The sequence below is a fragment of the Saccharopolyspora sp. ID03-671 genome, from assembly GCF_045278815.1.
GTDB lineage: Bacteria > Actinomycetota > Actinomycetes > Mycobacteriales > Pseudonocardiaceae > Saccharopolyspora > Saccharopolyspora ipomoeae.
The window spans coordinates 169783-396916 of sequence record NZ_CP134054.1 but is presented as its reverse complement, the minus strand read 5'-3'; the positions used below and the strand labels follow the sequence as shown (position 1 = coordinate 396916).

Annotated in this window: 218 protein-coding genes, 3 pseudogenes and 2 riboswitches (2 of these 223 running past the window's edge); of the genes and pseudogenes, 120 read left to right on the top strand and 101 right to left on the bottom strand. The window is 71.3% G+C overall.

Annotation, left to right across the window (positions count from 1 at the left end):
* On the top strand, window positions 1-67 hold the 3' portion of the coding sequence (locus tag REH65_RS01945) for an MFS transporter (RefSeq protein ID WP_406690991.1). It extends 1217 nt beyond the left edge of the window; 67 of the gene's 1284 nt are visible here — the last part of the coding sequence; its start codon lies off the left edge, out of view; the stop codon is at window positions 65-67.
* 70 nt (window positions 68-137) lie between these two features.
* Entirely contained in the window at window positions 138-1568 is a 1431-nt protein-coding gene (locus tag REH65_RS01940) for an aldehyde dehydrogenase family protein (protein WP_406690990.1), read from the top strand.
* Here REH65_RS01940 and REH65_RS01935 read toward each other — a convergent pair.
* Together REH65_RS01935 and REH65_RS01930 are read right to left on the bottom strand one after the other, a co-directional pair.
* Window positions 1540-2955, bottom strand: a complete 1416-nt coding sequence (locus tag REH65_RS01935) for an amidase (RefSeq protein ID WP_406690989.1) — start codon at window positions 2953-2955, stop codon at window positions 1540-1542. The genes REH65_RS01940 and REH65_RS01935 overlap by 29 nt on opposite strands.
* A 20-nt stretch (window positions 2956-2975) precedes the next feature.
* A complete protein-coding gene (locus tag REH65_RS01930) occupies window positions 2976-3944 on the bottom strand; it encodes a D-2-hydroxyacid dehydrogenase (RefSeq protein ID WP_406690988.1) in 969 nt (322 codons plus the stop codon).
* Between the two features lie 216 nt (window positions 3945-4160).
* Here REH65_RS01930 and REH65_RS01925 point away from each other — a divergent pair, with 216 nt between their 5' ends.
* The 4 genes from REH65_RS01925 to REH65_RS01910 all read left to right on the top strand — a co-directional run bounded on the left by REH65_RS01925 (window position 4161) and on the right by REH65_RS01910 (window position 7030).
* Entirely contained in the window at window positions 4161-4655 is a 495-nt protein-coding gene (locus REH65_RS01925) for a DUF3830 family protein (protein WP_406690987.1), read from the top strand.
* Between the two features lie 10 nt (window positions 4656-4665).
* Window positions 4666-5427 (top strand): Asp/Glu racemase, encoded by a 762-nt coding sequence (locus REH65_RS01920; protein ID WP_406690986.1) that lies wholly within the window; start codon window positions 4666-4668, stop codon window positions 5425-5427.
* Between the two features lie 152 nt (window positions 5428-5579).
* On the top strand, window positions 5580-6302 hold the full coding sequence (locus REH65_RS01915; protein WP_406690985.1) for a maleate cis-trans isomerase: 723 nt from the start codon (window positions 5580-5582) through the stop codon (window positions 6300-6302).
* A gap of 23 nt (window positions 6303-6325) precedes the next feature.
* Window positions 6326-7030 (top strand): GntR family transcriptional regulator, encoded by a 705-nt coding sequence (locus REH65_RS01910; protein ID WP_281454353.1) that lies wholly within the window; start codon window positions 6326-6328, stop codon window positions 7028-7030.
* 96 nt (window positions 7031-7126) lie between these two features.
* Here the strand turns inward: REH65_RS01910 and REH65_RS01905 are convergent, their stop codons facing one another.
* Entirely contained in the window at window positions 7127-8605 is a 1479-nt protein-coding gene (locus REH65_RS01905) for an NAD-dependent succinate-semialdehyde dehydrogenase (protein ID WP_406690984.1), read from the bottom strand.
* Window positions 8606-8747: 142 nt separating this feature from the next.
* Here REH65_RS01905 and REH65_RS01900 point away from each other — a divergent pair, with 142 nt between their 5' ends.
* Both REH65_RS01900 and REH65_RS01895 read left to right on the top strand, forming a co-directional pair.
* Window positions 8748-10004, top strand: a complete 1257-nt coding sequence (locus REH65_RS01900) for an aspartate aminotransferase family protein (RefSeq protein WP_281454351.1) — start codon at window positions 8748-8750, stop codon at window positions 10002-10004.
* Between the two features lie 178 nt (window positions 10005-10182).
* Window positions 10183-11328, top strand: a complete 1146-nt coding sequence (locus tag REH65_RS01895) for an LCP family protein (protein WP_406690983.1) — start codon at window positions 10183-10185, stop codon at window positions 11326-11328.
* A gap of 67 nt (window positions 11329-11395) precedes the next feature.
* On the opposite strand, the gene REH65_RS01890 is transcribed toward REH65_RS01895, so the two are convergent.
* On the bottom strand, window positions 11396-12217 hold the full coding sequence (locus tag REH65_RS01890; RefSeq protein WP_406690982.1) for a lysozyme: 822 nt from the start codon (window positions 12215-12217) through the stop codon (window positions 11396-11398).
* A 264-nt stretch (window positions 12218-12481) separates the two neighbouring features.
* On the opposite strand from REH65_RS01890, the gene REH65_RS01885 reads away from it, so the two are divergent.
* From REH65_RS01885 to REH65_RS01850, 8 genes are all read left to right on the top strand, one after another.
* Window positions 12482-14236, top strand: a complete 1755-nt coding sequence (locus tag REH65_RS01885; protein WP_406690981.1) for an ABC-ATPase domain-containing protein — start codon at window positions 12482-12484, stop codon at window positions 14234-14236.
* 55 nt (window positions 14237-14291) lie between these two features.
* The gene (locus REH65_RS01880; protein ID WP_406690980.1) at window positions 14292-14957 is read left to right on the top strand and encodes a phosphoribosyltransferase; all 666 of its coding nucleotides are present in this window, start codon (window positions 14292-14294) and stop codon (window positions 14955-14957) included.
* A gap of 247 nt (window positions 14958-15204) precedes the next feature.
* Complete coding sequence (locus REH65_RS01875; protein ID WP_281454346.1) at window positions 15205-15606, top strand: hypothetical protein; 402 nt, start codon at window positions 15205-15207, stop codon at window positions 15604-15606.
* A gap of 238 nt (window positions 15607-15844) precedes the next feature.
* Window positions 15845-18220, top strand: a complete 2376-nt coding sequence (locus REH65_RS01870; RefSeq protein ID WP_406693060.1) for an ATP-dependent Clp protease ATP-binding subunit — start codon at window positions 15845-15847, stop codon at window positions 18218-18220.
* Between the two features lie 75 nt (window positions 18221-18295).
* Window positions 18296-19291: an alpha/beta hydrolase fold domain-containing protein gene (locus REH65_RS01865; RefSeq protein WP_406690979.1), complete on the top strand. Its 996-nt coding sequence runs from the start codon at window positions 18296-18298 to the stop codon at window positions 19289-19291.
* 185 nt (window positions 19292-19476) lie between these two features.
* On the top strand, window positions 19477-19935 hold the full coding sequence (locus tag REH65_RS01860; RefSeq protein ID WP_406690978.1) for an STAS domain-containing protein: 459 nt from the start codon (window positions 19477-19479) through the stop codon (window positions 19933-19935).
* Window positions 19936-19966: 31 nt separating this feature from the next.
* Entirely contained in the window at window positions 19967-20497 is a 531-nt protein-coding gene (locus tag REH65_RS01855; RefSeq protein ID WP_406690977.1) for a DUF1697 domain-containing protein, read from the top strand.
* 266 nt (window positions 20498-20763) lie between these two features.
* On the top strand, window positions 20764-22362 hold the full coding sequence (locus REH65_RS01850) for an ATP-binding cassette domain-containing protein (protein ID WP_406690976.1): 1599 nt from the start codon (window positions 20764-20766) through the stop codon (window positions 22360-22362).
* On the opposite strand, the gene REH65_RS01845 is transcribed toward REH65_RS01850, so the two are convergent.
* Genes REH65_RS01845 through REH65_RS01825 form a run of 5 tightly spaced genes read right to left on the bottom strand, consistent with a single transcriptional unit; the run spans window position 22359 to window position 27261 of the window.
* Window positions 22359-23132 (bottom strand): enoyl-CoA hydratase/isomerase family protein, encoded by a 774-nt coding sequence (locus REH65_RS01845; RefSeq protein ID WP_406690975.1) that lies wholly within the window; start codon window positions 23130-23132, stop codon window positions 22359-22361. The two genes, REH65_RS01850 and REH65_RS01845, sit on opposite strands and share 4 nt — an antisense overlap.
* Window positions 23122-24615 (bottom strand): tripartite tricarboxylate transporter permease, encoded by a 1494-nt coding sequence (locus tag REH65_RS01840; protein WP_281454339.1) that lies wholly within the window; start codon window positions 24613-24615, stop codon window positions 23122-23124. Before REH65_RS01840 ends, REH65_RS01845 begins: the two co-directional genes overlap by 11 nt.
* Window positions 24616-24635: 20 nt before the next feature.
* Entirely contained in the window at window positions 24636-25103 is a 468-nt protein-coding gene (locus REH65_RS01835; protein ID WP_406690974.1) for a tripartite tricarboxylate transporter TctB family protein, read from the bottom strand.
* A complete protein-coding gene (locus REH65_RS01830; protein WP_406690973.1) occupies window positions 25100-26059 on the bottom strand; it encodes a tripartite tricarboxylate transporter substrate binding protein in 960 nt (319 codons plus the stop codon). Before REH65_RS01830 ends, REH65_RS01835 begins: the two co-directional genes overlap by 4 nt.
* 35 nt (window positions 26060-26094) lie before the next feature.
* Entirely contained in the window at window positions 26095-27261 is a 1167-nt protein-coding gene (locus tag REH65_RS01825; RefSeq protein WP_406690972.1) for a CaiB/BaiF CoA transferase family protein, read from the bottom strand.
* Between the two features lie 238 nt (window positions 27262-27499).
* Between REH65_RS01825 and REH65_RS01820 the strand changes: the two genes are divergently transcribed.
* The 3 genes from REH65_RS01820 to REH65_RS01810 are packed head-to-tail and all read left to right on the top strand — an operon-like array spanning window position 27500 to window position 29344.
* Entirely contained in the window at window positions 27500-28273 is a 774-nt protein-coding gene (locus tag REH65_RS01820) for a GntR family transcriptional regulator (protein ID WP_406690971.1), read from the top strand.
* Window positions 28270-28791 (top strand): gamma carbonic anhydrase family protein, encoded by a 522-nt coding sequence (locus tag REH65_RS01815; protein WP_281454334.1) that lies wholly within the window; start codon window positions 28270-28272, stop codon window positions 28789-28791. The genes REH65_RS01820 and REH65_RS01815 overlap by 4 nt, the downstream gene beginning before the upstream one ends.
* 19 nt (window positions 28792-28810) lie before the next feature.
* A complete protein-coding gene (locus REH65_RS01810) occupies window positions 28811-29344 on the top strand; it encodes a glutathione peroxidase (RefSeq protein WP_406690970.1) in 534 nt (177 codons plus the stop codon).
* A gap of 106 nt (window positions 29345-29450) precedes the next feature.
* On the opposite strand, the gene REH65_RS01805 is transcribed toward REH65_RS01810, so the two are convergent.
* Both REH65_RS01805 and REH65_RS01800 read right to left on the bottom strand, forming a co-directional pair.
* Entirely contained in the window at window positions 29451-30215 is a 765-nt protein-coding gene (locus REH65_RS01805) for a putative protein N(5)-glutamine methyltransferase (protein WP_406690969.1), read from the bottom strand.
* A 477-nt stretch (window positions 30216-30692) separates the two neighbouring features.
* Window positions 30693-30953 carry a Prokaryotic metallothionein gene (locus REH65_RS01800; RefSeq protein WP_281454328.1) on the bottom strand — a complete coding sequence of 87 codons (261 nt, stop codon included), beginning with the start codon at window positions 30951-30953 and terminating at the stop codon, window positions 30693-30695.
* 167 nt (window positions 30954-31120) lie between these two features.
* On the opposite strand from REH65_RS01800, the gene REH65_RS01795 reads away from it, so the two are divergent.
* Complete coding sequence (locus REH65_RS01795; RefSeq protein ID WP_406690968.1) at window positions 31121-34096, top strand: alpha-mannosidase; 2976 nt, start codon at window positions 31121-31123, stop codon at window positions 34094-34096.
* 48 nt (window positions 34097-34144) lie between these two features.
* Here the strand turns inward: REH65_RS01795 and REH65_RS01790 are convergent, their stop codons facing one another.
* Window positions 34145-35260: an N-acetylmuramoyl-L-alanine amidase gene (locus tag REH65_RS01790; protein WP_406690967.1), complete on the bottom strand. Its 1116-nt coding sequence runs from the start codon at window positions 35258-35260 to the stop codon at window positions 34145-34147.
* A gap of 227 nt (window positions 35261-35487) precedes the next feature.
* Between REH65_RS01790 and REH65_RS01785 the strand changes: the two genes are divergently transcribed.
* On the top strand, window positions 35488-35799 hold the full coding sequence (locus tag REH65_RS01785) for a DUF6221 family protein (RefSeq protein ID WP_281454325.1): 312 nt from the start codon (window positions 35488-35490) through the stop codon (window positions 35797-35799).
* A gap of 9 nt (window positions 35800-35808) precedes the next feature.
* Here REH65_RS01785 and REH65_RS01780 read toward each other — a convergent pair whose 3' ends face one another.
* The 4 genes from REH65_RS01780 to REH65_RS01765 all read right to left on the bottom strand — a co-directional run bounded on the left by REH65_RS01780 (window position 35809) and on the right by REH65_RS01765 (window position 40272).
* Window positions 35809-36009: a hypothetical protein gene (locus REH65_RS01780; protein WP_281454324.1), complete on the bottom strand. Its 201-nt coding sequence runs from the start codon at window positions 36007-36009 to the stop codon at window positions 35809-35811.
* Window positions 36010-37157: 1148 nt separating this feature from the next.
* Complete coding sequence (locus REH65_RS01775) at window positions 37158-38714, bottom strand: FAD-binding protein (RefSeq protein WP_406690966.1); 1557 nt, start codon at window positions 38712-38714, stop codon at window positions 37158-37160.
* A gap of 67 nt (window positions 38715-38781) precedes the next feature.
* On the bottom strand, window positions 38782-39909 hold the full coding sequence (locus REH65_RS01770; protein ID WP_406690965.1) for an alpha/beta hydrolase family protein: 1128 nt from the start codon (window positions 39907-39909) through the stop codon (window positions 38782-38784).
* A 186-nt stretch (window positions 39910-40095) separates the two neighbouring features.
* Window positions 40096-40272: a hypothetical protein gene (locus REH65_RS01765; RefSeq protein WP_406690964.1), complete on the bottom strand. Its 177-nt coding sequence runs from the start codon at window positions 40270-40272 to the stop codon at window positions 40096-40098.
* 243 nt (window positions 40273-40515) lie between these two features.
* On the opposite strand from REH65_RS01765, the gene REH65_RS01760 reads away from it, so the two are divergent.
* Complete coding sequence (locus REH65_RS01760) at window positions 40516-40977, top strand: hypothetical protein (protein ID WP_281454321.1); 462 nt, start codon at window positions 40516-40518, stop codon at window positions 40975-40977.
* Between the two features lie 177 nt (window positions 40978-41154).
* On the opposite strand, the gene REH65_RS01755 is transcribed toward REH65_RS01760, so the two are convergent.
* Window positions 41155-41781 (bottom strand): TetR/AcrR family transcriptional regulator, encoded by a 627-nt coding sequence (locus tag REH65_RS01755; RefSeq protein ID WP_406690963.1) that lies wholly within the window; start codon window positions 41779-41781, stop codon window positions 41155-41157.
* A gap of 74 nt (window positions 41782-41855) precedes the next feature.
* Here REH65_RS01755 and REH65_RS01750 point away from each other — a divergent pair, with 74 nt between their 5' ends.
* From REH65_RS01750 to REH65_RS01740, 3 genes are all read left to right on the top strand, one after another.
* Window positions 41856-42713: a sterol desaturase family protein gene (locus tag REH65_RS01750; RefSeq protein WP_406690962.1), complete on the top strand. Its 858-nt coding sequence runs from the start codon at window positions 41856-41858 to the stop codon at window positions 42711-42713.
* 121 nt (window positions 42714-42834) lie between these two features.
* Window positions 42835-43650, top strand: coding sequence for a TIGR03620 family F420-dependent LLM class oxidoreductase (locus REH65_RS01745; protein ID WP_406690961.1), 816 nt, complete (start codon window positions 42835-42837; stop codon window positions 43648-43650).
* Between the two features lie 64 nt (window positions 43651-43714).
* Window positions 43715-44065 carry a DoxX family protein gene (locus REH65_RS01740; RefSeq protein ID WP_406693059.1) on the top strand — a complete coding sequence of 117 codons (351 nt, stop codon included), beginning with the start codon at window positions 43715-43717 and terminating at the stop codon, window positions 44063-44065.
* A 50-nt stretch (window positions 44066-44115) separates the two neighbouring features.
* Here REH65_RS01740 and REH65_RS01735 read toward each other — a convergent pair whose 3' ends face one another.
* The 4 genes and pseudogenes from REH65_RS01735 to REH65_RS01720 all read right to left on the bottom strand — a co-directional run bounded on the left by REH65_RS01735 (window position 44116) and on the right by REH65_RS01720 (window position 46532).
* On the bottom strand, window positions 44116-44439 hold the full coding sequence (locus REH65_RS01735; protein ID WP_281454318.1) for a putative quinol monooxygenase: 324 nt from the start codon (window positions 44437-44439) through the stop codon (window positions 44116-44118).
* 666 nt (window positions 44440-45105) lie between these two features.
* Window positions 45106-45444: pseudogene (locus tag REH65_RS01730) on the bottom strand (SRPBCC domain-containing protein); the annotation flags it as partial.
* Window positions 45445-45458: 14 nt separating this feature from the next.
* Entirely contained in the window at window positions 45459-45773 is a 315-nt protein-coding gene (locus REH65_RS01725; RefSeq protein WP_406690960.1) for an ArsR/SmtB family transcription factor, read from the bottom strand.
* A gap of 36 nt (window positions 45774-45809) precedes the next feature.
* Complete coding sequence (locus REH65_RS01720) at window positions 45810-46532, bottom strand: 3-keto-5-aminohexanoate cleavage protein (protein WP_406690959.1); 723 nt, start codon at window positions 46530-46532, stop codon at window positions 45810-45812.
* Between the two features lie 107 nt (window positions 46533-46639).
* Between REH65_RS01720 and REH65_RS01715 the strand changes: the two genes are divergently transcribed.
* Window positions 46640-47200 carry a hypothetical protein gene (locus REH65_RS01715; protein ID WP_406690958.1) on the top strand — a complete coding sequence of 187 codons (561 nt, stop codon included), beginning with the start codon at window positions 46640-46642 and terminating at the stop codon, window positions 47198-47200.
* Here REH65_RS01715 and trpS read toward each other — a convergent pair.
* The 3 genes from trpS to REH65_RS01700 form a co-directional block, all read right to left on the bottom strand.
* A complete protein-coding gene (gene trpS, locus REH65_RS01710) occupies window positions 47194-48246 on the bottom strand; it encodes a tryptophan--tRNA ligase (RefSeq protein ID WP_406690957.1) in 1053 nt (350 codons plus the stop codon). The genes REH65_RS01715 and trpS overlap by 7 nt on opposite strands.
* Window positions 48247-48454: 208 nt before the next feature.
* Window positions 48455-49195, bottom strand: a complete 741-nt coding sequence (locus tag REH65_RS01705; RefSeq protein ID WP_281454312.1) for a GNAT family N-acetyltransferase — start codon at window positions 49193-49195, stop codon at window positions 48455-48457.
* 65 nt (window positions 49196-49260) lie between these two features.
* Window positions 49261-49782 (bottom strand): MarR family winged helix-turn-helix transcriptional regulator, encoded by a 522-nt coding sequence (locus REH65_RS01700; protein ID WP_281454311.1) that lies wholly within the window; start codon window positions 49780-49782, stop codon window positions 49261-49263.
* A gap of 112 nt (window positions 49783-49894) precedes the next feature.
* On the opposite strand from REH65_RS01700, the gene REH65_RS01695 reads away from it, so the two are divergent.
* The 3 genes from REH65_RS01695 to REH65_RS01685 all read left to right on the top strand — a co-directional run bounded on the left by REH65_RS01695 (window position 49895) and on the right by REH65_RS01685 (window position 52468).
* Complete coding sequence (locus REH65_RS01695) at window positions 49895-50662, top strand: SDR family NAD(P)-dependent oxidoreductase (protein ID WP_406690956.1); 768 nt, start codon at window positions 49895-49897, stop codon at window positions 50660-50662.
* A 160-nt stretch (window positions 50663-50822) separates the two neighbouring features.
* On the top strand, window positions 50823-51809 hold the full coding sequence (locus REH65_RS01690; RefSeq protein ID WP_406690955.1) for a malate dehydrogenase: 987 nt from the start codon (window positions 50823-50825) through the stop codon (window positions 51807-51809).
* A gap of 113 nt (window positions 51810-51922) precedes the next feature.
* Entirely contained in the window at window positions 51923-52468 is a 546-nt protein-coding gene (locus REH65_RS01685) for a GNAT family N-acetyltransferase (protein WP_406690954.1), read from the top strand.
* Here REH65_RS01685 and REH65_RS01680 read toward each other — a convergent pair.
* Complete coding sequence (locus REH65_RS01680) at window positions 52465-53616, bottom strand: hypothetical protein (protein ID WP_406690953.1); 1152 nt, start codon at window positions 53614-53616, stop codon at window positions 52465-52467. The two genes, REH65_RS01685 and REH65_RS01680, sit on opposite strands and share 4 nt — an antisense overlap.
* A 56-nt stretch (window positions 53617-53672) precedes the next feature.
* On the opposite strand from REH65_RS01680, the gene REH65_RS01675 reads away from it, so the two are divergent.
* On the top strand, window positions 53673-54470 hold the full coding sequence (locus REH65_RS01675) for a pentapeptide repeat-containing protein (RefSeq protein WP_406693058.1): 798 nt from the start codon (window positions 53673-53675) through the stop codon (window positions 54468-54470).
* On the opposite strand, the gene REH65_RS01670 is transcribed toward REH65_RS01675, so the two are convergent.
* Both REH65_RS01670 and REH65_RS01665 read right to left on the bottom strand, forming a co-directional pair.
* Window positions 54467-55231: a PIG-L family deacetylase gene (locus tag REH65_RS01670; RefSeq protein WP_406690952.1), complete on the bottom strand. Its 765-nt coding sequence runs from the start codon at window positions 55229-55231 to the stop codon at window positions 54467-54469. The two genes, REH65_RS01675 and REH65_RS01670, sit on opposite strands and share 4 nt — an antisense overlap.
* Window positions 55232-55274: 43 nt before the next feature.
* Window positions 55275-55493: a hypothetical protein gene (locus tag REH65_RS01665; protein ID WP_406690951.1), complete on the bottom strand. Its 219-nt coding sequence runs from the start codon at window positions 55491-55493 to the stop codon at window positions 55275-55277.
* Here REH65_RS01665 and REH65_RS01660 point away from each other — a divergent pair.
* Both REH65_RS01660 and REH65_RS01655 read left to right on the top strand, forming a co-directional pair.
* Window positions 55492-56145, top strand: a complete 654-nt coding sequence (locus tag REH65_RS01660; RefSeq protein WP_406690950.1) for a DUF6518 family protein — start codon at window positions 55492-55494, stop codon at window positions 56143-56145. The genes REH65_RS01665 and REH65_RS01660 overlap by 2 nt on opposite strands.
* Window positions 56146-56329: 184 nt before the next feature.
* Complete coding sequence (locus tag REH65_RS01655) at window positions 56330-56686, top strand: hypothetical protein (RefSeq protein WP_281454304.1); 357 nt, start codon at window positions 56330-56332, stop codon at window positions 56684-56686.
* Between the two features lie 216 nt (window positions 56687-56902).
* On the opposite strand, the gene REH65_RS01650 is transcribed toward REH65_RS01655, so the two are convergent.
* A complete protein-coding gene (locus tag REH65_RS01650; RefSeq protein ID WP_406690949.1) occupies window positions 56903-57754 on the bottom strand; it encodes a LysR family transcriptional regulator in 852 nt (283 codons plus the stop codon).
* A 69-nt stretch (window positions 57755-57823) separates the two neighbouring features.
* Between REH65_RS01650 and REH65_RS01645 the strand changes: the two genes are divergently transcribed.
* From REH65_RS01645 to REH65_RS01635, 3 genes are all read left to right on the top strand, one after another.
* Complete coding sequence (locus tag REH65_RS01645) at window positions 57824-58693, top strand: EamA family transporter (protein WP_406690948.1); 870 nt, start codon at window positions 57824-57826, stop codon at window positions 58691-58693.
* A 113-nt stretch (window positions 58694-58806) separates the two neighbouring features.
* The gene (locus tag REH65_RS01640) at window positions 58807-59214 is read left to right on the top strand and encodes a YciI family protein (RefSeq protein WP_406693057.1); all 408 of its coding nucleotides are present in this window, start codon (window positions 58807-58809) and stop codon (window positions 59212-59214) included.
* Window positions 59215-59219: 5 nt separating this feature from the next.
* Window positions 59220-60359, top strand: coding sequence for an RNA polymerase sigma factor (locus REH65_RS01635; RefSeq protein ID WP_406690947.1), 1140 nt, complete (start codon window positions 59220-59222; stop codon window positions 60357-60359).
* On the opposite strand, the gene REH65_RS01630 is transcribed toward REH65_RS01635, so the two are convergent.
* From REH65_RS01630 to REH65_RS01620, 3 genes are all read right to left on the bottom strand, one after another.
* Window positions 60360-60758 (bottom strand): VOC family protein, encoded by a 399-nt coding sequence (locus tag REH65_RS01630; protein ID WP_406690946.1) that lies wholly within the window; start codon window positions 60756-60758, stop codon window positions 60360-60362.
* Between the two features lie 75 nt (window positions 60759-60833).
* Window positions 60834-61862, bottom strand: a complete 1029-nt coding sequence (locus REH65_RS01625; RefSeq protein WP_281454296.1) for a tyrosine-type recombinase/integrase — start codon at window positions 61860-61862, stop codon at window positions 60834-60836.
* A gap of 788 nt (window positions 61863-62650) precedes the next feature.
* Window positions 62651-64093 carry an amidase gene (locus REH65_RS01620; protein ID WP_406690945.1) on the bottom strand — a complete coding sequence of 481 codons (1443 nt, stop codon included), beginning with the start codon at window positions 64091-64093 and terminating at the stop codon, window positions 62651-62653.
* Between the two features lie 108 nt (window positions 64094-64201).
* On the opposite strand from REH65_RS01620, the gene REH65_RS01615 reads away from it, so the two are divergent.
* Window positions 64202-64852: a hypothetical protein gene (locus tag REH65_RS01615; protein ID WP_406690944.1), complete on the top strand. Its 651-nt coding sequence runs from the start codon at window positions 64202-64204 to the stop codon at window positions 64850-64852.
* Here REH65_RS01615 and REH65_RS01610 read toward each other — a convergent pair.
* Window positions 64836-65150 carry a DMT family transporter gene (locus tag REH65_RS01610; protein ID WP_406690943.1) on the bottom strand — a complete coding sequence of 105 codons (315 nt, stop codon included), beginning with the start codon at window positions 65148-65150 and terminating at the stop codon, window positions 64836-64838. The two genes, REH65_RS01615 and REH65_RS01610, sit on opposite strands and share 17 nt — an antisense overlap.
* Before the next feature lie 20 nt (window positions 65151-65170).
* A riboswitch (guanidine-III (ykkC-III) riboswitch) is annotated at window positions 65171-65236 on the bottom strand.
* Window positions 65237-65661: 425 nt separating this feature from the next.
* Here REH65_RS01610 and argG point away from each other — a divergent pair.
* From argG to REH65_RS01595, 3 genes are all read left to right on the top strand, one after another.
* Window positions 65662-67077 (top strand): argininosuccinate synthase, encoded by a 1416-nt coding sequence (gene argG / locus REH65_RS01605; RefSeq protein ID WP_281454290.1) that lies wholly within the window; start codon window positions 65662-65664, stop codon window positions 67075-67077.
* Between the two features lie 161 nt (window positions 67078-67238).
* Complete coding sequence (gene mug, locus REH65_RS01600) at window positions 67239-67811, top strand: G/U mismatch-specific DNA glycosylase (protein WP_406690942.1); 573 nt, start codon at window positions 67239-67241, stop codon at window positions 67809-67811.
* 227 nt (window positions 67812-68038) lie between these two features.
* Entirely contained in the window at window positions 68039-68797 is a 759-nt protein-coding gene (locus REH65_RS01595; protein ID WP_406690941.1) for a hypothetical protein, read from the top strand.
* Window positions 68798-68897: 100 nt separating this feature from the next.
* Here REH65_RS01595 and REH65_RS01590 read toward each other — a convergent pair whose 3' ends face one another.
* Entirely contained in the window at window positions 68898-69704 is an 807-nt protein-coding gene (locus REH65_RS01590) for an ABC transporter ATP-binding protein (RefSeq protein ID WP_406690940.1), read from the bottom strand.
* Window positions 69705-69906: 202 nt separating this feature from the next.
* Between REH65_RS01590 and REH65_RS01585 the strand changes: the two genes are divergently transcribed.
* The gene (locus REH65_RS01585; RefSeq protein WP_406690939.1) at window positions 69907-70911 is read left to right on the top strand and encodes a s-methyl-5-thioribose-1-phosphate isomerase; all 1005 of its coding nucleotides are present in this window, start codon (window positions 69907-69909) and stop codon (window positions 70909-70911) included.
* Here the strand turns inward: REH65_RS01585 and REH65_RS01580 are convergent.
* The gene (locus REH65_RS01580; RefSeq protein WP_406690938.1) at window positions 70899-71354 is read right to left on the bottom strand and encodes a MarR family winged helix-turn-helix transcriptional regulator; all 456 of its coding nucleotides are present in this window, start codon (window positions 71352-71354) and stop codon (window positions 70899-70901) included. The genes REH65_RS01585 and REH65_RS01580 overlap by 13 nt on opposite strands.
* A gap of 96 nt (window positions 71355-71450) precedes the next feature.
* Here REH65_RS01580 and REH65_RS01575 point away from each other — a divergent pair, with 96 nt between their 5' ends.
* Window positions 71451-72371 (top strand): zinc-binding alcohol dehydrogenase family protein, encoded by a 921-nt coding sequence (locus REH65_RS01575; protein WP_406690937.1) that lies wholly within the window; start codon window positions 71451-71453, stop codon window positions 72369-72371.
* Between the two features lie 69 nt (window positions 72372-72440).
* Here the strand turns inward: REH65_RS01575 and REH65_RS01570 are convergent, their stop codons facing one another.
* On the bottom strand, window positions 72441-73166 hold the full coding sequence (locus REH65_RS01570) for a type I methionyl aminopeptidase (RefSeq protein ID WP_406690936.1): 726 nt from the start codon (window positions 73164-73166) through the stop codon (window positions 72441-72443).
* A gap of 175 nt (window positions 73167-73341) precedes the next feature.
* Here REH65_RS01570 and REH65_RS01565 point away from each other — a divergent pair, with 175 nt between their 5' ends.
* Both REH65_RS01565 and REH65_RS01560 read left to right on the top strand, forming a co-directional pair.
* Window positions 73342-73830, top strand: coding sequence for a hypothetical protein (locus REH65_RS01565; RefSeq protein ID WP_406690935.1), 489 nt, complete (start codon window positions 73342-73344; stop codon window positions 73828-73830).
* Window positions 73824-74432 carry a hypothetical protein gene (locus REH65_RS01560; RefSeq protein ID WP_406690934.1) on the top strand — a complete coding sequence of 203 codons (609 nt, stop codon included), beginning with the start codon at window positions 73824-73826 and terminating at the stop codon, window positions 74430-74432. The genes REH65_RS01565 and REH65_RS01560 overlap by 7 nt, the downstream gene beginning before the upstream one ends.
* A 42-nt stretch (window positions 74433-74474) precedes the next feature.
* Here REH65_RS01560 and REH65_RS01555 read toward each other — a convergent pair whose 3' ends face one another.
* Window positions 74475-75155 (bottom strand): histidine phosphatase family protein, encoded by a 681-nt coding sequence (locus REH65_RS01555; RefSeq protein WP_406690933.1) that lies wholly within the window; start codon window positions 75153-75155, stop codon window positions 74475-74477.
* Between the two features lie 148 nt (window positions 75156-75303).
* On the bottom strand, window positions 75304-76116 hold the full coding sequence (locus REH65_RS01550; protein ID WP_406693056.1) for an undecaprenyl-diphosphate phosphatase: 813 nt from the start codon (window positions 76114-76116) through the stop codon (window positions 75304-75306).
* Window positions 76117-76396: 280 nt separating this feature from the next.
* Between REH65_RS01550 and REH65_RS01545 the strand changes: the two genes are divergently transcribed.
* From REH65_RS01545 to REH65_RS01535, 3 genes are all read left to right on the top strand, one after another.
* Window positions 76397-77368, top strand: a complete 972-nt coding sequence (locus REH65_RS01545; protein ID WP_281454278.1) for an aldo/keto reductase — start codon at window positions 76397-76399, stop codon at window positions 77366-77368.
* A gap of 153 nt (window positions 77369-77521) precedes the next feature.
* A complete protein-coding gene (locus REH65_RS01540; RefSeq protein ID WP_406690932.1) occupies window positions 77522-78505 on the top strand; it encodes a YncE family protein in 984 nt (327 codons plus the stop codon).
* Entirely contained in the window at window positions 78502-78723 is a 222-nt protein-coding gene (locus tag REH65_RS01535; RefSeq protein ID WP_406690931.1) for a DUF5703 family protein, read from the top strand. Before REH65_RS01540 ends, REH65_RS01535 begins: the two co-directional genes overlap by 4 nt.
* 24 nt (window positions 78724-78747) lie before the next feature.
* Here REH65_RS01535 and REH65_RS01530 read toward each other — a convergent pair whose 3' ends face one another.
* A complete protein-coding gene (locus REH65_RS01530; RefSeq protein ID WP_406690930.1) occupies window positions 78748-79563 on the bottom strand; it encodes a biotin/lipoate A/B protein ligase family protein in 816 nt (271 codons plus the stop codon).
* A gap of 299 nt (window positions 79564-79862) precedes the next feature.
* Between REH65_RS01530 and REH65_RS01525 the strand changes: the two genes are divergently transcribed.
* The 7 genes from REH65_RS01525 to REH65_RS01495 all read left to right on the top strand — a co-directional run bounded on the left by REH65_RS01525 (window position 79863) and on the right by REH65_RS01495 (window position 86778).
* Entirely contained in the window at window positions 79863-81428 is a 1566-nt protein-coding gene (locus REH65_RS01525; RefSeq protein ID WP_406690929.1) for an amidohydrolase family protein, read from the top strand.
* Window positions 81429-81640: 212 nt separating this feature from the next.
* Window positions 81641-81778, top strand: a complete 138-nt coding sequence (locus REH65_RS01520; RefSeq protein WP_281454273.1) for a hypothetical protein — start codon at window positions 81641-81643, stop codon at window positions 81776-81778.
* Window positions 81779-81991: 213 nt separating this feature from the next.
* Entirely contained in the window at window positions 81992-82942 is a 951-nt protein-coding gene (locus tag REH65_RS01515) for an LLM class F420-dependent oxidoreductase (protein WP_406690928.1), read from the top strand.
* A 198-nt stretch (window positions 82943-83140) separates the two neighbouring features.
* Window positions 83141-83788 carry a TetR/AcrR family transcriptional regulator gene (locus REH65_RS01510; protein WP_406690927.1) on the top strand — a complete coding sequence of 216 codons (648 nt, stop codon included), beginning with the start codon at window positions 83141-83143 and terminating at the stop codon, window positions 83786-83788.
* Window positions 83785-84723 (top strand): ATP-binding cassette domain-containing protein, encoded by a 939-nt coding sequence (locus REH65_RS01505; RefSeq protein WP_406690926.1) that lies wholly within the window; start codon window positions 83785-83787, stop codon window positions 84721-84723. The genes REH65_RS01510 and REH65_RS01505 overlap by 4 nt, the downstream gene beginning before the upstream one ends.
* A 10-nt stretch (window positions 84724-84733) precedes the next feature.
* Window positions 84734-85573 carry an ABC transporter permease gene (locus REH65_RS01500; RefSeq protein ID WP_406690925.1) on the top strand — a complete coding sequence of 280 codons (840 nt, stop codon included), beginning with the start codon at window positions 84734-84736 and terminating at the stop codon, window positions 85571-85573.
* Window positions 85574-85587: 14 nt separating this feature from the next.
* Window positions 85588-86778, top strand: a complete 1191-nt coding sequence (locus REH65_RS01495; RefSeq protein ID WP_406690924.1) for a macrolide family glycosyltransferase — start codon at window positions 85588-85590, stop codon at window positions 86776-86778.
* A 158-nt stretch (window positions 86779-86936) separates the two neighbouring features.
* Here the strand turns inward: REH65_RS01495 and REH65_RS01490 are convergent, their stop codons facing one another.
* Window positions 86937-87689: a TetR family transcriptional regulator gene (locus REH65_RS01490; protein WP_281454267.1), complete on the bottom strand. Its 753-nt coding sequence runs from the start codon at window positions 87687-87689 to the stop codon at window positions 86937-86939.
* Between the two features lie 135 nt (window positions 87690-87824).
* Between REH65_RS01490 and REH65_RS01485 the strand changes: the two genes are divergently transcribed.
* Both REH65_RS01485 and REH65_RS01480 read left to right on the top strand, forming a co-directional pair.
* A complete protein-coding gene (locus REH65_RS01485) occupies window positions 87825-88979 on the top strand; it encodes an acyl-CoA dehydrogenase (RefSeq protein WP_281454266.1) in 1155 nt (384 codons plus the stop codon).
* Window positions 88980-89124: 145 nt separating this feature from the next.
* The gene (locus REH65_RS01480; protein ID WP_406690923.1) at window positions 89125-89577 is read left to right on the top strand and encodes a DoxX family protein; all 453 of its coding nucleotides are present in this window, start codon (window positions 89125-89127) and stop codon (window positions 89575-89577) included.
* Here the strand turns inward: REH65_RS01480 and REH65_RS01475 are convergent.
* Window positions 89574-90050 carry a DUF1232 domain-containing protein gene (locus tag REH65_RS01475; RefSeq protein ID WP_406690921.1) on the bottom strand — a complete coding sequence of 159 codons (477 nt, stop codon included), beginning with the start codon at window positions 90048-90050 and terminating at the stop codon, window positions 89574-89576. The two genes, REH65_RS01480 and REH65_RS01475, sit on opposite strands and share 4 nt — an antisense overlap.
* A 114-nt stretch (window positions 90051-90164) precedes the next feature.
* Between REH65_RS01475 and murJ the strand changes: the two genes are divergently transcribed.
* Window positions 90165-91790 carry a murein biosynthesis integral membrane protein MurJ gene (gene murJ / locus REH65_RS01470; protein WP_406690920.1) on the top strand — a complete coding sequence of 542 codons (1626 nt, stop codon included), beginning with the start codon at window positions 90165-90167 and terminating at the stop codon, window positions 91788-91790.
* A 16-nt stretch (window positions 91791-91806) separates the two neighbouring features.
* On the opposite strand, the gene REH65_RS01465 is transcribed toward murJ, so the two are convergent.
* From REH65_RS01465 to REH65_RS01430, 8 genes and pseudogenes are all read right to left on the bottom strand, one after another.
* Window positions 91807-92532, bottom strand: a complete 726-nt coding sequence (locus tag REH65_RS01465; RefSeq protein WP_281454262.1) for a glutamine amidotransferase — start codon at window positions 92530-92532, stop codon at window positions 91807-91809.
* Window positions 92529-93983 carry a MurT ligase domain-containing protein gene (locus REH65_RS01460; RefSeq protein ID WP_406690919.1) on the bottom strand — a complete coding sequence of 485 codons (1455 nt, stop codon included), beginning with the start codon at window positions 93981-93983 and terminating at the stop codon, window positions 92529-92531. Before REH65_RS01460 ends, REH65_RS01465 begins: the two co-directional genes overlap by 4 nt.
* Before the next feature lie 69 nt (window positions 93984-94052).
* On the bottom strand, window positions 94053-94223 hold the full coding sequence (locus tag REH65_RS01455) for a hypothetical protein (protein ID WP_406690918.1): 171 nt from the start codon (window positions 94221-94223) through the stop codon (window positions 94053-94055).
* Window positions 94224-94808: 585 nt separating this feature from the next.
* The gene (locus tag REH65_RS01450) at window positions 94809-95429 is read right to left on the bottom strand and encodes a transglycosylase family protein (protein WP_406690917.1); all 621 of its coding nucleotides are present in this window, start codon (window positions 95427-95429) and stop codon (window positions 94809-94811) included.
* 427 nt (window positions 95430-95856) lie between these two features.
* Window positions 95857-96747, bottom strand: a complete 891-nt coding sequence (gene nrfD, locus REH65_RS01445; RefSeq protein ID WP_406690916.1) for an NrfD/PsrC family molybdoenzyme membrane anchor subunit — start codon at window positions 96745-96747, stop codon at window positions 95857-95859.
* A pseudogene (locus REH65_RS01440) lies at window positions 96744-97591 on the bottom strand (4Fe-4S dicluster domain-containing protein). The gene nrfD and the pseudogene REH65_RS01440 overlap by 4 nt, the downstream one beginning before the upstream one ends.
* A gap of 18 nt (window positions 97592-97609) precedes the next feature.
* The gene (fdh, locus tag REH65_RS01435) at window positions 97610-100885 is read right to left on the bottom strand and encodes a formate dehydrogenase (RefSeq protein WP_406690915.1); all 3276 of its coding nucleotides are present in this window, start codon (window positions 100883-100885) and stop codon (window positions 97610-97612) included.
* 36 nt (window positions 100886-100921) lie between these two features.
* Window positions 100922-101332, bottom strand: coding sequence for a DUF2000 family protein (locus tag REH65_RS01430; RefSeq protein ID WP_406690914.1), 411 nt, complete (start codon window positions 101330-101332; stop codon window positions 100922-100924).
* 84 nt (window positions 101333-101416) lie between these two features.
* On the opposite strand from REH65_RS01430, the gene REH65_RS01425 reads away from it, so the two are divergent.
* Window positions 101417-102262 carry an AraC family ligand binding domain-containing protein gene (locus REH65_RS01425; RefSeq protein WP_406690913.1) on the top strand — a complete coding sequence of 282 codons (846 nt, stop codon included), beginning with the start codon at window positions 101417-101419 and terminating at the stop codon, window positions 102260-102262.
* On the opposite strand, the gene REH65_RS01420 is transcribed toward REH65_RS01425, so the two are convergent.
* The 4 genes from REH65_RS01420 to REH65_RS01405 all read right to left on the bottom strand — a co-directional run bounded on the left by REH65_RS01420 (window position 102244) and on the right by REH65_RS01405 (window position 106716).
* Entirely contained in the window at window positions 102244-102885 is a 642-nt protein-coding gene (locus tag REH65_RS01420; protein ID WP_406690912.1) for a pyridoxamine 5'-phosphate oxidase family protein, read from the bottom strand. The two genes, REH65_RS01425 and REH65_RS01420, sit on opposite strands and share 19 nt — an antisense overlap.
* 138 nt (window positions 102886-103023) lie before the next feature.
* Complete coding sequence (locus tag REH65_RS01415; protein ID WP_406690911.1) at window positions 103024-103737, bottom strand: PDR/VanB family oxidoreductase; 714 nt, start codon at window positions 103735-103737, stop codon at window positions 103024-103026.
* A 334-nt stretch (window positions 103738-104071) separates the two neighbouring features.
* Entirely contained in the window at window positions 104072-104953 is an 882-nt protein-coding gene (locus tag REH65_RS01410; RefSeq protein WP_406690910.1) for a metal-dependent hydrolase, read from the bottom strand.
* 11 nt (window positions 104954-104964) lie between these two features.
* On the bottom strand, window positions 104965-106716 hold the full coding sequence (locus tag REH65_RS01405) for an SDR family oxidoreductase (RefSeq protein ID WP_406690909.1): 1752 nt from the start codon (window positions 106714-106716) through the stop codon (window positions 104965-104967).
* Window positions 106717-106927: 211 nt separating this feature from the next.
* On the opposite strand from REH65_RS01405, the gene selA reads away from it, so the two are divergent.
* The 5 genes from selA (at window position 106928) to REH65_RS01380 (ending at window position 112646) form a co-directional block, all read left to right on the top strand.
* Window positions 106928-108211 (top strand): L-seryl-tRNA(Sec) selenium transferase, encoded by a 1284-nt coding sequence (gene selA / locus REH65_RS01400; protein ID WP_406690908.1) that lies wholly within the window; start codon window positions 106928-106930, stop codon window positions 108209-108211.
* 36 nt (window positions 108212-108247) lie between these two features.
* Window positions 108248-109984 carry a selenocysteine-specific translation elongation factor gene (gene selB, locus REH65_RS01395; RefSeq protein ID WP_406690907.1) on the top strand — a complete coding sequence of 579 codons (1737 nt, stop codon included), beginning with the start codon at window positions 108248-108250 and terminating at the stop codon, window positions 109982-109984.
* 76 nt (window positions 109985-110060) lie between these two features.
* Window positions 110061-110999, top strand: coding sequence for a Ku protein (locus REH65_RS01390; RefSeq protein WP_281454247.1), 939 nt, complete (start codon window positions 110061-110063; stop codon window positions 110997-110999).
* A gap of 266 nt (window positions 111000-111265) precedes the next feature.
* Complete coding sequence (locus REH65_RS01385; RefSeq protein ID WP_406690906.1) at window positions 111266-112246, top strand: phytoene/squalene synthase family protein; 981 nt, start codon at window positions 111266-111268, stop codon at window positions 112244-112246.
* Between the two features lie 67 nt (window positions 112247-112313).
* Window positions 112314-112646: a hypothetical protein gene (locus tag REH65_RS01380; RefSeq protein ID WP_281454245.1), complete on the top strand. Its 333-nt coding sequence runs from the start codon at window positions 112314-112316 to the stop codon at window positions 112644-112646.
* Between the two features lie 22 nt (window positions 112647-112668).
* Here REH65_RS01380 and REH65_RS01375 read toward each other — a convergent pair whose 3' ends face one another.
* Window positions 112669-113826 carry a S8 family peptidase gene (locus REH65_RS01375; RefSeq protein ID WP_406690905.1) on the bottom strand — a complete coding sequence of 386 codons (1158 nt, stop codon included), beginning with the start codon at window positions 113824-113826 and terminating at the stop codon, window positions 112669-112671.
* Window positions 113827-114033: 207 nt separating this feature from the next.
* On the opposite strand from REH65_RS01375, the gene REH65_RS01370 reads away from it, so the two are divergent.
* Window positions 114034-114456 carry a universal stress protein gene (locus tag REH65_RS01370; protein WP_281454243.1) on the top strand — a complete coding sequence of 141 codons (423 nt, stop codon included), beginning with the start codon at window positions 114034-114036 and terminating at the stop codon, window positions 114454-114456.
* A gap of 73 nt (window positions 114457-114529) precedes the next feature.
* Here the strand turns inward: REH65_RS01370 and REH65_RS01365 are convergent, their stop codons facing one another.
* Entirely contained in the window at window positions 114530-115291 is a 762-nt protein-coding gene (locus REH65_RS01365; protein ID WP_406690904.1) for an IclR family transcriptional regulator, read from the bottom strand.
* A gap of 164 nt (window positions 115292-115455) precedes the next feature.
* On the opposite strand from REH65_RS01365, the gene REH65_RS01360 reads away from it, so the two are divergent.
* The 5 genes from REH65_RS01360 (at window position 115456) to REH65_RS01340 (ending at window position 119550) form a co-directional block, all read left to right on the top strand.
* Window positions 115456-116382, top strand: a complete 927-nt coding sequence (locus tag REH65_RS01360) for a U32 family peptidase (protein ID WP_406690903.1) — start codon at window positions 115456-115458, stop codon at window positions 116380-116382.
* 18 nt (window positions 116383-116400) lie between these two features.
* Window positions 116401-117849, top strand: a complete 1449-nt coding sequence (locus REH65_RS01355; protein WP_406690902.1) for an MFS transporter — start codon at window positions 116401-116403, stop codon at window positions 117847-117849.
* 125 nt (window positions 117850-117974) lie between these two features.
* Entirely contained in the window at window positions 117975-118139 is a 165-nt protein-coding gene (locus REH65_RS01350; protein ID WP_281454239.1) for a hypothetical protein, read from the top strand.
* Window positions 118136-118621, top strand: a complete 486-nt coding sequence (locus REH65_RS01345; protein ID WP_406690901.1) for an N-acetyltransferase family protein — start codon at window positions 118136-118138, stop codon at window positions 118619-118621. Before REH65_RS01350 ends, REH65_RS01345 begins: the two co-directional genes overlap by 4 nt.
* A gap of 23 nt (window positions 118622-118644) precedes the next feature.
* Complete coding sequence (locus REH65_RS01340; protein WP_406690900.1) at window positions 118645-119550, top strand: pseudouridine synthase; 906 nt, start codon at window positions 118645-118647, stop codon at window positions 119548-119550.
* A 177-nt stretch (window positions 119551-119727) separates the two neighbouring features.
* Here the strand turns inward: REH65_RS01340 and REH65_RS01335 are convergent, their stop codons facing one another.
* The 3 genes from REH65_RS01335 to REH65_RS01325 all read right to left on the bottom strand — a co-directional run bounded on the left by REH65_RS01335 (window position 119728) and on the right by REH65_RS01325 (window position 123091).
* A complete protein-coding gene (locus tag REH65_RS01335) occupies window positions 119728-120333 on the bottom strand; it encodes a cyclase family protein (RefSeq protein ID WP_406690899.1) in 606 nt (201 codons plus the stop codon).
* Window positions 120334-120726: 393 nt separating this feature from the next.
* Window positions 120727-122097, bottom strand: a complete 1371-nt coding sequence (locus REH65_RS01330) for an MFS transporter (RefSeq protein WP_406690898.1) — start codon at window positions 122095-122097, stop codon at window positions 120727-120729.
* Between the two features lie 100 nt (window positions 122098-122197).
* Window positions 122198-123091, bottom strand: coding sequence for a LysR family transcriptional regulator (locus REH65_RS01325; RefSeq protein ID WP_281454646.1), 894 nt, complete (start codon window positions 123089-123091; stop codon window positions 122198-122200).
* Window positions 123092-123211: 120 nt separating this feature from the next.
* Here REH65_RS01325 and REH65_RS01320 point away from each other — a divergent pair, with 120 nt between their 5' ends.
* From REH65_RS01320 to REH65_RS01290, 7 genes are all read left to right on the top strand, one after another.
* Entirely contained in the window at window positions 123212-124141 is a 930-nt protein-coding gene (locus tag REH65_RS01320) for a CoA transferase subunit A (protein WP_406690897.1), read from the top strand.
* Between the two features lie 10 nt (window positions 124142-124151).
* On the top strand, window positions 124152-124910 hold the full coding sequence (locus REH65_RS01315; RefSeq protein WP_406690896.1) for a CoA-transferase subunit beta: 759 nt from the start codon (window positions 124152-124154) through the stop codon (window positions 124908-124910).
* A gap of 58 nt (window positions 124911-124968) precedes the next feature.
* On the top strand, window positions 124969-125793 hold the full coding sequence (locus REH65_RS01310) for a hypothetical protein (protein WP_406690895.1): 825 nt from the start codon (window positions 124969-124971) through the stop codon (window positions 125791-125793).
* 60 nt (window positions 125794-125853) lie between these two features.
* Entirely contained in the window at window positions 125854-128130 is a 2277-nt protein-coding gene (locus tag REH65_RS01305) for a molybdopterin-dependent oxidoreductase (protein ID WP_406690894.1), read from the top strand.
* A 250-nt stretch (window positions 128131-128380) separates the two neighbouring features.
* Window positions 128381-130180, top strand: coding sequence for an FAD-dependent oxidoreductase (locus REH65_RS01300; RefSeq protein ID WP_406690893.1), 1800 nt, complete (start codon window positions 128381-128383; stop codon window positions 130178-130180).
* On the top strand, window positions 130177-131244 hold the full coding sequence (locus tag REH65_RS01295; RefSeq protein WP_406690892.1) for a maleylacetate reductase: 1068 nt from the start codon (window positions 130177-130179) through the stop codon (window positions 131242-131244). The genes REH65_RS01300 and REH65_RS01295 overlap by 4 nt, the downstream gene beginning before the upstream one ends.
* Window positions 131241-132134 (top strand): dioxygenase, encoded by an 894-nt coding sequence (locus REH65_RS01290; protein ID WP_406690891.1) that lies wholly within the window; start codon window positions 131241-131243, stop codon window positions 132132-132134. The genes REH65_RS01295 and REH65_RS01290 overlap by 4 nt, the downstream gene beginning before the upstream one ends.
* Here the strand turns inward: REH65_RS01290 and REH65_RS01285 are convergent.
* Together REH65_RS01285 and REH65_RS01280 are read right to left on the bottom strand one after the other, a co-directional pair.
* Window positions 132131-132595: a CAP domain-containing protein gene (locus REH65_RS01285; protein WP_406690890.1), complete on the bottom strand. Its 465-nt coding sequence runs from the start codon at window positions 132593-132595 to the stop codon at window positions 132131-132133. The two genes, REH65_RS01290 and REH65_RS01285, sit on opposite strands and share 4 nt — an antisense overlap.
* Before the next feature lie 201 nt (window positions 132596-132796).
* Complete coding sequence (locus REH65_RS01280) at window positions 132797-134110, bottom strand: MFS transporter (RefSeq protein ID WP_406690889.1); 1314 nt, start codon at window positions 134108-134110, stop codon at window positions 132797-132799.
* A gap of 267 nt (window positions 134111-134377) precedes the next feature.
* Here REH65_RS01280 and REH65_RS01275 point away from each other — a divergent pair, with 267 nt between their 5' ends.
* From REH65_RS01275 to REH65_RS01260, 4 genes are all read left to right on the top strand, one after another.
* Window positions 134378-135550: a PLP-dependent aminotransferase family protein gene (locus tag REH65_RS01275; RefSeq protein WP_406690888.1), complete on the top strand. Its 1173-nt coding sequence runs from the start codon at window positions 134378-134380 to the stop codon at window positions 135548-135550.
* A gap of 176 nt (window positions 135551-135726) precedes the next feature.
* Entirely contained in the window at window positions 135727-138084 is a 2358-nt protein-coding gene (locus tag REH65_RS01270) for a xanthine dehydrogenase family protein molybdopterin-binding subunit (RefSeq protein ID WP_406690887.1), read from the top strand.
* A complete protein-coding gene (locus REH65_RS01265) occupies window positions 138081-138932 on the top strand; it encodes an FAD binding domain-containing protein (protein ID WP_406690886.1) in 852 nt (283 codons plus the stop codon). Before REH65_RS01270 ends, REH65_RS01265 begins: the two co-directional genes overlap by 4 nt.
* Complete coding sequence (locus REH65_RS01260; RefSeq protein ID WP_406690885.1) at window positions 138925-139401, top strand: (2Fe-2S)-binding protein; 477 nt, start codon at window positions 138925-138927, stop codon at window positions 139399-139401. The genes REH65_RS01265 and REH65_RS01260 overlap by 8 nt, the downstream gene beginning before the upstream one ends.
* On the opposite strand, the gene REH65_RS01255 is transcribed toward REH65_RS01260, so the two are convergent.
* Entirely contained in the window at window positions 139402-139884 is a 483-nt protein-coding gene (locus tag REH65_RS01255; protein WP_406690884.1) for an SRPBCC domain-containing protein, read from the bottom strand. It abuts the gene before it with no gap.
* 201 nt (window positions 139885-140085) lie between these two features.
* Here REH65_RS01255 and REH65_RS01250 point away from each other — a divergent pair, with 201 nt between their 5' ends.
* Window positions 140086-140844, top strand: coding sequence for a dienelactone hydrolase family protein (locus tag REH65_RS01250; protein WP_406690883.1), 759 nt, complete (start codon window positions 140086-140088; stop codon window positions 140842-140844).
* A 78-nt stretch (window positions 140845-140922) separates the two neighbouring features.
* Here the strand turns inward: REH65_RS01250 and REH65_RS01245 are convergent, their stop codons facing one another.
* Window positions 140923-141153 carry a zinc finger protein gene (locus tag REH65_RS01245; RefSeq protein ID WP_281454220.1) on the bottom strand — a complete coding sequence of 77 codons (231 nt, stop codon included), beginning with the start codon at window positions 141151-141153 and terminating at the stop codon, window positions 140923-140925.
* 235 nt (window positions 141154-141388) lie between these two features.
* Window positions 141389-142153, bottom strand: a complete 765-nt coding sequence (map, locus tag REH65_RS01240; protein ID WP_406690882.1) for a type I methionyl aminopeptidase — start codon at window positions 142151-142153, stop codon at window positions 141389-141391.
* Between the two features lie 90 nt (window positions 142154-142243).
* Here map and REH65_RS01235 point away from each other — a divergent pair, with 90 nt between their 5' ends.
* On the top strand, window positions 142244-142510 hold the full coding sequence (locus REH65_RS01235) for a helix-turn-helix domain-containing protein (RefSeq protein ID WP_406690881.1): 267 nt from the start codon (window positions 142244-142246) through the stop codon (window positions 142508-142510).
* A 25-nt stretch (window positions 142511-142535) separates the two neighbouring features.
* Here the strand turns inward: REH65_RS01235 and REH65_RS01230 are convergent, their stop codons facing one another.
* Window positions 142536-143858, bottom strand: a complete 1323-nt coding sequence (locus tag REH65_RS01230) for a methyltransferase domain-containing protein (protein ID WP_406690880.1) — start codon at window positions 143856-143858, stop codon at window positions 142536-142538.
* A 777-nt stretch (window positions 143859-144635) separates the two neighbouring features.
* Between REH65_RS01230 and REH65_RS01225 the strand changes: the two genes are divergently transcribed.
* Genes REH65_RS01225 through REH65_RS01210 form a run of 4 tightly spaced genes read left to right on the top strand, consistent with a single transcriptional unit; the run spans window position 144636 to window position 148101 of the window.
* Window positions 144636-145535 (top strand): ABC transporter substrate-binding protein, encoded by a 900-nt coding sequence (locus REH65_RS01225; protein WP_406690879.1) that lies wholly within the window; start codon window positions 144636-144638, stop codon window positions 145533-145535.
* A gap of 15 nt (window positions 145536-145550) precedes the next feature.
* Entirely contained in the window at window positions 145551-146330 is a 780-nt protein-coding gene (locus REH65_RS01220; RefSeq protein ID WP_406690878.1) for an ABC transporter ATP-binding protein, read from the top strand.
* Window positions 146323-147120, top strand: coding sequence for an ABC transporter permease (locus REH65_RS01215; RefSeq protein WP_406690877.1), 798 nt, complete (start codon window positions 146323-146325; stop codon window positions 147118-147120). Before REH65_RS01220 ends, REH65_RS01215 begins: the two co-directional genes overlap by 8 nt.
* Before the next feature lie 51 nt (window positions 147121-147171).
* Window positions 147172-148101 (top strand): TauD/TfdA dioxygenase family protein, encoded by a 930-nt coding sequence (locus REH65_RS01210; RefSeq protein WP_406690876.1) that lies wholly within the window; start codon window positions 147172-147174, stop codon window positions 148099-148101.
* Between the two features lie 42 nt (window positions 148102-148143).
* Here the strand turns inward: REH65_RS01210 and REH65_RS01205 are convergent, their stop codons facing one another.
* Together REH65_RS01205 and REH65_RS01200 are read right to left on the bottom strand one after the other, a co-directional pair.
* Entirely contained in the window at window positions 148144-148542 is a 399-nt protein-coding gene (locus REH65_RS01205; protein ID WP_281454213.1) for a VOC family protein, read from the bottom strand.
* A 106-nt stretch (window positions 148543-148648) separates the two neighbouring features.
* Window positions 148649-149086, bottom strand: a complete 438-nt coding sequence (locus REH65_RS01200; RefSeq protein ID WP_406690875.1) for a MarR family winged helix-turn-helix transcriptional regulator — start codon at window positions 149084-149086, stop codon at window positions 148649-148651.
* Window positions 149087-149157: 71 nt separating this feature from the next.
* Between REH65_RS01200 and REH65_RS01195 the strand changes: the two genes are divergently transcribed.
* On the top strand, window positions 149158-149739 hold the full coding sequence (locus REH65_RS01195; RefSeq protein ID WP_406690874.1) for a quercetin 2,3-dioxygenase: 582 nt from the start codon (window positions 149158-149160) through the stop codon (window positions 149737-149739).
* A 711-nt stretch (window positions 149740-150450) separates the two neighbouring features.
* Here the strand turns inward: REH65_RS01195 and REH65_RS01190 are convergent.
* The 3 genes from REH65_RS01190 to REH65_RS01180 form a co-directional block, all read right to left on the bottom strand.
* Window positions 150451-151128 carry a GntR family transcriptional regulator gene (locus REH65_RS01190; RefSeq protein ID WP_406690873.1) on the bottom strand — a complete coding sequence of 226 codons (678 nt, stop codon included), beginning with the start codon at window positions 151126-151128 and terminating at the stop codon, window positions 150451-150453.
* A gap of 75 nt (window positions 151129-151203) precedes the next feature.
* Window positions 151204-151995, bottom strand: a complete 792-nt coding sequence (locus REH65_RS01185) for an alpha/beta fold hydrolase (RefSeq protein ID WP_406690872.1) — start codon at window positions 151993-151995, stop codon at window positions 151204-151206.
* Between the two features lie 54 nt (window positions 151996-152049).
* Entirely contained in the window at window positions 152050-152808 is a 759-nt protein-coding gene (locus tag REH65_RS01180; RefSeq protein WP_406690871.1) for a helix-turn-helix domain-containing protein, read from the bottom strand.
* 57 nt (window positions 152809-152865) lie between these two features.
* Between REH65_RS01180 and REH65_RS01175 the strand changes: the two genes are divergently transcribed.
* Together REH65_RS01175 and REH65_RS01170 are read left to right on the top strand one after the other, a co-directional pair.
* Window positions 152866-153489, top strand: coding sequence for an MSMEG_1061 family FMN-dependent PPOX-type flavoprotein (locus REH65_RS01175; protein ID WP_406690870.1), 624 nt, complete (start codon window positions 152866-152868; stop codon window positions 153487-153489).
* A gap of 9 nt (window positions 153490-153498) precedes the next feature.
* Complete coding sequence (locus tag REH65_RS01170; RefSeq protein WP_406690869.1) at window positions 153499-154377, top strand: PDR/VanB family oxidoreductase; 879 nt, start codon at window positions 153499-153501, stop codon at window positions 154375-154377.
* Here REH65_RS01170 and acnA read toward each other — a convergent pair.
* The gene (acnA, locus tag REH65_RS01165; RefSeq protein WP_406690868.1) at window positions 154326-156974 is read right to left on the bottom strand and encodes an aconitate hydratase AcnA; all 2649 of its coding nucleotides are present in this window, start codon (window positions 156972-156974) and stop codon (window positions 154326-154328) included. The two genes, REH65_RS01170 and acnA, sit on opposite strands and share 52 nt — an antisense overlap.
* Before the next feature lie 43 nt (window positions 156975-157017).
* On the opposite strand from acnA, the gene REH65_RS01160 reads away from it, so the two are divergent.
* From REH65_RS01160 to REH65_RS01125, 8 genes are all read left to right on the top strand, one after another.
* Entirely contained in the window at window positions 157018-157161 is a 144-nt protein-coding gene (locus REH65_RS01160; RefSeq protein WP_406690867.1) for a hypothetical protein, read from the top strand.
* Window positions 157158-158153 carry a Bug family tripartite tricarboxylate transporter substrate binding protein gene (locus REH65_RS01155; RefSeq protein ID WP_406690866.1) on the top strand — a complete coding sequence of 332 codons (996 nt, stop codon included), beginning with the start codon at window positions 157158-157160 and terminating at the stop codon, window positions 158151-158153. The genes REH65_RS01160 and REH65_RS01155 overlap by 4 nt, the downstream gene beginning before the upstream one ends.
* Entirely contained in the window at window positions 158150-158617 is a 468-nt protein-coding gene (locus REH65_RS01150; protein ID WP_406690865.1) for a tripartite tricarboxylate transporter TctB family protein, read from the top strand. The genes REH65_RS01155 and REH65_RS01150 overlap by 4 nt, the downstream gene beginning before the upstream one ends.
* Window positions 158614-160110 carry a tripartite tricarboxylate transporter permease gene (locus tag REH65_RS01145; RefSeq protein ID WP_406690864.1) on the top strand — a complete coding sequence of 499 codons (1497 nt, stop codon included), beginning with the start codon at window positions 158614-158616 and terminating at the stop codon, window positions 160108-160110. Before REH65_RS01150 ends, REH65_RS01145 begins: the two co-directional genes overlap by 4 nt.
* Before the next feature lie 73 nt (window positions 160111-160183).
* Complete coding sequence (locus REH65_RS01140) at window positions 160184-161047, top strand: GntR family transcriptional regulator (protein ID WP_281454201.1); 864 nt, start codon at window positions 160184-160186, stop codon at window positions 161045-161047.
* A gap of 96 nt (window positions 161048-161143) precedes the next feature.
* Complete coding sequence (locus REH65_RS01135; protein ID WP_406690863.1) at window positions 161144-161596, top strand: NUDIX domain-containing protein; 453 nt, start codon at window positions 161144-161146, stop codon at window positions 161594-161596.
* Window positions 161597-161675: 79 nt separating this feature from the next.
* Window positions 161676-162872: a cytochrome P450 gene (locus tag REH65_RS01130; RefSeq protein WP_406690862.1), complete on the top strand. Its 1197-nt coding sequence runs from the start codon at window positions 161676-161678 to the stop codon at window positions 162870-162872.
* 158 nt (window positions 162873-163030) lie between these two features.
* Entirely contained in the window at window positions 163031-163807 is a 777-nt protein-coding gene (locus REH65_RS01125) for an NPP1 family protein (protein ID WP_406690861.1), read from the top strand.
* 102 nt (window positions 163808-163909) lie between these two features.
* On the opposite strand, the gene REH65_RS01120 is transcribed toward REH65_RS01125, so the two are convergent.
* From REH65_RS01120 to REH65_RS01110, 3 genes are all read right to left on the bottom strand, one after another.
* Window positions 163910-164779, bottom strand: a complete 870-nt coding sequence (locus REH65_RS01120; protein WP_406690860.1) for an SMP-30/gluconolactonase/LRE family protein — start codon at window positions 164777-164779, stop codon at window positions 163910-163912.
* Window positions 164776-165777 (bottom strand): zinc-binding dehydrogenase, encoded by a 1002-nt coding sequence (locus REH65_RS01115; protein WP_406690859.1) that lies wholly within the window; start codon window positions 165775-165777, stop codon window positions 164776-164778. Before REH65_RS01115 ends, REH65_RS01120 begins: the two co-directional genes overlap by 4 nt.
* Window positions 165778-166089: 312 nt before the next feature.
* Window positions 166090-167559 carry a helix-turn-helix domain-containing protein gene (locus REH65_RS01110; RefSeq protein WP_406690858.1) on the bottom strand — a complete coding sequence of 490 codons (1470 nt, stop codon included), beginning with the start codon at window positions 167557-167559 and terminating at the stop codon, window positions 166090-166092.
* 176 nt (window positions 167560-167735) lie between these two features.
* On the opposite strand from REH65_RS01110, the gene REH65_RS01105 reads away from it, so the two are divergent.
* The 5 genes from REH65_RS01105 (at window position 167736) to REH65_RS01085 (ending at window position 172129) form a co-directional block, all read left to right on the top strand.
* Window positions 167736-168737: an amidohydrolase family protein gene (locus REH65_RS01105; protein ID WP_406690857.1), complete on the top strand. Its 1002-nt coding sequence runs from the start codon at window positions 167736-167738 to the stop codon at window positions 168735-168737.
* Window position 168738: 1 nt separating this feature from the next.
* The gene (locus tag REH65_RS01100; RefSeq protein ID WP_406693055.1) at window positions 168739-169488 is read left to right on the top strand and encodes a metal-sulfur cluster assembly factor; all 750 of its coding nucleotides are present in this window, start codon (window positions 168739-168741) and stop codon (window positions 169486-169488) included.
* Complete coding sequence (locus REH65_RS01095) at window positions 169485-170510, top strand: NAD(P)-dependent alcohol dehydrogenase (RefSeq protein ID WP_406690856.1); 1026 nt, start codon at window positions 169485-169487, stop codon at window positions 170508-170510. The genes REH65_RS01100 and REH65_RS01095 overlap by 4 nt, the downstream gene beginning before the upstream one ends.
* Window positions 170511-170525: 15 nt before the next feature.
* A complete protein-coding gene (locus REH65_RS01090; RefSeq protein ID WP_281454192.1) occupies window positions 170526-170849 on the top strand; it encodes a putative quinol monooxygenase in 324 nt (107 codons plus the stop codon).
* A 77-nt stretch (window positions 170850-170926) separates the two neighbouring features.
* Entirely contained in the window at window positions 170927-172129 is a 1203-nt protein-coding gene (locus tag REH65_RS01085) for an MFS transporter (RefSeq protein ID WP_406690855.1), read from the top strand.
* 120 nt (window positions 172130-172249) lie between these two features.
* Here REH65_RS01085 and REH65_RS01080 read toward each other — a convergent pair whose 3' ends face one another.
* Window positions 172250-172855, bottom strand: coding sequence for an MSMEG_1061 family FMN-dependent PPOX-type flavoprotein (locus tag REH65_RS01080; protein ID WP_406690854.1), 606 nt, complete (start codon window positions 172853-172855; stop codon window positions 172250-172252).
* A 29-nt stretch (window positions 172856-172884) separates the two neighbouring features.
* Entirely contained in the window at window positions 172885-173886 is a 1002-nt protein-coding gene (locus REH65_RS01075; protein WP_406690853.1) for an iron-siderophore ABC transporter substrate-binding protein, read from the bottom strand.
* Window positions 173887-174092: 206 nt separating this feature from the next.
* On the opposite strand from REH65_RS01075, the gene REH65_RS01070 reads away from it, so the two are divergent.
* From REH65_RS01070 to REH65_RS01040, 7 genes are all read left to right on the top strand, one after another.
* A complete protein-coding gene (locus REH65_RS01070; RefSeq protein WP_406690852.1) occupies window positions 174093-174863 on the top strand; it encodes an SDR family NAD(P)-dependent oxidoreductase in 771 nt (256 codons plus the stop codon).
* A gap of 13 nt (window positions 174864-174876) precedes the next feature.
* Window positions 174877-175055: riboswitch (cobalamin riboswitch) on the top strand.
* A gap of 64 nt (window positions 175056-175119) precedes the next feature.
* Window positions 175120-176109: an ABC transporter substrate-binding protein gene (locus tag REH65_RS01065; RefSeq protein WP_406690851.1), complete on the top strand. Its 990-nt coding sequence runs from the start codon at window positions 175120-175122 to the stop codon at window positions 176107-176109.
* On the top strand, window positions 176106-177128 hold the full coding sequence (locus REH65_RS01060; protein ID WP_281454186.1) for an iron ABC transporter permease: 1023 nt from the start codon (window positions 176106-176108) through the stop codon (window positions 177126-177128). The genes REH65_RS01065 and REH65_RS01060 overlap by 4 nt, the downstream gene beginning before the upstream one ends.
* A 42-nt stretch (window positions 177129-177170) precedes the next feature.
* Entirely contained in the window at window positions 177171-178178 is a 1008-nt protein-coding gene (locus REH65_RS01055) for a Gfo/Idh/MocA family protein (protein WP_406690850.1), read from the top strand.
* 171 nt (window positions 178179-178349) lie between these two features.
* Window positions 178350-179858, top strand: a complete 1509-nt coding sequence (locus REH65_RS01050; protein WP_406690849.1) for an amino acid permease — start codon at window positions 178350-178352, stop codon at window positions 179856-179858.
* 132 nt (window positions 179859-179990) lie between these two features.
* Entirely contained in the window at window positions 179991-181553 is a 1563-nt protein-coding gene (locus REH65_RS01045; RefSeq protein WP_406690848.1) for a hypothetical protein, read from the top strand.
* A gap of 370 nt (window positions 181554-181923) precedes the next feature.
* Window positions 181924-182271, top strand: coding sequence for an iron chaperone (locus REH65_RS01040; RefSeq protein ID WP_406690847.1), 348 nt, complete (start codon window positions 181924-181926; stop codon window positions 182269-182271).
* A gap of 17 nt (window positions 182272-182288) precedes the next feature.
* Here the strand turns inward: REH65_RS01040 and REH65_RS01035 are convergent, their stop codons facing one another.
* Both REH65_RS01035 and REH65_RS01030 read right to left on the bottom strand, forming a co-directional pair.
* Window positions 182289-182492 carry a DUF397 domain-containing protein gene (locus REH65_RS01035; RefSeq protein ID WP_406690846.1) on the bottom strand — a complete coding sequence of 68 codons (204 nt, stop codon included), beginning with the start codon at window positions 182490-182492 and terminating at the stop codon, window positions 182289-182291.
* Between the two features lie 13 nt (window positions 182493-182505).
* Window positions 182506-183342: a DUF5753 domain-containing protein gene (locus tag REH65_RS01030; protein WP_406690845.1), complete on the bottom strand. Its 837-nt coding sequence runs from the start codon at window positions 183340-183342 to the stop codon at window positions 182506-182508.
* 124 nt (window positions 183343-183466) lie between these two features.
* On the opposite strand from REH65_RS01030, the gene REH65_RS01025 reads away from it, so the two are divergent.
* The gene (locus REH65_RS01025; protein WP_281454178.1) at window positions 183467-183685 is read left to right on the top strand and encodes a hypothetical protein; all 219 of its coding nucleotides are present in this window, start codon (window positions 183467-183469) and stop codon (window positions 183683-183685) included.
* Here the strand turns inward: REH65_RS01025 and REH65_RS01020 are convergent, their stop codons facing one another.
* The 9 genes from REH65_RS01020 to REH65_RS00980 all read right to left on the bottom strand — a co-directional run bounded on the left by REH65_RS01020 (window position 183686) and on the right by REH65_RS00980 (window position 193287).
* Window positions 183686-184093, bottom strand: a complete 408-nt coding sequence (locus REH65_RS01020; RefSeq protein ID WP_406690844.1) for a VOC family protein — start codon at window positions 184091-184093, stop codon at window positions 183686-183688. It abuts the gene before it with no gap.
* Window positions 184090-184947 (bottom strand): helix-turn-helix domain-containing protein, encoded by an 858-nt coding sequence (locus tag REH65_RS01015; protein ID WP_406690843.1) that lies wholly within the window; start codon window positions 184945-184947, stop codon window positions 184090-184092. Before REH65_RS01015 ends, REH65_RS01020 begins: the two co-directional genes overlap by 4 nt.
* 29 nt (window positions 184948-184976) lie before the next feature.
* The gene (locus REH65_RS01010) at window positions 184977-185222 is read right to left on the bottom strand and encodes a hypothetical protein (RefSeq protein WP_281454175.1); all 246 of its coding nucleotides are present in this window, start codon (window positions 185220-185222) and stop codon (window positions 184977-184979) included.
* A 2-nt stretch (window positions 185223-185224) separates the two neighbouring features.
* A complete protein-coding gene (gene tal, locus REH65_RS01005; protein ID WP_406693297.1) occupies window positions 185225-186346 on the bottom strand; it encodes a transaldolase in 1122 nt (373 codons plus the stop codon).
* Between the two features lie 52 nt (window positions 186347-186398).
* Window positions 186399-187760, bottom strand: a complete 1362-nt coding sequence (locus REH65_RS01000; protein ID WP_406690842.1) for a hypothetical protein — start codon at window positions 187758-187760, stop codon at window positions 186399-186401.
* Complete coding sequence (locus tag REH65_RS00995) at window positions 187760-188851, bottom strand: hypothetical protein (RefSeq protein WP_406690841.1); 1092 nt, start codon at window positions 188849-188851, stop codon at window positions 187760-187762. The genes REH65_RS01000 and REH65_RS00995 overlap by 1 nt, the downstream gene beginning before the upstream one ends.
* An 85-nt stretch (window positions 188852-188936) precedes the next feature.
* Window positions 188937-189743: an SAM-dependent methyltransferase gene (locus REH65_RS00990; protein ID WP_406693296.1), complete on the bottom strand. Its 807-nt coding sequence runs from the start codon at window positions 189741-189743 to the stop codon at window positions 188937-188939.
* Between the two features lie 350 nt (window positions 189744-190093).
* A complete protein-coding gene (locus REH65_RS00985) occupies window positions 190094-192838 on the bottom strand; it encodes an amidohydrolase family protein (protein WP_406690840.1) in 2745 nt (914 codons plus the stop codon).
* Between the two features lie 98 nt (window positions 192839-192936).
* Complete coding sequence (locus REH65_RS00980) at window positions 192937-193287, bottom strand: TolB family protein (RefSeq protein WP_406690839.1); 351 nt, start codon at window positions 193285-193287, stop codon at window positions 192937-192939.
* A 203-nt stretch (window positions 193288-193490) separates the two neighbouring features.
* Between REH65_RS00980 and REH65_RS00975 the strand changes: the two genes are divergently transcribed.
* On the top strand, window positions 193491-196526 hold the full coding sequence (locus tag REH65_RS00975; RefSeq protein WP_406690838.1) for an arabinosyltransferase domain-containing protein: 3036 nt from the start codon (window positions 193491-193493) through the stop codon (window positions 196524-196526).
* 182 nt (window positions 196527-196708) lie between these two features.
* A complete protein-coding gene (locus REH65_RS00970; protein ID WP_406690837.1) occupies window positions 196709-197137 on the top strand; it encodes a DoxX family protein in 429 nt (142 codons plus the stop codon).
* A 106-nt stretch (window positions 197138-197243) separates the two neighbouring features.
* On the opposite strand, the gene REH65_RS00965 is transcribed toward REH65_RS00970, so the two are convergent.
* From REH65_RS00965 to REH65_RS00945, 5 genes are all read right to left on the bottom strand, one after another.
* Window positions 197244-197987 (bottom strand): hypothetical protein, encoded by a 744-nt coding sequence (locus tag REH65_RS00965; RefSeq protein ID WP_406690836.1) that lies wholly within the window; start codon window positions 197985-197987, stop codon window positions 197244-197246.
* Window positions 197988-198134: 147 nt separating this feature from the next.
* Window positions 198135-200159, bottom strand: a complete 2025-nt coding sequence (locus REH65_RS00960) for a neutral/alkaline ceramidase (RefSeq protein ID WP_406690835.1) — start codon at window positions 200157-200159, stop codon at window positions 198135-198137.
* A gap of 94 nt (window positions 200160-200253) precedes the next feature.
* On the bottom strand, window positions 200254-201012 hold the full coding sequence (locus tag REH65_RS00955) for an SDR family oxidoreductase (RefSeq protein WP_406690834.1): 759 nt from the start codon (window positions 201010-201012) through the stop codon (window positions 200254-200256).
* Window positions 201013-201031: 19 nt separating this feature from the next.
* A complete protein-coding gene (locus REH65_RS00950; RefSeq protein WP_406690833.1) occupies window positions 201032-202594 on the bottom strand; it encodes an AMP-binding protein in 1563 nt (520 codons plus the stop codon).
* A 28-nt stretch (window positions 202595-202622) separates the two neighbouring features.
* Window positions 202623-203153: a phenolic acid decarboxylase gene (locus REH65_RS00945; RefSeq protein ID WP_406690832.1), complete on the bottom strand. Its 531-nt coding sequence runs from the start codon at window positions 203151-203153 to the stop codon at window positions 202623-202625.
* 95 nt (window positions 203154-203248) lie between these two features.
* Between REH65_RS00945 and REH65_RS00940 the strand changes: the two genes are divergently transcribed.
* Entirely contained in the window at window positions 203249-203704 is a 456-nt protein-coding gene (locus REH65_RS00940) for a MarR family winged helix-turn-helix transcriptional regulator (protein ID WP_406690831.1), read from the top strand.
* Between the two features lie 57 nt (window positions 203705-203761).
* Here the strand turns inward: REH65_RS00940 and REH65_RS00935 are convergent, their stop codons facing one another.
* Together REH65_RS00935 and REH65_RS00930 are read right to left on the bottom strand one after the other, a co-directional pair.
* A complete protein-coding gene (locus REH65_RS00935; protein WP_406690830.1) occupies window positions 203762-205036 on the bottom strand; it encodes a NupC/NupG family nucleoside CNT transporter in 1275 nt (424 codons plus the stop codon).
* 152 nt (window positions 205037-205188) lie between these two features.
* A complete protein-coding gene (locus REH65_RS00930) occupies window positions 205189-206133 on the bottom strand; it encodes a ring-cleaving dioxygenase (protein ID WP_406690829.1) in 945 nt (314 codons plus the stop codon).
* A 130-nt stretch (window positions 206134-206263) separates the two neighbouring features.
* Between REH65_RS00930 and REH65_RS00925 the strand changes: the two genes are divergently transcribed.
* A complete protein-coding gene (locus tag REH65_RS00925) occupies window positions 206264-206752 on the top strand; it encodes a MarR family winged helix-turn-helix transcriptional regulator (protein ID WP_281454160.1) in 489 nt (162 codons plus the stop codon).
* Between the two features lies 1 nt (window position 206753).
* Here REH65_RS00925 and REH65_RS00920 read toward each other — a convergent pair whose 3' ends face one another.
* Window positions 206754-207560 carry a siderophore-interacting protein gene (locus REH65_RS00920; RefSeq protein ID WP_406690828.1) on the bottom strand — a complete coding sequence of 269 codons (807 nt, stop codon included), beginning with the start codon at window positions 207558-207560 and terminating at the stop codon, window positions 206754-206756.
* 226 nt (window positions 207561-207786) lie between these two features.
* Here REH65_RS00920 and REH65_RS00915 point away from each other — a divergent pair, with 226 nt between their 5' ends.
* Window positions 207787-208821, top strand: a complete 1035-nt coding sequence (locus REH65_RS00915) for an alcohol dehydrogenase catalytic domain-containing protein (protein ID WP_406690827.1) — start codon at window positions 207787-207789, stop codon at window positions 208819-208821.
* Between the two features lie 172 nt (window positions 208822-208993).
* Window positions 208994-211075 (top strand): NACHT domain-containing protein, encoded by a 2082-nt coding sequence (locus REH65_RS00910; RefSeq protein WP_406690826.1) that lies wholly within the window; start codon window positions 208994-208996, stop codon window positions 211073-211075.
* A gap of 20 nt (window positions 211076-211095) precedes the next feature.
* Here REH65_RS00910 and REH65_RS00905 read toward each other — a convergent pair whose 3' ends face one another.
* From REH65_RS00905 to REH65_RS00870, 8 genes are all read right to left on the bottom strand, one after another.
* Window positions 211096-211341: a hypothetical protein gene (locus tag REH65_RS00905; protein WP_406690825.1), complete on the bottom strand. Its 246-nt coding sequence runs from the start codon at window positions 211339-211341 to the stop codon at window positions 211096-211098.
* Between the two features lie 265 nt (window positions 211342-211606).
* Window positions 211607-212938 carry a dihydrolipoamide acetyltransferase family protein gene (locus tag REH65_RS00900; RefSeq protein ID WP_406690824.1) on the bottom strand — a complete coding sequence of 444 codons (1332 nt, stop codon included), beginning with the start codon at window positions 212936-212938 and terminating at the stop codon, window positions 211607-211609.
* A gap of 10 nt (window positions 212939-212948) precedes the next feature.
* A complete protein-coding gene (locus tag REH65_RS00895; protein ID WP_406690823.1) occupies window positions 212949-213932 on the bottom strand; it encodes an alpha-ketoacid dehydrogenase subunit beta in 984 nt (327 codons plus the stop codon).
* Window positions 213933-214040: 108 nt separating this feature from the next.
* Window positions 214041-215096, bottom strand: coding sequence for a thiamine pyrophosphate-dependent enzyme (locus REH65_RS00890; protein ID WP_406690822.1), 1056 nt, complete (start codon window positions 215094-215096; stop codon window positions 214041-214043).
* Between the two features lie 276 nt (window positions 215097-215372).
* Window positions 215373-216260 carry a Rossmann-like and DUF2520 domain-containing protein gene (locus REH65_RS00885; protein WP_406690821.1) on the bottom strand — a complete coding sequence of 296 codons (888 nt, stop codon included), beginning with the start codon at window positions 216258-216260 and terminating at the stop codon, window positions 215373-215375.
* Entirely contained in the window at window positions 216253-217611 is a 1359-nt protein-coding gene (locus REH65_RS00880) for an MFS transporter (RefSeq protein ID WP_406690820.1), read from the bottom strand. The genes REH65_RS00885 and REH65_RS00880 overlap by 8 nt, the downstream gene beginning before the upstream one ends.
* A gap of 29 nt (window positions 217612-217640) precedes the next feature.
* Window positions 217641-218423 carry an SDR family NAD(P)-dependent oxidoreductase gene (locus REH65_RS00875; protein ID WP_406690819.1) on the bottom strand — a complete coding sequence of 261 codons (783 nt, stop codon included), beginning with the start codon at window positions 218421-218423 and terminating at the stop codon, window positions 217641-217643.
* Window positions 218420-219883, bottom strand: a complete 1464-nt coding sequence (locus REH65_RS00870; protein WP_406690818.1) for an aldehyde dehydrogenase family protein — start codon at window positions 219881-219883, stop codon at window positions 218420-218422. The genes REH65_RS00875 and REH65_RS00870 overlap by 4 nt, the downstream gene beginning before the upstream one ends.
* A gap of 268 nt (window positions 219884-220151) precedes the next feature.
* Here REH65_RS00870 and REH65_RS00865 point away from each other — a divergent pair, with 268 nt between their 5' ends.
* The 5 genes and pseudogenes from REH65_RS00865 to REH65_RS00845 all read left to right on the top strand — a co-directional run.
* Window positions 220152-220850 (top strand): GntR family transcriptional regulator, encoded by a 699-nt coding sequence (locus tag REH65_RS00865; protein ID WP_406690817.1) that lies wholly within the window; start codon window positions 220152-220154, stop codon window positions 220848-220850.
* A gap of 42 nt (window positions 220851-220892) precedes the next feature.
* A complete protein-coding gene (locus tag REH65_RS00860) occupies window positions 220893-222995 on the top strand; it encodes a hydantoinase/oxoprolinase family protein (RefSeq protein WP_406690816.1) in 2103 nt (700 codons plus the stop codon).
* Between the two features lie 18 nt (window positions 222996-223013).
* On the top strand, window positions 223014-225182 hold the full coding sequence (locus REH65_RS00855) for a hydantoinase B/oxoprolinase family protein (RefSeq protein WP_406690815.1): 2169 nt from the start codon (window positions 223014-223016) through the stop codon (window positions 225180-225182).
* Window positions 225183-225243: 61 nt separating this feature from the next.
* Window positions 225244-226387 (top strand): annotated as a pseudogene (locus REH65_RS00850) (3-isopropylmalate dehydrogenase).
* A 47-nt stretch (window positions 226388-226434) separates the two neighbouring features.
* Window positions 226435-227134, top strand: partial view of an alpha-hydroxy acid oxidase gene (locus tag REH65_RS00845; protein ID WP_406690814.1) — the 5' portion only. It continues 587 nt past the right edge of the window; the window shows 700 of its 1287 coding nt (coding positions 1-700); the start codon lies at window positions 226435-226437; its stop codon lies off the right edge, out of view.

The following is a 227134-nucleotide window of genomic DNA, read 5'->3' as shown; positions in this document are numbered from 1 at the left end:
GGTGCTGGTGCTGCTGGTGATCGGGACCGGTGCGCAGTGGTGGTTGCGCGACCGCTCTCGTCGGTGAGCGCGCGGCGTTAGCCTCGGGTCGGTGGCCGGCGCATCAGGCCGGCCCCGGCTTGCGAGGTGGTGAGGGCGTGTCGGGCTGGCGGTTGAGCAACCTGGTCGGCGGTGAGTCGGTTCCCGCGGTCGGTGGGGAGGCGTTGGAGCTGGTGGATCCGAGCACCGGTGAGGTGTGCGGGTCGGCTCCGCTGACGCGGTGGGCGGATGTGGATGCGGTGATGCCGGTGGCCGCGGCGGCGTTCGAGTCGTGGTCGCAGTCGACGCCGCGGCAGCGTCAGGAGGCGTTGCTGGGGTTGGCGGGTGCGGTGGAAGCGCGGGCCGAGGAGCTGGTGCTGGCCGAGTGCCGGGTGACGGGCAAGCCGTTCGAGGTGGTGCGCGGCCGGGAGTTGCCGTGGGCGGTGGATCTGCTGCGGTTCTACGCGGGTGCGGCGCGGGCGGAGCCGGGCACGGCGGGTGGGGAGTTCGTGGCGGGGTGCACGTCGTTCACGCGGCGGGAGCCGATCGGGGTGTGCGCGGCGGTGACGTCGTGGACGCATCCGCTGGTGCAGGCGGCGGCGAAGATCGGGCCTGCGGTGGCGGCGGGCAACGCGGTGGTGCTCAAGCCGGCGGAGACGACGCCGGTGAGCGCGGTGCTGGTGGGTGAGTGGGCGGGTGAGTTCTTGCCGCCGGGGGTGCTCAACGTGGTGTGCGGGGATCGGGACAGCGGTCGGGCGTTGGTGGCGCACGAGGTGCCGGGGATGTTCTCGATCACCGGGACGGTGCGGTCGGGGATGGAGGTGGCGGGTTCTGCGGCGGTGGATTTGAAGCGGGCGCATCTGCAGTTGGGTGGGAAGGCGCCTGCGGTGGTGTTCGCCGATGCGGATCTGGGGTGTGCGGCTGAGGGGATCGCGGCGGCGGCGTTCGGCAACGCGGGGCAGAGTTGCACGGCGGCGAGCCGGGTGTTGGTGGAGGAGGGTGTGCGGGAGGAGTTGTTGGGGCGGTTGGTGGAGTGCGCGGGTCGGTGGCGGCCGGGTCCGCCGCAGGACGTGGATGCGGCGTTCGGTCCGCTCAACAGCGCGGGTCAGCTGGAGTGGGTGTTGGACCGGTTGGCGCGGTTGCCGGAGGGGGCTCGGGTGGTGGCCGGTGGGCGGCGTCGGGGTGAGCGGGGTTTCTTCTTGGAGGCCACGGTGGTCGACGGGGTCGATCAGGGTGATGAGTTGGTGCAGCACGAGGTGTTGGGGCCGGTGGTGACGGTGCAGTCGTTCTCGGGTGAGGACGAGGCGGTGTCGTTGGCCAACGGGGTGCGGTACGGGTTGACGGCGAGCGTGTGGACGCGGGATCACGGTCGGGCGATGCGGATGTCGCGTCGGTTGCAGGCGGGCACGGTGTGGATCAACACCCATGACGTGCTGGTGGCGGAGATGCCGCACTCGGGTTTCAAGCACTCGGCGTCGGCGCGGGATTTCGGGGTGAACGGGTTGCAGGACTACACGCGCATCAAGCACGTGCTCTCGGCGTGGGAGTAGTGGTTCTGGGCCAGGGGTGGGTGTGTTCGTAGGCGTGGGCTGCGCGCAGGACGGTGGCGTCGGCGTGGCGGGGGCCGATGATCTGCAGGCCGATGGGCAGGCCGTCGTCGGTGCGGCCGCAGGGGATGCTGGCGGCGGGTTGCTGGGTCATGTTGAACGGGTAGGTGAACGGGGTCCAGGTGGTCCAGCGGTCTCCGTCGGTGGGGGATTCGCGGCCGGCGTCGAAGGCGGGGATGGGGACGGTGGGGGTGAGCAGGAGGTCGTAGGTCTGGTGGAAGGCGGCTGTGCGCTGGCCGAGGAGCATGCGGGTGTTGGTGGCTTCGAGGTAGTCCTGGGCGCTGTAGGTGAGGCCTTGGCGGCAGATGTCGGCGAGGCCGGGGTCCAGGAGGGCGCGTTGGTCGTCGGTGAGGTGTTCGGTGGCTTTGGCGGCTCCGGCGAACCACAGGACGTGGAAGTCCTCGCGGGGGTCGGTGATGCCGGGGTCGGCGGCTTCGACGTGGGCGCCGAGTTCTTCGAAGGCGGTGGCGGCGCGGGTGATGGCGTGGGCGATCCGGGGGTCGACGGGGGTGTTGAAGCCGAGGTCGAGGCTGACGGCGATGCGCATGCCGGTGAGTGAGCCGCCGAGGTGGTCGAGGAAGGAGTCGGTGGGTGCGGGCAGGGCGGACCAGTCGCGGGGGTCGGGGTGGGCGAGGACGTCGAGCATGAGGGCGGTGTCGGTGACGGTGGTGGTCATGGGTCCGGCGTGGGAGAGGGTGCCGAAGGGGCTGGCCGGGTAGAGGGGGATGCGTCCGTAGGTGGGTTTGAGGGTGGTGATGCCGCAGAAGGCGGCGGGGATGCGGACGGATCCGCCGCCGTCGGTGCCGAGGGCCAGGGGTGCCATGCCGGTGGCCACGGCTGCGGCGGCGCCGCCGGAGGAGCCTCCTGTGGTGCGGGTGGTGTTGTGGGGGTTGCGGGTGATGCCGTGGCGGGGGCTGTCGGTGACGGCTTTCCAGGCGAGTTCGGGGGTGGTGGTCTTGCCGACGATGACGGCGTTGTGGGCGCGCAGGTGTGCCACGGCGGGGGCGTCTTCGGTCCAGGGGCCTGCGGGGTCGATGGTGCGGGAGCCGCGCAGGGTGGGGTGGCCTTCGGTGAGGAAGAGGTCCTTGACGGAGGTGGGGACGCCGTCGAGGCGTCCGGCGGGTTGGCCTTGGTGCCAGCGCTTCTCGGATTCGCGGGCGGCTTGCAGGGTGGTTTCGGGGTCGAGGTGGCAGTAGGCGTTGATGGCGTGGTCGTGGTCGTCGATGCGCTGCAGGACGGCTTCGCAGGCTTCGACGGGGGAGAGGGTTCCGGCGGCGTAGGCGGCCAGCAGTTCGGTGGCGGGCAGCTCGGTGGGCTGGGTGTGGGCCATGGCGTCTCCGGTGGGTGGTGTCAGGTGGTGACGTAGCCGCGGTGCTTGTCGACGACGTTGCGCAGGTCGGTGCCGCGGGTGAAGGCGCGGAGGTTGTGCAGGAAGAGGTCGACGAGTTCGTCGGTCCAGCCGAGGGTGTCGCCGGACATGTGCGGGGAGATGAGCACGTTGGGCATGTCCCACAGGGGTGAGTCGGTGGGCAGCGGTTCGGTGTCGAAGACGTCGAGGGCGGCTCCGGCGATCTGGCCGCGTTGCAGGGCGGTGACCAGGGCGGGTTGGTCGACGTGCTCGCCTCGGCCGACGTTGATCAGCCGGGCGGTGGGGCGCATGGCGGCCAGCACGTCGGTGTTGATGAGCCCGTGGGTTTGGGGTGTGAGGGGTGCGGCGCAGATGAGGAAGTCGAATTCGCCTGCGACGCGGGCGAGTTCGTCGGAGGGGTGGATGTCGCCGAAGTCGGGGTCGCCGGTGCGGGCGGTGCGTCCGGCGCCGGCGACGTGGACTCCGGTGGCGGTGAGCTGGCGGGCGATGGCGCGGCCGATGGGGCCGGTGCCGATGACGAGTGCGGTCTTGCCGGCGAGGCGGTCGGTGACGCGGTGCTGCCACTGCTTGCGGTCCTGCAGGCGCAGGGTGGTGTGCATGTCCTTGGTGAAGGTCAGCGCGGTGCCCAGGACGTATTCGGCGATGGGTTGGTCGAACACGCCGCGGGAGTTGGTCAGGGCGATGTCGGAGTCGCGGAGTTCGGGGAACAGCAGGCGGTCGACTCCGGCGCTGGCGGCGTGGATCCAGCGCAGCTGGTCGGCGTGGGGCCAGGCGTCGGCGATGGCCTGGGAGCGGAAGGCCCACACGAACATCGCGTCGGTGCCGGGCAGGGCCTTGGGCAGCTCGTCGCCGGTGGCGTAGCGCAGTTCGGCGTGCTCGGCGATGCGGGCCATTTCGGCGGGGGCGTCGCCGTCGTGGAGGACGACGACGGTGGGGCGGGTGTGGATCATGCCGTTGACCTTAGGTCCGCAGGGGTGGTGGGTGATCGTCTCCCACGCCGGTTGCGCGCGTGTTTCCCCCGGTGCGGGGCATGCGAAAGGGGGTTTGGGAGAAGGCATTGACACGCTAGGAACGGTTCGTAGGATTGTCAACAATCCACTGGGCGACGGCGGTGCCGGAACGCCGGGGGGAGTCCACCGGATCATCACCGCAGGAGGAGTGGATCGATGCCCAGGTACCTGTCGATCACGCTGGAGAAGCGCGGCGTGTCGTGCGTGGCGGAACTGCTCGATGCTGACGCGCCCCGCACTTGCGAGGCGGTGTGGAACGCGCTGCCTCAGGTCGGGCCCGTGCACCACGCCAAGTACGCGCGCAACGAGATCTACACGATGGTCCCGCGCTTCGCCGTCGACGAGCCCGGGCAGGAGAACCCGACGGTCACCCCCATCCCGGGTGATGTCGTCTACTTCTCCTTCCCCGGCGGCATGCTGGACCGGGAGTTCAAGCAGGACAAGGGGATCGAGGGGCTGCCGGGGGTGATCGACCTGGCGATCTTCTACGGGCGCAACAACCTGCTGCTCAACGGCGACGTGGGCTGGGTGCCCGGCAACGTCTACGCCACGATCGTCGAGGGGCTGGCCGAGATGGCCGAGGCCTGCAACGACGTGTGGCGTTCGGGCAGCGTCGGCGAGACGCTGCGCTACGACAGGTACGAGCGGTAGGGGCGCGGCCATGCTGCCCGAAGACTTCCTCGGCGCGATGCCGGGGCCTGCGGCCCAGCGGGGGATCGGGGTGATCGCCCCGTTCGACCTGGCGCTGGACCGCGAGCTGTGGCGGTGGGTGCCCGAGGAGGTGTCGCTGCACGTGACCCGCACCCCGTTCGTGCCGGTGCCGGTGAGCGTGGAGCAGGCGAACCTGGTCTCCGACGAGGCCGCGGTGCACGCGGCCACCCGCGACCTGCTCGTGCCCGAACCGGAGGTGGTGGTCTACGCGTGCACCTCGGGCAGTTTCGTCGACGGTGCGGGCGGGCAGCGCCGGCTGGTGGAGGTGATGCGCGCGGCGGGCGCGCCGGAGGCGGTGACGACCTCGGGTGCGCTGGTGGAGGCCCTGGAGGCGCTGGGGGTGGGCAGCGTCGCGATCGCCACCCCTTACGTCGTGAGCATCACCGACCGGCTGCGGGCGTTCCTCGGCGAGCACGGCATCGGGGTGGTGGCCAGCGAGGGCCTGGGTTTGCCGGGCCGGATCTGGTCCACCCGGTACAGCGAGGTGGTCGAGATCGTGCGCGCGGCCGATCGGCCCGAGGCCGAGGCGGTGTTCATCTCGTGCACGAACCTGCCCACCTACGACCTCATCGGTCCGCTGGAGCAGGAGCTGGGCAAGCCGGTGCTGACCGCCAACCAGGTCACGATGTGGGCGGCGCTGCGGGCGATGGGGCTGGCCGCGGTCGGGGTCGAGCAGCGGTTGCTGCACGCCGTGGACGCCTCGGCCGCCTAGCTGGTCAGCACGTGACCGGACCGTAAAGAAGACATCACGAACTCTCCACCGGCCGCGGCCTCTGCGATAACATTGTCAACAATCGACACCCGGTTTTCGGGTGGCAGAGGTCGTGGTCGTTGGACGTGACAAGCACAGGATGGAGCTCCCCGGTGCCGCACACCGCAGGAATTCTGTATCCCGGTTTCAGCGCCGAAGACGACTACCCCACCTTGCAGCGCCTGCTGGGCCCCGAGGTGCGGCTGCCGCTGGTGCACACGCTCATGCGCGAGGACGCTCACCGCGTCGACGCGCTGCTGGACGTGGGCTCCGAGCAGGTCCTGGCCGACGGTGCCCGCGCACTGGGCCCGGTGGACTCGGTGATCTGGGCGTGCACCTCGGGCAGTTTCGTCTTCGGTTGGGACGGGGCGCGCGAGCAGGTCGACAAGCTGCGCGCGGTGACCGGGGTGCCCACCTCCAGCACGTCGTTCGCGTTCGTCCACGCCGCCGCGCGCCTCGGGCTCTCGCGGGTGGCGGTGGCCGCGACGTACCCGGCGGAGGTGGCGGCCCGGTTCGTGGAGTTCCTGCACGCCGCCGGCCTGGACGTGGTGGACGTGGCGGCCAGGGGCATCGTCACCGCCGCCGAGGTCGGCACGCTGGGGCGCGAGGCGGTGCTGGAGTTCGCCGCGGCCCACGATCACCCCGACGCCGAGGCGCTGCTGCTGCCGGACACGGCGCTGCACACCGCGGCGTGGCTGGAGGATCTGGAGGCCCGGGTGGGCAAGCCGGTGCTGACCGCCAACCAGGTCAGCGCGTGGGAGGCGGTGCGGCTGGCCGGTGACGACCGGCCGCGACGAGGATTGGGAACGCTGTTCGCGACCGCACCCGGTGCGTGAGCGGCGTTCGAGGATGCGAGGAAATGGTGAGCGCAGTGCTCGGGACCGAGGAGCAGAACCAGCAGCCCGGTGAGCTGGAGCCGGTGCAGCGCAAGTCCACGGCGGCGATCGTGGCCGATCAGCTGCGCGCGGCGATCATGTACGGGTCGTTGCCTCCGGGGTCGCAGCTGGGTGAGGCGGAGCTGGCGCAGCGGTTGGGTGTGAGCCGGGGGCCGTTGCGGGAGGCGATGCAGCGGCTGGTGGCCGAGGGGTTACTGCGCAGCGAGCCGCATCGCGGGTTGTTCGTGATGGATCTCGACACCGATGACGTCGCCGACATCTACCTGGCGCGGCTGGCGGTGGAACGCGCGGCGTGCGAGCAGATCGTGCGTCATCACCGGGTGGAGGCGGTGGCGGAGCTGACCGCGGCCCAGTCGCGGATGGTGGCCGCGGCGGGCAAGGGCGATGCCATCGAACTGGCCGACGCCGACCAGGAGTTCCACGAAACCCTGGTGCGCGTGTCGGGCAGCGCCCGGCTGCAGCGCATGGCCCAGACGCTGCTGGTGGAGAAGCGCATGTGCCTCACGGCGCTGCAGGACAAGTACCACGCCGACATCCAGGCCCTGGTCGACGAGCACCGAGGTCTGGTGGACGCCATCGAAGCAGGAGACGAGGCGTTGTTGCTCTCGCGCCTGGAGGGCCACATGAACGACGCCCTGGACCGACTCAACGGCTCCCTCGCCGAGTAGCAGCACTCCACGAGGAATCCGCTCAACACGACGCGGACATGACGAAGCCCCCGCTCTCTTCGAGTGCGGGGGCTTCGTCGTTGCGGTGGTCGGCGGTCACAGGCCGCCGATGGAGATGTACTTGGGTTCGAGGAATTCGTCGATGCCGAGCCTGCCGCCTTCGCGGCCGAGGCCGGAGGCCTTGACGCCGCCGAAGGGGGCGGCGGGGTTGGACACGATGCCCTGGTTGAGGCCGACCATGCCGGTGTCGAGGGCTTCGCTGACGCGCAGGCCGCGCTGCAGGTTCTGCGTGAACAGGTAGCTGACCAGGCCGTACTCGGTGTTGTTGGCCTTGTCGATGGCCTCGCGCTCGTCGGTGAAGGTGGTGATGGGCGCGACCGGGCCGAAGATCTCCTCGGAGGCCATCCGCGCGCCCTCGGGCACGTCGGTGAGCACGGTGGGGGTGTAGAAGTAGCCGTCGCCGCCGTGGGCCTGGCCGCCGGTGACGACCTGGGCTCCCTGGGCGATGGCGTCGGAGACCAGGTCGGTGACCTTGCCGAGCTGCTTGGCGTCGATGAGCGGGCCGACCTGGACGTCGTCGGCGACACCGCGGCCGATGGTCAGGGCCGACATGCGTTCGGCGAGCTTGTCGGAGAAGGCCGGTGCGATGTCGGCGTGGACGTAGAAGCGGTTCGCGGCGGTGCAGGCCTCGCCGATGTTGCGCATCTTGGCCTGCATGGCGCCTTCGACGGCGGCGTCGAGGTCGGCGTCGTCGAAGACCAGGAACGGGGCGTTGCCGCCGAGTTCGAGGGAGACCTTGAGGACCTGCTGGGCGGACTGCTCGATGAGCTTGCGGCCCACGGCGGTGGAGCCGGTGAACGAGAGCTTGCGGGCGCGCGGGTCGCGGATCATGGGTTCCATGACGCCGCCGGCGTCGGCGGCGGTGACGACGTTGAGCACGCCGTCGGGCAGGCCGGCTTCGCGGAGGATGTCGGCCAGGGCCAGCATCGACAGCGGGGTCTGGTGGGCGGGTTTGATGATCGAGGTGCAGCCGGCGGCGATGGCGGGGCCGATCTTGCGGGTGCCCATGGCCATCGGGAAGTTCCACGGGGTGATCAGCAGGGCGGGGCCGACGGGCTGGCGGGTGATCAGGAACCGGCCCGCGCCGTTGGGCGGGACGGCGTAGTCGCCGCCGATGCGCACGGCCTCCTCGGCGAACCAGCGGAAGAACTCCGCGGCGTAGGTGATCTCGCCGCGCGCCTCGGCCAGCGGTTTGCCCATCTCGAGGGTCATCAGCAGCGCGAGGTCTTCGCGGCGGGAGATGATGATCTCGTAGGCGCGGCGCAGGATCTCGCCGCGTTCGCGCGGCGGGTGGGAGGCCCAGTCGGCCTGGGCGTCGTGGGCGGCGGCCAGGGCGGCCAGGGCGTCGTCGGGGGAGGCGTCGGCGACCTGGCACAGGGTGGTGCCGGTGGCGGGGTCTTCGACGTCGAAGGTGCGGGCGTCGGTGGCGTCGCGCCACTTGCCGCCGATGAGCAGTTGCTTGGGGGCGGCCTCGACGACGGTCGCCTCGCGGGGGTGCGTTGGGGTGGTGGTCATCGCTGAGCGGACCCTCCTGGGTGTCGACGGTTCCTCGATTGCCAACCTAGACCGCTTCGGTGGTGGACACCGGGTGTTGCTGATGGTTGCATGACTGCCTAGATTGTCAACAATCCTACATTCCGCACGCTTGGAGTCGATCATGACGGAGCTCTCCCCGGCGCTCAAGCAGGCGACCCCGGTGCTGGCCGCGCGCGGCGAAGGGGTCTACCTCTACGACACCGACGACCGCCCGTACCTGGACTTCACCGCCGGCATCGGCGTCACCAGCACCGGACACTGCCACCCGCGCGTGGTCGAGGCCGCCCAGCGCCAGGTGGGCACCCTCATCCACGGCCAGTACACGACCGTGATGCACCAGCCGCTGCTGGCGCTGACCGAACGCCTCGGCGACGTCCTCCCGCAGGGGCTGGACCGGGTGTTCTACGTCAACTCCGGTAGTGAAGCGGTCGAAGCCTCGGTTCGGTTGGCGCGACACGCCACCGGACGGGCCAACATCATCGCCTTCCAGGGTGGTTTTCACGGGCGCACGATGGGCGCGGCCGCGCTGACCACCTCCGGGGTGAAGGTGCGCGCCGGCATCGGGCCGATGATGGGCGGGGTCGTGTTCTCCCCGTTCCCCGAGGCCTACCGGTGGCGCTGCACCGCGGAGGAGGCCGTGTCGCGGGCGCTGGCCGAGTTCGACCAGCTGCTGCTGACCCAGACCAGCCCGCGCGACACCGCCGCGATCATCGTCGAGCCCGTGCTCGGCGAAGGCGGCTACATCCCCGCGCCCCCGGAGTTCCTGGCCGGGCTGCGCGAACGCGCCGACGCCCACGGCATCCTGCTCATCGTCGACGAGGTGCAGACCGGCGTCGGGCGCACCGGCCGGTTCTGGGGCCACGACCACGCCGGTATCCGCCCCGACATCCTCATCACCGCCAAGGGCCTGGCCAGCGGATTCCCGATCTCGGCCATCGCCGCGAGCGAGGAGCTGATGAGCAAGGCCTGGCCGGGATCGCAAGGCGGCACCTACGGCGGCAACGCGGTGGCCGCGGCCGCGGCCCTGGCCACCCTCGACGTGGTGGAGCAGGAAGGTCTGGTCGCCAACGCCGCCGAGCAGGGCGCGCGGCTGGCCGAAGGACTCCGCAAGGTCGCCGCCGACCACCCCGTCATCGGCGACGTGCGCGGCCTCGGGCTGATGCTCGGCAACGAGTTCACCACCCCGGAGGGCGCACCGGACGCGGCCACCGCGGCCCGGGCGCACGCCCAGGCCGCCGAAGCCGGGCTGCTGCTGCTGACCTGCGGCCCGCATGGCAACGTGGTGCGCATGATCCCGCCGCTGGTGGTCACCGGCGAGCAGGTCGACGCCGCGCTGGAGCGGTGGTCCACCGCGGTGCGGGCGGCCGTGGCAAGCTAGGAGATGCGCCGCTGGTGGCGGGTGTGAGATCTCGCTCGCTCCCGCCACCAGCACAAACCCGCAATCTCGGATCACTGTTCGATAGCGGCGGCCACCTGCGCGACGTGCTTCTGCGATGCTGCACGCCACACAGCGGCGCGTGCGGGACGCGTCGCCATCAACCGACGCAGGTGTGAGCATGAGCGACTGGTCGGCGGGCGGACCGCCGAGGCGAAGGCCGCCGCAGGGCGGCGACGACCGCTACGACTACTACCGCGGCGGCAGGCCCCCGCAAGGACGGCAACCGCAGGGACGGCGCCCCGCGCCGCCACCGCCACCCGGCCGGCCCCCGCAGGGGCGACGGACCGGGCCACCCCCGCCGCGGCGGCGCCGCCCCAACTGGGGCAAGCGCATCGGCATCGCGCTGCTGGTGGTCGTGGTGCTGCTGGGTGCGCTGGTGTTCTACTTCGACAGCATGCTGCAGCGCACCGCCGCCCTGGAGTTCGAAGGCCAGGCCGCCGACTCGGCGGGCAGCAACTGGCTGCTGGTGGGCTCGGACTCCCGCGAAGGTCTCGACGAGGCCCAGCGCGAGGAGCTCTCCGCCGGTGACGCCGGCGGGCGGCGCACCGACTCGATGATGATCGTGCACATCCCCTCCGGCGGCGGCCAGCCCGCGCTGATCAGCCTGCCCCGCGACTCCTACGTCGCCATCCCCGGGCACGGCAAGACGAAGCTGAACTCGGCGTTCTCCTTCGGCGGGCCGCAACTGCTGGCCCAGACCATCGAGCAGAACACCGGCGTGCACATCGACCACTACGCCGAGATCGGTTTCGGCGGGTTCGCCGACCTCGTCGACGCCGTCGGCGGTGTGGACATCTGCCTGGACAAGCCCATGGACGACAACATGGCCAACGTCCACCTGCCGCAGGGCTGCCAGGAACTCGACGGGCCGCAGGCGCTGGGCTTCGTGCGCGCCCGCTACTCCCTCGACGGCGGCGACCTCGAACGCGCCGAGAACCAGCGCAAGCTGCTCGGTGCCCTGGTCGACAAGGGCACCAGCCCGGCCACGCTGATCAACCCGTTCCGGCTGTTCCCGCTGGCCTCCGGCGCCAGCAAGACGTTCCTGGTCAACGACTCCGACCACATCTGGCACCTGATGTCGCTGGCGCTGGCGATGGGCGATGTCAGCGGCGGTCAGGGCGTCACGACCCAGGTGCCCTTCGGGCGCTTCGGCCGCGACTCCGACGGCGGTTCGGTCATCGTGTGGGACAAGGACAAGGCCGGCCGCCTGTTCGAGGCCATCACCAACGACCAGCCCATCCCGCAGGACCTGCTCGAGCAGTAGGACCGGGCTCACGAACGAGAGCGGGCCACCCCCGAAGTGCCGGGGTGGCCCGCTCTCGTCGTCGGTGTCAGCCCGCGAAGGCGAGCAGCTGGTTGAAGTCGCCGTTGAAGGCGTCCTGACCGCCGGGCATCGGACCGACGTCACCGTGCTGCCAGATCGTGTGGTACCACCAGCCCGCCGGCAGCGGCCCGATCTCCGGGGCGTAGCGGGCGATCCACAGCGGGTTGTTCACCGCGAAGTCCGGGTTGCCGCCGGTGCACTGGTTCCACCACGACGCCGTCGTGTAGATCATCGGGAACCGGCCGGTGCGCGCCAGGTAGGTGCTGGAGAAATCCGCGATCCAGTGCGACATCGCCACCGGGTCCAGCCCGAAGCACGTGTCGCCGTAGGGGTTGTGCTCGATGTCGAGCACCCCGGGCAAGGTGCCGGTGCCCGGGGCCCAGCCGCCGCCGTTGTCGACGAAGAAGTGCGCCTGGGCAGCACCGGTCGACCGGTCCGGCAACGCGAAGTGGTAGGCCCCGCGCACCATGCCGACCGCGGCCGCGCCCTGCACCTGACCGGCGAAGGAATCCGAGCGGAACCCGGTTCCCTCGGTGGCCTTGACGTAGGCGAACCGCGCCCCGTCGGCCCACGCCCGCCCCCAGTCGACCTGCGGCTGGTGCCCGCTGACATCGGTGCCCGCGACCGAACCGGCCGGGATCTGCGCCGGGGCGCGCTCACCCGGGCCCGCGCTGTAGCCCATCCACGCGCCCTGCGGGTCGTGCGGGTCCACCCGCGGCCCGGCGTGGGCGGGCACGGCCACGCCGGACAGGGCGGCCACCGCGGCCAGTAACACCACGGCGGCGCGGCGGCGCGGGGCGCTGCGGGAACGACCGGGGCGTCGGAACATGGGCGGCCTCCTCACGTCAACACCGACCGGCCCGGATCACGGGGAAGGCGGTGCGGTGCGTACGAAAACGGGGTCGGACGAGCACGGGACGCGCGGGTGATCTTGCGCGCGCAAGGAGGGTAACCCGACGTCAACGCCCCTGCCGGTTAACGACGCGCCGGTGTTTCGTATTCGCCGCTGCGCTGCCGGGCCGGGTCCGTCCACAGTGTGTCCACTGTGTCCCCGAATTGGAGTTCTCGGCGCTCCTGCGGTAGCTGTGTGGCCATGGCACAGCACTACGGCGGCCGGGGCGGACCCCGCCGCAGCTCCACCCGCGCCACCACCCAGCAGCGCGACCCCGCACGCCATCGCGGCGACGGCGACCGGCTGCGGCAGGAACTGCGCGGCATGCACGGTAGCGGCTACGGCCGCTACAAGTCCCTCACCGGCAGCTGGCGCTTCGAGGACTTCACCCTGCAGATCCAGCGCGTCCAGCCCGACCCCTACGCCCCGGCCAGCCGCGTGCAGGTCACCGTCGACGCCGCCACCGCCGCACTGCCCACCCACCTGTGGGACACCCCCGTGCGCGCCCGCGCCCTGGCCGGATACCTCGCCCGCGCCCTGGACCGCGAACTCGCCGACAGCCGTCTGCGCATCGACGCCGGCGGCCAGGAGGTCCTCGACCGCAGCTCGTGCCAGATCCACGACGGCGCCGTGCAGGTGCGCCTGGGCATCGACCTGCCCGGGCGCGGACGCAGCATCGACGGCCACGCCGCCGCCCACACCCTCTGCGGCCAGCTGCCCGACGTCGTCGACGCCGCCCTGCGCTGGGCCGTGGCCGACCAGCAGGCCGCCGAGGACTTCGTGCGCACCGTCGTCGACACCGACGCCCTGCGCCGCGCCCTGCCCGGCCTCGGGCTGGTGGCCTTCGTCGCCGATGGGGCGATGCCGGCCCGCCGCAGCGGAGTCGACGACCGCCCCCTGGTCGACGGGGTGCCGTTCCGCTCACCGGAGTCGATGCGCGTGAGCATCGAGCTGCCGCATCGCGGGCGGGTCACCGGCATGGGCGTGCCCGAAGGCATCACCCTGATCGTCGGCGGCGGGTTCCACGGCAAATCCACCCTGCTGCGCGCCCTGGAGCAGGGCGTCTACGACCACGTGCCCGGTGACGGCCGCGAACTGGTCGTGGCCCGCACCGACACCGCGAAGGTCCGCGCCGAGGACGGCAGGCGGGTGCACCGGGTCGACGTCAGCCCGTTCGTCTCGCACCTGCCCACCGGCGCCGACACCCGCGACTTCTCCACCGACAACGCCTCGGGTTCGACCTCGCAGGCCGCGTCCATCACCGAAGCCGTCGAAGCCGGCGCCCGGGTGCTGCTGGTCGACGAGGACACCGCCGCGACGAACCTGATGATCCGCGACGCCCGCATGCAGGAGCTGGTGGCCAAGGACGCCGAACCGCTGACCCCGTTCGTCGACCTCATCCGCCCCCTGCACACCACCCACGGCGTCTCCACCGTGCTGGTCATGGGCGGTTCCGGCGACTACATGGACGTCGCCGACCAGGTGCTGATGCTCGACGCCTACCACGCCCACGACGTCACCGACCGGGCCCGGGCGCTGGCGCAGGACCGGCCCACCGGGCGACGCAGCGAAGCCGACGGGTACCCGCCGCTGCGCCACCGGGTCGTGCGGCCGCGCTCGATCCCCACCGAGCGGCCCAAGATCCGCGCGCGCGGCACCGACGCCCTCACCCTGGGTGAGTCGACCATCGAGCTGCGCGGGGTGGAGCAGATCGCCGACGCCTCCCAGGTCACCGGCATCGGCCTGGCCCTGGTGAGCCTCGCCCGCCGGGGGCGCTTCGACGGCCGCGAGGAGCTCGCCGAGGTGCTGCGCGGCTGGGCCGCCGACGTCACCGACCGCGGGGTGGCGGCCGTCGACGAGCGCTTCGTCGGTGACTTCGCCGTGCCCCGGCCGCTGGAGGTCGCCGCGGCCCTCAACCGGCTGCGCGTGCTGGAGGTGTCGGACCTGCGGCCCTGACCGGTTTCCGAGGTCCTCCTGGCGGGCACCCCTGGGGCCCACCAGGAGGACCTCGATGCCGCGCATGCGTTCCCGGCCGCCACCGGCCACCGGCTACACCGATCGCGCCCACGCCGGCCACGTCCTGGCCGACCACCTGGGCGGCCTGGACCTCGCCGACCCCGTCGTGTTCGGCCTGGCCCGCGGTGGCGTGCCGGTCGCGGCCGAGGTGGCCCGGGCTCTGGGCGCGCCGCTGCGGGTGTGCGTGGCCCGCAAGATCGGGGCACCCGGCCAGCCCGAACTCGCCCTCGGCGCGGTCACCGCCCACGGGCCGCCGCGCTACGACCACGCGTTGCTGCGCTCGTTCGGCCTCACCCCCTCCGACCTGGCCGATGCCTGCGAGCGGGAGCGGGCCGAGGCGGCCCGCCGCGAGCACCGCTACCACGCACTGCCGCCCGAGCTCACCGGTCGGGAGGCGCTGCTGGTCGACGACGGGCTGGCCACCGGCGCCACCGCCCGCGCTGCGCTGGGCATGCTCGCCCGAGCCCGGCCGCGGCGCTTGGTGCTGGCCGTGCCGGTGGGCGCGCCCGACTCGGTGCGGGCGATGCGCGGCCTGGCCGATGCGGTGGTGTGCGTGCTGCAACCCGTCGGGTTCGCCGCCGTCGGCCAGTACTACCGCGACTTCGCCGCCACCACCGATGCGGAGATCACCGCGCTGCTCGACGAGCTCGGAACCGGTTGAGGCGGTCACCGTGCGCGCCCGCACAACCCCCGTGGGTGATCTTGGCTGGTGAGGCGGCACCGGCTCGCAGAGCGCCGGATAAGGCTTGCGCAACGCCTTCACCACCGCCCGAGCGGACGCGCTAACCTCTTGCGCACCTGCTCCTGTGCTGCGACGAACCCGCGATCCGGACAACCCAGGTCGGATCGGGCGGGGGACGTGGCGGTCGGGGTGGAGTTGGTACTGGATTCGGGTTGATTGGTTCGCTATGACTGCCGCTGGACATTCCGACCACTCGTCGTCACAGGCGGGCAAGCACGGCCCGCCCGCCCGCCGCACGCGCGGTGAGGAAGGGGGAGGCGACTCGGGCTACTCCTCGGAGGTCGCCCGGCAGGTCGGCGAAGCGACCGTGGCGCTGGGCGAGCGGCTGCGCGACCCGGGCGTGGCCCACAGCGTCGAGGAGATCGAGAAGGTGATGCGCGGCTTCTCGCTGACCGTGGAGGGCATGTCCGGTGGCCTGTCGGGGGTCACCGAGTGGTTGCGCGCCGCCGGGCACGTGGGCCCGCTGTCGGGGCACGCCAGCGTCATGTCCGAACGGCTCTCCCACATCGGCAAGGAGCTGTCGCGACTGGCCGATGCGATCGAGCAGGCGCAGAAGCGCGCCAGCTGAATCCGCCCCCGCCCCGCGCCGGGGTCGAATCGGGCGTCGTGCCACAATGATCACGCGCGCGACGGCACCGGTTGTTGCGGGGTGCGGCGGGGGAAGCGTTGCGCGCGCAGGGGTTTGGTGACGGCACCACCGCGTGGTGGCCTCCCGGCGAGAGGGCCGGTGGAGGCCGCCACCGGTGTGGTGAGGCGGTGCGATCGTCTCCCGGTGCCCGAGTGCGCGGCGTGTGGAGGTGGCCCGGTTGGATCGCGGCGGTGCGGGAGATTCCTCTGCCGCCTTCGACTCGCTGTTCCGCGACGTGCTGGCCGGCTCAGGTGATTCGGCCGCCCCGTCGGCGACGCTGTCGGCGCTGCTGGACGACCAGGCCCACGAGGTGGTGTCCAAGGCCGTGCGCGCCACCGTCGAGTGGGGATCGCGGGAGCTCGACAGCACCCACCTGCTGTGGGCGGTCACGCGCGTGGAGGCCACCGCCGAGCTGCTGACCTCCTCCGGGGTGCGGGTCGCCGAGCTGGCCGAGGCGGTGCGCTCGGCGGTCATCGCCGTGCAGGAACCGCTGCTGCAGGGCCAGCCGGTGCTCTCCCCGGCGGCCCGCCGCGCGCTGCTGGGCGCCTACCGGCAGGCGTTGGCCGAAGGCGCGGATGTCGTCGGGGCCCGCCACGTCGTGCTGGGGTTGGCCGCGGACGCCGACTCGGTGGCCGGGCGGGCGCTGGCGCGGGCCATCGAGCTCGGTGAGGGCGGTGACGGGCGCGGGGTGCTGAGCCTGACGCCGCGGCTGGACGAGTTCGGGATGGACCTGACCGAGCTGGCCCGGGCGGGCAAGCTCGACCCCGTCGTGGGTCGTGACGAGGAGATCGAGCAGGCCATCGAGGTCCTCGGGCGGCGCGCGAAGAACAACCCCGTGTTCGTGGGTGATCCCGGCGTCGGCAAGACCGCGATCGTGGAGGGCCTGGCGCGGCGCATCGTGGCCGGGGAGGTGCCGTGGTCGCTGGCCGACCTGCGGGTGGTCTCGCTGGACCTGGCCGGGATGGTGGCCGGGGCGAAGTACCGCGGCGAGTTCGAGTCGCGGTTCCGCGACGTGCTCACCGAGATCCGCGCCCACCGCGACTCGGTGCTGGTGTTCATCGACGAGCTGCACGCCATCGTCGGCGCCGGAGCCGGTGAGGGGTCGATGGACGCCGGCACGATGCTCAAACCCGCTCTGGCGCGCGGCGAGGTGCGGCTGCTCGGTGCCACCACGGTGGAGGAGTACCGCAAGCACATCGAGAAGGATCCCGCGCTGGAGCGGCGTTTCGCGCCGATCACCGTCGATGAGCCCAGCGTCGCCGAGACCGTGATCGTGCTGCGCGGGCTGGCCGAGCGCTACCAGCGCCACCACCGGGTGCGCGTCGACGAGGCGGCGCTGCAGGCCGCCGCCGAGCTCTCGCACCGCTACATCACCGACCGGTTCCTGCCCGACAAGGCCGTGGACCTGCTCGACCAGGCCTGCAGCCGGGTGCGGTTGCGCCGCGGCGGGCAGGTGCGTTCGGCGGCGGTGTTCGAGCCGACCGTGGTCGCCGATGACGTGGCCGACGTGGTGGCCACCCGCACCGGCATCCCGGTCTCGGACCTGACCGCCGCCGAGGCCCAGCGGCTGGTGGAGCTGGAGGACCAGCTGCGCGAGAGCGTGGTGGGTCAGGACGAGGCGGTGTCGGTGGTGGCCGAGGCGGTGCGCCGGGCCCGGGTGGGGCTGGCTGATCCGCAGCGCCCGATCGGCAACTTCTTGTTCCTGGGCCCCACCGGTGTCGGCAAGACCGAACTGGCCCGCGCGCTGGCCCAAGCGCTGTTCGGTGACACCGAGCGGGTGCTGCGCCTGGACATGGGCGAGTTCCAGGAGAAGCACTCGGTGTCGCGGCTCGTCGGTGCTCCGCCCGGCTACGTCGGCTACGGGGAGACCCCGGGTCAGCTGTCCGAGCGGGTGCGGCGCCAGCCGTATTCGGTGGTGCTGTTCGACGAGGTCGAAAAGGCCCATCCGGATGTGTTCAACACGTTGCTGCAGGTCCTCGACGCCGGCCGGTTGACCGATTCGCAGGGGCGGCTGGTCGACTTCCGCAACGTCGTGATCATCATGACCTCCAACCTCGGTGCCGAGCGGATCCTGGCCGCCGGTGCCGAGCGCACCGCTTCCGAGGAGGTGGTGGGTGAGGAGTTGCGGGCGTTCTTCCGCCCGGAGTTCCTCAACCGCATCGACGACGTCGTGATCTTCCGGCCCCTGGGGGCGGTGCAGCTGCGCCGCATCGCCGCGCTGCTGCTGGAGCGCACCCGCTCCCAGCTGGGTGAGAAGGGCATGCGGCTGTCGGTGACCGATGCGGGACTGGACTGGCTGGTCGAACGCGGCCACCAACCCGAGTTCGGCGCGCGGCCGCTGCGGCGGGTGATCTCCCGCGAGCTCGACAACCGCCTGGCCCGGCTCGTGCTCTCCGGGCAGGCCGGTGCCGGTGATGAGATCACCGTCGATGCCGATGGCAGCGGGCTGGTGCTGTCGGTGGGCCAGGTGTGGCGGCCGGTGTCGGGCGGCAAGCACGCCGCGGGAGGCGAGAACTCGCCACTTCCCGCCCCGCGCACCAGTGCGTTCGGGTGATCGTCTTCCCAGACGGGTTCGATCTTGGCATGGTGGGCTCTTGATCGTTTCCGGGTGCGGACAGGCGGTGGGGCAGTGCGGCTGGGTTGGTTGAGCGTGGCGGCTGGTGCGGTGACGGTGTGGGGCATGCTCGCCCAGCCCCGCGCCACCGGCGGGCACCCCTACGTGGCGATGCGCGATCTGGCCTACGCGCCCCGGATCGGCAACGCCCACCGCATGGACCTGTACCTGCCGGCCGAAGCGGCCGGGCCGGTGCCGGTGGTGCTGTGGTCGGCCGGATCGGCCTGGCGCGCCGACAACGGCACCACCGGCGGTGAACGCGTCGCCCGCGCCTTGTGCGCCCGCGGCTACGCCGTGGCGGCGGTGGCGGTGCGGTCGAGCACCCAGGGCCGGTTCCCCGCGCAGGTGCACGACGGCAAGGCGGCGGTGCGGTGGCTGCGGGCCCACGCCACCCGCTACGGCCTCGACGGTGCTCGGATCGCGGTGATGGGCAACTCCTCCGGCGGGTGGCTGGCCAGCATGCTCGGCGCCACCGCCGGGGTGGTGGGCATGGAGGGCGATCTGGGTCCCACGTCGGTCTCCAGCGAGGTCCAGGCCGTTGTGGATCTGTACGGGCCGACGGATTTCCTGAGCATGGACGCCCACATGCCCGACGGGGCGATCGAGCGGTTGAACGCGCTCACCGGTGGCACCCGGGGCCATGACGACGCGGTCTCGCCGGAGTCGCGGTTGATCGGCGCGGAGATCCAGACGGTGCCCGAGCGGGTCGCCGAGGCCGACCCGTGCCGGTGGGTGCGGCGCGGGTGCCCGCCGTGGCTGATCCTGCACGGCACCGACGATCCCCTGGTGCCGTTCCACCAGAGCAGGCTGCTGTTCGACGCCTTGAGCGAGGCGGGGGTGCCCGCGACGTTGTACGAGATGCGGGGGCGGGTACACGAGCACGACTACCTCGACGAGACCCGCGATTTCACGCCCCGCCGGGTCCACCACACCGGTGGTGGTGGCACCACCGGGCAGGCGCCCGCGACGTGGACTCTCGTCGCCGATTTCCTCGACACCGCCCTCCACTAACCCCGAACTTCACACGAAAGTGTTGTTGCTTGTTGTGGGGCGGACACGGCTCCTACGGTGGTGGTGCAGTCCCCTCCCGGTCGTCACGCACGCGCCGCCTGTGCGATCTCCCCAGCGCACGGCGGGTTTCGGGCAGTGCGGGCGCCCGGGGGAGCCGTCTGTTCGCCGACCACGAAGGGGGTAGCGTGATCGTCTCCCGATCCATGCCCGCCGGGACCAGCCACGGCGACGGTGAGATCGTCTCACCGCGGGCCGCCGCCGAGGCGCGCTTCGGTGCCGGCGCCCGGTCGGCTTCGGCGTTACGGGTGCGCGTGCAATGGCCCGAACGCGGCGTGGTGATGGTCTCGGTCGGTGGCGAGATCGACATGGCCAGCCTGCCGCGCATCACCGAGGTCCTGCGCCAGCGCCTGACCGCCGCCCGCCTGCACACCGCGATCCTGGACCTCTCCCAGGTCGGCTTCGCCAGCAGCGCCGTGCTGGAACTGCTGATGCTGGCCCACCACGCCGCCGGGCGCCGCGAGGCCCGCCTGCTGGTGGTGCCCGGCACCGGACGCGTGCGGCGCGTGCTGGAGCTGACCGGACTGTCGGGGCTGTTCGAGCAGACCGGCGACCTCGACGAGGCCCTGGCCCGCGCCCGGCGGTGAACGTCGGTGCCGCCTGGCAGGATCAGCCGGTGTGAACACCTACGTAGCGCTGCTGCGCGCGGTGAACCTCGGTAGCCGCGGGCGGCTGCCGATGGCCCGCCTGCGCCAGATCATCACCGGTCTGGGCTGGGGCGAGGTGCGCACGTACCTGCAGTCGGGCAACGCCGTGTTCACCAGCGCCGCCGCCGATGCGGCGGAGGTGGCCGAGGCGCTGCGGGGCGCGTTGCGCGCTGACGGCCTCGACACCGAGGTCATGATCCGCACCGGGCAGCAGCTCGCCGAGCTCGGCGCGGCCGGGCATCCCTTCGCCGCCGACGACAGCGACCCCACCCACCTGCAGGTCGCGTTCCCGCTCGCACCGGTGGCGATCGAGGCCGTGGCGGCCATGCCGATCCCCGCCCGCGAACGGGCGCAGCGCTGGGACGGCGAGATCGCGCTGCACTACCCGGACGGGGTGGGGCGTTCGAAGCTGACCACCGCGCACCTGCAACGCCACCTCGGCACGCCGGTGACGTGCCGGAACTGGCGGACCGTGGCCGCGCTCGCCGAGTGGTGCGCATAAATTCACGCGCGCCCGGCCGTGGGATGCCGGTAGCATCGCGGACGTCCTGCCGCCGCCGAGAGAGGTGCCCGTTGCTCATCTGAGGTTTGCCCTTGTGAGACCACGCCGCACGCGCGCACCCATCCCGGGGTTCGGGGTGGTGGTTGCCGGTGGGCGTGGCAGGCGAGCCTTCGATGACCCGCACCACCCCGACCGGCGCGTTCGCGCGCGGTTCCTCAAGTGCTCGCCTGGCCCGAATCGACCGCACGGCGAAGGCGAGAGCACTCATGTCCTCTTCGGTGATCTGCACCGACGTAGCGCACACCTGGCCTGATGGCACCAGCGCGTTCACCGGTCTCACCGTCACGTTCCCGGCCGGTGTGACCGGCCTGATCGGCGCCAACGGCAGCGGGAAGACCACCCTGCTGCGGTTGCTGGCCGCGACCCTGCACCCCACGCGCGGCAGCATCAGCGTCCCGGGCCCGGTGGCGGTGCTGCCGCAGAACCTCACCACCCGCACCCAGGCGCGCGTCGCGCACGTGCTGGGCATCGAGCAGACCCTGGCCGCGCTGGCGGCGGTGGAAAGCGGTGAGGTCACCCCGCAGCACCTGGAGACGATCGGGCAGGACTGGGACGTCGAGCAGCGCGCTCACGCCCTGCTGGCCGACCTCGGACTCGACGGCCTGCCCCTGGACACCGAAGTCGGGACGCTCTCCGGCGGGCAGACGGTGCTGCTGCACCTGGCCGCGCTGCTGCTCGCCCGGCCCGGGGTGCTGCTGCTCGACGAACCCACCAACAACCTCGACCAGCCGGCCCGCGAGCGGGTCGTGGACGCGCTCGCCGGGTGGCGGCACGGGGTGTGCGTCGTGGTCTCCCACGACCGCGACCTGCTGGAAGGCGTGGACCGCATCGCCGAGCTGCACCAGGGCCGCATCACCGTCCACGGCGGCGGTTTCAGCTCCTACGAGCAGGCCCTGGCCACCCAGCAGGCCGCCGCGCAGCAGGCGTTGCGCACCGCCGAGGCCGATGAGCGCCGCCAGCAACGCGACCTGACCCAGGCGCAGCAGAGCGTCGCCAAGCGGCGGAAGCAAGGAGCGCGGTCGGCGGAGAACATGCCCAAGATCCTCGCCGGGGCCCGGCGCCGCGCCGCCCAGGAATCGGCGGGCAAGCTCACCGGGACCGCCCAGCAGCGCCTGGCCGCGGCCCGCGATGCCCGCCGCGAGGCCGAGGCGGCAGTGCGCGAGGACGACCCGGCGATCCGCCTGGACCTGCCGGCCACGGCGGTACCCGCGGGTCGCGGGGTGGCGCGGCTGCGGGAGGTGGTGCTGCCCCACACCGGGGCGCGGGTGGATCTCGACGTGCACGGCCCGCAGCGGGTGGCGCTGCTGGGCGACAACGGCACCGGCAAGACCACGCTGCTGCGGGTGCTGGCCGGTGAACTCGACCCCGAGCAGGGGGTGGTGGAGGTGCCGGTGCCGGTGCGGCTGCTGCCGCAACGCCTCGACGTCCTCGACCCCGGGCTCAGCGTGGCGGGCAACGTGGCGGCCGCGGCACCGGGGTTGAGCGCCAACCAGGTGCGGGCCGGGCTGGCGCGGCTGGGTTTCCCCGGCCGCCGCGCCGACCAGGACGCGGGCAGCCTGTCGGGTGGGGAGGCGTTGCGGGCGAGCCTGGCGGTGGTGCTGCTGGCCGAACCCGCCCCGCAACTGCTCATGCTCGACGAGCCCACCAACAACCTCGACCTCGACAGCATCGGTCATCTCGCGGCCGCGCTGCGGGCCTACCGGGGCGCGCTGGTGGTGGTCTCCCACGACCACCGGTTCCTCACCGACATCCGCCCCACCCGGTGGATGCGGCTGAGCGAGACCCTGTCCGACGTGGACGGTTAGGAGCCGGTCCAGGTGTGCGGGGTCTTGGAGATGAACGCCCGCACACCGCGGTGGAAGTCGTCGCTGCCGAACACGGTGCGCACCAGGTCGTCCCCGTCGGGCATGCCGGCCAGGCGCAGGCGGCGGATGGCCTCCTTGCTCGCCCACATCGTCAGCGGCGCGTGGGCCACCAGCCGGTCGGTCACCGAGGCCACCACCGCGTCGAGCTCGTCGAGACCGCAGAGCTCGTGGACGAATCCCGCGTCGTGGCCCTGCTCGGCGGTGAGCATCCGGGCGCGCAGCAGGACGTCCTTGGCGCGGGAGGGACCGAGGTGGAACACCAGCATCGAGGCAGTGTTCATCGCCAGGCAGTTGCCCAGGGTGCGGGCCACCGGCACGCCGAAGCGGGCCGTGGTGGTGGCCACCCGCAGGTCGCAGGCCGCGGCGATGGCCAGGCCCGCACCGACGCAGTAGCCGGAGATCGCCGCCACCGTGGGCACGGTGCACGCTTCCAGACGCCCGAAGACCGCTTCCATCCGCCGTTCGTAGGCCACACCGTCCTCGCCGCTGGTGAACTCGGTGAACTGGGCGATGTCGGTGCCGGCCACGAACGCCTCGGTGCCGGCCCCGCGCAGCACCACCACCCGGATACCGGGGTCGGACTCGGCGCGGTCGATGGCGGCGACCAGCCCGTCGTACATGGTCCAGCTCATGGCGTTGCGCTGGGCGGGGCGGTTGAACGTCACCCGCAGCACGGGGCCGTCGGCGTCGACCAGCAGTTCATCGGACATCGGCGTGTTCCTTCCTTCCCGCCCGGCGGCGGGCCAGCAGGGGAGTGATGAGCGCGGCCGCGGCGATCAGCAGGATCACCACGGCGATCGGGCGGGTGGCCAGCAGCGCCATGTCGCCGTCGAAGATCGCCGAGGACTGCACCAGCGCCTTCTCCAGCAGACCCCCGATGACCACGCCCACCACCAGCGGCGCCATCGGCAGGTCGAGGCGCTTCATGCCGTAGCCGACGAGGCCGAACACCGCCACCAGCACCACCGAGAAGACGTTGTTGTCGATGGCGAAGGCGCCGACGAAGCTGGTCATCAGGATCAGCGGGTACAGCAGCCCGTAGGGCACCCGCAGCAGCTGCGCGAACACCGGCGCGAGCGGCAGGTTGAGCACCAGCAGGATGACGTTGCCGATGAAGAACGACACCAGCAATCCCCACACCAGGTCGGGTTGCTCGGTGAACAGCAACGGCCCCGGCTGGATGCCGTAGACGGTCAGCGCACCGAGCAGGACGGCGGTGGTGGCGCCGCCGGGGATGCCCAGGGTCAGGGTGGGGATGAAGTTGGCGTTGGCGGCGGCGTTGTTGGCGCTCTCGGGTGCGGCCACGCCCTGGATGGCGCCGTGCCCGAACTGCTCGCGGTTGCGCGAGACGCGCTTCTCCAGCCCGTAGGCCAGGAACGAGGCCAGGGTCGATCCGGCGCCGGGCAGGGTTCCCAGCGCGAAGCCGACGAGGCTGCCGCGCCCGATCGCCCCCGCCGAATCCCGCACGTCCTCGCGCCGGATGACCAAATCGCGGAAGCTCGCGCGGATCGGGCGCACCGCACCCACCCGGATCTGGTGCAGCACCTCCCCGACGGCGAACAAGCCGATGACGACCTCGACGTAGGGGATGCCCGAGAGCAGGTTGATGCTGCCGAAGGTGTAGCGGGCCTGCCCGGTTCCGGCGTCGATGCCCACGCACGCGATCAGCACCCCCACAGCGGCCATCGCCGCGGCCCGCGCCGTGGAACCGGTCGAGAGCACCACCATCGTCACCAGCGCCAGCACCATCACCGCGAGGTTCTCCGGTGGCCCGAACCGCAACGCCACCTGCGCGATCGGTGGCGCCAGCGCCGCCAGCAGGACCAGGGAGAACAGGGCCGCGGTGAACGAGCCGATCGCCGCGATCGCCAGCGCCGCACCCGCCCGGCCCTGCCGCGCCATCTGATACCCGTCCAACGTGGTCACCACGCTGGCGGCCTCACCCGGGGTGGACAGCAGGACCGAGGTGATCGTGCCGCCGTACTGGGCGCCGTAGTAGATGCCGGCGAGCAGGATCAGGGCGGTGACGGGTTCGACGGTCAACGTCATCGGGATCAGGATCGCCACCCCGGTCGCCGAGCCCATGCCGGGCAGCAGGCCGATCACGGTGCCCAGCACGACCCCGGCCAGGCACCACAGCAGGTTCACCGGTGTGACCGCCGTGGAGATCCCCAGCCACAGGTTGTCCCACATCCTCGCCCACCTCCCTTCCTCTAGATCCCGATCAGCCCGGTCGGCAGCGGCACCGCCAGCAGCACCCCGAAGATCACCCACACCACCGCACCCGCCGCCGCCGAGAACACCAGCGACGACAGCAGGTTCCGACCTTCCAGCCACGTCGAGATCAGCAGCACCAGCCCGGCGAACGCCCACACCAGACCCACCACCGGCACCAGGGCCACCGCGGCGACCAGCAGCACCAGCACGCGCCGCAGGATCCACGCCCGCCGCGCCGGAGTCCGCCCCGCGTCATCGACACCCGCCTGCTCCGGCTCGGCCTCGGCGACCGGGTGCCGCAACTGCGCTGCCGAGAGCACCGCCAGCACCAGCCCGGCGGCCAGCGGCATGAACCCCGGCCCGATGCGGCCCTGCTCCCCGAAAACCCCGTAGACCGGCGCCGAGACCGCCACGGCCGCACCCAGCACCACCAGCGACGTCCACAACCACCGCTGCGCGCTCATCGCGCCACCACCCCGGAGATCTCCTGCTGCGCGCGGGCGAGGTAGGCGGCGAAATCGGCACCGAAGGCCGGGCGGGCCTGCAGGAACTCCGAGGCCACGTAGTCGCGGTAGGCCTGCGAGTCGGCGAAGCGGCGCGCCGCGCCGATCCAGAACTCCCGCGCCGCCGGGTTGAGCCCGCCGGGGGCGATGATCCCGCGGAACTGCGCGAAGACCACCGGCACGCCCTGCTCCACCGACGTCGGAATCCCGGCGAGCTGGGGGTAGGGGTAGCGCTGGTCGGCGAACACGCACAACGCCTTGAGCTGCCCGGCCCGCAGCTGCCCGATGACCTCGCTGGGGTTGAGCGAGGCGAGTTCGACCTGCCCGCCCAGCACCGCGGCCATCGACTCCCCACCGCCCTCGTAGGGCACGGTGTCGATGTCGGCGCCGGTGGTGGCGCGGATCTGGGAGAACACCACCGCATCCGGACCCATCGCCCCGGAGATCGCCGCCAGCACCCGCCGCTGACGCGCCTGGGCCACCGCCTCGGCACAGCTCGACAGCGGCGAATCGGGGCGGGCCACCAGCAGCGTGAAGTCCTCACCGACCTTCATGATCGGCGTGAACGAGCGGTGCGAGAACGCCACCTCGACCGACGCGGGCAGCGACAGCAGCGACGTTTCGGTGGCCAGCAGGTAGTTCGGGGAACCCGCCTTGCCCACGAGGTAGGAGTAGCCGACCGCGCCCTGCCCGCCTTCGCGGTTGTCGACGCTGATGCTCAACCCCGGACTCGTGGCCGCCAGCCCGTCGGCCACCGCCCGCCCGGCGATGTCGCTGCCGCCGCCGGCGGCGAAGGGCACCACCATCGTCACCGGCCCCACCGGCCGATCAGCCCCGGCCGCGTCCTGCGAAGCGGAACCGGCCGAACACCCGGAGGCCACCAGCACCGCCGCCACGATCACCGTCAACGCACGCATCGCTCCTCCTCGAGCTCGCGTCGCGAGAACTCACCTCACCGGCACACTCCCGCCGCCACCAGCGCGGCGACCTCCTCCTCGCCAAGGCCGAGCTCGGCCAGGACCTGCCCGGTGTGCTCACCGAGCACCGGGCCCGCCACATCCCGCCGGGCCGGGGTCTGCGACAGCCGCATCGGCGACCCGATCTGACGCACCGCCCCCAGCTCCGAGTGCGGGGCGTCCCAGAAGAACTCCCGCTCGCTCAGGTGGGCATCGGTGAACACCTGCGCGGTCTCGGCGATCGGCGCGCACGGCACCCCCGCCGCCACCAGCACCTCCACGATCCGATCGGTCTCCCACCCGCTCGTGGTCTCCTCGATCGAGGCGATGAGCTCGGCGCGGTGGTGGTAGCGGTCGTAGGACGAGCCGTAACGGGCATCGTCGAGCAACGACTCCAGCCCCAGCGCCCGGCAGAACGCCGGCCACGTCTTGGTCGTGGTCGCCCCGACCGTCACCCACCCGTCCTTGCTGCGAATCGCCTGATACGGGGCGCTGTTCTGGTGCGCCGACCCGTGCTTGGCACCGGACTCACCGGTGGCGAAGAACGTCCCGGCCTCCCACACCGCCAACGAAGCACCCGCCTCGAACAACGACACGTCCGCGCACTGCCCCCGCCCGGTGGCCTCCCGCGCCCGCAACCCGGCCATCGCGCTCATCGCCGCGTAGAGCCCGCACACCAGGTCGCACACCGGCACCCCGACCTTCACCGGAGCACCCCCCGGCTCACCGGTGATGCTCATCAGCCCGGCCCGCGCCTGGGCCATGATGTCCAGGCCCGGCTGGGCGGCCAGGGGACCGTCCTGACCCCACCCCGACACCGCCACGTACACCAGCCGCGGGAACCGCTCGGCGACCTGATCGGGCCCGAAACCCAAGGCGCGCAACGCCCCCGGCCGCAGGTTCTCGATGAGCACGTCCGCCGTGCCCAGCAGCGAGGCCAGGACCTCCTTGCCCTGCTCGGTCTTGAGGTCCACGGCCAGCGAACGCTTGTTGCGGTTGAGCCGCACGAAGGGGGAGGAGTGCTCGCCCAGGAACGGGCCGGTCTGGCGCACCGGGTCGCCACCGGAGGGGTTCTCCACCTTCACCACGTCGGCACCCAGGTCGGCCAGCTGCATCGCCGCGTACGGGGCGGCCATGAACGCGCCGATCTCCACCACGCGCACACCGGCCAGCGGAGCCGTTTCTGATCGGGCGGTCTCTGAACGGGTTCCCACCTGCCACGCCTCCCACCGTCTCGGGCGATCCGCCGTTTCGGGCGATGGGCGATGACCGTGATCGGCATCACCTGACTTTTGTCTACAGCAGTCAGATCATGGCTGACAAGCTCGGCCACGCAGGTTGCTCCACCCGAGGCAATAGGATCGCGGCCGGAGAGATCGCGCCCAGCGCGAAGGAGAAGACGTGGACACCACCAGCAGCGCCCCGCACATCACCGGGCCACCCAGCCTCGTCGAGCTCGCCGCGGCCACCCTGCGGCGCATGATCGTCGGCGGCGACCTGCTCTGCGGTCAGCGCATCGTCGAAAACCGCCTCACCGGCGAACTCGGCATCTCCCGGCCACCCCTGCGCGAAGCGCTGCGCGTGCTCGAACGCGAAGGACTCGTCCGCCAGGTGCCCCGCAAAGGCGTCATCGTCACCCCGCTGACGCTGCACGACATCTACGAGATCTGCACCCTGCGCGCCGAGTTCGAACGCCTGGCCATCCGCCTCGGCGTCCCGGTCACCGACCCCGCCCGCCGCCAGCGCTGCCACCAGGCCCTGCACGCCATGAGCCAAGCCGCCGCGGACGGCGACCGCCCCGCCTACCTGGAGCGGTCCTTCGAATTCCACGTCTCGATCGTCGGCCTGTCCGGCCACGCCCGCCTCGAAGAGGCCTACCGCTCCCTGCAACTGCAGCTGATGCTGTCGATGGCCCTCAACCGCCGCGCCCGCGAAGAGCACGAGAGCCTCGACGGCGACGTCGCCCGCCACACCCACCTGCTCGAGATCATCGACACCGGCGACCCCCACGCCGTCCTCGACGCCCTGGCCACCCACGGCGACCGCAGCTTCCTCGACGGCATCGAGGACACCGTCGACGGACACACCGACGTCGCGCTGGCCTGGCTGGCCCAGCAGCGCAAGACCGAGTTGGGCACGACCGAGTTGGGCAAGACCAGGAAGGAAACCCCGTGAACGACCCGCTGACCCTCACCGTCGACGGCGCCACACCCCACATCGACCCCGAGGCCTTCATCGCCCCCGGCACCAGCCTCATCGGGCAGCTGAGCATCGCCGCCCGCGCCAGCATCTGGTACGGCGCCGTCCTGCGCGCCGACCAGGAGACCATCACCATCGGCGAGGCCACCAACATCCAGGACGGCACCGTCATCCACGCCGACCCCGGATTCCCCGCCGACATCCACCCCGAGGTCACCGTCGGCCACCGCGCCGTCCTGCACGGCTGCACCGTCGAAACCGGCAGCCTCATCGGCATGGGCTCGGTCGTGCTCAACGGCGCCCGCATCGGCGCCGGATCACTCGTGGCCGCCGGAGCCGTGGTCCTGGAAGGCACCCAGATCCCGCCCGGCTCCCTGGTCGCCGGCACCCCCGGCAAGGTCCGCCGCGAACTCACCGACGACGAACAAGCCGCCCTCAAGCTCTCCGTCGAGCAGTACCTCACCCTCGCCGCCAAGCACCGCAAAGCCCTCTGACACACCCCGGGAGAGCAGAGTGACCAGCGCCTACGACATCGACGTCACCACCGCCGAAGGCACCAGCGTCCCGCTGCGCCACTACGCCGGAACGCTGACCCTCGTCGTCAACGTCGCCAGCAAGTGCGGACTGACCGCGCAGTACGAGGGCCTGGAAGCCCTCCACCGCGAGTTCGCCGACAAGGGCCTGCGCATCGTCGGATTCCCCTGCAACCAGTTCCTCGGCCAGGAACCCGGCACCGACGAGCAGATCCAGGAGTTCTGCCGCCTCACCTACGACGTCACCTTCCCCGTCCTCGGCAAGATCGACGTCAACGGCCCCGACTCGGCACCCCTGTTCACCCACCTGCGCGCCGAAGCACCCGGCGACTGGGGACCCCACCACGGCGAGTTCTACGACAAGATCAGCGCCGTCACACCGGCCACCGAACCCGGCGACATCGTCTGGAACTTCACCAAGTTCCTCCTCGACGACCAAGGCGAGGTCCTCGCCCGCTACGAACCCCCCACCACCCCCGAAGACATCAAAAAAGACCTCCACCAGCACCTCTGACACCGACCGCCTTGGTCGCGCCGGTCCCTCATCGGCGCGACCAAGACCCATCCCGGCCGGAGCTGGAAGCCGAGATCCGCGCTGAACTCCAGGCCTTCGAGGCCCACTAGACCCGCAGGCCGCAGACCACAGTCGCGTCGAGGTCGTCGTTGCGGGAGACCCGGACGTGCAGGCCCGCCGCGCGCATGAGAGCCGAGGTGCCCTCGGCCTGCTCCTCGGAGGTCTCCACGAGCAGCGCTCCGCCGGGGGCCAGCCAACGTGGGGCCTCGGCGATCACCCGCGCCTGGATCGCCAGGCCGTCGGTGCCGCCGTCCAGAGCCGTGCGGGGTTCGTGATCGCGGGCCTCCGGAGGCATCAGCGCCACCGCGTCGCTGGGCACGTAGGGGGCGTTGGCGGTCATCACCCTCACCCGCCCGGCCAGATCGCGGGGGAGAGGGGACAGCAGATCCCCCGTCACGACCTCACCTCCCGGCAGGTTCACCCTCGCGCACGCCGTGGCGCGCTCATCGACGTCGCACGCCCACACCACCGCCTCCGGGCACTCCACGCGCACGGCCGCGGCCACCGCACCCGACCCGCAGCACACGTCCACCACCACAGCACCCGAAACCACGTGCTCGACAGCGAGTTCGACCAGGTGCTCGGTGCGCCGCCGCGGCACGAACACCCCCGGCGCCACCGCGATCCGCAACCCCCGGAACCACGCCCACCCCAACACCTGCTCCAACGGCAACCCCGACACCCGCGCCGCCACCATCGACTCCAGACGCGCACCGTCACCACCGGCCTCACCGACCAGCAGCGCGGCCTCGTCCTCGGCGAACACGCACCCCGCCGCCCGCAACCGGGAAATCACCGCATCCTGCGACATCAACGCCCCCACACCCGCGCGAACAACCGGCCCATCCTCGCACCCGACCCGCCGAACGAGTTCTGCCGCGCCCCCGGGGCACGGGGACGCGGCAGAACTCGAAGTCAGGTTTTCGGTTGTGCGCTGAAGACCTCAGTCACGCGGAAAACGCGTGCAGGCCTGCGAGCGGGGGTGCCGCATCTGCGCGCGGGCACGCTCGAGTTCCCGCGTGATGCCGCCCAGCCAGCGAACCATATTTGCCATGGGGCGTCCTCCATACTGCTTCTGTAGGGACTTGATGTGGAGTTGACGGTTTCCCGCTCGTTGTCAACACCCGGATACGCGGACACCCACTTCTCCGGCCGAGTTCGTACCCGTCACCCGGGATGTCGTCGCAGGTCGTCCGCGTGTTTCAACCGTGACATAACAGAACGGTCACAACAATGAGCGGGCGGTCACACCCCACCGGACGACCCCCGGAACCACGCCCCGTGGCGATCAACCCGGATGCGCCCCCACCGCATCCCGCAACTCACCGGCCACCGCCACGTCCGACTGACGCGCACAATGCGCACAGCAGAAGAACCGGCCACTGGCCTCCACACCGTGCCCCAAGATCCGGCACCCGCAATGCTCGCACTGCGGAGCCAACCGCTGCGCCGCGCACTCGAACGAATCGAACGTGTGCACCCCGCCCCCCACGGTCCGCACCTCGAAACTCATCCAGTACTCGTTCCCGCACACCTCGCAGGTCCCCATCGAAACCGCCCTCCACGAACCAGACGACAACCCAACATCGCGAGCATGCGGCCCAGCACCACCCCCGGCAACCGCACCCACACCCGAACACCATTCACCTCAGCACCCCCGCCACCCTGTGCCAGCATGATCACCACCACACACCACGACCACCCCGGAGGCCGCCCGTGCACGACGACCGCCACATCGTCGAACAACGCCTCGACCGAGTCCTGCACCAACGCATCAAACCCGCCCAACACACCGACCCCCACCCCATGGACATCGCCGTCTGGCACACCCCCGGCGAACCCGTCCCCGTCACCGAAGCCCTCAACGCCACCTACCAACCCACCCACATCGGCCAACCCTGGGGACCCGCCTGGGGCACCGCCTGGTTCCGCCTCACCGCCACCATCCCCGAACACTGGGCCGGCCACACCGTCGAAGCACTCATCAACCTCGGCTCCACACCCGAACGCCCCGGCTTCCAATGCGAAGGCCTCTGCTACACCCCCGACGGCACACCCCTCAAAGCCATCAACCCCCTCAACACCCACCTCCCACTCCCAGCCGCCCCCGGCACCCACACCATCTACGTCGAAGCCGCCGCCAACCCCGACATCCTCGGACCCCGCGGCTTCCAACCCACCGACCTCGGCAACCACCCCACCCCCGACGGACCACCCCTCTACCAACTCCGCCAAGCCGACATCGCCCTCCGCCACACCGAAACCGCAGCCCTGTTCCACGACGCCGAAGTCCTCGACCAGCTCATGCGCCAGCTGCCCGAGAACTCACCCCGCCGCCACGAAATCCTCCGCGCCCTCGAACGCATGCTCGACACCCTCGACCTCCACGACATCCCCGGCACCGCCACCACCGCCCGCAACCAACTCACCGACGCCCTCACCTCACCCGCACACCCCAGCGCCCACCAGATCTCCGCCGTCGGCCACGCCCACATCGACTCCGCCTGGCTCTGGCCCATCCGCGAAACCATCCGCAAGATCGCCCGCACACTCGCCAACGTCACCACACTGCTCGACACCCACGACTTCCACTTCGCCATGTCCCAGGCCCAACAACTCGCCTGGATCAAAACCCACCACCCCCAACTCCACGACCGCGTACGCCACCACATCAACAACGGCGGCATCGTCCCCGTCGGCGGCATGTGGGTCGAATCCGACACCAACCTGCCCGGCGGCGAAGCCCTAGCCCGCCAACTCATCCACGGCAAACGCTTCTACCTCGACGAATACGGCATCGAAACCCGCGAAGTCTGGCTCCCCGACTCCTTCGGCTACAGCGCCGCACTCCCACAACTCATCAAACAATCCGGCAACCACTGGTTCCTCACCCAAAAACTCTCCTGGAACCAGACCAACCGCTTCCCCCACCACACCTTCCACTGGGAAGGCATCGACGGAACCCGCATCTTCACCCACTTCCCACCCGCCGACACCTACAACGCCGAAATCACCGGCGCCGAACTCGCCCGCGCCCAGAACAACTTCGCCGAACACGGCTACGCCCACCACTCCCTCCTCCCATTCGGCCACGGCGACGGCGGGGGAGGACCCACCCGCGACATGCTCGAACGCGCCCACCGCACCCACAACCTCGAAGGCTCACCCCAAGTCCACCTCCACACCCCAACCCAGTTCTTCACCACCGCCCAGAACGACCACACCCACCCCGCCGTCTACACCGGCGAGCTCTACCTCGAAGGCCACCGCGGCACCTACACCTCCCAAGCCCGCACCAAACAAGGAAACCGACGCAGCGAACACCTCCTGCGCGAAGCCGAGCTCTGGGCCACCACCGCCACCATCACCACCGGCGAGCCCTACCCCTACGACGAACTCGACGACATCTGGAAACAAGTCCTCCTCCACCAATTCCACGACATCCTCCCCGGCTCCTCCATCGCCTGGGTCCACCGCGAAGCCGAAACCACCTACACCCACCTCGCCCAACGCCTCAACACCCTCATCACCCACGCCCAACGCACCCTCGCCGGCCACGGCGACCAACCCATCACCTTCAACGCCGCACCCCACACCCACCACGACATCCCCGCCCTCGGCGCCACCACCACCCGCGCACCCGCACCCACCACACCCCAACGCCAACCCGACGGCACCATCACCCTCGACAACGGACTCATCCGCGCCACCCTCGACACCCACGGCCTCATCAACGCCGTCCACGACCACACCACCGACCGCGAAGCCCTCGCCGCCCCCGCCAACCTCCTCCAAATCCACCCCGACCACCCCAACCACTGGGACGCCTGGGACATCGACGGCTTCTACCGCCACACCGTCACCGACCTCACCGACCTCGACTCACTCGACATCGTCGACAACACCGTCGTCCTCCAACGCACCTACCAGAACTCCACCATCACCCAAACCCTCTCCGTCCCAGCAGGGGAGAAGCGCGTCGACATCACCACCGACATCGACTGGCACGAATCCGAAAAACTCCTCAAAGCCGCCTTCCCCCTCGACATCCACGCCGACCACTCCGCCTCCGAAACCCAATTCGGCCACGTCAAACGCCCCACCCACACCAACACCTCCTGGGACAACGCCCGCTTCGAAATCTGCGCCCACCGCTACATCCACGTCAGCGAACCCGACTACGGCCACGCCCTCGTCAACGACGCCACCTACGGCCACGACGTCACCCGCCACACCCGCGACGACGACGGCACCACCACAACCATCCGCCTCTCCCTCCTGCGCGCACCCCGATTCCCCGACCCCGACACCGACCACGGACACCACACCCTCCGCTACGCCCTCTGCATCGGCGCCGACATCACCGAAGCCGCCCGCCAGGGCTACCGCATCAACCTGCCCACCCGCACACACCACGGCAGCAACCCCGTCACACCCCTGATCACCCTCGACAACGCAGGCGTCATCGTCGAAGCCCTCAAACTCGCCGACGACCGCAGCGGCGACCTCATCGTCCGCCTCTACGAAGCCCGCGGCGCCCAAGCCCGCGCCCACCTCACCACCAACTTCCCCGCCACCACCATCACCCGCACCGACCTCCTCGAACGACCCACCCACGACCCCCAACCACCCGACACACCCCTGCAACTCCGCCCCTTCGAAATCCGCACCCTCCGCATCACCCGCGCATGAAAACGGGCCCCTGGGCACGCACCCAGGGGCCCGACGCAAGGGGAGCGGTCACCCCAACAACCGCAACCAACCCTCCCGATCCACCACACCCGTCACCGCAAGACCCGACGCCGCCTGGAACTCCCGCACCACCGAGACCATCCGATTCCCGAACACCCCATCCGCCGGCACGTACCGACCCCGCGACGTCAACAGCACCTGCACCGCCCGCACCGCCTCACCCCGGGCACCCGCACCCAGCACCGGCGTCACCGACTCCCACGCCAACCCGCCGAACAACCCCGGCTCAGCCACCCGCGACCCGAAGCACGACGGACCCGACCCCGCCCGCTCCGCCACCACACCCGCAGACGCCCGCTGCGTCGACTCCCCGAACACCCCGTCCACCGGCACCACCGCACCCCGAGCACCCAACAACATCTGCAGCGCCGACACGCTCGGACCCTGCGCACCCGGACGCAGCAACGGCCACGTCACCGGCTGCACCACCGCCAGACCCAACGCCGCACCCACCGACTCCCGCAACTCCGGCAACCGCGCGTAGAGCACATCACCCGGGCACGCCGTCGACATGTAATCCCGATGCCCGTAGATCTCACCCGGCTCGATCCCGTACTGCGACACCATGTACGAGCACAACGACACCAACGACTCCCACAACGACCCCGGAACCGACGCCTCGGTGTAGGTGCCCTCGTTCTCGATCCCCAACGACACCGAGTTCTGCTCACCGGCGTGCGCGCCCTTGACGTGCTGAGACCCGCCCTGCAGCGCCGCCAAGCTCTTGTGCCGGCCCTCCATCAGGTGGCCACCGCGCGAGTTGGTGAAGTTCTGGCCCGTGTCCGACCAGCCGTTGGTGTCCATGTGGTAGTCCTGGATCTGCCTCGATAACTCGAAGGCGTGCGACTGCGACGTGTCATCGCTGTTGGGCGTCGCCGTGTGATGCACGATGATCTTCGTCGGCTTCGAGTCCAGCACCTCGATCTCACCCGAGGCGTCCCGGGCGTCCCAATCCGACGTCGAGGAGATCGACGGAGCCGCCGCACGGCCTCCCACCCGCGGAGCCGCCGCGCTCGCCGGCAACCCGGCGAAACCCACCGCCGACACCGCCAGCCCACCGGCCAGCACCGCACGCCGAGCGACCCGCACTTCCCGTTGCACCATGACTTCCACTCCCTGAAAACCGGTCAGCGATCACGAAACAGGGCCGCGCCCTGGGGATTCGACACGCTACGCAGCCGATCACGGCAACGGGAATTCCTGGCGACAAGCCGCCACCAGTTCGCCAAGAAGTAACCAACAGACAATCGCTCGGCAACACGTCATCACCGGCCGTCCCGCGCGTCACCGCAGTGGACCGCGATCACCGAGGGACGCACGGGGGAGACCCAATGAGCCGCTTCACCCAATTCCTGCGCCGCCAGGTCGACGTCGACCTCGAACTGCACAGCCAAGCCCGTCAAGACGAGGAGACCGGCAACGCCACCCACCGCTGCCTCATCGGACCCCTGCGCGGATTCCGCGAATGCGAGCTCAAAACCCGCCTGCTCGCCCAGCACGAGCGCTGCGGCACCGGCGAAGGCCCCTGCGACGTCCTCGGCACCAGTTACCCGCCCGAGGACGAACGAGGATGCCTCACCCTCGCGTTACTCGGCCTGCCCTACGCCGACCGACCCGGCTACGCCCACCGCTGGCGTCCCTGACCCGGCGGTTCACCGCATCGGCAGACCGTTCCAGCGGGGGTGCAGGTTCTCCTCGTCGAGCTCCCGCATGAGCATCCGCGCCTCATCGGCCGCCGCGTGCAGCCCGGTGCGGATGAACCGGCGATTCTGCTCGTCGTTGGTGCACAGCGACTGACGTGCCCGCGCCTCCAGGCGCTCGATCAGCTCCCGCAGAGCTTCCTGGCCGTTCATGACGACCTCCCCGAAGAAGGAGTGATACCCCCAGCATCCACCGCCCGCAGGAGGAGGGGAGTGCCTTTAGGCCCGCCCGCGAACCCGCAGGAATCGAACCCGCGTTCGACCGGCTGCCGGGGTAGGGCCTCAGCGGAGGGGAGCGGTGCGTGGGAGCTTGGGCCGAAGCGGAGAGCGCGAAGCACCCGCGGCAGTCACGGGGCCTTCCTGACGGCAGTGGGGCGGTCCCGCTGGATCGGTGGAACGCGTTGGGCCACAACCACATCTGTAAGTTGATCTTGTAATTTCGTGGATAATCTACGTTATCCATCAATCAGAGTGATGGCCCGGTGAACGGCCCGATCTTACCTCGGGGGATCGAGGCGTCCTTCAGTCGACTCACAGGCCACCTTCAGGGTCCGTCATCGAGTCGCGCTCAGCCCTCGCGGGTCTTCCGCTGCGTCCATGCAGAAGGCGCCGGCCGGCTCCGGCCTGCCGCACCCATCAGGCGCCGCCTTCCGTGATCATCAACGCGCAAATGCCCTGCGCGGACCACTGTTTCGAGGTCCAGCCAGACCAACCCCAATACGTCACTGTGACGTAAGTAGTGGTCGATAAGGGATCGACCGAGACAGGGGGATCACCACCCACCACGCCGCCGAGAAGCCCGACTCGCACCCAAGCAGGCACACGTTCGCAGGAGTCGCGAAGACAGCACGCCGCACATCACCGACGCGCACGCTCAACCAGCCCGACGCATCACCGCAACGCCGCACCACGCATCCCGGCACCCAACGCCACCCGGCGGCCCGCACACGAGAACGAGCCCGCACCATGCGACGCCCCGGTCGCCACCAAGACCGAAAAGCGCCACCCAACAGCCCCTCTCGCCCTCATCGGCCCAGCACCCCGTAATGCCGATAATGCACATTATGTTAAGTGAAGTGTTCGGGAGACCCGGGAACCCGCTTCCCCGACCTCCGAAGCCGGACCGAGCAAGATGGGCGAACGAGGCGACGTAGTCGCCCTACGGCCGCGCGTTCGTCGTACTCGGCCTGGGCGTGCTGCTGCGGCTTCTGATGGGTTGGGGGAAGTTTTCATGAAAACTTCCCCCAACCCGGCCACGACGAGACCACCAAGGTCTGGACCGAGATCGCTCACGGTCTCTGTCAGGATGCTTGCGCCTCTCCCCTGTGCTGGGCCATGTCGAGGGCTGCGAGGTGGCTGAAGACCATGCAGGCGCCGATGGGGTTTCCGCCTCCTGGGTAGGTGGTGCCGGAGACGGCGGCCATGGAGTTGCCCGCGGCGTAGAGGCCGGGGATGACGTCGCCTTCGGTGTTGAGGACTCGGGCTCGCGGGTCGGTGCGCAGGCCGCCCTTGGTGCCGAGGTCGGAGATGCCGAAGGCGGCTGCGTGGAAGGGGCCCTTGGTGATGGGGACCAGTGGTGAGGCTCCGCCGGTGAAGGCGCGGTCGAAGGGCTCGTCGCCGCGGCCGTAGTCCTCGTCGGTGCCGGATTCGGCGAAGGTGTTGAAGCGGGCGACGGTGCGGGCCAGGTTCTCGGCGGGGACGCCGATCTTGGTGGCGAGTTCGTCGAGGGTGTCGGCGGTGTGCCAGAGGCCGGCGTCGACGTAGTCCTGGGTGTTGCCCAGGGGGACGCTGGTGGACTGCACGGGTGGCCTCTCCCCTGCCCTGTCGTCGTAGATCATCCAGTACGGCAGGGTCATCGCCTCGTCGGCGAGGCGGCTGAGGATGCGGCGGCCGATGCGGTCGTAGGCGGCGGACTCGTTGACGAAGCGCTCGCCCTGGTCGTCGACGAAGATGCCGCCGGTGAACCACAGGGAGAAGGTGGAGGTGCCGTCCGGGTGGGTGATGCCGGGTGACCACCAGGCCTCGTTCATGAGGTCGGTGTCGGCTCCGGCGGTGATGCCGGCGAGGGTGGCCAGGCCCTGGTTGCTGGGCGGGCCCATGGCGTCGCGGGTGGTTCCGGGGACTCCGTGCTGGTCGCGCATCTGCTGGTTGTGCTCGAATCCGCCTGCGGCGATGAGGACTCCGCGGTGGGCGCGGATGTGCCGGCGGGTGCCGTCGTGGGTGATCACTGCTCCGGTGACCGCGCCGTCGGTGAGCAGGAGTTCGTCGCAGACGGCGTTGCGGCGCAGGTCGGCGCGGGGTTGCTTGGACAGGGCGAGGAGCAGGCGTGCGAGGAGTGCTTGGCCGCCGAAGAGTCCGTCCGGGAGGGGTTCGTCGGCGCGTTCGGTGCCCAGGGGTGGGCGGAGGGTGTCGCGCAGCGTTCCGAGCTTTTCGGCTTTGAGGGGTTTGGCCATGATGTGGCGGCCGGTGGCGTGGGCTTGGGGTGCGGAGCCGAAGTAGTCGGGCCAGGGGAAGGCCATGAATTTGAAGTCGGTGTCGGCTTCGAGGTAGTCGATGGGGGGTGCGCCGCCTTCGAGGAAGGCGTCTTGGAGTGCGGTGGGTGTGCGGTTTCCGACGACGGCGCGGAAGTAGGTGCGGGCGGCGTCGAGGGTGTCGTGGTGGCCTTCGCGGGTGAGTGCGGCGTTGCAGGGGAACCACATGCCGCCGCCGGAGTAGGCGGTGGTGCCGCCGAAGTGGGTGGAGGCTTCGGCGACGATGACCGAGAGGCCTTCGCGGGCGGCGGTGTAGGCGCCGGTGAGTGCGCCGCCGCCGGATCCGATGACGAGGACGTCGCATTCGTGGTCCGGGGTGTTGGCCATGCACCCAAGTAGAACATGTTTCATTTTCCGTGGCGAGAGGTTTGGTGGTGCCTCTCCCCTGGCTTCGTCAGGGACGGCCTCGGGATGCTTGCCCGGAACCGCCGCGGGTGGCGGGGTCCTCGAAGATGACTTCGGGGTAGCCGGCCGTGGGGCCCTCCAGCAGCGGTTGCGGGATGCCGCGCAGGTGCTGGTCCAGGAACGCCGCGACGTAGTCCCGGGTGATCTCGGCTGTGCGGTGGCCGTCGAGCGGCTCGTCGGGAAGTCCGACGCCGAACTGCTCGGAGAGGATCGAGAAGTCGGTGAACGAGGAGTGGCTCGTGCCCGAGACGGTCAGCCAGCGTCGCCAGTCGGTCAGGTGGGGCCAGCTGGTGTCCCAGGATTCGTCGGTGCCTCCGGGGCGGTGTTCGGGTGTGCCGAGGAGCAGGAAGGGCTTGGCGAGGTCGTGGCCGAGTGATGGGAAGAAGGTGCCGTCGAGGTTGATCCCGGCGGTGACGCGCGGGTCGGTGCTCAGGGTCTGCGCGGCGCTGGCGCCGCCGATGGAGTGGCCGACCATCGCGATGCGGTCCGGGCGCAACGGGGTCTTGCGGGGTAGTTCGTCCAGGAGGAACGCGACGTCGTCACCGCGGGTGCGCACCACCTTCGCGTAGTCCTGGGCTTGGCAGGCCAGGCAGGTGGTGAGGCGGCCGTCGGGGAACTCGGTGGCGTGGGATTCGTGGTTGTGGCCGATGAGCGCGACGGCGTAGCCGCGGCTGGCGAGGTCTTCGGCCAGGCCGGTGAGCGCGGCGCGGGGGTGGGAGAAGCCGGGTGAGAGCAGGACGAGCGGGAGCGTGGCCGAGATCGGTGGTGCGTCGGTGTTCGCGTGGGTTCGGGTCGTGCTGAGGATGTCGTCGGGCACTGGGGGGAGGTCTTGGAGGTGGTGGAGGATTTCGCGGGATTCGGCCGGGGTGACGTATTGGGCCGATGGTCCGTCGGTGGGGGCTGCGGGGTACCAGAGGGTGGTCATGAGTTCGCGTGGTTGGTCGGCTGCCCACGGGTCGGGGCGCTGGTGGTCGATCAGGTGCAGCTGTGATGTGCCGATCGGCAGTGGTCCGGTGGGTTCGGGCAGTGCGAGTTGGGGTGGCGCGGCGTTCGCGGTGGTGCCGGGGAGCGCGAGGGAGGCGCTGAGGGCCAGTGCGGTGAGCAGTGTTGGTCGCATTTCGACAGCGTCGCGGGTGGGGCCTGGTGCGCGCGTCGGGGCGAACCCTGGTGGCGACCCGGAGCGCTTCCGGGTTGGAGGAGCTCAAGGGGTTGTCTCGTCGGCAGTGCAGGTGAGATGACCACATCGAGGCGTCCGAACTCCGAGAACGAACGCCTCGCGTCGTGATCGTCTGGACGTTTCCGCCTACGCTTCGACCTTGACCTTCCTGCAGTCAGCACAGGTCACGCCCCAGTAGATGACCGGGGTCTTGTAGCTGCCGCTCTGGAACTTCTTGCCGCAGAGGGTGGTTGCCTTGCTGTCCCACAGGGAGATGTGGGTGCACCTATGCCTGATGCCTTCGCGAATAACTTCGGCGCTCACGTTGCCTACCTTCGACGTGCGAATGTTGCTCTGAGATGGGTTTGCCCGGCCGAGAGCACCATTCGATCACGGGCGGTGAGGTAGTTCCATGCATTGCCCCAATAGGCGCCACTCTTTTCGGTGAGCGGTTGGGGCACTTCAGTCGAGCCGATCGCCGTGTGTAGTTGTTCAACGTCGTTCCCGCGAATGGAACTGGGGTCGTTCGTGGTGCGTCGGAGCGGTGAGTGCGCCGGTTCGAGAGGAGTGGTCGTGGTGGACGACGCTTGGCCCGAGATGGTGGAGGGTTGGGAGTTGGCCCGTTCGCAGGGGCGGGAGACCTATCGCAAGCGGTTGGCCAACAACGTGACGGTGTTCGCGATCTGGGAGTCGGCCGCGGGCGTGGGCCGGGTCAAGGCGCGGGTGGGTTCGTCGGGGTTGGGTCGGGAGTTGACGTGCAGCCGGACGGACTTCCGGGATCGGGAGGCGTTTTGGACGGCTGCGTGGTGCGTGGTGGAGATGGCGGCGAATTTGCCGTTGTTCGAGGGTGAGCGGGAGAGTTCGGCGGGGTCGTGGGTGCGGGAGCCGGTGGCCGGTTCGGTGGAGGTCGACGAGGGTGCGTTGACGTTCACGCTGGTCAGCGGTCGTGCGGTGACGGTGGTGCTGTCGAGCGAGCAGGTGGCGGAGCTGTCGCGGGATTTGGGGGTGGCCGGTTGGGTGGGTGCGTGATCGGCTGCTCCCCCCTTGTCGTAGTGCCGGGTGGCGACGGCGGGTAGGGCGTGGCTGTGGTCGCCGGTGTGCCGGGGCTGGGTTGGGAAGGCCTGGGTTCAGTGCGGCAGGAGGCGGCTGCGCTGCTGGGTGCGGTTGTCCTGGGCTGCTTGATGTTGCCGTGGTTCTGTGGGGTTGTCAGCGGTTGTTGAGGGGGAGTTCGTCGAGGTCGAGGGGGCCGAAGACGGTGGTGAACAGTCGTGCGGCGCGGTGGGTCATGGCGGTGGGGGTTTGGGTGGGGTGGTCGGTCCACCAGGTGACCAGGGCGTCGAAGACGTTGATCCAGGCGGCGGTGAGGGCGGAGGCGTCGAGGGGGTCGTGGTTGTCGGCTTTGCGGAGCATGTCGGCGACGCCTTGGGCGCCGACGGTGTGCATGCGGTGTTCGTAGTGGGTGCGTTGGTCGGTGAGTTCGGTGGGCATGGTGGGGTCGCGCAGGATGCGCCACATCCAGGTTTGGCCGTGCAGGGCGGTGAAGATGCGGTCGAGGCTGAGGATGGCTTGTTCGGGTCCGACGTGGCCGAGGTCGGCGGTGTGCTCGATGACGCCGGCGATGGTTTCTCCGGCGCGGGTGAGGCAGGCGGAGAAGAGGCCTTGTTTGGAGCCGAAGTAGTTGTAGATGAGGGGTTTGGAGATGCCGGCGTCGGTGGCGATGGTCGTCAGTGAGGTGCCGGCGTAGCCGTGTTCGGCGAAGGTGCGTCCGGCGATGTCGAGGATCTGGCGTTCGCGTTGTGCTCGGGCGACGCCCTTGGTTCCTGCTTTGGCCACTCCGGGAGTCTACCCAAGTGGGTGACCCACTGGTAACTTACCGAAAGGTCAATTCACCGGGGAGGGACTTGTCGATGACCGACCTGCTGGATCCGATGAAGAACCCCGTCACCTACGCGATCCCGTTCTTCGTGCTGAGCATCGCCATCGAGCTCGCCGCCCTGAAGTGGCTCGACCACGACGACAACGCCACCGGATACGCCTTCAAGGACACCCGCACCAGCCTGACCATGGGCGCGGGATCGCTGGTGTTCCTGTCGGTGTTCAAGGTCGCCACGTTCTTCGTCTACAACGCGCTCTACACCCACCTGGCGCCGTGGCACCTGCCCACCGACACGTGGTGGTTCTGGCTGCTGCTCATCGTCGGGCTCGACCTGGCCTACTACCTCAACCACCGGTTCGTGCACCGGGTCAACATCGGCTGGGCCGCCCACCAGGCCCACCACTCCAGCGAGTACATGAACTTCGGCACCGCCCTGCGGCAGAAGTGGAACCCGTGGTTCGAGTTCTTCTTCTGGCTGCCCCTGCCGCTGCTGGGCTTCGCCCCCTGGGCGCTCTACATCGCGTTCTCGATCAACCTCGTCTACCAGTTCTTCGTCCACACCGAGGCCATCTCGAAGCTGCCGCGGCCGATCGAGTTCGTGTTCAACACGCCCTCGCACCACCGCGTGCACCACGGCTCCGACCCCGAGTACCTCGACAAGAACTACGGCGGCATCCTCATCATCTGGGACCGCGTGTTCGGCACCTTCCAGCCCGAACTGCACCGCCCCACCTACGGGCTCACCCACCCCGTGGAGACCTACAACGTCGTGACCCTGCAGTACGGCGCCTTCGCCGACATCCTGCGCCAGGTCCGCACCACCCCGCGCTGGCGCGACAAGCTCGGCTACCTCTTCGGCCCGCCCGGCTGGTCCCCCACCTCGGACTGACCCCTGCGCGCCGCGCAGTTTCGCCGTCGCCCGAGCGCTGCCGGGTCGGGTTTGACTTCGAGTTTGGTGGAGCTCCTAGCGTGGCCGCGTCGGTGCAGTCGGAGAAGTTGAGGTGATCGCGGTGCGGGATCTGGGTCGGATCGGATTGACGGTCGACGTCGACGCGGACGGGACGTACTTGAAGGACGCCGTCGAGGCCGAGGAGCTCGGGTACTCCGGGCTGTGGGTGGCGGGTGGTCAGCTCGACACGCTGGCGCCGCTGAGCGAGCTGCTGCGGGCCACCCGTTCGGCTGTGGTGGGCTCGGCGATCATCCCGTTCGACCGGTACGGGACCGACGAGATCGCCGAGCACTTCCGCGACAACGAGCTGCGGGCTCCGGGACGGTTCGTCGCCGGGTTCGGCGGGTTGCAGGCGCGGCCGGTGTCGGCCACGCGGCAGGTGCTGGGTGATCTGGACGGCAGCGTCCCGGTGGGGCGGCGGCTGCTGGCCGCGCTGGGGCCCCGCAAGCTCGATCTGGCCGGTGAGGCCGCGGCCGGGGCGATCACGATGCTGGTCCCGCCGGAGCACACCGCCCAGGCGCGTCGGCGCCTCGGGCCGCGGGCGCGCCTGGTGGTGCTGCAGATGGTCACCTTCGATCCCGACCGGGAGCGGGCGCGGCGGACGTTGCGGGAACCGATGCGGTTCCTCGTCGGCACCGAGGGGATCGGCTACGCGGCGCACCTGCGCCGCATGGGTTTCGGCGACGACGAGCTGGCCGCGCTCAGCGATCGACTTGTCGACTCGGTGGCCGGTGCCGGGGACGTCGAGGTCATCGCCGAGGGCGTGCGCGCGCACCTCCAGGCCGGTGCCGATCACGTGGTGCTCGGTGTGCAGTCCGACGGCGACCAGCCCGGCCCGATCGAGACCGCCCGCGCCCTGGCCGAGGTGCTGCTGTGACGGTCACATCCGCGCGCTCGCGGGCGTCATCGGGGTGAGACCGGGAAGAAGGGGGTCGGGTGTGATGGTGCTCGTGTCGGTGATCGTGATCGTGGTGACCGCGGTGCTCAACGCGGTCAGCGCGGTGGTGGACTTCGCCGGGGGCCGGTACGTGGTGGGCAACGCCGAGGCCAACGGGGTGGCGCGGGAGTGGTTGCCGGTGCTCGGTGGGCTCAAAGCGGCCGGGGCGGTCGGGTTGCTGGCCGCGGTGCTGGGAGTTCCGGTGATCGGGGCGTGGGCGGCGGCCGGGTTGGTGCTGTTCTTCGTCGGTGCGGTGGTGGCGCACGTGCGGGCGGGGACGTGGTCCACGATCGCCGCGCCCGGGGTGTTCCTGGCCCTGGCCGCCGGGTCGCTGTGGTTCACCCTGACGGCCTGATGCGAAGGGGGCTCCGGGAATCCCGGAGCCCCCTTCGCGCTGGTGGCGTGTCAGTCGACGGACATCTCGCCGAGCAGCGACCAGTCGTCCTGGTCGAGGGAGGTGTTGATGACCCGCGGGGTTTCGGCCAGGTGCGGCGGCAGGGTCTGCTGGGCGTGCTTGAAGTGCTCGCTGTTGACGTGGGCGGCGCCGGCCTCACCGTCGCGGAAGGCCTCCACCAGCACGTACTCGTGGGGGTCTTCCAGGCTGCGCGACCAGTCGAACCACAGGCAACCGGGCTCGTTGCGGGTGGCGTTGGTGAACGCGGCGGCGATCTGCGGCCACTGCTCGGCGGATTCGGGCTTCACGCGGAACTTCGCCGTGATGAAGATCATGTGCGTCGCTCTCCTGATGGTGCTCGCGGGGCGATGTCGGACGAGGACCATCCTAAGTGGCCGATCATCGTGCGCCGGACGGCCCGTCGTCGGCGAGCTCTTCGGTGTAGCGCACGCGCAGCCGCTCGGTGCGTTCGGCGGGCCACGGGCAGCGGACGTCGCCGTGCAGGGCGGCGAAGAGCAGCTCCAGGTGGGTGTGCCAGGCGGCCAGCAGGATCGCCCGCTGGTCGGGGTCGGTGATGGTGTGGGTGAGCACCAGGCGGGTGCCGATCGGGTGCTGCTCGCGCAGCGCGAAGCGCACCTCTCCCCGTCCTCCCAGCTGTAGGCCAGGGTTTCGGGCGGCGTGGATTCGGTGACGGGCCCGGCGTGGCCGTAGCCGTGGGTGGCCGGGAGCGGCGGCGTGCCGCCGGGTTCGGGTGGTTCGCCGCCGGTGAGCAGCTGCCACACCTCGCTCGGGGGTTGGACGAGGTCGCGTTCGAAGCGCAGCTGCCAGCCGTGCTCGGTGGGCTGGGCGTGGCCGGTGGCGAGGTCGAAGAGGTCGATGAGGTTCTCGGCGTGGGTGAACCAGGCGGTCATGTCGAATTCGGCGGTGGTGCCGTCGAGTCCGGATTGCAGGGCGTCGAGGCAGAGCAGCCAGCCGGCGCCGTGGCGGGCGGCGGAGGGGCGGTCGCTGTCGGGGCCGCGGAGGGTGTGGCTGAACACCAGCAGGCAGCCCTGCTCGTGCGGGAGGAGTTCGCAGCGGATGACGTCGCTGTCCCAGCGGAAAGCGAAGACCTTCGGTTCGTCGACCTCGAGGATCTCGCCGGTCTCGGGTGCGCCGGTGTCGGGGACGTCGGGGCCTTCGAAGGTGAAGCGCATCGCCGCGCCCGGGGCGAGGCGGTCGAAGCTCACCCGTGCCGGGAACCACGCCGCGAGTCCGTCGGGGTCGGTCACCGCCGTCCACACCTTCTCCGGCGGGTGGGCCAGCACGCGCTGCAGGCGCAGCACCGGGTGTCCGTTGATCATCGACAGGTGCGGGTTCATGTCTGCTCCCTCGTCTGGTCGAGGTGGTGCTCCAGGGAGTCGAGGTGGTGCTCCCACATCCGCCGGTAGGGCCGCAGCCACTGCTCGATCTCGGCGAGGGGCTCGGGGCGGAGCCGGTACCAGCGGCGCTGGGCGTCCTGGCGGACCTCCACCAGGCCGGCTTCGCGCAGCACCTTGAGGTGCTTGGAGACCGTGGGCTGGCTCAGCGGGAGCGCTTCGACGAGGTCACCGACGGCGCGTTCACCGGTGCGCAGCAGGTCGAGGATATCGCGGCGGCGCGGTTCGGCCAGCACCTCAAAGGTAGTTGCCACACCACGAATATAGACCGACGGGAATATGGTGTCGAGTCAGCGCGCCTCCGCCGCCAGCAGCTGCACGGCGGCGGCCACGAGTTCGGCGTTGTCGGTGGCGATCTGCCCGTCGGGCAGCACGAGGGTGTCCTCCAGGCCGATGCGGGTGGAGAACCCGCGCCGGGCCGCCACCCGCAGCACCGGCCACGCTCCGGCCGCCTCACCGTGCAGCAGGATCGGTGCCGAGGCCGGGTGCAGCCGCGCCAGCAACGCCTCGGCGGTGGCCGCCGCACCGCCGGCGGTCGGGTCGGTGACCTCGGCCAGCACCCGCAGCACCCGGTTGCGGTGCGGGGAGAGCGTGAAGTGGTGATCGGCGTCGGTGCCGGAGAAGATCCCGGCCTCCACCCCCACCCCGCGCTCCAGCAGTGCCGCGGCCACCGCGTCGGCACCGGGCTCGTGCCAGTTGACCGAGGCGTGATCGGGCAGCAGCGTCCACGCCTTGATCGAGCGCACCCGCGTGTCGGTGTCCGGCGCCGTCCACGCCCCGGTGGTCACCCCCACGCTCACCCCCGGTGCGGCGGCACGCACCGCGCGCAGCGCCGCGGCCACGGCGTGCGGGTCGAGGGTGTCGGTGCCGTCGGCGCTCTTGGGGTGCAGGTGCACGTCGGTGGCGCCGGCGGCCACCGCATCGGCGGCGGCCTTGGCCAGCTCCTCCGGCCGCACCGGCAGGTGGAAGTGCTCACGCGGTGACCGGGCGCCGTTCAGGCAAACCTGCAGCATGCGCCGATCGTCCCCCATCCGGTGCACCTGCGGTAGTTGACGAACTCGTTTCGTGATCAACACGCACCCGCACGGGGGCTTGCGGGTGCGCCACTATCGTGGACGTCGTGTTGAGCGACAGGATCGCGCGCGGCGTCGCCGACGGGCACATCACCGAGACCTACTTCCGCTGGGCCAGCCCGCACGCCCGCCCCGGCACCCGCGTGACCACCAGCGCGGGCGACATCGAGATCACCGAGCTCACCGAGGTCGACCCCGACGCGCTCACCGACACCGACGCCGCCCGCGCCGGATTCCGCTCCGCCCAGGGCCTGCGCACCTCCCTGGCCCGGCACACCGGCCGCACCTGGCGCCTGAGCCTGACCCACCTCGGCTCGTCCACACCCGCCCCGGAGACCGTCGAGCTCACCGAAGCCCGGCGCCACCAGATCCAGACCGATTTGGCACGGCTGGACGCGGGCACCCCGCGCGGGCCCTGGACCCGCGCGCTGCTCGAACACCTCCACGACCACCCGGCGCCCACCCCGGCCGAGCTCGCCACCGCCCAGAACCGCCCGGTGGCCCGCACCAAGACCGACCTGTGGCGGCTGCGCGAACTCGGCCTGGTCACCACCAGCGCCGGCCGGATCCACCTCACCGGCCTGGCCCGCACCTACCTCGCTCAGTAGCGAGTGCCCATCACCTCACGCACCTGCGCCAACGTGGCCTCGGCCAGCTCGGTGGCGCGGGCGTTGCCCGCGCGCAGCACCGACCGCAAATACCCCGGGTCGGCGGCCAGCTCCGCCCGCCGCGCCCGCAACGGCGCGAACGCACCGTTGACGGCCTCGGTCACCCGTGCCTTGAGCGCCGCCGCACCACCCGAACCGACCTCGGCGGCCACCTCACCCGGATCCCGGTCCTCGCACAGCGCGGCCAGCAGCACCAGACTGGCCACCTCCGGGCGCGTGCCGGGTTCGTAGGTGATGTGGCGGTGCGCGTCGGTCTTGGCGCCCCGGATCAACCGGGCGGTCTCCTCGGCCGTGGCGCCCAGCGTGATCGCGTTGCCGCGGGACTTGCTCATCTTCGTGCCGTCGGTGCCCAGCAGCAGCGGCGCCGAGCTCAGCAGCGCCTCCGGTTCGCCGAACACCGGCCCGTGGCGGTCGTTGAAGCGCCGCGCGATCAGGCGGGTCACCTCCAGGTGCGGCAGCTGGTCGGCGCCCACCGGCACCAGGTTGGCCTTGCAGAACAGGATGTCGGCGGCCTGGTGCGCCGGATAGGTGAACATCAGGCCCGACACCCCGGCCTGGCGGGAGTGGCCGATCTCGTCCTTGACGGTGGGGTTGCGCTGCAGCTCCGGGACCGTGACCAGGCTCAGGAACGGCAGCATCAGCTGGTTGAGGGCCGTCACCGCGCTGTGGGTGAAGATCATCGCCTCGTCCGGGTCGATCCCGGCGGCCAGGTAGTCGGCGACCAGGCCCAGCACGTGGATTTCGAGGTCGTCGGCGACGTCGCGGTCGGTCAGGACCTGGTAATCGGCGATCACCAGCCCCAGCTCCACGCCCCGGCGCTGCAGCCGCACCCGGTTGTGCAGGGTGCCGAAGTAGTGGCCCAGGTGCAGCGGCCCCGTCGGGCGGTCGCCGGTGAGGATCCGGAACCGGGAGGGGTCGGCGGTGATCTCGTCCTCCAGCTCGGCGCTGCGGCGCGCGGCCGGGGACACCTCGACAGTGCTGGTCATCGTGGGGTCCTTTCGGGGTCTGGCCGCCGACCGGGACCCGCGCCTGCGACGAGGCGCACCACAACAACAGGGCCGTCGGTCGAACGGCCCCGGGGTGGTTGAGGAAGTACCGCAGTGCGGGTGGCCGCTCCTTAGCTGGAGCGCCACCAGGAAAGACGACTGCTGCGGATCACGCCCCCAGCATAACCGCCCCGCCCCTCACCCGGGGTCAGGTGATGGTGAAGGTCATCGTGGTCTCGGTCAGCGCGAACCCCAACCTGCGGTAGAGCCGCTGGGCCGGGTTGCCCACCGTCACCGCCAGCCCCGCCCGCTCGTACTCGCCCGCCAGCCCCGCCAGCGCGCGCCGCAGCAGCAGCCCGCCCAGACCGGCGTAGTCGGGTGCGCGGCGGCGGAAGACGTCGCTGACCCACGCCTCACCGGCGCGGTCGTTGACGATCAGCCCGGCCACCACCGCGCCCGCCGCGTCGGTGACCAGGGCGCTGCGGCCCAGCAGCGGGCCCAGCACACGGCCCGACAGCAGGGGCTGCAGCAGACCCGCGCGCACCGCGTCATCGTCGGCGGCGACGTGATCGGGATGCCCGGGCGGGTAGGCCTCCCGCCACGCCGGCACCAGCGCCTCGGCCGCCCGATCGCACGGGCCGATCCGCAACGGCTCCGGCGGCCGCAGACTCCCCCACTCGGCGGGTGGTGGGTCGGTGCGCAGGTCGCGGTGCATCGTGTGGGCGTGGCGGCGCAGCCTCGCCCCCGCGCGGATCAGCCGCTGCCCGTCGGCGAGGTCGGTGACCACGTTCCAGCCGGGCAGCCGCGCCCGCAGCAACCCCCACACGTCCTGGCCGTCGGCGGCGATCAGCCGCGCCATGCGCGGCGCACCGGCCAGCGGCACGCAGCGCGCGGTCGCGGTCGCGCCGTGCAGGTCCACGACCTCACCGGTTCCGCTCTCGTGCAGCATTCACCGACCTCTACACCCGCAAATCCCCTCGCACAAGCGGTTTTTGCGGTTCCCGGGCCGGGTCGTCAGGGGCGGTCTTCGGCGCCGAAGCGGTCGGTGAGGTCGCCCAGCAGCACCCGCAGCAGCTCGGTGAGCTGCTCGCGCTGGCCGGGATCGAGGGATTCCAGGAGGGTTTCCTCGTGGCGCAGCAGGTCGTCGACCCGGTCCTCGATGAGGTGGTGCCCGGTCTCGGTGAGCTCGACCTGCACGCTGCGTCCGTCGGTGCCGCCGCGCAGGCGGCGCACCAGGCCCCGCTGCTCGGCGCGGGCCACCCGCTGGGAGATCGCGCCGGCGCTGACCAGCGACTGGCGGGCGATCTCCCCGGCGCCCAACCGGTACGGGGGTCCGGCGCGGCGCAGCGTGGAGAGCAGGTCGCGGGTGGCGGCGTCCAGGCCGATGCGCGCGTCGGTGCGGCGGCGTTCGTCCTCGAGGAGTTTCGCGATGCGCCAGATCCGGGTGATGATCCCGATCGAGGCCACCGGCATGCCCGGACGTTCCCGCTGCCAGGCCGCCTGGATGCGGTCGACCCCGTCCTCACCGTGCGCCATGACCGCAGAGCCTAGAGCCACCGCGCCAGCCGAGTGCCCCCACCCGCGAACCCGGCCCGCGAATCGGGCCCACGAATCGGGCCCGCGAATCGGGCACGGCATGATCAACGGCATGATCGATCCGCGACTGCGCGACCGCGTCGCCGTCATCACCGGATGCGACACCGCCCTGGGCATCTCCGCGGCCATCGCCCGCGCCCTGGCCCGCCAGCAGGTGCGGCCGCTGCTGATCACCGAACCCGGCGCCGACGACCACCTCACCCCCGCGCTGCGCGCCGACGGCCACACCGCAGAAGCCCTGGCCGTGGACCTCACCGACCCGCACGCGCCCCGGCAGGTCTACGACACCGCCGAGGCCCGGTTGGGGCCGGTGGAGATCCTCGTGCTCAACACCGCCCCCTCCGGGCTCGACACCTTCACCCGCGCCCGCGGCGCCGAGGAGCTCACCGCCACCGGCATCGACGCCCACCACGAGCGCGGCACCCGCGCACCGGCGCTGCTCATCGCCGAGCACCACCGCCGCCACCGGGCACGGCGCGGCGAGTGGGGGCGCATCATCACCCTCAGCACCGACGTCTCCGACGGCGCGCCCGGGCAGGTCTCGCGCGCCGCGGCCGCCCACGCCCTGGAATCGCTGTCGCGCTCGGCCGCCCAGGAGTTCGGGCCCACCGGCATCACCGTCAACATCATCGCCTGCGGCGCGGTGCGCACCGGGTGGCTGCACCGCGACGACGCCGCCCGCCTGGCCGAGACCAGTCCCCTGGGCCGCCTCGGGCACCCCGACGACATCGCCGACATCGCCGCGTTCCTGGCCTCCCACCAAGCCCGCTGGCTCACCGGCCAAACCCTCTACGCCGGTGGCGGGCGCCGCATGCGCTGACCCCGGGGCACCCCAGTTGTGGTGCGCATTACCCGTGCTGAATCGGTCCCGCCGCGCCGCGGCTGTGATCCGCGACCGGTGTCCCACAGCCCGGCGGCGCTGGGGATAGCATCCCGAGACAGATCCAACACCCACCCGTCGAGCAGGAGAACGAGACCTCATGACCAAAGCTCCCGTCACCGTGACCGTCACCGGTGCGGCCGGTCAGATCGGCTACGCGTTGCTGTTCCGGATCGCCTCCGGTCAGCTCATCGACGCCGAGACCCCGATCAAGCTGCGGCTGCTGGAGATCCCGCAGGCGGTCAAGGCTGCCGAGGGCACCGCGATGGAGCTCGACGACTGCGCCTTCCCGCTGCTGGAGAGCATCGACATCACCGACGACGCGCGCACCGCCTTCGACGGCACCAACGTCGCGCTGCTGGTCGGTGCCCGCCCGCGCGCCAAGGGCATGGAGCGCGGTGACCTGCTCGAGGCCAACGGCGGCATCTTCAAGCCCCAGGGCGAGGCCATCAACGCCGGCGCCGCCGACGACGTGCGCGTGCTGGTGGTCGGCAACCCCGCCAACACCAACGCGCTGATCGCCCAGGCCCACGCCCCGGACGTGCCGGCCGAGCGCTTCACCGCCATGACCCGCCTGGACCACAACCGCGCGCTGACCCAGCTCGCGCAGAAGCTGGGCGTGTCGGTCACCGACATCAAGAAGATGACGATCTGGGGCAACCACTCCGCCACCCAGTACCCCGACCTGTTCCACACCGAGGTCGGCGGCAAGATCGCCGCCGAGCAGGTCGAGCAGTCCTGGCTGGCCGACGAGTTCATCCCGACCGTGGCCAAGCGCGGCGCGGCCATCATCGACGCCCGCGGCGCCTCCTCGGCGGCCTCGGCCGCCAACGCCGCCATCGACCACGTCCACACCTGGGTCAACGGCACCCCGGACGGCGACTGGACCTCGGCCGGTGTGGTCTCCGACGGCTCCTACGGCGTGCCGGAGGGCCTGATCTCGTCGTTCCCGGTCACCGCCCGCGACGGCAAGTTCGAGATCGTCCAGGGCCTGGACATCGACGAGTTCTCCCGCGCCCGCATCGACGCCTCCGTCGCCGAGCTCACCGAGGAGCGCGACACCGTCGCCAAGCTCGGCCTGGTGTGACCTGGCGATCGTGAGCTCGAAGCCGGGGGCGATGATCATCGCCCCCGGCTTTCGCTCGTGCAGGGCCGGGAAAATCCTGTTGCCGCGTTCCGGGCGGCCCGCCGCATCGGTGCATGAGCCGCCCCGCCGAACGCATCGCACTGTCCCGGGCGGTGCTGCACCGCCCGGGACAGGCCGACACCGCCGCGCTGCACCGCGCCGTCACCGAATCCCTGCACCACCTGCGGCCCTGGATGCCGTGGGCCGCGGGCGACTACCCGCTCAGCGCCGCCGAGGCCTTCATCGACGAGGCCACCGGACACTGGCAGGCCGGCACCGCCTTCACCTACCTCATCACCCGCGATCAGGTGGTCGCAGGCGCGATCTCGCTGGAAGGACGCATCGGCGACGGCGGCCTGGAGATCGGCTACTGGTTGCACCCCGACCACACCGGGCGGGGCCTGGTCACCACCGCCGCCGGAGCCCTGACCGAGCAGGCGTTCGCGCTGCCGGGCATCAGCCGGGTGGAGATCTGGCACGACGCGGCCAACACCGCCAGCCGCGCCATCCCCGAGCGCCTCGGGTTCACCTGCGTCGATCGGTGCCACCCACCGCGCTTCGCCCACACCCCGGCCAAGGCCGGGTTCGAAGTCGTCTGGCGACTCACCCGCCCCGACTAGGCGTCGTCGTTGTCGCGGGTGGACTCGGAACCGGTTCGGGTGCGCAGTTGTTCGGTGAGCGCGTCGATCTGAGCTTCGGCGCGCTCGGCGCGGGACCGGTCCTGCTCCGCGGCCTGCTGCGCGGCGGCCAGCCGGTCGGCGCCCGCTCGGCGTTCGGCCGCCAGGCGCTCGGCCGCCTCCTCCCGCACCCGCTGGAGCTCTGCGGCCTGCTGCTCGCGCAGCTGGGCGAGTTCGGCGCGCTGGCGCTCGATCTCGGCCCGGGAGTCCTGCGCGGCCTGGCGCAGTTCGGTGAGCTGATCGCGCGCGGTCTCGGCGGAGGCCTCGGCGCGGGCGGCGCGCTCAGCGGCCTCCGAACGGCGCGAGTCGGCCTCGGCGACCTCGCGGCGTGCCTGCTGCTGGGCGGCCTGGACCTGCGCGGCGGCCTCGGCGCGGGCTTTTTCCAGGTCGCCGTGGGCGGCGGCGATCTGCTCGTCGGCGTCCTCGCGGGCCCGGGCGACCAGGCCGTCGGCTTCCCTGCGGGCCGCGGCGGCGGCGACCTCGGCCTCGTTGCGGGCTGATTCCACCTCCTGCTCGGCCTCCCGCCGAGCGCGGGTGGCGTCCTCGCGGGCCTGATCTGCTTGGGCGCGGGCGGTGTCGGCCTCGCGGGTGGCGTTCTCGGCGGTGGCCACGGCGTCTTCCGCGGCCTCCTCGGCGGCCTGGCGGGCCTGCTCGGCCTCGCGCCGCTGCTGCTGGGCGGTGGCCAGAGCCTGCTCGGCCTGGGCGATGCGGTGCGCGGCCTCGGCCTGGGCGGCCTGGATCTGGGCCTCGGCGGCCGACGGGTCGGCCAGGGTGGCCAGTTCTTCCAGCCCGGCGCGCAGGTTGCGGCCCAGCTGCTCGGACAGCAACCGGTACTGGCGCAGCAGTTCCTCGGCGCGCATCCGCGCCGAGTCGAACTCGCTGGAGCCCTGCGGCGCGGCGGGCGGGGTCTGCTCGGCGACCGCTTGGAGGCGCTGGCGCTGCTTCCACGCCCGCCAGCGGGTGTGCTCGGGCAGGTCGCAGTACTCGGGCGGGCGGCCGGGCCCGGAGGGTCGTTCCACCTCCCGGTCGCATCCGGGGAACCGGCAGATCCCCTCGGTGTTGTCCTCGGCCCGCTGCGGCTGCTCACTCACGATCAGTGACCGTACCAACGGCCCCGCCGGGTGTGATCACCGCAGGTGAGGGGACAATCCCGGGTGTGGAATTGCATGCCGAGTGCTCGCGGTGCTTCGGGTTGTGCTGCGCGGCGCTGCCGTTCACGGCCTCCGCCGATTTCGCCGTCGACAAACCCGCCGGGACCGCCTGCGGGAACTTGCTGGCGGACTTCTCCTGCGGCATCCACGAACGCCTGCGCGACGAGGGCTACGCGGGGTGCACGGTGTTCGACTGCTTCGGCGCCGGCCAGCACCTCTCGCAGCACACCTTCGGCGGGGTGTCGTGGCGGCAGGAACCGCGGTCCCGGGAACCGATGTTCGCGGCGTTCCCGGTGATGCGCGGGCTGCACGAACTGCTGCACTACCTCACCGACGCCCTCGACCGCCCCGAAACCGCGCCCCTGCACGCGGATCTGCGCACCCGCCACACCGAGCTCACCCGCCTGACCGAGCAGGACGCCGGGAGCCTGCTGGCCCTGGACCTCGACGCCGAACGCGCCCGCACCGGTGACCTGCTGGCCCGCGCCAGCACCCTCGTGCGCTCCCGCCCCGGGCCGGAGCATCGCGGCGCCGACCTGATGGGGCGCCGCCTGCGCCGGGCGGACCTGCGCGGAGCCCACCTGCGCGGTGCGCTGCTCATCGCCGCCGACCTCCGCGACGCCGATCTCCGGCGAGCGGACCTGCTGGGCGCGGATCTGCGCGACACCGACCTGCGCGGAGCCGACCTGACCGGGGCGCTGTTCGTGACCCGCCCGCAGATCGCCGCCGCCCGCGGCGACACCTCCACCCGCCTGCCCGGCCTGCAACACCCGCGGCACTGGGAATCCGGCTAGCCGCGCGCGATCGGCTCATCCGCACCCGCCGGCATGTGCCCGAGGGGGTGGCGCAGGAAGTGCTCGGTGCCGAACAGCGCCCGGCGCGCTTCCGGGTCCAGACCGCCGAGCTGGGCGGGCAGCGCGCCGCGCCGCACCTCGCTGCGATGCGCCAGCACCGCCGCGGTCTTGACACCCAACCACGCGGCGATGTCCACCGAGACGCTCACCTGCTCATCGGGCACCGCGTGCACCGCTTTGCGTTCCCCGACCAGATCGCGGATCGGTGCCAGCGCCGAACGCGGGTGCGTCACCGAGTACAACGCCTCCGGAGACCACGGCTCCCCGGTCTCGGGGTAGAGCTGTTCGAGGGCGGCGGCGTGCACGGCCAGCATCGTGATCCGGTGGGTCTGCACGTGGTCGGGGTGCCCGGAGATGCCGCCGCAGGCGTCGTGGGTGATGACCACCTCCGGCCGGAACTCCCGCAGCTGCCCCACCAGGCGGGCCACCGCCTCCTCCAGCGGCGCGTCCAGCAACCGGGCGCACCCCGGGGCGGATTCGGGCACGCGCGCGTCGGCGTAGCCGAGCAGGCGCGGTTTGCCCGCACCCAGCACCCGCAGCGCCTCGCCGAGTTCGGCGGCACGCGTGGTGTCCTCGACCCAGGTCGCGGTCACCACGCCGGTGCGCGCCCCGGCTTCGGCGTGGCGCGCCAGCACACCTCCGGCCGACAACGACTCGTCATCGGGATGGGCGAACACACCGAGCAGGCTCGGAACCCTCATGCCAGGACCACCTCGTCATCGGCTGCGACCAGCGCGCCGGATCCTAAGCCGCCACCTGCTGCCGGTGCCCGCTGGTGGCTTGTTCCCGCAGCCGCGCTGTCGCGAACACGTCGACCCACGCCTCCGAAACCGGCTGGATCCGGACGAAACTCGTGAGGCCGCTCGTCGTGCCCCCGGGGCGACGCTCCGCCATCCAGCGGCGCCCGGGTTCGGCCGAATCGGTCTCGCGCAGCTCGCGGCGGCTGCGAGACTCACACGACATGACCCCGGTCGTCCCCGACGTGCCCACCCGAAGCCATCGCCGACGCGGCACCGCACCGGCCCTGGCGATCGCGATCGCACTGGGGTTGTGCGCCGGGGCCGCCACCGCCCTGGCCCAAGGCAGGCTGCCCGCCGGGTGGGCGCCGCTGGCCAACTCCAGCGGCGCCTGGACCCTGCTGGCGTTCCTGCTGGCCCTGCCCGCACCCACGGCGCTCACCGGCGCGCTCTGCGGGTGTACGGGCTTGGTGGGCATGCTCGCCGGATACGTGGCCACCGACCTCGCCCGCGGCTACCCGTCCTCGACCGGGCTGCTGGTGTTCTGGGGTGCTGCGGCGGTGCTGGTCGGGCCGCTGCTGGGCCTGGGCGCGCAGTGGTGGCGGCGAGGAACCCGTGCCGCGCTGGGGCTCTCAGCCCCGTGCGGGGTGCTGCTGGGCGAAGCCGGGTACGGGCTCACCGTCCTGGCCGCCTCCACCGACCCCCGCTACTGGTGGGGCCAAGCCGTCCTCGGCGTGCTCCTGCTGGGCGCGGGCGCGGTGCGGAAGCTGCGCGGTGTTGGCGCGTGCGCGCAGGCGGTCCTGTTCACCGCTGCGGTGGCCACCGCGTTCCCGGTGCTGTACCTGCACGGCAGCGTGGTGCTGCTGCTGGTGCCGTGATCACCGACCCCGCTCGGTCACCGAGGGCGTTCCGCTCGTCGATTCATCGCCGCCGGGACACGCCGGAGGAGAATCGCCGCAGTTCGTTCGGCGAACGGCCGGGCTCGCGCCGTTCGCCGAATTTCGGCGCGAGAGCGGTGGCGAGTGCCGGACGGATCGGGGTGATCGCTCTACGGTCCCGAACATGGCCGGTAAACCCATTTCCCGCTACTACAACTTCGGGGTCACCTTCCGCTGGGTTCAGGGCGAATCCCGCATCGCGGTCAAACGCGGCTACGTGTGCGAGGGGCATTCCTTCTTCGTCCTCAAGCGACCCCCGTTCGAGATCACCGACCTTCCCGGCGTCGATCCGCAGCACGATCGCCACACCTGGCTGGCCGCGATCCCGGCCCACCCCGTCGAATGGGGAAACGACAGGTATTTCCTCAGAACCGCCCACGCCTGGGCCTCGAACAACGTCACCCTGATCGACCCGAACAACCGCACCGATTCCGCGGGAAAGAACCGTCACGGCACGCGACCACGTGTCCCAGGCGGATGAACCCGGCACCTGCCACCGCATTCACCACACCGAGCACAAGAAAACTCCCACGCCCCCGCACACGAACCATTCGGGCCTCCTTCCCACGTCGAAAACCGCGACATTCGCGTGTCGAAAACCCCGGTTTTCGCGCGACGAATGTTGCGGTTTTCGACGCGGTTCAGGTGAGAACGGGGGCCGGAGGTGTCGTGACTCCCGGTCTGCGACGGCTGGGGGTCATCGGCGGTAGAGGTCGGTGAGCAGATCGACGACCTTGCCGGTGTGGGGGTGGCGTTCGTCGCGCCACCACAGCACGCGCACCGGGATGGGCGGGGCGTCGCGCACCCGCCGGAACACCACGCCGCTGCGCCGGTACTGGGTGAGGGTGGCTTCGGAGGTGATGCCGACGACGCGCCCGCTGGAGACGGCGGTGAGCCAGTCGTCGACGTCGGAGGTCTGCTCGAACTCCGGCTGGTGCTCCGGCGGCCACAGCTGCGGGGTGGTCGAGCCCGCACGGCGGTCGAGGAGCACCGTGCGCTCGGCCAGGTCGTGCAGCCGCACGAACCGCCGCCGCGCCCACTCGTCGTCGGTCGCCATCGCGCAGTAGCGGCGTTCCAGGCCCACCACGACGTCGGAGAAACGCTTGCGGTCGGGTTCGGAACGCACCACCGCCACGTCGCAGGCACCTTCGGCCAGCCCGGCGGTGGCGGAGTTGGTGCGCACCAGCTGCAACCGCACGTCCGGGAAGTCGCGCGCCCACCGGCGCTGGAAGTCCACGGTGTGCCGGCCCAACGCCGACCACGCGTGCCCCACCCGCACCCCCGCCTGCTCGCTGGTGGCCTCACGCACGAGCTCATCGGTCTCGGCCAGCACCCGGCGGGCGCGGGCCAGCACGCGCGCACCGGCGGCGGTCGGGGCGATCTGGCGGCTGGTGCGCCGCAGCAACCGCACCCCCAGGGCGTTCTCCAACCCCGCCAGGGTGCGCGAGACCTGCGCTTGGGACAGGCCGAGTTCGACGGCGGCGTCGGTGAAGCTGCCCGCCTCCACGATCGCGACCAGGCACCTCAGCTGCCGCACCTCCACATCCATACCTCAAGCGTATCGGCGGCGTGGCGGATGCATTTTGCGCAACGAGCCCGCGACGGCAGGCTCACCGCCATGACCAGCACGCAGCTCCCCGCACCCCCGGCCGCCGACCCCGCCTCGCGGGGCGCCGGGGTGGCGCTGATGTCGGGCAGCGCCCTGTCCAACCAGACCGGGGCGGCGATCGGATCGCTGGCCTTCGACACCATCACCCCCGCCGGAGTCGTGGCGGTGCGCCAGTGGATCGCCGCCCTCGTGCTGCTGGCCGCGACCCGGCCGCGGTGGCGGGAGTTCACCCGCGCCCAGTGGCGCCTGGTCCTCGCGCTGGCCGGGGTGTTCGCCGTCATCAACCTCGCCCTCTACAGCGCCGTGGACCGCATCGGACTCGGCTTGGCCGTCACCCTCGAATTCCTCGGCCCCCTCGCCGTGGCGCTGGCCGGCTCGCGCCGCCTCATCGACCTGGCCTGCGCGCTGCTGGCCGCCGCCGGTGTCGCGGTGCTGATGCGCCCCGAGCCCACCAGCGACTACCTCGGCATGGGGCTGGCGCTGCTGGCCGCGGCGTGCTGGGCGGGCTACATCCTGCTCAACCGCGCCCTGGGCCGCAGCCTGCCCGGCGCGCAGGGCACCGCCACCGCCTGCGGCCTGTCCGGGCTGGTGTTCGTCCCGATCGGCATCGCCGTGCTGCTCACCCACCCGCCGACCGGACCGGCACTGGGCTTCGCGATCACCGCGGGCGTGCTGTCCTCAGCGGTGCCGTTCCTGTGCGACGCCCTGGCCCTGCGCCGCGTCAGCGCCCCGCTGTTCGCGATCGTCGCCAGCCTCAACCCGGTCCTGGCCGCCACCACCGGCTTGCTCATCCTCGACGAGCACCTCGACGCCGCGCAGTGGGCCTGCATCGCCGCCATCGTCACCGCCAACACCACCACGATCCTCACCCGCCGCTGACCAAAGTTTCCGCGAAAAAGCCGCCGTGGGATGTCGAGAATCGCGTTTCGGCGCCGTCCCCGGGGTGAAAGGCGGTCACAATGACCGCACGAGCTCCGAAGGAGACGATGATCATGGCCAAGTATCTGCTGCTCAAGCACTACCGGGGCGCTCCGGAGGCGGTCAACGACGTGCCGATGGACCGGTGGAAGCCCGAGGAGGTCGACGCGCACGTGCGCTACATGAACGACTTCGCCGACCGCCTCAAGACCACCGGTGAGTTCGTCGACGGCCAGGCCCTGGCCCCGGAGGGCACGTGGGTGCGCCACGACGGGCCCGGCAAGCCCCCGGTCACCGACGGCCCGTTCGCCGAGACCAAGGACCTCATCGCCGGGTGGATGGTCATCGACGTCGAGGACTACGACCGCGCCGTGGAGCTGGCCGGGGAGCTGTCGGCCGCACCCGGCGCGGGCGGCGAACCCATCCACGAATGGCTGGAGCTGCGCCCGTTCCTGACCGCCCCGCCCACCATCACCGAGTAGCACCGGTGGACGAGACCGCGGTGCGGGCGTGGAGCCCGGCCGTCATCGGCGTCCTGCGCCGTCGCGGAGCCGACTTCGCCGCGGCGGAGGACGCCGTGCAGGAAGCCCTGCTGGAAGCGGTGCGGACCTGGCCGCAGGACCCGCCCCGCGACCCGCAGGGCTGGCTGGTCACCACCGCCTGGCGCAAATTCCTCGACTCGACGCGCAGCGAGACGGCACGACGCCACCGGGAAACCCGCGTTCAGACCGAACCCGAACCCGGGACCGTCCCGGACGCCGACGACACGCTCGAGCTGTACTTCCTGTGCGCCCACCCGAGCCTGAGCACGAGCTCGGCGGTGGCGCTGACGCTGCGCGCGGTCGGCGGTCTGACCACCCGCCAGATCGCCGAGGCCTACCTCGTTCCCGAATCCACGATGGCCCAGCGCATCAGCCGCGCCAAGCGCACCGTCGCCGGTGCCCGCTTCACCCACCCCGGCGAGGTGGGCACCGTGCTGCGGGTGCTGTACCTGGTGTTCAACGAGGGCTACTCGGGGGATGTGGACCTGGCGGCCGAAGCGATCCGCCTGACCCGTCAACTGGCCGCCATCACCGACGACCCCGAGGTGCGGGGGCTGCTGGCGCTGATGCTGCTGCACCACGCCCGCCGCCCGGCGCGCACCGACCCGGACGGGCGCCTGGTACCGCTGGCCGAGCAGGACCGCACCCGCTGGGACACCCGCCTGATCAGCGACGGCGTCGCCCTCCTGCAGGGAGCCCTGGCGGCGGACCGGTTGGGCGAGTACCAGGCGCAGGCGGCCATCGCGGCCCTGCACGCCGACGCGCCCACCGCGGCCGAGACCGACTGGCCGCAGATCGTGGAGTGGTACGACGAACTGCTGGCGCTCACCGGTTCGCCGGTGGTGCGGCTGAACCGGGCGGTGGCCGTTGGTGAGGCCGATGGTCCGCACGCGGGCTTGGCGGCGCTGGCCGACTGCGACCCGTCGGTGCCGCGCCACACCGCCACGCGGGCCTACCTGCACGAGCACGCGGGTGATCGGGAGGTGGCGGCGCGGTTGTACGCCGAGGCGGCGCGTTCGGCGAGCAGTGTCGCCGAACGCGACCACCTCCTGCGTCAGGCGGCCCGGCTCAATTCCGGGGCGTGATCAGACTTCGACGACGGCGATGTGGTTGCCGTCGGGGTCGCTGATCATGAACAGCAGCGGTGCTCCGGGGCTGGATTCGGGTTCGGAGTCGATCTGGACCCCGCCGAGGGCGCGCAGTCGTGCGTATTCGCCGTGCACGTCGGCGGTCTCGACGCCGATGCCGCAGCCGCCGGGTTGCCCGCCGCCCATCGGCGGGTTCAGCGCCAGGCGCGAGGTGGACCCGGGCGGGGCGACCTCCAGCCAGCGGTACTGGCCGTCGGGTCCGAAGCGGGTGTCGCCGCGAACCTCCCAGCCGAGCTTGCCGGTGTAGAACTCCAGGGCGGCGTCCTGGTCGGCGACGGTGAACATGGTGACGCCGATGTTGGTGACGGTCGTGGATGCGGGCGTGTGTGTGGTCATGCACTAGGGACTACCCGGGTGCGCGAAATTCATCGCGGAAACCCCAAGATCTTTTCGTCACCGTGACCGAACGGATTAGGGGGATTGCTCGGATGAATCCGGTTGGGATCGGGTCGCTTCGGCCACCAGATGCGCCGGATCGCGGGTCAGCGACAGCGCCACGTGGTCGTAGAGCTGGGTGATGGCCGCCGAGGAGTGCCCGAGCGCGTCGCGGCGGTCCTCCAGGGCCGCGCCGTGCTGGCGGGCGATGGTGTTGAAGGTGTGGCGCATCGAGTGCGGGGTGATGCGCTGCGGCATCGGCACCCCGGCCTGGGCCGCCAGGGCCTGCACGAGCCGGTAGATCTGGTGGCGGTTGACGCGCCGCCCGTCCCGGGTGATCACCAGCGCGTCGGTGTCGGCCTCGGGCCGCTGCTGCAAGTAGGCGTCGAGCACCCCGTGCAGGCCGTGCGGGATGGGCCGGGTGCGCACCTTGCCGCCCTTCATCCGCACCGTGAGCACCCGCATCCCCTCGCGCTGCCCGAGATCGGCCAGATCGGCGTGGCAGAGCTCCGAGACCCGCACGCCCAGGTCGATCAGCAGCGCCATCACCAGCGCGGCGGCCTGCGGCCCCAGCGTCCGATGCCGGTAGGAGCGGCTTTCGGCCAGCATCACCGAGGCCTGCTCGGCCGAAACGCTGGTGGTCGGCGAGTGCCGGCGGTCGTAGCGGGGCCGGGCGGCATCACGGGCCGGGTTGGCGTCGATGGCTCCGGCGCGCACCAGGTGGGTGTAGAAGCTGGAGACCGCGGCGATCTTGCGCGCCCTGGTGGAGGCCGCCGGGGGCCTGCCCGTGCGCGGGTTGGCGGTGGCGGCCAGCTCGGCGGCGTACATCTGCACCTCCGGCAGCCGCACGGTCAGCGGGTCGAGGTCGCGGCGGGTGCACCAGTCCAGGTACTCGCGCAGGTCCCGGGTGTAGGCGCTGCGGGTGTCGGCGGAGTCGGTGAACGAGCCCAGCCAGGAGGCGATCAGCGCGGTGAGGGTGTGGCCGGTGCGGGTGGTCGCGGCCAGCAGTTCCGTTTGCGCCCGCGTGCCCACCGAGCTGCCGCCACCCGCCGCCTGAATCTCCATGATCCCATCTTACCGCACATAAGCGCGATTATGCGCGCCTCCCTTCTGTCCGTTTTCCCTCGTCAGAGTTCCGTTTCGTTGGGTTCAAAACGTTAGTAACGTAATAGTGACGAGGAGGGTCGGAACCACGCGAGAACCGTGCGGGGTCGTCCCGCTGAAGGGCGGGCGCGCTAGCGTCGGGTCATGCGGCAGAGCCGGGAGGCGCGCCCACGGGGTGTTCCTGCGCCACGCGCGCCTGAACCCGGATCCGGCACCGGCCGCTACCCCTTCACACTGGACGGTGGTCTCCCACCTCGCCCTCCTAGGCGGACTGGACCTGGATGCGTCAGTGACGCTTCTGGTCGAGGAGTACGGGCTCCGGCAAATCCACGCTGATCGATCTGATCGTGCGCTGGAACCGCACGCCGCACACGGGGTTCTTCCTGCGCGCCGAGTCCCACCGACAACCTCGCCAGCGAGATCGAACGTCTCGACGAGGACCCCGGCTCGCCGCCGCTAATGCCGGCCTACGGCGGCGTCGAGCCGCACGAGCGCTCGCACGGCGAATCGTTTCTGGATCTGGTGGCCCACCGCTCCGGCAATGTTGTCGGTGCGCGGCTGCATGGCACTGCTGGCGCGTCTGGTCGAGCTCGCGCGGCAGAGCGGTCAAACGATCGTCGCGCCCCACTCCCCCGTGCTGCTGGCTCTACCGGGTGCTCGCCGGTCGACTACGCCCACGACCCGCCGGTCCGGCTCACCCGCGACCTCGTCAACGACCACGACAAGTACCCGCGTCACCTCCTCGACGACTAAGCGGGCGGGCGGACACCGCCGAGGAGCTGCTCGAGGAGCGCGGCCAGGCGCAGCGGGGTGTGGTCTTCGAAAGCCGGGCCGATCAGCTGAATCCCCACCGGCAGCCCTTCATCGCAGAGTCCTGTCGGGATGGCAGTGGCCGGCAGGCCGGGCATGGTGGCCAGGCCCGCCCACACGAGCTGGTCGAAGTACGGGTAGTCGACGCCGTCGACGTCGAGGCGACGTCCCAGCGGGTTCGGGTCGTGGTCGTGGCCGAAGGCGGGGGTGGGTGTGATCGGGCAGGCCACGACGTCGAACTCGGCGAACAGGCGCCGCCAACCGTGGCGATGCAGTTCGCGGCTCCGCTGGGCGAGCATCCAGTCGCGGTGGCTGCAGACCATCGCCCGCCACCGCGTCGCCTCCAGACTTCGATCCCGCGCGCCGAATTCCGCGGCACGGGCCCGGAGGTCGTCGTCGGCATCGAGGGGGAAGCGCGCGACGGAGCCGGAGAACAGCAGCTCGGTGTAGATCCGCGCCGCCTCGGCCAGGTCCGGCAACAACGCACTTCCCCGTTCGACGCGGGCGCCGCCGTCGACGAGCGCCGCGGCGACGCGTTCCAGTCCGGTCCGCACGGCCACGCCGGTCGTGATCAGCGGGTGCTCGTCGAGCACCAGAACCCGGAAGTCCTCCAGCCGTCGGTGACGTGGGGGCGGGAGCCGCACCCGGTGCGCCTTGCCGTGGGTCAGCGGGTCGGGCCCGGCCATGACCTCCAGCAGCAGCGCGAGATCACCGGCGGTGCGCGCCATCGGGCCGACCACGGCCAGATCCTGCTCCACCGGCAGCACCGGTTCGCCCGGCGCGACCATGCCGCGGGTGGCGGCCAGACCGAGGGTGGGCTTGTGGGCGTAGATCCCGCAGAAGTGCGCGGGGGTGCGCAGCGACCCGGCCAGGTCCGAGCCGAGCGACAGGGCACCGAACCCGCAGGCCAAGGCCGCGGCCGATCCACCGGATGAGCCTCCCGCGGTGCGGTCGTGATCCCAGGGGTTGCGGGTGGTGCCGTAGAGGTCGTTGAAGCTCTGCAGATCCTGCAAGCCCAGGGGCACGTTGGTCTTGCCGAGCACGACCGCTCCGGCCGCCTTGATCCGCTCCACCTGCACGGCGTCGGCGTCCGGGTAGTGGTCGCGGTGCGCCGGGATTCCCCACGTCGTGGGTAGCCCGGCGATGTCGAAGCACTCCTTGACCGTGACCGGAACGCCCAGCAGCGGTCCGTCCCGGCCGTCGCGGCGCGCTTGATCCGCCTGGTGCGCGGCGCGATGTGCGCGGCCGAAATCCGGCACGCACATCGCGTTGATCTCTCCGTCGTGCGCTTCGACGCGGGCGATGGCCTCGGCGGTCAACTCCACTGAGGACACCTCACCGGTGCGCATCGCGGCCAGGCATTCGGCGGCTGAGCGAAACATGATCCCGACGCTAGAGGCAGGTCGCTGAGGCCATAAAACTCCGCGCGGCACAACGGCAGCCGCGAGAATTCGCGGGTGCGGTGCAGGTGGTGGCGCTAGGGTCCGGGGATGTCTCGAATCGAGGTGAGCGCCGAGGACCTGGCCGGCTCGGTGCGGTTGTCGCTGGCGGTGTTGCGGCGGGTTCCCGCCGAGGCGTGGCGGGAGAAGGCCGGGTCGTTGGAGTGGGATCGGTGGGAGACCGTCGAGCACCTCAGCGACGACCTGTTCTCCTACGCCGTGCAATTGGGTCCCGCGAACCCGCCGCGGGACCGCGAGATGCCGTTGCTCTGGCGGCCGCGCCGCGAGGGCGGCCCGTTCAACGCGGTGCACGCCGATCCCGACACCGGCCCGGACGGCTTGTTGCTGACCCTGGAGGCCACGGCCGCCCTGCTGGTGGCGATGGTGCGCACCACCCGCCCCGACCTGCGCTCCTACCACGTCTTCGGTGTCTCCGACGCGGAAGGTTTCGCGGCGATGGGCGTGGTGGAAACGCTCGTGCACACCCACGACGTCACCGACGGTCTGGGCCTGGATTGGGAGCCACCGGCGGAGCTGTGCGCGAAGGTGCTCGACCGGCTCTTCCCCGACGCTCCCACCGACGCCGAGCCGTGGCCGGCGTTGCTGTGGTGCACCGGCCGCGCCGAAATCCCGGGGCGTGCGCGGCTGACCCGCTGGCGCTGGGACGGCACGCCCCGGGACCGGCTCAGTGGGCGAGTTTGAGGCCGACGACGCAGGTGATCAGCCCCAACAGCAGGGCGATCTTGATCGGGGAGATCGATTCGTCGCCGGTGGCCATCGAGTAGCCGATCGTGAGCACGGCACCGATGGCCACCCACACCGCGTACGAGGTCCCGGCGGGAAGGGTGCGCATCGCCAGGGCCAGTCCGCCCATGCTGACGGTCAGACCGGCGAGGAACACCAGTGAGGGGACCAGCCGGGTGAAGCCTTCGGACTTGCTCAGGGCCACGGCCCACACGGCTTCGAACATGCCGGAGATGATCAGGACGATCCATGCCATGACGTGCGCGCTCCTCCGCGCCTGCACCGTCTTTGCATGTCCAGGTACGGTGCGCCTCGTCCGGATCCTCGTCCCTCCGATTCTGCCCAACCCCACCGCACGGGTCAGCTCGGAACCCGGTGAGCTCGCCCACCACGACCTCACCCGATGCCGGGTGCGAGTTCGGCCGGGCGGGGCAGAACGGTGTCGCGTCACCCGGGGCCCCATGCGCTCGCAGGCGGCCCGCTCGCGGTGATCGTCGAGATCGAACCCGGTGTGCTGCGGTTCCAGGCGCGTACCACCGGCTTCGGCTCGAAGCCGCCACGTCCACGAGACTCCCCTCCGGCCGAAGTGTCGCGGCGAACCCCGGCGATGCCGACGTTGGGGTGCCCCCGGCCCGTGCTCGCGCGGTCGAAGGAAGTTTTCATGAAAACTTCCCCCACCCCATTGGTGGGCCGGGGTGGGGTGAGGTTTCACACCGATGGGCCACCCGGGTGGATAACCATACAGCCCATCGCATAAACTTTCTGCCATGTCCAAGGTTCTGACGTCTCTGCCGGTCGGCCAGCGGGTCGGCATCGCCTTCTCCGGGGGTCTCGACACCTCCGTCGCCGTGGCCTGGATGCGCGACAAGGGCGCGGTGCCGTGCGCCTACACCGCCGACATCGGGCAATACGACGAGTCCGACATCGCTTCGATCCCGGGCCGGGCCAAGGACTACGGCGCCGAGATCGCGCGCATGGTCGACTGCCGCGAGCCGCTGGTCGAGGAGGGCTTCACGGCGCTGGCCTGCGGGGCGTTCCACATCCGCTCGGGTGGGCGCACCTACTTCAACACCACTCCCCTGGGCCGCGCGGTGACCGCCACCCTGCTGGTGCGGGCGATGCTGGCCGATGACGTGCAGATCTGGGGCGACGGGTCGACGTTCAAGGGCAACGACATCGAGCGGTTCTACCGCTACGGGCTGATGGCCAACCCGCGGCTGCGGATCTACAAGCCGTGGCTGGACGAGGACTTCGTCCAGGAGCTGGGCGGCCGGCAGGAGATGTCGGAGTGGCTGGTCGAGCACGGTCTTCCCTACCGGGACTCGGCGGAGAAGGCCTACTCCACCGACGCCAACATCTGGGGTGCCACGCACGAGGCGAAGTCGCTGGAGCACCTCGACACCGGCATCGAGATCGTGGACCCGATCATGGGTGTGCGGTTCTGGGACGAGTCGGTGGCCATCGCGCCCGAGGACGTGACGGTGTCGTTCGTGCAGGGCCGGCCGGTGGCCATCAACGGCAAGGAGTTCTCCTCGCCGGTCGACCTGGTCCACGAGGCCAACGCGATCGGTGGCCGGCACGGCCTGGGCATGAGCGACCAGATCGAGAACCGCATCATCGAGGCCAAGAGCCGCGGCATCTACGAGGCCCCGGGCATGGCGCTGCTGTTCACCGCCTACGAGCGGCTGGTCAACGCCATCCACAACGAGGACACCGTGGCCTCCTACCACAACGAGGGCCGCAAGCTGGGCCGGTTGATGTACGAGGGTCGTTGGTTCGATCCGCAGGCGCTGATGCTGCGGGAGTCGCTGCAGCGCTGGGTGGGTTCGGCGATCACCGGTGAGGTGACGTTGCGGCTGCGCCGGGGTGAGGACTACTCGATCCTCGACACCCGCGGCCCGGCGTTCTCCTACCACCCGGACAAGCTGTCGATGGAGCGCACCGAGGACGCCGCGTTCGGCCCGACCGACCGGATCGGCCAGCTGACGATGCGCAACCTCGACATCGCCGATTCGCGGGCGAAGCTGGAGGGCTACGCGCAGCTGGGGCTGGTCGGCAAGGCGCAGACCGAGCTGGTGGGTTCGCTGCAGGCCGGTGGTGCTGAGGCGATCGCCTCGGTGGGTGCCGAGGAGTCCGAGTCGCAGGCGCTGGATCGCGCGGCGATGGAGTCGGGCACCGACTGACCTGGGTTTTCACGTCATGGCCGTTCGCGCGGGTCGCACCGCGCGGGCGGCCATGATCGCATTGGCGCCCGGTGGTGGCGCGTGCGGGGGCGCTGCCTTCGGGGCGTGCTGGTGGTGTGGTTAGGGTCCGTGGAACAACCGGGGACGGGGAGGTAGGTCAGTTGTCGGGTGACCGGCCGAGTGCGCAAGAACTGGAAGCCGCCAGCGGGGCCACGATCGGGGATGTGCTGGCGCCGGACCTGAAGGTGCTGTTCTGCGGGATCAACCCGGGTTTGTGGTCGGGTGCCACGGGTTTTCACTTCGCGCGTCCGGGCAACCGGTTCTGGCCGGTGCTGCACGCCAGCGGTTTCACCCCGCGCGAGCTGGCCCCCTCGGAGCAATCGGAGCTGCTGGGGCTGGGTTTGGGCATCACGAACCTGGTCTCGCGGGCGAGCGCGAAGGCCGCCGATCTCTCCGACGACGAGCTCGCGGCCGGGGCCGAGGTGCTGGCGCAGAAGGTGGCGCGGTATCGGCCGCAGTGGGTGGCGGTCGTGGGCATCACCGCCTACCGGGCGGCGTTCGGCGCCAAGCGCGCCACGTTCGGTAAGCAAGATCGGACGATCGGTGAGGCCGGGGTGTGGGTGTTGCCCAATCCCAGTGGCCTGAACGCGCATTGGTCCGCGGCGACGCTGGCGGCGGAGTTCGGGCAGCTCAGGCAGGCGGTCATGGCCGATGACGAGTGCCGGTGCGGATGAGCGGTCGTGGGTTAGGGAACACGGGGGTGTCCTTTACCGGTCCGTGACCGGTAGGGTCTGCTCCGCCGGAAGGGAAGTCCCCGATCCGGTGACATTGGCCGTTTGCTGACGCAGAGTCGATACGGATGACTATTCAAGACGATCTTGCTCGACCGTGGTTCCAGCCCGTGGTCCCCTCGGAAGCGCAACAGCAGCAACCGGACCCGGGATCCCCGACGACACGCATCATGGGCCAGCTGCCCGTGGACTCGACGGACCAGGTCAACACCGGAGGCCAGGTCGCTCCCGCGGAGTCCGCGAACCCCGTGGGACAGGTGAGCCCGGTGGACGAGGTTCCCGCCGCGCCGCAGGCGGGCGAGTTCCGCACCGCTGCCTCGCAGCAGCAGTTCGACCGAGCCCCTTTCGACCAGGCCCCGTTCGACCCCCCGCAGTTCGATCAGCCGTCGCAGGGGTCGTTGCCGCCCCGTCCGAGCACGGCGATGTCGCAGGGCACGACCTTCGCCGAGGCCCTCGATCCCGGTGGCTACCCGTCCCGCTCCCCCGAGGCGGGTCAGGACTCGATCGCCGGTGACACGGCCTTCCAGGCCTTCTACGCCGACGAACCGGCGTCGATGCCCTCGATCCCCCCGTCCCCCCAGCCCCCGGTGTCGCAGCCCCCGACGGCGCAGCCCGGGATGCCGCCGCAGCCGCCGATGGGTGGTGGCCCGGAGGTGGCGGGCCTGCCGTTGGCTCCGCCGCCGGTGCCCGAGCACGTCGAGGTCACCCAGCCCTACATTCCCGCGATCCGCGATGAGCAGCCGGAGTTCGCCAAGCGCCTCAACCCGGAGGTGTCGGCGGCTTCACCTGCGGCGTTGACGGGTCCGCAGCCCGCGGTGGGCGGCAAGCCGGCGGCGGCTCCGCGCAAGCGCGGTTTGATGCGGCGCGTGGTGCGCCGGATCATCGGACCGGACCTGCTGCGCAAGGACCCGCCGAAGAAGCGCCGCTAGAGCTCTTCTTCACCCGGGTCCGGCGGTGGTCCTGGCACGGGCGCAGACCTGCATCCTGCGCCCGTGCCAGGACCACCGTCCTTTTTGTGCGCGGGGCTTTTCAGGCCCGGGCGCGGACGTGCCAGCGGCCGTGGTCGCGAGCCAGGTGCACGGGGTGGTTGAAGCACTTGCTGACGTGGTCGCTGGTGAGCACCTGATCGACCGGTCCTCGGGCCAGGGTGGTGCCTTCGCGCAGCAGCAGGGCGTGGGTGGTGCCGGTGGGCAGTTCTTCGAGGTGGTGGGTGACCAGCACGGTGGCCAGGTCGGGGTGGTCGTGGCGAAGCTGGTCGAGGCTGGTGAGGAGTTGTTCGCGGGCGGCCAGGTCGAGGCCGGTGGCGGGTTCGTCGAGCAGCAGCAGCCGGGGTTGGGGCATCAGGGCGCGGGCGATGAGGGCTCGGCCGCGTTCGCCTTGGGACAGGGTGTCCCAGCGGGCCTGGTCGCGTTCGGCGATGCCCAGGACGCTGATGAGCCGTTCGGCGCGGGTGATTTCGTCGTCGGTGGGGTTCCGGCGCGGGACGGGTTCGGTGGTGTTGGTCAGTCCGGTGAGCACGACCTGACGCACGGTCAGGGGGCTTCGGAGCGGGTGGCGGGGGTTGATGTGGCCGACGAGGCTGCGCAGCGCGCGCATGTCCACGGCGCCGAGGCGGTGTCCGAGGACCTCCACGCTGCCTCGGGTGGGGTGGTTGTGGGCGCCCAGCAGGTTGAGCAGGGTGGATTTGCCCGCGCCGTTGGCGCCGAGCAGGGCCCAGTGCTGGCCGGGGTGGACGTCGATCGACACCGAGCGGAGCAGGTGGGTGCCCTCGCGCACGACGTCGACGTCGGTGGCGCGCAGCACGGGGCCGGTGTCGGCGGGGCGGGGGTGGGTCAACTGCGGTGTCCTTCTGGCTGCGCCGGGTGGTGCGGGGTGAGGGGCTCGGGTGTCGCGGTGCCTCGGGTGATCAAGCCTGCGTGTGCGGCGATCAACGCGGTGTCGTGAGCTTAGCAAACGAGTTGGTGGGGGCCGGGGTGTGCGAGGCGGGCTGGTTAGGCTCACCGGTGCCCGTGCCGGTTCGCGCTCGATGAAGGATGCGATGTCGTCTCCAGTCACCCCCGTTCTCGCCGACAGCGTCCGCTTCGATGACGACGGCGTGCACATCCTGGATCGGCGGGTGTTCCCGTTCGAGCGCCGGTGGGTGCACGCGCGCACCGTGGAGGAGGTGGCGCGGGCGATCGAGGAGATGGTGACCCAGTCCTCGGGCCCGTACTTCGCGGTGCTGTGGGGGTTGGCGCTGGCCGCGCGCGACGCGCGGGGGTGTGCGCCCGAGGTGGCGCGCGAGCGCGTGGAGGCGGCGGCGAGCCGGTTGATCGCGACCCGTCCGACCAATGATCAGCCGCGCAAGGCCGCGGCGTTCGTGCTGGAGGCGATCGCCGAGCGCGAGGATGTCGACGCGGCCGCGCTGGAGGGCGCTCGTGCCGGGGATGCCGATTACCGGGATCGGTGCCGGCGGATGGGCCGGGCGGGCGCGCAGCTGCTCGGCGAGGGCGCTCGGGTGCTGACCCACTGCTGGGGCGATCTGTACCTGCTGGGTCTGGTGGAGGCCTTGCTGGAGCAGGGCAAACGTCCGGAGTTCGTCTGCACCGAGACTCGCCCCTACCTGCAGGGCGCGCGGTTGACCGCCGAGTCCCTGGCCGAGATGGGGGTGACGGTCACGCTGGTCACCGACGGCATGCCCGCGTCGCTGATGCGCGAGGGCCGGGTCGACGCGCTGGTGACCGCCTCGGACCGGGTCAGCATGGACGGTTCGGTGATCAACAAGGTCGGCACGTTGGGCCTGGCGGTGGCCGCGCGCGCCTTCGACGTGCCCTTCCACGCCCTGTGCCACGCCCCGGATCCGGAGACCGCGACGGGGGCGCAGGTGCCGATCGAGTTCCGCGACGGCGACGAGGTCCTGCACACCCTGGGGCGGCGCAGCGCCAGCGACAAGGTCACCGGCCTCTACCCGGCCTTCGACGTCACCGACCCGCACCTGGTGAGCACCGTGGTCACCGACAAGGGCGCGTTCACGCCCGAGCGGCTGCACACCTACTGGCACTGATCACCCGGTTGGTCGGCGCGCTGCAAGCGGGCCAGCAGGGTGATGAGCAGTTCGCGCTCGGTGGCGCTCAGGGGCGCCAGCAGCTGCTGGTTGGCCTGCTCGGCCAGCGCGGCGCAGCGTTGCAGGGTGGCCCTGCCCTCGTCGGTGACCGACACGGCGTTCTTGCGGCCGTCGGCCGGGTCGGGTCTGCGTTGCACGAGGTGGCGGGCTTGGAGGTCGTTGAGCAGGCCGACGACGTCCTTGCGGTCGATCTCCAGGCGGCGCACCAGCTCGGCCTGGGCGGTGGGGCCGTGCTCGGCGACGGCCGCGAGCACGGCGTAGTGGCTCAGCCGCAGCCCTTCGCCCGCCAGGGCGTGGGCGAGGAGTTCGCGGCCGCGGGCGGCGACGCGTCCGGTCAGCCAGCTGGGCAGGGACTGGATGTGCTGCAGGGCGCGTTCGGTCACGCGGGCACCCTAGCGAAAAATCGTTGGACCACCCAACGGTAGTGCTCCTACCCTCCAATTCGTTGGTGAACCCATCGAATTGGAGGAGGCAGCGTCATGCGCCGCGTCAACCACGTCGTCCACGGCGGACCCGAGGTCCTGTTCGTCGAGAACGCCCCCGTCCCCGAACCCGGGCCGGGCCAGCTGCTGGTGGCCTGCGAAGCCATCGGCGTCACCCTGCCCACGGTGCGCCGGGTCCGCGAAGGACCCGAACCCGCCCCGCTGGCCGGAGAAATCGCCGGCACCGTCCACGCCCTGGGTGCCGGTGTCCGCGGCATCCGGCCGGGCCAGCGGGTCACCGGACTGTGCTTCGAGCACGCCTACGCCGAACTGGCCCTGCTCGCCGAACCCCTGGCGTCCCCCATCCCCGACCACGCCGACGCCATCACCGCGATCGCACTGGTGCGCAGCGGTCTCATCGCCCGCCAGGCCTGCGCGACGGGCATGCTCGGCCACGGCGAAACGGTCCTGATCACCGCCGCGGCCGGCGCGGTGGGCACCATGGCCGTCCAGATCGCCCGCGGGTGCGGCGCCCGCGTGGTCGCCGCGGTCAGCAACGCCGCCGACAAGCGCGCCCACCTCACCAACCTCGGCGCCGAGCGCGTCGTCGACTACGCCGACCACGACTGGGGCGATCCGGTGGAGGTGGTCCTCGACGCCGTCGGCGGCGACCTGCTGAGCCGCACCGTCCGCGCCCTGGGCCCCGGAGGCAGGCTGGTGACCTTCGCGGGCCAACCCGGCCCGATCTCCTCGCGCGAGCTGGTGCTGCGCGGCGCCTCGGCCACCGGCTTCCGCATGGGCGCACCCCCGAAACCGTCCCTGCACGCCTACTGGCGCGACGAACTCTGGGACCAGCACCGCCAAGGACGGCTGCGCACCCGCGTCCACGACCAGATCCCCCTGACCGAAGCAGCCCGGGCTCACGAAACCCTCGAATCCAGAACCAACCTCGGCAAAGTCGTCCTCACCGTCGACTAGCGCGGTCGGGGCGGGTCCTGCGGGGGACAGCTCATCGAGCCGCTCACCGGCCCCCGCCCGCCGCTGCCGTCACGCGGTGAGGACGCGGGGGCCGGTGGGGGTGATGGCCAGGGTGTGGCCGGTGTGGGCCGCTCGGGATTCGTCGGTGGTGCGCAGGAGGGGGTGGTGGTCGGTGTCGAGGTGGTCGTGGCCGCCTGCGGTGAAGATCGGTTCGAGGGTGAACACCAGACCGGGGCGCAGCGGGAGGCCTTGACCGGGGTGGCCGTCGTTGGCGACCGCGGGCTCTTGGCGGGGTTGACGACCCAGGCCGTGACCGCCCAGGGGTGGGATGCCGTAGCCGTTGCTGCGGGCGACGAGGCCGATCGCGCGGGAGACATCGCCCAGGCGCGCTCCGGGTTTGGCGGCGGCGATGCCGTCGGCCAGGGCTTGGCGGGTGGCGGCGAGCAGCAGCCGGTCGTCCTCGGCGACGGTGCCCACCGGCACGGTGGTGGCCGCGCGGGCGAACCAGCCCTGCTTGTCCAGCGTCGCGGCGACGCTGAGCAGGTCGCCGTCGACCAGGACGCGGGCGTCGGCGGCACCGCCGGTGATCTCGTCGTTGAGCGAGGTGGTGATCACCCGCCCCTGAACCGGCCGCGCGCTGTACCGGTCGGCGGTGTCGCGGGCGATCTCGTCCAGTTCCCCCAGGCTCGTACCGGGCGTGGCGCGGGCACCGACCGCGCGCAGCACGGCGGCGACCACCGATCCGGTGCTGGCCAGCGCCTCGATCTCGCCCCGATCCCGCAGTTCGATCACCATGACCTCGATGATGCACCCCGCCACCGACACCCCACACACCACAGTGGAGGGTCACGGTACGTGCCGGTAGGTGTCTTCTACGTCATGCCAACGGTTTTCGCATCCAAGATCGGAGACGTGTTTCACAGATTTCGGCTAGGGTGCGCGGGACCCCGCTTGAAGGAGACCCCGAGACGTGCCCGCCCGATCCCCGGCCCCGCTCCGCCTGTGGTGGAAAAGCCCCCTGGCGGTCCGACTGCTGCCCGCCCTGGCCCTGATCACGGCCACCGGAGCGGGCGTGGTCGCCAACCTGCCCGCCACCCCCGACCAGCCCCAGGCGAGCCCACCGGCACCGCAGGTCGTCCACCTCGCCCCGACGACCACACCCCCGCCCCCACCGCCGGAGACCACCGCGGCCGAACCCACCACCAGCCCGTCACCGACCTCGACCACCACGAGCAAGCGCAGCAGCAGCACCCGCAGGACCACGTCCACCACACCACCCCCTCCGCCACCGGAAACCACGACGGCGCCGACCACGACCAGCCACCCCGGCGCGCAACGCCCGCCCGAGGTCGCCGCCGGCCAGCCGTGCGACGAACCCGGCGACGTGGCGCGCGGCGAGGACGGCGACCGCTACGTCTGCGACTACACCGACGGAGCCTGGAGGTGGCAAGAATGGTGAACCCCGAACACCAGCGCCACGACATCCCGCTGTCCGACCGCGAAACCCTCGTGCGCGGCGAGCTCACCCCCATCCGCGACGAGGCCCTGCACGGACACGAGACCCTCGTCAAGATCACCCCGGAGCACTCCCAGCGCCGCGGTGTCGGCGAAGACCTCGACTTCCCCGACGAAGCCCCACCCACCCCGCCACGAGGCACCCAGGCCGACGGCACGATCCGCACCACCGGCTGGCTGCAGATCGGCCCCCTGGCGATCTCCTCGGGCCTGTGGGCCGCGCTGAGCGGCTTGGCCGCCGGCCTGGCCCTGACGTGGGTGTGGACGTGGCTGCCGCTGGTGCTCGCGGTGGTGGGCCTGGCCGCGTGGTGGCTGTGGATCCGCCGCCTGCGCCCGGCCTCGCGGGCCACCAACCTGCGGCGCGTGCCCGCCCACCGCCTGCGCCCGGGCACCCCGGTGCGGCTGCACGGCGCGATCGGACCGGTCGGCATCGTCGAAACCGTCACCCGCGACGACACCGAGCGCATCACCGTGGGCTTCACCAGCGGCCACCGGCGACACCTGCCCGCCGGACGCCGCTGCCACGTCGTGGAGATCCTCGACTAGACACCCGTGTCCGGACAGACCGCTGTATCCGGGTTGCGGCGATCAGGCCTTGCCGGTGCTGCCTCCCACCACCGCATCCGAGCTCGACTGCTCGGGCTCGGCGGGCGGCAGCAGACCGGAGACGTCGCTGCCGGTGTCGTTGACCTTGAGCACGAAAGGCCGGGTCTCGGTGTAGCGGACCACGCTCACCGAACACGGGTCGACGACGATGCGCTGGAAGGAATCCAGGTGCAGCCCCAGCGCGTCGGCCAGCACCGACTTGATCACGTCCCCGTGGCTGCACAGCAACCACACCTCGTTGTCGGCGACCTGGCGGTCGTGCTCGCGCACCGCGGCCACCGCGCGCGCCTGCACCTCGGCCAGCCCCTCACCACCGGGGAACACCGCCGCCGAGGGGTGCTGCTGCACGACCTTCCACAGCTCCTCACCGGTGAGGTCCTTGATCTTCTGGCCGGTCCAGTCGCCGTAGTCGACCTCGGAGAGCCGCTGCTCGACCACCGGCTCCAGCTCGCGCCCGGCAGCCAGCCCGGCCACCGTCTCCTGGCAGCGCTGCAGCGGGGAGACCACGACCCGCTTCAGCGGCACGCCATCCAGGCGGGAGGGCAGTGTCGCGGCCTGGCCACGACCGGTCTCGTCGAGACCGACACCGGGAGCGCGCCCGGCCAGAACACCGGAACCGTTGGCCGAGGAACGCGCATGCCGAACGAGGATGAGAGTCGCCACGTCCGCCGAGGGTAGGCGCCGCGACCACCGAACGGGCGCGAGGGGCCCGGCACGGCGCAAAAACGTCGGGGCGGTCCCGGCAGGACCGCCCCGACGTCTCCATGTTCACCTCGCGATCAAACGCCTCGCGGCCGGGCGATCAACCGCCTCACGGCTGGATGACGCCGAAGCCCAGCAGCGCGAACACCAGCCCGCCCAGCACGATCCGGTACCAGACGAACAGGTAGACGCTGTGGCGCTCCACGAACCGCAGCAGCCACGCGATCACCGCGTAGCCGATCACGCCGGCCACGATGGTGGCCACGATCATCTGCGCCCCGGTGGGCTGCAGCCCGTACGGGCTGGGCTCGAACACGTGCGGGATCTCCGACAACCCGGCGGCGAACACCGCCGGGATCGCCAGCAGGAACGAGAACCGCACCGCCGTCGCCCGCGTCAGGCCCAGCGCCAGACCCGCGGTGATCGTCCCGCCGGAACGGGACACACCCGGGATCAGCGCCATCGCCTGCGCGAAGCCCATCAGCACACCGTCGCTCAGCCGCAGCCGAGCCTGCTCGCGCAGCTGCTTGCCGTACCGCTCGGCCAGCCCCATCAGCACACCGAAGATCACCAGCGTGGCGCCGGTGATCCAGAGGCTGCGCAGCGTCGAGCGGATGTAGTCCTGGAAGAAGAAGCCCAGGAGTCCGATCGGCAGGCTGCCCACGATCACGTACCAGGCCAGCTTGTAGTCCTGGGTGGAACGCACCTCGGCGTTGAACAGACCGCGGAACCACACGGCGATCAACCGGACGATGTCGCCGATGAAGTAGATCACCACCGCCAGTTCGGTACCGATCTGCGTCACCGCGGTGAACGAGGCACCCGCGTCATCGCCGAAGAACAACTTCGACACGATCGACAGATGCCCGGACGAGGAAATCGGCAGGAACTCGGTGAGTCCCTGGACCACGGCCAGAACCATGGCCTGCAACCACGACACGAAACCCACTCCACACGATCGACAGGGGGAACCCGGGCCCTCTTACGGAACTGCCGGCCCGGTCCTCGAATCTTGCAGCATCGCCCCCTGTCAACCTCCGCCACCCTTGATCACCCCATCAGGGCAGGTCAGCCGCCACACGATTACGCACCGCGCACACGAGGCCGACATACCGCCACAGTGTGATCCACACCACGCCACACCGGACCCGCCGACACCACATCACCAGCCACACCCACCACACCCCCTACCCTCCAACACCGTGGAACAGCGACAACTCGGCAACAGCGGCCTACGCGTCTCCCGACTCGCCCTCGGCACCATGACCTGGGGCCTCGACGTCGACGCCGACGAAGCAGCCGACCAGCTGACCACCTTCCACGACGCAGGCGGCACCCTCATCGACACCGCCGACGTCTACCAACGCGGCCACGCCGAAGAACTCCTCGGCCACCTGCTCACCCACCACATCCCCCGCGACGAGATCATCCTCGCCACCAAAGCCGCCGCCCGCCGCAAACCCGGCCCCTTCGGCGGCGGCGCCTCCCGCGGCGCCCTCCTCGCCGCCCTCGACGACTCACTCCGCCGCCTGGGCACCGACCACATCGACCTCTGGCAACTCCAGAACTGGGACCCCCACGTCCCCCTCGACGAAACCCTCGCCGCCCTCGACACCGCCGTCACCACCGGCCGCGTCCGCTACACCGGCATCGCCAACTACACCGGCTGGCAAACCGCCACCGCCGCCGCGCACCAGCACCACCACCCCACCCGTACACCCCTCATCTCCACCCAAACCGAGTACTCCCTGCTCGAACGCGGCATCGAACGCGAAGTCATCCCCGCCGCCGCACACCACGGACTCGGCATCCTCGCCTGGGCACCCCTCGGCCGCGGCGTCCTCACCGGCAAATACCGCAACACCACCCCACCCGACTCCCGCGGCGCCACCACCCACCTCTCCGGCTACGTCGAACACCACCGCACCGAACGCGCCGCCCGCATCGTCCAAGCACTCCTCACCGCCGCCGAAGGACTCACCACCACCCCCGCCCAAGTCGCCCTCGCCTGGGTCCGCGACCGCCCCGGCGTCACCGCCCCCGTCCTCGGCGCCCGCACCACCGCCCAACTCAAAACCGCACTCGGCTCCGAAGAACTCACCCTCCCCCCAGCCATCCGCGCCGCCCTCGACGACATCAGCGCACCCCAGCACGGCTACCCCGAAACCCAATAACCCCGAAAACCAGCAGCACTTCCCGCCACCCGCGCGAAATGCCACGCTGAAGGATCCACCCCCGCACCACCACCCCTAACCCGATCAGGGATATTGGAGGACACACCCACCACCCAGCGGAGACACCGCAGGTCAACCACAGGAGGGCCTCGCTTGCGTCGTCTGGTCATCACCTGCCTCACCCTCACCCTGCTCACCGGGTGCGGCATGGACGACAACACCGACCCCCTCCAGGTCACCGACAACCTCACCACCGCAACACCCGCCACAGCACCCCCCGCGAGCACCCCACCCGCAGGCACCGTGCACCCCGCACCACCCACCCAGCACACCGCCTACGACCCCGACACCCACACCCTCGTGCTCGCCGCAGGCACCCAGCTCCACCTCATCGACACCACCACCGGCGCCCAACGCACCCTCGACCTGCCCGCCGCACCCGCCCGCCTCCGCGCCCAAACCGGCCAGGTCCTCGCCGCACTCCCCGACGCCGACCAGATCACCCGCATCGACCTGCGCACCACCACCGCACACCCCACCCCCGTGCCCGGCGCACCCGTCGACGCCCTCGACCTCGACCCCCACCGCACCGCCGTCGCCCTCCGCGACACCGCCACCGTCACCATCCTCACCGACGGCACACCCGGCACCACCACCGAGAAGTTCGAAGGCCCCGCCCAACTCCTCCTCACCCAAGCCGGCCAGCTCCACCTCCTCGACACACTCACCACCGCCATCACCCCCATCAACCCCGACACCGGCGAGAAGGGCGCAGGACTCCGAGCCGGACAAGGCGCCACCAACGCCACCACCGACCGCTACGGCCGCCTGCTCACCATCGACACCCGCGGCCAAGCCCTCCTCGCCTTCAGCACCAACCCCCTCGTCCTCAAACAGCGCTACCCCGTCCCCGGCACCCCCTACGGCCTCGCCTACGACCCCACCACCGACACCGCCTGGATCACCCTCACCGCCACCAACGAACTCGTCGGCTACGACATCGCAGGCGGCGAACCCCGCGAAACCCACCGCATCCCCACCATCACCCAACCCAACTCGGTCACCCTCGACCCGGAAACCCACACCCTCTACATCGCCTCCGCCAACGGCGCCGGATACCAGGTGGTGAAGCCGTGACAACCGCTGAAGGACTCGACACCGACCCCGACTGGGAATACCGGCCACTGCGCCTGCCACCCGGCATCACCCGCATCAGCGCCGCCACCCAGCTCAGCATCCACGCCGAGTACTCCGGCTGGGAACTCTCCCGCGTCCTGCTCTACTCCGACGGCAGCCGCAAGATCTGGCTCCGCCGCAAACGCAGCACCCCCGGCCTCCCCAACGTCATCACCTGACCACCACGGTCACAGCCACACCGATCACGGGACCCGCCACAACCACCCCTCCGTCGCGAACTTCGACGCCACCAACTCACCGGCCCGCGCCTCCTCCACCGCGCTCACCGGCCCGTCGACCAACCCGAACCGCGACCGGAACCCCGCGATCAACCGATCGATCACCACCTCGCGAGCCAAACCCGTCTGCCGCGCCAGCGGATCCACCCGCTTCGCCGCGCTCGCCACCCCCTTGTCGGACAACTTCTCCCGCCCGACCCGCAACACCTCACCCAACTTCGCGGCATCGATCGAGTACGACATCGTCACGTGATGCAACACCGCCCCCGAACCCATCCGCTTCTGCGCCGCACCACCGATCTTCCCGCCCTCCGACGCGATGTCGTTCAACGGCTGATACCAAACGTTCAGCCCCAAATCCCCCAGCACACCCAACACCCAGTCGTCCAAGAACGGATACGACTCCGCCACCGACAACCCCGCCACCAACGACGGCGGCGCGTACAGCGAATACGTCACCGTGTTCCCCGGCTCCACGAACATCGCCCCACCACCGGTGACCCGCCGCACCACCTCGATGCCGTGCCGCCCGGCCGCCCCCAGATCCACCTCGTTGCGCACCGACTGGAACCCACCCAAGATCACCGCAGGCGAGGACCACTCCCAGAACCGCAACGTCGGACCACGACGCCCCGCACCCACCTCCTCGGCCAGCACCTCGTCCAACGCCATGTGCATCAACGGAGAACGCGGCCCCTCCCGCACCAACTCCCACTCGTGCTCAGCCCACCCCGACGCCCGCGTCACCGCACGACGCACCGCCGACACCACCGCCTCCACCGAGAACCCCACCAACCGCGCACCCTCCGGCAACCCACCCCGGATCCGACGCGCCCACTCCTCCGGCTCCGCCGACACCGGCGCACCCACCAACGACCCGTTGATCGCCTCCAACGCCTCGTCCGGCTCCAAGAAGAAATCCCCGCTGATCCGCACCCGCGACAACCGGCCCTCAGCGACCTCCACATCCGCCGCCACCAACTTGCCGCCCGCAACCTTGAACTCGCCGTGCACGACGCACCCCTTCCGCACAACATCGACAACCCCACCAACACCCAACCCACCAGCAGCATTTCCCGATGAGATCGAGCTCCCAGGAAGACGCACCCATGACCGAGCTGCTCACCGGAGCCCACCTCGCCGACGGCACCGGAACACCCCTCCGCCCCGCCGACGTCCTCATCGACGACACCCGCATCACCGCCGTCGCACCACCCGGGACCCTCACCGGCCACCCGCGCCGCGACCTCCCCGGACTCGTCCTCGCCCCCGGCTTCATCGACGCCCACTCCCACGCCGACAACGCACCCCTGCTCACCGAGCACGACACCACCAAGATCCTCCAAGGCGTCACCACCGAAGTCGTCGGCAACTGCGGCTTCAGCCTCGCCCCGCACACCCCCGCCCGCGCCGACGACCACCGGCACCACCTCGGCCGACTCTTCCCACCCCTACCGGTGACCTGGCGGACCTTCGCCGAACTCCTCCACACCACCGACACCGCCGGCCACGTCACCAACCACTGCCCGCTCGTCGGACACGGAACCCTCCGCGTGGCCGCCACCGGCATGAGCGCCGCAGGTCCCTCCCTGGGACACATGCAGGCCCTCCTGGACGAAGCCATGAGCGCCGGCGCCTTCGGCCTCTCCAGCGGGCTCATCTACCCACCCGCCCTGTTCGCCACCACCGACGAACTCACCGCCCTCGCCGAGGTCCTCGGCGGCACCGGCCTCTACGCCACCCACATGCGCGACGAAGGCGACCACCTCCTCGACGCCGTCGACGAAGCCCTGCGCATCGGCCGCGTCGCCGGACGCACCCACCTCTCCCACCTCAAGGCCACCCACCCCCGCAACTGGGGCACCGTCCCGGACGCCCTGGACCGACTCCACCGCGCCCGCGCCGACGGCCACGACGTCCGCCAGGACGTCTACCCCTACACCGCCTCCTCGACCACGCTGACCTCCGTGCTGCCCACCGGCTACCTCAGCGGCGGCGACCACCACACCCTGGCCAGGCTCACCGCCCGCAACGCCCACGCCGAGCTCACCGCCGCCCTGGGCGGTTCCACGCACTTCGACCGAATCCTCATCGCCACCACCCCCAGCCACCGCCACGAGGGCCGTACCCTCGCCGAGATCGCCGAAGCCCAGAGCACCGACCCCGTCCAGGCCCTCATCGACGTCCTGGTCACCGAGGAGCTCCGGGTCGCGATGATCCACTTCTCGATGCACGAGGACGACCTGGAAGCGGCCCTGCGCGACCCGCACACCACGATCGGCTCCGACGGTCTCCCACCCGGCAACGGCGGCCGACCCCACCCGCGCATGACCGGAACCTTCCCCCGCGTGCTCGCCCGCTACACCCGCGACCGCGCGGTCCTGGACCTGCCCGAGGCCGTCCGCCGCATGACCTCGCTGCCCGCCGACACCTTCCGCATCCCCGACCGCGGCATCGTCGCCCCAGGCCACGTCGCTGACCTCGTCGCATTCGACCCCGCGACCATCCGCGACGTCGGCGACTACCAAGACCCGATGCGGCCTCCCACCGGTGTCACCTGGGTCTGCCTGGCAGGCAGCACCGTCGTCGAAGACGGTCGGTTCCTCGGCCGCAGAGCAGGCCAACGCCTCACCCCGAAGACCTGACCTGTTCTCGTTGGCCGGTTTTTTGGCGTTAGGTGGCGAGGTTTGGTGCGGAGCATTCTTTTCAGCTGCCACTGAAGTTATAGAAGTTAATACTCGGGTGAAGCCTGCTCATCCGGGGGATTCCGAACGGTGTGTGGCGCGTCGCACATGCGATCTGTCCAGCGCGAGCGCAGGATCGGCCGGTGAAATCCATTGCCGAGAGGAGCCCCGCCATGACGCTCTCAGATCATCGAGTCGCCCCGCAGGACTCCTTCGACCCGGACGTGGACCTGGACCTCCCCGTCCAGTCCCGCTGGGAGTCCGTCGAGACCGAAGACGACGAGAGCCACGTCATCCGCGGCTACGACTGACCCACGAGCCGGCGCGCCGCCGCAGGTCGCAGCACGACCTCCCAGGACCAGGCGGCGCGCCCCCGCTCCCCCTCTGTGCTCCTTGGACGTTCGTGGGCGCGTGCGCTGGAATAGGATTCATTTCACTCGGCACTGAAGACACAAAGGCTAATGATGTCTATGCCTGCGGTGAACCTCTCCCCGGCGGACCGCGAGAGCGAGCAGCATCGGGACATGGCTGATTTCCGGTTCTCCTACAACGTCTTCGGAATCCGCTCCCTCGCCGAGTTCACCGACACCTGCCGCCGGGCCGAATCACTCGGCTACGACACCGTCTTCGCCGCAGACCACCTCGGCACCCCCTCCCCCTTCCCCGTGCTGGTCGCCGCCGCGCAGGCCACCGAGCGACTGCGGGTGGGCACCCTCGTGCTCAACACCGCGTTCTGGAACCCCGCCCTGCTCGCCCGCGACATCGCCACCACCGACCTCCTCACCGAGGGACGCCTCGAGGTGGGACTGGGCGCAGGGCACATGAAGTGGGAGTTCGACGAGGCCGGCCTGCCCTGGCAGCCGTTCAGCGAGCGCGCGGAGCGCCTGCGCACGACCGTCGCCGAGCTCACCCGCCACTTCTCCGGCGAGGGCTTCGAGCAGCAGCGCGAGCACAACGCCGAGTTCGACGTGCCGGTCCTGAAACCTGCGCAGCGCACGGGCTTCGACGGTTCCGGCCCTCCGCTGCTGATCGGCGGCACCGGCGATCGCGTCCTGCGCATCGCCGCCGAGACCGCCGACATCATCGGCGTCGCCGGCGTGCGCCAACTCCCCGGCCGCCCGCCCGGCACGTTCCGCCTGTGCACAGCCGAGGAGGCCGACGAACGCGTCGCCTTCACCCGGCAGGCCGCGGGAGACCGCGCTGATCAGGTCGAGTGGCAGGTCCTCGTCCAAGCCGTCATCCCCACCGACGACCGCCGCGCCGCCGCTACCGAACTCCTCCCCCGCTTCGGCGACACGATGACGCTGGAGCAGATCCTCGACACCCCGTTCCTGCTCATCGGCACCCCCGAGCAGATGGCCGACCAGCTCCAGCGCAACCGGACCCGCTACGGCTTCACCTACTACTCGGTCCACGGCCCCTTCATGGAGGCCTTCGCCCCGGTCCTCCCCCACCTCACAACCACCGCGGGCTGACCACGGGACTCGGTGGCACGGGCGTCGCCAGGGGCCAGTTTTTCCTCGAACTGTCCGGACAAAACGGACTTCGATCATGGGTGATTCGAGGAAAAGCTGGCCCCCTCCAGCACCGACGGACCAGGGCGCTCCCGACGTCGGGACTGAGTGAGTGCTCGCTCATTGACATGAGTGAGCACTCACTCCTATCTTGGTGGGGTGACCGACGAACAACCGCGCCGACGGGCCTCCGCGATGAGCCCCGAGCAGCGCCGTGAGGCGATCGTCGCGGCCGTGCTGCCGCTGGTGCGCGAGCACGGCGCGCACATCACGACCAAGCAGATCGCCCAGGCCGCCGAGATCGCCGAAGGCACCGTGTTCCGGGCCTTCCGCGACAAGACCGAACTCCTGCAGGCCTGCGTGACCGCAGCGCTGCGACCCGACGACCTGTGCTCCCGGGTGCGCGCGGTCCCCCACGACCTCGACGTCGCCGAGCGGCTGACCCGGGCCGGCGAGCTGTTCCTCGATCACTTCACCCGCTTCGGCGAGCTGGTCCACACCCTCGCCGCATCCGGGTTCGACCTGCGCGGCGGCCCCGACCGCAAGCCCGCCGGCCTGCCCGAGGTCCGCGAGCAGTTCCTCCGCGACCTCAACGACGCCCTCGGCTCGCTCATCGAGCCCGGGGAGCTCCGCATCCCGGCCGACGACCTCGCGCACTACCTGCAGTCGCTGGTGCTGGGCATCCGGTTCACCGCCACCGCCCTCGACACCGCCGACGTCGACCACTCCGCCGCGATCCGGGCGCGCGTCGACGTCCTGCTGCACGGCGCCCTGGCCACCACCGACCACCCCGGGGAGTCCCGATGAACGATCCGATCATCGAAGCGCACCACATCACCCAGCGCTTCGGCGAGGTCACCGCCCTCGACGACGTCAGCATCTCCGTGCCGCAGGGCAGCGTGCTGGGGCTGCTCGGCCACAACGGCGCGGGCAAGACCACGCTGATCAACGTCCTGAGCACGCTGCTGCCGCCCACCAGCGGCAGCGCCCGCATCGCCGGGCTCGACGTCGTCACCCAGCGCCGCGAGGTCACCGCGCGGATCGGCCTGACCGGCCAGTTCGCCTCCGTCGACGAGCAGCTCTCCGGCCACGACAACCTCGTGCTCATCGCCCGCCTGCTCGGCGCGACCCGCCGCGAGGCCAAGCAGCGCGCCGACGAGCTGCTCACCACGTTCGACCTCACCGAGGCCGCGCACCGCCCGGCCCGCACCTACTCCGGCGGCATGCGGCGCAGGCTCGACATCGCCGCCAGCCTCGTCGGCCACCCCGATGTGATCTTCCTCGACGAGCCCACGACCGGCCTCGACCCCGTCAGCAGGCTCAACCTCTGGCAGATCGTGGAGAACCTCGTCGCCGACGGCACCACCGTCCTGCTCACCACCCAGTACCTCGACGAGGCCGACCGCCTCGCCGACTCCATCACCGTGCTGTCCGCGGGCGAGGTCGTGGCCACCGGCACCGCCGAGCAGCTCAAGGCCCAGGTCGGCCAGCGCACCGTCAACGCCACCCTGACCGATCCGAACCGCGCCACCGAGGCGCTGCGCGCCCTGCGCACCGCCGGGTTCGACCCGGTGCACGACGAGGCGCGGCTGACCATCCCGGTCAGCGCCTCCCGCCAGCTCGCCGACGTGGTCCGCGCGCTCGACGACTCCGGCATCGACATCGGCGACCTCGGCCTGGGCGAACCGACCCTGGACGACGTCTACCTGGCCCTGGCCCACCACGCTCCCACCGCCGTCTGAGGGGACCTCCATGACCACCTTCGCCCCCGCTCCGCCGAGCCCGCCCGGCTCCGCGCCCACCGCCCGCCGATGGCGCGGCGCCCCCTACCCCACGCAGGTCCTGGTGCTCACCGGCCGCTCGCTGCGCGCGGTGATCAAGGACCCGCGCGTGGTCGTCTTCAGCCTGCTTCAGCCGCTGATCATGCTGGTGCTGTTCAGCCAGGTCTTCGGCAAGGCCATGATGGGCAACGTCGCCGATCAGGGCGGCAGCTACATCAACTACCTGATGCCGGCCATCCTGGTCACCACCGGCATCGGCGCGGCCGTGCAGTCCGGCGTCGGGCTGGTCAGCGACATGAAGAACGGTGTCATCGCCCGCTTCCGGGCGCTGCCGATCGGCATGAGCGCGGTGCTCATCGCCCGCAGCCTGGCCGACCTGGCGCGCACCGCCGTGCAGCTGATCGTGCTGCTGACGGTGGCCTCGCTGGTGTTCGGCTTCTCCCCCGCCGGCGGTCTCGGCGGCACGCTGGGCGCCTTCGGACTGGCGCTGTTCGTGAGCTGGTCGCTGTCGTGGATCTTCCTCGCGCTCGGTGCCTGGCTGCGCAAGGAGGAGGTCATGCAGAGCGTCGGCTTCCTGGCGATGTTCCCGCTGATGTTCGCCTCCAGCGCGTTCGTGCCGATCCAGGCGCTGCCGTCCTGGCTGGCCCTCGTCGCCCGGATCAACCCGCTGACCTACGCCGTCAACGCCTCCCGCGATCTCTCGCTCGCCCTGCCCACCGGCACCGGAGTGCCGGCCGCGCTGGGCACCAGCGCCGTGCTGTGCGCCCTGGGGATCGCCGCGGCCGTCCGCGGATTCCGCCGCCCGCTCTAGTTCATCGAGGAATCATGAAGAAGCACTTCCTGTTCACCTGCGTCCCCGCCTCCGGCCACGTCAACCCGACGTTGGCGCTCGTCGGCGAGCTGCTCGACCGCGGCCACCAGGTCACCTACGCCGTCGGTGCGGACTCCGCCGAGACCGTCCGCGCCACCGGCGCCCAGGTCGTCGAGCTGCCGACGCGGATCCCGAACCTGGGTGGAGCGGGCGACCACTTCACCCCCGAGCGGATGCGCACGATGGTCGAGTTCTTCATCGACGACGTCCGCCAATGCATGCCGATCCTGCTGGAGCGCTTCACCGACGACCCGCCGGACGCGGTGTGCTCCGACGTCATGACCACCTACGGCCGGATGCTCGCCGACCGGCTCGGCATCCCCGCCATCGCGCTGGTGCCCAACTTCGCCAGCAACGAGAAGTTCGACCTGCGCACCGCCGTGATGGCCGAGCACGCCGGCAGCACGGCCGGTCCCCCGCCGGAAGCGCTGGACCGCCTCCACGAGGAGATGAGCGCGCTCGGCGACGAGTTCGGCGTCGAGGTCTCCCCGTTCATGGGTGGAACCCCGGCCGAGCTGAACCTGGTGTTCCTGCCCCGCGAGTTCCAGCTGGAGCACGAGACCTTCGACGACCGCTTCCGGTTCCTCGGCCCGCAGCTCGGCGACCGGGACAACGAGCCCTACTCCCCCGCCGACCCGCGGCGCCCGCTGCTGTACATCTCGCTGGGCACGGCGTTCAACCAGCGCCCGGACTTCTACCGGCTGTGCCTGGAGGCCTTCGCCGGCGGCGACTGGCAGGTCGCGATGTCGGTCGGCTCGCGCATCGACCTGGACGAGCTGGGTGAGGTCCCGGCGAACTTCGACGTGCGCCGGTCCTTCCCGCAGCCCGCGGTGCTGCGGCACGCGTCGGCGTTCGTCTCCCACGCCGGGATGAACTCGACGATGGAGTCGCTTCACCACGGCGTTCCGCTGGTGACCGTCCCGCAGATGCCCGAGCAGGCCGCCAACGCCGCGCGGGCGGCCGAACTCGGCCTCGGCATCAAGCTCGACTCCAACACCGTCACGGCCGCTGAGCTGCGGGAATCGGTCGATCGCATCGCCGCTGACGCCGAGGTCCGCGCCAACCTCGACCGGATGCGCGAGCTCGTCCGCTCCTCCGGTGGTGCCCCCGCGGGCGCCGACGCCCTCGAAGCCTTCCTGAGCTGACCCGCCTCCTCAGCCGTTTTCCGGGTGGGGGGAAGTTTTCATGAAAACTTCCCCCCACCACAGACGGGACGGGATTGATTTCACTCTGCACTGAAGGCATAGATGTAATCAACACGTGACCGGTGGAGATCGTTTTCGGCACTGAGTGCCGTGGGGGTTCAGCGCTCGATGTCGCGCAGCGCTTCCTGGATCTGCTTGAGGACCACCGCCGACGAGGCCGAGGTGCGCACCGCCGCCACCACGACCTCCTGACCGTCCTGTTCGGACCGATCCGCCTGGCCCGTCGGCCACTGCCCCGCCAGCGCCTCGGCGACCTGGTCGGTGGCGTGCCGCAACGTCGCGCGGGCGTCGAGCTCTCCCCCGCTGCGCAGCCACTGGCGCAGCACGTGGTTGTGCGCGGCGACCACCGCCGCGGCCGCGACCGCGGCGTGCAGCTCGGCGTCGGGCTGATCGGCGAAGCGCGCGCGCAGGTAGCGCGCGAAGACGCGCTGGTAGCGGTCGATGCTCGCGATCTCCTTGTCGCGCAACGACGAGACCTGCCTGGTCAGCTCCGAGCGCTTGAGCGAGACCTCGGGTTCCTCGAGGTACATCCCCAGCACGAACTCGGCCGCCTCCCCCAGCACCAGCAGCGGGTCGGCCGCGGCGTCGGAGGATTCCAGGAGTTCGACGACCTCGGCCAGGCGCTCGTCGTGCCCGGGGAACACGACGTCCTCCTTGGACCGGAAGTACCGGAAGAAGGTCCGCCTGCCGACCCCGGCGGACTCGGCGATCTGGTCCACGGTGGTCGCCTCGAAGCCCTGCTCGGCGAAGAGCTCCAGAGCGGCGACCGCGATCGCGCTGCGCACCTTCCGGCGGCCGTGCGGGGTGCGCCCGGTGCGGGACTTGGGTGCCGCAGCGACTGCCTCGGACATGGCCGGAATATAGCACCGCCGAATTGCTAGTGGCACTCAGTGCCGTTACGATGGCGCGCAGAGAAGGTCCGCCGCGCAACGCGAGCGGCATGCAACGGACCCCGCCGCCACGCGACGGGACTAGGGAGGGACCCGGTGGACCCGAACTTCGGCACCTACCAGCTCGGCGAGGAGCACGAGGCGCTGCGCGAGGCGGTGCGCGCCCTGTCGGAGAAGGAGATCGCGCCCTACGCGACCGAGGTCGACGAGCAGGAGCGCTACCCCAAGGAAGCGCTCGACGCCCTGGTCAAGGCCGGTTTCGCCGCGACGCACATCCCCGAGGAGTACGGCGGCGAGGGCGCCGACTCGGTGGCCACCTGCATCGTCATCGAAGAGGTCGCCCGCGTCTGCGGCTCCTCCTCGCTGATCCCGGCGGTGAACAAGCTCGGCACCATGCCGATCATCCTGTCGGCCTCGGAGGACCTCAAGAAGCAGGTCCTGCCCGCGATCGCCTCCGGTGAGACCACCGCTTCCTACGCGCTGTCCGAGCGCGAGGCCGGCTCCGACGCCGCGTCGATGAAGACCCGCGCGCGCCTCGACGGCGACCACTGGGTGCTCAACGGCAGCAAGTGCTGGATCACCAACGGCGGGGTGTCCAAGTGGTACACGGTCATGGCCGTGACCGACCCCGACAAGGGCGCCAACGGCATCAGCGCCTTCGCGGTGCACGCCGACGACCCGGGCTTCACCGTCGGCCCGAAGGAGAAGAAGCTCGGCATCAAGGGCTCGCCCACCGTCGAGCTGTACTTCGAGGACGCCACGATCCCGGCCGACCGGATCATCGGCGAGCCCGGCACCGGCTTCAAGACCGCGCTCAAGACCCTCGACCACACCCGCCCGACCATCGGCGCGCAGGCCGTGGGCATCGCCCAGGGCGCCCTGGACCAGGCCCTGGCCTACGTCAAGGAGCGCAAGCAGTTCGGCAAGTCCATCTCCGAGTTCCAGGGCGTGCAGTTCATGCTCGCCGACATGGCCATGAAGGTGGAGTCGGCTCGCCAGATGGTCTACGTGGCCGCGGCCCGCGCCGAGCGCGGTGAGCCCAACCTCGGCTTCATCTCGGCCGCCGCCAAGTGCTTCGCCTCCGACGTGGCCATGGAGGTCACCACCGACGCGGTCCAGCTCTTCGGCGGCGCGGGCTACACCCGCGACTTCCCGGTCGAGCGCATGATGCGCGACGCCAAGATCACCCAGATCTACGAGGGCACCAACCAGGTCCAGCGCATGGTCATGGCCCGCAACCTCCTGAAGTGACGTCCTGAGACGAGGTGGGGCCCGGCGGAGTGGTTCCGTCGGGCCCCACCTTCGTGCGTTCGTGGTCGCCCGTTCCGAGATGTCGGGGGTGTGGATCTCCACCACACTGGGTGGATCGGTCGCACCGCTGAGGACGGGAGTTGCCATGACCGCGCTTCGGAGCCTGCTCACCTTCATCGGCCGCATCGGGGTCGGTGCCATCCTCATCGCCCACGGCTGGCAGAAGCTCATGACCTGGGGCATCCCGAACACCGCGCAGAACTTCGGGAAGATGGGCATCCCGTTCCCCGAGGTCGCCGCCTGGTACGCCACCATCGTCGAGCTGGCCGGGGGAATCCTGCTGATCCTCGGCATCGCGCTGCCGCTGGTCGGACTGGCCGTGGCCATCGACATGATCGGGGCGATCGTGTTCGTGCACCTGCCGCACGGGCTGTTCGCCCCCGACGGCTTCGAGCTCCCGCTCGCGATCGGTGCCGCCGTGCTGGCGATGGGCTTCAACGCGGGCACCTGGTCGATCGACCACCTGGTGTTCGGCCGCCGCAGGAACCGCCGCCGCGAAGAGGCCGCGACCGAGTACTACGAGCAGAACGAGACCTAGTGAGCCTCACCCGGCTCGATCTCGGTCCGCTCCTCCTGGCGGGCCAGGTAGTTGCCGGACTCGGCGTAGAGGCTGGTGAGCAGCCAGCTGCCGACCCCGATGTCGTCACCGATGCCCAACAGCGGCAGGAACTCCGGGATGAAGTCGATCGGCGAGACCAGGTAGACCACGGCGATCAGCCAGAGCAGCAGCTGGTAGCGCGGCAGCTGCGGGTTCCGGCCCCGGGCGGTCGATCCGAGCATCGCCGGGACCGCGCGCAGCCTCGCCAGCGGTGAGCCCCCGGCCCCGGCGCGGTGCGCGCGCACGGCTGCTCGCACCGGGGAGCGGCGCAGCCGGGCGACCCCGCCCGCGACCACGATCCCCAGACCCGCGGCCATCAACCCCACCGGCAGCAGCCAGCCACCCGCGTCGCCGCCGAACGCGATGGCCACCACCGCCCCGGCGATCAGCAGCACGACACCGAACACGATCACCCGCGCGCCCCTTCCGCAGCCGTCGCCGATCAGCCTGCCACGGCACCGCTCCGCCCGGCGAGTGCGGGTGTTTCGTGGCACCTTCAACATCGAACGCGCTGATGGGAGGGCCACGTGGTCGATCAGGCCGACGCCGACGTCCGACGACCTTCGCTGGCCCGCGCGAGCGCGGCGATGGCGGTCGCGACCGCCACCAGCCGGGTCAGCGGCCTGCTCGCCAAGGTGCTGCTGGTCGTGGTGCTCGGGCTCGGCGTGGTCAACGACTCCTACACCGTGGCCAACACCCTGCCGACCGTGGTCAACGAACTGCTGCTCGGCGGCGTGCTCACCAGCATCGCCGTGCCGCTGCTGGTCCGCGCCCAGCAGGAGGGTCCCCGGCAGGGCGAGTCCTACGCGCAGTGGATGATCACCATGGGCGGGGTGCTGCTGGTGGTGGCCACCGCGGTCGCGGTCGCCTGCGCCGGCCTGCTCACCGCCCTGTACCTGGGGGCCGACACCCGCGCCAACGCGGAGCTGACCACCGCCTTCGCCTACCTGCTGCTGCCGGGCATCGTCTGCTACGGGATGTCGGCGCTGCTGCAGGCGATCCTCAACGTGCGCGGGGTGTTCGGCGTGCCGGCGTGGGCGCCGGTGTGCAACAACCTCGTCGTCATCGCCACCGTCGTGGTCTACGCGCTGGTGCCCGGGGAGATCTCCACCGACCCGGTGCGCATCGGCGAGCCGAAGCTGCTGATCCTCGGGCTGGGGACCCTCGCGGGCATCACCACGCAGCTGCTGGTGATGGTGATCTCGCTGCGCCGCAGCGGTTTTCGCTACCGGTGGCGGTGGGGCTGGGACCGCAGGCTCACCGAGTTCGGCGGGCTCGCCGGGTGGGTGGTGCTCTACACGCTGATCAGCCAGGCCGGCATGGTGGTGATCACGCGGGTGACCGCGCAGGGCACGCCGGGCAGCGTGGCCACGTTCAACTACGCGTGGCTGCTGTCCCAGGTCCCCTACGGCGTCCTGGGGGTGTCGCTGCTGACGGCTCTGATGCCGCGGATCAGCGATGCCGCCGCGGCCGGGCGCACCCGGGAGTTCGTCGACGACGTCGCCTGGGGCACCCGGATGACCGCGGTGCTGCTGATGCCGGTCAGCGCGCTGCTGGTGGTGGCCGGAGGACCGCTGGCGGTGGCGTTCTTCTCGCTGGGCGCCAGCGACGTCGCCGCCGCCGGACGACTCGGGTGGGCGCTGGCTGCGGCTGCGGCCGGGGTCGTGCCGTTCAGCATCACGATGCTGCAGCTACGGGCCTTCTACGCGATGCACGACGCGCGCACGCCCACCTGGATCAACGTGATCATGGTCGTGGTGCGCAGCGCGCTGTGCTACCTGGTGCTGGCCACCGTGCGGCCCGAGGACCTGGTGCTCGGGGTGACCGCGGCGATGTCGGCGAGCTTCCTGCTGGGCGCGGTGGTCGGGCAGGTGTGGCTGCGGGCCCGCGTCGGATCGCTGAGCACAGGCGCGACCGTCGTGGGATGCCTGCGGGCCCTGGTGGCCGGGGCCGCCGGGGCGGTGTGCTCGCTGGCGGTGGTGGCCGGGGTGCGGGCGCTGACCGGTTCGCTGGGTCCGATGCTCGACGCGTGGCTGGCGCTGGTGCTGCACGGCGTTCTCGTGCCCTCGGTGGCCGTGGCCGTGCTGGCGCTGCTGCGGGCGCCCGAGTTGAAGCCGGCCCTGCGGAAGCTGGGCCGGCTCGCTCGCCGCTGACCGCGTGCGGGGACGACTACTTGCGGTTGCGCACGTGCACGCGGGTGCGCTCGGTGCGCAGCGCCTTGAGCTCCGGCGGATCGGGCAGCGGTGCCAGGGGCTCGCCGATCGCCCACTCCAGCAGCAGGTCGGCGAGCTTGGGGTTGCGGGCCAGGACCGGGCCGTGCATGTAGGTGCAGACCACGTGTCCGGAGACCGCGCCCTCGGCTTCTTCGACGCCGTTGCCGGTCCCGCGCACGACCCGTCCCAGCGCGTGCGAGCCGGGGCCGAGGGTGGTGCGGCCGAGGTGGTTCTCGAACCCGGTGAGCATGCCGACCCCGCCCAGCGTGGACTGGGTGGTGACCTCGCCGATGGCGCGGCCGCGTCCCGGTTCGGTCGAGGCGTCGACCAGGCCGAGGCCCTCGTGGCGCTGCCCGTCGCCGGTGACGAAGCTGGTGCCCAGCACCTGCAGACCGCCGCAGATGCCCAGCACCGGCACCCCGTGCTCGACCGCGCGGGTCAGTCCCGCGCCGCGGCGCAGGAAGCGGACGGCGGCGACCTGGGCCACGTCCTCGCCGCCGCCGATCAGGTAGAGGTCGCAGTCCTCCGGCACCGCGTCGTCGGAGGACAGGACGGTGACGAGCCGGCTGCCGATGCCTCGCCAGCGCAGCCGTTGTGCCAGCACGATCGCGTTGCCGCGGTCGCCGTAGGTGCCCAGCAGGTCGGGCAGCACGAGGGCGATGCGGACTCGGTCCCCGGTCATCTGCGGCTCCTGGTCAGCACGTCGCGGAAGGCGGTGTAGTTGGCGATCACGTCCGGGACGCCGCCGTGCGAGCCGCCGAGGGCGACCTCGACGGTGGAGGCGACGGTGGCGGGCACCTGGGCGTAGCGCAGGCGGACCGCCAGGTCCAGGGCCCGGTCCCCGGCTACCTGGACGGGACGGCCGCGCAGCATCTCGAAGTCGACGTCCCACAACCAGGAGACGTCGTAGCCGTCGGCCTCCCGGCTGTTGACCACCAGCACCAGCGGTTCGTCGTTGCCGGAGACCAGGTCGAGCATCTCCAGCCAGCTGGCGGGGTTCTTGGCCAGCAGCAGCCGGACCTTGCGGCCGCCGACGCGGACGGTGTCGTAGCGACCGGCGGCCTGCGAGATGCGGCGGATGCGGGCCAGCGCGGCGGCCTCCTCGCCCCCGAGCTCCAGGGCTGCGGCCAGCGCGAAGGTGGCGTTGACGCGGTTGACGTGCCCGGGCAGGGCCAGGGCGAGCTCGTGGTGGGTGCCCTCGGCGTCGAGGACGCCGGTGTCGGTGACCTTCCAGTCCGCGGCCGGACGGGCCAGACCGCACTGGCAGCGCCAGTCGCGGTCCACGTCGCCGATGAAGGAGCCGCAGCGCGGGCAGTTCAGGGCGTCGTCGCGCCACCGCACGCCACCGGAGACCCAGGTGACGTTCGGGTGGTCGGAGGCGGCGAAGACGATGTTGGGGTCGTCGCGGTTGGCGATGACCTGCGCGCCGGGTGCCTGGGCCAGGGCGCGCTGCAGGCTGGCGGCCACGGTGCGGACCTCGCCGACGCGGTCGAGCTGGTCGCGGCTGAGGTTGAGCAGCAGCATCGCGGCCGGTTCGAAGCGCTCGGTGACCTGCGCCAGATGCAGCTCGTCGACCTCCAGCGCGGCGAACGGGGCGTCGAGCCGGGTCAGCAGGGCGGCGACGTGGCCGTCGAGCATGTTGGCGCCGGTGGCGTTGCTGACCGCCGGGGCCTGGGCGCGCATCGCTTCGGCGACCATCTGGGTCGTCGTGGTCTTGCCGTTCGTTCCGGTGACCATGACGACACGCCGACCGGCCGCCAACCGCTGCAGCAGGTCGGGTTGTAGCGTCAGCGCCACACGGCCACCGATCATCCCGCCGGATCCGAGACCGAGGCGCTGCGACAGCGACGCGGCCATCCGGCCGATGTTGATGGCCAGGTTGGTGCGCAGATCCCGGCCGCGCGGTCGCCCGATCTCGCGCTCGGTCGCGGGAACGACCTTCCAGCGCTGGTCAGCGCCCTGCTCGTCGGGGCCGGGTGGCCGGTGGCGTCCCGTGCTCGGTGGTTGTTCGGGTGACCGCCGTTGGCCCGGTGTTCGGTCCTGATCCGCTGTTCGGTGCTGATCGGGCGTCTGGCGCTGGGCCGGTGTCTGGTCGACCGATGGCTCGTCGGTCTCCCGCGTGGTGTCGGTCATGCGTCCCCTCCCCCCTCGGGCGGCCGTCGCACGCGGCACGCCGGGTCGGCTCAGGGCTGCGCGACACCGCTAATCGGCCGCACTCGGGCGCGCCGCCCCTCGCTTCCTGGCCAGTGTGGCCCGGCTGCGCCGAAACAGCGCGACGATCAGCAGGAGGAGGCCGGCGGTGATCGCGGCGGGGCCGACCCAACCGTCGATGCCGGAGGAGGTGGCGGCATCGAGTTGAGCAGCGATGAACATCGGGGATCCCCTTTCCGAAGGTCGGGGCGGGGGGAACGCGGGTGAGTGCGGTCACGTCCATGGTCCGGCGGCACCGGGGGCGCTCGCCGTGCCGACATGCCGGGATGTCCCGCTATCGAGGAGGTTTCACTCGTGGTGATTTCACGCGGGGACGCTGCGTGATCGCGTGACCGGTGGTTGGGTTCAGGAAGCGATTCGCACCCTGCGCGCTTTTCTTGCAGCTGCGGAATTTTGGGGCCGAATGGCGGAGTGACCACACCGCGGCGCTCACCCGTTGGGGTCTATTGCGGCGATACGCTCGGCGATCAACGAACGTGCAATTACGCTCGGATTTGATCCCGACGGTGTCCGTCAAGATCCGAAGGGAGCCGAGAAGTGACCGAACTCGTCCTGTTGCTGGGTTTCTTCGCCTTCGCCGGAATCAGCTGGACCGCGTGGGACATCCGCGCCGATCTGCGCCGCCGCAAGCTCAAGTGACCGCCGTCCGCGAGCGACCCGCGTCGGATTCGCAGTCGAGGGACCCCGCCGGAGAGAGGCAGGCGGGGTCCCTCGTTCATGCGCACCCGGGTCCGCGGACCGGGTGGGTCACTTGATGGCGAGCTGCTGACCCGGGAAGATCACGTTCGCGTCGTTGACGACCGAGCGGTTCTTCTCGAAGATCGCCTGCCAGCTCACGCCGCTCTTCTCGGCGATCGTGCTCAGGGTGTCACCGGCCTGCACGGTGTAGGTGTCCTCGACCTGGACGGTCTTCTTGACCGTGCTCTTCTTCTTGGTCGTGGACTTCTTCTCGGTGCTCTTCTTGCTGGTGCTGCCCGAGGCGACGTCCTGGTGCTCGGCGCCGCCGCCCGCGGTCAGACCGGCCTTCTTCGAGCACACCGGCCAGGCGCCCGGACCCTGCGCCTGCAGCACGCGCTCGGCCACGGCGATCTGCTGCGACTTGCTGGCCTGCGCGGCGTTCGAGGCGTAGCTGGTGCCGCCGTAGGCGGACCAGGTGGACTGGTTGAACTGCAGGCCACCGTAGTACCCGTTGCCGGTGTTGATGCTCCAGTCGCCACCGCTCTCGCACTGCGCGACGGCGTCCCAGGTGGACTCCGAGGCGGCGTTGGCCGGGATCGTCATCGCGAACGGCGCGGCGACGATGGCGCCCGCGACGGCCACGCGGGTCGCGGTGCGGCGGGAGGTGGTGGACTTGCGGTGCTTGCCCATGCTGTCTTCGTCTCCAGCGACGCCTGCGCGACACCGTCGTCCCGGACTCCCCCGCTGGCACCGGCCGGGTTTGCCCTTAACGGTCGGTGCCGGGGTCTCCGGCGGTCGTCACGTCCCTGCCCGCGATGCGTCTCGGGGTTTCGGAAGGTCCGCCGGGCAGGGTTCGGCGCTGCGGACTTCCTGGCTTGCCGTCGGCTCGGGGGCGCCGACGCCGGGCAACGCTACGTAGCTGAAAAGCGTGAACAAAACCATGAGCGGGTGTCGCTCGTCATAGAAACGTAATCAAGATCGCGACGATGCCGAGGTTTTCGCAGGTCATTTCTTGATCAGAAACGCGTTATTCACCTGAAATCAAACTACGCCCCGTGAGACCTGAACCACTGGCCACCCTTGTGGGGGACTACCGAACGTCAACATCCGAATTCGATCAGTGCACTTCGCCACGGCCCGAAGTCCCTGGTTCGCTCACCCGTTCCCGCTGCGGCTCGACCACGAACCGGGGGTCGCGGGCCGTGACCCGGCCGGCCTCGAAGACCCCGTAGCGGGTCGCGATCGCGCCCAGCGTGAGCAGGGCTCCGGCCGCCAGGCCCGCCGGGCGGCGACGCGACAGCGCCAGCGCGGCACCGGCCGCGGTGGCCGCGCGAGCCGCGCGCAGCACCCCACCGGCGCGCCCGGTGCGGTAGGCCTCGGCGGCCAGCCCCATCCGCGACTCCATGCGCCTGCTCGCGGCCAGTTCCAGCACCGCACCGGCCACCGCCATCCGCCGCGCGGGTCCCGCCTCGGCGGGCGCACCGACCATCCCGACGGCACCGGCGCTGGTCAGGGCGCTACCGGCGAAGACGAACGGCAGCTCCCGGTAGCCCTCGTGCCAGCCGGGCACGGCCGTGTCGGCCAGCAGGACCGCGGTGTAGGTCGTCATCGCCGGGGCGATCGCGCCCGCCACCACCCCGGCCGCGCGACTCGGCCCCGGCAGCAGCCCCGTCACGTCACCGGCCGCGGCGGCCCCGGCCAGGCCGGAGAACGGGGCGAGGATCCACGAGCCGACGCTCAGCGGCGAGGTCGGCTTGAACACCCGCAGCATGTTCAGGAACCGCATCGGCCGGTGCAGGTCGTGCATCAGCGCCGCGACGCTGGTGGTGGCGCCCACCGCCGCCGCGAGCCGTCCCGCTCGGGCCAGCCGCTCGCGGCCGGTGAGCCCGGCCAGCAGCGCCATGGTCGACGACGCCCCGGCCATGCCGCCGAGGTAGAGGTAGGCGGGCACGTCGGGGACCTTCCAGACCGGTTCCTTGAGCACCGGTCGCCCGTAGTAGGACCTCACCGCTTCCTCCCGAGGAACGATCCGGCGATCACGGCCGCGGCGGTGATCGCGGCGGCCGCCGCGTGCCGCCACATCGAGGGCAGGTCGCGGGTGGTCACCACCGGGTCCGGCGGCAGGCCGTAGACCTCGGGGTCGTCGAGCAGCAGGAAGAACGCGCCGTCTCCCCGACGCCGTCGGTCGGTTCGTGGCCGTAGAGGCGGGCGCTGGTCACGCCCCGCTCGTGCAGCTCATCGACGCGCAGCGCGGCGCGTTCGCGCAGCTCGTCCAGGGGCCCGTACTGGATGGACTCGGTCGGGCAGGCCGTGGCGCAGGCCGGCATCAGCCCGGCGCCCAGGCGGTCCTGGCACAGCGTGCACTTGGCCGCTCCCCCGGTGTCGGGCCGGATGTCGATGACGCCGTAGGGGCAGGCCGGGACGCAGTAGCCGCAGCCGTTGCACACGTCGTCCTGCACCAGCACCGTGCCGTGCTCGGTGCGGATCAGCGCCCCGGTCGGGCACACGTCGAGGCACGCGGCGTGGGTGCAGTGCTTGCAGACGTCGGAGGACATCAGCCAGCGCACCTGCTGCTCGTCGGGCGCACCGAAGGACGGCATCCCCAGCTCGGCCGGGGTGCCGGACTGCTCGACGAAGGCGACGTGGCGCCACGTGGTGCCGCTGAGCGCGCCGGTGTTGTCGTAGGAGGTGGCGGTGAGGTCCAGGCCGTCCTCGGGCAGCAGGTTCCACTCCTTGCAGGCGACCTCGCAGGCCTTGCAGCCGATGCACACGCTGGTGTCGGTGAAGAACCCGGCGCGGGGTTGCGGCGGGTAGCCGGTCTCCGCGGCCGGGTCGGCCAGCGGTCCGGACAGGTGGTGGGCGCTCACCGGTCAGCCTCCTTCGAGTCGGGGGTCGTCGGCGTGCTCGGTGCCGGTGCGCTCGGTGATGCCCGCGCGGTCGCGGTACTCGGCGACCAGGCGCTGCAGCGCGGCATCACGCGGACGGCGGCCCGGCCGGATGTCGCAGGTCCCGGCCTTGGTCTCCATGATGTGCACGTTGGGGTCCAGCGCCACGCCGATGAGCTCGTTGGCGGCGTCACCGGTGGTCAGGCCGTTGGGTCCCCAGTGCCAGGGGATGCCGATCTGGTGCAGGGTGCGCCCGCCGATGCGCAGCGGCCGGAGCCGCTCGGTCACCAGGACGCGGCCCTCGATGGCGCTGCGGGCGGTGATCACGGTGGCCCAGTCGCCGTGGATCAGGCCCGCTTCGGCGGCCAGCTGCGGGGAGACCTCCAGGAACATCGCCGGGGCGAGCTCGGAGAGGTGCCGCAGCCATCGGCTCATGCCGCCCGCGGTGTGGTGCTCGGTGAGCCGGAACGTGGTGAACACGTGCGGGAAGACGTCGCTGCCGGGCTCGGTGCCGCTGGGCTGGTACCGGTTCTCCGGGCGGGAGTGGATCTGGCGCGCGGGGTTGCGCTGCTGGTGCGGGTGCAGGCGGTTGGCGACCGGGGATTCCTGCGGTTCGTAGTGCGCGGGGAACGGGCCGTCGACCAGCCCGGCGGGCACGTAGAGCCAGCCGCGCCCGTCGCTCTGCATGATGAACGGCTCGGTGCCGGCGATGCCCTCCGGTCCGACCGCGTCGGCGGCGGGCCGGTGGTCGGGGCGCTTGGTGCGGTCGAAGTCGGGGACGTCGTGGCCGGTCCACTCGCCGCGCTCGGCGTCCCACCACACGTAGGCCTTGCGCTCGCTCCACGGGTGGCCGTCCGGGTCGGCGGAGGCGCGGTTGTAGAGGATGCGGCGGTTGGCCGGCCACGCCCAGCCCCACTCGGGCGCCACCCGGCTCTGCTGGTCGCGGGGTTTCCTGCGGGCGGACTGGTTCACGCCGTCGGCGGTGACGCCGCAGTAGATCCAGCAACCGCAGGAGGTGCTGCCGTCGGCGCGCAGCTGCGGGTAGGCCGACAGCGGCCGGCCGTCGGCGTCGAAGCCGTTGATCTCGGCGAGCACGGCCTCGGCGCTGGGTTCGCCGATCTCGCCGTGGGTCGGGTAGTCCCAGGTCAGCTCCAGCACCGCGCGGTCGCGTTCGCTGTCGGCGGTGAGCTTGTCCCGGATGCGGCGGCCCAGGTGGTAGAAGAACCACAGGTCGCTGCGCTGGTCGCCGGTGGGTTCGACGGCCTTGTGGTGCCACTGCAGGAGCCGCTGGGTGTTGGTGAAGGTGCCGTCCTTCTCGGTGTGGGCGGCGGCCGGCAGGAAGAACACCTCGGTGCCGATGTCGGCGGTGCGCATCTCGCCGGTTTCGATCTCGGGTCCGTCCTTCCAGAAGGTGGCGGTCTCGATCATGTTGAGGTCGCGCACCACCAGCCAGTCGAGGTTGGCCAGCCCCATCCGCTGCTGGCGGGCGTTGGCGGTGCCCACCGCGGGGTTCTCGCCGATGACGAAGTAGCCCCGGCAGCGGCCCTCGATCTGGTCGAGGACGGTCTGGAAGGTGCCGTGGTCGCCGGTGAGCCGGGGCAGCCGGTCGAAGCAGAAGTCGTTGTCGGCCGTGGCGTGCTCGCCCCACCAGGCCTTGAGCAGGCTGACCAGGTAGGAGCGGATGTTGGCCCAGTAGCCGCAGGCGAGTTCGTCGTCGGCGACGAAGGACTCCAGGTCGGTGTCGGTGTGGGCGTGCGGCATCGGGATGTAGCCGGGCAGCAGGTTGAACAGCGTCGGGATGTCGGTGGAGCCCTGGATGCTGGCGTGCCCGCGCAGCGCGAGGATGCCGCCGCCGGGGCGTCCGACGTTGCCCAGCAGCAGCTGCAGGATCGAGGCCGCGCGGATGTACTGCGCGCCGACGGTGTGGTGGGTCCAGCCCACGGCGTAGGCGATGGCCGAGGTGCGCTCGCGGCCGGAGTGGGCGATGAGCTGGTCGGCGACCCAGGTGAACTCCTCCTGCGTGATGCCGCAGATCTCCTCCACCACTTCCGGGGTGTAGCGGGCGTAGTGGCGCTTGAGCAGCTGGAACACGCAGCGCGGGTGCTGCAGCGTCGGGTCGGAGTCGGGGCGTCCGTGGTAGACGGGCCCGCCGGATCCGGTGCGCTCGGGGCGGCTGCTCTGGCGCTCCCGGCCGTGCGCGGTGCTGGGCGCTTCCTCGGTGCCGTGCCCGCCGACGGGCGGGACGGCGTGGCTGCCCCGGTACTGCCATGTGGTCGTGTCGTAGCTGCCCGCCTCAGGGTCGAAGCCGGAGAACACGCCGTCGAGGTCCTCGGTGTCGCGGAAGTCCTCGCCGACGATCATCGCCGCGTTGGTGTAGTGCACGACGTAGTCGTGGAAGTGGGCCTCGCGGGTCAGCACCTGGTTGATCAGACCGCCGAGGAAGGCGATGTCGCTGCCGGCTCGCAGCGCGAGGTGGCGGTCGGCCAGCGCCGAGGTGCGGGTGTAGCGCGGGTCGACGTGGATGATCGTGGCGCCGCGCGCCTTGGCCTCCACGACCCACTGGAACCCGACGGGGTGGGCTTCGGCCATGTTGGAGCCCTGGATGAGGACGCAGTCCGATTCGGCGAGGTCCTGCTGGAAGGTGGTGGCGCCGCCGCGCCCGAAGGAGGCGCCCAGACCGGGCACCGTGGAGGAGTGTCAAATGCGCGCCTGGTTCTCGACCTGGATCGCGCCGAGGGCGGTGTAGAGCTTCTTCATGAGGTAGTTCTCCTCGTTGTCGAGGGTCGCTCCTCCGAGGCTCGCGATGCCCATGGTGCGCCGCAGCGGTCTGCCGTCGGCGTCGGCGTCCTCCCAGGTCTGCCGGCGGGTGGCCAGCACCCGGTCGGCGATCATGTCCAGCGCGATGTCCAGGTCGAGGTCCTCCCACTCGGTGCCGTGCGGGCGCCGGTAGCGGACCCGGGTCTCGCGCAGCGGTGAGGTGACCAGCTCGCGGCTGGCCGAGCCCTTGGGGCACAGCCGACCGCGGCTGATCGGCGAGTCCGGGTCGCCCTCGATCTGGGTGACGTGGCCGCCGGAGCTGTAGATCCGCTGGCCGCAGCCGACCGCGCAGTACGGGCACACCGAGCGGGTGACGTGCTCGGCGTCGCTGGTGCGCGCCCGCATCTCGTCGGTGCGCCGGGACCGGGCGGCGGGGCCTCGGGCCAGCCGGTCGGGGCCGGTGAGCTGTCGCAGCACCGGCCAGTTCAGCCACGTGGCGGCCATGCCGAGCGGCTACCCGGCCTGTGGATCTCGCAAACCTCAGGGGTGCAGGGACAGTCCCTTGCAGACCTTGTCCACGGCGTTGCGGGGTCCGTGGACGGCGAATCCGACGAGGTCGAGCTCGTCGGTGGGGCGTTCGGCGACCACGGCGCGGTTGTCGGCGTCGTTGCCGGTCTTGAACATGCCCTCGGAGTAGATCGCGGTGGGCATCTCGCGGCCGACGGCGCGGGCGTGGCTGCGGGCGAGGTCGGCGGCCGGGGCCGCGTAGACGAGCACGGGCAGTCCCAGCAGCGGCAGGTAGCCGCGGCCGTCGGCGTCGCGGTACTCCTCGCCCATGAGCTCGGGGTGGGCGGCGGTGATGCCGCTGGCCAGGAACGCGGTGACGTTGACCCGCTGCCACCCGGCCAGGTCGTCGCGCAGCACCACGGCGATCTTCGTCTGTTGTGCCATGGGCCCATCCCAGACCGGGCGGGCGCGCGCGGTCTTGAACGCTGGTGCGCTCTCGGCTGCCGGCCGGCGGGGAGAATGGCGGGCATGGGTCAGGAGTGGGTGTCCTACCGGCGCTCGGCGCGGATGCCGGTGGAGGTGATGCGCGCGCACTTCGAGCACCACCGCTACGACCTGCACGCCCACGAGGCCTACTCGTTCGGGTGCACCGAGGTCGGGGCGCAGACGTTCCGCTGCCGGGGCGCCCAGCGCACCAGCGCGCAGGGCATGGTGATGGCGTTCAACCCGGAGGACCCGCACGACGGGCACGCCGTGCACGACGGCGGGTTCACCTACCAGATCGTGCACATCTCCCCCGAGCTCATCGGTGACGTGCTCGCCGACACCGCCGGGAAGCCGGTGGGGCTGCCGCTGTTCGCCGAGCCGGTGCTGCACGAGCCCGCGCTGGCCTCGGCGCTGCGGGGCGTGCACGACGCGCTGACCGGTGGGGAGAGCGCGCTCGCGCAGGACGAGGCGCTGCACGCGGCGGTGCGGGCGATGGTGCGGCTCGGTGCGGTCACCGCCGCTCCCCCGGGCTGGGCGCCGGAGACGCGGCGGGAGGACGACGGGCTGCGGCAGGTGCGGGAGCTGCTGCACGAGCACTTCGCCGAGGACGTCGGCACCGCGCGGCTGGCGGAGATCAGCGGGCGCAGCCGGTTCGCGCTCCACCGCGCGTTCCGCGACCTGCACGGGCTCACGCCGAGCGAGTACCAGCGGCAGCTGCGGGTTCGCCACGCGCGCCGGTTGCTGGCCTCCGGGCGCAGCCCGGCCGAGGCGGCGGTGGAGTCCGGCTTCGCCGACCAGAGCCACCTGACCCGCTGGTTCCGCCGCTACTACGCGATCACCCCGGCCCGCTTCCGCGACGCGGCGCGGGATCAGGCCTCGGCGTCGTAGAGGATCGACCGGAAGCGCTCGTCGGAGTAGTACCGCTCCAGCTCGTCGATCGGGTCGTTCGGGCGGGTGAGGTTCTTGGCGAGGCGGGCGGAGGACGGCACGGCCTCGGGGTTCCAGGTCTCGGCGTTCCAGAGCCCGGAGCGCAGGAACGCCTTGGAGCAGTGGTGGAAGACCTCCTCGATCTCCACCAGCAGCACCACGCTCGGCCGGTGGCCCCGGACGACCATCCGGTCGAAGAACGGGGCGTCGCGCAGCAGCCGCGCCCGGCCGTTGATGCGCAGCGTGTCACCGCGGCCGGGGATGAGGTAGACGAGGCCGACGTGCGGGTTGGCCAGCACGTTGCGGAACCCGTCGACCCGGCGGTTGCCCGGCCGTTCGGGGATCGCGATGGTGCGCTCGTCGAGCACCAGGGTGAACCCGGCCGGGTGGCCCTTCGGTGACACGTCGCAGCGGCCCTGCTCGTCGGAGGTGGCCACGAGGCAGAACGGCGAGGCCGCCAGCCAGCCGACGTCCAGCTGGTGCAGCGCCGGGCGCTGCTTGTCCAGGACCCGCTGCAGCGGTCGGCCGACGACCTCCTCCAGCTCGTCGGTCGAGGTGATCTCCTGCGCGCCTTCGAGTTCCACCGCTTCCTCCCAGATCGCTCCCGCCCGACACTACGGCGCGACCTGCGGTGGCGGGAAGCGGTTTTCGCGGTGCGGCCCGGTCACACCCCGCAACCGGGCCGCACCGCCTCCCCTCCGGTTCCCCCGAACCGGGGTCTTTCACAGATCGACGGTGAGGTGCCCTCGCCCTCGATCCACGCACAGGGCCAGGTCGTCGCCGCGCGCCCGGCTCCGGCGGAGCACGTCGCCGGAGAGCAGCGGGACGTGGCAGGTGCCGCAGAATCCCTGGCGGCACGAGTAGGCCACGTCCGGTACCACTTCGCCGACGGCCTCCAGCGCGGTGCGGTCCGCCGGGACCTCGACGGTGCGGCCGCTGCGGGCCAGCTCGACGGTGAACTCCCGGCCGTCGACGATCGGAGGTGCCGAGAACCGTTCCCAGTGCAGGCCTTTCGCGGCGCTGACCGGCAGCGCCAGGCGCACCGCGGTGATCATCGGGACCGGGCCGCAGGCGTAGACCGCCGCGCCCTCCGCCGCGTGGGCGAGCAGTTCGGTGCCCGCGGCGGGGATGCCGAACTCGGTGTCGGGGCGGATCCAGACCCGCTCGGCGGGGAGCTCGGCGAGTTCCCGCAGGAACGGCATCGAGGCCCTGGAACGTCCCGTGTAGACCAGGCGCCAGTCGGCGCCGCGGGCCATCGCGGTGCGCACCATCGGCAGGATCGGGGTGATGCCGATGCCGCCCGCCACGAACAGGTACGAGCGCCCGGCGATGAACGGGAAGGCGTTGCGCGGTCCGCGCGCGACGACCCGGTCCCCCTCGGCGAGCTCGTCGTGGATCTCGCGGGAGCCGCCCGCGCCGTCGGCCAGGCGCCGCACCGCGATCCGGTAGTGCGACCGCTCGCCGGGCCGCCCGCACAGCGAGTACTGGCGCTTGCGGCCCGACGGCAGCAGCAGGTCCAGGTGCGCGCCCGGCTGCCACGCGGGCAGCGGACCGCCGCCCGGCCGGGTCAGCCGCAGGCTGCGGACCCCGTCGGCCTCGTCGCGGGTCGGAGATCACCAGCGGGATGTCGCGGTCGACCGGGCTCGGCGGGGCCGTGCGGCGGCGGCTGTTGCGGTGCAGCCACTCCACGCCGCCGACCAGCCGGTGCACCACGCCCATCAGCCGATCCGGTCCGGTGCCGTCGAGGGACCTCGGCAGTTCCGCGGTCATCTACTGCCCCGCCGCCAGCGCCGCCGGTGAGGTCGCCAGGTAGTCCACGGCCCGCGCGGTCGAGCCGTGCTCCGAGGGGTCGTAGCCGGGCCGGAAGAACGCCGGCAGGGCGACCAGCAGCTGCCGGTAGCTCGGGGTCAGGCCGAGTCGGCCGGTGCGGATCAGGTCGCGCCAGCGGGGCTTGCGCCTGCCGCGCAGCACGGGGTCGGAGGCCATCAGGAACCGCAGCCCCCGCACCCACAGCACGGTCAGCACCGCCGTGGCCAGCACCATCGCGAGGCCGCGCTGCGCGTAGCGGCCGTGGACGTGCTGGTAGACCTCGTAGGCCACCGAGCGGTGCTCGACCTCCTCGGCGCCGTGCCAGCGCAGCAGGTCCAGCATCGTCGGGTCGGCCCCGGCCGCGTCGAGCTCCTCCGCGTCGAGGATCCACTGGCCGAGGAACGCGGTGATGTGCTCGATGGCGGCGATCAGCGCGAGCCGCTGCACCAGCCAGGACTCGGCGCGCTTGCCGCGCAGCGGGCGGTCGCCGAGCGTCGTGCGGAACATCCAGCGGACCTGGTCGACGAACGGGCGGGTGTCCAGGCCGTGGGCGTCGAAGTGGTCGATGACGCCCTGGTGGGACTCGGCGTGCATGGCCTCCTGGCCGACGAACCCGCGCACGTCCTCGGCCAGCCGGTCGTCGCTGATCAGCGGCAGGGCCTGCTTGAACACCTCGACGAACCAGCGCTCCCCCTCGGGCAGCACCAGGTGCAGGAAGTTGATCCAGTGGGTGGCGAAGGGTTCGCCGGGGATCCAGTGCATCGGCAGCTGGGACCAGTCGAACTCCACGTCGCGGGCGTGCAGCGCCACGCGGTCCGGGTCGCCGGGGTCGTTGGGGTTCACGCAACGCCTCCTTACTTCGGCATGAGGTCGGCTCGGGCGGCGGCGCGCAGCAGCTTCGGGGTGAGCCGGGACAGCACGAGCCCCGCTCTGGCCTCCGGGGTGACCGGCGCCAGCGCGGGGGCGCGGCGGGTGGCGCGCAGGATCTGCTCGGCGGCGCGCTGCGCGCTGTAGTCGCGGCGCTGGTAGAGCTCGGTGGCGGCGCGGCGGCGCTTGGCCTGCTCGACCTCGCCGAGCCCGGCGAAGCGGCTGCGGGTGGTGATGCCGGTGTTGACCAGGCCCGGGCACACGGCGGTGACCTTGACGCCGTCCCCGGCGAGCTCCACGCGCAGGCATTCGCTGAGCCGCAGCACCGCGGCCTTGGTGGTGCTGTAGGCGGGCAGCACGGCCGAGGGCAGGTAGGCCGCTGCGGAGGCGACGTTGATGATCCGGCCGCCTTCCCCGCGCTCGACCATCTGGCGGCCGAACAGGCGGCAGCCGTGGATGACGCCCCACAGGTTGACGTCGATGACGTCCTCCCAGTCGGCCGCGGTGGTGTCCAGGAACGCCCCGGCGAGGCCGATCCCGGCGTTGTTGATCACCACGTCCGGTGTGCCGAGCTCGGTCTGCACGTCCAGCGCGAAGTCGGTCATCGCGGCCCGGTCGGACACGTCGACCTGGTAGGTGGTGACGGCCTCGCCGAGCTCCTCGGCGGTGGCGTCCAGGGCCTTGCGGTCGACGTCGGCGGCGACCACGTGCGCACCGGCACGGGCGAAGGCGCTCGCGGTGGCCCGGCCGATGCCGTTGCCGGCGCCGGTGATGACGACGAGCTGGTCGGCGAACTCGCCGCGCCCGGGCCGGACGCGGGCGCGGCGCAGCCCTCGGGTCTGCTCACCGCCTTCGACGTGGTCGACGAGCTCGGCGGCGCAGCGCGCGACGAGCTCCGGGCGGCTGCGGGGCAGCCAGTGCCCGCCGGGCAGGTGCCGCACCCGCAGGTCCTCGGCGAGCGCTTCGACCTCGGTCTGCAGCGGTGCCGACACGAACGGGTCGCCGGTGGGCGCCAGGACCTGGACCGGGACCGAGGTGCGGCGCTGAGCGGGCTCGCGGAGGCGTCCCGCGTTGGCGCGGTAGAGCTCCAGGCCGTGCACGCCGTCGGCGACGACCGGGCGGGTCGGCGCGGCCGCGGCCTTGGGGTCGAGCCGTTCGAGGTTGGCGATGAGCTTGGGCATGATGCCGCTGCGCCAGGCCAGTTCGGGCAGCGCGGGCAGCTGGAAGAACGCGATGTAGGCGGAGAAGGCCAGCTGGGTGGTCAGCTCCCGCAGATCGCGCAGGTCGGGGCGCAGCTTCGCGCGCAGCCACTGGCCGTAGTGGTCCAGGCAGGGACCGGAGATCGAGGTGTAGGAGGCGATGCGGCCTGCGGCGCGCGGGTCGGTGACGGCGTGCCAGGACTGCACCGATCCCCAGTCGTGGGCCAGCAGGTGCACGGGACGGTCCGGGCTGACGGCATCGGCGACGGTGAACAGGTCGTCGGCGAGCCGGTCGACGAGGTAGCCGTCGGTGCTGCTCGGGCGGGCGGACTCACCGGCGCCGCGCACGTCGTAGGTGACGACCCGGTAGCGCTCCGACAGGGCGGCGGCGACGCCGTGCCAGACGGTGTGGTTGTCCGGGTACCCGTGCACGGCCAGCACGGTGGGCGCGTCTTCGGGCCCGCGCACCTGCACGGCCAAGCGCAGTCCGTCGTCGGTTTCGAGCCACCCGGATCCCGCCTGCCACGCTGCGCCAGCCATGCGCGAAAGCCTAACCACGTTGTCAATGGGCGTTGTAAGAATCCACTCGATCGACATCCGGAATCCCCCGAGTTCGCCTTCGTGTCACCAGTTCCGGCAACCTCGGAACGTCCGTTTCCCGGTGGAACGCCCATTCCCGAGCCACCTTGCCCCGGCGAACCCCGCTCCCTCGGACAAGCGAGGACCGCGGTGGGTTCCTACGGTTGGGGGCATGGGTGATCGTCGGCGTGAGATTCCGGGGACCGATCGGGTGCTGGCCGATCCGCGGGTCGCCGCCGCCGTTGGGCGACTCGGGCACGAACGGGTGGTGCAGGTCGTCCGGGAGGTGGCGCAGCGGGCGCGGGACGGACTCCTCCCGCCGACCGAGGTCGTGGCGGAAACCGTTGCCGCGCTGCCCGATTCGGCGTGCGGGATGCGGCGGGTGCTCAACGCGACCGGAGTGCTGCTGCACACCAACCTCGGGCGCGCACCGCTGTCGGCCGCCGCCCGGGAGGCCCTGGACATCGCGGCCGGGACCACCGACGTGGAGCTCGACCTCGACACCGGGGATCGCGGTCCGCGCGGCGCTTCGGCCCTGGCGGCGCTGCGGGAGGCGGTACCCGCCGCCGAGGCCGCGCACGTGGTCAACAACGGGGCCGCGGCGCTCGCCCTGGCCGCGACGGCGCTCGCCGCCGGCCGCGAGATCGTGCTGGCGCGCGGCGAGATGGTCGAGATCGGCGACGGCTTCCGCATCCCCGATCTGCTCACCTCCACCGGGGCGCGGCTGCACGAGGTCGGCACCACCAACCGGGTCCGCCTCGACGACTACCGCCGAGCCCTCGGCCCGGACACCGGGTTCGCGCTCAAGATCCACCCGTCGAACTTCGTGATCAGCGGGTTCACCGCCGAGGTCCCGGTCGCCGAGCTGCGCGACCTCGGCGTCCCCGTCGTCGCCGACATCGGTTCCGGCCTGTTGCGCCCCGACCCCGCGCTGCCCGGCGAACCCGACGCCACCACGACCCTGACCGACGGCGCCGACCTGGTGATCGCCAGCGGCGACAAGCTCCTCGGCGGACCCCAGTGCGGCCTGCTGCTGGGCCGCGCCGAGCTCGTGCACCGGCTCCGCCGCCACCCGCTGGCGCGAGCGCTGCGCGTCGACAAGCTCACCCTGGCCGCCCTGGAGGCGACCGTGCGCGGCCCCAGGCCCCCGGTCGCCGAAGCCCTGCACCGCGACGGGCTGCCGGAACGCGCTGCGGCCCTGGCGGATTCGCTGGCCGCCGCCGGAATCCCCGCCGAAGCCGTGGACACCCGCGCCACCGTCGGCGGAGGCGGCGCACCCGGCGTGGACCTGCCGAGCGCCGCCGTCGCCCTGCCGGTCCGCTTCGCCAAGCAGCTGCGGCTCGGGACTCCCCCGGTGATGGCGCGGGTGGAGCGGCAGCGCTGCCTGCTGGACCTGCGCGCCCTCGACCCCGCCGACGACGACGCGCTGCGCCGCGCGGTGCTCGGCGCCCAATAGGACTCGCAGCAGGAGGAATCGCGGCAGGAGGTGCCGATGCGGGTGGTGGCCACGGCCGGGCACGTCGATCACGGCAAGTCCACGCTGATCCGGCGGCTGACCGGCATGGAACCCGACCGGTGGGCGGAGGAACGCCGCCGGGGCCTGACGATCGACCTCGGCTTCGCCTGGACCGAGCTGGCCGACGGGTGCTCGGTGGCGTTCGTCGACGTGCCCGGGCACGAGCGGTTCGTGCCCAACATGCTGGCCGGGGTCGGGCCCGTCCCGGCCGTGCTGTTCGTGGTGGCCGCCGACGAGGGCTGGATGCCGCAGTCGGCCGAGCACCTCGACGCCCTGGACGCGCTGGGCGTGTCCGACGGGCTGCTGGTCATCACCCGCAGCGACCTCGCCGATCCCGGGCCCGCGCTGGAGCAGGCGCGGGCCCGGCTGCGCGGCACGAGCCTCGCCGACGTCCCGCCGGTGCTGGTCAGCGGCCGGACCGGGCAGGGATGGGACGAGCTGACCGAGGCGCTGGACGCGATGCTGCACCGGCTGGCCCCGGCCGATCCCGACGCCGACGTGCGGCTGTGGATCGACCGCGCGTTCGCCGTCAAGGGCGCGGGCACGGTCGTCACCGGCACCCTGCAGGGCGGCGCTCTCCGTGTCGGCGACCGGCTGCGGCTGACCCCGTCGGGGCTGGACGCCCCGATCCGGGCGCTGCACGCCCTGGGCTCGGCCGAGGAGGCGCTGTCGGCCCCCGCGCGGGTGGCGGTGAACCTGCGCGGCGTCGACCTCGACCAGGTGCGGCGCGGGCACGCCCTGGTCAGTCCCGGGCGCTGGCTGAGCACCGACGTGGTCGACGTGCGCGTGCACCCGGCCGCCGACCTGCCGCAGCAGCTCACCCTGCACATCGGTTCGGCCGCCGTGCCCGCCCGCGTCCGGCCGCTGGGCGCCGACACCGCGCGGCTCGCGCTCCGGCAGCCGCTGCCGCTGCGGATCGGAGACCGGGCGCTGCTGCGCGACCCCGGCGGTCACGCGGTGCGCGCGGGCGTCACGGTCCTCGACGTCCGCCCGCCCGAGCTGCGACGGCGAGGCGCCGCCCGGGCGCGGGCCGAGCAGCTGGACCGGATCGACGGCGTCCCCGACGGGGTTGCCGAGCTCCGGCGACGGGGCCTGGTGCGCGCCGACGAGCTCGCCGCGATGGGCGCCGTCCCGCCCGGCGACGGCCCGTGGCTGCTGTCCCCGCAGCACCGCGCGCACCTCGCCGCCCGGCTGCGCGACGTGCTCGCCGAGCACCGGCGAGACCACCCGCTCGACGACGGGATGCCCACCGGTGCCGCGCTGCGCGCCCTGGACCTCCCCGATCCGGAGCTGCTGCCCGGCATCGCCGCCGAAGCCGGAATCCCCGTCCAGCGGGGTCGCCTCGGCGGCGGCTCGGACCTGCCGGAGCCGGTGGCGCGGGCCGTGCAGGTGCTGAGCGGCAGGCTGCGGGAACACCCGTTCCAGGCGCCCACGGCCGACGAGCTGGCCGAACTCGGCCTCGGAGACCGCGAGCTGGCCGCCGCCGAGCGCACCGGGGCGTTGCTGCGGCTCGCGCCCGGGCTCGTGCTGCTGCCCGATGCCGCGGACCTCGCGCTGCCCCGGCTGGCCGAGCTCGACGAGCCCTTCACGCTCAGCGAGGCCAAGCGGGCACTGGACACCTCGCGCCGGGTCGCGGTTCCCTTGCTTGAGCTGCTGGCGCGCCGCGGCCGCACCCGTCGGCTGCCCGACGGCACGCACAGAACCTGCCGCTGAGCGGGTCTGCGATCTTGCGGGGCTCACCGCATGGTGGGTGGTGGCGACGCCGGCGCTCGGGCGAGGGGAGCACGCCATGCCGCGCAAGATCTGGACCGGGTCGATCAACTTCGGCCTGGTGACCATCCCGGTCGGGCTCTACGCCGCGACCGAGGACCACACGATCCAATTCCACCAGTACCAGCGCGGGACCACCGACCGGATCCGCTACAAGCGCGTCAACGAGACCACCGGGGACGAGGTCGGCTACAACGACATCGTCAAGGGCCGCGAGCACGGCGACGGCATCATCACCGTGGAGCAGTCCGAACTGGACGAGATCGCTCCCGGCCGCTCGCGCACCATCGACATCTCCACCTTCGTCGACCTCACCGAGATCGATCCGGTGCACTTCCAGAAGACCTACTGGCTGGCGCCCAACTCCAAGGAGCACTTCCGGCCCTACAACCTGCTGCGCCGCGCCATGCAGGAGACCGGGCAGGCCGGCATCGCCACGTTCGTGCTGCGCGGCAAGCAGTACCTCACCGCGGTGCGCGCCGACACCGACGTGCTGGCGCTGAACACGCTGTTCTTCGCCGACGAGATCCGCGATCCGGCCGACCTCGTCGGCGACCAGCCCGAGCAGGCCGATCCCTCCGACAAGGAGCTGCGGATGGCCACCACGATCATCGAGTCGATGAGCGGCGAGTGGAATCCCGAGGAGTACTCCGACACCTACACCGAGCGGGTCGAGGAGCTGCTGGCGGAGAAGGCGCGCGGCGGCGAGGTGCAGGCGGCCGAAGCGCCGCCGCAACCCACCGACGTCATCGACCTCACCGAGGCGCTGCGGCGCAGCGTCGACGAGGCCCGCAAGGGCCGGGCGCCCCAGCCCTCCGAGGACCTCTCGGAGCTGACCAAGGCCGAGCTCGACGACCGCGCGCGGGAGCTGGGCGTCAAGGGCCGCTCGAAGATGAAGCGGGCCGAGCTGGAGCGGGCCGTGGCCGAGGCCGGGCGCGGCTCCCGCAAGGCGTCCTGAGCCGGCGGGCCGACCGGTCAGGAAGTCGTTCGAAAAAGTTCCGCGATCTTGCGTCATGGCCGCGCCCCAGGTGGGTCCCGATCGTGTGGGCGGGCCTGGAGCCGCTCACGGGCGCGCGGAACGCAGAGGGGATTCCGCGTGTGAAGAACCGCCGGGGGCGGCTGCTGTGGATGCGGTCTCCCCCGGCGGTCCCCGCACGTGACCGGGTTCACCGGGCGGCGACTCCGGCGGCGCCGAGCCGGTCGCGATGTGCTGAGATTCGTGTCATGGACGCGGGTGCCTGGTCGGTGGTGGGAGCACGCCGTGAACTCGACGCCGCCGGTGTCGCGCCCGCCCTCCGCCCCGCCTACCTGCGGTCCCGGGCGCTCAACGCCGAGCACGGCCGCACCTACTTCCTGGCGACCCGGCTGCTGCCGCCGCACCGGCGGCCCGCCGTGCACGCCCTCTACGGCTTCGCCCGCTGGGTCGACGACATCGTCGACGACGTCGGCCCCGACTCCCCCGCGCTGCGCGCCGAACGCCTCGACGAGCTGGAGGACCTGCTGCGGCTCGCGCTGAAGTCGGGCACCAGCGAGCACCCGGTGCTGGCGGCGCTGGCCGACACGGTGGAGCGCCACCAGGTCGATCCGGTGCTGTTCGAAGACTTCCTGGCCTCGATGCGGATGGACCTCACCGTCACCGACTACCCCACCCGCCCCGACCTGGAGCGCTACGTCCACGGTTCGGCGGCGGTCATCGGGTTGCAGCTGCTGCCGGTGCTGGGCACCGTCGGCAGCCCGGACGAGGCGCGGGCGGCGGCCTCGGCGCTGGGCGTGGCCTTCCAGCTCACCAACTTCCTGCGCGACGTCGGCGAGGACCTCGACCGGGGCCGGGTGTACCTGCCCGCCGACGAGCTGGCGGTGTTCGGCGTGGACCGGCAGCGGCTCGTGTGGTGCCGCCGTCGCGGCCGGGCCGACGGGCCGGTGCGGCGGGCGCTGGCCGACCAGGTCGCGCGCACGCGCGCGCACTACCGCGCCGCCGAGCCCGGGATCGGTCTGCTGGCGCCGGATTCGCGCCCGTGCGTGCGCACCGCGGCGGTGCTCTACGGCGAGATCCTCGACCACATCGTCGGATCGGGTTACGACGTGTTCGCCCGACGCGTCGCCGTGCCGGTCTCGCGCAGGCTGGCGGTCGCCGCTCGCGCGGCGGGTGTGGCCCTCGTCTCGCGCGCGGTGCGTTCAGGCTTGGCGGCGCGTCCTCGCGGGTAGTACCAGGGCAGCCCGCCACACACCGGGCCTCGCAAAGCCTGCGTGTTCGAAACCGGGGAGCCCGCCGATGAGCGCACAACCGACGAGCTGGCAGAACGTCAGCGCGACCGCCGACATGATCACCGTCGCCGGTCATCGCCTGAACGAGGGCGCCCGCGCCATCACCGACAGCCCTGCCGAGGCCGTCCGGGCGCGGGACGCGCTGCTGGACCTCAGCGCCGCGAGCGCGAGACTGGCGCGCCAACTCGACCTGCTCGCCGCCGACAGCGGCGGCGCCGGTTCCGAACCGCCCGAGGTGCACGTGGCGCTCGACCAGGCCGCCGCGGCGGCCGAGGACCTGGGCAACTGCACGCGGGTCGCGGCCAAGGCCATCGAGGACGAGCTGGGCGGCGAGCGCTGAGCCCGCCGCCCGGTCGCACCCGTCAGGGAGCCTGGACGAGCCCCGCGCCGACGTCGGTGCCCGGCAGCGGCAGCCGCTTGGCCGACTGGGTCAGCCGCGTCCACAGCGCCCGCGAGCGGTCCGGCGACTGCTGGGCGTGCAGCGCCGCCACGCCGGAGACGTGCGGCGTCGCCATGCTGGTGCCGTCGAGCTTGCGGTAGCGCTCGGCGCCCGGCCAGGACGAGTAGACGTCGACACCGGGCGCGGCCACGTCGACCTGCCCGATGTTGTCGACGGTGCCGCAGGAGAAGTCGGCGACCTGCATCTGCGAGTCGACCGCGCCGACCGCCATCACCGACGGGCAGTTCGCCGGGTGGCCGACCGGGGCGATCACGCCCGCGGAGCGCTGACTCTCGTTGCCGGCGGCGGCGATGATCAGCGTGCCGCGCTCCAGGGCGCGGCGGGCCACCCGTTCGAACGCCTCCGAGTAGGGCGCGCCGGGTTCGGTGGCCGAGCCCAGCGACATCGACACGATCGAGCAGCTGTTGGACAGCGCCCACTCGATGCCCGACAGGATGCCGCTGTCCGAGCCCGATCCGTCGTCGCCGAGGACCTTCCCGGCGTAGATGCTGGCCTCGTTCGCGACGCCGTAGCCCGGCCCGGCCTGCGAGGTGCGCGGTCCGCAGGCGGTGCCGATGACGTGGGTGCCGTGGCCGTGGCCGTCGTGGGCGCTCTGCCCCTCGACGAAGGCGCCGGTGACGATGTCGCGCCCGGCGAAGTCGGGGTGCTGCTCGTCGAGGCCGGTGTCGAGCACGGCCACCCGCACCCCTGCTCCGGTCGCGGCGGAGGCGTCGGCCCGCACCGCCTGCAGTCCCCAGGTGAACTCGCCTTCCGCGGGCGGGGCCGGCTCGCCGATGGCGAAGACCCGGCGCTCGGCCTCGACGCCGGCGATCGGGCCGGTCTCGCCGACGGCGCGCTGCAGGTTGGCGAACTGCTCCTCGTCGGCGTCGATGAGCGCGATGCCCAGCTGGTGCAGCACGATTCCGCCCGCGCCGCTGAACAGCTCGCCGGGTGCGGCACCGGCCGCGTCGGCGGTGTTGGCGGGGCGGATGCCGGTTAAGCGGGTCACCTCGCGGGTGCCGATGATGGTCGAGTCGTCTTCGAGCAGGACCAGGTAACGCCCGGTCAGACTGGATGTCATGTCACTCCTCGTCGATCGGTGGCGCGCGGATGTGCCTCATCGGTAGCGGACCGAGATCGACGATCACAACGAAACGACCTCCGCTGAACCCGTTCGTGTTACGGGGAGGGGGACGGCGGCCTCCGACACGCCGAAGGCTGGACGGGATCAGCTCCGCGTACTTCCATTGGGGGGAGGCCCCAGTGAGAGCCAACGCGGGAGGACGTCATGACGGAGCACGGCAGGATCGTCGTCGGCGTGGACGGATCGGAACCCTCGAAGTGCGCGATGCGCTGGGCCCTCAAGCAGGCCGAGCTCACCGGGTCGACGGTGCGCGCGATCGGCGCCTGGGAGTTCCCCGCGTTCTACTCCTGGGAAGGCGGCCCGATGCCACCGGACGACTTCGAGGACTCCGCCCGGCAGTGCCTGGACGACACCGTCGAGGAGTTCGAGGGCTCCACCGAGGTGACCATCGAGCGCGAGCTGGTGCACGGCCACGCCGCCCAGGCCCTCATCGACGCCTCCGCCGAGGCCGACCTGCTGGTGGTCGGCAGCCGGGGCCACGGCAGCTTCTACGGCGCGCTCCTCGGCTCCGTCAGCCAGCGCTCAGCCCTGCACTCGAAGTGCCCGGTGGTGATCGTCCGCCACTAGGGAACGGCCGAGTGATCGCTTCGCTCGGCGGTGCCGCTGAGTCCCGAACCCGACGCAGCGGCACCGCCGCGCCTCACGACGTGTGGCCGAGCCTCTCGGACAGGGCGGTGGCGCCTTCGCGGACCAGGTCGCGCAGGGCTGCCTCGGTCTCGTCGTTCCAGCGCAGGATCGGCACCGAGATGCTCATCGCGGCCACGACCGCGCCGCTGGTGTCGCGCACCGGGGCGGCCACGCAGGCCACCGATTCGTTGGACTCGCAGTACTCGCGGGCCACGCCGTCCTCGGCGATCTCGTCGAGCTCTTTGCGCAGCGTCTTGCGGTTGGTGATGCTGTGCGCGGTCATGCCGTCGAGCTTCTGCCCGCTGTAGAGCTCGTCGACCTCGGCGCGCGGCAGCGCCGCGAGCAGCGTCTTGCCCAGCGCGGTGCAGTGCGCCGGGAGCCTGCGGCCGACCGCGGAGACCATCCGCACCGGGTGGGAGCTGTCGACCTTGGAGACGTAGAGCACGTCGGAGCCGTCGCGGACGCCCACGTGCACGGTCTCCTGGCAGCGCTCGGCGATCTCCTCGGCGACCAGCTGGCCCTCGCGGGCCAGGTCGAGCCGTTCGGCGTAGGCCGACCCCAGTTGGAAGCTGCGCACGCCCAACCGGTACTTGTTGGTGGCGCGCCCGGTGGGCATCAGGTAGCCGCGCTCGTTGAGGGTGCCGACCAGTTCGTGCACCGTGGTGCGCGGCAGCCCGAGCTGCGCGGTGATCTCCGGAGCGCTGAGCTCATCGGCCTCCAGGAACAGTTCGAGGACGTCGAAGGCCCGCTCCACCGCCGGTACCGCTCGTGCCAACGCCGCTACTCCTTCCGCTTCGGGCCAACCGGAGGGGTTGACCGATATTTCGAACATCGTACCTGATATCGATCGAGGTGGAAGCGTTGTCTTGACCCCGGCTCGATCCCGATCATACAGATTCCACGAACGTTGTTCGGAATGTCGAACGGAGTGTGTTCAAGGTGCGCCAGACGCGCGACTTCCTGCGATCCCTGGGTCTGCCCACCGACGACACGGCGGCCACCAGCGACAAGAGATTTCCCGACGGCGCCCAGTACCGCGTGGAGATCCCCAGCACCGAAGGCCCGGAGGTCCTCGACGCGGTGCTGGCCGAGGCCGACGAGCGCGGCGTCCTGGTGCACCGCATCTCCCAGGGCAGCGGTGGGATGCTGCTCACCGACGACGAGCTGGCCACCATGTCCACCACCGCCGCCGCGCGCTCGGTGGAGCTGAGCCTGTTCGCCCGGCCGCTGGCCGGCTGGGACACCAGCGCGATGGCGGTCTCCTCCGGCGGCGCCCCGGTGGCCGCGCAGGCACGCGGGACCGAGCAGCTGGTGCACGTGCTGGAGGACATCCGCCGCACCGCCGAGTCCGGCATCCGCAGCGTGCTCATCACCGACCTCGGCGTGCTCAAGGTCGCCTCGGCGATGCGCGAGGCCGGGGACCTGCCCGGCGACCTGCAGTTCAAGATCAGCGTGCAGATGGGCCTGGCCAACCCGGCCTCGGTGCGCATCGCCGAGGACCTGGGCGCCGACACCTACAACGTGCCCACCGACCTGACCCTCGGGCAGCTGGCGGCGATCCGGGCGGCCACCGACCTGCCGCTCGACGTCTACGTCGAGTCGCCCGACGACATGGGCGGGTTCGTCCGGCACTTCGAGATCGCCGAGATCGTGCGGGTCGCCGCCCCGGTCTACGTCAAGTTCGGCCTGCGCAACGCGCCCAACATCTACCCCAGCGGCAGCCACCTCACCGACACCGCCGTGCGGCTCGGCCGCGAGCGCGTGCGCCGGGCGCAGATCGGACTCGGCCTGCTGCGCCGCTACTCGCCGGAGGCCGTCGCGTCGGCGCTCCCGGCCGAGGGGCTTGCCGTGCCCGTGTCGGGGTAGCGGCCTATCGTCGGCGCCGTGCCCACCGCCGTCGCGCTCCGCTCCCGCTCCGGCCGCTGGATCCTGGTGGCCACCATCCTCGGCTCGGGGGTGGCGTTCCTGGACGGGTCCGTGGTCAACGTGGCGCTGCCGGCCATCGGCCGCGACGTCGGCGGCGGGATGCGGGTGCTGCAGTGGGTGCTCGACGCCTACCTGCTCACGCTGAGCGCGTTGCTGCTGCTCGGCGGCGCGCTGGGCGACCGCTACGGGCGTCGGCGGATCTTCACCGCCGGGCTGGTCGTGTTCACGATCGCCTCGCTGGGCTGCGGGCTGGCGCCGACCGGGAAAGCCCTGATCGCGGCGCGGCTGGCCCAGGGCGTCGGCGGTGCGCTGCTGGTGCCGGGCAGCCTGGCGCTGATCAACGCCTCCATCGATCCCGACGACCGCGGTGAGGCCGTGGGGCGCTGGGCGGGGCTGACCGGGGTGTCCTCGGCGGTCGGGCCGTTCGTGGGCGGCTGGCTGGTCGACGCCGCGTCGTGGCGTTGGGTGTTCTTCATCAACGTGCCCATCGCCGCCGCCGCTCTGCTGGCGCTGCGGCACGTCCCCGAGACGCGGGACCCGAACGCGAGCGGACGGCTCGACGTCGGCGGCGCGGTGGCGGTCACGCTCGGGCTGGCCGGGACCGTGTTCGCGCTCATCGAGATCCCGACGATCGGCTGGGACCCGGTTTCCACCACGGCTGCGGTGGTCGGGGTCACCGCGCTCGTGGTGTTCCCGCTGCTGGAAGCGCGCCACCCGGCTCCGCTGCTGCCGCTGTCGCTGCTGCGGTCCTCGCAGTTCACCGGCGCGAACCTGGTCACGCTGGCGGTGTACTCGGCGTTGAGCGGGGCGTTGTTCCTGCTCTCGCTGCAGCTGCAGCAGACGATGGGCTACACGGCCCTGGAAGCGGGCATCGCGACGCTGCCGATCACGATCATCATGCTGCTGCTGTCCGGCCGGATCGGCGCGCTGGCGCAGCGGACCGGGCCGCGGATCCCGATGACGGTGGGGCCGTTCGGCTGCGCGGCCGGGCTCCTGCTGCTCACCCGCGCCGAGGCCGGGGCGAGCTACGCCGGCGGGGTGCTGCCGGGGGTGCTGGTGTTCGGGCTGGGCCTGTCGATCACGGTGGCGCCGCTGACGGCGGCGGTGCTGGGTTCGGTCGGGCCCGAGCGCGGCGGGGTGGCCTCAGGCGTGAACAACGCCGTGTCGCGGCTGGCCGGACTGCTGGCGGTGGCGGTGCTGCCGGTGGTCGCCGGGCTGTCGGGCACCGGCGACGGCGCGCCGCTGGGGCCGGGTTTCGCGACCGCGCTGCAGATCTCGGCAGCGCTGTGCGCGGCGGGCGGGCTGCTGGCGGCGCTGACCATCGGTCGCGGGGACCGGGTCGAGACGCCTCCGCTGCCGGGGCTCAACCACGCGTGCCAGGACCCGGCCTGCGAGTGCCGCGACTGATCCGAACTCCGCTAGCCATGCGGGCGAGGCTATGGATCCCCCAGCACGCTCGGTAAGGCCGAAAGTCACCGATTCCGATGATCGGTTCACCACCTCGCGCAGCCCGGATGTGGTGAGATCGGGTCATGAGACGAGGTCGGCGCGGTCATCCGTGCGAGGTTCCCCTCCAGATCGGGTTGTGGCGCTGCCCGGACTGCGGGCAGCAGTGGGAGGTCCACGGCATCGAGGGCAACCCCCGCATCCGCAAGGTCAGCCGGGTCGGCTGGTTCCTCGCCAAGCTGCTGGGATGACGGGCGTGGACGAACTGCACGTCGCCGGCGCGACCTACCGGGTGCGCCGGGCCACGCAGGAGGATCTCGCCGAGATCGTCGGGCTGCTGCTCGACGACGAGCTCGGGTCGGGCCGCGAGTCCGCGGACGACCTCGGCCCCTACCGGGAGGCCTTCGCGGCGATCGACGCCGATCCCGCGCAGCTGCTCGTCGCTGTCGAGGACCCGGCCGGGCTGGTGGTCGCTACCTCGCAGCTGACCTTCATCCCCGGGCTGGCCCGGCGCGGTGCGTGGCGGGCGCAGATCGAGGCCGTGCGGCTCGCCGCGGCGCACCGCAGCCGGGGGCTGGGTGCGGCTCTGTTCGCCTGGGCGATCGACGAATCCCGACGGCGCGGGTGCGCGCTGATCCAGCTCACCACCGACAAGAAGCGCACCGATGCGCACCGCTTCTACGACCGTCTCGGCTTCACCGCCTCCCACGAGGGCTACAAGATGATGCTGTGACCACCGGTTACGCTGGGCGAACCATGCGTCGCAAGCTCCGCTCACCCCTGCCTCAGCGCGACGGGCTGGACCCGGTCCGGGTGCACCTGCCCACCGACGGGCGGTGGGCGACCGTGCGGGACTTCCTCGTCGAGCGCCTGCCCAAGCTCTCCCCCGCGCTCGTCGACGAGATGCTGGCGGCGGGGCGGTTCGTCACCCGCGACGGGCCGGTGGCCGCGGACGAGGCGTTCCGGCCCGGCGGGTTCGTGTGGTTCCACCGCGACGTGGCGCCGGAGACGCCGGTGCCGTTCGAGCTGGAGGTCCTGCACCGCGACGAGGAGATCCTCGTCGTCGACAAGCCGCACTTCCTGGCCACCACCCCGCGCGGCGGGCACATCACCGAGACCGCCCTGATCCGCCTGCGCAGGCAGCTCGACCTGCCGGACCTGTCCCCCGCGCACCGATTGGACCGCGCCACGGCGGGTCTCGTGCTGTTCGTCGTCGATCCCGCGCTGCGCGGCGCGTACCAGACCCTGTTCCACGACCGCCGGGTCGACAAGACCTACGAGGCCATCGCTCCCCACGACCCGGGTCTGACGTTCCCCCGCACGATCCGCAGCCGCATCGTCAAGCACCGGGGCGTGCTGGCGGCGTTCGAGGAAGCCGGCGAGCCCAACGCCGAAACCCGCGTCGAACTCCTCGAATCCCGCGGCGCCCTGGCACGCTACCGCCTGCACCCCCGCACCGGGCGCACCCACCAGCTCCGGGTCCACCTCAACTCCCTCGGCCTCCCCATCGTCGGCGACGACCTCTACCCCGAGGTCCGCCCGAAGCCCCCGGACGACTTCACCGCCCCGCTGAAGCTCCTCGCCCGATCCCTCGAGTTTCCCGATCCCAGAACCGGCCGACCCCGCCACTTCCACTCCCGCCGAACCCTCCCCTGGCCCTGACGACGACGTGGTGGGTGCCGGGTCCCGACGCGCGCGTCGCTGCGGAGGGGACGGTTTTTCCTCGAATCACCCATGATCAGTGTCCGAAATATCCGGTCAATTCGAGGAAAAACCGTCCCCTGGTGACGCACGCGCTCCCCGGAACCGAGGCAACGGGGTCAGAGGGAGGCAGCGGGGTCAGAGGGTGGCTACGGGGGTGGTGGGCGAGCCGACGGCGCCGGGGAGGTTGAGGGGTGGGGCGGTGAGGAGGAAGCGGGAGCGGTGCAGGCGGTGCAGGTCGGCTGCGAGGGGTGTCAGGTGCCAGAGCTCGCCGAGGTGGACGCCGAGCTTGAACAGGCAGTGGTGGTGCAGCGGGAGGGCCGGGGCCGGGGGTTCGGCCGGGGTGGCCGGGTATTGCTCCACCGCGTAGTTGTCGGCGATCAGGGCTGACAGGCCGGAGTCGGTGATCCACCGGAGGAGCCGTTCGTCGCGGCCGTCCAGAGCCGGGCAGGCGCCGTGCAGGACGTCCGGGTCGGGGTCGCCGTCCATGTCGATGAGGCGCTGGGCGAATCCCGTGTGCAGGCAGACCATGTCGCCCTCCTCGACCTCGACGCCGTCGGCGGCCATGATCTCGGCGAGGGTGTCGTAGCCGACCACCGCGCGCTCGTCACCGAGGTGCCGGTGCAGGTCGATGAGCACGCCCCGACCCTGCGCCCCGGACCGGGCGAGGTTGTCGATGCCCAGCGGCCCGCCGCTGGAGGTGGTGCGCTCGTGCAGCTCCCCGGTCCCGGAGTCGGCCAGCACCGACGGCCCGACGACGTCCTCCCCGCGCGGAACCCGTTGTAGAACACCGGTTCCGGGACCCCGTCGCCGTCGGCGTCGAACAGGGCCCCGGCGTGCGCGAAGGAGTCCCACTGCGTCGAGTACTGCAGGTGCAGCACGACGAGGTCGTCGCAGAGGACGTCGGTGGCGCCCTCGACCCGCTGCCCCAGCCGGTAGTTGAAGTTGATCTCCCCGAACCGCCGCGTCGGGCGCAGCGCGGGCGGGAACCGGTTGGGGTTCAACGCGTTCCCGCCCGGCAGCGTCAGCGGCAGGCTCAGCGCGTGGCTGATCCCCTCGCGCACCTCGACGGCCGCGGCGCGCACCCGCTCCGGGGTCAGCAGGTTCATGCGGCCGCGGGTGTCGCCGGGGCCGAACTCACCCCAGTTGGACCCCTCCGGCCGCCGGGTCCAGCGTGCTCCGGTCACGTTCGCCTCCCGGGTTCTCGCGTTCGTCGTGACTGCGCTCCTCGTGACTGCGCTCGTCGTGATCGGGCCGCCGCAGCAGCGCCAGCACGCAGCCCAGCGTGAGCAGCACCTGGAACAGCGCGTAGGCGATGACGACGTTGATCGACCCCGACGCGCTCAGCAGGAACTGGCCCACCACCGGCGTCGTCCCGCCCAGCAGCGTCCCGCACAGCTGGTAGCAGAGCGAGAGCCCGGTGTAGCGCACCTCGGCGGGGAACCGCCCGGCGAGGATGCCGGCCATCGCCGCGTAGTACAGGCAGTGCGGCACCGTGGCCACCGCGACACCGGCCATCGCCAGCCAGTAGTTCCCGGTGGCGATGAGCAGGAACATCAGCGGCAGCAGCACGACCTCCGGCAGCAGCATCAACGTCACCGCGCGGGACAGGCTGCGCATCCGGGTGGCGATCACCGCACCGAAGGGCTGCACCACGATCTGGGCGATGTTGGCGACCAGGATGATCGTCAGGAAGTCGGTCTTGGCGAACCCGAGGTCGCCGGTGGCCCAGGCCAGCGCGAACGTCGACTTGAAGTAGGTCGCCGACAGCCCGATCGTGCACGCCCCGATGCCCAGCGCGAGCAGCCCCGGGTGCGAGCGCACGACCTCCCACACCGGCAGCTTCGCGGTGCGCTTGGACTCGATGAGCCGCGCCATCGCCGGGGACTCGGTGACCCGCAGCCGGATGAACAGCCCCACCACGACCAGCGCCGCCGAGGCCAGGAACGGGATCCGCCAGCCCCAGCTGAGCATGTCGGGTTCGGGCAGCCTGCTGATCAGCAGGAAGCAGACGGTGCTCAGGGTGTTGCCGACCGGCGAGCCCTGCTGGGCGAAGGCGCCGTACAGGATCGACTTGCCCTTGGGCGCGTGCTCGGAGGCGATGAGCACCGAGCCGCCCCACTCACCGCCGAGCCCGATGCCCTGCACCATCCGGATGCACACCAGCAGGATCGGCGCCCACACCCCGATCTGGGCGTAACCGGGCAGCAGACCGATCGCGGTGGTCGCGACGCCCATCATCAGCAGCGTGATGACCAGGGTCTTCTTGCGCCCCAACCGGTCTCCGATGTGGCCGAAGACGATGCCGCCGATCGGCCGGGCGAGGAAGCCGACCCAGAACGTCGCGAACGCGACCAGCGTTCCCAGCGCGCCGTCGAGCTCGGGGAAGAAGACCTTGTCGAAGACCAGCGCTGACGCCGTGCCGTAGATGTAGAAGTCGAACCACTCGATGGTCGAGCCGATGAAGGCCCCGACCCCGGCACGGTTCGCCGTGCGCGCGCTGCTCAATGAATTCCCCTTCGAATCCGGTGTGATCGCAGCAACGGTGGCAGCCCGAACGCGACAGCGTCCAATACAAGATCGGTGGCGGATTGAGATCGGATTCGGATCAATCCGGGGTGGGCAGGGCGGTTTCGGCGATGCCGAGGACCGTGTGCAGCGCGGCGTTGGTGTTGTCGGAGCGCCAGGCCAGGGCGGCGCGAAGCCGCGTGGGCTCGCCGGCGAGCTCGCGGTAGACGAGCCCGGTCTGCTGGATGTGCTGGCAGGAGGTCAGCGTCAGCGTCACGCCGACACCGGCCGCGACCAGGGCGAGGATCGTGTAGGAGTCCGGCGCCTCCTGCACCACGCGCGGGGTGAAACCGCCTGCGACGCAGGCCTTCACCAGGGCGTCCCGCAGCGTCGACCCGGCGTTGGAGGGGAAGCTGACGAACGGCTCGTCGGCGAGTTCGGCGATCGGGACGCGGTCGAGCCCGGCCAGCCGGTGATCGGTGGGCAGCGCGCAGATCAGCTCCTCCACCTCGATCACACGGGTGTCGACCCCCGGCTGGTTCACCGGCAGCCGCACGAACCCGAGATCCAGGGTGCCGTCGGCCACGCGGGCCAGCGCCACGTCGGCGTAGGTCTGCCCGCGCATCACCAGCTCCAGGCCCGGGTGCGCGGCGCGGACCGCGCGGGTGAGCAGCGGCAACGCCTCGTGGCTGGAGGCGCCGGCGAAGCCGACGGTGACCCGGCCGTACTCGCCGCGCCCGGCGGCCTTGGCGGCGCCGACGGCCATGTCGACGTCGTCGAGGACGGTGCGGGCGGGCTCCAGGAAGGACTCGCCGGCGTTGGTGAGCCGCACCGAGCGGGTGTTGCGCTCGAACAGCTTCACGCCCAGCTCCTTCTCCAGCTGCCTGATCTGCTGGCTCAGCGGCGGCTGGGCCATCCGCAGGCGCTGGGCGGCGCGGCCGAAGTGCAGTTCCTCGGCGACCGCGACGAACGCGGTCAGGTAGCGCAGCTCCACACCCATCCCCTCCTCGATCCATTCGCCCGGGCTCTTGATCTGACACTAATTCGGTATTGGACCTGTCTCAATCCGGGGTGGCAGGGTGAGCCGCACACCGCGAGACCTTGGGGGCCACCGATGCCGCAGCCCGACAAGACCACCTCGATGCGGGAGGCCATCGCCGAGTTCGTCACCGACGGCGCCACCGTGTCGCTGGAGGGCTTCACGCACCTGATCCCGACCGCGGCCGGGCACGAGATCATCCGGCAGGGCCGCCGCGACCTCACGATCGCGCGGATGACCGCCGACGTCGTCACCGACCAGCTCATCGCCGGGGACTGCGTGAGCAGGCTGATCTCGTCGTTCGTCGGCAACTCCACCGCCGGGTCGCTCGGCGAGCTGCGCCGCCGGGTGGAGGCCGGGGCGCTGGCGTTCGAGGAGTACAGCCACTACGGCATGATCTGCCGCTACCTGGCCGGGGCCCAGCGGCTGCCGTTCTACCCGCTGCGCTCCTACGCCGGCAGCGACGTCCCGGCGGTCAACCCGAGCATCCGCAAGGTCACCTCGCCGTATCCCGCGCCGGACGGCGGCGAGGAGCAGATCTACGTGGTGCCGCCGCTGAACCCGGACGTGACGATCGTGCAGGCCCAACGCGCCGACCGGTCCGGCAACACCCAGGTCTGGGGGCTCACCGGCATCCAGGCCGAGGCGGTCTACGCGGCGCGCAAGGCGATCGTGGTGGTCGAGGAGGTGGTGGCCGACGAGGTCATCCGCTCCGACCCGAACCGCACGGTCATCCCCGCCCACGCCGTGGACGCCGTGGTGGCCTGCCCGCGCGGGGCGCACCCGGCGTTCGTGCAGGGCTACTACGACCGCGACGGGGCGTTCTACCGGGAGTGGTCGCAGATCAGCGCTGATCCGCAGCGGCTGCGCGACTGGCTGGACGAGTGGGTGCGCGGCACCGCCGATCACGCCGCCTACGTCGCCAAGCTCGGCGAGGAGCGCTGGGCGGAGCTGGCCGTGGGCGAGGCGTGGAGCGAGCCGGTCAACTACGGCCGCAGGCTGTGAGGAGAGGTCGATGAGCATCACGTCGTCGGAACTGCTGGCCGCGGTCGCCTCGCGCGAACTGGCCGGGGCGAACACGGTCTTCGCCGGGATCGGCCTGCCCACGCTGGCGGTGTCGCTGGCGCAGCTGACGGTGGCCCCGGAGGTGGAGATCGTCTACGAGTCCGGGGTGTGCGGCGCGCACCCGGCCCAGCTGCCGGAGACCATCGCCGACGCGGTGCTGATCACCGACTCGGAGGCGGTGCTGCCGATGACCGCGCTGTTCGGCTACGTGCTGCAGGGCGGGCGCATCGACGTCGGGTTCCTCGGCGCGGCGCAGATCGACCGGTTCGGCAACCTCAACTCCTCGGTGATCGGCGACTGGCACGCCCCGAAGGTGCGGTTGCCGGGTTCGGGCGGCGCGATGGAGGTGATGGCCAACTCGGGTGAGGTGTTCGTGGTGATGCGCCGCCACGATCCGCGCTCGTTCACCGCCGAGCTGGACTTCTGCACCTCGCCCGGACCGGACCGGGCGCTGGCCGACGGGATCCGGCCGCGCGGCAAGGGGGTCACGCGCGTCATCACCGACCTGGGCATCCTCGCCCGCGACGGCGTCGGCGAGGAGCTGCGACTGGTGGCCACGCACCCGGGCGTCACCGTCGACGAGGTCCGCGCGGCCACCGGCTGGGACCTGCGGGTGGACTCGGAGCTGACCGAGATCGCACCGCCCACCGAGGACGAGCTCCGCATGCTGCGCGAGGACGTCGACCCCGCCCGCGTCTACCTCCGCTGAGGCGGTTCGGCATGTTTGGATGACCGGGTCCCCACGTCAACGGTGTTGGAGGGATACGGTGCTGGAGGAGTTCCTGCGGGACTGGCACCCGCGGCCGGTGGTCGAGCACGACGCGATGGCGCCGGAGCAGGCCCGCGCGCTGGCCCACGTGCTGGAGGTCCCGGCCCCGGTCGACGAGCTGCCGCCGCTGTGGCACTGGGTGCACTTCCTGACCTGGCCGCCGCACTCCGAGCTCGGCCCGGACGGCCACCCGCTGGACGGGGACTTCCTGCCGCCGGTGCCCGACCGGCGCCGGATGTTCGCCGGTGGCCGGGTCGCGATCACCGAGCCGATCCGGCTGGGCACCCCGGCCGAGCGCACCACCGAGCTCGGCGGCGTCGCGGTCAAGCAGGGCCGTTCGGGCGAGATGGCGTTCGTGACCGAGCGCCGCGAGTTCCACCAGGACGGGCGGCTGCGGCTCACCGAGGAGGTCGACTACGTCTACCGTAGCGGCGAGAGCGAGGCGAAGAGTCCGAACCGGTTGCGCCCCACCGACTTCCCGGACTCCACCGCGGCCTGGCAGCAGCGGTTCACCGGGGAGCCGACGCGGCTGTTCCGGTTCAGCGCGCTGACCGCCAACACTCACCGCATCCACTACGACGAGCCCTACTGCCGCGAGGTGGAGGCCTACCCGGGGCTCGTGGTGCACGGCCCGCTGCTGGTGCTGCTCATGTCCGAGCTGGCCCGCGAGCACCGCGAGGTCACCGGCGTGTCGTTCCGGCTGCGGCGCCCGGTGTTCTCCGGCGACCCGGTCCTGGTGTGCGGCGAGTCCGACGGGACGTTCTCGGTGCGCTCCGACCAGGTCCACGCCGAGGCGTCGATGACGTTCTCCGAGCCCGGGTAACATCGGGCGCGGCCACGATTGCGCAGGTCGGAGCACGTCCGGCCACGGGAGGGCGGGACGATGTCGACCGAGCAGTGGGTGCCCACGACCGCGCACTGGGGCGCTTACCAGGCGACGTCCGACGGTGACGGCGGTGTCCGGGTGCGGCCGCACCCGGACGACCCGGCGCCCTCTCCCCTGCTGGGCAACGTGCCCGGGATCGCCCGGCACGACACGCGGGTGCTGCGCCCGGCCGTGCGGCGCGGCTGGCTGCTCGGCGGGCCAGGACCGTCGGCGCAGCGCGGGCGGGACGAGTTCGTCGAGGTCGACTGGGACACGGCGCTGGACCTGGTGGCCGCGCAGCTGGACCGGGTGCGCACCGAGTCGGGCAACGAGGCGATCTACGGCGGTTCCTACGGCTGGAGCAGCGCGGGCCGGTTCCACCACGCGCAGAGCCAGCTGCACCGGTTCCTCAACACCATCGGCGGCTACACGGCTTCGCGGAACAACTACAGCTTCGGGACCTCGCAGGTGCTGCTGCCGCACGTGGTGGGCAGCGCGGCGGCGGTGCTGGGCTACGCCGACAGCTGGGCGACGGTGCGCGAGCACGCGGACCTGATCGTGGCCTTCGGCGGTCTGCCAACCAAGAACCTGTCGGTCTCGCCGGGCGGGGTCAGCCGCCACACCAGCGCGGCGGCGGCCGCTGATCCCGGGGTGGCGGTGGCCTCGATCAGCCCGCTGGCCGACGACGTGCCCGCGGGGGGCCGCTGGTATTCGATCGAGCCGGGCACCGACGTGGCGATGCAGCTGGCCCTGGCGCACGTGCTGCTGACCGAGGACCTGCACGACACCGAGTTCCTGTCGCGCTGCTGCACGGGTTTCGACGTCTTCGCGGCCTACCTGCTGGGTTCCTCCGACGGCGTGCCGAAGACACCCGAGTGGGCGGCGGAGATCTGCGGGATCGCCGCCGCCGACATCCGCGAGCTGGCGCGGCGGATGCCGACCGGCCGGACGCTGGTGACCGTCACCTGGTCGCTGCAGCGCACGCGCGGCGGCGAGCAGCCGGTGTGGGCGGGGATCGCGCTGGCGGCGATGCTCGGTCAGATCGGGCTTCCCGGCGGTGGTTTCGGGCACGGCTACGGGTCGATGGCCGAAGTCGGCGCCGACGGGCCGGTGCTGCACCTGCCGACGCTGCCGCAGGGCCCGAACCCGGTGAGCTCGTTCATCCCGGTCGCGCGCATCGCCGACATGCTGCTCGACCCGGGCGCGGAGTTCGACTACAACGGGCAGCGGCTGACCTACCCCGACATCCGGCTGGTGCACTGGGCGGGCGGCAACCCGTTCCACCACCACCAGGACCTCACCCGGCTGCGGCGGGCGTTCGCGCGGCCGGAGACGGTGGTGGTGCACGAGACGCACTGGACGGCCACCGCCCGGCACGCCGACGTGGTGCTGCCGGCGACCACGACGCTGGAGCGCGAGGACCTCGGCGCCGGGCGCCGCGACACGCATCTCACGGCGATGCACCGGGTGCTGGATCCGGTCGGCGAGGCCCGCGACGACTACGCGATCCTGGCCGGGCTCGCCGAGCGGCTCGGGGTGCGGCAGCGCTTCACCGAGGGCCGCGGCGCGCGGGGCTGGCTGGAGCACCTCTACGAGAAGTGGCGGGCGCCGCTGGTGCAGCAGGGCCACGACCTGCCGGACTTCGACATCTTCTGGCGGCTCGGCGAGGTGAAGCTGCCCGCGATGCCGGAGGACCCGCCGCTGGTGCGGTTCCGCCGGGACCCCGAGCGGGAACGGCTGCACACCCCCAGCGGCCGGATCGAGCTGTTCTCGGAGACGGTGGATTCCTTCGGCTACGAGGACTGCCCGGGGCATCCGGTGTGGCTGCCGCAGGAGCGTCGGGCGCCGCTGCACCTGATCGCGAACCAGCCGCCGACCCGGCTGCACGGGCAGGGCGACGTGGGCGCGGTCAGCCGCGACTCCAAGGTGGCCGGTCGGGAGCCGATCACGCTGCACCCCGACGACGCGGCCGCGCGCGGCATCACCGACGGGACGGTGGTGCGGGTGTTCAACGACCGCGGCGCGTGCCTGGCCGGGGCCCGCCTCAGCGACCGCGTCCGCCCCGGCGTGGCGGTGCTGCCCACCGGAGCCTGGTTCGACCCGCAGCCCGACCCCCGGCACCCGGGCCGGGACCTCTGCGCACACGGCAACCCGAACGTCCTCACCGAGGACGTCGGCTCGTCGCGCCTCTCCCAGGGCTGCGCGGGACAGCGCACCCACGTCGACGTCGAACCCGTCACCGAACCCCTGCCCGAGGTCGCGGTGCGCACCCCACCACCGCTCCGCCGGAGCTGAACTCGGCAGAGGGCAGTTTTTCCTCGAATTAACCGGACAAAAGGGACTTTGATCATGGGTGATTCGAGGAAAAACCGTCCCCTGCCCTCTCCCCCGCCACCGCGGCCCCGCCGCCGAGCCGCGTTGCACACCGACGGCGGGAATTGCCCATTCGCGACGGGGTGTTGACCGTTCGCGCCGTCGGGGGCTCGGACGTTCTGGGGCGTGGCATCGTGCCGAACGGACGGCGCACTGCGGGAGGACCGACGCGATGGAGTTCAACGACGGCTCGGCCGACACCGAGGTTCCCACCACGAGCGCGGTGGAGACCGAGGTGCTGATCATCGGCTCCGGGCCAGCCGGGGCGTCGGCGGCGCTGTTCCTGTCCAGCCTCGGGGTGTCCAACATCGTGGTCACCAAGTACCGCTGGACCGCCAACACCCCTCGGGCGCACATCACCAACCAGCGCACGATGGAGATCTTCCGCGACCTCGGCATCGAGGAGCAGGTGCTCGCCGAGGCCACACCGCACGACCAGATGGGCGACACCGTCTTCTGCACGTCCATCGCCGGTGACGAGATCGGCCGCATCCGCACCTGGGGCACCCACCCCGCCCGGCACGCCGACTACGAGCTGGCCTCGCCGTCGCTGAACTGCGACATCCCGCAGACCTACCTCGAACCGATCCTGGTCAAGAACGCCACCGAGCGCGGCTCGCACACCAGCTTCTCCACCGAGTACCTCTCGCACACCCAGGACGCCGACGGCGTGACCGCACGGGTGCGCGACCGGCTCACCGGCCACGAGTACGACATCCGCGCCCGGTACCTGATCGGCGCCGACGGTGCGCGATCGAAGGTCGCCGCCGACATCGGGCTGCCCTACCAGGGCCGGATGGACATCGCCGGGTCGATGAACATCACCTTCAAGGCCGACATCAGCGATCTCGTCGCGCACCGGCCGTCGGTGCTGTACTGGGTGATCCAGCCCGGCTCGAACATCGGCGGCATCGGCACCGGCCTGGTGCGCATGGTCCGGCCGTGGGACGAGTGGCTGATCGTGTGGGGCTACGACATCAGCGGACCACCGCCGGAGCTCGACGACGACGCGGCGCGGCAGATCGTGCGCAACCTGCTCGGCGTGGCCGACCTGGACGTGGAGATCACCGGCTACTCGCTGTGGGGCAACAACGAGCAGTGGGCCACCCACCTGCAGTCCGGCCGGGTGTTCTGCGCCGGCGACGCCGTCCACAAGCACCCGCCGTCGAACGGGCTCGGCTCCAACACCTCCGTGCAGGACTCCTACAACCTCGCCTGGAAGATCGCGGCGGTGCTGCGCGGCTGGGCCTCGGCGGACCTGCTGGAGACCTACTCCGCCGAGCGGGCCCCGGTGGCCGAGCAGATCGTCCGCCGGGCCAACCGGAGCGCCCGCGAGTTCGGCCAGATCTTCGACGCCCTGGGCATCGAGGACGGCGACACCGAGGAGCAGATGCGCGCCAAGATCGCCGAGCGCGCCGCCGACTCCCCCGAGGGCGCCCGGCGGCGCGAGGCGCTGCGGCACGCGATGGAGCTCAAGAACTACGAGTTCAACGCGCACGGCGTCGAGATGGGCCAGTTCTACACCTCCACCGCCATCGCCTCCGACGGCTCGCCGCGCCCGGAGTCCGACCGCGACCCGGAGCTGTACTACCGGCCCAGCACCGTGCCGGGAGCACGCCTCCCGCACGTGTGGGTCGGCGACGCCGCGAAGACGCTCTCGACCCACGATATCGCCGGATACGACCGGTTCACCCTGTTCACCGGCATCTCCGGGCAGGCGTGGGCCGAGGCCGCCCGGCAGGTCGCCGAGGAGCTGGGCGTGCCGCTGGAAGCGGTGGTGATCGGTCCCGGCCGCGAGGTGACCGACCTGTACTTCGACTGGGCGGCCGGCCGCGAGGTCCACGAGGATGGGGCGGTGCTGGTGCGTCCCGACAAGCACGTCTGCTGGCGCTCCCACCGCATGGCCGACGATCCGGTGGCCGCCCTGACCGACGTGCTGACCGGAATCCTCAAGCCCGGAGGTGAGGCGTGAGCCTGGAATTCGACCACACGACGCTGGGCCAGCGGGTCCGGTTCGGCGCCGGCGGCGCCGCGGCCAACGTCGCCGACGAGGTGCGCGAGCGCGGGGCGAAGGCGGTGATGGTGATCGCCGGGACCGGCGAGGCCGAGCTCGCCCGCCGCATCACGACCGGCATCGACGTGGCCCTGCACTACGACGACGTCGCGCCGCACGTGCCCGTCGACAAGGCCGAGAAGGCCCGGGCAGCCGCGGCCCAGCACGGCGTCGACCTGCTGGTGTGCGTCGGCGGCGGGTCCACCACCGGCCTGGCCAAGGCGATCGCGCTGACCAGCGGCCTGCCCATCGTGGCCGTGCCCACCACCTACGCCGGCTCGGAGGCCACCAACGTGTGGGGCCTGACCGAGGCCGCCCGCAAGACCACCGGTGTCGACGACCGGGTGCTGCCGCGCACCGTCGTCTACGACGCCGAGCTCACCCGCGCGCTGCCGGTCGAGCTGTCGGTGGCCTCCGGGCTCAACGGGCTCGCGCACTGCGTGGACTCGCTGTGGGCGCCGCGCGCCGACCCGATCAACGCGGCGCTGGCCACCGAGGGGATGCGGACCCTGGCCGCCGGGCTGCCGAAGATCGTGGCCGACCCGCAGGACGTGGAGGGCCGCGACCTGGCGCTGCACGGCGCCTACCTGTCGGCGGTGGCGTTCGCCTCGGCCGGGTCCGGCATGCACCACAAGATCTGCCACGTCCTGGGCGGCACCTACGACCTGCCGCACGCCCAGACCCACGCGATCGTGCTGCCGCACGTGCTGGCGTTCAACGCAGCGGCCGCCCCGCAGGCCGCCGAGCGCATCACCCAGGCCCTGGGCGGCACCGACGCGGTGGCCTCGCTGGTCGCGCTGCGCGACCGGCTCGGTGCGCCGAAGGCGTTGCGCGACATCGGTTTGCGGGAATCGAACCTGGACGAGGCCACCGAGCTGTCGGTGGCGGCGGTCCCGGCGTCCAACCCCCGCCCCGCCACCACCGGCGGGGTGCGGGCGCTGCTCGCGGCCGCCTGGGCGGGATCCGCACCGGAGGGCTCATGACCGACGGGACCAGCGACGCCGAGCGGCAGCGCCGAGCCGAGGAGGAGCTGCTCGCCAAGGTGCTGGCCAGCTTCGACGGCACCGAGGACGAGCGCCTGCGGGAGGTGCTGCGCTCGCTGGTGACGCACCTGCACTCGTTCATCCGCGACGTGCGGCTGACCCAGCGCGAGTGGGAGGCCGCGATCGCGTTCCTCACCGCCGCCGGGCACATCACCGACGACCGACGGCAGGAGTTCATCCTGCTCTCCGACGTGCTGGGCGCCTCGATGCAGACCATCGCGGTCAACAACGAGGCGCGCGGGAACGCCACCGAGGCAACGGTTTTCGGACCGTTCTTCGTCGAGGGCTCGCCCCGGGCGGAGCTGGGCGGTGACATCTCCGGCGGCGCGGCGGGCGAGCCGTGCTGGGTGGAGGGCACCGTCACCGACATCGACGGGAGCCCGGTGCCGGGCGCGCGGATCGAGGTGTGGGAGGCCGACGAGGACGGCTTCTACGACGTGCAGTACTCCGACGACCGGACCGCGGCCCGCGCGCACCTGTTCGCCGACGAACGCGGCTGGTACGGCTTCTGGGCGCTGACGCCCACGCCGTACCCGATCCCGCACGACGGGCCGGTCGGCGCGATGCTGGAGGCCACCGGCCGTTCCCCGCTGCGGGCCTCCCACCTGCACTTCATGGTCAGCTCACCGGGTCTGCGCACGCTGGTCACGCACATCTTCGTGGCGGGCGACGACCTGCTGGAGCGCGACGCGGTCTTCGGCGTCAAGGAGTCGCTGATCAAGCGCTTCGAGCGGCAACCGCCCACCGCACCGGTCCCCGGCGACCGCGATCTCGGCGGCCGGACCTGGACCAGGACGACGTTCGACATCGTCCTGCCGCCGGAGGACTAGCGCCCGAAGTCCTGCGTCCAGTAGTGGCCCGAGGTCTCGATTCCCACTCCGATGGTGCGCAGGGAGCAGTCCATGATGTTCTTGCGGTGGCCGCGGGACCTCAGCCAGTCGTCGACGACCTGGTCGGCGCTGGTGTGGCCGCGGGCGATGTTCTCCGCGCCGGGAGCGGGATAACCCGCGTCGCGCAGGCGCTGGCCGAAGGTGACGCCTTCGGGCGTGGTGTGGCTGAAGTAGCCGCGCTGGGCCATGTCGGTGCTGTGCTCGGTCGCGGCGCGGGTCAGGCGGCCGTCGACGGTGAGCGGTCCGCACCCGGCGGTGGCGCGGGCCTGGTTGACGAGCTCCACGACCTGTTCCTCCGCGGGAGCGGCCGGTGCACCCGACATGGACACCGCGGCGAAGCTCATCCCGCCTCCGATCAGCAGGGCGCCGGCAACTACGCTGAGTGCGGTCTTCGGTGTCATGAACCGGAAAACTACGGCAGTTCCGCGCACCGCACTCTGATCAAAAGCGGTGCCACGGCAAGACTTCACACCATCTCGCTACTCCCGGTGATCGACTTGCGAAACGGCCGGGACGCCTCGACCCGGCGTGTTCCACCGCCGCGCGGCGAGACCGCGAAGGCGCTCTCGGGTTCCGCCGGGCGAAGCACGTCCTGGCGGTTCTCAGGGCTCCAGGACCTCGCGGCGCAGCAGCGGTAGGCCCAGCATCACGAGCACGCCCGGGAGCAGGGAGAAGCCCAGCAGGATGGCGGTGATGGCGCTGTCCGGCTGCACCACGCCCGCGTCCACACTGGACACGTAGCCGCCCAGGCCGAGCACGAGCCCGAAGAGGCCGGGCCCGAGCGCCATGCCGAGGGTTTCCGAGCCGGTCCACACCCCGGCGGCTATGCCGGCGCGGGTTTCGCCGGTGCGCTCCTCCTCGGCGGTGATCAGGTCCGGCATGATCGCCAGCGGGAACACCTGGATCCCCGCGTAACCGACGCCCGCCAGGGCGACGAACACGAACGACACTCCGATCGGCAGCACCAGCGCCGCGGCGAGCCCGGCGGCGGCCACGCCGAAGGCGATGCACGCGGCGCGGAACCCCCACAGCTTGCCCCAGCGCTGCCCGACCCGGGGCCACAGCGGCATCGTCATCAGCGCGGGCAGGACGAACCCGACGAACAGCCACGTCTGCACCCCGGGATCGCCGAAGACGTAGCGGGAGGCGTAGTTGACGCCGGCCAGCAGCGTCGCCAGCCCGAGCGCCTGGAGCGTGTAGACCAGCACCAGCGTCCGGAACGAGCGCCACCGGCGCATCGTCACCAGCAGCTCCCGCCAGCTCTGCGCGCCCGGGCGCAGCCGCCCGACCGGGGCGCCGCGCAACCCCAGCACCATGAGCACCGCGCCCAGCAGGATCACCAGCCCGACGGACGCGCCCATCACCCGGTACCCGGCCGCTCCCCCGATGCCGTGGACGAGCGCGGGAGCACCGCCTCCGGAGAGCAGCACCGCGATCGCCAGGAACCCCATCCGCCAGCTGGTGATGCGGGTGCGCTCGCCGTAGGAGTCGGTGAGCTCGGCGGGCAGCGCGTTGAACGGCACCTGGAACACCCCGAACGCGGTGGCGCACAGCAGGTACAGCACCAGCACGTACCCGGCGTCCAGCGCAGTGCTCCCGAACCCGGGGTGGGCGAAGATCGCGGCGAACAGCACGGCCACGCCGATGCCGCCGCAGAGCAGGAACGGGCGCCTGCTGCCGTGACGCACGAGGCTCGCGTCCGAGAGCCTGCCGGCGATCGGGTTGAACACCACGTCCCACATCTTCGGCAGCAGCACGAGCACGCCCGCGATCGCGCCGGGCACCGCGAGGGTGTCGGTGAGGTACGGCAGCAGGAGCAGACCGGGCACCGTGGTGAACGCGCCGGTCACCAGCGAACCGAGCGAGTACCCGATCCGGGCGCGATGTCCGATCCGGGTCTGGACGGGAAGTGCCACTGCAGGTTCCTCCGGGATCGCTCGCGTGATCGCATCGTCGCACCGCCGGGGCGGTTTCCGAACCGGAAGCACTCCTTTCGTTACGCACTGCGTCCGTTCGGGTCGCCCGACAGGTGAGCCGCGCCAAATTCGGGTGACCGCGCGGGTTCGGTGATCTAGGGTGTCGGCAGGCTCCTCGAACAGCGAGGCCAGTGCGCGAGGCGCGCCAGCGGCACCACCGCGGCCGACGCCCCGCATCCCCTCCTCCCCCCGCTTCCTGGAGCATCCATGTCTGCACTCGCCCGCGCTCGCCGGATGGACGGCCTCACCAGTTCCCCGGTGCGCGACCTGCTCGCGCTGACCCGCCGTCCGGGCGTGATCTCGTTCGCCGGTGGGCTGCCCGCGCCGGAGCTGTTCGACACCGACGGGCTGCGCGCCGCCTACGCGCGGGCGCTGGCCGAACCCGACGCCGCCCGCACGCTGCAGTACTCGCCGACCGAGGGCGACCCGGCGCTGCGGGAGATCGCCGCCCAGCGCCTCACCGCCCGAGGTCTGGCCACAGTGGACGACGACCTGCTGATCACCACCGGTTCCCAGCAGGGGCTGAGCCTGATCGCCTCGGCGCTGCTGGATCCGGGTGCGGTGGTGCTGGTCGAGGAGCCCGTCTACCTCTCGGCGGTGCAGTGCTTCCAGCTCGCGCAGGCACGGATCGTTCCCGTGCCCGGCGACGAGCGCGGCATCGATCCCGACGCGCTCGACGAGATCGCCGCGCGCGAGGACCCGGCGCTGCTGTACCTCGTGCCGACGTTCTCCAACCCGACCGGGCGGACCACCAGCGCCGAGCGCCGGGACCGGATCGCCGAGATCGCGAGGCGGCGGGAGTTCTGGCTCGTCGAGGACGACCCGTACCACGAGCTGCGCTACGACGGGGAGCCGCTGACGCCGCTGTCGGCGCGCGCCCCGGAGCGCTCGCTGTACCTGGGCAGCTTCTCCAAGGTCGTCTCGCCGGGGATGCGGGTGGGCTGGCTGCGGGCTCCGGCCGACCTGCTGCGGCAGCTGGTGATCCTCAAGCAGGCCGCCGACCTGCACACCTCCACCATCGATCAGGCCGCTGCGGCCGAGTACCTGGCCACCGCCGATCTCGACGCTCGACTGCGGGTGCTGCGCGAGACCTACCGGGGGCGCCGGGACGCGCTGCTGCGCGGCCTGGCCGAGATCACCCCGCCGGGCACGACGTGGACCGAACCCGAGGGCGGCATGTTCGCGTGGGTGCGGCTGCCCGGCGAGGTCGACACCGCCGACCTGCTGCAGGAGGCGCTGCGCCACGACGTCGCGTTCGTCCCCGGTGCGGCGTTCCAGGTCGGCGACCCGGACCGCGCCACGATGCGACTGTCGTTCACGACCTTCTCCCCCGACACGATCACCGAGGGCCTGCGGAGGCTCGCCAAGGCCCTCGGCTGAGGCAAGGGGCAGTTTCAGCCCTCATCGTCCGGGCAGAACGGACATCGATCATGGGTGATTCTCACTAAAACCGTCCGCCTCCCCCACCACACGGCGGATTGCGCACCCCCGAAGGGCTGCAGGAGGCTACCCCGGGAGCTGTGGCGGCCGTCACGGCGCGCTGGGGAGGCTGGGCGATGCAGACGAGCGAACACGGGAGTCCGACGCTGCTGGGCGCGTCGACACGCCGGATCGAGGACGACCGCCTGCTGACCGGGCGCGGCCGGTTCATCGCCGACGTCGTGCTGCCGGGCGTGGTCGAGGCCGCGTTCGTGCGCAGCGACGTCCCGCACGCGCGCGTGCGCGGGATCGACACGGGCGCGGCGGCCGAATCCCCCGGTGTGCACGCGGTGTTCGGCGGTGCCGAGGTGGATCTGGCCGCGGTGCCGGACCGGATGCCGTGGGTGCGGCCGGTCGGGCACGTCCCGCTCGCCCGCGACCGGGTCCGCTACGTCGGCTGCCCGCTGGCCGTGGTCGTCGCCGACGACCGCTACCTGGCCGAGGACGCCGCCGAGCTCGTCGACGCCGATCTGGAGCCGCTCCCGGTGGTCGGCACCGCCGATCAGGCCCTCGCCGACGACGCGCCGCTGCTGTACCCGGAGTGGGGCGACAACCTGCTGCTGTCGGTGGAACCGGACACCGCGCAGGTGGACGCCGCGTTCGCCGAGCTGCGGACGGTCAGCGGCACCTACGAGATCCGCCGGCATTCGGCGGTGCCGCTCGAAGGGCGCGGCGTGGTCGCCGAGTACCGCGACGACCGGTTGACGGTGTGGACTTCCACGCAGGCGGCGTTCGTGGTGCGCGGCATGCTCTCGGCGGTGCTGGGCCTGCCGGAGCGCGACATCCGGGTCATCACCCCCGACGTCGGCGGCGGTTTCGGGCAGAAGAACGAGATCTACCCCGAGGAGTACCTGATCCCGTGGCTGGCGATGCGGTTGCGGCGTCCGGTGCGCTGGATCGAGGACCGCCACGAGCACCTGGTGGCCGCCACGCACGCGCGCGACACGACCATCCGCCTGTCGGCGGCGGTGCGCGAGGACGGCACGATCGCCGCGCTGCGCGGGCGGGTGCGGACCGATCTCGGCTCCGGGGAGATCTTCCCAGCCGGGTACGGGCCGAGCCTGGTGTCGGTGGGGTCGCTGTGCGGTCCGTACCGGATCCCGCGGCAGGCCATCGCCGTGCAGGGCGTGGTCACCAACAAGACGCCGACCGGCGGCTACCGGGGTTTCGGCGCCCCGGAGGGCACGTTCGCGATCGAGCGGCTGGTGGACCGGATCGCCCGCGAGGTGGGCGTGGACCGGCTGGAGCTGCGGCGCCGGATGATCCTCGACCCGCAGGACCTGCCCTACGAGACCGCGGCCGGTGCGCGGCTGCGGTCCGGCACGCACCGGGAGGCCTTCGAGCGCGCAGTGGTGCTGGGCGAGCGGATGCTGGCCGAGGAACGGACGAACGCCGGTGCCGCTGCGCTGCTGGGCGTCGGGTACGCGACGTACGTGGAAGGCGTGGCGTCGACGACGTTCTCCATCACCGGGACCTGGAGCAGCCAGGACTCCGCCGACGTCCGCTTCGACGCCGACGGCGGCGTCACCGTCGCGGTGGGGGTGTCGGCGATGGGCCAGGGCGCGCACACCACGGTCGCCACGCTGGTCGCCGAGGCGCTGACGATCCCGATCGAGCAGGTGCGGGTCGTCATGGGCGACACCGACACCGCGCCGTTCGGGCTCGGCAGCTGGGCCAGCCGGGGCGCGCTGGTCGCCGGCGGCGCCATCGAGCGCGCGGCGGAGGTGTTGCGGCGCAAGGGAACCGACATCGCCGCCCACCTGCTCGAAGCCGCACCCGAGGATCTGGAGCTCACCGGCGGCCGGTTCCAGGTGCGCGGCAGCCCCGGCAGCGCGGTGCCCTGGTCGCGGGTGGCGCAGTCGGCGCTGAACCGGACCTTCGAGCTGCCGCCGGGCGTCGATCCCGGCCTGGAGGCGCGGGCCGTCTACGAGCCGCCGGGGCTGGATCACGTGCCGCGCCCGGACGGCAAGATGAACGCCGCTGCCGGCTACACCAACGCCACGCACGCGGCCGTGGTGCGGGTCGATGCGGAGACAGGCGTGGTGGAAGTGCTGCGCTACGCCGTCGTGCACGACTGCGGGCGGGTGATCAACCCGTTGACGCTGGCGGGCCAGATCCACGGCGGTGTCGCGCAGGGCATCGGCGGCGCTCTCCACGAGCACCTGCCCTACGAGGACGGGCAACCGCTGGCCACCACCTTCGCCGAGTACCTGCTGCCCGGGACCGGTGAGGTGCCGGAGATGGTCGTGGAGGAGCTGGGCGGGCCCGCGCCGGAGACGCCGTTCGGCGTCAAGGGCGCCGGTGAGGCCGGGATCATCGGCGCCCCGGCGGCGATCGCCGGGGCGGTCGAGCACGCGCTGGGCGTCAGCGGCGTCGACGTGACGCCGCTGACGCCGTCGGTGGTGCGGGGACTCGTCGAGGGGGCCCGCTCGTGAAGCCGCCGCCGTTCGACTACGCCCGGCCCGGCACCCTCGCCGAGGCGGTGGCGCTGCTGGCCGCCGACGAGGACGCCCGACCGCTCGCGGGCGGGCAGAGCCTGGTGCCGATGATGAACTTCCGGCTGGCCCGGCCGAGCACGCTCGTCGACATCGCCCGGCTGCCGGGTTTGGGCGCGGTGGCGCGCGAGGACGGAGTGCTGGTGATCGGCGCGGCCGCCCGGCAGCGGGCGGTCGAGCTCTCGCCGCTGGTCGCCGAGTGCTGCCCGCTGCTGGTCGCGGCGCTGCGCCACGTCGGGCACCACCAGATCCGCACCCGGGGCACCATCGGCGGGTCGCTGGCGCACGCCGACCCGGCGGCCGAACTCAGCGCCGCGGCAGCGGTTCTCGACGCCGAGGTGATCGCCACCGGACCGTCCGGGCAGCGCCGGATCCCGGCCGCCGAGCTCGCCGTGGCCCCGTACCAGACGGCGCTGGAACAGGGCGAGATCATCACCGAGACCCGCTGGCCGATCTCACCGGGGTCCCGCTGCGGTTTCGCCGAGATCTCCCGGCGTGCGGGGGATTTCGCCGTTGCCGGGGTCGCCGCCGTCGTCTCGCTCGACTCCGGCGTCGTCACGCGCGCCCGCCTGGCCGGGCTCGGCATCGGCGGCACGGCCCGCCGACTGCCCGAGGCCGAACGGGTCCTGCTGGACCGGCCGCTGAGCACCGAATCCGTCGAAGCCGCCGCAGCGACCGCCGCCGAGTCGGTGGACCCGCCCGAGGACGTCCACGCCGATGCCGACACCCGCCGCGCCGCCCTGCGCGCGGCCACCCGGCGAGCCCTGGAGCAGAGCGCCCATGCCTGACAACCCCTCCCCCACCAGCGACATCACGGTCACCGTCAACGGCCGCACGCACCGCCGGACCGTCCCGGCGCGGCGTCTGCTCGTCGACCTCCTGCGCGAGGACCTCGCCCTGACCGGCACCCACGTCGGTTGCGAGCACGGCGTCTGCGGCGCGTGCACGATCCTCATCGACGGCCAGCCCGCCCGCTCCTGCATCACCCTCGCCGTCCAAGCCGACGGCGCCGAGATCACCACCGTCGAGGGCCTCACCCCCGACGACGGCCTCACCCCGATGCAACGGGCCTTCGCGGACCACCACGCCCTGCAATGCGGCTTCTGCACACCGGGCCTGCTGCTCACCCTCGCCGCAGCAGACCCCGACGACCACCCCACCGACGCCGACATCCGAAACCTGCTGGGCGGCAACCTCTGCCGCTGCACCGGGTACCAGCACATCATCAACGCGGTCAACCAAGCCTGGAACCGCTGATCAACCCAGCAGCGCGTCGATCCGGCCCACCGCGCGGCGGGCTCCTTCGGCCACGCCCATCGAGACCTGCTGGTCGAGCTGGTCGACGGAGGCGAAGGTCCGCAGCAGCACCATGCGAGCACCCCCGCCGCGCTCCTCCAGGGTCATCTTGGCGTGGGTGACGCCGAAACCCGTTGCGCAGACGCCGTTCTCGTCGGCCACGCCGTCCTCGAACTCCAGCCGGTGCGGCGCGTCGATCGCGCAGATCTGCCACCAGCCGCGCGAGCACGACCCGTCGGGAGCCCGCACGCGGTAGCGGGCCTCGCCGCCGGGCCGGAAGTCGTAGCGGTCGAAGGTCACCGACCGCGCGGGCGGCCCCCACCAGCGTTCGAGGTTGCGCGGCTCGGCCCACACCTGCCACACCCGCGGCACCGGTGCGTCGAACTGCGCGGTGACGGTCAGCGTGAGCTCTTCGGCGTCGGTGGCGACTGCGAGCACGGCCATGCGGGCGCTCCCTGGGAGGTGAGGGGTTCTCCCACCTGGCTATCGGCCTCCGCCGGGCCGCGCAACCCGCGAACGGGTGGCCTTGACCTGCACGAGCGGCAGATCCGGCATTCCGCACACGCGCCGGTCCCCGTTCGTCGGGGCGGGTGAACAGGTGTTTAGATCGAACCAGTCGCAACCACATGAGGAGGGACAGCGCCCATGACTGCCGTACGCGGGACCACGGTGGACATCACCACGCCGGACGGTGTGGCCGATGCGTACCTGACGCACCCGGAAGGCGACGGGAAGCATCCCGCCGTGCTGTTCTACATGGACGCCTTCGGCCTGCGCCCGCACCTCAACGGCATGGCCGACCGGCTGGCCGCCGAGGGCTTCACCGTGCTGGTGCCCAACCTGTTCTACCGGGCGGGCCGGACGCCGGTGTTCGAGCTGCCGGAGTTCATCGACCCGGGCGCTCGTCCGGAGATCTTCCAGACCATCGGCCCGATCATGCAGCAGCTCACGCCGGAGTCGGCGATGCGCGACGCGGGCGCCTACCTGCGGTGGCTCGCCGACAGCCCGCTGACCACCGGTGAGCCGGTCGGCGTCACCGGGTACTGCATGGGCGCGGTGGTGGGTTTGCGCACCGCCGGGGCCTACCCGGAGCGGGTCGCGGCGCTGGGCGGTTTCCACGGCGGCAACCTGGCCACCGAGGAACCCGACAGCCCGCACCTGGTCGCCGACCGGGTCACCGCCGAGCTGTACTTCGGCCACGCCGACCAGGACCACGCGCTGCCGCCGGAGCAGATCGAGCGGCTCGACAAGGCGCTCACCGACGCGGGCGTGCGCTTCCGCACCGAGGTCTACGAGGGCGCGCCGCACGGCTACACCCAGGCCGACACCGCCGCCTACGACGAGGAAGGCGCGGAACGCCACTGGGCCGCGCTGCTGGAGCTGTTCCACCGCACCCTGCGCTGACCGCACCCCCGCAGGTCGAACGCCGCCCAGGTAGAAGACCGACGCCGGTCCCGCTGCTCGGAAGCGGGGCCGGCGTCGTCATTCCTCGGTCTCGCCCGCCTCGGGGACTCCGGCGAGCTCGTGGGCTCCGGTGTTGCACGACGGGCAGGTCGGCCACAGCCAGCCGATCTCGGAGTTGTCGACGGTGACCTTCTTCAGGCAGAGCGTGCGGACTTCGACGCCGTCGTAGCCGTGCCGCGGCTTGCGGTCGGTGGTGGCGTGGCGCTGGCCCTCGGCGGGCACCCAGCTGAAGGGATGCGGGCGGTACATCAGGGCGCGGCTCCGCGCGGGAACCCGCCCCCGGTCGACATGATCACGCCCGCCACGATCATGAACGCTACCCGAACATCGACCGATCACACGCAACCCGTTCGGAGTATCCGACCTGCCCGCAAGCACGAGAGACCAGCCGAGACCACCACGCGCGGTGACATGCCGCGAGATCCGATCCGGACGGAATTCACGAACAGATCAAAGCGCCCAAGTCGATCATCACGGCGAGTGGTCACGCCTGGGTCAGGATCCGGGCCCCGTCGGACGTGATGGCCACGGTGTGCTCGGAGTGCGCGGTGTTGGAACCGTCCGCCGAGCGCAGCGTCCAGCCGTCCGGGTCGGTGACGATGCGCGCGGTGGTCCGCGCGAACCACGGCTCGATCGCGATCGTCAGCCCCGGCTGCAGCTTGAGGCCGCGGCCGGGCTTGCCCTTGTTGGAGATGTGCGGCGCCTCGTGCATGGTGCGGCCGAGGCCGTGCCCGCCGAACTCGGTGTTGACCGGGTAGCCGTAGTCCTTGGCCACGGCCTCGATCGCCGCGGAGATGTCGCCGATCCGGTTGCCGGGCTCGGCGACGCCGATCGCGGCCTCCAGGGCCTCCTCGGTGGAGCGCACGAGCCTGCGGTCCTCGGCCCGCTCGGTGCCGACGATGAAGGTGCGCGCGGCGTCGGCGACCCAGCCGTCGATGCCGACCGCGAAGTCGGCGGTGAGCACGTCGCCGTCGCGCAGCACGTAGTCGTGCGGCTTGCCGTGCAGCACGGCGTCGTTGACCGACAGGCAGATGACGTTGCGGAACGGCCCCTCGCCGAAGGACGGCGCGTAGTCCCAGTAGCAGGAGTCGGCACCGCGGTCCCGGATGCGCTCCCGCACGTGGTGTTCGAGGTCCATCAAGTTGACGCCGACGTCGGCCCGCTCGCCGACCGCGGCGAGCGTCTCGGCGACGAACGCGCCGGTGACGGCCATCTTGTCGATCTCGGCCGGCGTCTTGAGCTCGATCACGTGCACTCCCACGACTTCTTCGCTGCTGAGGGTATTTTAATACCACGCTAGCACTTGCGGGTATTTTAATACCACCGTAGCCTTCCCCTCGTGGTACGCCTTCCCCTCACCCCCGATCAGGTCGAGTCCGGTGCGCGCGTCGGCAAGATGCTGCGGGACGCGCGAGCGGGCCGCGACCTCGTCGAGACCGCCCGCGCGGCCGGGATCTCCCCGGAGACGCTGCGCAAGATCGAGTCCGGCAGGCTGCCGACCCCGGCGTTCGGCACGGTCGTGGGCCTCTGCGACGCCCTGGACCTCCCGATCCACGAGGTCGCCGAGGTCTGGCGCTCCGGCACGAACCTGCGCAACGTCTCCTAGGGACTTGCTTCGCTCGACGTGAGGATCACCGCACCCGTCGGGCCTTGAGCACGACGTCGTGCGGGTGGTCCTGCTTGCCCTCGCCCGTGCGCGGCCGGATCTCGTCGACCTCGACCTGCCAGTCGCCGTCGAGGAGCTTGGCCACGTCGCCGGGCAGCACGTACTCGGCGGGGTCGAACTCGGCGTCGGGCGGGAACCCGGCCGGGTCGTGCCCGACGTAGAGCAGCACCCCGCCGGGGGCGACGGCGGCGAGCAGTGCGCGCAGCGGTTCCTCGCCCCGGTCCTTCTTCAGCGCGAAGTACTGCGCCGAGACGAGGTCGAACGAGCGGGCCGGCGGGTGTTCGACGGCCAGATCCGCCCGCACCCAGGCGATGTCGTCGGCGACCTCGGGCGCGGTGTCGGCGGCGATCTTCGCGCCGCGTTCCACCGCGACGCGGGAGATGTCGGTGGCGGTGACCTTCCAGCCCTGGCGGGCCAGCCAGATCGCGTCTCCCCCTTCCCCGCAGCCGACGTCGAGGGCCTGGCCAGGTGCCGTCCCGGCGATCTCGGCCACCAGGGCGTCGTTGGGGTTGTCGCTGAACAGGCGCTCCTGGCCGCCGTAGCGCTCGTCCCACTCCTGCGCGCTCATGCGCGATTCCTCCTCGTTCGGCAGTCCGTGGCGCCGCTCCCCCATCGCGACCTCGCAGGTCCGGTTCTCGTTCTCCGGTGAGAAGGCGGCCGCCGCGACGGCTCGGGCGGTCTCCTCCTCGACCAGCTCAGCGTTGATCATGCCTCCTGCCTGCGCCCCGGCGGCCGCGGCGACGACGACGGTGGCGCGCAGGTCTGCGCTGTTGCCCGCGACCCACACGCCCGGGATCGCGGTCCGCCCGTCGGCGTCGGCAGGCAGCACCTCGCCCCCGCTGGGGTGCGCGACGGGTTCCAGGCCGAGCCCGGCGGCGAGCTCGGAGCGCGCGACCATGCGCGGCGCGACGGCCACCGCCCGCAGCGGCACCACGCGCCCGCCCGCGAGCCGGACCCCGGTGAGCTCGTCGCCGACGACCTCCAGGCCCTCGACGCGCTCGGGCACGACCTCGACGCCGCGCGCGGCGAGCTTCGCCGCCTCCTCCTCGCCGGGCCCCTCAGACCCGTTGAGCAGCAGCGTGATCCGGTCGCTCCACTGCCGGAACAGCAGCGCCTGGTGGACGCTCATCGGGCTCGTCGCCAGCACGCCGATCGGCTGGTCGCGGAACTCCCAGCCGTGGCAGTACGGGCAGTGCAGCACGTCGCGCCCCCACCGCGCGGCCACGCCCGGCACGTCGGGCAGCTCGTCGCGCAGCCCCGTCGCGAGCAGCAGTCGCCGCGCGCTCACCCGAGCCCCGTCGGCCAGCTCGACCGCGAACCCCGATCCCTCGCGCCGCGCCGATCACCTGCCCCGCAACGATATTCCCCCCGTACCCGGTGACCTCGCGCCGCCCGGCCGCCAGCACGTCCCCGGGCGCGGCACCGTCCCGCGAGAGGAACCCGTGCATGTGCGCGGCGGGAGCGTTGCGCGGCTCCTCCCCGTCGACGACGAGCACGCTGCGACGGGCACGCCCGAGCATCAGCGCGGCGTTCAACCCCGCCGCGCCACCTCCCACGACGATCACGTCATACCTGGTCAGGCCCTGTTCTGCCATCTCCGACCACCTCCAGGCACCACAGTGCCCGACCACTCCGCCATCCGGCAAAGTTCTTTGCCGAACCAGCAATATGGGATCGCATCCCGCCTTGCGGGATAGACCGGGTCCGTGATTGACACCCTCGCGCGGCCGCTGGTTCTATCGAGGGCATGCCAGCGAACACCGCTCTCGTCGAGCGCCGCTACGTGGACTGCCTCCGCGTCGCCAGCGCCCGCTGTCGCTGACCTCTCACCGCCGCCGATCCGACTCCGCGGCGTTCTCCCCCTCACCACACCGCTTTACGCGGCGCTGATGCGTCGCGCCCGCTCCCGGTCCCCTAGAAGACGGGTTCCCCAGCTGTGCCTTCCTCGACACGGCGTCCCCTGGGACGTCGCGATCTCCTGCGCCTCGGTCTGTCCGCATTACCCGCCGCGACCCTCCTCAGCGGGTGCGCTTCCTCCTCCGCCGCCCCGCGCGGCGAGACGGGGGTGGTGCGCTACCAGGGCTGGTCCGGCCAGGTCACCTTCCCCGAACTCGCCGCCGATCTCGGCCTGCTCGGCGATCTCCGCCTGGAGTGGATCGGCAACACCACCAGCGGCCCGCAGGACATCCAGGCCGCCGTCACCGGCGATGTCGACATCGGTGGCGCGTTCAACGGCTCCGTCCTGCGGCTGGTGGCCGCCGGTGCCCCGATCCGCGCGGTGGTCTCCTACTACGGCTCGGACGCGCTGAGCAACGCCGGGTACTTCGTGCTCGACGACAGCCCGCTGCGCGGGCCCGCCGACCTGCGCGGCGCGGCGGTCGGGATGAACACCGTCGGCGCCCACCACCAGGACGTGCTGGGAATCTACCTGCGCCGCAACGGTTTCACCGATGCCGAGATCCGCAACGTGCAGCCGGTGGTGGTGCCGCCGGTGAGCTCGGAGCAGGCGCTGCGATCCGGTCAGCTCGACGTGTCGACGATGACCGGCGCGATTTCGGAGAAGGCCAAGGCGCGCGGCGGGATCCGGCCGCTGTTCACCGACTTCGAACTGCTGGGAGCCTTCAGCGCGGGCTGCTACGTGCTGCGCGAGGAGTTCATCGCCGCCAACCCGACCACCACCCGAACGCTGGTCGGCGGCATCGCGCAGGCGGTGCGCTGGTCGCAGACCAGGCCGTACCCGGAGGTCGTCGCGCGGTTCACCGACATCATCCGGCGGCGCGGCCGCAACGAGGACACCAAGACCGCCGCCTACTGGCGTTCCAGCGGGGTCGCCGGGCCAGGCGGGGTGATCGCCGCCCGCGAGTTCTCGATCTGGCTGGACCGGCTCGTCGAGTCCGGGGTCATCGAGCCCGGTTCCGTCGACGTCTCCCGCACCTACACCAACGCGTTCAACCCGTTCGCCTGAGATGAAGAGGCATCCATGACAGACATCGTCCTCGACGGCGTCACCCGGTCCTTCCGGGGACGCGACTCCGAGATCACCGCTCTCGACGGCATCGACCTGCACATCGCCTCCGGCGAGCTGGCCGTCATCGTCGGTCCCAGCGGATCGGGCAAGTCCACGCTGCTGGACCTGCTCGCCGGGCTTGACTCCCCCACGCGCGGGCAGATCCGCATCGGCGGCAAACCGGTCACCGGTCCCGGCCTGAACCGGGGCGTGGTGTTCCAGCAGTACGCGCTGCTGCCGTGGCGCACCGCGCAGGCCAACGTCGAGCTCGGGTTGGAGGCCAACTCCGCTCCGCGGGCCCAGCGGCGCGAGCGGGCGCGCGAATACCTCGACCTGGTGGGGCTCTCCGAGTTCGCCGGGCACTACCCGCACCAGCTCTCCGGCGGGATGCGCCAACGCGTGGCCATCGCGCGCAGCCTGGCCTTCGACCCCGACGTGCTGCTGATGGACGAGCCGTTCGGCGCCCTCGACGCGCAGACCCGCGAGCGGTTGCAGGAGGAGCTGCTGGGCATCTGGCGGCGCACCCGCAAGACGATCGTGTTCATCACCCACGACATCGACGAGGCCGTCTACCTGGGGCGCAAGGTCACCGTCCTCACCTCCCGGCCCGGGCGTGTCCAGGACACGGTCGACATCGACCTCGCCGAGCGCACCAGCCGCGAGGACACGCTGCGCCGGCCGGAGTTCGCCGAGCACCGGCACCGGGTCTGGTCGCTGCTGCACGCCGCCCCGGAGGTGATCGGCGTTGGCTGACACGCTCACCCCGACCCGACCCACCACCGGCACCACCGGCGCGCGGGCGGGCCGAGCCGCGCGTTCCTCCATCGCGATCCTGGCGTTCCTCGCCCTGTGGGAGCTGGTGCCGCGGATCGGCCTGGTGGACAGCATCTTCCTGCCTCCGGCCAGCCGGGTCGCGACCACCTGGCTGGAGCTGGCCCTCGACGGTCAGCTGTGGGAGAACCTGGGCGCGAGCCTGGCCCGCGCGCTGAGCGGTTTCGCCATCGCACTGCTGATCGCGGTCCCGCTGGGACTCGTCATCGGGTGGTACCGCACGGCCGACGAGCTGCTGACCCCGCTGCTGGAGGTCTTCCGCAACACCGCCGCGCTGGCGCTGCTGCCGGTGTTCGTGCTGCTGCTCGGCCTGGGCGAGACCTCGAAGATCTCGCTGATCGTGTTCGCCTGCGTGTGGCCGATCCTGCTCAACACCATCAGCGCCGTGCGCACCGTCGACCCGCTGCTGATCAAGTCGGCCCGCTCGCTCGGGTTCGGCTCGGCGGCGGTGTTCGGCAAGATCGTGCTGCCCGCCTCGGTCCCGACCGTGTTCACCGGCATCCGGCTGGCCGCCGCCGGATCGATCCTGGTGCTGGTGGCCGCCGAGATGGTCGGCGCCAAGGCCGGTCTCGGCTACCTGATCAACGCCGCCCAGTACAACTTCGAGGTCCCGCAGATGTACGCCGGGATCGTCACGATCTCGCTGCTGGGCATCGCGTTCAACCACGCCCTCACCACCGTCGAGCGCCGCCTGTCGCGTTGGCGCAGCTGACCGATCGGCGCGCACCCGCGCCGATTCCGCACCGATGAAGGAGAAACCGTCATGACCGCTATCCCGCAGCAGAAGACCGCCGTCGACGTCGTCAAGCTGGGCGCCCGCATCGGCGCCCGCATCGACGGCGTGCGCCTGGGCGGTGACCTCGACGAATCCACCGTGGCCGGGATCCGCTCGGCGCTGCTGGCGCACAAGGTCGTGTTCTTCCGCGGCCAGCACCACCTCGACGAGACCTCGCAGCAGGAGTTCGCCTCGCTGCTGGGCGATCTCACGCTCGCGCACCCGACGACCCGCAGCCGCGCGATCGGCAACATCCTGCCGATCGACTCCGACTACGGGAAGGCCAACAGCTGGCACACCGACGTCACCTTCGTCGACCGGGTGCCGGCGATCAGCGTGCTGCGCGCGGTGCAGCTTCCGGCCTACGGCGGCAGCACCACCTGGGCCAACACGGCCGCCGCCTACGAGGACCTCCCGGAGCCGCTGAAGGCCCTGGTCGACGAGCTGTGGGCGGTGCACACCAACGACTACGACTACGCCGCCCGGGTCGACGAGACCCGGACCGGCGGGGTGGACGTCAAGCAGCAGACGCACCGCAAGGAGTTCGTCTCGGACCTCTACGAGACCGAGCACCCGGTGGTGCGGGTGCACCCGGAGACCGGCGAGAGGGCCCTGCTGCTCGGGCACTTCGTGAAGCGGTTCGTGGGTCTGCGCAGCGCGGAGTCGCAGGCGCTGTTCCGGCTGCTGCAGGACCGGGTGACGAGCTTGGAGAACACCGCGCGCTGGCAGTGGCAGCCCGGTGACGTGGCGATCTGGGACAACCGCACGACCCAGCACTACGCGGTCGCCGACTACGACGACCTGGCCCGCAAGATGCACCGCGTGACCGTCGCGGGTGACGTGCCGGTGTCGCTGGACGGCCGACACAGCGAGACCCGCGTCGGCGACGCCTCCGGCTACTCGGCGCTCCCCGCCTGACCGCGGCACCGGGGAGCGCCCTGCCCGCGGGGCCCTCCCCGGTCAGCCCGGTGGGGCGAAGAACTCCAGCGCGATGTGGTCGGGGTCGCGGAACTGGACGCCGGAACCGTAGTGGGCGTCGACGATGCCGCCGTGCTGGATGTCGAGGTCGTCGAGCCGGTGGCACCAGCCCTCCAGCTCACCTCGGTCGCGGCAGGCGAAGGCGACGTGGTCCAGTCCCGGGCGGCGCTCGTCGAACGCGCACTCACTGCCGCCCGGGTGGGCGTGCAGGCCGAACAGCTGTCCGTTGGCCAGGGCGAACACCGTGTGGTGGAAGCCGCCGGTGGTCTCGTCCTCGTCGAGGACCGGTTCGGACCCGAACAGAGCCCGGTACCAGCGCGTGCTGCGCTGCAGATCGGACACCGTGACCGCCACGTGCGCGATGGGCGGGAACTCGGCCATGCCAGCCTCCTCGGGAACTGCGCCGGAGGCGGCCGAACCGCCCCTGCGCGGTGGTGGTGGCTCAATGGTGCCGTCCCGCAGCGGTTCGCGGAACCTCCTCGTCACCTCAGCGGATGAGCGGCGGGCCTCCCCAGGGCTGGTCGAGGGCGGTGCGCAGGGCGGTGACGGCGTCCTCGCCGATGCGAGTGGCGAGCTCGCGTTCGATGGCGTCGATGGTGCTCAGCGCCTTGCTGTGCACCCGGTGCCCCTCGTCGGTGACGCGGACCAGGCGGCTGCGGGCCGAGGTGGGGTCGTCGACCTGTTCGAGCAGGCCGATCGCGATGAGCCCGTGGACGGCCTGGTGGACCGACTGCCGAGTGGTGCCGATGCGCCGGGCCAGCTCAGCGACCGACGTGCCGCGGGCGTCGAGGTTGGCGAACACCGCCGCCTGCGCGACGGTGACCGGCTGCTCGCCGGAGTCCCGCATGCTCTGGTCCAGGGCGTCGTCGAACCAGCGCTTGGCGGAGGCCAGCAGCTGCGGCACGTTCGCCGGGGTGTCGTTCATAAAACCACGATCCCATGACGCTCGGTGCGCGAGTGGTGCACGCCTCGCACATTGTCAGGTACCTTGACGTTATGACCATCGAGTTCGCCACGCCCTACCGGAACCGTTCGCAGATCCCGCCGGAGCCGGGGGTCCCCTACTTCATCGAGAAGGGACAGGGCGACCGCGCGCACCTGTTCGGGGACCTGATCACGATCTACGCCGGTGGTGAGCAGACCGAGAACACGTTCAACTTCTTCACCTGCGAGGGCCCGCGCGGCGACATCATCCCCGCGCATTCCCACCCCGACACCTACGAGGTCTTCTTCGTCACCGACGGCGCGATCCGGCTGTTCGTCGAGGAGATCGGCGGCGAGCAGCACGAGAAGCTGCTCACCTCGGGCGATTTCGGGTTCGTCCCGAAGAACTGCCCGCACGCCTACCGGATCGAGCGCCACCACAGCCGCATCGTCGGCGTCGCGGCCGGACCGAGCGGCACGTTCGAGCGCTTCTTCGAGAACCTGGGCACCCCCACCGACGAACCAGGGCTCCCCGCGGAACCGGTCGTCCCGGAGCCGCACAGGTTCGGCACCGCCGGCGAGCACTACGACGTGCACTTCCTCCCGGACCACCAGTGGCGCACCCCGTCGGCCACGTCGCCCTCACAGCCGTGATCCGGGGCGCCCGGGGCTTCGCGGCTCCTGGAGCAGGACGGCTTTAGGGTACGTTTCAAAAGGAATGCAACCAAGACGACCCAAGCTTTGGTAAACGCGACCCACTACGCGTACGTTTCGAAAGGCAGGGGAATTTCGTCTGAAATTGGCGGACCGCACGACGAGAGGAAGCCACGAAAAGAAGCCAATTTCGGACGAAATTGCCCCTCCGCGCCTACCCCAAGCACCCCGCGAAGCGCTCCCAAGGTACCCCCGAGGGGTGGGAAAGTTTTCATGAAAACTGTCCCACCACCCACACGGTGGAACCACAAAACCCCAGATCAACCGCCTCAAGGGCCCTGGAGTCCACCCCACAGACAGACCCCGAGGGGTCTGACAGTTTTCATGAAAACTGCACCCCCCCCACGGGGCTCTTCAGGATCGCTTCGCGGGGTCGAGCTGCTTGCGTGCGGAGTGGCAATTTCTCCAGAAATTGGCTTCGTTTCGTGGTTCTCCTCGCGTTGTGCGGTCCGCCAATTTCAGAAGAAATTGCCACTGCCTTGCGAAACGTACCCGTAGTGGGTCGCGTTTACTGAAGCTTGGGTCGCCTTGGTCGCGTTCCTTTTGAAACGTATCCTTAGTCCAAACTGTCCGGGCAACACGGACATTGATCATGGGCGATTCGAGGAAAAACCGTCCCTTGGCGCGCCGAGCACACCACCACCCCGAATCTCAGAGCGCGTTGAAGCGGGATTGGGTCTTGTCGACTTCGGGGAGGGCTTCGATGACGCTGCCGAGGTGGGTGCGCATGGCGGCCTCGGCGGCGTCGGCGTCGCCCGCGCAGATGGCCTCGATGATGGCCAGGTGCTGCGGCAGCGACACCGAAGGGCGGCCGGGGTGCATGGCCAGGCGGAACTGGTGGCGGACGTTCTGGCCGCGCAGCCTGCCGAGGACATCGGCGGCGATCTCCTGGCCGCTGATCCGCAGGATCAGGGCGTGCAGCCGCTTGTTGATCTCGGAGTAGCCGAGCACGTCACCGGAGGAGACCGCCTGGCGCATCTGCTCGCCGATCTCGCGCAGCTCGGCGTGCTCGTCCTCGGTGGCGCGCTGCGCCGCGCGCGCGGCGCACAGCCCCTCGACGACCATCCGGACCTCGGTGATCTCGATGGCCTCCTGCAGCGACACCGCCCGGACCCGCGCACCCCGGTTCTGGATGCGCTCCACCAGGCCCTCGGTGGTCAGCTGCACCAGCGCGTTGCGCACCGCGGCCCGGCTGGCGCCGAACTGCTCGGAGAGCTCGGCCTCCACCAGCCGCTGGTTCGGCGCGAAGTCCCCGCTGGTGATGGCCGCGCGGATGGCGTCCACGACCGGGGTCTCCTGGCCGATGTCGTCCGGCTTAGCTGTGGTCACTGCGCCTACCCCAGATTGGTGACAATTTTGTGCACCAATTCTAGCTGGCCGCCCGTCCGCCCATCAGCACCGTCCTCACCGGTCGGGATCGGCGAGGAAGTCGAGGACCAGCTCGCTCGTGGCGGGGCGGCCTTCGTGGAAGTAGGCGTGCCGGAGTCCGGGGAGCACCCGGGCGCGGGCGTCGGGGATGCGCTCGGCGATCAGCTCCGCGTTGCTCGCCGGGGTCATCCGGTCGTCGGCGCCGTGCAGCACGAGCGTGCGGGCGCGAATGGCGGTCAGCTGCTCCCAGGCGTCGTGCCGGTTGCTGGCCGCCAGGTGGTGGCGGCGGGCGTGCGGCGGCATGTCCGGGTCGCCGAGCACGCAGCGCGGTCCGTCGTGCTCGGCCAGCCACCCGGGGCTGTACATCAGCTCCAGCAGGGCTCGCTCGGCCGCACCGGGATCGGGCTGGGCGAGGGCGCGGCGGACGTCGGCGTCGCGCTCGGTGGCGCGCGGACCGCCGGGCGAGGTGCAACCGAGCACCAGCCGGCGGACCCGGTCGGGGTGGTCGATGGCGACCCACTGCGCGATCCGCCCGCCCATCGACGTGCCGTAGACGTCGGCGGAGCCGATCCCGAGCTCGTCCAGGACGGCTACCACGTCGGCGGCGAAACCCCGTGTGGAGCAGGGCTCGTCGGGTTTGTCGCTGTCACCGGTGCCCCGGTGGTCGAACGTGATCGTGCGGTGCGCGCCCTCGAAGTCCTCGCGGACGCCGTCCCACCAGCGGTGATCGTTGGCCTGCCCGGCCAGCAGCACCAGCGGCGGACCGGCACCGCCGACCTGGTAGGCGATCCGCGTCCCGTCCTGAGCGCGCGCGAAGCCCTCCGGCATCCGATTCCCTCCCGGTGCTGACCGATCCGGGACGGAACACTACGCACGATCAGCTCACCGGGCGGCTCCGCCCTGGTAGATGCTCGGGGGCTGGCCCGTGAGGCGGCGGAACGCCTCCGCGAAGGCCGCGGGCTTCCGGTAGCCGACCGCGCGAGCGGCGCTGCCGACCGAGGCGCCCGCGGAGAGGTGACCGATCGCGGCGCGGACGCGCACGCGGGTGCGCCACTGGTTGAACGTCAGTCCCGTCTCGGCGCTGAACAGGCGGCTGATGGTGCGCACGCCCGCGTTCACCGCGAACGCCCACTCGTCGAGGTCGCGCGGGTCGGCCGGGTCGGCGATCAGCGCGTCGGCGATGCGCCGGACGCGGTCGTCGGCGGGGATCGGGACGTCGAAGACCGTGTTGGGAACGGGTTCGAGCAGCCCCAGCAGCAGGGATTCGGCGTGCCCGCGCAGCGGTCCGCGCCGCCGGTTCTCGTCGAGGTGCACGATGAGCTCGGCGATGAGCGGGGTGATCGCCACACCGGTGGGTTCGCGCCAGTCGGTGGGGCCGTGGTCGTCGACGAAGATCACCACGCGACCCCGGCCGGGACGGCGGGTCTCCACCGAGTGCAGCACCCCGGCGGGCATCCACATGCCGTGGGACGGCGGGACGAGCCACTCACGGCCACCGGCGTGCACGGCGAAGGTGCCCGATTCGGCCCAGCTCAGCATGTTCCGCCGGTGCCGGTGCTCGCCCGCCATGCCCGGGTCGAGTTCGGGCCGGCCGACGACCACCAGCATCGGGTTGGCCGCTTCGCGGTCATGGATGGCCACCTGCCGCACACCGGCCACCCTACTGTCGGGTCCACCAGGCCGACGCAGGAGGAGCGCATGACACCGGCACGACCCAGGCAGGTCCCGTTCGAGGAGGTCCGGGCCCGCATCGGCGAACCGGACGCGATGATGCGGGGCAAGAAGCAGTCCGAGCTCGACGAGCACCTGCGGCGGTTCATCGCGCACTCGCCGTTCCTGTCGATGGCCACCGCCGACGCCCAGGGCAACGCCGACTGCTCGCCGCGCGGCGACTACCCCGGCTTCGTGAAGGTCCTCGACGACTCGACGCTGGCCATCCCGGATCGCCCGGGCAACCAGATCGCCGACTCCTTCCAGAACCTCGCCACCAATCCCGGTGTGGGACTGCTGTTCTTCATCCCGGGGCTCCCGGAGACCGCGCGGGTCAACGGGTCCGCCCACGCCACCGACGACGCCGAGGTCCTGGCCCGGATGCAGGTCGAGGGGCGCACGCCGCAGCTGGCGATCGTGGTGCGGGTCGAGGAGGCGTTCCTGCACTGCGGGCGCGCGCTGCTGCGCTCGCGGCTGTGGGACCCGGCGAGCCAAGCGCTCGCCGAGGAGATCCCGTCGCCCGGCGAGATCGCCGCCGACCAGTTCGGCCTCGACATCGAACCCGACACCCTGAACTCGATGCTGGAGCACGGCTACCAGCGGCTCTACTGAGAGGTACCGGTGCAGAAGGCACTCATCGACGACATCTCCCCCATCGCCGACGGCGTGGTCGCGCTGACCCTGCGCGGCACCGGCGGACCGCTGGCCGCGTGGGAGCCGGGCGCGCACATCGACCTGACGCTGCCGAACTGGCTGACCCGCCAGTACTCGCTGTGCGGCGACCCGGACGGCCCGGACTACCGGATCGCGGTGCGACGCGAGCGGCTCAGCCGGGGCGGCTCGGAGTACGTCCACGACCACCTGCGGCCCGGCCGGACCGTGCAGATCTCCCTGCCGCGCAACACCTTCCCACTCGTCGAAGCGCGGGAGCACCTGTTCGTGGCCGGAGGCATCGGCATCACGCCGCTCCTGCCGATGCTCAACGCCGCCGCGGCCTCGGGATCCGAGGTGCGGTTGGTCCACTCGGGACGGTCGCTGCCCTTCGCCGAGGAGCTGCGGCGCCGGCACGGCGATCGGGTCCGGTTCGAGCGCCCGGACCTGCCCGCCCTCGCCGCCGGGCTCGGACCGGAGGCGGTGGTGTACTGCTGCGGGCCGGAACCGATGCTGGCCGAGGCCGAGGAGGTGTTCCCGGCCGAGCGGCTGCACGTGGAGCGGTTCCGGCCCCGCACCAGGACTTTCGCGCCGAACACCGCTTTCGAGGCGGTCTGCGCGCGGTCCGGCAGGACGGTCCCGGTCGAACCCGGCGACACGCTGCTGGAAGCGCTGCGCATCGCCGGGATGCCGGTCGCCTCCGGCTGCCGCGAGGGCGTGTGCGGCAGCTGCGAACTGCGCTACCTCGACGGGGAACCGGACCACCGCGACGAGGTCGGCGCCGCCGGGGGACGGCTCTACCCCTGCGTGTCGCGGTCCCTGTCCGACCGGCTCGTGCTGGACCTCTGACCGAGGACCCGGCGCACCACGTGCGGCAGGGTGCCGCCGTGGGTGAGGTAGTCGATCTCGTTGCGGGTGTCCAGGCGCAGCGACAGCTCCCACGAGGCGGTGCCGTTGATCGTCAGCCGAACGGGGTTCAGGCCGACGCTGAGGTCCTCCAGCCCGGTGATCACCAGCTCCTCCTCCCCCGTCAGCGCCAAGTCTCCCGCGGTCGTGCCCGGAGGGAGCTGCAGCGGCAGGACGCCCATGCCGATGAGGTTGCTGCGGTGGATGCGCTCGAAGCTCTCGGCGATCACCGCCCGGACTCCCAGCAGCGCCTGGACCTTCGCGGCCCAATCGCGGCTCGACCCGGCGCCGTAGTTGCGACCGGCCACCACCACGAGCGGAACCCGGTAGGTCTCGGCGGCCTCGTGCACCGGCAGCGCGCGGCCGTCGGCGGCGCGGGCCAGCGCGCCCCGCTGCTCGCCCGCGCCCCGCTGCTCACCGTCGATCAGCAGGTTCCGGGTGGTGGGGTTGGTGAAACCGCCGCGCAGCATCACCTCGTGGTTGCTGCGCCGGGTCGAGTACTGGTTGAGGTCGCGCACCTCGACGCCGCGGTCCCGCAGGTAGTGCCCGGCTGCGCTGTCGGGCGGGATCGCCCCGGCCGGGGAGATGTGGTCGGTGGTCACGTCGTCGCCGAGCAGCAGCAGGACCCGCGCGCCCCTGATCTCCCGGCGCGGTTCCGGTTCGGCCGGCAGGCCGGTGAGGTAGGGCGGGCGGCGGATGTAGGTCGAGTCCGGGGCCCAGTCGTAGCGCACGCCCCCGGAGGCCGGGAGTTCCCGCCAGTGCCGGGTCCCGGTGCGCAGGTCCGCGGTGTTGGCGCGGAACATCCCCGGCGCCACGGACTCGGCGACGACTCGGGCGACCTCCTCGTCGGAGGGCCACAGGTCCCGCAGGTGCACCGGCTTCCCGTCCCCGTCGGTGCCCAGCGGGGTGTCGAGGTCGTGCAGCACCGTTCCGGCCAGGGCGTAGGCGACCACCAGCGGCGGTGAGGCGAGGTAGGCGAGCGAGACCTGGGGGTTGATGCGGCCGCCGAAGTTGCGGTTGCCGGAGATCACCGCCGTCGGGGTGAACCCGTCGTCGACCAGCTCCGAGATCCTCGGGTGCAGCGCTCCGGAGTTGCCGATGCAGGTCATGCAGCCGAACCCGGCGATGTCGAAGCCCAAGGCGCGCAGCGGGTCCAGCAGGCCCGCGCGCTCCAGGTAGTCGGCGACCACCCGGGAACCGGGCGACAGCGAGGTCTTGACCCACGGCTTGCTGGTCAGCCCGCGCTCGGCGGCCCGCCGCGCCAGCAGCCCGGCCTGCACCATCAGGTCGGGGTTGGCGGTGTTGGTGCAGCTGGTGATCGAGGCGATCGCCACCGCCCCGGCGGGCACGTCCTCGCCGAAACCTCCTGCTGCGGAGTCGGTTTCGCCCACCTCGGCGCGGAAGGAGGCGGGCACCTGCGACAGCGGGACGCGCTGGTGCGGCAGCCGGGGGCCTGCCATGCTCGGCTCGACCGCGTCGAGGTCGAGCTCCAGCTCCTCGTCGTAGTCCGGTTCCGGCGAATCGGCGTCGCGGAACAGCCCCTGGGCGCGCAGGTAGGCGGCGACGACCTCGCGGTGCTCGGGTTCGCGGGCGGTGAGCTCCAGGTAGCGCAGCGTCTCGTCGTCGAACGGGAAGAACGCGCAGGTCGCGCCGTACTCGGGGGCCATGTTCGCCACCGCCGCCCGCGCGGCCCACCCCAGCTGCAGGGCGCCGGGGCCGACGAACTCGACGAACTTGTCGACCACACCGTGCGCGCGCAGCAGCTCGGTGACGGTCAGGGCGAGGTCGGTGGCGGTGACCCCCGGCCGCAGCCGTCCGAGCAGGCGCACGCCCACGACCTTCGGGAACGGGATGACGACGGGTTCGCCGACCATCGCCGCCTGGGCCTGCAGCCCGCCGACGCCCCAGCCGACCACGCCGAGCGCGTTGATCATCGGGGTGTGGCTGTCGGTGGCCACCAGCAGGTCGGGGTGCAGCACGCCGTCGTCGTCCCACACCACGCGGGCCAGCGATTCCATGTTGACCTGGTGGATGATGCCGGTCGCCGGGGGCACGACCCGGAAGTTCTGCAGGCTCCCCTGAGCCCACTTGATGAATTCGTACCGCTCGCGGTTGCGGCGGAAGTCGATGGCGAGGTTGTTCTCCAGGGCCGTTCGCGTGCCGTAGTCCTCGACGATCACCGAGTGGTCGACGGTCAGGTCCACCGGGATGGTCGGCCCGACGGCGGCCGGGTCGCCGCCGAGCTCGGCCACCGCGTCGCGCATCCCGGCGAAGTCGGCGAGCGCGGGCAGGCAGGTCGTGTCGTGCAGCATGATCCGGTTCGGGTGCACGGGGATCTCGCAGTCCGGGCCGCGCCCGGTGGCGCGCTCCAGCGCCGCGGGCAGCGCCTCCGGGGCCCGCCGCGCCACGTTCTCCAGCAGGATCCGCGCGGCGTAGGGGATCGCGGTGAGCCGGTCGTGCGGCAGCAGGTGCGACAGCGGCAGGTACCGGTGCGACCGCCCGCCTGCGGCGAGCGTGACCTGGGGGAACGTCGAGACCATGAGCCGATTGTATCAAAATGCATGTTCGCACAATCAATGATGAATGACTGTTGACTTCGTGCTGACGACCTTCGTATTGTTCCGTTCCGCACTTCGCGACAATCTCTCCCGACTTGAGGAGCGGAGCATGACGATCAGCGCGGATCGTTCCCGGCACCCCACCCCCGGCCAGGAGGTGGTGGCGTGACCGCCCGCCGAACCCTCACCCGCATCGGTCTCGCGGCGGCGAGCCTGCTGCTGGTCGGCGCCGGCGTCGGCGAGGCGTACGAGGCCGCCCGGCCCAGCGCCGGGATGCACGACAAGCTGCGGATCATCGCCCCCGCCGCGCCCGGCGGCGGCTGGGACACCACCGCCCGCGAACTCCAGAACGCCGCCCAGGCCAACGACCTCACCGGCACCGGCGAGGTCCTCAACGTCGAAGGGGCCGGCGGCACCATCGGACTGGCGCGCCTGGTCAACCAGCCCGGCGACACCAACACGCTGATGCTCACCGGCACGACCATGCTCGGCGCGGTCGAGATCAACGGCTCCCCCGCCACCGTTCAGGACACCACCCCGATCGCCAAGATCACCGAGGACTTCGACGCGATCGTGGTGCCCGCGAACTCACCGCTGCGCACCACCGCCGACCTCGTGCAGCGCTGGCGCACCGACCCCGGGGCCGTGGCCGTCGGCGGCGGCTCGATCGGCAGCCTCGACCACCTGCTGGCCGGGTCGCTGGCGGGCGCGGCCGGTGTCGGGCCGTCCGACCTCAACTACATCGCCCACTCCGGCGGCGGCGAGATGGTGGCCTCGCTGCTCGGCGGGCACCTCGACGTCGGCGTGGCCAACACCAACGAGATCAGCGACCAGGTCGAGACGGGCGAGCTGCGCGCCCTCGGCGTCGGCGCACCCGAGCGCTCCGGCGACCTCCCGGGCACACCCACGTTGCGCGAGCAGGGAATCGACATCGCGATGTCGAACTGGCGCGGCCTGACCGCCGCACCCGGTCTCGACGAGGCCGACGAGAAGCGGATCCAGGACTACGTCCGGAAGCTGACCGCCACCCCGCAGTGGCGGGACGCGCTGGAGCGCAACAACTGGATCGACGCCTTCCAAACCGGTCCGGAGTTCCAGCGGTTCCTGCGTCAGGACACCGAGAACATCCGCGCGATCACCTCCAGATTGGGGCTGTCATGACGACAACGGCACCACCGGACCGCGACCTGGGCCGACTCGTGCTGCCCGCGCTGGTCCTGCTCGTCGGCGCGGGACTGGTCCTCGGCGGGTTCGACCTGGACCTGCCGCTCAACATCGGCTACCTCGGCCCGCAGTGGTTCCCGATCGGCGTCGGCGGCGCGCTGCTGGTGCTCGGCGTCCTGCTGCTGTTCGACCGACCGACACCGGATACCGAGACCGGTCCGGAGTGGCGGTCTTTCGGGATCGTGGTGGCCACGCTGGCCGCGCACGTCGTGCTGCTGTGGCTCGTCGGCTGGATTCCCGCCGGGATCGCCCTGTTCTGGGGCATCGCGCGGGCGGTCGGCAGCACCCGGGCGCTGTTCGACCTCGGCGTCGCCGCGGTGTTCTCCTGCGCCGTGCAGTTCGGCTTCTCCGCCGGGCTCGGCGTGTCCCTGCCCGTCGGACTGCTGCTGGAGGCGTCGTGACCGAGACCTTCGGCCAGTTGCTGGCCGGCTTCGCCGACGCCCTGACCCCGCTGAACCTGCTGCTGTGCCTGATCGGCGTCGTGCTGGGCACGGCAGTGGGCGTGCTGCCGGGGCTGGGCAGCTCGATGGCGGTGGCGATGCTGGTGCCGCTGACGTTCAAGCTCGAACCCACCGGCGCGTTCATCATGCTCGCCGGGGTCTACTTCGGCGGCCAGTTCGGCGGGTCCACCACCGCGATCCTGCTCAACACCCCCGGTCAGTCGTCGTCGATGGCCACCGCGTTCGAGGGTTTCCTCATGGCTCGCAAGGGCCGTGCCCCGCAAGCGCTGGCCACCGCCGCGATCGGCTCGTTCGTCGGCGGCACCATCGCCTGCGCGGCGGTCGTGTTCTGCGCCCCCTACCTGGTGGACTTCGCGCTGCGCTTCGGCCCGGCCGAGTACTTCGCGCTGGCCGTGTTCGCGTTCGTGGCCACCGCGGCCGTGGTCGCCGACTCGGCGGTGCGCGGGCTCACCGCGCTGGGTCTCGGCCTGGCGCTCGGAGTCGTGGGCATCGACCAGCAGACCGGCGTTGCCCGGTACACGCTCGGTTCCGACGCGCTACTCGACGGCATCAGCGTCGTCGTGGTAACCGTCGGCATGCTCGCGATCGGCGAGGTGCTGCACGTGGCCGCGCGCGGCCGCGAATCCCAACGCCTGCAGGACATCAGCACCGGCAAGCCCTGGCTGGGGCGCTCGGACGTGCGGCGGTCGCTGCTGCCGTGGTTGCGCGGCACCGGCATCGGGCTGCCGTTCGGTGCGATCCCCGCCGGTGGCTCGGAAATCCCCACGTTCCTGTCGCTGGGCTTGGAGCGCCGGTTGGCCGCGCGGCGCGGGCGGTCGGAGTTCGGCGCGGGCGCGATCGAGGGCGTGGCCGCACCGGAGGCCGCCAACAACTCCACCACGGCCGTCTCGCTGGTGCCGCTGCTCGGGCTGGGTCTGCCGACCTCGGCGACCACGGCGGTCATGCTCGGTGCCTTCCAGCAGTACGGGATGCAGCCGGGTCCGCTGCTGTTCTCCGACGAGGGCGAGCTGGTGTGGGCCCTGCTGGCGAGCCTGTTCATCGGCAACGTGCTGCTGCTGGCGCTCAACCTGCCGTTCGCCCCGGTGTGGGCGCGGCTGCTGAAGATCCCGCAGCACTACCTCTACGCCTCGATCGCGGTCTTCGCCACGCTCGGCGCCTACGCGGCGAAGCTGGCGATCTCCGACGTGATCCTGGTCTACGCGGTTGGCCTGCTCAGCTTCCTGCTGCGCCGCAACGGAGTTCCGCTGGCACCGGTGCTGATCGGGGTGATCCTCGGGCCGTTGGCCGAACGGGAGCTGCGCCGCGCGATGGCGCTGGGTCAGGGCGATCCGACGGTGCTGATCAGCAGCCCGATCGCCGCCGCCCTCTACGCGGTGCTGGCCGCGGCCGTGGTGGTGACCCTGCTGCTGCGCCGCCGCGCGAAGACCGCGTGAGCTCGGCCGCGCCGTCGCGGTCCCCCGCGGCGGCGCGGCTAGCATGGCGGCACCAAGCCACGGGAGGGAAGGCATGGCGCCCACCATCGCGATGCAGGTCATCGACCTGGTCCGGCGAGCCGAGCTGGACCGGGGCGCGCACGTGCGCGAGCAGTGGGTGGCCGACTCGCTGGACGTCTCCCGCTCGCCGGTCCGCAAGGCGCTGGCCTACCTGGCCGAGCTCGGGCTGCTGGTGCGCGAGCCCAACCGCGGCTACTTCCTGAACCGCTCGGCCTCCGAACTCGCCCACGTCGAGCTCTCCGCCGACGACGACGTCGAGGAGCGCGCCTACTTCAGCCTCGGCGACGACTACCTCACCGGCCGGTTCGCCGACGAGTTCACCACCGCCGACGTCGCCCGCAGCTACGACCTGAGCCCCCGGCAGGCCGAGCGGGTGCTGGCCCGCATGGAGCGCGAGGACCTGATCCGACGCCGCTCCGGCCGGGGCTGGGAGTTCCAGCAGGTGCTCTCGACCGCCGAGGCGCACGACCAGAGCTACCGGTTCCGCATGATCGTCGAACCGGCGGCGCTGCTCGAACCCGGCTTCACCGTCGACGCCGAGACCTTCGCGCTGCACCGCAAGCAGCAGGAGACGCTGCTGCGCGGTGACGCGCTGCTGCTGCCGCGCGGCGAGCTGTTCCGGGTCAACGCCGAGTTCCACGAGATGCTGGTGGGTTGCGCGGGCAACACCTACCTGCTGGAGTCGGTGCGCCGGGTCAACCGCGTGCGTCGCCTGGTTGAGTACCGCCACCAGGCCGACCGGCAGCGCCTGGTCCACCAGGCCCGCGAGCACCTGGAACTGCTCGACCTGCTGGAGTCCGGGGAGCGCGAGCGCGCGGCCGAGTACCTGCGCGGCCACCTCGACGAGGTGCGGGAGCGCAAGACGCGGCTCGGATAACCCGGTCGTGACGATTTCCCGGCATCGGGGGGCGTTTTCGCCTGAGGGCCGCCAAACTGGTCGGTGAGCCGCACGGACTGAGGGGGCCGTCACTCGATGAACACCGCACAACTCGCCGAACTGCTCGCCCGCGACACCGCCGACGGGATCGGCCAGCAGGTGGTCCGCGCGCTCATCGTGCGCGACGACCGGGCCCTGCTGCTGCGCCGCCCGAAGCACGAGTTCCGGGGCGGGGTGTGGGAGATGCCCGGGGGCAAGGTCGAACCGCACGACCGCGACCTGCTGGCGGCGCTGCGCCGCGAGGTCCACGAGGAGACCGGCCTGGCCGTCACCGGGTTCACCCGCTACCTCGCCGCCCACGACTACATCAACCGCAAGGGCCGCTCCGTCCGCCAGCACACATGGTCGGTGACCGTGAGCGGCGGGAACGTGCGCTTGACCGAGCACGACGCCTACGCCTGGGCGCACGCCCGCGACGCGCGCGCGATCAGCCCGGAGGACCGCGATCTCATCACCCGCCACGCCGGGCCGGGAGGACCACCGCTGTAGCCGTCACTCGAACAGAGCTCGACAGCCCGGTCCGCTCGCCCCAGGATGGAGCGCATCGCTCGCCGCCTGGAGGACGCCGATGTCCGAGGTTCCGCTGATCGAGCTCGACCCGCTGGCCGCCGATCATCACGGCGAGGCCGCCCGGATGCGCGCGGCCGGAACGGTGGTGCGGGTGCTGCTGCCGGGCGGGGTACGCGCGTGGGCGGTCACCGAGCACACCGCGCTGGCCGAGCTCGTCGCCGATCCGCGGGTGAGCAAGGACTGGCGGAACTGGACGGCGGTGCGCGAGGGCGAGATCGCCGACGACTGGCCGCTGATCGGCATGGTCAAGGTGACGAACATGGTCACCGCCGACGGGGCCGAGCACCAGCGGCTGCGCCGCCTGGTCACCCGCGACTTCACCCGCGGACGCGTGGAAGACCTGCGACCTCGGGTTCGCGACGTCATCGCCGGGCTGCTGGACGACCTGCCCCGCCAGGCGACCGACGACGTGGTCGACCTGAGACCGCACTTCGCCTACCCGGTGCCGATGCACGTGATCTGCGAGCTCGTCGGTGTTCCGGTCGAGTGGCGCGCCGAACTGCGGGCGCTCGTCGACAGCCTGTTCCGCACCGACACCACGCCGGAGGAAGTGCTGGCGACCCAGCGGGATCGGCACCGGCTGCTCAACGACGTCGTGGAACTGCGCCGGGAATCGCCGGGCGAGGACCTGACCAGCGCGCTGCTGCTCGCCGGTGAGTCCGACGCGCTCAGCACCGAGGAGCTGGTGGACACGCTGTGGCTGCTGCTCACCGCCGGGCACGAGACGACGCTGTCGTTGATCCTCAACACCACGCGCGCGCTGCTCACCCACCCCGACCAGCTGGAGCTCGCTCGCGCCGGGGCGTGGGCGGAGGCCGTGGAGGAGACGCTGCGGTGGGACGCGCCGATCGGGAACTTCCCGGCCCGCTACCCGCTGGAGGACATCACCATCGCCGGGGTGACGATCCCGCGCGGCGAGGCCATCATCGCGCCCTACAGCGGTGTCGGCCGCGATCCGGAGCACCACGGCACCGGTGCCGGCGTTTTCGACCTGACGCGCGTTCCGGAGCGGCACCTGGCCTTCGGCGGCGGGCCGCACTTCTGCCTCGGCGCGCACCTGGCGCGGCTGGAAGCCGTCGAGGCCGTGTCGGCGCTGTTCGCGCGGTATCCGTCGCTGACGCTCGCCGAAGACGCCCTGCTGCCGGTGCCGTCGTTGTTCAGCAATTCCGTGCAGCGGCTGCCGGTTCACCTGTGACCGATTTCCCACACCGCTCCGGCATTCGTTTGTGAAAACGGGAAAGTCGCAGGCCAGGCGCGTGGCGACCAATTCTGTTCAATTCGAATTCTCCTGCCCGGCAACGCAATGCATTTATGATCGCTCCAGTTTCGCCATCGGAGAGGAGCGGTCGCCCCATGACCACAGTGGACCGAAAGCGCGCCGGGAGGCTCGCGGCCGGCATCGCCGGAGCGGGAGTGCTGCTGCTGGCGCTGCCGCCGGCGATCGCGGCCGCCGACCCGCCCGCGGCGCTGCCCGTCAGCGCCGCCGAGGCCGACGCCAAGTGGCAGCCCGCGTTCGACTACGACGGCGACGGCTGCTACCCCACCCCGGCCATCGGTTCCGACGGCACGATCGCACCCGGTCTGGACACCACCGGCGCGGTGAACGGCAGCTGCCACGACCAGTCCGACCTGGACAACACCAACTCGTACTCGCGCGAGAAGTGCAACAACGGGTGGTGCGCCTACGTCTACGACCTGTACTTCGAGAAGGACCAGGCCGTCGACGGCAGCGGGCTCGGCGGGCACCGCCACGACCTGGAGCACGTCGTGGTGTGGGTGCAGAACGACGAGGCCAAGTACGTCTCGACCTCCGCGCACGGCGACTACTCGACCTACCCGGCCGACCAGGTCCAGTGGGAGGGCACGCACGCCAAGGTCGTCTACCACAAGGACGGCGTGGGCACGCACTGCTTCCGGCTGGCCGGTGCCGACGAGGCACCCGAGAACCACTACGGCACCTGGCAGTACCCGGCGCTGGTGAGCTGGAACAACTGGCCGGACACGGGTCTGCGCGACGCGCTCACCTCGGCCGACTACGGCAGCGCCGGCCTGGCCATCAAGGACGACGCGTTCGCGGGCAACCTGGAGAAGGCCAAGCCCGAAGGGATCCCCTTCGACCCCCACGGCTGATCACGATGGGGTGGGGGAAGTTTTCATGAAAACCTCCCCCACCCCCACCACGGGGACGAAGGTTCCCTTGGTGGGGGTGGGACGGTTTTCATGAAAACCGCGTCATCCCAGGTAGGTGCGGACGGGGAGTCCTCGGACTCCGGGGACGGTGACGAACAGGGCACCTGCTCCGGGGTGCGCGTCCAGGTCGGTATCGACCTGGGACGTCGTGATGTAGAGGTGGTCGAGGTCCTCGCCGCCGAAGGTGCAGGAGGTGACCTTCGGGGTGGGGACCTCGATGATCTCGGCGAGCTCGCCGTCGGGGGTGTAGTGGCGGACGGCCGAGCCGCCCCAGAGGGCGACCCAGACCCCGCCTTCGTCGTCGACGGTGAGACCGTCCGGAGAACCGTCGGCCGGGTCGATGTGCGCGAAAGGCCTTCTGCCGACCAGCTTCCCGTCTTCGAAGTCGAAGACGTCGACCCGCTGGGTCGGGGTGTCGGCGTAGTAGGCGCGGGTCCCGTCGTCGGTCCACATGAGACCGTTGGAGATGCTGATCTCGCTCAGCACGGGTTCGACGCGGCCCTGCGGGTCGAGGCGGTAGAGGGTTCCCGCGCCGGGGGTTTCGGCGTAGGCCATCGACCCGCAGTAGAAGGCGCCGTCCGGGCCGCAGCCGCCCTCGTTCATCCGGACCTCGGCACCGGTCCACAGCTCCGGCATCGGCCGGACGTCCTGCAGCGCGTCGTCGGCCAGCGCGAATCCGCGCTCCAGCGCGAGCACCGCGCCACCGGATTCCCTCGGTCGCAGCGCGGCGGCGACCGAACCGACGTGGTCACGGCGGATCTCGCCGGAGCCGTCGAGGGTGAGCACGTCGCCGACGAGCATGTCCACCCAGCGCAGACCGGGCCAGCGCGGGAACCACACCGGCCCTTCTCCGTGGGCGGCGACGGGCCCGGTGACCTGGTCCAGCACGGGTGAACCTCCGCGTCGCGTCATGGGTGCAGCAGCACCTTCCCGGTGGGCACCGACCGGTCGGCCAGCGCGCGCAGCGCCTGCTCGGCGTCGTCCAGGACGAACTCGTGGGTGATCAGCGGCGCGGGGTCGAGGTGCCCGGTGGCGAAGGCGCGGACCGCGTGCGCCCACGCGCTGGTGGACGCGCCGAACACGGTGTGCACGGTGACCGCGGCACCGACCAGGTCGGCCGGGGCGAGGGGCTCGTGCTCCTCCGGAGCGATGCCGGTGAGCACGGTGCGTCCGCCGCGCCGGGTGGAGCGCACCGCGAGCCGTCCGGTGCCGGAGGCTCCGGCGGCTTCCAGCACGACGTCGAAGCCGCCGTCGAGCTCGTCGGGTGCGCGGAAGTCCGTGGCACCGCAGGCTTTCGCCGGTTCGGCCCGGTCGGCGCGGGGGTCGACGACCACGAGGTGCCCGGCCCCGGCCGCGGCGAGCAGCTGGGTGGCGAGCAGGCCGAGGGTACCGCCGCCGATGACCGCGACGCTCTCCCCCACCCGGAGGTCGGCCTTGAGCACCGCCGAGGCCATGCAGGCGGCGGGTTCGAGCAGCGCGGCGGCGCGCAGGTCGGCCTCGTCGGGTAGCGGGTGCAGCAACCGGGCCGGCAGCTTCAGGTGGTCGGCCCAGGCGCCGGGCTGCGTGAACCCGGTCTCGTCGTACCCGGCCGAGCACAGGCTGGTGTCGCCTTCGCGGCATGCCGTGCACCGGCCGCAGTTCCGGAAGCCCTCCCCCACGACCTTGCGCCCGACGAGCTCGGGATCCGCGCCGTCACCGACGCGCACGACGGTCCCGGACCACTCGTGCCCCGGAACGACGGGGTAGCGAACGAACTCCGCGGGCCGAGTCCCCTGGAACACCTCCAGATCAGACCCGCAAATCCCGGCCCAGGCCACCGCGACGAGCGCCTCACCCCACCCGAGTCCGCCGACCTCCTCCTCAACGACAGCGAGAACCCCAGGCTCCCCGATCCGGACGGCCCGCCCCATCCCAACCCCTTCCACAACGCACGACCCCACCTCGAAACCCTCCCCAACCGAACCCCCGCTGTCCAGAACCCCACCCCACCCCGAACTCCCGGCTCACCGCACCCGGGCACTTCACCTCACGTCTCCGAGCCCTGCCGAGCAACGGCCCTAGCCCGGGCAAACCTCGGAACCGCAGTGCCGCAGTCGGAAGAACCGCAGTACCGCCGTCAGAGGAGCGGGGGTACCGCAGTCGGAGGAGACGGGGGTGGCGTGGTCGGAAGAGCCGGGAGTGGCGTGGTCTGAGGAGACGGGGTGGCGGAGAGGGAGCGAGGTTCAGGGGGTGGGGCGTGGGGTTTTGGTGGGGAGGGTGATTCGGTACTGGGCCATCTTTCGGTAGATGGTGGCTCGGCTGACGCCGAGCTCCCGGGCGGCTTCGCCGACCGTCGTTCCGGGTTCGGTGAGGCAGCGGATGATCTCGTCGCGTTCGACCGATTCCAGGCGGGTCAGGGGCCGTCCCGGGCCGGTGAAGACCTCCGGCGGGAGGTGGTGGAGGTCGACGAGATCGGTCCGGCCGGCCGCTTCGCGGACGACCTGGCGCAGCTGGCGGACGTTCTCCGGCCAGTCGTAGGCGGTGAGCGTGCGCATCGCAGCCGGGGTGAACTCCACGTCGCGGCGCCGCCGCTGCCGGGCGAAGTGCCTTGCGAGGGGCTGGATGTCGTCGGGCCGGAACCGCAGCGCGGGTACCTCCACGACGGTGTCGACGAGCCGCCGCAGCTCCTCCGGCATCTCCTCGGCCGACGACGCGGTGAGCACGTACGGCGCCATCCCCTCGTCCGAGCGCACCTGCTCCAGCAGTCCGGCGAGCTCGCCGGTGACCCACGCGGGCAGCCGGTCAACGCCGGAGATCATCACGCAGGTGCTGTCCTTGCCCAGCTCCGGCGCCCACAGCTCCAGCCACGCCTCGGCGTCGTCGGGCGCGGGCGGGCGCACGCTGAGCACCCGCTCGCGGCGCAGCTCCCGGCGCGCCAGCGAGGCCAGCGCCGTCTTGCCGGTCCCGGCCTCGCCGACGACGGCGACCGCCCGGCCGTTGCGGAACGCCGAGCGGGCCTCGGAGAAGACGTTGCGCCACCCGGGCGTGAGGACCGACGCCTCGGGCGCGCTCATCCGGTCGGCGTAGACGCGGAACACCTCGCCGCGCGGCATCGGGTGCGCGCTGCGCCCGGCACCGCGGGCCAGCATCAGCGCGGTCGTGTTGCCCGCGGCCGACTGGGCCAGCGCCAGCAGCAGCTCGGAGGCGTCCTCCGACCAGGTCGTGAGGTTGACGCTGCCTGCGACGCCACCGCTGACCGGGTCGAGCACCGGGGCGGCCGCGCAGGTGTAGCCGCGCAGTCCGGCGCAGTAGTGCTCCTCGGCGCGCACCAGCGACGGCGCCCGGTCGGCCAGGGCCAGGCCGAGGCCGTTGGTGCCGGCGTTCTCCTCGGCGAAGTAGAAGCCGGGTGCCAGGTGCACGCGGTCCAGCGAGCGGTTGATCGTCCCGTCCTCGCAGATCCGGCTGAGCACCAGGCCCTCCGGATCGGTGATCATCATGCTGACCGGTTCGTTGGCCAGGGTGGCCTGCAGTCCCCGCAGCACCGCGGTCCCGCACTCGTAGAGCAGCGAGCCGGTATCGACCGATCCGGTGAACACCGGACGCATCTCCTCCGCGCTGAGCCCGTACCGGGCGCTGCGCCGCCAGGACGCGCGCAGCCGGGGCGTGACCGAGGTGGGGCAGGCGGAGTCGGGCGCACTCAGGTGCAGGTGCATCTCAAACCTCCAGGTGACGCGACGTTGCGCCGGTGGACCCAGGGTAAGCGCAGGGAGCAAGCCTCCAGGGCGGTCGCGCTGTCTCAAAGTGAGACACGCGAGCGCCGCCGACGGGGCTTGATCGCTCCTACCGTTCCCTCCCGAACGTGCCACAGCTGCCACGTAGCGGAGGACACATGTACAGCAAGGACGGCGAGAACTACTTCATCGTGGACGCCCACGTCGCGCTCTGGGACGCCCGTGCCGACAACCAGCGCAACATCCACGGCAAGCAGTTCATCGACTGCTTCTACGACTACCACCGCAACCTCAGCCCGGAGTCCGAGCACTGGCCCTACGAGGACTTCCTCTACCAGGGCGGCGAGCGGCTGATGAAGGACCTGTTCACCGACGGCTACGTCGACCACGCGATCTTCCAGCCCGCGCTGCTGAGCGCCTTCTACGGCAACGGTTTCGGCCAGACCGAGGAGGCGTTCGCGCTGACGCGGGAGCACCCGGACAAGCTGACCTACAACCACTGCTTCGACCCGCGTTTCGAGCAGGCCGGTCTGGACCAGCTCAAGCGGGACGCCGAGCGCTTCGACCTCAAGGGCGTCAAGCTCTACACCGCCGAGTGGCAGGGCGACTCGCGCGGCTACAAGCTCGACGACCCGTGGTGCATCAAGTACCTGGAGGCGTGCCAGGAGCTGGACATCCGGAACATCCACATCCACAAGGGGCCGACGATCCGGCCGCTGGACCGCGACGCCTTCGACGTCGCCGACGTGGACAAGGTCGCCACCGACTTCACCGACCTCAACTTCGTGGTGGAGCACTGCGGCCTGCCGCGGCTGGAGGACTTCTGCTGGATCGCGGTGCAGGAGCCCAACGTGCACGCGGGCCTGGCGGTGGCGATGCCCTTCATCCACTCGCGCCCGCGCTACTTCGCCCAGATCATCGGCGAGCTGCTGTACTGGCTGGACGAGGATCGCATCCAGTTCTCCAGCGACTACGCGATCTGGACGCCGAAGTGGCTGATCGAGCAGTTCGTGGACTTCCAGATCCCGGAGGACATGCAGGGCGAGTACGCGCCGCTGACCACCGAGCAGAAGCGCAAGATCCTCGGCCTCAACGCCGCCCGCATGTACGACATCCCGGTTCCGGCGGAGCTGGACGTGGCCGAGAAGGCGGGTGTCTGAGATGGCCGCCGAACTGCGCACCGCCGCGTGGGAGGCGCTGCACCAGGTCATCGATCCGGAGCTGGACGAGCCGGTGACGGACCTGGGGTTCGTGCGCTCGCTGGAGGTGAGCGAGGCGGGCGAGGTCGAGGTGCACCTGCGGCTGCCCACCTCGTTCTGCGCGCCGAACTTCGCCTACCTGATGGCCTCGGACGCCAAGGACGTGCTGCGCGCCCTGCCGGGCGTGACGGGCGTGGTGGTCGAGCTCGACGACCACCACGACTCGACGCTGATCAACACCGGTCTGGCCGCCGACGCCGGGTATCGCGACACGTTCCCGGGCGAGGCCGACGAGGACCTGGAGGAGCTGCGGGCGACGTTCCGCCGCAAGGCCCACGCGGCGGCGATGGAGCGGGTCCTGACCCGGCTGCTCAAGGCCCGGCCGGAGCTGGCCGAGGAGGACCTGCACGCGATCACCGTCGCCGACCTGCCCGACGAGGCGGCGACGCGGTCGCTGCTCGACCGCCGCGCGGCGGTCGGGTTCGCGACCGGGCCCGAGGCCCCGGTGCTGGTCGACGACGAGGGGCGGCCGTGCTCACCGGAGCAGGTGCCGTTCCGGTTGCGCTTCGCCCGGGCGACGCGCATCTCGGTGGAGGGCAACTCCCACTTCTGCCGCGGGCTGCTGCGCACCCGCTACCCCGATTCCGCCAATCCCGCGCCCGGGGCGGACCAGACGCCGCGGGCGATGTCTTCGGAAGGACGAGCGTCATGAGAGCAGTGCAGGTCGTCGGCTACCACGAGCCGATGCGGTTGACCGAGGTCCCGGTTCCGGAGCCGACCGGGCCCTACGACGTCGTGGTCAAGATCGGCGGCGCCGGGGTGTGCCGCACCGACATCCACATCCTCGAGGGGCAGTGGGCGGAGAAGTCCGGCGTGGAGCTGCCTTACACGATCGGGCACGAGAACGCGGGCTGGGTGCACGCGGTGGGCAGCGCGGTCACCAACGTCTCCGAGGGTGACAAGGTGATCGTGCACCCGCTGGTGACCTGCGGGTTGTGCCGGGCGTGCCGGTTCGGCGACGACGTGCACTGCGAGCAGTCGCTGTTCCCGGGCATCGACACCGCGGGCGGTTACGCCGACTACCTCAAGACCTCGGCGCGCAGCGTGGTGCGCATCGACGACTCGCTGGAGCCGGCGGACGTAGCGGCGCTGGCCGACGCGGGTCTGACCGCGTACCACGCGGCGGCCAAGGCGGCCCGCAAGCTGCGCCCGGGCGACAAGTGCGTGGTGATCGGCGCGGGCGGGCTCGGCCACATCGGCATCCAGGTGCTCAAGGCGATCTCGGCCGCGGAACTGGTGGTGCTGGACCGCAACCCGGAGGCGGTGAAGCTGGCCGCCGACATCGGCGCCGACCACGGCGTGGTCGCCGACGGCACGCACGTCGAGCAGGTGCGGGAGCTCACCGGGGGCCACGGCGCGGAGACCGTCATCGACTTCGTCGGCGAGGGCGGCGCGACGTCCGAGGGCGTGCGGATGCTGCGTCGCGCCGGGGATTACCACGTGGTCGGTTACGGCGAGAACATCGACGTGCCGACGATCGACATCATCTCCACGGAGATCAACTTCATTGGCAACCTGGTCGGTTCCTACAACGACCTGTGCGAGCTGATGGTGCTGGCCGCCCAGGACAAGGTCCGGTTGCACACCAGCAAGTACCCGCTGGAGCGCTTCCAGGACGCCCTGGACGACCTCGACGCCGGCCGCATCCGGGGCCGCGCGATCCTGACCCCCTGACCTGGAGGAACACCGATGATCTTCATCACCGCGAAGTGGCGCATCAAGCCGGAGCACGCCGAGGCGTGGCCGGAGATCGCGCGGACCTTCACCGAGGCCACCCGCTCCGAGCCGGGATGCCTGTGGTTCGACTGGTCCCGCAGCCTGGCGGACCCCACCGAGTACGTGCTGGTGGAGGCCTTCCGCGATGACGAGGCGGGCTCGGCGCACGTCACCTCGCAGCACTTCCACGACGCGCGGAAGGAGCTGCCGCCGTACCTGGCGGAGACCCCGCGCATCATCAACGCCAAGATCGACCAGGACGACTGGTCGCAGCTGGGCGAGATGTCCGTGGACTGAAGGCACCGGGGAGGTGTGCTCGGGCACACCTCCCCGGAACCAGATCGTTTCTCTCGCTAAGGTCTACGGTCTGGACCATGCTCGGATCGACGATCACGCGCACCCCGAACCGCTGGCTGATGCTGGCGATCTCGATGTTCGCGCAGCTCGCGGCGACGGTGTTCACCAACGCCGCACCCGCGCTGATCCCGAACCTGCACTTCGAGCGCGGGCTGTCGCTGTCGCAGGCGGGCATGATCGCCGCCGCTCCGCTGGCCGGGACGATGTGCACGCTGATCATCTGGGGCGCGATCGTCGACCGCATCGGCGAGCGGATCTCGCTGCTGATCGGGCTGAGCATGCTGGCGGTCAGCGCCGCGGCGGCCGCGCTGGCCGGATCGCTGGTGTGGCTGGCGGTGCTGCTGTTCGTCGGCGGCGCGGCCGGGGCCAGCTCGAACTCGGCCAGCGGCCGCGTCGTCTCCGGCTGGTTCCCGCCGCAGCGGCGCGGCATGGCGATGGGCATCCGGCAGACCGCGCAGCCGCTGGGCGTGGGCCTGACCGCCGTGCTGGTGCCGAACCTCGTCGAGGCCCGGGGGCTCACGGTCACGCTGCTCACCGTCGCCGGCGTGTGCGCGGTGGCCGCGGTGCTGGTGGCGGCGTTGATCCTGGACCCGCCGAGGCCGTCGGTGGCCGAGGCCCGCCGCGACGGCCACAGCGACAACCCCTACCGGGGCGACCGGCGGCTGCTGCGCATCCACGCCGTCTCGATCGCGCTGACCGTGCCGCAGCAGACGGCCTGGACGTACATGCTCGTCTGGCTGATCGCCACGCAGCACTGGAGCACCGCGGCCGCCAGCGCGCTGGTCGGCGCCTCGCAGCTGTGCAGCGCGCTGAGCCGGGTCGGCGCCGGGATCTGGTCGGACCGGATCGGCAGCCGGTTGCGGCCGATCCGCTACTTCGCCTTCGGCTCGGCGATCGCGATGGGCGGGCTGGCCGCCCTGTCGGGCACTCCCCTGGCCCTGACCTTCATGGTCGTGGCCTCGATCGTCGCGGTCGCCCACAACGGGCTGGCCTTCACCGCGGTCGCCGAGATCGCGGGCCCGCACTGGAGCGGCCGCGCCATGGGCGCCCAGAACACCGGCCAATCACTCACGGCCACCGCCGTCCCGCCGATCATGGGCGCGGTCATCGCCGCCGCCGGCTACCCGATCGCCTTCGCCATCGCCGGCTGCTGCGCCCTGCTCGCAGTCCCGGTGGTCCCCACCGCACCACCCCGCTCCCCCGAACGAGTCACCACATAACCCCCTCACCTGCGAATTTCCCCACCCCGTGTCGAAAACCCCGGTTTTCACGCGTCAAAAACCGCTGTTTTCGTCGCGTGAAAACCGGGGTTTTCGACATGACGCGCCCTGCGGAGCGCGTCAGGGGGTGGTCCGGGGTGGGTCGGTCTTGAGGGCCTGTTGGGATTCGAAGAGGGCCATGACGCCCGGGTGGTCGCCCTCCGGCCAGGTGTGGGGGCGCCAGAGGCCGGACTTGAGGAGGGCCCGGCCGCAGTGGACGAACAGCTCCTCGACCGTGACCACGACCGCCAGCTCCGGGGGTGTGCCCTTGACGGCGAGGTCGGCCATGAAGGGGGCCGAGCGGACGACGGTGGCGGTGCCGTTGACGCGCAGCACGTGGGTGACGCCGGGGATCATGAACAGCATCCCCACCTGCGGGTTCTCCAAGATGTTGTGCAGCCCGTCCACCCGGCGGTTGCCGGGACGCTCGGCGTAGGCCAGCGTCTTGCCGTCGTCGAAGACGACGACGCTGCGGGCGGTGTCACCGCGCGGCGAGACGTCGAGCCTGCCGTCGGCGCCGGTGGTGGCCACGAGGAACAGCCGCGACCGCTCGATGAAGCCGCGGCTGACGCCGTCGATCCCGGAGACCACCTTCTCGGCGATCTCCGGGTGCGGCGGTTCGACGATCTCGCGGAGCTGCGCCGCCGAGGTGACGTGCTCGGCCTCGGCCGGGTCCCACGAGGTCACGCGTCGTTCTCCTTGCCGGTCGGGGTCGATCAGCCCTGCTTGGCCTGCTCGATGAGCGGGACGACCTTGTCGACCGCGTAGGACATGCCCGCCGCGGTCCCCGCCGAGAACGCCTGGGTGGCCTGCTCGTCGTGCAGCACCACCGAGCGGCCTTCGCGGACCGAGGGCACCTGCTGGAACATCTGGTCGCGGTCGATCTCGGAGGCGGCCAGCCCGATCGGGAACATCACGGTCAGGTCGGCGTTGAACAGGTCCATCCGCTCCGGGGAGACGCTGACGAAGAAGTTGCTCCCGGCCACCTGCTGCACGGCGGGCGACTGGCGGAAGCCCAGCCGCTCCATGAACTCCAGCCGGGACCCGCCGTTGACGTAGGCGCCGTAGGAGCCGACCATCTTGGCGCCGACCGCGACGGTCTTGCCCGCCCACTGCGGGTGCGCGGCGGCGGCCTGCTGGAACTTGCCCTCGAGGTCGGCCTTCTGCTGCGCGGCCTCCGCCTGCTTGCCCAGCGCCTTGCCGACCATGTCGAGCTGCTGGTCCCAGGTGGTCAGGTAGGACTCGCCGCCGCCCTCGGGGATGCTCACCACCGGCACGCCGAGCCGGTTGAGCAGGTTGTAGCGCTCCTTGTCGCCGCTGGCGCGGGTGTCGAGGATGAGGTCGGGCTGCAGGGCCGCGACGCTCTCCATGTCGACCTCCATCGTGCCGAGCATCTTCGGCGGCGTGGTGTAGCGCTTGTCGGCGGGGATCCACGGCGGGACGCCGTCCCCGCCGACGGGCAGCCAGTCGGCGGCGCCGACCGGTTGCACTCCCAGGCTCAGCGCCGTTTCGGCGTCGCCCCAGCCGAGCGCGACGACGCGCTGGGGACGCTCGGGGACGGTGACGTCACCGAACGCGGTCTTGATGGTGACCGGGAACTGACCGTCGGCCGATCCGGCCGCGGGCTGCTCCCCCTCGGGACCGGCTGCGCCGCAACCGGTCAGGGCGATTCCCAGCAGGACCGTCATGATCAGTCCCAGGGTCCGCATCCAGCGCATGTCCACACCTCACTCGTACTTAGGTGCGCCTAACTTAACCAACCCTCAGTGCGGCGTCCAGGGCGGGCCCTACCGAGCGTCACCGACCTTCGTCACATTCGTCCGAACTGGACGGCCGGCGAACTGGATAGCCGGGGGCATGAGCAACTTCACGCGCGCTCGCGCGTTGAGCTTCACGACGGTCGGGAGCTGCGGAAGGACGCGAGATGGACAGGCTCAACGGCAAGCGCGTGCTCGTCACGGGCGGAGCGTCGGGGATCGGGCGGGCCAGCGTGCTGCGGCTGCTCGACGAGGGTGCCCGGGTGCTCACCACCGACATCGACGAAGCCGGGCTGAAGGAGACCGCCCGGCTCGCCGCCGAGGCCGGGACCTGCGACCGGCTGGGCACGCTGCCGCTGGACATCGCCGCCGAGGACGCCGTGGACTTCACCGTCCCCGCCTGCGCCGAGCAGCTCGGCGGGCTGGACGTGCTGGTCAACGCGGCCGGAACGCTGCACACGGCGCGCACGCACGAGTGCTCGCTGGAGCTGTGGAACCGGATCCTGGCCGTCAACCTCACCGGCACGTTCCTGGTCACCCGAGCCGCGTTACCGGCGCTGCTGGCAACCGGCAACGGCGTGGTGATCAACTTCAGCTCGACGTCGGCGAACTTCGCCCACCCGTACATGGCGGCCTACGCGGCCAGCAAGGGCGGCATCCAGTCCTTCACCCACGCGATCGCCCTGGAGTACGCCAAGCAGGGCCTGCGCGCGGTGTCGCTGGTCCCGGGCGGGATCCGCAGCGGCATCACCGAGACCACCGCCGACAAGCTGCCCGCCGACACCGACTGGGACCTGTTCACCAAGCTCTCCCCCGCCCTGGGCAGCGGCTTCGCCCCGCCGGAGCACGTCGCAGGCGTGGTGGCGATGCTCGCCTCCGACGACGGCGCCTTCATCACCGGCACCGAGATCCGCGTCGACGGCGGCACCCACCAGTAGGCGACCAACCCGTTAGACTCGATCTCGAGCCGGTCGCCACATGTGGCCGTGAGGGAATCCGGTCGGAAGCCGGAGCTGACGCGCAGCGGTAGGGGTGACGGGCGAACCCGAGCCACTGGATCACGGATCCGGGAAGGCGGTTCGCCCGGCGGAGCCCGAGCCCGAAGACCTGCCGGCTCCCCGGAGCCGCACCCGGTTCCGGGAATCGGCCGACCGGGTCTCGCGCATGGGCCCGGGGTGAGGATTTCCGCACGACGTGTTCCGACTCTGGACGCGCACGAGCTCGATGCTGCTCTGCGCCGCCGCTCTCGCCGCCTGCTCCGCACCTGCTACGGAGTCCGCTCCGCCGCGGGTGACGATCCCCAACTGCGACACCGAGGTCGCGGTGTCCGAACCGCCGAAGCGGGCGGTGAGCCTGAACCAGTCGACCACCGAGATCATGCTCTCGCTCGGCCTGGCCGACCGGATGGTGGGCACCGCGACCTGGACCGACCCGGTCGACCCGGCGCTGGCCGCCGACAACGCCCGGGTGCCCAGGCTCTCCGACAACAACCCGTCGTTCGAGTCGGTGCTGGCCACCGAACCGGACGCGGTGCTGGGCGCTTACCGAGCGGTGTTCACCGACGAGGGCGTGGCCTCCCGCGAGCGCTTCGCCGAGCTCGGCGTTCCGACCTACCTCTCGCCCTCCAACTGCCTGCCGGAGGAGGCGCCGCTGGGCGAGCCGGTCGAGCTCGACGACATCTACCGCGAGGTCCGCGAGATCGCGGCGATCTTCGACGTCACCGATCGGGGCGAGGCGCTGGTGGCGCAGCTGCAGCAGCGGGTCGCCGCCGCGCGGGCCAAAGCCGTTGCCGCGCAGGACACTTCGGTGCTGTTCTGGTTCGCCCGCACCGAATCCCCCTACGTGGCGGGCTCCACCGGTTCACCGGCGATCATGACCCGCGCACTGGGGGTGCGCAACGCCTACGACGACGTGACCTCGATGTGGCCGCAGGTGTCGTGGGAGGACGTGCTCGCCCGCGACCCCGACCTGCTGGTGCTGGGCGATCTCACCCGCGACGGCGAAGGCGATTCCCTCGCGGCCAAGCAGGAGTTCCTGCGCACCGACCCGGCGATGTCGCGGCTGCCCGCGGTGGCCGCCGGCGACTGGATGCCGATGACCGGCACCGAGATGAACATCAGCCTGCGCACCATCACCGGCATCGAGCGGCTGGCCGACCGGCTCGCCGAGCTGGAGCGCAGGTGAGGACCGGACGGGTGCGCGCTCCGCTGATCGTGCTGGCCGGGATCCCGGCGCTGCTGCTGTCGATCGCGGTGGCGGTCACCCTCGGTCCGGCGCCCCTCTCGGTCACCGACGTGGCCGGGGTCGTGGGCGCGCGGCTCGGTCTCGGCGAGACCGACGTCTCGCGGATCGGGCAGGGCATCGTGTGGCAGCTGCGATTGCCCCGCGCGGTGCTGGCCGCGATCTGCGGCGCCGGTCTCGGGATGTGCGGGGCGGTGCTCCAGTCGTTGCTGCGCAACCCGCTGGCCGACCCGTTCCTGCTGGGCGTGTCGGCCGGGGCCTCGACCGGCGCGGTGCTGGTGGTGATCCTCGGGCTCGGCGCGGGCGCGATCGGGCTCACCGCCGGCGCCTTCGCCGGGGCGCTGGTGGCGTTCGCGCTGGTGCTGACCCTCGGCTCGCTGGCGGGCGGCACCACCACGCACCTGGTGCTGGCGGGAGTGGCCGGGACGCAGCTGTTCTCGGCGCTCACCTCGTTCGTGGTGATCACCTCCGCCGACGCCGAGCAGACCCGGGGAGTGCTGTTCTGGCTGCTGGGCTCGCTGTCCGGCGCGCGCTGGAACGACGTCGCGGTCTCGGGCGCCGTGTGCGCGGTGTGCCTGCTGGTGTGCCTGGCGCGCGCAGGTGCGCTGGACGCCTTCGCGCTGGGCCACGACACGGCGGCCGCGCTGGGCGTCAACGTCGCCCGATTGCGGATCGTGCTGCTGGTGGTCACCGCCCTGCTGGCCGCCACGCTGGTGGCCGCGGCCGGGGCGATCGGGTTCGTCGGCCTGGTCCTGCCGCAGGCCGCCAAGCTCGTCGTGGGACCGCGCCACCGCGCGTTGCTGCCGGTCACGGCCGTGCTGGGCGCGATCCTGCTGGTGTGGGTCGACGTGCTCGCGACGACCGTCGCCGCGCCGCAGGAGGTTCCGGTCGGGGTGATGACCGCGCTGGTCGGCGTCCCGGCTTTCGCGATCCTGCTCGCCCGGCGCGGCCGAACCTCGTGACCATCCCGCGCGACGCCACCCTCTTCCCCTAGGCTGCGGTTGATGGAGGCGAACAGAGTGCGATGGGGCGTGCTCGGCTGCTCCGCGATCGCCGAGCGGCGGGCCCTTCCCGCGCTGCACGACACCGACGGTTCCGAGATCACCGGCGTGGCCAGCCGCACCGCGGCCCGCGCGGAGCGCTTCGCCGCCGAGCACGGCGGCACCGCGATGACCTACGAGCAGCTGATCGACTCCCCCGACGTGGACGCGATCTACCTGTCGCTGCCGAACTCGCTGCACTTCGACTGGACGAAGCGCGCGCTGCACGCAGGGAAGCACGTGCTGTGCGAGAAGCCGATGACGGTCTCGGCCGAGCGCACCGACGAGCTGGTGGCGCTGGCCGCCGAGCGCGGCCTGGTGCTGCGGGAGAACTTCGCGTTCCTGCACCACCCGCAGCACGACGTGGTGCGCGAGCTCGTCGCGCGCGGACGCCTGGGCCGCCTGCGCACCTTCAGCTCGGCGTTCGGCATCCCGTCGCCGAAGCCCGGCGACATCCGCTACGACCCCGCGCTGGGTGCCGGGAGCCTGCTCGACGTCGGCGTGTACCCGATCCGGGCGGCGCAGCTGATGCTCGGCGACGGGCTCACCGTCGCGGGTGCGACGCTGCGGGTGGATTCCGAGACCGGTGTGGACATGGCCGGGCACGCGCTGCTGGTGTCGGAGAACGGCGTGTTCGCCGACCTGGAGTTCGGTTTCCAGCACAGCTACCGCTCGCGCTACGCGCTGTGGGGCGACGCGGCCCGGCTGAGCCTGGAGCGCGCGTTCACCCCGCCCGCCGAGCACCGGCCGCTGCTGCGCCTGGACGAGCAGGACCACGCCGAGGAGTTCGTGCTCGACGCCTCGCACCAGTTCCGCGACTCGCTGGCGTCCTTCGCCGCCGCCGTCCGCGACGGGCGCTCGGCGGAGGACGAGCGGCCGTGGTTGCGGGCCGCGCGCGAGACGGCGCGGCTGGTCGAGGCCGTGCAGGGCGTGGCGGTGCGGGTCAAGCAGCGGGGCGCGATCCCGTCCTGAGTGGACCGAAAAATCGCCCAAAGCGGGTGAACCTCACACTCTTTCGCCGCGTGAGTGGTTGAACCGGTCACGTAGCTACAACTGTCCTGGGCACGACCTCGACACCCCGCGAGCCCCCTGCTTACGGTTCGTCCCCACCGTGTCACCTTGGCCGTTCTAGGAGGATGGACAGTGCCTCGTACCGGGCTGCTGCGGACCAAGTCCGTGGAGCAATCGCGCGCCGACACCGATGAACCGGACACCCGGCTGCGCAAGAACCTGTCTGCTTTCGACCTCGTGATGTTCGGTGTGGCCGTCACCATCGGCGCCGGCATCTTCACCATGACCGCTCGGACCGCCGGGAACATCGCCGGTCCCGGTGTGGCTCTGTCGTTCGTGATCTCGGCGGTCGCGTGCGGGCTCGCCGCGCTGTGCTACGCGGAGTTCGCTTCCACCGTGCCCGTCGCGGGCAGCGCTTACACCTACTCGTACGCGACCTTCGGCGAGTTCGTCGCCTGGATCCTCGGGTGGGACCTGCTGCTGGAGCTGGCGCTGGGCTCGGCCGTCGTTGCCAAGGGCTGGTCGGAGTACCTGCAGGAAGCCCTCGGCCTGCTGGGAATCCAGGCGAAGACCACGGTGCCGCTGGCCGGGTTCGACTTCGACTGGGGCGCGGTGGTGCTCACCCTCGCGCTCACCGTCGTCCTGGCCGTGGGCATCAAGCTCTCCGCACGGGTCACGCAGGTCATCACCCTGGTCAAGATCGCCGTCGTGCTGCTGGTGATCTTCGCCGGGCTGCGCTGGATCGACACGGCGAACTACCGCCCGTTCATCCCGGAACCCACCGGCGGCGGTTCCGGTGGCGGCGGACTGGATCAGTCGCTGTTCTCGCTGATCCTGGGCGGCTCGACGAGCAACTTCGGCGTGTTCGGCATCTTCGCCGGTGCGGCCATCGTCTTCTTCGCCTTCATCGGGTTCGACGTCGTTGCCACCACGGCCGAGGAGACCCGCAATCCGCAGCGCGACATGCCGCGCGGCATCATGGGCTCGCTGGCCATCGTGACCGTGCTCTACGTCGCCGTGGCCCTGGTCGTGACCGGCATGGTGTCCTACAAGGAGCTGGCCACCAAGCCCGACGGGACCAAGGCCACCCTCGCCACCGCGTTCACCCACCACGGGCAGACCTGGACGGCGAGCTTCATCATCATCGGCGCGCTGGCCGGTCTGACCACCGTGGTCATGGTGCTGATGCTGGGTCAGATCCGCGTGCTGTTCGCGATGGGCCGCGACGGCCTGATCCCGCGCGCGCTCGCCAAGACCGCTCCGGCGACGGGCACGCCGGTGCGCGCCACCGTCCTGGTCGGCATCTTCGTCGTCATCGCCTCCGGTTTCTTCCCGGCCAGCAAGCTGGAGGAGATGGTCAACGTCGGCACGCTGGCGGCGTTCATCATGGTCTCGGTGGGTGTGGTCATCCTGCGCAAGACCAGGCCCGACCTGCCGCGATCGTTCCGCACCCCGCTGGTGCCGCTGGTCCCGATCCTCGCGGTGCTCGCGTGCCTGTGGGTGATGGTCAACCTGACCGCGATGACCTGGGTCCGGTTCCTGATCTGGATGGCCGTCGGCCTGGTGCTCTACTTCGCCTACGGCTACCGGAAATCCCGGATGGCCGAGGCGGAGCGGGCGCAGGCCGCGGAAATCGCCTAGCAGCGCGAACGGCAGCGGGCGCCCTCATCGCGGTGGGGGCGCCCGCTCGCGTTCGGCCGGTGGTCGCTCGGACGGCGAACCTCCGCTTGATACCTTGGTTAAGTCACCCGACTTAACCCGAGGAGCTGCATCGTGCCCACGCGTTCCGCCGGTTTCGGCGCCCCGAGCAGTGAGCGGTGGCGGATGCGCAGGCTCAACGAGCCGAGCCCGCTGTGGGGTTCCAACGGCCTCACCTTCGGCCCCGACGGGCGGCTGTACGTCGCGCAGTTCCTGGCCGGGCAGATCAGCGCCGTCGACGTCACCACCGGTGCGGTGGAGGTCGTCGTCCCGCCGGACGGGCCCGTGCAGGGGCCCGACGACCTGGCCTTCGGCTCCGACGGGTCGATGTACATCGCCGACATCACCCCGCAGCGGGTGTGGCGGCGTTCGCCGGACGGCGAGTTCACGCTGCTGTCGGAGGAGATCCTGGTGCCCAACGGCATCACCTGCGTCGGCGATCGGTTGTTCGTCAACGAGATGCGCCCCGGCGGGCGGGTCGTGGAGCTGCTGCCCGACTCGGGCGAGACGATCGTGCTCGCCGAAGGGCTGGCGATGGGCAACGCGATGCAGCAGGGCCCGGACGGCTCGCTGTACTACCCGCACATGATGACCGGGCAGGTCTGGCGCGTCTCCCCCGACGGCGGTGCGCCGCAGGAGGTCGCCGACGACGTGCACGAGCCGGTCGCGGTGCGCTTCGACCACGACGGCGCGCTGATCGTGCTCTCGCGAGGCGTCGAGGGGATCGTGACCCGCATCGATCCCGACACCGGGCGGCGCGGCATCATCGAGACCGGTGTGGCCGGGATGGACAACGCGGCGTTCGACCGGGAGAACCGGATGCTGGTGTCGAGCTTCGGCAGCGGCGGCGTCACCCAGGTCGACGCCCTGGGCACCCGGACCGTCGTCGGTCGCGGCTTGCACGGCCCGTTCGGGGTGACCGCCGACGAGGCGGGCCGGGTCTACGCGGGCGACCACTTCCGCCTGGCCGACGGGGATCTGGTGACCGGCGACCTGATCCAGCCCGTCACCGGCGGCGCGCATCACGGCGTCGCCGCGGCCGGCGGGCTCGTGCACGTCACGTCGATGCACGGCGACGTCCGCACCTTCGACCCCGCGACCCGCGAGGTCCGGCTGCGCGCCAAGGGACTGTCCGAGCCGACGGGCATCGCCGCGACCGATGACGGGCTGCTCGTGGCCGAGTCCGGTGCGGGCCGCGTGATCCACCTCGACGCCGACGACGCGCTCACCGTCATCGCCGAACTCCCCCACCCCGTCGACATCGCGGTCGACGCGGACGGCCACCGCTACGCCTCCGACGACGCCCTGGGCGCGGTCATCCGGCTCGACGACTCCGAGTCCATCGTGGACGGACTCGACCAGCCCCAAGGCATCGCCCTCCTCGAAGACACTCTCTACGTCGTCGAGGTCGGCACCCGGACCCTCCTCGCCATCACCCTCACCACCGGCGCCATCCGCACCGAGGCCACCTCCCTCCCCGTCGGCCTACCCCCGGGCGTGCACCGCGAAGACCCCGACCCCACCCTCTTCCCACCAGCCCGCCCCCGCCCCTTCGCGGGCCTGGCCACCACCCCGGACGGCAACCTCCTCCTCGCCGCCAACGGAGAAGGCACCGTCCAACTCCTCACCCCGCGCTGACCCACCCGCCAAAACCCCCGTATTCGCGGTGTCGAAAACCGCAGTTTTCGTGCGTCGAAAACTGCGGTTTTCGACGCGTGAAAACCGCGGTTTTCGACCCGAGGACACCTCGACCGGGCTCAGACCGCCCCGGATGTCGCTGTCGACGGTGGGGCGCCGCACTGGGTTCCGAAGGGCCGCAACGTCACCCGGGACAGTTTTAGCCATAACTGTCCGGACAAAACGGACATTGATCATGGGTGATTATGGCTAAAACTGTCCGCTGGTGAGGAACGCGCCCTTCGGGAGGGTCACTGTGGAGGGTGGGCATCCGGTCGCCTGGGATGCTTGAGCGGAGGGTGTGGACTCGTTATCGAGGGGAATCGGTGTGATGTCTGAGCACGACACTTACATCGCCGGGGTTTCGGAGGAGCTCAGGCCGCTTCTGGAGCACGTGCGGACTCAGCTTTCGAGTGCGCTTCCGGAGGCGGAGGAGGTCGTGAAGTACAACATGCCCGGGTTCGAGGTGGGCGGTTCGATCGTTGCCGGTTACGCCGCGTTCAGCCGGCAGTGCGGGCTCTACCTCTCGCCCGTCGCCATCACGGCGCTGGCCGATGACATCGCCGCCGCCGGCCTCAAGGCCAGCAAGACCGGGGTCACCTTCTCGCCGCGCAAGCCCATCCCGGACGCGCTCGTTCGAAGCCTCGCCGAGGCGTCGCGCGACGACCTCGGACTCTGAACGTCCCCGGGGGCGAACTACTTGTCGAAGCGTCCTGCCTTGAGCGCGCCGAGGAAGGCGCTCCACTGCGAGCTCGTCGTCGTGAAGTAGCCCGCGGCCCGGTCCTTGGTGTCGCGGACCGCGGCCCCGGAGCGCGCGGCGCGGCCGACCTCGACGCAGTTGTCGGCCCCCTGGCTGAAGCTCGACTTGCGCCAGTTCGACGCGGGCGAGGTCGGGGCCATGATCACCACTCCGTTAGGTCAGCTCCTTGATCCTGCGATCGAGCATCTTCACGGTCACCCGGTCGGATGCTGCGACCATGCGCAGGCTATCGAAAGCCGTCACGTAGCGGTTCGTGTGGGTTGGCTTGTCCAGGTAATCACCGCTCGTCAGAGCTTCGACGTAGACGTAAGTCGCTTCAGGTTCATCCAGATGCAGCAATCGGAACGATGAGCCAAGAGCGACGTGCTCCCCGGCTTCGAACGGGAGGATCTGCAATGTCACGTTCGGACGGGCGGCCATCTTCCGCAGGTGCTGCAGCTGATCCCGCAGCACGGACCTACCACCGACCTGCCGATACAGGACGGCTTCACCGATGACGCACCACAGATCGGGACCGCCCTCGCTCATCGCGCGATCGGATCGAGCCATGCGCTCAGCAACGGCCGGTTCCACGTTCTGGCTGTCGTCCAGCGGGTTCGAGAGGATGGCGGTCGCGTAGAACTCGGTCTGCAGGATCGCCGGAATCACTTCCGGGTCGTAGTACTTGATCTCCACCGCCGCGCCTTCGAGGGCGACGTAGGTGGCTGCCCAGTCGGGGACTCTGGCCGGTTGGTCCCGGCGGCGGGCTTCCTTCGCCAACGCGCGGAGGCGGTCGGCTTCCTCCTGGTCCTCGCTGCCGAAGAGGCGGAGGAGTTCGTTGACCTCGGCGGCCGAGACCGTGAGGTTGCCGGACTCGACCTTCTGCAGCTTTCCGACGTACCAGTCCAGGGTTTCGTTGATCTCCTTGGACTTCACGCCGGAGCGCTCGCGCATCGCGCGCAGCATCAACCCGACCTGGACTCGCCGGACCGCCGGCCACGTCTTCGACATGGATCAGGATCTTGCACCAAGACGAATCACGCGATCAAGCAAGTCAGCCTTTTGGGTAATCGCGGATTGCAATTGCAGTTCGCTACCTTGCATCCCACTTGATCACGAACCGAGAGGACCGGGGATGCACACCGAGCAGGCGCAGCGCCACTTCTGGCTTCCGGTGCCGAACGAGAACCTACCGGGCGGCGTGCGGCACGCGTTCCGCGGTGCCCGCTGGGACGGGCTCGCCTCGGCCGAGACCGTGTGCGGCGAGCCCGTCGCGCTCGCCCAGCCCAGCGAGCTGGACTGGATCTACTTCCCCACCTGCGCGGACTGCAACTCCCGCCTCAAGGGCGAGTGATCACGGGCGGGGTTCGCCGCGGTAGTAGCCGAAGGACCACAGGTTGCCCTCCGGGTCCCTGACCCCGAATTCGCGGTTGCCGTAGTCCTGGTCGGCGATGGGCCTGAAGATGTCGGCGCCCGCTGCGCGCACCTTCGCGTAGAGGGCGTCGGGATCGTCGGTCACCACGTACATGCCTGCGGTGCCGGGTTGGCGGGACCACTCCTGGTCCGGCTTGTAGGAGCCGAGCATGATGCCGCCGCCTTCGGGCCAGTCGAGCTGGGCGTGGGCGACCTGATCTCCGTCGGCGTACGCGGCGGTCTTGATGAAACCGAGCGTGTTCACCAGGAAATCGATGAGCGCGGGTGCGTCGTGGGCTTGGAGCGTGGCCCACACCGTGGGGGCGGGCCTGGTGTTCGTCGTCGTCATACCGGGAATTCTTCCGCCGGCTGACCGGCCCCGGCTTGGATGTTTCGGAGCTCCGCCCCGATCCAGCGACTCGGGCTCGTTCCCGCGTACTGGCGGAAGTCGCGGACCAGGTGCGAGTGGTCGTAGTAGCCGCACGCTTGCGCGACCGCCGACAGCTCCGGGGCGACGTCGTCGCGGACGGCGCGGGCGATGCGCTGGCGGGCGTGCTCGAAGCGCATCAGCCGGGACACGGCCTTGGGCGACATCCCGAGCTCGGCGCGGAACAACGTCGTCAGCTGCCGTTCGCCGAGGTGGACGTGCCGGGCCAGGGCGCTCATCGACCCCGTTCCGCGATGCCAGGCGATCCACTTCCACGCCTCGGCCACCTCCGGCCGAGGCTCCGAGCGCACCTCTGAGGCTGCCGACCGCAGGTGCTCGGCCAGCGCAGCGAAGCGCTCCGGCCAGCTCGGGAGCTCGGCGAGCCGCTGGCGCAGGTCCTCGAGGCCAGACCCGAGCACGTCCTGCGCGTCGACGGCCCGCTCGGCCAGCTCACCGGCGGGAACCCCGAACATGCGGCGCAGCGCCAGCGGCCGGACCGCGAGCTGGATGCCGCTCTGCGCCCGCGGCTGGGCGATGTAGGCGGGGCTGGTGTGCAGGCCGCCGAGAACCAGGTGCGCCGTCTCGGCGTCCTCCCCGGTGGGGCGGAACCCCGAGATCACCGGTTCGTCGAAGGTCAGCACCACCGTCAGGGCGGGTGAGGGCAGACCGAGGTGCTGCACCGGGCGTTCGAGCCGCGACGTGTAGCCGACCGCGGACACGACGGCGCCGGGCAGCACCCGGCCGCCCTCGACGAAACGCCACTCCCCCGCGGCCACGTCCCCCATCATCCACCCGGCACCGACGATCAGTCGGTTTCCGGGAGCTCCTCGGCGAAGCGCTCGTCGAGGCTGCGGCCCTCGCGCTCCTCGCGCGGGGTCGGCCGCTCCCGCGCGGTCGCCGACCACCCCTCGGGTGGTTCGACGCCGCGCTCCAGCGGATCGGTGCCGAGCTCGTCCTCGTCGAGGTCCTCCGCCGACTGCAGGTTCGCCGGATCTTCGAGCTCCTGCGGGTCGGGTTCGGTCTCGTTCGGGGTCGGCGTCGTCTCGGACATGCTCACCCTCCTTCGCGGACGAGGCGTTGGCCGACGGTGTCGAGGAGTTCGGTCCAGGACTTCTCGAACTTCTCCACGCCCTCGGTCTCCAGGGCCTTGAACACGTCGTCGAGGTCGATGCCCGCCGCGGCCAGGTCGTCGAAGACCTGCTGCGACTCGGCCGCGGTGCCGGTGACCAGGTCACCGCGCACGTCGGCGTGATCGGCCGTGGCCTGCAGCGTCGACTCCGGCATCGTGTTGACCGTGTTCGGCGCCGCCAGCTCGTCGACGTAGCGGGTGTCGGAGTAGGACTTGTCCTTGACCCCGGTCGAGGCCCACAGCGGACGCTGCGCCCGAGCACCCTGCGCCTGGAGCGCGTTCCACCGCTCGGTCGAGAAGACCTCCTGGTAGGCGGCGTAGGCCAGGCGGGCGTTGGCGATCGCGGCCTTGCCCCGCAGCGGGTGCCCCTCCTGCATCGCGTCGAGCCGCTTGTCGATCTCGGTGTCCACGCGGGACACGAAGAACGACGCCACCGACTCGATGCTCGACAGGTCGTGACCGTTGGCCCTGGCCAGCTCCAGACCCGCCAGGTAGGCGTCCATGACCTGCCGGTAGCGCTCGACGGAGAAGATCAGCGTCACGTTCACGCTGATGCCCTCACCGATCACCTTCGTGATCGCGGGCAGACCCGCCAGCGTCGCCGGGATCTTGACCATCAGGTTCGGCCGGTCCACGGCCTTCCACAGATCGATCGCCTCGGCCACCGTCTTGTCGGTGTCGTAGGCCAGCCGCGGGTCGACCTCCAGCGACACCCGGCCGTCCACACCACCGGTCCGCTCGTGGACCGGGCGGAAGACGTCGGCCGCGTCGCGCACGTCGTCGGTGGTGATCGTGCGCACCGCCTGATCGGTGCTCACCCCCGCCTTCGCCAGCTCGGCGACCTGCTCGTCGTACTCGGGCTCCTTCGACACCGCACCGGCGAAGATCGTCGGATTGCTCGTCGCCCCGACCAGGTGGTACTCGGCGATCAGGTCGTCGAAACCCCCGGACCGGATCCGGTTGCGGGACAGGTCGTCCAACCAGATCGACACACCGATGTCGCTGAGCGCCTTCAGATTCGCGTTCGCCACGAGGTGTCCTCCAATCCCGTGCGCGGCTCCCCCTCGCCTACCCGGCCGGCAGCGATCCCATGCATCCTCACAGCCGCACGTCCGCCCCTCGGAGCACCGATTCCGCCTCCTGGAACGACATCGCGGGCGGTGCCGTCCGCGGGGAGACGCGGGTGAGCTCGCGGTGCGCGCGGACCAGCCCGGCGAAGTCCCTCGGGTACGCCTGCGGGTCCGCGCCCAGCACCGTCCCGAACCGCCGCGCGCGGCCGACCAGGTCCTGCCAGGTCTGCATCGGGGCCAGCCCGATCGATTCGGTGCCGTGGGAGAACAGCATCATCCGGATCTCGTCGTAGCCGACCGCGTCCAGGTGCTCGCGCAGCGCCTCGGGTGAGTGGCCCGCGTTGAACGCCAGCCAGAACGGCACGGAGCCGGTCCGCAACGCCCAATGCGGCTCCATCAGCAGGAACGTCTCCACCAGCAACCGGTCCGCGGGCAGCCCGTGCGCGGCGAACCAGTCGCGGTGCAGCGCCGCCACCGCCGGACTCAGGTCCTCCGGGTGGTCGAACCGCAGTCTGCGCAGCGAAAACCCGAGCGCGTCGAGGTCGTCGAGCAGCTGCGGCTCGAAACCCCACTCGGCCTCCGGGGCGCGCTCGTCCGAGGTCGGCGGGCTCCACGACCGGCGCTCGGAACCGTAGCGGCGCAAGAACTCCCGGACTCGCGGACCGCCGGTGAAGTACTCCTGCTCGTCGGCGCCGCCGAGCGCGCCGAACTGGAAGACGTGCCGGTCGTCGATGCGGGTCACCGGCCAGTCCAGCCCGCACTCGGCGCTGACCACGACGCCGTCCGGCGCCAGGTGCTCGCGCACGAACCGCCGGTAGGCCACCGGGAGCCGGCGCCACTTGACGCGGAAGTACGACATCCCGGCGATCATCAGCCGGTCCTGGTTGGGGTCGTGCATGTGGTGCAGCACCAGTTCCGGGTTGGTGCGCAGCAGTTCCCACCCCGGCCTTCGACCGGCCTCCAGCTCCGCGGACGGGTCGTCGCGATCCACACCTCCGCGCCGCACCGGGATCAGCAGCGTCTGCGGCAACCACGGCGCGTCCAGCGCGGCCGCCAGGTGCATCAGGGCGCCGTTGGAGGAGCCGATGAAGATCACCGGGTAGCGGCGGCGCGGGTAGGGGTCGACCACCCACTCCGCGAGGTCGTCGGCGTCGATGTCGGCGAGTCGATCCGGCGGCACGGCCTCGCTGACCCCGCTGGTCGCGTACACCCGGTCGGCGAGCGACGGCGGGAGGCGGTTGACCGCGCCCAGCAGCGCGGAGATCGCCGGCACCGCCGAACGCGGCGTCGCACCGAGGGCAGGCACGTCACGCCCGGCCAGGCAGGCCGACAGGGCGCGCAGCATGCCGGTGGCCGAGTCGAACGAGGCGACCGCGCGAGCGGCGCGCATCACGCGGCCCGGTACCGCAGGACCGCGCCGATGCCGCCGGTCAGGTCGACGGTGTCGGATTCGGTGATCACCAGGTCGGCGTCGGTGCCGGCCAGAGCGCGGACGACGGCGGCGCTGGCCGGGGCGTCGCCGATGATCTCGCCGCCGGAGTCGGTCAGGGTGCGTTCGTCGGCGGCGAGCTCGGTGGGGCCGGAGCCGACGTGCAGGTCACCCGCGTGGTCGTCGGCCGTCCACAGCAGGGTGCGGACCTGGCCCCGGCGCAGCGCCTCCACCGTGTCCTGCCAGCCCTCGACGGCGCGCTCACCGCGCCCGGCCTCCCGGCGGAACTCCTCGACGACCTCGGCGATCTGGGACTCGTGGACGCGGCGCGTCACCTCCCTGCGCAGCTGCTCCGCCGAGGCGGTGCGGGAGTCGGGTTCGATCACCAGGTCCTGATCGCCCACCAGTTCGCGCACCAGAGCGCGCTGCTGGTCCTCACCGGTGAGCACGATCGCCTGGGCGCCGATCTTGCTCGCGCGCTCGACGATCTCCCCGGCCGCAGCCTCGGCGTTGCGCTTCCAGCGCTCCTCCACCGCCATGTGGAACCGCTGGTGGTTCTCCTCGTCGCCCGCTCGGGTCTTGTGCACCGGGTGCTGCTCGCCGTCGACGCGGACCGACTCGACCTGACCGGGCCCGCGCACCAGCGAGAGATCCGCGCCCGCGCGGTCGACGTCCGCGATCACGAACGGCACCGTCGTCATGCATCGACGCAGGTAGGGCATGAGGTGCGGGATCGGGCCGACGTGGGCCTGGTCCTCGGTCGGCAGGTCGGTGGGCGGCTCGGGCAGTTCGTCCTGCAGCACCACCTGGTCGCCTCGGGCGATGAGGACCTGGCCGCGTTGGCCGGTCTGGGCTCGGTGCTCGCGCACGTGATCCTCGATCGCGTGCAGCGCCGTCTCGTCGGCGCCCTGCTCCTGGAGCCGCTCGCGGACCGCCCGCCAGCGCAGCTCGATCGCCTTCGCCGCGTCCTCGGCGTCACCCGAGGTGTCCAGGTAGGCGGTCACGAACGGGCCCGGCCGCTCGTACACGTGCTGCAGAGATCCGATCTCCACGGCTGCATCACCTGTGTTTCCGCTCGGAGACTCACCTCCGCCGCGCGGAGGCCGTGCCCTCGACGTTCCCAGGTGAGGAGGCCCGCTAAACCAGACGGCCGACGGCGGCGTAGGCGTTGGCGCGGGCGATCTCGTCCTCGCTCGGGGGCCGGTCCGCGTGCCAGGACGGCGTCGGGACCAGGCCGGGCGGGAGTAGCTCGTAGCCGTCGAGCAGCTCGGCGATCTCGTGCGGCGGGCGCCAGCGCACCGGGGTCGGTGTGCGCGCCATGACCTCCTCGGCCGCCACGACCTGCTCGTCGGTGGCGGCGAGCTGCGAGATGTGGGTGACGGCGAGGTAGCTGCCCGGCGCGCACGCGTCGCGGTAGGTGGCGGTCAGGGCTGTGGCCTCGGCCTGGTCGGGCACGAACGGCAGGATCGCCACCGCCAGGATCGCCACCGGTCGGCCGAAGTCGATCTTGGCGACGCCGTGGGCGCGCAGCACCGACTCCGGGTCGCGGATGTCGGCTTCGTCGATGGTGACCATCGGGTTCTCGCCCAGCAGCGCTCGGGCGTGGGCGACGGCGACCGGTTCGTGGTCGACGTAGGCGATGCGGGCCTGCGGGTTGTGCCGGTGGGCGATCTCGTGGACGTTGCCGACGGTCGGGATGCCCGAGCCCAGGTCGAGGAACTGGTCGATGCCCTGCTGCACCAGGTGGCTCACCGCGCGGCGCAGGAAAGCCCGGTTGGCGACCGCGTAGTCGCGGGCGTACGGCATCGCCCGCAGCCCGGCCTCGGCGGCCTCGCGGTCGACGGCGAAGTTCGTCGAACCGCCCAGGTAGTAGTCGTACATCCGCGCCGAGTTCGGGCGGTCGACGTCGACCTCACCACCCGTCAGCTCCGGCTCCGGCAGCACCAACGCGCCCTCCCCCGCTCGCCAACGCGACCTTCCCACCCTAACGAGCAGGCCCGGCGCTCCGATGCGGCCATCCGCGTACGTCACCAGCCGACAGTTTTTCCTCGAATTGTCCAGACAAAACGGACGTTGATCATGGGTGATTCGAGGAAAAACTGCCCCCTGCCAACCACCACTGTCACGTTCGCCGTTGGCACTGGGCAGTTTTAGCGATAACTGCGGTGCGGTGGAGAGGTCTCGATCTTGGTTGGTTATGGCTAGGACTGCGACTTCTCCGGAAACCTCCCTTCCCCGGGTAGCGACTTCATTGAGGCGTCCTCGCGGATCAGGACAGGCGGGGTGGTCGCGGATCAGGTCGGGTGGGAGTGGTCGCAGCAGAGGCGGTGGGTCCACTCGGGTTCGTGCCACCAGTAGGTGGGGTTGGTTTCTCGGGCGGCAGGTCCGGTGTGGGTGATGGGGGCGGTCGGAACTGCGCCGTCGATCGGTGCGGCGCCACTCGGGGCGGCGCCACTCGGGGCGGCGCCACTCGGGGCGGCGCCGGTCGGGGCGCCGTCGGCGGAAGGTGCGGTGCCGGATGTGGATCCGGTGTCAGTGGCGGGCCTGGTGTTGGGGGTGGTCGAGGTTTCGAAGGGGGCGAGGAGGGTGTTCGGGGTGTGAGGGATGGCGCCTCGGTAGGTGGTGTGGACCGCGGCCGCTGCTGCGATGTCCGTGAGCGGGTCGCCTTCGACCAGGATCAGGTCCGCGTAGGCGCCCGGGCGGATTTCGCCGAGTTCGCCCTGCAGACCGAGCCAGCGGGCGGGGTTGCGGGTGGCCGTGGTGAGGGCTTCGTGCGGGGTGAAGCCGTGGGCGACCATCGCGCGCAGGTTCATGTGCAGCGAGACCGCGATGTTGTCCAGCGGCGAGTCGGTTCCGGCGATGACGAACCCGCCGCCGCGGTGGATGCGCAGCAGCATGTCGACCTGACCGGCCAGCTGCGCCCGGTCGACCTCGCCGTCCGGGCCGGCCGCGTCCTCGACCTCGCCGAGCAGCCGCTGGTACTCCCACGGCGGGAACAGCACCCGCGTGCGCCGGTCGTCGACCAGCGACCGGTCCGCGGCGTACAGCGCGGACGAGGTGAACAGCGTCGGCGTGATCGACATGCCGCTGGCCAGGAACAACTCCACCGCGTCGGCGTAGGAGCGGCCGAGCTCGTCGCAGGTGTGCGAGTAGCCGAGGCGGTTGGTGGCGCCGGTGTGCTCCATCCCGTCCATGCCGAGGTTCGCCGCCGGGTAGACGTAGTGCGAGCTCAGCGGCCGACCCTCGGCGTGCGCCCGCGCGACCGCCGACCGCTGCAGGTGAACCGGCAACCGCACGTAGGTCTTCACCAGGTCGTAGTCCAATGTGGACGCGCGTCGCATCTCCAGCTCCAGCTGCCGCTCGCTGAGCGTGGGGCGCATGAAGTTGTAGTAGATGCGGCCGCCGTCGATGGCCTCGCCGGTGGCGAAGTACCGCGGCCCCACCCGATCCCCGGAGCTCAGCGCCTCCCGCGTCTCCTGCATCTGGTACGCCGGATCACCGGGCGAGCGCGTCGTCGTCACGCCGAAGGCCAGCCACGCCCGCCCCTGCCGATCGCCCCACTGCCTGCCGCGCAGGTGCCAGTGCACGTGGGCGTCGATCAGCCCGGGCATCGCCGTCAGCTCGCGCGCCTCGACCTGTGCCCGCCCGTCCCGGGCGGGCACGACCGCGGCGATCCGCTCCCCCGCCAGCACGATGTCGACGTCGCGGCGCAGTTCGGTCGCCACCCCGTCCCACAGCGCGCCGACCCGGACCACCTGGTTCTCGCTGGTGCGCGCGGGATGCCACCGCAGGCCCAGGGGGATCGCGGTGACCTCGCCGGTGCCGATGTGCACCGAGCGCAGCTCGCCGCCGTTGAGGAACACCAGGTGCTCGGCGTCCCGCCAGCTCAGCGAGTCGGTCAGCTCGGTGGTGACCTGGCGGGGCGTGCCGGTGAACGCACCGGCCGCGTCGACGGGCACGATCCACGCGGTGGACTCCACCACGAACGCCAGGTGCCGCCCGTCCGGCGACCACACCGGGCCGTCGTCGCCGCGCGTGGCCAGCGACCGGAACGGCAGCACCTCGGTGTACTCCAACGTCCCGGCGTCGACGTCGACGCGCACGATCTGGCTGGTGCCCTCGCGCACCCGCGCGGCGTAGGGCTTGACCGCCGCCAGCACCAGGGTTCGCCCGTCCGGCGAGAAGTCCGGGCGCCCGGGCTGGAACATCGGCGAGGTGACCTGCCTCGGCGCACCTCCGTCGAGGTCGGCGACCCAGGTCGCCCCGTCCTGGTCCTGGTAGGCGATCCGCTTCCCGTCCGGGGCGAACCGGGGCGTGATCGCGGCGCCTTCGACGTCGGTGATCCGCCGCTCCGCACCGGTGGCGAGCTCGTGCAGCCAGAGCTCGGCGGTCCCGGTGCGGTCGCTGCTGTAGAGCAGGAACCGGCCGTCGGGCGAGAAGTCCGGGTCGGAGGCGAAGTACCCGTCGGACACGACCTTCCGGGGCTCCTGGCCGATCGGCAGCACCCACAGCGCGTTGAGCGCGCGGAACGCGATCCGCCCGCCGTCGCGGGAGCACACCGGGCTCGCGATGCCGGTGACGTCCGGTCCGCGCACGCCCGGGCGCCGGCGCCGGTAGTCGCGCGAGCCCAGGACCGGCACCGCGGCGGCGAACGGAACGTCGGTGCGCCCGCCGGAGAGCACTCGCCTGCGCACCGCACCGTCGGCGGTGTAGAGCAGCTCGTCCGGGCCGGTCCAGCGCGGCGCGAACCCGAAAACGTCCTCACCTTCGGTCACGGCCCGGCCGTCGACGACGAGGTCCCGACGCGTCCCGTCCAGCCGGACGTGGGCCAGTCTCCCGTCCGGCGCCACGCTCGGCCCGAACAGCTCCGCCTCGCCCTCGACCACGGTGCTGACCTGCCCGGAGGCGATCTCGACGCGCTCGATCGCGGTCTCCCCGGCGACGTAGACCAGCGCGGACCCGTCGGGCGACCAGTTCGGCATCGACACGTCCGCCCGGTCCCGGGTGACCTGGCGGATCACGCCGGAACCGAGATCCATCGTGAAGACCTGGTACCCGCCCGCCCGATCGGAGGAGAACGCGAGAAACCTCCCGTCCGGCGAGAACTTCGGCTCCCGGTGGTCGTCGGGGCCCGCCGTCAGCTGCCGCAGCCCGGAGCCATCGTCCAGAGGTGGAAGTTGCCGTCGCGGTACGACTGGAACACCAGGCTCCGCCCGTCCGGGGAGAAGTCGGGCTGCGTGGCGTCCTGCAGCTCATCGGTGAGCTTGCGCGCCCGCCCTCCCCCGGCCTCCAGCAGCCAGATCGCGCTGACCAGGTCGAACGCGATCCTCCCGTCCGGGGCCGCGGCCGCGCAGATGTTGGTGCCCTGCCGCAACGTCACCCCGGCCGCATGCGCCAAGCCGATGCCGGGCGGTGCGAGAGCCAGTGCCGCAGCGCCGGTTCCGGCCTGCAACGCGCGCCGCCGAGTGATCCTGAACCCTGAACTCATCGCCACACCCCGACATCCCGTCGACATCCGCGAGCCGATCGATCGTCCGGCCGCGAACTTCTCGCGCACAATCCGCCGAAGAGTCACAACCCGGAAAACCCGATCGATTCCGCTGCTCCTGCTTCAAGATCGGCGAGTGGCGGGCGTTTCCGCACCCTCGATCGTGTAGTGCAGTTGACGCGGAAGTGCGTCGATGTGTAGGCGTGGTCGTTTCCCACCCCCTCGAACTCGGCGAAACCCGGTCTCCGCAGCGCTCGCGCGGGCGGCCGATCCCGGCGAACCGCCGCACCTGGTGGTGCGGAGCGCTGGCCGCGGTGACGGTCCTGCTGGGCGTCGTGATCCCGTTCGCCCCCGTCACGGTCTCGGACCCGGTCGTGTCCTGGCCGCAGGCCGGGAAGCTGCCGAGTTCGACGGCGGTGCCGCTGAGCCCGCCGCGCCCGCTGTCGCTGGAGGCGACGATCCCGTGCTCCGCGCTGCGCGCCGTCGGCACCGGTGATGTCCTGCGCACCGTCCCCGCAGGCGCGGACCCGCGGGGCGGGCTCACGATCTCCGCGGGCGGCGGCCGGGTTTCGGTGCTCGCGAACGGCGTCGCGGCCTTCGCAGAGCCGATCCCGGCGGGGCCGTGCGCGTACCACGTCGCGGCGACCGCCACGGGCCTGGAGGTCTCCCGCGGCGGCCACCGGGTCGCCGAGGTTCCCGGCGCGCAGGTGCCCGAGGTGTCGGTGCTGTCCACCGCCGCCGCGGGACTGCCGGAGTCGGCGGGACTCGGCGTCACCCTGCACACCGACGACCGCTACAGCTCCACGCCCACCGACCTGAAAACCGCTCTGCTGGTGGCACATCTGGCCGCGCTGGCCGCGACGCTCGCGCTCGCGTGGCGGATCTGGGGTCCGGTGCGGGTGCCGCGACCGCGTCCGCGCTGGGTGGATCTGGTCGTCGGCGCCGTCGCCGCGTCCTGGGTGCTGCTCGGGCCGCTCGGGTACGACGACGCCTGGTACGCGCTGATGTCGCGCAACGCGGCCGAATCCGGGTTCCTCGGCAACTACGTCTACATGTTCAACGTCACCGAGAACCCGTTCGTGCTCAGCCAGTACCTCATGCAGTTCTGGGGCGGTCTCGGCGAGTTCTCGCTGTGGTGGCTGCGGCTGCTCCCGCTGGCCTACGGGCTGCTGACCTGGGTGCTGCTGCGCGTCCTGCTCGCGACCACCCTCGGGCGCGCGGCCGAGCACCGGTGGGTGCCGTGGGCGCTGGGCCTGGCGTTCCTGTCCTGGTGGCTGCCCTACGGGATGTCGCTGCGCCCGGAACCGCTGATCCTGTGCCTGACGGCGGCCACCACGCTGCTGGCCGAGCTCGCGCGCCGCCGGGAGAGCATCCCGGCGGCCGCCGCGGCCACCCTGGTCGCCGCGCTGGGGTTGAGCTGCTCCCCGTCGGGCCTGGTGGCGTGGGCGCCGCTGGTTCCCGCGCTGCCGTGGTTGTGGCGATGGCTGCGCGACCGGACCTGGAAGCCCCGCGCGGCGGCCGGGTTGACGCTGGTCGCCGCCGGAACCGCGCTGGTGCCGGTCGGTTTCGCCGACGCGACCTTCGGCGACGTCCTGGAGGCCACCAAGGTGCACCGCTGGTACTACGGCTCGTTCGCCTGGTACGAGGAGTGGCGGCACATCGACAGCCTCATGGCCGGCCCGTGGGCGCTGCGGCTGCCGGTGCTCATGACGCTCGCCGTGGGCCTGCTGGTGGCGCTCGGGCGCGGGCGGCGCACCGCTCCCGGCACGCTCCGCTGGCTGATGCTCTCCAGCGCCGTGACCACCGCGCTGGCGATGGCGTTCCTCGCGCTGAGCCCGACGAAGTGGGTGGTGCACTTCGGGGCGCTGGCCGCACCGGCGATCGTGCTGCTCACGACCGCGCTGCTGCGCTCGCCGCTGCCCCGCACCACGGGCGTGGTGGTGAGCACCGCCGCCACAGGTGTGATGATCGCGGTGGCCGCGGCCGGGTTCTCCGGCCCCAACATCTGGAAGCCGTTCAGCGACCGGGGGCAGTCCTTCGGCAACCACCTGCCCGCCGCGCCGTCGAAGGTCGAGCTGAACATGACCGCACCGCACGTCGGGGACGTGTTCCTGCGCGACGCGAAGCTGTGGGTCGCGCTGGCGCTGGCGATCGCCGGGTTCGGCCTGTGGCGACGCCGTCGGCACCTCGGGGTGCTGCTGCGCCCCGAGCGCGGCGTGCTGCTGGCCACCGCGCTGCTGCTGGTCACCGGCACGGTCGCGGTGTTCGCCTGCGCACCGCTCCGGCAGGCGCCGGGCTGGACGGTGGGCGGCGGTGGGTTCGAGCACGCCCTGTCCGGCACCGGCGACCTGGCCCATCACGTCCAGGTCCTCGCCGATGCCGACGCCCGGCCACCGGAACCGGCCGAACCCGCCGTCGTGCGCGGCGATTTCGCCACCGCTGCGCCCCTGCCGGTGCCGCCGTCGTCGCCCGGGCGCGTGTGGCACAGCAACTCCAGCACCCCCACGGGCCGGGGAGAGCTCGTCACCGGCTGGTACCCGGTTCCGGCGACCGGCGACGCCACCCACGTCACCGTGCCGGTGCTCGGCGATCGGCTCTCCGCGCACCGGCTCTCGGTGCGGGCGGACACCCCGACCGGGGTCGTCGACCTGCCGCTGAGCCGCGAGGCCGCGCCCGGCCCGAGCGGTCCGCTGGGGCCCGACGACGCGCTGGGCTCGCGGCACTGGCAGGAGCTGGCCGTGGCGCTCCCGCAGCGCGTGCGCGCGGTCCGCGTCGTCGTCGAGCAGCACGGGTCGTGGCTGGCGGTGGGTCAGCCGCGGCTGACCAGGTTGCGGCCGGTCACCTCGGTGACCGACGGCGAGGTGGTCTTCGCCGACCAGATCTCCGCGGTGCTGTGGCCCGACGTCGACCAGGCCGCGGTCGCCGACGGCATCACCACCCCGCCGACGGTGCGGCTCAGCGCGGCCGAGCACATCGATCCGGGCGTGCTGTCCAACTCCACGTTCACCGACTGGGGCGGCAACTTCGCCACCAGCACCCACACGGCGACGTGGGTGCGGATGGTCTCGGTCCTGCCGGGCGGGCCGGAGGCGCCGCCGTGGGGCACCGTGGACCGCGTCCGCTACGCGGCCGAGCCGCTCCAGGTGGACGTCGAGCACCGGCACGAGGACCGGGCGGGCTGGACGCGGCTGCCGACGCTGGCGGGCGAGGACTACATCGGCCGCAAGTACACCGGCTGATCCGTTGCCGTTTACCAGCTGTCTGACCAGCGCAATCGGGTCGGGTCCGGGGGTGCGCACCGGCTCGCCCGTTCGCAGTCGGGGCCGTTTCAAGTTCTGGACAGTCGGCTTGATCACCCTTGACTTTAGGGTAGCCTAACTTAAGGCTCGTGGGTGTCCACTAGCACCCAGGGAGTCATGAGATGTCCAGTCTTGACCGAAAAGCCGACAGCTACGCGCCCTACGCGCTCGGGGTGTTCCGGATCGTCGTCGGCGCGCTGTTCGCCAGCCACGGGGCGGCGTCGCTGTTCGGCGTGTTCGGCGGAGCGCCGGGCAGCGGCGGCACGGTCCCGTTCGGGGTGTGGCCCTCGTGGTGGGCGGCGGTGATCCAGCTGGTGTGCGGCCTCCTGGTCGCCTTCGGCGTGCTCCACCGCGCCGCCGCCGTGCTCGCCTCCGGCTCGATGGCCTACGCCTACTTCGTCGTGCACCAGCCCGACGGGCTGCTCCCCCTGCAGAACGATGGCGAGCAGGCCGCCCTGTTCGCCTGGTCGTTCCTGCTGCTCGCCTTCACCGGCCCGGGCGCCCTCGCGCTGAGCCGCGTCCGCCGCCGACCCGAGCTCGCCGCGGCCTGAGCCCGGGGCCGAGGACACCTGCCAACGGCTGCCAGGTGCCCCTCCCGGCCCTGGAACGCAAGCGGTGGCCGATCACCGAAGCGACCGGCCACCGAAGAGCGAGGGATCAGGCGCAGAGCTTCCAGTCGCCGTCTTCCTTGACGAGCTTGAGCTGCGCGGTCGCGGGCTGCTGGCCCGGGACGGTGGACTCCATCGTCGCCGTGCCGCTGTCGCCGTTCTCCTGCACGCCCTTGACCGTCGTCTTGACCTGCTTGAGCATCTCGAAGTCCTGCGGCTTGGCGACCTTCAGGAACTCCTCCTTCTGCTTCTGCAGCTCCTCGATCTGCGGCATCGCGGCGTTGCAGACCACCGGGCGGTAGTCGTCGGCCGTGACGCTGCGCGGGTCCTGGGTCTCCTTGGTGGAGATGGCCGCGTAGTCCTCGGCGGCCGCCTGCGCGGAGCCGCTGCTGAACAGCCAGAAAGCACCCGCTGCCACCGCGGCGAGCACCACGACCGAGGCGGCGACGGCGATGATCATGCCGGTCTTGCGCTTCTTCTTCGGCTGCTCACCGGCCTCCGCGGACTCACCGGTCTCAGCCGTCGCAGCGGCCTCGGGAGCCTCGGCCCCCTCGGTCTCGGAAGTCTCGGCCGCGGTCTCCGACTTGTCGGCCTCGGCGGTCTCGGCCTCCGCTGCATCGGTCTGCTCGGCACCAGGCTTCTCGGCACCCGACTGCTCGGCGCCGGTCTCGGCCTCGCCGTGGCCGGCGGCGGTCGCGTTCTCCGAGGCCTGCTCCGGAGCCGAGTTCTCGGTCTCGTCAGCGGGCTTCTTCTCGGAGCCGCCCTGGCCGGGCTCGTTCGGCGAAGAGGTCATGAACACCTTCCTGGTTCGGGCTTGTCAAGTGCTGTCCCCAGGTGTACGCGACCAGGGCGTCGAGTTCCACCCGTGACGCACTCTGATCACCGGTTTACCCGCACGGGGACATTACGATTCGACCACGGCACCGCGCGATCCCGACGATCACGCCACCAGGAAATCGCGGCTGATCCCGACGAACCCCGTGATCTTCCCGGAACCGGCGGCCTTCCAGTCTCCGTTGTGGACGATGCGGTAACGACCCGTGGGCACTCCGGCGGGAACGTCCCACGTGACCGTCGCCGCCGAGGATGCCACTCCGGTGCGCCGCCACTCGTAGCGGGTCGCCCAGTGCCGGTCGTCGGCGACGGTGACCCACCGGCCGTCCACCAGGCGCTGGACCTCGGCGAACGTGCCGCCGCGGCGCAGGTCGTTCTTCGGGTGGCCGGTGACGAACTCGGCGGTGACCCGGTCGCCGCGGTGGTAGCCGCTCGCGGGTTCGGTGAGCACGTCGCCGAAATCGCGTCCGGGTGGCGGGGCGTCGAAGACCACGCCGGGCTGCAGGTTCGGCAGCGTCCCGGACATGTCGGGCGGAACCGGGCCCAGCGGAACGCGTTTCCCGTCGCGCATCGCCGCGGCAAGGCGGGTGAACTCCTGCTGGTAGGCCGGAAGGGTGTAGCGGCCGAAGAGCGTGGAGGCGCCCTCGTACTGCTGGGCGTCGTACTCCTCCGGCGTGGTGACGTACTGGCTGTAGGCGTTGGCGTAACCCTGGACGAGGACGTTCTCCAGCGGCACGCCGAGTTCGGCGGCGACGCTGCGCCGGATCCGCAGCCCTGCCACGATCGTGTACTCCGCCGGGCCCGCAACGAGGTGGAGATCGCCGAGCCGCATCAGTTGCAGCGGCAGCACTTCCGGGCACCACGGGTGTGGTGGCATCGCTCCGAACGGCACCGCAACGGGTTTCGGCGCCTGCTCGTCGGCGAGCTGCGGCGGGATCGGCACGTCCGCCCCGCCCAGCCACTCCCACAGCGGGTTGCGCAGACCTTCGCCGATGGGGATTCCCGGTCCGTCCTCGGTGCTTCCGGCCAGCATCGACCAGCCGATCGCGGCCGTGCAGGTGCGGTGCGTCTCGCCGTCCGGGGTGAACCGTCCGTCCACAGTGACCTCGGAGAGGTCCACGTAGCACAGCAGCGAGTCGACCGGCCCGCTCATCGGGGTGACGGCCTCGTCGAAAGCTCTTCGGGCGGCGCGGAACTGGCGCTCTCCGATGATGCGGGTGTTGGTGAACTCGTCGTCGGTCGGCCCCTTCCCCGGTTCCAGGTCGAGGTTCGGGGACATGTCGGCGGCGTTGGTCTGGGCGAAGCAGGCCACGAACTCCGGGTCGTCCTGCTCCCAGGCGAAGGCGGCGTAACCCTTGTTGTCGGAGCTGATCAGGTGGTTGGTGTTGGTCATCGACGTGCCGTGGGTGGCGAACCAGGCGATCGCGCCGACGTCGCGCCCGCCCTGGGCGAAGCGCAGCACCGTCACGGCGGGGTCGATGGCATCCGGGAAGTGCTCGGTGTCCTGCCGCGGGTTGAGCTCGAAGGCGCTGCGGGAGCGGTTGACGCTGGCATCGGTGAGCTCGGCCCGACCGAGCGCGAGCGTCCCGGGCCGCAGGTCGTCGTGCGCTGCGCCGATGGCCTCGGTGATACCCCCGACGACGGCCTCGAAGACCTCCTCCTGGAACCCGAGGGTGGCCAGGTCGTAGGCGGCGTAGTGCGAGTCGCCGCCGCACGCTGAGTGCGTGTGCGTGGCGTTGAGCAGCACGTTCTGCTCGGTGTAGAGCCCGCCGTAGGTCTCGATCAGCCGCCGCATCACCTCCTGGTGCACCGACTGGAACAGCGCGCCGAGCTCGGCGGTCACGAACACGACCCGGTTGGCGCCGTCGTCGACGACGAACGCGCGCGCCAGGGTGCGCAGGTGGATGCCCGCGGTCTGCTGCTGGGGCATGGAGTAGCCCATCATGCCGTTCTCGGCGGCCGGGCCGGTGACGTCGGCGACCCCGCGACCGACCCGGTACCCGGTCGGGCCCTGGCCGGACGCGGGGGTGGCGCCGGCCCCCGGGGCGGCCAGACCGGTGGCGGTCAGACCTGTGGCGGCCAGCGGCGCGGCCGCGGCGGCGGCCAGCACCTGTCTGCGAGCGACGGACATCTACCTGCTCCTCGGTGAATGTGAAGTGTGTTCACGTTCATGGATTCCGGCAGGTTACGCCGATCACACCCGGCTGCCAAGATCCCCGGCGGTCTCACTTCGGGGCGAAGCGCTGTCCCGCGTCCAGCCGCAGGCACTGACCGTTGAGCATGGGGTTGTCGACGATCGCGCGCACCAGCTTCGCGTACTCCTCGGGACGCCCCATCCGGCGCGGGAACGCCGCGTCCTTGACCAGCGCGGCCTTCACCTCCTCCGGGGCGCCCCGGACGATCCCGGTGTCGAACAGGCTCGGGGCGATCGCGAGCACGCGGATGCCCATCGAGCCCAGGTCGCGGGCCATCGTCAGGCACATCCCGGCGATCGCGGCCTTGGCGGCGGTGTAGGCGACCTGACCGACTTGCCCTTCGAAAGCGGCGATCGAGGAGGTGTTGATGATGACGCCGCGCTCGCCGTCCTCGGGCTCGTTGGCGTTCATGTGCGCGGCGGCCAGGCGGCTGATGTTGAAGGTGCCGACGGTGTTGAGGTCCAGGATCCGGCGGAACGCGTCGAGATCGTGCGGCCCCTGCTTGCCGAGCGTGCGCTGCGCGAGCCCGCCACCGGCGGTGGTCACGGTGATGTGCAGCCCGCCGAGACCCTCCACGGCCTCGTCCAGGGCGCGCTCGACGCCCTCGAAGTCGGTCACGTCGACCGGGTGGAAGCTGCCGCCCAGCTGCGCGGCGACCTCCTCGCCCTGCGAGCCAGCGAGGTCGGCGATGGCCACCGAAGCCCCCTGGGCCGCGAGCAGTTCCGCGCTGGCGCGGCCCATGCCCGAGGCTCCGCCGAACACGACCGCCTTCTTGCCTTTGATCTCCACTGCTTCCTCCTCGTCGAGGTCAGCGAACCCGGTCTCGGAGTTCGCGCTTGAGGACCTTCCCCGCGGTGTTGCGCGGCAGCTCGTCGACCACCAGCACCGCGCGCGGGCACTTGTAGCCGGCGAGGTGGGCGGCGCAGAACTCGCGGATCTCCCGCTCGGTGGGGTGTTCTGCGCTCGCGGGTTCGATGACGGCCACGACGCGCTCGCCCCACAGCTCGTCCGGCGCGCCGACCACGGCGGCCGCGCCTACGGCCGGGTGCTGGTGCAGGACGTCCTCGACCTCGCGGGAGTAGACGTTCTCGCCACCGGTCAGGATCATGTCCTTGCGCCGGTCCACGATGGCGTAGCGGCCCTCGGCGTCGCGCCGGGCCAGATCACCGGTGCGGAACCACCCGTCGCGGAAGGACTCCTCGGTGTCCTCGGGACGGTTCCAGTAGCCGGAGAACACCTGGTCGCCCCGGATCTCCAACTCCCCCACCACCTCCGGCGCGCACTCGACGCCGTCGTCGTCGACGACGCGGGCGGCCGAGAGCAGCATCGGGGTTCCGGCTGAGGCCAGCAGCTCCGGCCGTCCGCCCGCCGCCTCGCGGTGCCCGTCCGGGCCGTGGGCCAGCGCGTTGCCCGCGAGCTCGGTCATGCCGAAACCCGCGCGGAACCCGGCGTTCGGGAACCGGATCATGGCCTCGCGCAGGGTCGCCACCGGCATCGGTGCCGAGCCGTAGCCGATGCGGGTGATCGAGGAGGTGTCGCAGGACTCCAAGGCGGGGTGGCGCAGCAGCATCGCCAGCATCGTGGGCGCGACCGTGGTCGCGGTGACCCGGTGCCGCTGAACGGCGTCGAGGAAGCCCTCGGCGCTGTAGCGGCGCAGCAGCACGACCGTCTCCGCGGCCAGGTGCGCGACGAGCACGTTGTACCCGGCGATGTGGCACAGCGGCCACGGCACCAGGGACACCGGCCGCTGCTCGGTCGCGCGCGGCCAGCTCAGCGCCGCGTTGACCGCGCCCGCCACGACGTTGCGGTGGGTCAGCACGGCGCCCTTGGCCCGTCCGGTGGTGCCGGAGGTGTAGAGCAGCCAGGCCGGTGAGTCCTCGTCGGGCCGGGCGGGTTCGGTGTCGGGCCGGCCCTCGAGCAGCTCGGACAGCGCCATGCCTGAGCTGCCGTCGACGGTGATGATCGTGGTGATCGAGGAGACCTCGGCGGCGGCGTGCCGGGCGGCGTCCAGGTACTTCGCCTCGGTGAGGAGCGCGGTGGGCCGGGCGTCGGCGAGCAGGTCGGCGATCTCGCGGGGCGCGAGCCGGTAGTTCACCGGCAGCAGCACCACGCCCGCCAGCGGAACCGCGTGGTAGGCGAGCACGTACTCGGGGTTGTTCTCGGTGAGCACGGCGATCCGGTCGCCGGGCCGGGCGATCCCGGCGAGGCCGTGGGCCAGCCGGTGGATCGCTCGGCGCAGCTCACCGAAGGTCCACGTGGTGTCCTCGAACTGCAGGGCGGCGACCTCGGGCGCACGCCCGGCCGCGAAGGCCACCACGTCGCTGATCAGCATCACGCCTCCCGCGTCGGCGCACCGGACACCGGGAGGCACCGTACCAAACTATCGCTTGGTCGGACGATCAGTTCGCGCGGTCGGACCAACCCGCGGGCAGATCGCCCGGTGCGGTGTCGATGACGGTGTCGTCATCGGTGCCGACGTGCTCGAAGAGCGTGATGCGGGCGAACTCCGGCACCACGTAGATCGGGTAGGTCGGCCCCGCGTCGCGGTACTCGCGCATCTCGTCGAGGTGGTCGTTCTGGTACAGCACCGTGCGCTCGCCGTGCTCGCGGATCCAGTCCGGGAAGAAGATCACGCCGTGCAGCACGCGCTCGCCCGGGATGACGTTGACCGCCACAGAGGTCCCGGTCGGCTCGGTCCAGGACACCTTGTAGACGCCGCGGGTGAGCGCCACCAGGTCGACCTCCTGGTGCTTGACCCAGCGGCCGCCGACGTGACCGGTGTGGATCCGGTAGTCGATGGTGCGCTCGTTCTTGACGTACATCTCGTACTGCCAGCCGTTGGCGTAGGTGTAGATGAACCGGTGGCCGACGATGCCGGACAGGTCCTGCTCGGGAACCGGGTTCTCCACCGTGGTCGGGTGCTCGCTCATGTGCCTCGCTCCCCCGTCGTTGACGTTGACACATTCAATTTTGCTACAAAACTATTTTGCTGCAAAACGAATGTGCGGTCGGGCACAATGAGCCGGTGACCGGTGACCTGGATACCGCCGCACTCGAGTTCACCCGCCTGCTCGGACCGCTGCGCCGCGCCGTGCTGCGCGCCTCCCGGCAGGCCGCCGACCTGCCCGACCTGCCCGAGGCCCAGATCGAACTGCTGCGCCTGCTGGTGGCCGACGGTCCGCTGAGCCCGCGCGAGGCGGCCACCGCGCTGCAGGTCGCGCCCTCGACGATCAGCAACCTGGTCAAGACGATGCGCGCGGCCGGACTCGTCGCCCGCGACAGCGACCCCGAGGACGCGCGCACCGCGCGGCTCAGCGCCACCGACACCGCGCTGGACCTGCTCGACCGCTACGACCGCGCCAGCGCCTCGGCCCTGCGCCGCAGCCTCGCCCAGCTGCCCGCCGCCGAACGCGCCCGGCTCGACGCGGCCCTGCCCGCGCTGCGCGCGCTCACCGCCGCCGTGGACTCCCACACCCCCTGACACGCGAGAACGGCCCGCCACGGGAAGTTCCGCGACGGGCCGTTCGACGGGAGCGGGTCAGACGAGGACGCCCGCGATGGTGGCGCTGAGCAGGTTGGCCAGGGTCGCCGCCAGCACGGCGCGGATGCCGTCCTTGGCGATCCAGCCGCGCTTGCCGGGCACCAGACCGCCCAGGCCGCCGAGCAGGATCGCCAGCGAACCGAGGTTGGCGAAGCCGGTCAGCGCGAAGGTGACGATGGTGGCGGTCTTCTCGCTGAACCGCGCGGCCTGCGGGCCGAAGTCGGAGAAGGCGACGAACTCGTTGATCACCAGCTTCTCGCCGACGAACCCGCCGGCGGCCACGGCCTCGTGCCACGGCACGCCGATCACCCACATCAGCGGGGAGAACACGTAGCCGAGGATCTGCTGCATGGTCAGGTCCGGCAGGCCGAACAGCCCGCCGACGGCGCCGACGATGAGGTTGAGCAGCGCGATCAGGGAGACGAACGCGAACAGCATCGCGCCGACGTTGAGGGCGAGCTTGAGGCCGTCGGAGGCGCCGGTGGCCGCGGCGTCGATGACGTTGCGCGGCTTCTCCTCCAGCGCGGGCGCGGCGGTGCCGAAGGCGACCTGCCTGGACTCCTCCTCTTCAGCGGCGTCGGCGTCCTCGGCCGCGGGAGCGTCGTCGGAGGAGGGCTCGTCCTCGGTCGCGGGCATGATCATCTTGGCCATCAGCAGACCGGCCGGGGCGGCCATGAAGCTGGCCGCGATGAGGTTCTCCAGCTCGGCGCCCAGCATCGCGTAGCCGACCATGACCGTTCCGGCCACAGTGGCCAGTCCGCCGACCATCACCGCGAAGAACTCCGAGCGGTTCATGCTCGCCAGGTAGGGCCGCACCAGCAGCGGCGCCTCGGTCTGACCGAGGAAGATGTTGCCGGTCGCGTTCAGCGACTCCGCCCGCGTGGTGCCCAGCGCCTTCTGCAGACCGCCACCGATGATGCGCACGACCCACTGCAGGACGTGCAGGTGGTAGAGCACCGCGGTCAGCGAGGACACGAAGATGATGATCGGCAGCACCTGGAAGGCCACGACCGTGCCCTCGCTGGGCATGATCGGACCGACCAGGAAATCGATGCCCTCCTTGGAGGACTCGATGACCTTCGTGACACCGGCGGCCACGGCGGTCAACGCCTGCTGACCCAGCGGCCAGCGCAGCACCACGACCGCGAAGATGATCTGGATCGCCAGCGCACCGAGCACCGTGCGGAGGTTGATCGCGCGCCTGTTGGTCGACATCGCGAACGCGAGCAGCAGGACGACGACCATGCCGCCGAGACCCCACAAGACCTGCACTTGGAATCAGCCTTTCCTCGAACCGCCGCACCCGCGACGCGATGATGAGTTCGAGGGATGCTCGCACGACAGGCGCGGATCATGCACCCGGGTGGCGACTTTGTGACTCCAGCAACGGCAGGTCAGCGCCGGGTGATCACTCCACAGTGCACTCAGGCCGGGACGTCGAGCGGCGGCAGGGAGTTCGCGATGTCCTCGCGGGTGGGCTCCAGCCACGGCGGCAGCTTGAGCTCGCGGCCGAGCTCCAGCAGCGGCTCGTCGATGTCGAACCCGGGCGAATCGGTGGCGATTTCTAGCAGCACGCCACCGGGCTCGCGGAAGTAGATGGACTTGAAGTACTGGCGGTCGCGGATCTCGGTGACCTCCAGGCCGCGCCCGACGAGCTCGTCGCGCCACTCCTTCTGGGTCTCGTCGTCCGGCACGCGCCAGGCCACGTGGTGCACGGTGCCGCCCGCGACGTAGCCCTCCGGGGCGTTCGGGTCCACCCGCACGTCCACCAGCGCACCGGGTCCGCCCTCGCCCGCGGCGAAGCGCAGCCGGTCGCCGTCCTGGTGCCGGAACTGCAGCCCGAGACCGTCGACGAGCAGGTCGGAGGTGTCGGCCTCGCGAGCGACGGTCATGGTCACCGAGTGCAGGCCGCGGATGGCGTGCTCGGCCGGGACCGACGGGGTGTCCCACGGGTCGCGCGGGTCGCCCTGCGGGTGGGCGACCAGGGCGAGCTCCAGGCCGTCGGGGTCGCGGAAGCCGAGGACGTCCTCCTCGTCGCGGTTGGTGACCCGGGTGGTCTCGACACCGGCGGCGGCGAGGTGCTGCTTCCACCAGCCGATGGAGTTGGCCGGGACGGAGAACGCGGTCGCGGTGGCCTGCCCGGAGCCGATCCGGCCGGCCTCGATCGACTGCCACGGGAAGAAGGTCATCAGCGAGCCGGGCCTGCCGGAGGTGTCGCCGTAGTAGAGGTGGTAGACGCCGGTCGAGTCGAAGTTGACGGTCGTCTTCACCAGCCGCAGGCCCAGGGTGCGCAGGTAGAAGTCCGCGTTGCGCTGGGGGTTCTCACCGATCGCCGTGACGTGGTGCAGCCCACTGGTCCTGATCCCCATCTCGCCCTCCTGCTACCTCAGACCGCATTCAAAGAAGACGCTAACAGGGATATATCTTTCGCTCAAGATGATTGCGTGTAAGATTATCCCTGGAGCCACCACAAGCGGTGGCGGAGACGGGAGAGGTCCGATGAGCGCGAAGAAGGGGATCCACGACGTGGCCACCGAGGTCGACCTGCCCAGCGATGACGAGACCGTCACCTGGTGGGGTCTGGTGATCGAGGGCTACCACGCCACGCACGGAAGGCTGATGAACGAGATCAGCGAGCGCGTGGACCTCGCCCCCGGTTCCTTCGACATCCTGATCCGCCTGCTGCGCTCCCCCGACTACCGGCTGCCGATGACCCGGCTGGCGATGGAGGCGGCGCTGAGCAGCGGCGGGTTCACCAAGGTCGCCGACCGGCTGGCCAAGGCCGACCTGATCCGGCGGGAGCCCTCGGCCCAGGACCGGCGGGTGGTCTACGCGGTGCTGACCGACCACGGGCTGGAGGTCGCCGAGGAGGCCCGGAAGGTCTGCGCGGAGATCCTGCGCAACCGCATCCTGGCCCCGCTCGGCGAGCAGCAGTCCCTGAGCCTGGCCGAGGCGATGCGCACGCTGCGCACCGCCAACGCGGCCTGATTCAGCTCGCGGCGGCGGCTTCGGCCTTGGCGAACTCGGCCTTCCACTCGCGGAAGGACTCCTCGGTGCGGCCGTGGCGCCAGTAGCCGGAGATCGACGCGCTGTCGCGGGTCACGCCGCGTTCGCGGAACAGGTACGGGCGGACGCGGCGCATGACCTCGTGGGCCTCGCCGTGCACGAAGGCGTGCACCCGGCCCGGCAGCCACTCCAGCTCGCGGACCGCCTTCTCCAGCGCGCCGTCCTCGCCGACGTCGCAGCGGTAGATGAAGGTGACCTCTCCCCCGGCGGGCAGCGGCAGTTCCGGCGCCTCGACCGGGGATTCGATCAGCATGACCACCCGCACCACGGCGTCGGCGGGCATGGCGCGCAGGGCGGCGGAGATCGCGGGCAGCGCGGACTCGTCCCCGGCCAGCAGGTGCCAGTCGGCCGCCGGGTCCGGGCTGTAGGCGCCGCCGGGGCCGTTGAGGACGAGCCTGTCGCCCGCCTCGGCCCTGGCCGCCCACGGGCCGGCCACGCCGAGGTCGCCGTGCATGACGAAGTCGATGGCCATCGTGCCGGCCTCGACGTCGGGGAACAGGGCGGTGAACGTGCGGACCGTGGGCATGTCCTCGGCCGGGAAGGTGCCGCGCATCGCCTTGACGTCCAGCGGCTCCGGGTAGGTCACGCCTTCCTTGGGGAACACCAGCTTGACGTAGCGGTCGCTGTGCACGCTCTCGGCGAAGGCCGAGAGATCGTCGCTGCGGAACCACAGCCGCCGCACCCGCGGAGTCACCATCTCCGCGCCGGTCACGGTCAGGTAAGTCGCCATCGAACTCCTCGCTCACAAAGACTTAGGTCAGCCTAACTTATCCCCGCGGGGGTGTTGAACGCCAGTCGGACACACCGGTCACGTCGGCGAGGTCCCGGGGCGCGGCCCAGCTCACCGGATGGGGTGAGGGGTGCCCGCGGTACCCGGACGATCAGGCACTCCCGGGTGAGGCCGACTTACCGTTCCCTGGAATCCGGCCGGACGAGACCCGGGGAGGCCGTCTGCGATGCGCGCGACACTGATGTACGGAGCCGGGGACGTGCGGGTGGAGGACGTCCCCGACCCGGTGCTGCAGCAGCCCACCGACGCGCTGGTGCGGGTGCTGCGCGCCTGCGTGTGCGGGAGCGACCTGCACCCGTACCACGGCAAACCGGCCTCCGAGACGGGCTCGCCGATGGGCCACGAGTTCCTCGGCGTCGTCGAGGAACTCGGTTCCGAGGTGAGCGGTCTGAGCAAGGGCGACGTGGTGATCGCGCCGTTCATGTGGGCCGACAACACCTGCGACTTCTGCCGCGAGGGGCTGCAGACCTCCTGCCGCAACGGGGGCGGCTGGGGTTCGCCCGGCGTCGGCGGCGGCCAGGCCGAGGCGGTCCGGGTGCCGCAGGCCCAGGGCACGCTGGTCAAGGCCCCGGTCGACGAGGACTCACCGCTGCTGCCCTCGCTGCTGACGCTCTCGGACGTCTTCCCCACCGGCTACCACTGCGCGAGCACCGCCGGTGTCGGCGAGGGCAAGACGGTGACGGTGATCGGCGACGGCGCGGTCGGGTTGTGCGCGGCGCTCTCGGCCCGGCTGCTGGGCGCCGAGCGGATCATCCTGATGGGACGGCACGAGGACCGCACGGATCTCGGCGTCGAGTTCGGCGCCACCGACGTGGTGCCCGAACGCGGCGAGGAGGGCATCGCCCACGTCCAGGAGCTCACCGGCGGCGACGGCACGCACGCCGTCCTGGAGGCCGTCGGCTACCTCAACGCCTACGACACCGCCCTGGGCGTCGTCCGGCCCGGCGGCTCGATCAGCCGCGTCGGCGTCCCGCAGTACACCGAGGGAAACATCGGCCGCGACCCGTTCATGAAGAACGTGACCCTCACCGGCGGAGTCGCCCCCGCCCGCGCCTACATCGAACGCCTCCTCCCCGCAGTCCTGGAAGGCCGAGTCGAACCCGGCCGAGTCTTCGACACCACCGTCGACATCGAAGGCGTCCCCGACGGCTACCGAGCCATGGACCAACGCCACTCCCTGAAAGTCCTGGTCAACCCGTAACCGCCGATGCGGTCTCGCTTAGTGTTGATCTTTTACCGCGGCCGTCTGTACCTCCGTTCGACGCGCCAGCGGGGTTGCTTTCGATGGGTGGTCCTAGGCGTGCCGGCTGACGCTCTCGCCGGTCTACCAACACCGCCCTACACGGTCTGCTACCTCTGGAACACTGATCGTTATGAGGCAAGAGAGGGTCCGCAACGAGGTCAGTAGCTCGATCGCGGGATCTGCTGTGCAGGTTGGCAACGTGCACGGGGACGTCGTGGTCGGCCCGCCGTCGCCTCCAGCGTCGAACGGGGACGAACCGGCGGATCTGGCCGCCGCGCTCGCACACAGGGTGCACGGCCTCAGCAAGAGAGAGGACGAGCATAGGCGGATCTACGATCCCCGCCCGCTGCTGGTGCGGTGGCACAGGGCCACGGATGAACTGTTCGACCACTGGGCCAACATCCACGGCCAGGAAACCGAACATGACGCGACGACATTGACCGGGTCTTTCACCGGGGTTCGGGAGACCTACGAGGCCATCCCGTCGCAGCGGCTGGTAATCCTGGGGCAGGCCGGTGCAGGCAAGACCGTGCTGGCCCACCGCCTCATCCTCGAACTGCTCGAAGACCGACCCCGTTCGGCTCCTGTGCCGATACTGTTCAGCCTCAGCGACTGGAACCCTCGCGTTCTCACCCTGCGGACATGGCTCGTCGGCCAACTCCTGCGGGACCATCCATTCCTGGAGAAACGGGATCAGGCGGGACATCGCGCCGCCGAGCTACTCGCCAAAGACGACTGGGTCTTGCCCGTGCTGGACGGATTCGACGAAATCCCCCAGCAGTACCACCGCGACGCCGTCCACGAGATCAGCAGGTTCAGCGGGCCACTGGTCGTGACCAGCCGCCCACACGAATACACGCAGGCCGCAGCACAAGCCAGGGCCCTCAGCCGAGCCGCCGCCATCGAACTCGACGATCTCACCCCCGACGAGTCAAGAACATACTTGCAGGCCAGCACCGGAAAAACCCGCACCGTTGAATGGGACGCGGTCTTCGACCGGCTACGAAACTCACCGGACGCAACCGCGAGCCAGAACCTCCTCCCGGTGCTGACCACCCCGTTGATGGTGACGCTCGCCCGCGCCATCTACAACGACATCCCGGACCACCACCCCGGAGAACTCCTCGACACCGGGCGCTTTCCCACCCGCGACCACGTGGAAGAACATCTGCTCGGTGCCTACCTGGACACCATCTACGACCCCCGGAACGACACCGCCCGCCCCACAGGAGCGTCTCCACCGACGTGGACTCCCCATCGCGCCCGCCGCTGGCTCGGCCATCTCGCCACCCACCTCACGAAACGCGACACCCACGACCTCACCTGGTGGCAACTCCCCAACACCCTCCACCGCCACACCCGCATCCTCCTCATCATGGCTCCTGGATTGTCGATCGCGCTCGCAATCGGGCTTCCACTCGTGTTCCAGAACGGGTTCGACCACGCGTCGGCCGTGCTCACCGCCGTGGGCATGTCCTGGATCACGGCCACGGGCGGACTCGCGGTTGGGTTCGTCAATGAGACGAGGTTTGCCCGCGGGAATACGGGACGCGAACCGAGTCGACTGCTGTTGCGCCTTCGACGCCGTGGCAAACCCAAACGTTCTTTGCGTACTTGGCTCAGGAAAACGACCGTCGAGGTCATCAGCGGGCTTGCTATCGGAATTCCGATCGGACTCGCAATCGCCCTCGAAGAGGCAGTTTTTCACGTAGTCGTCTCAGATCGACCCAGATCGCTCTGGGCCGATCTCCCATTTGGGATCGAGATCGGGTCCGCAATCGGGATCGGGATCGGAATCTCGAACATCATGGTGTCCGCCCTCAGCGACACCAACGACCCCCGTGACGCAATTGACCCATGGCAACTGTTGACCACCGACCGCACCACCACACTTGTCCAAACGATCATGGCCGCATCCGCGACGTGGCTCATACTCGAGCTTGGCTACGAAGCGCCTTGGACCTGGCCCCTGATATGCGGATGCGTAGCCGGAGTCGTCCGCCTACTGCTCTCAACCTGGGCGAACTGGCTGCTTTTCGTACGTCTATGGCTCCCGCTGACCGGACGCCTGCCGTGGCGCTCGAAACGTTTCCTCGAAGACGCCTACCAACGAGGGGCGCTACGTCAGCCCGGCGCGGTCTACCAATTCCGACACGCGCAACTCCGGAACCACCTCGCCCGCCAGCACCGAACCAGATCCCACAGGTGGTGACGGTCGCGGGAAGGAGCGCTTCACGCGGAGTCGTTGTTGCGCCTGCGGCGGTGCCGACGTGATGCAATGAAGGCTCGGATACCTATACCGATACCGACGAGGACGGCGATCTCGCCCACCGTCATCAGCGCAGCGGGCCCGAAGTTCACGCCGGTGCCGGGAACGTAGGTCAACGAGGACCACACGAATCCCACGGTGAACACAGCCACACCGGACAGAATCACGATCAGCGGGCGTGCCGCGGGTTCACTCGCCAGACCCGTCACAACGGGCTCCTTGTCCTTCGTAGTGGTTCCAACCGGCGCCACGGACAGCACCGTAGTAGGCGCTGGTGACTTCGTCACAGGACACCCTCCGGGGGTCAACATCTCTTGGTGTGGAGCCACTGCGGTAATCGCTGGTCGCGCGAACCGCGCCATCGGTGGCCTCCCCCAGGGCTGGGTGGGAGGCCACCGATGGTGTCGCGGCACAAGAGGTTTCCTCCTCCTGGGGACTTGCCTCGGCCGCTCGGGCAGTTCAGGACTTGACCGGTCAGCTGAGCAGCAGTTCCCAGGTCGGGTTCTCCAGCACTCTGCCCACCTTGACGAGCACCCGGCTGCCGAGCTCGCCGTCGACCATGCGGTGATCGAATGACAGCGAGAGTTGCATCGTCGAGCGCAGCTTGACCTTGCCCTTGTGCTCCCAAGGGAGCTTCCGGACGGCTCCGGCGCACAAGATCGCAGCCTCGCCGGGATTCAGGATCGGCGTTCCCGCGTCCACGCCGAACACACCGATGTTCGTGATCGTGATCGTGCCTCGAGCCATGTCCTCCGGCGTCGATTTGCCCTCGCGCGCCGTTCGGGTCAGCTCTGTCAGCTCACTGGCCAGTTCCGGCAAGCGGAACGAGTCGGCGTTCTTGATGTTGGGCACCATCAACCCGCGGGGCGTCGCCGCGGCGATGCCCAGGTTCACCTGGTGGTGCAGCACGATCTCGCCGGCCTCGTCATCCCACGAGGCGTTGATGTCGGGGAACTCCCGCACCGCCGCCAGCAACGCCCGGGCGACCAGCAGCAGCAGCGTGACCCTCCTGCCCTCGAACGCCGGGTCGGCCTTGAGCTCGTCGACCAGCCGTACCGACCGCGTGACGTCGATGGTCAGGAACTCGGTCACGTGCGGAGCGGTGAAGGCGCTCGCCGACATCGCCGCCGCGGTCGCCTTCCGCACTCCCCGCACCGGAATCCGCGTGACGCGGCCCTCGGCTCCGGAGCGCACCGACGACGTCTCCTGCGCGGGAACAGCGGAGTCGAGGACCGGCGCTTCCGGAGGGGACGCCGTCTCAGCCAGCGCGAGGACGTCCTGCCGAGAGATGGTGCGCTCCGGCCCGGACGGCTTCACCCGGGCGAGATCCACACCCAGATCCTTGGCGAGTTTGCGCACGGGGGGCTTCGCGCGCACTGCGGTACCGGCGTTCGGAACCGATGCGGCGTCGGCCTCCGCGGCAGGCGCACGACGGCGTCGCCGCGACTTGGTGCTCTCCGTCGGCCCGTACCCGACGAGAACCGCAGGAGGCGGCTCGGCAGTCGCCGCCGCAGGCGAGGCGCCCTTCTCCGGCCGGCTTCCCGCCGCAGGCTCGGACACGACGTCGCCAGTGCCGATCACGATGATCGGAGTACCGACGGTGACCGTCTCGCCTTCCCCCACCAGGATTTCCGAGACCGCTCCCTCGTGCGGAGACGGCAGCTCCACCACGGATTTGGCAGTCTCGATCTCGACGATCGTCTGGTTCAGCGTGACCTCATCTCCGACGGCGACGCGCCAGTTGACGATCTCGGCCTCGGTAAGCCCCTCCCCCACGTCGGGAAGAGCAAACTGTCGGGTGCTCATGGCTGCGCGCTCACCAACCGAAGGTCCGGTCGACGGCGTCGAGGACGCGATCGAGGTCGGGCAGGTACTGTTCTTCGAACTTCGCGGGCGGGTACGGCGTGTTGAAGCCGCCGACCCGCAACACCGGAGCTTCCAGCCGGTAGAAGCACTGCTCCGTCACCGCAGCACCGATCTCCGCTCCCAGCCCGGCGAAGGTCGGCGCTTCGTGCACGACGACGCACCGGCCGGTCTTGTCGACCGAGCGGCTGACCGTGGCCAGGTCGAGCGGCGACAACGTCCGCAGGTCAACGACCTCCAGCTGCCGCCCCTCCTCCTCGGCCGCAGCGGCCGCGTCCAGGCAGGTCTGCACCATTCCGCCGTAGGTGAGCAGCGTCAGGTCCGATCCGCTGCGCACGACGCGTGCTCGGTCCGCCGGCAGCACCCGCTCGTCGTCTTCGAGATCGGCGACTTCCGCTTTGGTCCAGTAGCGCCGCTTCGGCTCGTAGAAGATGACCGGGTCCTCGGAGCTGATCGCCTGGCGCAGCATCCACAAGCCGTCCTGCGGGTTCGAACAGCACACAACGCGAAGGCCGGCGGTGTGGGCGAAGTACGCCTCGTTGGACTCGCTGTGGTGCTCCACCGCGCCGATCCCACCGCCGACCGGGATGCGGATCACCACGGGGAGGCTGAGCCGCCCACCGCTGCGGGCGCGCATCTTGGCCAGCTGCGAGACGATCTGGTTGAACGCGGGGTAGACGAAGCCGTCGAACTGGATCTCGCACACCGGCCGGTATCCGCGCAGCGCCAGACCGATCGCGGTCCCGACGATGCCCGCTTCCGCCAGGGGCGTATCGACGACCCGGTCGGCCCCGAAGTCCTTCTGCAAGCCGTCGGTCACGCGGAACACGCCACCGAGACCACCAACGTCTTGGCCCATCACAACGACTTTGGGGTCGTCCTCCATGGCGTCCCGCAGCCCGGTGTTGATTGCTTTAGAGAGAGTCAATACGGACATGTTCACTTCCGTGTGGGTGTCGCCGCAGGGTGCGCGGCGGGGAAGGCCCGGCAAGAGGTGTCCTCCCTTGGGCCAGGCGAACAGGGCGATGAGTCGGATCGTGCCGATTCAGTCCACGTAGGACGCGAGGAGCTGCTGGTGATGACGGCGTTCCTCGGCCAACAACTCGGTCTCCTCGGCCAGCACCGTGCTGAACAGCGCTCCGACCTCACCGAGAGGCAGTTCGTCACAAGCCCTCCGGGTTTCGGCGGCGAGCTCCGTGCACTCGGTGTCGACCTCGTCTCGGAACTCCTGGTCGATCCAGCCTTCGCTCTCCAGCAACGTTTCCAGGCGACCGAGGGGGTCGCGCGCCCTCCAGCTGTCCAGCTCGCTGTCGCTGCGGTACCGACCCGGATCATCGGACGTGCTGTGCCCTGCCATGCGATAGGTGAGGGCTTCGATCAGTGCCGGCCCGCCACCGTCCCGCACCCGCTTCACCACCTCGGTGGTCACCGCGTGCACGGCCAGCACGTCGTTGCCGTCGACCACGTGCGCCTCGAGCCCGAACCCCTGGGCGCGCTGGTGCAGCGGTGCCCGCATCTGGGCGCGCGTGGGCGTGGAAATCGCCCACTGGTTGTTCTGGCAGAAGAACAGCAACGGCACGTCAGCGGCCGCCGCCCAGTTCAACGCTTCGTTCGCCTCGCCCTCGCTGGCAGCGCCGTCGCCGAAGTAGGCGGCCACGATCTCGTCCGTCCCGTCCCGCTGGACACCCATCGCGTACCCGGTCGCGTGCGGCAGCTGGGCGGCCAGGACGAGCGTGTAGATGTGGAACCGGTACTGCCGCGGGTCCCAGCCGGAATGCTGGTTTCCCCGCCACTGGATCAGCAGCTCAGCAGGCGTGAGGCCGCGGCAGAGAGCGGCGGCGTGTTCCCGGTAGCTCGGGAACACGTAATCCTCCTCGCGAAGCGCGGTGATCGACCCGACCTGCGCGGCCTCCTGCCCGAGCGATTGCAGCCAGAGGCCGAGCTCGCCTTGGCGTTGCAACGCCAAGGCCTCGTTGTCGAGTTGCCGGGCGAGCCGCATCTTGCGGTAGAAGTCCCGGCAGAGTTCCGGTGTGACCTCCAACGGCCAGTCCGGGTGCTCGCGCAAGCGCCCGTCCGGGCCCAACAGCTGTACGGGTTCCACGTGTTCCTCCAGGGAGTTCACGCCCTCGTGCGCGGTGCGGGGTGCTGCGCCGCGCCTTCCGGCTCGGTGCGCGGCCGGTCGGCCGCGCACCGCGATGTTCAGATCTCCGAGCAGCCGGGGTGTGATCGGGTTTTCCGACCAGCCTCGTCTGCGCTCTGGTAGGACTGCGGCGGAGTGCGCCGGCCTACCGGTCCGTTCCCTCGACCGCTCGAACGCGGAGCGGCAGAGGTTCCGGTGATTCCTCGGAACGCAGCAGATCGACCTCCCAAATCATGATCAGGTCCGATTGGCGAGAGCGGCCCGCAACCGCTCGTGGTCTTCGCGGCCGAGCCGCCCGGCGTCCGATGCCAGGGACGCCGCCGCCAACGACATCTCCCTGTACGCGGGCACCACCTCGGGCGCGGCGTGGCCGAGCGCGGACAGGTGTTCCGCAACGGTGCCGACATCGCCGCGGACGACCGGACCCGTCGCTCCCCCGACCCCGCGCTGCATGGCGTTGTCCAGCGCTGCCCGCAGGGGTGGTCCGAGCACCGCTTCGGCATCAGCAACACCGGCCGCCTGGAGCACGCGGGTGGCCTGGACGACGAGCGTGACCAGGTGATTGCTGCCGTGCGCCAGCGCGGCGTGGTACAGCGCGCGGTCGTGCTCGGCCACGACGAGCGGTACGCCGCCCACATCGCGCACCAGGCGGGTGGCGACTCGCAGACCCGGCGACGGGCCGGTGATCGCGAACCTCGTGCCTTCCAGCCTCCGTCTCTCGGTGACGATGTCTCCGGTGAAGGTCATCGCCGGGTGCATCGCGGCGGTGATGGCGCCCGCTGCCCGCAGCGGTTCGAGAACTCCTGCTCCGTACCGTCCGCTCACGTGCAGGACCGCGATCCCCTCCCCACGCCGCGGGTCTTCCGCCAGGCTCGCGACCGCGTCGGCGAGGGCGTCATCCGGGACGGCCAGGAGCAGCACCTCGACCGCGCTGCCCAACCCCTCGGCCGTGTCGAGGACGTGCACTGCGCCGAGGGTCTCCCGGGCGCGGGCTCGCCCCGCTTCGGAAGGGTCCCAGACGCGGGCGATCCGGTGGCCGTTCGCGCTCAGCGCGCTCGCCAGCACCAGCCCGGCCTTCCCGGCTCCGACCAGACCGATGTCCAGTGGCTCGGCGGTCTCAGCCATCGGTCACCACCGCGGTGCTCGGCTCGATCTGGGAGCGGGCCTTGATGTTGCGGCCGACCAGGGCGATCGCGCCGGCCGCCACCGCCAGGAACACTGCCGTGACGAACACCGCGACGGCGCTGTTCCCCTGCCCCGGGCCCTCGCCCTTGATGAGGGCGACCATGTAGGGAGAGACGAACCCTCCGATGTTGCCGATCGCGGTGATGTAGGCGATGCCGGTCGCGGCCGCCGCTCCGCCGAGCAGGAACGGTGCGTGCGCCCAGAACACCGGGAGCGTGGAGATGCACCCGACGGCGGCGAACGTGAACCCGGTGAGCGCGAGCAGCGGCGAACCGTCGAGGTTCAACGCCGCGAGCACCAGGCCGAGGACGCCGGTGACGGCCGGTACGACGTAGTGCCACGTGCGCTCCCCGGTGCGATCCGAGTTCCGGGCGAGAAGCCACATCGCAAGCGCGGCGACTGCGTAAGGGATCGCGGTGAGCCATCCGATCTGACCCGTGCTGAACGAGCCCATCTGCTTGACGATCGTGGGCAGGAAGAAGGCGAGCGCGTAGAGCGGGACGATCATCGCGAAGAACGCCAGCGACATGGTCAGCACACCTCTGTCGCGCACCACTGCCGCGAAGGAACCGGACTGCCGCCCGCCTGCGGCGTTGACCTCTTCCTCGCTGGCCAGCTGAGCGGTGAGCCAGCCGCGCTGGTCGTCGTCCAGCCAGGTGGCTTCGGAAGGGCTGTCGGTCAGGAAGCGCAGCACGACGAAGGCCACGATCAGGCAGGGGAACCCTTCGACGAGGAACATGAACTGCCAGCCGGCAAGACCCCAGGGGGTGAAGCCCATCAGCCAGCTCGAGAGCGGTGCGCCGATGATGGTCGAGACCGGCACGGCCAGGTAGAACACGCCGATCAGCCGTGCTCGGCGAACCGCGGGCACCCATTGGGTCAGGTACAGGATGACGCCTGGGACCAGGCCTGCCTCCGCGACTCCGAGCAGGAGGCGCAGGGCGTAGAAGGTCCACTCGTCGTGCACGACGAACATCGCCATCGAGACCAGGCCCCAGCTGAACATGATCCGGGCGATCCAGCGCCGAGCGCCGACCTTGTAGAGGATGATGTTGCTGGGCACTTCGAAGAGCACGTAGCCCACGAAGAACAGTCCCGCGCCCAGGCCGAACGCCGCCTCGCTGAGCGCGATGTCGGGCTGCATCTGCAGTTTCGCGATCGAGATGTTGGTGCGGTCGAGGTAGTTGAGGACGTAGACGAGGAACAGCAGCAGACCGAGGCGCCACGTGACTCTGCGCAGCGTTGTCCGCGCGAGCCGATCGGGGTCAACAACGCCGTTGTTGTGTGACATGGGAACTCCCGGAGGCGTGCGGGTGGGGATCAGGTGGGTGGGGTGAAGCGTCCGTCGACGGCGGTCCAGCCGCCGTCGACCATGACCGTCGACCCGGTGACGTAGCTGGCCGCGTCCGAGGCGAGGAACACCACGGCACCGGCGAGCTCCGAGGGCTTCGACCAGCGGCCCAACGCCCCCTTGGTGGCGTAGGCCTGGTACCAGTCGGGATGGGATTTGATCTGGTGGGTCAGCGGGGTCTCGACCACGCCCGGCGCGATCGCGTTGACCCGCACCCCTGCCTCGCCGAATTCGGCGGCGGCGGTCTTCACGAGCTGGATGGCACCGGCCTTGGTGGCTGCGTAGACGGACTGCCCGGGTTCGACGACCTGCGCGCGCACCGAGGAGAAGACCACGATGCTGCCTGAACCGCGCTCCACCATCCGCTGGCCGAACGCCTGCAAGACGGTGAAGGTGGCTTTGAGGTTCAGCGACACGACCCGGTCGAACTCCTCCGGGGTGTAGTCGAGGATGCGCTTGCGCACGTTCATCGCCGCGGTGAGCACGAGGACGTCGACCGTGCCGAGTTCGGCGGCTGCGCGGTTCACCGCGTCGACGTCGGTGATGTCGAGTTCCAGCACTTCTCCGCCGACGTCGTCCGCGGTGGCCTTGGCGATGGCGGGGTCCTTGTCGGCGCAGACCACGCGGGCACCCTGGGCGGCGAGCGCCAGCGCGGCCTCGCGGCCGATGCCGCCGGCTCCGACGAGCAGCGCGCGCTTGCCGTCGAGGCGGAAGAGTCCGGTGTAGGGGTTCTCGGTCATGGGTTCGCTCATTCCGGCCGGATGATGGCCATTCGGGTGACGGTGAGTTCTTCGATGGCGAAACGCGGCCCCTCGCGGCCGATTCCGGAGTCCTTGACGCCGCCGTAGGGCATGATGTCCGAGCGGAACCCCGGAACCTCGTTGATCACCACTCCTCCGACGTCGAGTTCCTCGACGGCGTGGAACGCGGTGGCCAACGAGCGGGTGAACACGCTGGCGTGCAAGCCGTAGCGGGAGCGGTTGACCACCTCGAACGCGGCTGCCGCGTCCGGCACCGACCGGATCGCCACGACCGGGGCGAAGATCTCTTCGCACCAGGCTTTCTCGGTTTCGGGAACGTCGAGCAGGAGGGTCGGCTCGACGGCCCGGTCAAGGACGCGACCGCCGTGCAGGATCTTGGCACCGGCCGCTTCCGCCGAGGCGATCCAGGAGAGCACACGCTGGGTGGACGATTCGTTGATCAGGGGTGCGACGCGCGTACCGGGATCACGCGGGTCGCCGACCGTCAACTCGCCGATGCGCGCGGTCAGGCGGTCGACGAACTCGTCGCGCACCGGTTCGCAGACGATCACGCGTTGCACGGCGATGCACGCCTGCCCGTTGAAGTAGAAGCCGCCCCGCAGCACGGCGTCCACGGCCTTGTCGAGATCGGCGTCGACATCGATGACGAGTGCGGCGTTGGAGCCCAGTTCCAACAGCACCTTCCGAGGAGCTGCGTCACGCGCGATCTGGTGGCCGACCTCGGCCGATCCCGTGAACGACACGGCGGCGACCCTCGGGTCGGTCACCAACCTGCGGCCGACTTCGGGATCACCGGTCACCACCTGGACGATCTCCGCCGGCGCCGCGTGCCTGGCCGCGATCGTCCGCACGATCTCGGCCAGCAACAAGGTGGCCAGCGGCGTCGCCGGGGCGGGCTTGCAGATGACCGGGCAGCCCGCGGCGATGCTCGGAGCGATCTTGTGGCTCGCCAGCAGCAGCGGGCCGTTGAACCCGGCGACACCGACGACCAGACCGATCGGCTTGCGAGTCCAGAAGCCGACCATTCCCGCACCCGAGTCCTGGGCGTCCAGCGCAACCGTCTCACCGTGGATGTGCGCGACCTCTTCCGCGGCTGCCGACCAGGTGAACAGGGTGCGCGCGAACTCGACTTCGCAGTCGCCCCGCGTCTTGCCGGTCTCGGCGATGAGCAGCTCGACGAACTGCTCGGAACGCGCCCGGAGCTCGCTTTCGACGTCGAGCAGGATCGCCCGGCGGGCCGCTGTGGTCAGCTTCCCGACCGGTTTGACCGCGGCAGCTCCGGCCTGCAACGCCGCCTCGGCGTGCTCGACGGATCCGACGGGCCCGGTCCCCACCACGGATCCGTCGTAGGGGAACACCACCGGCGCGGTGTCGGTGGCGGTGACCCAGCCGGGTCCGATCGGCAGACCGGATCTGATCTCGGGCAGGGCGAAGCCCGCGTTCGAACCCATCAGCAACTCTCCTCATGACCACGTCGTCATAGGCACTGCCAGCTCGGCCAGCAGTCCTCGAAGTCAACTGCTGGTCGGACCAGCATTCAATGGCGCTCAGGGTGCCCAACTTCACGAAGCGGGTCAAGGAAGCACGGAATATACGCTGTTCAGATCGATTTAGTATCGGCTTCCGCCGCTGTGCTGCTGCTCCAAGCTTGACGTAGGACACAGTTTCAGTCAGCCTTCAGTTCGCTGTATCCAGTCGTCCAGCACGAGAGGCGGAAGCGTGGGAAGAGGGACCGATCCGGGCAAGTCGGCGGGACGCATCCCGCTCGCCGACGAAGTTGCGGAGATGCTCCGGGAACGGATCTACACCCACCGCTACCCCACGGGATCGTGGCTGCGGCAGGAAGTGCTGTCCGCGGAGCTGGGAGTCAGTCGCACCCCGCTGCGCGAGGCGCTCCGGATCTTGGAGCAGGAAGGTCTCGTCCAGGTCGTCGCCGGCCGAGGCGCGCGTGTGGTCACCGGCGACGTGAACACCTTGCTGGACGCCTACGAGCTGCGAGCAGTCGTGGACGGTCTCGCGGCGAGGCTCGCCGCCGAGCGGTTCTCGGCGGGCCGGGTTCGACCGCTGCGGAGGGCCATCGAAACCCAGCGCGCCGCAGTCGATCCGTGGTCACCGCGCGACTACACCCAGGCCAACGTCGACTTCCACGAGGAGATCATCCACCTGTCCGGCAACGAGTTCGTCCTGAACCAGCTCACGATCCTGCGCATGACGGCCCAGGTGTTCGCACCGGTTGCGCTGATCGAGCCGGAGAACGCGCTTCGAGCCATCGCCGAGCACACCGCGATCACCGACGCCATCGAAGCCGGCGACGGTGCCGAAGCGGAGCACCTGGCCAGGGCTCACATCGAAGCGACCATCCGCCAGCTCGAGGAGAGCAGGGACTCGTCTGCGGCGGAGCCCGGCGACGCCTCCTGAACGTCCTCCGATCTTTCCAGGCCACAAAGGAGTGATGCCGGAATGCCGAAGTACTACGTAGCCTCCGATATCGGCGGCACCTTCACGGACACGGTCGTGATCGACTCGGGCGGCGCCGTCGGGCGCTACAAGTCCTCGACCGTGCCGGACGACCCGGCCCGAGGCGTGCTCGACACCTTGGAACTCGCCGCCGCGGAACGCGGTGTCCCCCTCGCCGCATTCCTCGATGATGTCGATGTGTTCTCCCACGGCACCACCGTGGCCACCAACGCCATGCTCGAAGGCCGCACCCGCTCGGTCGGCCTCATCCAGACCCGGGGCTTCGGTGACACCCTCACCGTCATGCGCGGTTTCAAGGGGATCGGTCTGGAAGAGGAGGAGATCAAGCGCTTCCGGACGCTGGTCAAGCAGCCACCGGCGGTGCCGCGCCGCCTCACCGCCGAGGTCACGGAGCGGATCGACTACGCGGGCCGGGTCGTTCGCGCCCTCGACGAGGCCGATGTCCGCCGCGCCATCACCGAGCTCAGGGACGCCGGGGCCGAGGTCTTCGCCGTGTCGCTGCTGTGGTCGTTCGCCAACAGCACCCACGAGAAGCGGATCGCGGAGATCATCGAAGAAGAGGTTCCCGGCGCGTCGGTGACGCTGTCCTCGGAGTTCCTGCCGCGCATCGGCGAGTACGAACGCACCCTGACCACGGCGGTGAACGCGAGCCTGCGGCCGGTCCTGAAGACCTCCCTCGACTCGTTCGAGAACACCCTCACCGCGGCGGGGCTGCGGTCAGGACCGCTGCTCATGCAGTCCAACGGTGGGCTCGCGACCTTCGACCAGGTCGAGAAGCGCGCAGCCGCGACCGTGCTGTCCGGGCCCGTCGGCGGCGTGGTCGCCTCGCAGTTCCTCGGTGACCGCAACGGCTACCGCAACATCGTGACCACCGACATGGGCGGCACGAGCTTCGACGTGGGCCTGGTTCTCGACGGTCGCCCGGTCATGTCCAACACGACCCTCATCGGACGCGACGAGCTGGCGCTGCCGTCGGTCGCGGTGCGCGCCATCGGTGCCGGTGCCGGTTCGGTCGCCTCGGTCTACAACGGCACGTTGCAGGTGGGGCCGGAATCTGCCGGCGCCTACCCGGGACCGGCCTGCTACGGCCGCGGCGGCACTCGTCCGACCGTCGCCGACGCCGACCTGGTCCTGGGCTACCTCAACCCCGGCAACTTCCTCGGCGGCCGGCTCGCCCTCGACGTCGACAAGGCACGCGCCGCGATCGACGAGCACGTGGCCGCGCCCAGCGGGCTGAGCGTCGAGCAAGCCGCTGAGGGCATCAAGACGATCGTCGACGCCCGGATGGCCGACCTGGTCCGCCAGGTCACCGTCGAGCAAGGTTACGACCCCACCGACTTCACGGTGTTCGCCTACGGCGGCGCGGGCCCGCTGCACGCCTTCTCCTACGGCTCCGAGCTCGGCTGCCCGCAAGTCGTCGTGCCGATCACCGCCTCGGTCCACTCCGCGTTCGGCATCGGCTGCTCCGACTTGACGATGGTCGAAGAGATCTCCAAGCCCATGCAGACCCCACCGGGCACGACCGACCACGCCGCGGCCCTGCCGCCGGAGGAGCTCAACGCGACCTTCGCCGAGCTGACCGCGCGCGCCCGGGACGGGCTCGTCGCCGCGGGCGCCTCCGAGGACTCGATCAGCTGCACCAAATTCGTCGAGATCCGCTTCCGCGCCCAGATCCACGTGCTCACCGTGCCCATCGAGGCCGACACGATCACCGCCAGCGACGTCGACGCGATGGTCCAGCAGTTCGTGGAGATCTACGAAGGGCGCTTCGGCAAGGGCGCTGCCTTCCTCGACGGAGGCGTGGAGATCACCACCTTCCGCGTGGTGGCCGCCAGCCCCGTGCCCCGTGCCGACTTCGACACCGCAGCGCTGGGTACCGGCACCGCCCCGCAGCCGGGCACCCGCGAGGTCTTCTCCGGAGGCCGGTGGCACGACGCCGCCGTGTACCGCGCCGAGCACCTGCGCGACGGCCTTCGCATCGAAGGTCTGGCCATCGTCGAGCTGCGCGACACCACCGTGGTCGTCGGCCCGGATCAAGTGGCCGAGGTCGACCGATTCGGCGACATCATCATCCAGAAGCGCTGACCGGAAGGAGACGCCACCATGACCGCAGCAGTCGACCCGGTCACCCACGAGGTCATCCGCCACAAGCTCTGGTCGATCAACTCGGAGGGCGCCACGACCGTCGAGCACGTGTCGGGCTCGCCCGTCGTGCACGCGACCGACTACAACTTCGGCATCTACACCGCCTCCGGCGAGATGGCGATCATCGGCACCTACCTGCTCACACCGATCTACACCGGCGCGATGGCGATCTCGGTCTTCCTCGACCGCTACGACGACATCGAACCCGGGGACGTGTTCATCATCAACGACCCCTACCTCGCCGCCATGCACCAGAACGACGTCCAGTTCTGCAAACCCGTCTTCCGCGACGGCGAGATCGTGGCGTGGCTGGGGTGCATGGCCCACCAGGTCGACCTCGGCGGCATGGACCCCGGCAGCTGGTGCACCACCGCCACCGACGTCTTCCAGGAGGGAATCCGGATCCCCCCGGGCCGGATCGTGCGCAAGGACGTGCTCAACGACGAGCTGTGGGACACCATCGTGCTCAACTCCCGGATGCACGACACCGTGGCCAACGACTTCCGCGCGTTCCTCGCCGGTCTCCGCGTCGCCGAGCAGCGCTTCCACGAGCTCTGCGACCGCTACGGCGCCGACGACGTCCGCGCGACCATGGACAAGACCATCGACAACTCGGAGGCAGACCTGCGCGCGATGCTCCGCGAGCTGCCCGATGGCGTCTACGAGCACACCTCCTACCTGGACCGTCCCGACGGCAGCGGGCGCTCGGGCGACGACGGCATCGAGCTGCTGCAGGTGCCCTGCACGCTGGAGAAGGCCGGTGACCGGATCACCTTCGACTTCTCCGAGTCCAGTCCGCAATCGGCCGCCTACGGGATGACCACGCGCGGTGGCCTGCTGGGCGCGGTCGCCACGCTGATGCTGTGCACCTTCGGTTCGGACATCCCCTGGAACCACGGGCTCATGCGCCCGGTCGAGGTTCTCGCGCCGGACGGCCTGTGCGTGACGGCGGTGGAACCGATGCCGGTCTCCGGCGGCGCTGCCGGGGCGAACTGGACGGCGACCTGTTCCGCGGGTGGTGCGATCGCCAAGATGCTGTCGTTCTCCGACGAGTACGCCGACCACGCGTTCGGCCCCTCCGACGGTTCGTGGCAGCTCAGCCAGTTCGGCGGAACCGACCAGCACGGCGAGCCCTTCGCGTCGATGTACATGGACTCCTTGCTGTGGGGAGGCCCCGCGTTCTCGTCCCGCGACGGCGTGGACGCCGGTGGCGCGATGGTCATCCTCAGCGGTGGGGTGACCGACGTCGAGCAGCAGGAGATGCGCCATCCGCTGCTGTACCTGTGGCGGCGCATGGTCGCCGATTCGGGCGGCGCCGGTACCTACCGCGGCGGCAACGGCATCCAGTTCGCCCTCACCCCGATCGACACCGACGAGGTCACCGGTGTGCTCGGCACCCACGGCGTCACAGTGCCGAACCGGACCGGCCTGTTCGGTGGGCTGCCGGGGTCGTGCGCGCGTTTCGAGCGCGTGACCGACGCCGCCGCACTAGATCGGCTCGGCACCGGCGAGCCGGTCACGTCCCTGGGTGATCTGGACGGCGATCACCAGGTCCTGCCAGGTGTCGCCCCGGCCGCGCGGATCGCCTTCGGCGACGTGTTCGAATGCACCGTGCAGAACGGCGGCGGGTACGGCGATCCGCTGCTGCGCGACCCCGGCAAGGTCGCCGCCGACGTCGGCTCCGGTGCGGTGAGCGCCGAAGCAGCTTCACGCCTCTACGGCGTCGCGCTGCGCGACGGCGCGATCGACGAGACCACCACCGAGGCCCTGCGGGAGCAGATCCGGGAGTCCCGGCGGGCCCGCATGACCGTCCCGGAGCCCAGCCCCGGCCCGACCGCCGCCGGCCCGCCGACCGGGATGTGGGGCGGATCGCTGCACACCCACGACAGCTCCGACGGGGTGCTGGCCTCGTGCAAGCACTGCGGGCACGTGCTCGGGCACCTGACCTCAGGTTGGGAATCGATCGCCGGTCGCGTGGTGCTCGACTCGGCCGACCTCGGCCACCGCGTCGAGGTGCACAGCGATCTGCAGGCCGTCGCCTACGTCTGCCCGAACTGCATCACCGCCCTCTGGGTCGAGGTGGAGCCGGTCGACGGCAAGTCCTGGCGCGATTTCGCACTGGCCTGATCACCAGGTGGGCGGCGCGCACCGGCGCCGCCCACCACGCTCGACAAGGAGAAGTCCGCGCATGCGCACCCACCACTTGGCCGTCCTCGGCGGGGACGGCATCGGTCCCGATGTCACCGACGCCGCACTCGCCGGTGTCCGAGCAGCCGCCGGCCGGTTCGGCTTCACCGTCCGCTCGACGGAGTTCGACCTCGGGGCCGAGGCCTACCTGCGGACCGGCGTCCCGCTCCTAGGACGCAAGGACGCGCGCGCGACTGCGCGAGCACGACGCGATCCTGCTCGGCGCCGTCGGCGATCCCCGCGTCCCGCCGGGCGTTCTCGAACGCGGTCTGATCGTGGCTCTGCGCATCGCCCTGCACCAGTCGGTCAACATCCGGCCCGTCCGGCTGTACCCCGGCGTCACGAGCCCGATCAGCACCGCCACCCCCGAAAACTGCGATCTGGTGATCCTCCGGGAGAACACCGAAGGCCTCTACGCCGGCGGCGGATCGATCTCGCACCCCGGAACCGGCAACGCCGTTGCGATCCAGAACTCCGTCACCACCGCGCAGGCGACGACCGAAACGGTCGAATTCGGCTTCCGCCTGGCGTCCGCGCGCCGCAAGCGGCTCACGCTGTGCCACAAGAAGAACATCCTGGTTCACGCCGGACAGCTGTGGCAGGACATCGTCGACGAGGTCGCCTGCCGCTATCCCGACGTCGAGCACGACTACGTGCACGCGGACGCGATGTGCCAGCACCTGCCCCTCGACCCGGGCAGGTTCGACGTCGTGGTCACCGACAACCTCTTCGGCGACATCATCAGCGACCTCGGCGCCACCGTGCAGGGCGGCCTCGGTCTCGCCGCCAGCGCGAACCACAACCCCACGGGCTCCGCGCCGAGCATGTACGAACCGGTGCACGGCTCGGCACCCGACATCGCGGGCAAGGGCTGGGCCAACCCCGCCGCGGCCGCGCTGTCCGCGGCCCTGTGCCTGGCCGGGCTGGGCGAACGCGAGGCTGCGCTCGCCCTGGAGGCCGCCGCGGCGTCCGTGCTGGCCGAGATGCCGGCCCACGCCGGTCCCGGCATGGGCGGTGACACCGCCGAGATCGGCCACCGGATCGCCGACCGGGTCGCCGACGTCGACCCCGCCAAGATCACCGATCCGGCATCATCGTTGATGAGCGCCCTCGCCGCGCTCGCGCCCACCCGCGCGCACGCCTGATCGAGCCCGGGCCGCCCGCCATGCGGCCGGGCGTTGGGAGGCTGACCATGACCACACCGGAGGCCCATCGCGCTTTCCCGTCCGGGGAGCACGCGACACCCCCGCCCCGGCGACGGCTCCCGCGCCGGGTTCCCCGGTGGTCCGAGATCCGACCGCTGGTGCGGTTCGAGCAGCTCGACCTGCTCCCGGCCCGCAGGCGGCTCCGGCGCGCCGTCACCATCGACGACCTTCGCGACGCCGCGCGGCGGCGGGTACCGCGCGGCGTGTTCGAGTTCGTCGACGGCGGCGCCGAATCCGAGCTCACGTTGCGGCGCGCGCGGGAGGCGTTCGACCGGCTGGAGTTCCGCCCGCGTGCGCTCAGCGGTGCCTCGACGGTCGACACCTCCACCACGCTGTTCGGCCGGGCGTCGGCGTCGCCGCTGGTGCTGGCGCCCACCGGGTTCTGCCGGTTGTCCCACCACGAAGGCGAACGCGCGGTCGCGCGGGCAGCGGCGTCCGCGGGCATCCCGTTCGCCCTGACGACGATGGGCACCGTCTCCATCGAGGACGTCGCGGCAGTGGGTGGTGCCGGGGCCGACCGCTGGTTCCAGGTCTACGTCATGCGCGACCGGGATCTGACCACCGAGCTCGTTCACCGGGCCAAGGCCGCCGGGTACTCGGCCCTGGTGGTCACCGTGGACACCCCGGTCACCGGTCAACGGCGCAGGGACGTCCGCAACGGCTTCTCGGTTCCGCCCGAGCTGACCC

Bases quoted from the DNA above. Each gene is read 5' to 3' on its own strand.
- REH65_RS00870 (WP_406690818.1), bottom strand. From the start codon at position 219,883: ATGGGTTCGAACGCGGGCTTCGCCCTGCCCGAGATCAGATCCGGTCTG.
- REH65_RS01120 (WP_406690860.1), bottom strand. From the start codon at position 164,779: ATGACGCGACGCGGAGGTTCACCCGTGCTGGACCAGGTCACCGGGCCC.
- REH65_RS01620 (WP_406690945.1), bottom strand. From the start codon at position 64,093: ATGTTTCGCTCAGCCGCCGAATGCCTGGCCGCGATGCGCACCGGTGAG.
- REH65_RS01375 (WP_406690905.1), bottom strand. From the start codon at position 113,826: ATGACATCCAGTCTGACCGGGCGTTACCTGGTCCTGCTCGAAGACGAC.
- REH65_RS01285 (WP_406690890.1), bottom strand. From the start codon at position 132,595: ATGACACCGAAGACCGCACTCAGCGTAGTTGCCGGCGCCCTGCTGATC.
- REH65_RS01105 (WP_406690857.1), top strand. From the start codon at position 167,736: ATGTACAGCAAGGACGGCGAGAACTACTTCATCGTGGACGCCCACGTC.
- REH65_RS01895 (WP_406690983.1), top strand. From the start codon at position 10,183: ATGAGCGACTGGTCGGCGGGCGGACCGCCGAGGCGAAGGCCGCCGCAG.
- REH65_RS01260 (WP_406690885.1), top strand. From the start codon at position 138,925: ATGCCTGACAACCCCTCCCCCACCAGCGACATCACGGTCACCGTCAAC.
- REH65_RS01585 (WP_406690939.1), top strand. From the start codon at position 69,907: ATGTCGTCTCCAGTCACCCCCGTTCTCGCCGACAGCGTCCGCTTCGAT.
- REH65_RS01615 (WP_406690944.1), top strand. From the start codon at position 64,202: ATGTCTCGAATCGAGGTGAGCGCCGAGGACCTGGCCGGCTCGGTGCGG.
- REH65_RS01010 (WP_281454175.1), bottom strand. From the start codon at position 185,222: ATGTCCGAGACGACGCCGACCCCGAACGAGACCGAACCCGACCCGCAG.
- REH65_RS01925 (WP_406690987.1), top strand. From the start codon at position 4,161: ATGCCCAGGTACCTGTCGATCACGCTGGAGAAGCGCGGCGTGTCGTGC.
- REH65_RS01455 (WP_406690918.1), bottom strand. From the start codon at position 94,223: ATGTTCATCGCTGCTCAACTCGATGCCGCCACCTCCTCCGGCATCGAC.
- REH65_RS00875 (WP_406690819.1), bottom strand. From the start codon at position 218,423: ATGAGCGAACCCATGACCGAGAACCCCTACACCGGACTCTTCCGCCTC.
- REH65_RS01380 (WP_281454245.1), top strand. From the start codon at position 112,314: ATGAGCGCACAACCGACGAGCTGGCAGAACGTCAGCGCGACCGCCGAC.
- REH65_RS01905 (WP_406690984.1), bottom strand. From the start codon at position 8,605: ATGACCACCACCCCAACGCACCCCCGCGAGGCGACCGTCGTCGAGGCC.
- REH65_RS01525 (WP_406690929.1), top strand. From the start codon at position 79,863: ATGAGATCGAGCTCCCAGGAAGACGCACCCATGACCGAGCTGCTCACC.
- REH65_RS01085 (WP_406690855.1), top strand. From the start codon at position 170,927: ATGCTCGGATCGACGATCACGCGCACCCCGAACCGCTGGCTGATGCTG.
- REH65_RS01200 (WP_406690875.1), bottom strand. From the start codon at position 149,086: ATGAACGACACCCCGGCGAACGTGCCGCAGCTGCTGGCCTCCGCCAAG.
- REH65_RS01645 (WP_406690948.1), top strand. From the start codon at position 57,824: ATGACCAGCACGCAGCTCCCCGCACCCCCGGCCGCCGACCCCGCCTCG.
- REH65_RS00965 (WP_406690836.1), bottom strand. From the start codon at position 197,987: ATGACCTCTTCGCCGAACGAGCCCGGCCAGGGCGGCTCCGAGAAGAAG.
- REH65_RS01790 (WP_406690967.1), bottom strand. From the start codon at position 35,260: ATGGTGCAACGGGAAGTGCGGGTCGCTCGGCGTGCGGTGCTGGCCGGT.
- REH65_RS01875 (WP_281454346.1), top strand. From the start codon at position 15,205: ATGACTGCCGCTGGACATTCCGACCACTCGTCGTCACAGGCGGGCAAG.
- REH65_RS01195 (WP_406690874.1), top strand. From the start codon at position 149,158: ATGACCATCGAGTTCGCCACGCCCTACCGGAACCGTTCGCAGATCCCG.
- REH65_RS01830 (WP_406690973.1), bottom strand. From the start codon at position 26,059: ATGCGTGCGTTGACGGTGATCGTGGCGGCGGTGCTGGTGGCCTCCGGG.
- REH65_RS00960 (WP_406690835.1), bottom strand. From the start codon at position 200,159: ATGTCCGTCGCTCGCAGACAGGTGCTGGCCGCCGCCGCGGCCGCGCCG.
- selB (WP_406690907.1), top strand. From the start codon at position 108,248: ATGCGGGTGGTGGCCACGGCCGGGCACGTCGATCACGGCAAGTCCACG.
- REH65_RS00915 (WP_406690827.1), top strand. From the start codon at position 207,787: ATGCGCGCGACACTGATGTACGGAGCCGGGGACGTGCGGGTGGAGGAC.
- acnA (WP_406690868.1), bottom strand. From the start codon at position 156,974: ATGGTCTCGACGTTCCCCCAGGTCACGCTCGCCGCAGGCGGGCGGTCG.
- REH65_RS00900 (WP_406690824.1), bottom strand. From the start codon at position 212,938: ATGAGCACCCGACAGTTTGCTCTTCCCGACGTGGGGGAGGGGCTTACC.
- REH65_RS00925 (WP_281454160.1), top strand. From the start codon at position 206,264: ATGAGCGCGAAGAAGGGGATCCACGACGTGGCCACCGAGGTCGACCTG.
- REH65_RS01495 (WP_406690924.1), top strand. From the start codon at position 85,588: ATGAAGAAGCACTTCCTGTTCACCTGCGTCCCCGCCTCCGGCCACGTC.
- REH65_RS01670 (WP_406690952.1), bottom strand. From the start codon at position 55,231: ATGAGGGTTCCGAGCCTGCTCGGTGTGTTCGCCCATCCCGATGACGAG.
- REH65_RS00945 (WP_406690832.1), bottom strand. From the start codon at position 203,153: ATGAGCGAGCACCCGACCACGGTGGAGAACCCGGTTCCCGAGCAGGAC.
- REH65_RS01480 (WP_406690923.1), top strand. From the start codon at position 89,125: ATGACCGCGCTTCGGAGCCTGCTCACCTTCATCGGCCGCATCGGGGTC.
- REH65_RS01025 (WP_281454178.1), top strand. From the start codon at position 183,467: ATGCACACCGAGCAGGCGCAGCGCCACTTCTGGCTTCCGGTGCCGAAC.
- REH65_RS01660 (WP_406690950.1), top strand. From the start codon at position 55,492: ATGACCCCGGTCGTCCCCGACGTGCCCACCCGAAGCCATCGCCGACGC.
- REH65_RS00855 (WP_406690815.1), top strand. From the start codon at position 223,014: ATGACCGCAGCAGTCGACCCGGTCACCCACGAGGTCATCCGCCACAAG.
- REH65_RS01040 (WP_406690847.1), top strand. From the start codon at position 181,924: ATGTCTGAGCACGACACTTACATCGCCGGGGTTTCGGAGGAGCTCAGG.
- REH65_RS01345 (WP_406690901.1), top strand. From the start codon at position 118,136: ATGACGGGCGTGGACGAACTGCACGTCGCCGGCGCGACCTACCGGGTG.
- REH65_RS01805 (WP_406690969.1), bottom strand. From the start codon at position 30,215: ATGTCGCAGGATGCGGTGATTTCCCGGTTGCGGGCGGCGGGGTGCGTG.
- REH65_RS01405 (WP_406690909.1), bottom strand. From the start codon at position 106,716: ATGGCTGGCGCAGCGTGGCAGGCGGGATCCGGGTGGCTCGAAACCGAC.
- REH65_RS01220 (WP_406690878.1), top strand. From the start codon at position 145,551: ATGACAGACATCGTCCTCGACGGCGTCACCCGGTCCTTCCGGGGACGC.
- REH65_RS01665 (WP_406690951.1), bottom strand. From the start codon at position 55,493: ATGTCGTGTGAGTCTCGCAGCCGCCGCGAGCTGCGCGAGACCGATTCG.
- REH65_RS01425 (WP_406690913.1), top strand. From the start codon at position 101,417: ATGGGTCAGGAGTGGGTGTCCTACCGGCGCTCGGCGCGGATGCCGGTG.
- REH65_RS01515 (WP_406690928.1), top strand. From the start codon at position 81,992: ATGGCTGATTTCCGGTTCTCCTACAACGTCTTCGGAATCCGCTCCCTC.
- REH65_RS01845 (WP_406690975.1), bottom strand. From the start codon at position 23,132: ATGTCCGATGAACTGCTGGTCGACGCCGACGGCCCCGTGCTGCGGGTG.
- REH65_RS01450 (WP_406690917.1), bottom strand. From the start codon at position 95,429: ATGGGCAAGCACCGCAAGTCCACCACCTCCCGCCGCACCGCGACCCGC.
- REH65_RS01700 (WP_281454311.1), bottom strand. From the start codon at position 49,782: ATGGCGCACGGTGAGGACGGGGTCGACCGCATCCAGGCGGCCTGGCAG.
- REH65_RS01110 (WP_406690858.1), bottom strand. From the start codon at position 167,559: ATGCACCTGCACCTGAGTGCGCCCGACTCCGCCTGCCCCACCTCGGTC.
- REH65_RS01610 (WP_406690943.1), bottom strand. From the start codon at position 65,150: ATGGCATGGATCGTCCTGATCATCTCCGGCATGTTCGAAGCCGTGTGG.
- REH65_RS01625 (WP_281454296.1), bottom strand. From the start codon at position 61,862: ATGGAGATTCAGGCGGCGGGTGGCGGCAGCTCGGTGGGCACGCGGGCG.
- REH65_RS01490 (WP_281454267.1), bottom strand. From the start codon at position 87,689: ATGTCCGAGGCAGTCGCTGCGGCACCCAAGTCCCGCACCGGGCGCACC.
- REH65_RS01290 (WP_406690891.1), top strand. From the start codon at position 131,241: ATGACCGACGGGACCAGCGACGCCGAGCGGCAGCGCCGAGCCGAGGAG.
- selA (WP_406690908.1), top strand. From the start codon at position 106,928: ATGGGTGATCGTCGGCGTGAGATTCCGGGGACCGATCGGGTGCTGGCC.
- REH65_RS01780 (WP_281454324.1), bottom strand. From the start codon at position 36,009: ATGAACGGCCAGGAAGCTCTGCGGGAGCTGATCGAGCGCCTGGAGGCG.
- REH65_RS01655 (WP_281454304.1), top strand. From the start codon at position 56,330: ATGGCCGGTAAACCCATTTCCCGCTACTACAACTTCGGGGTCACCTTC.
- REH65_RS01750 (WP_406690962.1), top strand. From the start codon at position 41,856: ATGACCGACCTGCTGGATCCGATGAAGAACCCCGTCACCTACGCGATC.
- REH65_RS01100 (WP_406693055.1), top strand. From the start codon at position 168,739: ATGGCCGCCGAACTGCGCACCGCCGCGTGGGAGGCGCTGCACCAGGTC.
- REH65_RS01275 (WP_406690888.1), top strand. From the start codon at position 134,378: ATGTCTGCACTCGCCCGCGCTCGCCGGATGGACGGCCTCACCAGTTCC.
- REH65_RS01430 (WP_406690914.1), bottom strand. From the start codon at position 101,332: ATGGCACAACAGACGAAGATCGCCGTGGTGCTGCGCGACGACCTGGCC.
- REH65_RS01705 (WP_281454312.1), bottom strand. From the start codon at position 49,195: ATGCTGCACGAGAGCGGAACCGGTGAGGTCGTGGACCTGCACGGCGCG.
- REH65_RS01775 (WP_406690966.1), bottom strand. From the start codon at position 38,714: ATGGCCAACACCCCGGACCACGAATGCGACGTCCTCGTCATCGGATCC.
- REH65_RS01270 (WP_406690887.1), top strand. From the start codon at position 135,727: ATGCAGACGAGCGAACACGGGAGTCCGACGCTGCTGGGCGCGTCGACA.
- REH65_RS01150 (WP_406690865.1), top strand. From the start codon at position 158,150: ATGACGACAACGGCACCACCGGACCGCGACCTGGGCCGACTCGTGCTG.
- REH65_RS01210 (WP_406690876.1), top strand. From the start codon at position 147,172: ATGACCGCTATCCCGCAGCAGAAGACCGCCGTCGACGTCGTCAAGCTG.
- REH65_RS01300 (WP_406690893.1), top strand. From the start codon at position 128,381: ATGGAGTTCAACGACGGCTCGGCCGACACCGAGGTTCCCACCACGAGC.
- REH65_RS00970 (WP_406690837.1), top strand. From the start codon at position 196,709: ATGTCCAGTCTTGACCGAAAAGCCGACAGCTACGCGCCCTACGCGCTC.
- REH65_RS01735 (WP_281454318.1), bottom strand. From the start codon at position 44,439: ATGATCTTCATCACGGCGAAGTTCCGCGTGAAGCCCGAATCCGCCGAG.
- REH65_RS01800 (WP_281454328.1), bottom strand. From the start codon at position 30,953: ATGGGGACCTGCGAGGTGTGCGGGAACGAGTACTGGATGAGTTTCGAG.
- REH65_RS01205 (WP_281454213.1), bottom strand. From the start codon at position 148,542: ATGGCCGAGTTCCCGCCCATCGCGCACGTGGCGGTCACGGTGTCCGAT.
- REH65_RS01385 (WP_406690906.1), top strand. From the start codon at position 111,266: ATGGACGCGGGTGCCTGGTCGGTGGTGGGAGCACGCCGTGAACTCGAC.
- REH65_RS00860 (WP_406690816.1), top strand. From the start codon at position 220,893: ATGCCGAAGTACTACGTAGCCTCCGATATCGGCGGCACCTTCACGGAC.
- REH65_RS01340 (WP_406690900.1), top strand. From the start codon at position 118,645: ATGCGTCGCAAGCTCCGCTCACCCCTGCCTCAGCGCGACGGGCTGGAC.
- REH65_RS01560 (WP_406690934.1), top strand. From the start codon at position 73,824: ATGGTGAACCCCGAACACCAGCGCCACGACATCCCGCTGTCCGACCGC.
- REH65_RS01890 (WP_406690982.1), bottom strand. From the start codon at position 12,217: ATGTTCCGACGCCCCGGTCGTTCCCGCAGCGCCCCGCGCCGCCGCGCC.
- REH65_RS01650 (WP_406690949.1), bottom strand. From the start codon at position 57,754: ATGGATGTGGAGGTGCGGCAGCTGAGGTGCCTGGTCGCGATCGTGGAG.
- REH65_RS01030 (WP_406690845.1), bottom strand. From the start codon at position 183,342: ATGTCGAAGACGTGGCCGGCGGTCCGGCGAGTCCAGGTCGGGTTGATG.
- REH65_RS01130 (WP_406690862.1), top strand. From the start codon at position 161,676: ATGTCCGAGGTTCCGCTGATCGAGCTCGACCCGCTGGCCGCCGATCAT.
- REH65_RS01460 (WP_406690919.1), bottom strand. From the start codon at position 93,983: ATGACCGACACCACGCGGGAGACCGACGAGCCATCGGTCGACCAGACA.
- REH65_RS01885 (WP_406690981.1), top strand. From the start codon at position 12,482: ATGGCACAGCACTACGGCGGCCGGGGCGGACCCCGCCGCAGCTCCACC.
- REH65_RS01125 (WP_406690861.1), top strand. From the start codon at position 163,031: ATGACCACAGTGGACCGAAAGCGCGCCGGGAGGCTCGCGGCCGGCATC.
- REH65_RS01630 (WP_406690946.1), bottom strand. From the start codon at position 60,758: ATGACCACACACACGCCCGCATCCACGACCGTCACCAACATCGGCGTC.
- argG (WP_281454290.1), top strand. From the start codon at position 65,662: ATGTCCAAGGTTCTGACGTCTCTGCCGGTCGGCCAGCGGGTCGGCATC.
- REH65_RS01850 (WP_406690976.1), top strand. From the start codon at position 20,764: ATGTCCTCTTCGGTGATCTGCACCGACGTAGCGCACACCTGGCCTGAT.
- REH65_RS01390 (WP_281454247.1), top strand. From the start codon at position 110,061: ATGCCGCGCAAGATCTGGACCGGGTCGATCAACTTCGGCCTGGTGACC.
- REH65_RS00980 (WP_406690839.1), bottom strand. From the start codon at position 193,287: ATGAGTTCAGGGTTCAGGATCACTCGGCGGCGCGCGTTGCAGGCCGGA.
- REH65_RS00885 (WP_406690821.1), bottom strand. From the start codon at position 216,260: ATGGCTGAGACCGCCGAGCCACTGGACATCGGTCTGGTCGGAGCCGGG.
- REH65_RS01835 (WP_406690974.1), bottom strand. From the start codon at position 25,103: ATGAGCGCGCAGCGGTGGTTGTGGACGTCGCTGGTGGTGCTGGGTGCG.
- REH65_RS01575 (WP_406690937.1), top strand. From the start codon at position 71,451: ATGCGCCGCGTCAACCACGTCGTCCACGGCGGACCCGAGGTCCTGTTC.
- REH65_RS01245 (WP_281454220.1), bottom strand. From the start codon at position 141,153: ATGTACCGCCCGCATCCCTTCAGCTGGGTGCCCGCCGAGGGCCAGCGC.
- REH65_RS01685 (WP_406690954.1), top strand. From the start codon at position 51,923: ATGAGCCGCCCCGCCGAACGCATCGCACTGTCCCGGGCGGTGCTGCAC.
- REH65_RS01785 (WP_281454325.1), top strand. From the start codon at position 35,488: ATGAGCCGCTTCACCCAATTCCTGCGCCGCCAGGTCGACGTCGACCTC.
- REH65_RS01880 (WP_406690980.1), top strand. From the start codon at position 14,292: ATGCCGCGCATGCGTTCCCGGCCGCCACCGGCCACCGGCTACACCGAT.
- REH65_RS00920 (WP_406690828.1), bottom strand. From the start codon at position 207,560: ATGGCGACTTACCTGACCGTGACCGGCGCGGAGATGGTGACTCCGCGG.
- REH65_RS01640 (WP_406693057.1), top strand. From the start codon at position 58,807: ATGGCCAAGTATCTGCTGCTCAAGCACTACCGGGGCGCTCCGGAGGCG.
- REH65_RS00910 (WP_406690826.1), top strand. From the start codon at position 208,994: ATGAGGCAAGAGAGGGTCCGCAACGAGGTCAGTAGCTCGATCGCGGGA.
- REH65_RS01500 (WP_406690925.1), top strand. From the start codon at position 84,734: ATGACCACCTTCGCCCCCGCTCCGCCGAGCCCGCCCGGCTCCGCGCCC.
- REH65_RS01075 (WP_406690853.1), bottom strand. From the start codon at position 173,886: ATGCGCTGGATGCGGACCCTGGGACTGATCATGACGGTCCTGCTGGGA.
- REH65_RS01115 (WP_406690859.1), bottom strand. From the start codon at position 165,777: ATGGGGCGGGCCGTCCGGATCGGGGAGCCTGGGGTTCTCGCTGTCGTT.
- REH65_RS01175 (WP_406690870.1), top strand. From the start codon at position 152,866: ATGACACCGGCACGACCCAGGCAGGTCCCGTTCGAGGAGGTCCGGGCC.
- REH65_RS01520 (WP_281454273.1), top strand. From the start codon at position 81,641: ATGACGCTCTCAGATCATCGAGTCGCCCCGCAGGACTCCTTCGACCCG.
- REH65_RS01185 (WP_406690872.1), bottom strand. From the start codon at position 151,995: ATGCCGGAGGGCTTCGCGCGCGCTCAGGACGGGACGCGGATCGCCTAC.
- REH65_RS01595 (WP_406690941.1), top strand. From the start codon at position 68,039: ATGGGCCAGCTGCCCGTGGACTCGACGGACCAGGTCAACACCGGAGGC.
- REH65_RS00985 (WP_406690840.1), bottom strand. From the start codon at position 192,838: ATGGATCTCGGTTCCGGCGTGATCCGCCAGGTCACCCGGGACCGGGCG.
- REH65_RS01160 (WP_406690867.1), top strand. From the start codon at position 157,018: ATGACTGTTGACTTCGTGCTGACGACCTTCGTATTGTTCCGTTCCGCA.
- REH65_RS00930 (WP_406690829.1), bottom strand. From the start codon at position 206,133: ATGGGGATCAGGACCAGTGGGCTGCACCACGTCACGGCGATCGGTGAG.
- REH65_RS01090 (WP_281454192.1), top strand. From the start codon at position 170,526: ATGATCTTCATCACCGCGAAGTGGCGCATCAAGCCGGAGCACGCCGAG.
- REH65_RS01250 (WP_406690883.1), top strand. From the start codon at position 140,086: ATGACTGCCGTACGCGGGACCACGGTGGACATCACCACGCCGGACGGT.
- REH65_RS01935 (WP_406690989.1), bottom strand. From the start codon at position 2,955: ATGGCCCACACCCAGCCCACCGAGCTGCCCGCCACCGAACTGCTGGCC.
- REH65_RS01255 (WP_406690884.1), bottom strand. From the start codon at position 139,884: ATGGCCGTGCTCGCAGTCGCCACCGACGCCGAAGAGCTCACGCTGACC.
- REH65_RS01690 (WP_406690955.1), top strand. From the start codon at position 50,823: ATGACCAAAGCTCCCGTCACCGTGACCGTCACCGGTGCGGCCGGTCAG.
- REH65_RS01320 (WP_406690897.1), top strand. From the start codon at position 123,212: ATGCCGCAGCCCGACAAGACCACCTCGATGCGGGAGGCCATCGCCGAG.
- REH65_RS01305 (WP_406690894.1), top strand. From the start codon at position 125,854: ATGTCGACCGAGCAGTGGGTGCCCACGACCGCGCACTGGGGCGCTTAC.
- REH65_RS01900 (WP_281454351.1), top strand. From the start codon at position 8,748: ATGACGGAGCTCTCCCCGGCGCTCAAGCAGGCGACCCCGGTGCTGGCC.
- REH65_RS01570 (WP_406690936.1), bottom strand. From the start codon at position 73,166: ATGGTGATCGAACTGCGGGATCGGGGCGAGATCGAGGCGCTGGCCAGC.
- REH65_RS01720 (WP_406690959.1), bottom strand. From the start codon at position 46,532: ATGCTGCAGGTTTGCCTGAACGGCGCCCGGTCACCGCGTGAGCACTTC.
- REH65_RS01465 (WP_281454262.1), bottom strand. From the start codon at position 92,532: ATGACCGGGGACCGAGTCCGCATCGCCCTCGTGCTGCCCGACCTGCTG.
- REH65_RS01095 (WP_406690856.1), top strand. From the start codon at position 169,485: ATGAGAGCAGTGCAGGTCGTCGGCTACCACGAGCCGATGCGGTTGACC.
- REH65_RS01695 (WP_406690956.1), top strand. From the start codon at position 49,895: ATGATCGATCCGCGACTGCGCGACCGCGTCGCCGTCATCACCGGATGC.
- REH65_RS01910 (WP_281454353.1), top strand. From the start codon at position 6,326: ATGGTGAGCGCAGTGCTCGGGACCGAGGAGCAGAACCAGCAGCCCGGT.
- REH65_RS01140 (WP_281454201.1), top strand. From the start codon at position 160,184: ATGGCGCCCACCATCGCGATGCAGGTCATCGACCTGGTCCGGCGAGCC.
- REH65_RS01035 (WP_406690846.1), bottom strand. From the start codon at position 182,492: ATGGCCCCGACCTCGCCCGCGTCGAACTGGCGCAAGTCGAGCTTCAGC.
- REH65_RS00895 (WP_406690823.1), bottom strand. From the start codon at position 213,932: ATGTCCGTATTGACTCTCTCTAAAGCAATCAACACCGGGCTGCGGGAC.
- REH65_RS01550 (WP_406693056.1), bottom strand. From the start codon at position 76,116: ATGGTTCTGGCCGTGGTCCAGGGACTCACCGAGTTCCTGCCGATTTCC.
- REH65_RS01770 (WP_406690965.1), bottom strand. From the start codon at position 39,909: ATGCGACCAACACTGCTCACCGCACTGGCCCTCAGCGCCTCCCTCGCG.
- REH65_RS00880 (WP_406690820.1), bottom strand. From the start codon at position 217,611: ATGTCACACAACAACGGCGTTGTTGACCCCGATCGGCTCGCGCGGACA.
- REH65_RS01505 (WP_406690926.1), top strand. From the start codon at position 83,785: ATGAACGATCCGATCATCGAAGCGCACCACATCACCCAGCGCTTCGGC.
- REH65_RS01840 (WP_281454339.1), bottom strand. From the start codon at position 24,615: ATGTGGGACAACCTGTGGCTGGGGATCTCCACGGCGGTCACACCGGTG.
- REH65_RS01740 (WP_406693059.1), top strand. From the start codon at position 43,715: ATGGTGCTCGTGTCGGTGATCGTGATCGTGGTGACCGCGGTGCTCAAC.
- REH65_RS01920 (WP_406690986.1), top strand. From the start codon at position 4,666: ATGCTGCCCGAAGACTTCCTCGGCGCGATGCCGGGGCCTGCGGCCCAG.
- REH65_RS01020 (WP_406690844.1), bottom strand. From the start codon at position 184,093: ATGACGACGACGAACACCAGGCCCGCCCCCACGGTGTGGGCCACGCTC.
- REH65_RS01370 (WP_281454243.1), top strand. From the start codon at position 114,034: ATGACGGAGCACGGCAGGATCGTCGTCGGCGTGGACGGATCGGAACCC.
- REH65_RS01135 (WP_406690863.1), top strand. From the start codon at position 161,144: ATGAACACCGCACAACTCGCCGAACTGCTCGCCCGCGACACCGCCGAC.
- REH65_RS01055 (WP_406690850.1), top strand. From the start codon at position 177,171: ATGGAGGCGAACAGAGTGCGATGGGGCGTGCTCGGCTGCTCCGCGATC.
- REH65_RS01315 (WP_406690896.1), top strand. From the start codon at position 124,152: ATGAGCATCACGTCGTCGGAACTGCTGGCCGCGGTCGCCTCGCGCGAA.
- REH65_RS01930 (WP_406690988.1), bottom strand. From the start codon at position 3,944: ATGATCCACACCCGCCCCACCGTCGTCGTCCTCCACGACGGCGACGCC.
- REH65_RS01350 (WP_281454239.1), top strand. From the start codon at position 117,975: ATGAGACGAGGTCGGCGCGGTCATCCGTGCGAGGTTCCCCTCCAGATC.
- REH65_RS01000 (WP_406690842.1), bottom strand. From the start codon at position 187,760: ATGCGCGCCGCTCGCGCGGTCGCCTCGTTCGACTCGGCCACCGGCATG.
- trpS (WP_406690957.1), bottom strand. From the start codon at position 48,246: ATGACCAGCACTGTCGAGGTGTCCCCGGCCGCGCGCCGCAGCGCCGAG.
- REH65_RS01070 (WP_406690852.1), top strand. From the start codon at position 174,093: ATGGACAGGCTCAACGGCAAGCGCGTGCTCGTCACGGGCGGAGCGTCG.